210 protein-coding genes, 9 pseudogenes and 1 riboswitch (2 of these 220 running past the window's edge) are annotated in these 230,686 nt (G+C 41.3%); of the genes and pseudogenes, 175 read left to right on the plus strand and 44 right to left on the minus strand.

Annotation, left to right across the window (positions count from 1 at the left end; translation table 11 throughout):
* The 4 genes from NYE58_RS12990 to NYE58_RS13005 all read left to right on the plus strand — a co-directional run.
* On the plus strand, positions 1–5 hold the 3' portion of the coding sequence (locus NYE58_RS12990) for a hypothetical protein (RefSeq protein ID WP_341002015.1). Its footprint begins 748 nt before the window's first position; the window shows 5 of its 753 coding nt (coding positions 749–753); its start codon lies off the left edge, out of view; the stop codon is at positions 3–5.
* A 5-nt stretch (positions 6–10) separates the two neighbouring features.
* Positions 11–2,074 carry a Mu transposase C-terminal domain-containing protein gene (locus tag NYE58_RS12995; RefSeq protein ID WP_256715062.1) on the plus strand — a complete coding sequence of 688 codons (2,064 nt, stop codon included), beginning with the start codon at positions 11–13 and terminating at the stop codon, positions 2,072–2,074.
* A 200-nt stretch (positions 2,075–2,274) separates the two neighbouring features.
* Positions 2,275–3,228, plus strand: coding sequence for a TniB family NTP-binding protein (locus NYE58_RS13000; protein ID WP_076133567.1), 954 nt, complete (start codon positions 2,275–2,277; stop codon positions 3,226–3,228).
* Between the two features lie 6 nt (positions 3,229–3,234).
* Positions 3,235–5,145 (plus strand): TniQ family protein, encoded by a 1,911-nt coding sequence (locus NYE58_RS13005; protein ID WP_076133566.1) that lies wholly within the window; start codon positions 3,235–3,237, stop codon positions 5,143–5,145.
* A gap of 286 nt (positions 5,146–5,431) precedes the next feature.
* Here NYE58_RS13005 and NYE58_RS13010 read toward each other — a convergent pair whose 3' ends face one another.
* The gene (locus tag NYE58_RS13010; RefSeq protein WP_076133565.1) at positions 5,432–5,770 is read right to left on the minus strand and encodes a helix-turn-helix domain-containing protein; all 339 of its coding nucleotides are present in this window, start codon (positions 5,768–5,770) and stop codon (positions 5,432–5,434) included.
* A 150-nt stretch (positions 5,771–5,920) separates the two neighbouring features.
* Here NYE58_RS13010 and NYE58_RS13015 point away from each other — a divergent pair, with 150 nt between their 5' ends.
* The 13 genes and pseudogenes from NYE58_RS13015 to NYE58_RS13070 all read left to right on the plus strand — a co-directional run.
* The gene (locus NYE58_RS13015; protein WP_076133564.1) at positions 5,921–6,244 is read left to right on the plus strand and encodes a hypothetical protein; all 324 of its coding nucleotides are present in this window, start codon (positions 5,921–5,923) and stop codon (positions 6,242–6,244) included.
* A complete protein-coding gene (locus NYE58_RS13020) occupies positions 6,241–7,947 on the plus strand; it encodes a TniQ family protein (RefSeq protein ID WP_076133563.1) in 1,707 nt (568 codons plus the stop codon). Before NYE58_RS13015 ends, NYE58_RS13020 begins: the two co-directional genes overlap by 4 nt.
* Before the next feature lie 97 nt (positions 7,948–8,044).
* Positions 8,045–8,509: a hypothetical protein gene (locus NYE58_RS13025; RefSeq protein WP_076133562.1), complete on the plus strand. Its 465-nt coding sequence runs from the start codon at positions 8,045–8,047 to the stop codon at positions 8,507–8,509.
* A gap of 33 nt (positions 8,510–8,542) precedes the next feature.
* Positions 8,543–9,067, plus strand: a pseudogene (gene sigK, locus NYE58_RS13030) (RNA polymerase sporulation sigma factor SigK); the annotation flags it as partial.
* Positions 9,068–9,223: 156 nt separating this feature from the next.
* A complete protein-coding gene (locus NYE58_RS13035) occupies positions 9,224–9,418 on the plus strand; it encodes a hypothetical protein (protein WP_076133560.1) in 195 nt (64 codons plus the stop codon).
* The gene (locus NYE58_RS37475; RefSeq protein WP_179088857.1) at positions 9,403–9,558 is read left to right on the plus strand and encodes a hypothetical protein; all 156 of its coding nucleotides are present in this window, start codon (positions 9,403–9,405) and stop codon (positions 9,556–9,558) included. Before NYE58_RS13035 ends, NYE58_RS37475 begins: the two co-directional genes overlap by 16 nt.
* Complete coding sequence (locus NYE58_RS13040) at positions 9,524–9,748, plus strand: hypothetical protein (protein ID WP_143766630.1); 225 nt, start codon at positions 9,524–9,526, stop codon at positions 9,746–9,748. Before NYE58_RS37475 ends, NYE58_RS13040 begins: the two co-directional genes overlap by 35 nt.
* A 59-nt stretch (positions 9,749–9,807) precedes the next feature.
* Positions 9,808–10,005 (plus strand): hypothetical protein, encoded by a 198-nt coding sequence (locus tag NYE58_RS13045; protein ID WP_076133559.1) that lies wholly within the window; start codon positions 9,808–9,810, stop codon positions 10,003–10,005.
* A 192-nt stretch (positions 10,006–10,197) separates the two neighbouring features.
* Positions 10,198–10,578: a DUF5071 domain-containing protein gene (locus NYE58_RS13050; protein WP_076133558.1), complete on the plus strand. Its 381-nt coding sequence runs from the start codon at positions 10,198–10,200 to the stop codon at positions 10,576–10,578.
* Positions 10,579–10,641: 63 nt separating this feature from the next.
* The gene (locus NYE58_RS13055) at positions 10,642–11,034 is read left to right on the plus strand and encodes a DUF5071 domain-containing protein (RefSeq protein ID WP_076133557.1); all 393 of its coding nucleotides are present in this window, start codon (positions 10,642–10,644) and stop codon (positions 11,032–11,034) included.
* Between the two features lie 995 nt (positions 11,035–12,029).
* Positions 12,030–12,526: pseudogene (gene sigK / locus NYE58_RS13060) on the plus strand (RNA polymerase sporulation sigma factor SigK); the annotation flags it as partial.
* Between the two features lie 1,085 nt (positions 12,527–13,611).
* Positions 13,612–14,148 (plus strand): tyrosine-type recombinase/integrase, encoded by a 537-nt coding sequence (locus NYE58_RS13065; RefSeq protein ID WP_076133554.1) that lies wholly within the window; start codon positions 13,612–13,614, stop codon positions 14,146–14,148.
* Positions 14,149–14,294: 146 nt separating this feature from the next.
* Positions 14,295–14,769 (plus strand): annotated as a pseudogene (locus tag NYE58_RS13070) (sigma-70 family RNA polymerase sigma factor); the annotation flags it as partial.
* A gap of 1,163 nt (positions 14,770–15,932) precedes the next feature.
* Here the strand turns inward: NYE58_RS13070 and NYE58_RS13075 are convergent.
* On the minus strand, positions 15,933–16,676 hold the full coding sequence (locus tag NYE58_RS13075) for a helix-turn-helix domain-containing protein (protein WP_076133552.1): 744 nt from the start codon (positions 16,674–16,676) through the stop codon (positions 15,933–15,935).
* A 244-nt stretch (positions 16,677–16,920) separates the two neighbouring features.
* Between NYE58_RS13075 and NYE58_RS13080 the strand changes: the two genes are divergently transcribed.
* From NYE58_RS13080 to NYE58_RS13175, 20 genes are all read left to right on the plus strand, one after another.
* The gene (locus NYE58_RS13080; RefSeq protein WP_076133551.1) at positions 16,921–18,042 is read left to right on the plus strand and encodes a hypothetical protein; all 1,122 of its coding nucleotides are present in this window, start codon (positions 16,921–16,923) and stop codon (positions 18,040–18,042) included.
* A 14-nt stretch (positions 18,043–18,056) separates the two neighbouring features.
* On the plus strand, positions 18,057–18,314 hold the full coding sequence (locus NYE58_RS13085; RefSeq protein WP_179088856.1) for an acyl carrier protein: 258 nt from the start codon (positions 18,057–18,059) through the stop codon (positions 18,312–18,314).
* 499 nt (positions 18,315–18,813) lie between these two features.
* Positions 18,814–19,911 (plus strand): inositol-3-phosphate synthase, encoded by a 1,098-nt coding sequence (locus NYE58_RS13090; protein WP_076133549.1) that lies wholly within the window; start codon positions 18,814–18,816, stop codon positions 19,909–19,911.
* 45 nt (positions 19,912–19,956) lie between these two features.
* Positions 19,957–21,165 (plus strand): methionine adenosyltransferase, encoded by a 1,209-nt coding sequence (locus tag NYE58_RS13095; protein ID WP_076133548.1) that lies wholly within the window; start codon positions 19,957–19,959, stop codon positions 21,163–21,165.
* 46 nt (positions 21,166–21,211) lie between these two features.
* Entirely contained in the window at positions 21,212–21,973 is a 762-nt protein-coding gene (locus NYE58_RS13100) for an SDR family NAD(P)-dependent oxidoreductase (RefSeq protein ID WP_256715056.1), read from the plus strand.
* 30 nt (positions 21,974–22,003) lie between these two features.
* On the plus strand, positions 22,004–23,029 hold the full coding sequence (locus tag NYE58_RS13105) for a hypothetical protein (RefSeq protein WP_076133546.1): 1,026 nt from the start codon (positions 22,004–22,006) through the stop codon (positions 23,027–23,029).
* On the plus strand, positions 23,001–24,104 hold the full coding sequence (locus NYE58_RS13110; RefSeq protein ID WP_076133545.1) for a nucleotidyltransferase family protein: 1,104 nt from the start codon (positions 23,001–23,003) through the stop codon (positions 24,102–24,104). The genes NYE58_RS13105 and NYE58_RS13110 overlap by 29 nt, the downstream gene beginning before the upstream one ends.
* Before the next feature lie 2 nt (positions 24,105–24,106).
* Positions 24,107–24,349, plus strand: a complete 243-nt coding sequence (locus tag NYE58_RS13115; RefSeq protein ID WP_076133544.1) for a phosphopantetheine-binding protein — start codon at positions 24,107–24,109, stop codon at positions 24,347–24,349.
* Positions 24,350–24,353: 4 nt separating this feature from the next.
* The gene (locus NYE58_RS13120) at positions 24,354–25,820 is read left to right on the plus strand and encodes a PEP/pyruvate-binding domain-containing protein (protein ID WP_076133543.1); all 1,467 of its coding nucleotides are present in this window, start codon (positions 24,354–24,356) and stop codon (positions 25,818–25,820) included.
* 14 nt (positions 25,821–25,834) lie between these two features.
* Positions 25,835–26,749: a hypothetical protein gene (locus NYE58_RS13125; protein ID WP_076133542.1), complete on the plus strand. Its 915-nt coding sequence runs from the start codon at positions 25,835–25,837 to the stop codon at positions 26,747–26,749.
* The gene (locus NYE58_RS13130; RefSeq protein ID WP_076133541.1) at positions 26,746–28,266 is read left to right on the plus strand and encodes an amino acid adenylation domain-containing protein; all 1,521 of its coding nucleotides are present in this window, start codon (positions 26,746–26,748) and stop codon (positions 28,264–28,266) included. The genes NYE58_RS13125 and NYE58_RS13130 overlap by 4 nt, the downstream gene beginning before the upstream one ends.
* A complete protein-coding gene (locus NYE58_RS13135) occupies positions 28,266–29,324 on the plus strand; it encodes a hypothetical protein (RefSeq protein WP_076133540.1) in 1,059 nt (352 codons plus the stop codon). Before NYE58_RS13130 ends, NYE58_RS13135 begins: the two co-directional genes overlap by 1 nt.
* Entirely contained in the window at positions 29,317–29,859 is a 543-nt protein-coding gene (locus NYE58_RS13140; RefSeq protein WP_076133539.1) for an AAA family ATPase, read from the plus strand. Before NYE58_RS13135 ends, NYE58_RS13140 begins: the two co-directional genes overlap by 8 nt.
* On the plus strand, positions 29,856–30,857 hold the full coding sequence (locus NYE58_RS13145) for a hypothetical protein (RefSeq protein WP_076133538.1): 1,002 nt from the start codon (positions 29,856–29,858) through the stop codon (positions 30,855–30,857). The genes NYE58_RS13140 and NYE58_RS13145 overlap by 4 nt, the downstream gene beginning before the upstream one ends.
* A 22-nt stretch (positions 30,858–30,879) precedes the next feature.
* Positions 30,880–32,793, plus strand: a complete 1,914-nt coding sequence (locus tag NYE58_RS13150) for a carbamoyltransferase C-terminal domain-containing protein (RefSeq protein ID WP_076133537.1) — start codon at positions 30,880–30,882, stop codon at positions 32,791–32,793.
* A 54-nt stretch (positions 32,794–32,847) separates the two neighbouring features.
* Positions 32,848–33,861, plus strand: coding sequence for a phosphotransferase (locus NYE58_RS13155; RefSeq protein ID WP_076133536.1), 1,014 nt, complete (start codon positions 32,848–32,850; stop codon positions 33,859–33,861).
* 20 nt (positions 33,862–33,881) lie between these two features.
* The gene (locus NYE58_RS13160; protein WP_076133535.1) at positions 33,882–34,694 is read left to right on the plus strand and encodes an ABC transporter permease; all 813 of its coding nucleotides are present in this window, start codon (positions 33,882–33,884) and stop codon (positions 34,692–34,694) included.
* Between the two features lie 17 nt (positions 34,695–34,711).
* The gene (locus tag NYE58_RS13165; protein WP_076133534.1) at positions 34,712–35,512 is read left to right on the plus strand and encodes an ABC transporter permease; all 801 of its coding nucleotides are present in this window, start codon (positions 34,712–34,714) and stop codon (positions 35,510–35,512) included.
* Positions 35,513–35,551: 39 nt separating this feature from the next.
* On the plus strand, positions 35,552–36,556 hold the full coding sequence (locus NYE58_RS13170; protein WP_179088854.1) for an ABC transporter ATP-binding protein: 1,005 nt from the start codon (positions 35,552–35,554) through the stop codon (positions 36,554–36,556).
* Between the two features lie 31 nt (positions 36,557–36,587).
* The gene (locus tag NYE58_RS13175) at positions 36,588–37,430 is read left to right on the plus strand and encodes a PHP domain-containing protein (protein ID WP_143766628.1); all 843 of its coding nucleotides are present in this window, start codon (positions 36,588–36,590) and stop codon (positions 37,428–37,430) included.
* 943 nt (positions 37,431–38,373) lie between these two features.
* On the opposite strand, the pseudogene NYE58_RS37480 reads toward NYE58_RS13175, so the two are convergent.
* Positions 38,374–38,900, minus strand: a pseudogene (locus NYE58_RS37480) (IS1634 family transposase); the annotation flags it as partial.
* Positions 38,884–39,048, minus strand: coding sequence for a hypothetical protein (locus NYE58_RS13180; RefSeq protein ID WP_440941439.1), 165 nt, complete (start codon positions 39,046–39,048; stop codon positions 38,884–38,886). The pseudogene NYE58_RS37480 and the gene NYE58_RS13180, both read right to left, overlap by 17 nt.
* Positions 39,049–39,709: 661 nt before the next feature.
* On the opposite strand from NYE58_RS13180, the pseudogene NYE58_RS37485 reads away from it, so the two are divergent.
* Both NYE58_RS37485 and NYE58_RS13190 read left to right on the plus strand, forming a co-directional pair.
* Positions 39,710–40,167: pseudogene (locus tag NYE58_RS37485) on the plus strand (transposase); the annotation flags it as partial.
* A gap of 306 nt (positions 40,168–40,473) precedes the next feature.
* Positions 40,474–41,559, plus strand: a complete 1,086-nt coding sequence (locus NYE58_RS13190; RefSeq protein WP_341002020.1) for a hypothetical protein — start codon at positions 40,474–40,476, stop codon at positions 41,557–41,559.
* A gap of 134 nt (positions 41,560–41,693) precedes the next feature.
* Here NYE58_RS13190 and NYE58_RS37490 read toward each other — a convergent pair.
* Positions 41,694–42,459 (minus strand): annotated as a pseudogene (locus NYE58_RS37490) (IS256 family transposase); the annotation flags it as partial.
* On the opposite strand from NYE58_RS37490, the gene NYE58_RS13210 reads away from it, so the two are divergent.
* From NYE58_RS13210 to NYE58_RS13250, 9 genes are all read left to right on the plus strand, one after another.
* Positions 42,442–42,783: a hypothetical protein gene (locus NYE58_RS13210; protein ID WP_143766627.1), complete on the plus strand. Its 342-nt coding sequence runs from the start codon at positions 42,442–42,444 to the stop codon at positions 42,781–42,783. The pseudogene NYE58_RS37490 and the gene NYE58_RS13210 sit on opposite strands and share 18 nt — an antisense overlap.
* Before the next feature lie 14 nt (positions 42,784–42,797).
* Positions 42,798–43,196, plus strand: coding sequence for a YxiG family protein (locus tag NYE58_RS13215; protein ID WP_076133528.1), 399 nt, complete (start codon positions 42,798–42,800; stop codon positions 43,194–43,196).
* Positions 43,197–44,230: 1,034 nt separating this feature from the next.
* Positions 44,231–45,478 carry an MBL fold metallo-hydrolase gene (locus tag NYE58_RS13220; RefSeq protein ID WP_076133683.1) on the plus strand — a complete coding sequence of 416 codons (1,248 nt, stop codon included), beginning with the start codon at positions 44,231–44,233 and terminating at the stop codon, positions 45,476–45,478.
* A 42-nt stretch (positions 45,479–45,520) separates the two neighbouring features.
* A complete protein-coding gene (locus NYE58_RS13225) occupies positions 45,521–47,041 on the plus strand; it encodes a Hachiman antiphage defense system protein HamA (protein ID WP_076133527.1) in 1,521 nt (506 codons plus the stop codon).
* A 15-nt stretch (positions 47,042–47,056) separates the two neighbouring features.
* Positions 47,057–49,594, plus strand: a complete 2,538-nt coding sequence (locus tag NYE58_RS13230) for a DEAD/DEAH box helicase (RefSeq protein ID WP_076133526.1) — start codon at positions 47,057–47,059, stop codon at positions 49,592–49,594.
* 256 nt (positions 49,595–49,850) lie between these two features.
* The gene (locus tag NYE58_RS13235) at positions 49,851–50,723 is read left to right on the plus strand and encodes a hypothetical protein (RefSeq protein WP_341002024.1); all 873 of its coding nucleotides are present in this window, start codon (positions 49,851–49,853) and stop codon (positions 50,721–50,723) included.
* 270 nt (positions 50,724–50,993) lie between these two features.
* Complete coding sequence (locus tag NYE58_RS13240) at positions 50,994–53,333, plus strand: nSTAND3 domain-containing NTPase (protein WP_076133524.1); 2,340 nt, start codon at positions 50,994–50,996, stop codon at positions 53,331–53,333.
* A gap of 391 nt (positions 53,334–53,724) precedes the next feature.
* Positions 53,725–54,696 (plus strand): hypothetical protein, encoded by a 972-nt coding sequence (locus NYE58_RS13245; RefSeq protein ID WP_076133523.1) that lies wholly within the window; start codon positions 53,725–53,727, stop codon positions 54,694–54,696.
* A 384-nt stretch (positions 54,697–55,080) separates the two neighbouring features.
* Positions 55,081–55,932, plus strand: a complete 852-nt coding sequence (locus NYE58_RS13250; protein WP_076133522.1) for a hypothetical protein — start codon at positions 55,081–55,083, stop codon at positions 55,930–55,932.
* Between the two features lie 414 nt (positions 55,933–56,346).
* On the opposite strand, the pseudogene NYE58_RS37495 reads toward NYE58_RS13250, so the two are convergent.
* The 3 genes and pseudogenes from NYE58_RS37495 to NYE58_RS37500 form a co-directional block, all read right to left on the minus strand.
* Positions 56,347–56,463, minus strand: a pseudogene (locus NYE58_RS37495) (GHKL domain-containing protein); the annotation flags it as partial.
* Positions 56,464–56,604: 141 nt separating this feature from the next.
* Positions 56,605–57,795 carry an IS256 family transposase gene (locus tag NYE58_RS13255; protein WP_076133521.1) on the minus strand — a complete coding sequence of 397 codons (1,191 nt, stop codon included), beginning with the start codon at positions 57,793–57,795 and terminating at the stop codon, positions 56,605–56,607.
* A gap of 448 nt (positions 57,796–58,243) precedes the next feature.
* Positions 58,244–58,441: a LytTR family transcriptional regulator DNA-binding domain-containing protein gene (locus NYE58_RS37500; protein WP_081388859.1), complete on the minus strand. Its 198-nt coding sequence runs from the start codon at positions 58,439–58,441 to the stop codon at positions 58,244–58,246.
* A gap of 21 nt (positions 58,442–58,462) precedes the next feature.
* Between NYE58_RS37500 and NYE58_RS13260 the strand changes: the two are divergent.
* The 5 genes and pseudogenes from NYE58_RS13260 to NYE58_RS37505 all read left to right on the plus strand — a co-directional run.
* A pseudogene (locus tag NYE58_RS13260) lies at positions 58,463–58,852 on the plus strand (sigma-70 family RNA polymerase sigma factor); the annotation flags it as partial.
* A gap of 376 nt (positions 58,853–59,228) precedes the next feature.
* Complete coding sequence (locus NYE58_RS13265; protein WP_076133520.1) at positions 59,229–59,432, plus strand: hypothetical protein; 204 nt, start codon at positions 59,229–59,231, stop codon at positions 59,430–59,432.
* Positions 59,433–59,661: 229 nt separating this feature from the next.
* Positions 59,662–60,630: an HNH endonuclease gene (locus tag NYE58_RS13270; protein WP_076133519.1), complete on the plus strand. Its 969-nt coding sequence runs from the start codon at positions 59,662–59,664 to the stop codon at positions 60,628–60,630.
* A gap of 358 nt (positions 60,631–60,988) precedes the next feature.
* Entirely contained in the window at positions 60,989–61,969 is a 981-nt protein-coding gene (locus NYE58_RS13275; RefSeq protein WP_341002027.1) for a hypothetical protein, read from the plus strand.
* A 190-nt stretch (positions 61,970–62,159) separates the two neighbouring features.
* A pseudogene (locus tag NYE58_RS37505) lies at positions 62,160–62,228 on the plus strand (RNA polymerase subunit sigma); the annotation flags it as partial.
* Between the two features lie 2,214 nt (positions 62,229–64,442).
* Here the strand turns inward: NYE58_RS37505 and ku are convergent.
* Together ku and NYE58_RS13285 are read right to left on the minus strand one after the other, a co-directional pair.
* Positions 64,443–65,273 (minus strand): non-homologous end joining protein Ku, encoded by an 831-nt coding sequence (gene ku, locus NYE58_RS13280; protein ID WP_076133516.1) that lies wholly within the window; start codon positions 65,271–65,273, stop codon positions 64,443–64,445.
* A 1,513-nt stretch (positions 65,274–66,786) separates the two neighbouring features.
* Positions 66,787–67,185 carry a cytidine deaminase gene (locus tag NYE58_RS13285; protein WP_076186474.1) on the minus strand — a complete coding sequence of 133 codons (399 nt, stop codon included), beginning with the start codon at positions 67,183–67,185 and terminating at the stop codon, positions 66,787–66,789.
* 239 nt (positions 67,186–67,424) lie between these two features.
* On the opposite strand from NYE58_RS13285, the gene NYE58_RS13290 reads away from it, so the two are divergent.
* The gene (locus tag NYE58_RS13290; protein ID WP_256719063.1) at positions 67,425–68,402 is read left to right on the plus strand and encodes a methylenetetrahydrofolate reductase; all 978 of its coding nucleotides are present in this window, start codon (positions 67,425–67,427) and stop codon (positions 68,400–68,402) included.
* Between the two features lie 146 nt (positions 68,403–68,548).
* Here the strand turns inward: NYE58_RS13290 and NYE58_RS13295 are convergent, their stop codons facing one another.
* Positions 68,549–69,427, minus strand: coding sequence for a LysR family transcriptional regulator (locus tag NYE58_RS13295; RefSeq protein ID WP_341002029.1), 879 nt, complete (start codon positions 69,425–69,427; stop codon positions 68,549–68,551).
* A gap of 155 nt (positions 69,428–69,582) precedes the next feature.
* Here NYE58_RS13295 and NYE58_RS13300 point away from each other — a divergent pair, with 155 nt between their 5' ends.
* Positions 69,583–70,947, plus strand: a complete 1,365-nt coding sequence (locus NYE58_RS13300; protein WP_341002030.1) for an MATE family efflux transporter — start codon at positions 69,583–69,585, stop codon at positions 70,945–70,947.
* Between the two features lie 53 nt (positions 70,948–71,000).
* Here NYE58_RS13300 and NYE58_RS13305 read toward each other — a convergent pair whose 3' ends face one another.
* On the minus strand, positions 71,001–72,743 hold the full coding sequence (locus NYE58_RS13305) for an SGNH/GDSL hydrolase family protein (protein ID WP_076277457.1): 1,743 nt from the start codon (positions 72,741–72,743) through the stop codon (positions 71,001–71,003).
* 241 nt (positions 72,744–72,984) lie between these two features.
* On the opposite strand from NYE58_RS13305, the gene NYE58_RS13310 reads away from it, so the two are divergent.
* A complete protein-coding gene (locus tag NYE58_RS13310; RefSeq protein WP_341002031.1) occupies positions 72,985–75,852 on the plus strand; it encodes a glycosyl hydrolase 115 family protein in 2,868 nt (955 codons plus the stop codon).
* A 47-nt stretch (positions 75,853–75,899) separates the two neighbouring features.
* Here the strand turns inward: NYE58_RS13310 and NYE58_RS13315 are convergent, their stop codons facing one another.
* Complete coding sequence (locus NYE58_RS13315) at positions 75,900–76,679, minus strand: AraC family transcriptional regulator (RefSeq protein ID WP_076218961.1); 780 nt, start codon at positions 76,677–76,679, stop codon at positions 75,900–75,902.
* Positions 76,680–76,808: 129 nt separating this feature from the next.
* On the opposite strand from NYE58_RS13315, the gene NYE58_RS13320 reads away from it, so the two are divergent.
* On the plus strand, positions 76,809–77,105 hold the full coding sequence (locus tag NYE58_RS13320) for an ArsR/SmtB family transcription factor (protein ID WP_076218962.1): 297 nt from the start codon (positions 76,809–76,811) through the stop codon (positions 77,103–77,105).
* A 127-nt stretch (positions 77,106–77,232) separates the two neighbouring features.
* Positions 77,233–78,255, plus strand: coding sequence for an NADP-dependent oxidoreductase (locus tag NYE58_RS13325; RefSeq protein WP_076218963.1), 1,023 nt, complete (start codon positions 77,233–77,235; stop codon positions 78,253–78,255).
* A 71-nt stretch (positions 78,256–78,326) separates the two neighbouring features.
* Here NYE58_RS13325 and NYE58_RS13330 read toward each other — a convergent pair whose 3' ends face one another.
* A complete protein-coding gene (locus NYE58_RS13330; protein ID WP_076129991.1) occupies positions 78,327–79,136 on the minus strand; it encodes a YheC/YheD family protein in 810 nt (269 codons plus the stop codon).
* A 165-nt stretch (positions 79,137–79,301) separates the two neighbouring features.
* Between NYE58_RS13330 and sbnA the strand changes: the two genes are divergently transcribed.
* From sbnA to NYE58_RS13355, 5 genes are all read left to right on the plus strand, one after another.
* On the plus strand, positions 79,302–81,506 hold the full coding sequence (gene sbnA / locus NYE58_RS13335; protein WP_341002034.1) for a 2,3-diaminopropionate biosynthesis protein SbnA: 2,205 nt from the start codon (positions 79,302–79,304) through the stop codon (positions 81,504–81,506).
* 24 nt (positions 81,507–81,530) lie between these two features.
* Positions 81,531–82,496 (plus strand): 2,3-diaminopropionate biosynthesis protein SbnB, encoded by a 966-nt coding sequence (locus NYE58_RS13340; protein WP_076277452.1) that lies wholly within the window; start codon positions 81,531–81,533, stop codon positions 82,494–82,496.
* A gap of 201 nt (positions 82,497–82,697) precedes the next feature.
* On the plus strand, positions 82,698–84,671 hold the full coding sequence (locus NYE58_RS13345) for a serine hydrolase domain-containing protein (RefSeq protein WP_341002035.1): 1,974 nt from the start codon (positions 82,698–82,700) through the stop codon (positions 84,669–84,671).
* A 59-nt stretch (positions 84,672–84,730) separates the two neighbouring features.
* Positions 84,731–85,408 (plus strand): response regulator transcription factor, encoded by a 678-nt coding sequence (locus tag NYE58_RS13350; RefSeq protein WP_076100805.1) that lies wholly within the window; start codon positions 84,731–84,733, stop codon positions 85,406–85,408.
* A complete protein-coding gene (locus tag NYE58_RS13355; protein ID WP_341002036.1) occupies positions 85,405–86,757 on the plus strand; it encodes a HAMP domain-containing sensor histidine kinase in 1,353 nt (450 codons plus the stop codon). The genes NYE58_RS13350 and NYE58_RS13355 overlap by 4 nt, the downstream gene beginning before the upstream one ends.
* A gap of 2 nt (positions 86,758–86,759) precedes the next feature.
* On the opposite strand, the gene NYE58_RS13360 is transcribed toward NYE58_RS13355, so the two are convergent.
* The 3 genes from NYE58_RS13360 to NYE58_RS13370 all read right to left on the minus strand — a co-directional run bounded on the left by NYE58_RS13360 (position 86,760) and on the right by NYE58_RS13370 (position 91,938).
* A complete protein-coding gene (locus NYE58_RS13360; protein ID WP_076129994.1) occupies positions 86,760–87,395 on the minus strand; it encodes a TetR/AcrR family transcriptional regulator in 636 nt (211 codons plus the stop codon).
* A 46-nt stretch (positions 87,396–87,441) separates the two neighbouring features.
* A complete protein-coding gene (locus NYE58_RS13365) occupies positions 87,442–88,641 on the minus strand; it encodes a pectin acetylesterase-family hydrolase (protein WP_341002038.1) in 1,200 nt (399 codons plus the stop codon).
* A gap of 150 nt (positions 88,642–88,791) precedes the next feature.
* Positions 88,792–91,938 (minus strand): alpha-mannosidase, encoded by a 3,147-nt coding sequence (locus NYE58_RS13370; RefSeq protein WP_341002040.1) that lies wholly within the window; start codon positions 91,936–91,938, stop codon positions 88,792–88,794.
* A 250-nt stretch (positions 91,939–92,188) separates the two neighbouring features.
* Between NYE58_RS13370 and NYE58_RS13375 the strand changes: the two genes are divergently transcribed.
* The 8 genes from NYE58_RS13375 to NYE58_RS13410 all read left to right on the plus strand — a co-directional run bounded on the left by NYE58_RS13375 (position 92,189) and on the right by NYE58_RS13410 (position 106,721).
* Entirely contained in the window at positions 92,189–94,027 is a 1,839-nt protein-coding gene (locus NYE58_RS13375) for a cache domain-containing sensor histidine kinase (RefSeq protein ID WP_179087034.1), read from the plus strand.
* Positions 94,002–95,576 carry a response regulator transcription factor gene (locus tag NYE58_RS13380; RefSeq protein ID WP_076277448.1) on the plus strand — a complete coding sequence of 525 codons (1,575 nt, stop codon included), beginning with the start codon at positions 94,002–94,004 and terminating at the stop codon, positions 95,574–95,576. The genes NYE58_RS13375 and NYE58_RS13380 overlap by 26 nt, the downstream gene beginning before the upstream one ends.
* A 280-nt stretch (positions 95,577–95,856) precedes the next feature.
* Positions 95,857–96,786, plus strand: coding sequence for an ABC transporter permease (locus NYE58_RS13385; protein WP_076129998.1), 930 nt, complete (start codon positions 95,857–95,859; stop codon positions 96,784–96,786).
* 18 nt (positions 96,787–96,804) lie between these two features.
* On the plus strand, positions 96,805–97,728 hold the full coding sequence (locus tag NYE58_RS13390; RefSeq protein WP_038569957.1) for a carbohydrate ABC transporter permease: 924 nt from the start codon (positions 96,805–96,807) through the stop codon (positions 97,726–97,728).
* An 85-nt stretch (positions 97,729–97,813) separates the two neighbouring features.
* Complete coding sequence (locus NYE58_RS13395) at positions 97,814–99,331, plus strand: ABC transporter substrate-binding protein (protein WP_341002042.1); 1,518 nt, start codon at positions 97,814–97,816, stop codon at positions 99,329–99,331.
* 122 nt (positions 99,332–99,453) lie between these two features.
* Positions 99,454–100,773: a glycoside hydrolase family 125 protein gene (locus NYE58_RS13400; protein ID WP_076219394.1), complete on the plus strand. Its 1,320-nt coding sequence runs from the start codon at positions 99,454–99,456 to the stop codon at positions 100,771–100,773.
* Positions 100,770–103,922, plus strand: a complete 3,153-nt coding sequence (locus NYE58_RS13405) for a beta-galactosidase (RefSeq protein WP_341002043.1) — start codon at positions 100,770–100,772, stop codon at positions 103,920–103,922. The genes NYE58_RS13400 and NYE58_RS13405 overlap by 4 nt, the downstream gene beginning before the upstream one ends.
* A 45-nt stretch (positions 103,923–103,967) precedes the next feature.
* Positions 103,968–106,721: an alpha-mannosidase gene (locus NYE58_RS13410; RefSeq protein WP_341002044.1), complete on the plus strand. Its 2,754-nt coding sequence runs from the start codon at positions 103,968–103,970 to the stop codon at positions 106,719–106,721.
* A 70-nt stretch (positions 106,722–106,791) separates the two neighbouring features.
* Here the strand turns inward: NYE58_RS13410 and NYE58_RS13415 are convergent, their stop codons facing one another.
* Positions 106,792–107,229, minus strand: a complete 438-nt coding sequence (locus tag NYE58_RS13415) for a MarR family transcriptional regulator (protein ID WP_076130010.1) — start codon at positions 107,227–107,229, stop codon at positions 106,792–106,794.
* Between the two features lie 257 nt (positions 107,230–107,486).
* On the opposite strand from NYE58_RS13415, the gene uvrA reads away from it, so the two are divergent.
* Entirely contained in the window at positions 107,487–109,991 is a 2,505-nt protein-coding gene (gene uvrA / locus NYE58_RS13420) for an excinuclease ABC subunit UvrA (protein WP_076220586.1), read from the plus strand.
* A 553-nt stretch (positions 109,992–110,544) separates the two neighbouring features.
* Complete coding sequence (locus tag NYE58_RS13425) at positions 110,545–110,736, plus strand: hypothetical protein (protein WP_341002045.1); 192 nt, start codon at positions 110,545–110,547, stop codon at positions 110,734–110,736.
* 372 nt (positions 110,737–111,108) lie between these two features.
* On the opposite strand, the gene NYE58_RS13430 is transcribed toward NYE58_RS13425, so the two are convergent.
* The 6 genes from NYE58_RS13430 to NYE58_RS13455 form a co-directional block, all read right to left on the minus strand.
* Positions 111,109–111,678, minus strand: coding sequence for a YdeI/OmpD-associated family protein (locus NYE58_RS13430; RefSeq protein ID WP_076277443.1), 570 nt, complete (start codon positions 111,676–111,678; stop codon positions 111,109–111,111).
* 56 nt (positions 111,679–111,734) lie between these two features.
* Complete coding sequence (locus NYE58_RS13435) at positions 111,735–112,250, minus strand: DinB family protein (protein WP_076130596.1); 516 nt, start codon at positions 112,248–112,250, stop codon at positions 111,735–111,737.
* 83 nt (positions 112,251–112,333) lie between these two features.
* The gene (locus tag NYE58_RS13440; protein WP_076219801.1) at positions 112,334–113,245 is read right to left on the minus strand and encodes a helix-turn-helix transcriptional regulator; all 912 of its coding nucleotides are present in this window, start codon (positions 113,243–113,245) and stop codon (positions 112,334–112,336) included.
* A 142-nt stretch (positions 113,246–113,387) separates the two neighbouring features.
* On the minus strand, positions 113,388–114,563 hold the full coding sequence (locus NYE58_RS13445) for a KamA family radical SAM protein (protein WP_370510815.1): 1,176 nt from the start codon (positions 114,561–114,563) through the stop codon (positions 113,388–113,390).
* 131 nt (positions 114,564–114,694) lie between these two features.
* Positions 114,695–114,838: riboswitch (cyclic di-AMP (ydaO/yuaA leader) on the minus strand.
* A gap of 48 nt (positions 114,839–114,886) precedes the next feature.
* Positions 114,887–116,554, minus strand: a complete 1,668-nt coding sequence (locus NYE58_RS13450; RefSeq protein ID WP_076277442.1) for an AraC family transcriptional regulator — start codon at positions 116,552–116,554, stop codon at positions 114,887–114,889.
* Between the two features lie 139 nt (positions 116,555–116,693).
* Complete coding sequence (locus NYE58_RS13455; RefSeq protein WP_076219799.1) at positions 116,694–117,719, minus strand: ABC transporter substrate-binding protein; 1,026 nt, start codon at positions 117,717–117,719, stop codon at positions 116,694–116,696.
* Positions 117,720–118,245: 526 nt separating this feature from the next.
* Between NYE58_RS13455 and NYE58_RS13460 the strand changes: the two genes are divergently transcribed.
* Both NYE58_RS13460 and NYE58_RS13465 read left to right on the plus strand, forming a co-directional pair.
* Positions 118,246–118,908 carry an HAD family hydrolase gene (locus NYE58_RS13460; RefSeq protein WP_341002046.1) on the plus strand — a complete coding sequence of 221 codons (663 nt, stop codon included), beginning with the start codon at positions 118,246–118,248 and terminating at the stop codon, positions 118,906–118,908.
* 42 nt (positions 118,909–118,950) lie between these two features.
* Positions 118,951–120,156 carry a mannitol-1-phosphate 5-dehydrogenase gene (locus NYE58_RS13465; protein WP_339281953.1) on the plus strand — a complete coding sequence of 402 codons (1,206 nt, stop codon included), beginning with the start codon at positions 118,951–118,953 and terminating at the stop codon, positions 120,154–120,156.
* Positions 120,157–120,249: 93 nt separating this feature from the next.
* Here the strand turns inward: NYE58_RS13465 and NYE58_RS13470 are convergent, their stop codons facing one another.
* Positions 120,250–121,710 (minus strand): alpha-L-fucosidase, encoded by a 1,461-nt coding sequence (locus NYE58_RS13470; protein WP_341002047.1) that lies wholly within the window; start codon positions 121,708–121,710, stop codon positions 120,250–120,252.
* Positions 121,711–121,830: 120 nt separating this feature from the next.
* Between NYE58_RS13470 and NYE58_RS13475 the strand changes: the two genes are divergently transcribed.
* Positions 121,831–122,661 (plus strand): AraC family transcriptional regulator, encoded by an 831-nt coding sequence (locus tag NYE58_RS13475; protein WP_341002048.1) that lies wholly within the window; start codon positions 121,831–121,833, stop codon positions 122,659–122,661.
* Positions 122,662–122,727: 66 nt separating this feature from the next.
* Here the strand turns inward: NYE58_RS13475 and NYE58_RS13480 are convergent, their stop codons facing one another.
* Positions 122,728–125,838 (minus strand): glycoside hydrolase family 2 TIM barrel-domain containing protein, encoded by a 3,111-nt coding sequence (locus NYE58_RS13480; RefSeq protein WP_341002049.1) that lies wholly within the window; start codon positions 125,836–125,838, stop codon positions 122,728–122,730.
* A gap of 102 nt (positions 125,839–125,940) precedes the next feature.
* Here NYE58_RS13480 and NYE58_RS13485 point away from each other — a divergent pair, with 102 nt between their 5' ends.
* Positions 125,941–126,783, plus strand: a complete 843-nt coding sequence (locus NYE58_RS13485; protein ID WP_256716126.1) for an AraC family transcriptional regulator — start codon at positions 125,941–125,943, stop codon at positions 126,781–126,783.
* A 167-nt stretch (positions 126,784–126,950) separates the two neighbouring features.
* Positions 126,951–127,856 (plus strand): hypothetical protein, encoded by a 906-nt coding sequence (locus NYE58_RS13490; protein WP_076130585.1) that lies wholly within the window; start codon positions 126,951–126,953, stop codon positions 127,854–127,856.
* Positions 127,857–127,903: 47 nt separating this feature from the next.
* Here NYE58_RS13490 and NYE58_RS13495 read toward each other — a convergent pair whose 3' ends face one another.
* Positions 127,904–128,773 carry an AraC family transcriptional regulator gene (locus NYE58_RS13495; RefSeq protein ID WP_341002050.1) on the minus strand — a complete coding sequence of 290 codons (870 nt, stop codon included), beginning with the start codon at positions 128,771–128,773 and terminating at the stop codon, positions 127,904–127,906.
* A gap of 136 nt (positions 128,774–128,909) precedes the next feature.
* On the opposite strand from NYE58_RS13495, the gene NYE58_RS13500 reads away from it, so the two are divergent.
* The gene (locus NYE58_RS13500; protein WP_341002051.1) at positions 128,910–131,576 is read left to right on the plus strand and encodes a family 78 glycoside hydrolase catalytic domain; all 2,667 of its coding nucleotides are present in this window, start codon (positions 128,910–128,912) and stop codon (positions 131,574–131,576) included.
* Positions 131,577–131,746: 170 nt separating this feature from the next.
* The gene (locus NYE58_RS13505) at positions 131,747–134,128 is read left to right on the plus strand and encodes an alpha-L-arabinofuranosidase C-terminal domain-containing protein (RefSeq protein ID WP_076277435.1); all 2,382 of its coding nucleotides are present in this window, start codon (positions 131,747–131,749) and stop codon (positions 134,126–134,128) included.
* A 72-nt stretch (positions 134,129–134,200) separates the two neighbouring features.
* Here the strand turns inward: NYE58_RS13505 and arfA are convergent, their stop codons facing one another.
* Positions 134,201–135,706 carry an arabinosylfuranosidase ArfA gene (arfA, locus tag NYE58_RS13510; RefSeq protein WP_076187265.1) on the minus strand — a complete coding sequence of 502 codons (1,506 nt, stop codon included), beginning with the start codon at positions 135,704–135,706 and terminating at the stop codon, positions 134,201–134,203.
* 150 nt (positions 135,707–135,856) lie between these two features.
* Here arfA and NYE58_RS13515 point away from each other — a divergent pair, with 150 nt between their 5' ends.
* The 6 genes from NYE58_RS13515 (at position 135,857) to NYE58_RS13540 (ending at position 143,060) form a co-directional block, all read left to right on the plus strand.
* Complete coding sequence (locus NYE58_RS13515; RefSeq protein WP_076219818.1) at positions 135,857–136,759, plus strand: ArsR/SmtB family transcription factor; 903 nt, start codon at positions 135,857–135,859, stop codon at positions 136,757–136,759.
* A 170-nt stretch (positions 136,760–136,929) separates the two neighbouring features.
* Positions 136,930–137,937 (plus strand): LacI family DNA-binding transcriptional regulator, encoded by a 1,008-nt coding sequence (locus tag NYE58_RS13520; RefSeq protein ID WP_036689737.1) that lies wholly within the window; start codon positions 136,930–136,932, stop codon positions 137,935–137,937.
* A 179-nt stretch (positions 137,938–138,116) separates the two neighbouring features.
* Positions 138,117–139,058 (plus strand): ABC transporter permease, encoded by a 942-nt coding sequence (locus NYE58_RS13525; RefSeq protein ID WP_036689816.1) that lies wholly within the window; start codon positions 138,117–138,119, stop codon positions 139,056–139,058.
* Positions 139,059–139,072: 14 nt separating this feature from the next.
* Positions 139,073–139,960 carry a carbohydrate ABC transporter permease gene (locus tag NYE58_RS13530; protein WP_036689738.1) on the plus strand — a complete coding sequence of 296 codons (888 nt, stop codon included), beginning with the start codon at positions 139,073–139,075 and terminating at the stop codon, positions 139,958–139,960.
* Between the two features lie 55 nt (positions 139,961–140,015).
* Positions 140,016–141,653: a sugar ABC transporter substrate-binding protein gene (locus tag NYE58_RS13535; RefSeq protein WP_341002052.1), complete on the plus strand. Its 1,638-nt coding sequence runs from the start codon at positions 140,016–140,018 to the stop codon at positions 141,651–141,653.
* Between the two features lie 63 nt (positions 141,654–141,716).
* The gene (locus tag NYE58_RS13540) at positions 141,717–143,060 is read left to right on the plus strand and encodes a glycoside hydrolase family 30 protein (RefSeq protein ID WP_076277433.1); all 1,344 of its coding nucleotides are present in this window, start codon (positions 141,717–141,719) and stop codon (positions 143,058–143,060) included.
* A 199-nt stretch (positions 143,061–143,259) separates the two neighbouring features.
* Here NYE58_RS13540 and thiD read toward each other — a convergent pair whose 3' ends face one another.
* Both thiD and NYE58_RS13550 read right to left on the minus strand, forming a co-directional pair.
* The gene (gene thiD, locus NYE58_RS13545) at positions 143,260–144,072 is read right to left on the minus strand and encodes a bifunctional hydroxymethylpyrimidine kinase/phosphomethylpyrimidine kinase (protein ID WP_038570000.1); all 813 of its coding nucleotides are present in this window, start codon (positions 144,070–144,072) and stop codon (positions 143,260–143,262) included.
* A gap of 131 nt (positions 144,073–144,203) precedes the next feature.
* Positions 144,204–145,085 carry a DUF4850 domain-containing protein gene (locus NYE58_RS13550; protein WP_341002055.1) on the minus strand — a complete coding sequence of 294 codons (882 nt, stop codon included), beginning with the start codon at positions 145,083–145,085 and terminating at the stop codon, positions 144,204–144,206.
* Positions 145,086–145,287: 202 nt separating this feature from the next.
* Between NYE58_RS13550 and NYE58_RS13555 the strand changes: the two genes are divergently transcribed.
* Positions 145,288–146,361, plus strand: coding sequence for a glycosyltransferase (locus NYE58_RS13555; RefSeq protein ID WP_341002057.1), 1,074 nt, complete (start codon positions 145,288–145,290; stop codon positions 146,359–146,361).
* Positions 146,362–147,067: 706 nt separating this feature from the next.
* The gene (locus NYE58_RS13560) at positions 147,068–147,196 is read left to right on the plus strand and encodes a hypothetical protein (RefSeq protein WP_256715861.1); all 129 of its coding nucleotides are present in this window, start codon (positions 147,068–147,070) and stop codon (positions 147,194–147,196) included.
* 88 nt (positions 147,197–147,284) lie between these two features.
* Here NYE58_RS13560 and NYE58_RS13565 read toward each other — a convergent pair whose 3' ends face one another.
* Both NYE58_RS13565 and NYE58_RS13570 read right to left on the minus strand, forming a co-directional pair.
* Positions 147,285–148,895: a response regulator transcription factor gene (locus NYE58_RS13565; RefSeq protein WP_076193819.1), complete on the minus strand. Its 1,611-nt coding sequence runs from the start codon at positions 148,893–148,895 to the stop codon at positions 147,285–147,287.
* A 14-nt stretch (positions 148,896–148,909) separates the two neighbouring features.
* Positions 148,910–150,634, minus strand: coding sequence for a cache domain-containing sensor histidine kinase (locus NYE58_RS13570; protein ID WP_341002058.1), 1,725 nt, complete (start codon positions 150,632–150,634; stop codon positions 148,910–148,912).
* Between the two features lie 256 nt (positions 150,635–150,890).
* On the opposite strand from NYE58_RS13570, the gene NYE58_RS13575 reads away from it, so the two are divergent.
* The 5 genes from NYE58_RS13575 (at position 150,891) to NYE58_RS13595 (ending at position 158,535) form a co-directional block, all read left to right on the plus strand.
* A complete protein-coding gene (locus NYE58_RS13575) occupies positions 150,891–152,495 on the plus strand; it encodes an extracellular solute-binding protein (protein WP_341002059.1) in 1,605 nt (534 codons plus the stop codon).
* Positions 152,496–152,577: 82 nt separating this feature from the next.
* Entirely contained in the window at positions 152,578–153,501 is a 924-nt protein-coding gene (locus tag NYE58_RS13580) for an ABC transporter permease (RefSeq protein ID WP_036689753.1), read from the plus strand.
* A 17-nt stretch (positions 153,502–153,518) separates the two neighbouring features.
* A complete protein-coding gene (locus NYE58_RS13585) occupies positions 153,519–154,442 on the plus strand; it encodes a carbohydrate ABC transporter permease (RefSeq protein WP_081387666.1) in 924 nt (307 codons plus the stop codon).
* A 48-nt stretch (positions 154,443–154,490) separates the two neighbouring features.
* Positions 154,491–156,095 carry an extracellular solute-binding protein gene (locus NYE58_RS13590; protein ID WP_341002060.1) on the plus strand — a complete coding sequence of 535 codons (1,605 nt, stop codon included), beginning with the start codon at positions 154,491–154,493 and terminating at the stop codon, positions 156,093–156,095.
* A gap of 22 nt (positions 156,096–156,117) precedes the next feature.
* Positions 156,118–158,535: a glycoside hydrolase family 31 protein gene (locus NYE58_RS13595; RefSeq protein WP_256716678.1), complete on the plus strand. Its 2,418-nt coding sequence runs from the start codon at positions 156,118–156,120 to the stop codon at positions 158,533–158,535.
* Positions 158,536–158,601: 66 nt separating this feature from the next.
* Here the strand turns inward: NYE58_RS13595 and NYE58_RS13600 are convergent, their stop codons facing one another.
* The gene (locus NYE58_RS13600) at positions 158,602–159,945 is read right to left on the minus strand and encodes a glycoside hydrolase family 30 protein (RefSeq protein ID WP_076277952.1); all 1,344 of its coding nucleotides are present in this window, start codon (positions 159,943–159,945) and stop codon (positions 158,602–158,604) included.
* A gap of 133 nt (positions 159,946–160,078) precedes the next feature.
* Between NYE58_RS13600 and NYE58_RS13605 the strand changes: the two genes are divergently transcribed.
* A complete protein-coding gene (locus NYE58_RS13605; RefSeq protein WP_076130362.1) occupies positions 160,079–160,873 on the plus strand; it encodes an AraC family transcriptional regulator in 795 nt (264 codons plus the stop codon).
* A 73-nt stretch (positions 160,874–160,946) separates the two neighbouring features.
* Here NYE58_RS13605 and NYE58_RS13610 read toward each other — a convergent pair whose 3' ends face one another.
* On the minus strand, positions 160,947–161,915 hold the full coding sequence (locus tag NYE58_RS13610; RefSeq protein ID WP_076130361.1) for a glycoside hydrolase family 43 protein: 969 nt from the start codon (positions 161,913–161,915) through the stop codon (positions 160,947–160,949).
* Positions 161,916–162,072: 157 nt separating this feature from the next.
* Entirely contained in the window at positions 162,073–163,101 is a 1,029-nt protein-coding gene (locus NYE58_RS13615; RefSeq protein WP_076218909.1) for a glycosyltransferase family 4 protein, read from the minus strand.
* Positions 163,102–163,262: 161 nt separating this feature from the next.
* Between NYE58_RS13615 and NYE58_RS13620 the strand changes: the two genes are divergently transcribed.
* Positions 163,263–163,751 carry a DinB family protein gene (locus NYE58_RS13620; protein ID WP_076277953.1) on the plus strand — a complete coding sequence of 163 codons (489 nt, stop codon included), beginning with the start codon at positions 163,263–163,265 and terminating at the stop codon, positions 163,749–163,751.
* Between the two features lie 66 nt (positions 163,752–163,817).
* Here NYE58_RS13620 and NYE58_RS13625 read toward each other — a convergent pair whose 3' ends face one another.
* Both NYE58_RS13625 and NYE58_RS13630 read right to left on the minus strand, forming a co-directional pair.
* Positions 163,818–164,615 (minus strand): sugar phosphate isomerase/epimerase family protein, encoded by a 798-nt coding sequence (locus NYE58_RS13625; RefSeq protein WP_256719099.1) that lies wholly within the window; start codon positions 164,613–164,615, stop codon positions 163,818–163,820.
* Positions 164,616–164,710: 95 nt separating this feature from the next.
* Positions 164,711–165,619, minus strand: a complete 909-nt coding sequence (locus NYE58_RS13630; protein WP_076130358.1) for an alpha/beta fold hydrolase — start codon at positions 165,617–165,619, stop codon at positions 164,711–164,713.
* 381 nt (positions 165,620–166,000) lie between these two features.
* Between NYE58_RS13630 and NYE58_RS13635 the strand changes: the two genes are divergently transcribed.
* The 10 genes from NYE58_RS13635 to NYE58_RS13680 all read left to right on the plus strand — a co-directional run bounded on the left by NYE58_RS13635 (position 166,001) and on the right by NYE58_RS13680 (position 176,789).
* Entirely contained in the window at positions 166,001–166,501 is a 501-nt protein-coding gene (locus tag NYE58_RS13635) for a GNAT family N-acetyltransferase (protein ID WP_076218905.1), read from the plus strand.
* Positions 166,502–166,717: 216 nt separating this feature from the next.
* Positions 166,718–168,787, plus strand: a complete 2,070-nt coding sequence (locus tag NYE58_RS13640) for a bifunctional aldolase/short-chain dehydrogenase (RefSeq protein ID WP_341002062.1) — start codon at positions 166,718–166,720, stop codon at positions 168,785–168,787.
* Positions 168,788–168,827: 40 nt separating this feature from the next.
* Positions 168,828–169,586: a DeoR/GlpR family DNA-binding transcription regulator gene (locus NYE58_RS13645; RefSeq protein WP_341002063.1), complete on the plus strand. Its 759-nt coding sequence runs from the start codon at positions 168,828–168,830 to the stop codon at positions 169,584–169,586.
* A gap of 26 nt (positions 169,587–169,612) precedes the next feature.
* Complete coding sequence (locus tag NYE58_RS13650) at positions 169,613–170,341, plus strand: (Fe-S)-binding protein (RefSeq protein ID WP_036689769.1); 729 nt, start codon at positions 169,613–169,615, stop codon at positions 170,339–170,341.
* Positions 170,338–171,891 (plus strand): LutB/LldF family L-lactate oxidation iron-sulfur protein, encoded by a 1,554-nt coding sequence (locus NYE58_RS13655; RefSeq protein ID WP_341002064.1) that lies wholly within the window; start codon positions 170,338–170,340, stop codon positions 171,889–171,891. The genes NYE58_RS13650 and NYE58_RS13655 overlap by 4 nt, the downstream gene beginning before the upstream one ends.
* Positions 171,884–172,612, plus strand: coding sequence for a LutC/YkgG family protein (locus NYE58_RS13660; protein WP_076277959.1), 729 nt, complete (start codon positions 171,884–171,886; stop codon positions 172,610–172,612). Before NYE58_RS13655 ends, NYE58_RS13660 begins: the two co-directional genes overlap by 8 nt.
* A gap of 26 nt (positions 172,613–172,638) precedes the next feature.
* Positions 172,639–174,129, plus strand: coding sequence for a rhamnulokinase (rhaB, locus tag NYE58_RS13665; RefSeq protein WP_256719100.1), 1,491 nt, complete (start codon positions 172,639–172,641; stop codon positions 174,127–174,129).
* A gap of 86 nt (positions 174,130–174,215) precedes the next feature.
* Positions 174,216–175,490 (plus strand): L-rhamnose isomerase, encoded by a 1,275-nt coding sequence (gene rhaA, locus NYE58_RS13670; RefSeq protein WP_076280893.1) that lies wholly within the window; start codon positions 174,216–174,218, stop codon positions 175,488–175,490.
* Positions 175,491–175,656: 166 nt separating this feature from the next.
* Positions 175,657–176,295 (plus strand): Vat family streptogramin A O-acetyltransferase, encoded by a 639-nt coding sequence (locus NYE58_RS13675; protein WP_076130349.1) that lies wholly within the window; start codon positions 175,657–175,659, stop codon positions 176,293–176,295.
* 116 nt (positions 176,296–176,411) lie between these two features.
* Positions 176,412–176,789, plus strand: coding sequence for a YkvA family protein (locus NYE58_RS13680; protein ID WP_081387669.1), 378 nt, complete (start codon positions 176,412–176,414; stop codon positions 176,787–176,789).
* 16 nt (positions 176,790–176,805) lie between these two features.
* On the opposite strand, the gene NYE58_RS13685 is transcribed toward NYE58_RS13680, so the two are convergent.
* The gene (locus NYE58_RS13685) at positions 176,806–177,198 is read right to left on the minus strand and encodes a winged helix-turn-helix transcriptional regulator (protein ID WP_076130348.1); all 393 of its coding nucleotides are present in this window, start codon (positions 177,196–177,198) and stop codon (positions 176,806–176,808) included.
* Positions 177,199–177,348: 150 nt separating this feature from the next.
* Here NYE58_RS13685 and NYE58_RS13690 point away from each other — a divergent pair, with 150 nt between their 5' ends.
* The 14 genes from NYE58_RS13690 (at position 177,349) to NYE58_RS13755 (ending at position 184,862) form a co-directional block, all read left to right on the plus strand.
* Positions 177,349–178,023 (plus strand): NAD(P)H-dependent oxidoreductase, encoded by a 675-nt coding sequence (locus NYE58_RS13690; RefSeq protein ID WP_076130347.1) that lies wholly within the window; start codon positions 177,349–177,351, stop codon positions 178,021–178,023.
* A 169-nt stretch (positions 178,024–178,192) separates the two neighbouring features.
* Complete coding sequence (locus NYE58_RS13695) at positions 178,193–178,621, plus strand: CidA/LrgA family holin-like protein (RefSeq protein WP_256716148.1); 429 nt, start codon at positions 178,193–178,195, stop codon at positions 178,619–178,621.
* The gene (locus tag NYE58_RS13700) at positions 178,621–179,307 is read left to right on the plus strand and encodes an LrgB family protein (protein ID WP_076130346.1); all 687 of its coding nucleotides are present in this window, start codon (positions 178,621–178,623) and stop codon (positions 179,305–179,307) included. Before NYE58_RS13695 ends, NYE58_RS13700 begins: the two co-directional genes overlap by 1 nt.
* Positions 179,308–179,401: 94 nt before the next feature.
* Positions 179,402–179,581, plus strand: coding sequence for a hypothetical protein (locus NYE58_RS13705; protein WP_036689781.1), 180 nt, complete (start codon positions 179,402–179,404; stop codon positions 179,579–179,581).
* A gap of 166 nt (positions 179,582–179,747) precedes the next feature.
* Positions 179,748–179,927: a hypothetical protein gene (locus tag NYE58_RS13710; protein WP_076218748.1), complete on the plus strand. Its 180-nt coding sequence runs from the start codon at positions 179,748–179,750 to the stop codon at positions 179,925–179,927.
* 165 nt (positions 179,928–180,092) lie between these two features.
* The gene (locus NYE58_RS13715; protein ID WP_076218747.1) at positions 180,093–180,659 is read left to right on the plus strand and encodes a putative ABC transporter permease; all 567 of its coding nucleotides are present in this window, start codon (positions 180,093–180,095) and stop codon (positions 180,657–180,659) included.
* A 146-nt stretch (positions 180,660–180,805) separates the two neighbouring features.
* Positions 180,806–181,282, plus strand: coding sequence for a DUF523 domain-containing protein (locus tag NYE58_RS13720; RefSeq protein WP_076186997.1), 477 nt, complete (start codon positions 180,806–180,808; stop codon positions 181,280–181,282).
* 49 nt (positions 181,283–181,331) lie between these two features.
* Positions 181,332–181,478 carry a hypothetical protein gene (locus NYE58_RS13725; protein WP_155288116.1) on the plus strand — a complete coding sequence of 49 codons (147 nt, stop codon included), beginning with the start codon at positions 181,332–181,334 and terminating at the stop codon, positions 181,476–181,478.
* A 168-nt stretch (positions 181,479–181,646) separates the two neighbouring features.
* Positions 181,647–182,096: a DUF4362 domain-containing protein gene (locus NYE58_RS13730; RefSeq protein ID WP_076218745.1), complete on the plus strand. Its 450-nt coding sequence runs from the start codon at positions 181,647–181,649 to the stop codon at positions 182,094–182,096.
* A 30-nt stretch (positions 182,097–182,126) separates the two neighbouring features.
* On the plus strand, positions 182,127–182,600 hold the full coding sequence (locus tag NYE58_RS13735) for an NUDIX domain-containing protein (protein WP_076130372.1): 474 nt from the start codon (positions 182,127–182,129) through the stop codon (positions 182,598–182,600).
* A 16-nt stretch (positions 182,601–182,616) separates the two neighbouring features.
* Positions 182,617–183,204 (plus strand): histidine phosphatase family protein, encoded by a 588-nt coding sequence (locus NYE58_RS13740; protein WP_312151377.1) that lies wholly within the window; start codon positions 182,617–182,619, stop codon positions 183,202–183,204.
* Positions 183,201–183,626, plus strand: a complete 426-nt coding sequence (locus NYE58_RS13745) for a hypothetical protein (RefSeq protein ID WP_076130341.1) — start codon at positions 183,201–183,203, stop codon at positions 183,624–183,626. Before NYE58_RS13740 ends, NYE58_RS13745 begins: the two co-directional genes overlap by 4 nt.
* Positions 183,627–183,650: 24 nt before the next feature.
* Positions 183,651–184,046 (plus strand): ribosomal maturation YjgA family protein, encoded by a 396-nt coding sequence (locus tag NYE58_RS13750; RefSeq protein WP_339173318.1) that lies wholly within the window; start codon positions 183,651–183,653, stop codon positions 184,044–184,046.
* A gap of 24 nt (positions 184,047–184,070) precedes the next feature.
* Positions 184,071–184,862 carry a lipid II flippase Amj family protein gene (locus tag NYE58_RS13755; protein WP_036689792.1) on the plus strand — a complete coding sequence of 264 codons (792 nt, stop codon included), beginning with the start codon at positions 184,071–184,073 and terminating at the stop codon, positions 184,860–184,862.
* A 24-nt stretch (positions 184,863–184,886) separates the two neighbouring features.
* Here the strand turns inward: NYE58_RS13755 and NYE58_RS13760 are convergent, their stop codons facing one another.
* Positions 184,887–185,696 (minus strand): hypothetical protein, encoded by an 810-nt coding sequence (locus NYE58_RS13760; RefSeq protein ID WP_341002068.1) that lies wholly within the window; start codon positions 185,694–185,696, stop codon positions 184,887–184,889.
* A gap of 204 nt (positions 185,697–185,900) precedes the next feature.
* On the opposite strand from NYE58_RS13760, the gene NYE58_RS13765 reads away from it, so the two are divergent.
* On the plus strand, positions 185,901–186,758 hold the full coding sequence (locus NYE58_RS13765) for an SDR family oxidoreductase (RefSeq protein ID WP_076218741.1): 858 nt from the start codon (positions 185,901–185,903) through the stop codon (positions 186,756–186,758).
* Positions 186,759–187,127: 369 nt separating this feature from the next.
* Entirely contained in the window at positions 187,128–187,529 is a 402-nt protein-coding gene (locus NYE58_RS13770) for a DUF4265 domain-containing protein (protein WP_076130337.1), read from the plus strand.
* An 84-nt stretch (positions 187,530–187,613) separates the two neighbouring features.
* Here NYE58_RS13770 and NYE58_RS13775 read toward each other — a convergent pair whose 3' ends face one another.
* Positions 187,614–188,591, minus strand: a complete 978-nt coding sequence (locus NYE58_RS13775; protein WP_341004260.1) for an alpha/beta hydrolase — start codon at positions 188,589–188,591, stop codon at positions 187,614–187,616.
* A gap of 155 nt (positions 188,592–188,746) precedes the next feature.
* Here NYE58_RS13775 and lepB point away from each other — a divergent pair, with 155 nt between their 5' ends.
* The 3 genes from lepB to NYE58_RS13790 all read left to right on the plus strand — a co-directional run bounded on the left by lepB (position 188,747) and on the right by NYE58_RS13790 (position 191,590).
* Positions 188,747–189,244, plus strand: a complete 498-nt coding sequence (lepB, locus tag NYE58_RS13780) for a signal peptidase I (protein ID WP_076130335.1) — start codon at positions 188,747–188,749, stop codon at positions 189,242–189,244.
* Positions 189,245–189,428: 184 nt separating this feature from the next.
* Positions 189,429–190,466, plus strand: coding sequence for an HD-GYP domain-containing protein (locus NYE58_RS13785; RefSeq protein ID WP_341002071.1), 1,038 nt, complete (start codon positions 189,429–189,431; stop codon positions 190,464–190,466).
* Between the two features lie 263 nt (positions 190,467–190,729).
* Positions 190,730–191,590 (plus strand): alpha/beta fold hydrolase, encoded by an 861-nt coding sequence (locus NYE58_RS13790; RefSeq protein WP_076277967.1) that lies wholly within the window; start codon positions 190,730–190,732, stop codon positions 191,588–191,590.
* Between the two features lie 83 nt (positions 191,591–191,673).
* On the opposite strand, the gene NYE58_RS13795 is transcribed toward NYE58_RS13790, so the two are convergent.
* Positions 191,674–191,991 carry a MazG-like family protein gene (locus NYE58_RS13795; protein WP_341002072.1) on the minus strand — a complete coding sequence of 106 codons (318 nt, stop codon included), beginning with the start codon at positions 191,989–191,991 and terminating at the stop codon, positions 191,674–191,676.
* A gap of 97 nt (positions 191,992–192,088) precedes the next feature.
* On the opposite strand from NYE58_RS13795, the gene NYE58_RS13800 reads away from it, so the two are divergent.
* The 3 genes from NYE58_RS13800 (at position 192,089) to NYE58_RS13810 (ending at position 194,734) form a co-directional block, all read left to right on the plus strand.
* Positions 192,089–192,667, plus strand: coding sequence for an LOG family protein (locus NYE58_RS13800; protein WP_076193859.1), 579 nt, complete (start codon positions 192,089–192,091; stop codon positions 192,665–192,667).
* A 668-nt stretch (positions 192,668–193,335) separates the two neighbouring features.
* Positions 193,336–194,085 (plus strand): GTP pyrophosphokinase, encoded by a 750-nt coding sequence (locus tag NYE58_RS13805; RefSeq protein ID WP_076130330.1) that lies wholly within the window; start codon positions 193,336–193,338, stop codon positions 194,083–194,085.
* A 157-nt stretch (positions 194,086–194,242) separates the two neighbouring features.
* On the plus strand, positions 194,243–194,734 hold the full coding sequence (locus NYE58_RS13810; RefSeq protein ID WP_341002073.1) for a glycoside hydrolase family 9 protein: 492 nt from the start codon (positions 194,243–194,245) through the stop codon (positions 194,732–194,734).
* Positions 194,735–194,765: 31 nt separating this feature from the next.
* Here the strand turns inward: NYE58_RS13810 and NYE58_RS13815 are convergent, their stop codons facing one another.
* Positions 194,766–195,995, minus strand: a complete 1,230-nt coding sequence (locus NYE58_RS13815; protein WP_341002074.1) for a tyrosine-type recombinase/integrase — start codon at positions 195,993–195,995, stop codon at positions 194,766–194,768.
* Between the two features lie 33 nt (positions 195,996–196,028).
* Positions 196,029–196,685: a LexA family protein gene (locus NYE58_RS13820; protein ID WP_341002075.1), complete on the minus strand. Its 657-nt coding sequence runs from the start codon at positions 196,683–196,685 to the stop codon at positions 196,029–196,031.
* A 149-nt stretch (positions 196,686–196,834) separates the two neighbouring features.
* On the opposite strand from NYE58_RS13820, the gene NYE58_RS13825 reads away from it, so the two are divergent.
* From NYE58_RS13825 to NYE58_RS14025, 41 genes are all read left to right on the plus strand, one after another.
* Entirely contained in the window at positions 196,835–197,068 is a 234-nt protein-coding gene (locus NYE58_RS13825) for a helix-turn-helix transcriptional regulator (RefSeq protein WP_341002077.1), read from the plus strand.
* A gap of 20 nt (positions 197,069–197,088) precedes the next feature.
* Entirely contained in the window at positions 197,089–197,292 is a 204-nt protein-coding gene (locus NYE58_RS13830; RefSeq protein ID WP_341002078.1) for a helix-turn-helix domain-containing protein, read from the plus strand.
* A gap of 57 nt (positions 197,293–197,349) precedes the next feature.
* Complete coding sequence (locus tag NYE58_RS13835; RefSeq protein WP_341002079.1) at positions 197,350–197,625, plus strand: helix-turn-helix domain-containing protein; 276 nt, start codon at positions 197,350–197,352, stop codon at positions 197,623–197,625.
* A gap of 48 nt (positions 197,626–197,673) precedes the next feature.
* The gene (locus NYE58_RS13840) at positions 197,674–198,039 is read left to right on the plus strand and encodes a hypothetical protein (RefSeq protein WP_341002080.1); all 366 of its coding nucleotides are present in this window, start codon (positions 197,674–197,676) and stop codon (positions 198,037–198,039) included.
* Positions 198,036–198,854 (plus strand): Bro-N domain-containing protein, encoded by an 819-nt coding sequence (locus tag NYE58_RS13845; RefSeq protein ID WP_341002081.1) that lies wholly within the window; start codon positions 198,036–198,038, stop codon positions 198,852–198,854. Before NYE58_RS13840 ends, NYE58_RS13845 begins: the two co-directional genes overlap by 4 nt.
* 88 nt (positions 198,855–198,942) lie before the next feature.
* A complete protein-coding gene (locus tag NYE58_RS13850; RefSeq protein ID WP_341002082.1) occupies positions 198,943–199,182 on the plus strand; it encodes a hypothetical protein in 240 nt (79 codons plus the stop codon).
* 103 nt (positions 199,183–199,285) lie between these two features.
* Positions 199,286–199,705 (plus strand): hypothetical protein, encoded by a 420-nt coding sequence (locus NYE58_RS13855; protein ID WP_341002083.1) that lies wholly within the window; start codon positions 199,286–199,288, stop codon positions 199,703–199,705.
* Entirely contained in the window at positions 199,698–199,997 is a 300-nt protein-coding gene (locus tag NYE58_RS13860) for a hypothetical protein (protein ID WP_341002084.1), read from the plus strand. The genes NYE58_RS13855 and NYE58_RS13860 overlap by 8 nt, the downstream gene beginning before the upstream one ends.
* A gap of 8 nt (positions 199,998–200,005) precedes the next feature.
* Positions 200,006–200,842, plus strand: coding sequence for a hypothetical protein (locus tag NYE58_RS13865; RefSeq protein ID WP_341002086.1), 837 nt, complete (start codon positions 200,006–200,008; stop codon positions 200,840–200,842).
* A 5-nt stretch (positions 200,843–200,847) separates the two neighbouring features.
* Positions 200,848–201,132, plus strand: a complete 285-nt coding sequence (locus NYE58_RS13870) for a hypothetical protein (RefSeq protein ID WP_341002087.1) — start codon at positions 200,848–200,850, stop codon at positions 201,130–201,132.
* A complete protein-coding gene (locus NYE58_RS13875) occupies positions 201,125–202,417 on the plus strand; it encodes a replicative DNA helicase (protein ID WP_076214148.1) in 1,293 nt (430 codons plus the stop codon). The genes NYE58_RS13870 and NYE58_RS13875 overlap by 8 nt, the downstream gene beginning before the upstream one ends.
* The gene (locus NYE58_RS13880) at positions 202,417–203,028 is read left to right on the plus strand and encodes a hypothetical protein (RefSeq protein WP_341002088.1); all 612 of its coding nucleotides are present in this window, start codon (positions 202,417–202,419) and stop codon (positions 203,026–203,028) included. Before NYE58_RS13875 ends, NYE58_RS13880 begins: the two co-directional genes overlap by 1 nt.
* 4 nt (positions 203,029–203,032) lie before the next feature.
* Positions 203,033–203,488, plus strand: a complete 456-nt coding sequence (locus tag NYE58_RS13885) for a hypothetical protein (RefSeq protein WP_341002089.1) — start codon at positions 203,033–203,035, stop codon at positions 203,486–203,488.
* On the plus strand, positions 203,466–204,614 hold the full coding sequence (locus NYE58_RS13890; RefSeq protein ID WP_341002090.1) for a sigma-70 family RNA polymerase sigma factor: 1,149 nt from the start codon (positions 203,466–203,468) through the stop codon (positions 204,612–204,614). Before NYE58_RS13885 ends, NYE58_RS13890 begins: the two co-directional genes overlap by 23 nt.
* Positions 204,614–205,075: a hypothetical protein gene (locus NYE58_RS13895; protein ID WP_341001446.1), complete on the plus strand. Its 462-nt coding sequence runs from the start codon at positions 204,614–204,616 to the stop codon at positions 205,073–205,075. Before NYE58_RS13890 ends, NYE58_RS13895 begins: the two co-directional genes overlap by 1 nt.
* 563 nt (positions 205,076–205,638) lie before the next feature.
* Positions 205,639–206,133 carry a hypothetical protein gene (locus tag NYE58_RS13900; RefSeq protein WP_341002092.1) on the plus strand — a complete coding sequence of 165 codons (495 nt, stop codon included), beginning with the start codon at positions 205,639–205,641 and terminating at the stop codon, positions 206,131–206,133.
* 629 nt (positions 206,134–206,762) lie between these two features.
* On the plus strand, positions 206,763–206,960 hold the full coding sequence (locus NYE58_RS13905) for a hypothetical protein (RefSeq protein WP_341002093.1): 198 nt from the start codon (positions 206,763–206,765) through the stop codon (positions 206,958–206,960).
* A 35-nt stretch (positions 206,961–206,995) separates the two neighbouring features.
* The gene (locus tag NYE58_RS13910; protein WP_341002094.1) at positions 206,996–207,166 is read left to right on the plus strand and encodes a DUF3797 domain-containing protein; all 171 of its coding nucleotides are present in this window, start codon (positions 206,996–206,998) and stop codon (positions 207,164–207,166) included.
* 232 nt (positions 207,167–207,398) lie between these two features.
* The gene (locus NYE58_RS13915; RefSeq protein ID WP_341002096.1) at positions 207,399–207,608 is read left to right on the plus strand and encodes a hypothetical protein; all 210 of its coding nucleotides are present in this window, start codon (positions 207,399–207,401) and stop codon (positions 207,606–207,608) included.
* A gap of 77 nt (positions 207,609–207,685) precedes the next feature.
* Positions 207,686–207,949, plus strand: a complete 264-nt coding sequence (locus NYE58_RS13920; protein WP_445671759.1) for a hypothetical protein — start codon at positions 207,686–207,688, stop codon at positions 207,947–207,949.
* Positions 207,946–208,152, plus strand: coding sequence for an Acb2/Tad1 domain-containing protein (locus NYE58_RS13925; RefSeq protein WP_341002098.1), 207 nt, complete (start codon positions 207,946–207,948; stop codon positions 208,150–208,152). The genes NYE58_RS13920 and NYE58_RS13925 overlap by 4 nt, the downstream gene beginning before the upstream one ends.
* A gap of 20 nt (positions 208,153–208,172) precedes the next feature.
* Positions 208,173–208,667, plus strand: a complete 495-nt coding sequence (locus NYE58_RS13930; RefSeq protein ID WP_341002099.1) for a helix-turn-helix domain-containing protein — start codon at positions 208,173–208,175, stop codon at positions 208,665–208,667.
* A gap of 127 nt (positions 208,668–208,794) precedes the next feature.
* Positions 208,795–210,069 (plus strand): phage terminase large subunit, encoded by a 1,275-nt coding sequence (terL, locus tag NYE58_RS13935; RefSeq protein ID WP_341002100.1) that lies wholly within the window; start codon positions 208,795–208,797, stop codon positions 210,067–210,069.
* Between the two features lie 17 nt (positions 210,070–210,086).
* Positions 210,087–211,544 carry a phage portal protein gene (locus tag NYE58_RS13940; protein WP_341002101.1) on the plus strand — a complete coding sequence of 486 codons (1,458 nt, stop codon included), beginning with the start codon at positions 210,087–210,089 and terminating at the stop codon, positions 211,542–211,544.
* Positions 211,541–213,298: a minor capsid protein gene (locus tag NYE58_RS13945; protein WP_341002103.1), complete on the plus strand. Its 1,758-nt coding sequence runs from the start codon at positions 211,541–211,543 to the stop codon at positions 213,296–213,298. Before NYE58_RS13940 ends, NYE58_RS13945 begins: the two co-directional genes overlap by 4 nt.
* Entirely contained in the window at positions 213,298–213,552 is a 255-nt protein-coding gene (locus NYE58_RS13950) for a hypothetical protein (protein ID WP_341002105.1), read from the plus strand. Before NYE58_RS13945 ends, NYE58_RS13950 begins: the two co-directional genes overlap by 1 nt.
* 411 nt (positions 213,553–213,963) lie before the next feature.
* Positions 213,964–214,590: a phage scaffolding protein gene (locus tag NYE58_RS13955; protein ID WP_341002106.1), complete on the plus strand. Its 627-nt coding sequence runs from the start codon at positions 213,964–213,966 to the stop codon at positions 214,588–214,590.
* 21 nt (positions 214,591–214,611) lie between these two features.
* Positions 214,612–214,950, plus strand: a complete 339-nt coding sequence (locus NYE58_RS13960; RefSeq protein WP_341002107.1) for a hypothetical protein — start codon at positions 214,612–214,614, stop codon at positions 214,948–214,950.
* A 4-nt stretch (positions 214,951–214,954) separates the two neighbouring features.
* Positions 214,955–215,974, plus strand: a complete 1,020-nt coding sequence (locus tag NYE58_RS13965; protein ID WP_341002108.1) for a major capsid protein — start codon at positions 214,955–214,957, stop codon at positions 215,972–215,974.
* A 37-nt stretch (positions 215,975–216,011) separates the two neighbouring features.
* Positions 216,012–216,287: a DUF7210 family protein gene (locus NYE58_RS13970; protein WP_341002109.1), complete on the plus strand. Its 276-nt coding sequence runs from the start codon at positions 216,012–216,014 to the stop codon at positions 216,285–216,287.
* Positions 216,271–216,639 carry a hypothetical protein gene (locus NYE58_RS13975; protein WP_341002110.1) on the plus strand — a complete coding sequence of 123 codons (369 nt, stop codon included), beginning with the start codon at positions 216,271–216,273 and terminating at the stop codon, positions 216,637–216,639. Before NYE58_RS13970 ends, NYE58_RS13975 begins: the two co-directional genes overlap by 17 nt.
* 2 nt (positions 216,640–216,641) lie before the next feature.
* Entirely contained in the window at positions 216,642–217,013 is a 372-nt protein-coding gene (locus tag NYE58_RS13980) for an ABC transporter ATP-binding protein (RefSeq protein ID WP_341002112.1), read from the plus strand.
* Positions 217,010–217,417, plus strand: a complete 408-nt coding sequence (locus tag NYE58_RS13985) for an HK97 gp10 family phage protein (protein WP_341002114.1) — start codon at positions 217,010–217,012, stop codon at positions 217,415–217,417. The genes NYE58_RS13980 and NYE58_RS13985 overlap by 4 nt, the downstream gene beginning before the upstream one ends.
* Positions 217,418–217,419: 2 nt before the next feature.
* Complete coding sequence (locus NYE58_RS13990; protein WP_341002115.1) at positions 217,420–217,842, plus strand: phage tail terminator family protein; 423 nt, start codon at positions 217,420–217,422, stop codon at positions 217,840–217,842.
* On the plus strand, positions 217,839–218,054 hold the full coding sequence (locus NYE58_RS13995; RefSeq protein ID WP_341002117.1) for a hypothetical protein: 216 nt from the start codon (positions 217,839–217,841) through the stop codon (positions 218,052–218,054). Before NYE58_RS13990 ends, NYE58_RS13995 begins: the two co-directional genes overlap by 4 nt.
* Positions 218,055–219,371: a phage tail sheath family protein gene (locus NYE58_RS14000; protein ID WP_341002119.1), complete on the plus strand. Its 1,317-nt coding sequence runs from the start codon at positions 218,055–218,057 to the stop codon at positions 219,369–219,371.
* Positions 219,372–219,833 carry a phage tail tube protein gene (locus tag NYE58_RS14005; RefSeq protein WP_076208586.1) on the plus strand — a complete coding sequence of 154 codons (462 nt, stop codon included), beginning with the start codon at positions 219,372–219,374 and terminating at the stop codon, positions 219,831–219,833. It abuts the gene before it with no gap.
* A 26-nt stretch (positions 219,834–219,859) separates the two neighbouring features.
* Positions 219,860–220,282, plus strand: a complete 423-nt coding sequence (locus NYE58_RS14010) for a phage tail assembly chaperone (RefSeq protein WP_076104536.1) — start codon at positions 219,860–219,862, stop codon at positions 220,280–220,282.
* Between the two features lie 238 nt (positions 220,283–220,520).
* Positions 220,521–220,916 (plus strand): hypothetical protein, encoded by a 396-nt coding sequence (locus NYE58_RS14015; protein WP_341002120.1) that lies wholly within the window; start codon positions 220,521–220,523, stop codon positions 220,914–220,916.
* A gap of 67 nt (positions 220,917–220,983) precedes the next feature.
* A complete protein-coding gene (locus NYE58_RS14020) occupies positions 220,984–223,449 on the plus strand; it encodes a hypothetical protein (RefSeq protein ID WP_341002121.1) in 2,466 nt (821 codons plus the stop codon).
* Positions 223,450–223,465: 16 nt separating this feature from the next.
* Positions 223,466–223,678 (plus strand): hypothetical protein, encoded by a 213-nt coding sequence (locus NYE58_RS14025; RefSeq protein ID WP_341002122.1) that lies wholly within the window; start codon positions 223,466–223,468, stop codon positions 223,676–223,678.
* Here the strand turns inward: NYE58_RS14025 and NYE58_RS14030 are convergent.
* Complete coding sequence (locus NYE58_RS14030) at positions 223,617–224,336, minus strand: hypothetical protein (RefSeq protein WP_341002124.1); 720 nt, start codon at positions 224,334–224,336, stop codon at positions 223,617–223,619. The genes NYE58_RS14025 and NYE58_RS14030 overlap by 62 nt on opposite strands.
* Positions 224,337–224,431: 95 nt before the next feature.
* Between NYE58_RS14030 and NYE58_RS14035 the strand changes: the two genes are divergently transcribed.
* The 7 genes in view from NYE58_RS14035 to NYE58_RS14065 are tightly spaced (at most 6 nt apart) and all read left to right on the plus strand, a layout consistent with a single transcriptional unit that may run on beyond the window.
* Positions 224,432–225,127, plus strand: a complete 696-nt coding sequence (locus tag NYE58_RS14035) for a LysM peptidoglycan-binding domain-containing protein (RefSeq protein WP_341002127.1) — start codon at positions 224,432–224,434, stop codon at positions 225,125–225,127.
* 6 nt (positions 225,128–225,133) lie between these two features.
* A complete protein-coding gene (locus NYE58_RS14040; protein ID WP_341002129.1) occupies positions 225,134–226,099 on the plus strand; it encodes an XkdQ/YqbQ family protein in 966 nt (321 codons plus the stop codon).
* A 2-nt stretch (positions 226,100–226,101) separates the two neighbouring features.
* Positions 226,102–226,395, plus strand: coding sequence for a DUF2577 domain-containing protein (locus NYE58_RS14045; RefSeq protein ID WP_076138688.1), 294 nt, complete (start codon positions 226,102–226,104; stop codon positions 226,393–226,395).
* The gene (locus NYE58_RS14050; protein WP_036684205.1) at positions 226,392–226,805 is read left to right on the plus strand and encodes a DUF2634 domain-containing protein; all 414 of its coding nucleotides are present in this window, start codon (positions 226,392–226,394) and stop codon (positions 226,803–226,805) included. The genes NYE58_RS14045 and NYE58_RS14050 overlap by 4 nt, the downstream gene beginning before the upstream one ends.
* Positions 226,792–227,856 (plus strand): baseplate J/gp47 family protein, encoded by a 1,065-nt coding sequence (locus tag NYE58_RS14055; protein ID WP_341002131.1) that lies wholly within the window; start codon positions 226,792–226,794, stop codon positions 227,854–227,856. Before NYE58_RS14050 ends, NYE58_RS14055 begins: the two co-directional genes overlap by 14 nt.
* A complete protein-coding gene (locus NYE58_RS14060; RefSeq protein WP_340891671.1) occupies positions 227,853–228,410 on the plus strand; it encodes a YmfQ family protein in 558 nt (185 codons plus the stop codon). Before NYE58_RS14055 ends, NYE58_RS14060 begins: the two co-directional genes overlap by 4 nt.
* On the plus strand, positions 228,400–230,686 hold the 5' portion of the coding sequence (locus tag NYE58_RS14065; protein ID WP_341001865.1) for a hypothetical protein. It continues 584 nt past the right edge of the window; only the first 2,287 of its 2,871 coding nucleotides appear in the window; its start codon is at positions 228,400–228,402; its stop codon lies beyond the right edge, outside the window. Before NYE58_RS14060 ends, NYE58_RS14065 begins: the two co-directional genes overlap by 11 nt.

Raw genomic sequence — 230,686 nt, forward strand, 5'->3', positions numbered from 1 at the left:
TTTGAAAACTATGAGGTTATGTATAGATGATACGTTTGAGTGGTGTGGTTCTAAATTTTATGTTTATGATTTTGAATATCCTTCAGTACTTTTTTTTAAGGATGATGGGGATAAAAAAATTATAAGAATGAATCACCTGTCTCTCATTTCTGACCCAACATTTAAGGTTAAAAAAAATGATAGGAAGTCATCTTTAACATCCATAGAAACTGAGAATAATATGAGAGATCTGTTAGATACTTTACCAGAAAAGCGAAAAGCTCTAGCAATTAAAAAAAAATCAATTATTGAACCAATCTTAATCTATGATGATGTGATGTCAGGTAATTTGTATGCCGCGCAGACATTTTATGAAAAATTTCAGTGTTATCTCAACAAAGGAGAAAAGCTGGATAGACTGGGTAAAAAGGAACTTGTTGAGCGAGTTGCAGCTAAACACGATTATTCTGCTAGACAAATTTTCCGTTTACTTGCAGCTTTTAATAAATCAGAAACAGAACGAGAACATCATGGAATAGAAGGACTCGTCTCCAAAGCCCATCTAAACACACATAATCGTGTAGGTGAGATAGCCATTCCACTCGCGCATCCTAAAAAATCCGAACTCATTCTGGATACGATTTTTATAAGGTTACCTACTGAGTATGTACCAATTCTAAAACGGGAATTGGAAAAATTCATAGTTAAGAAGCGGCGTAAAGTTAACTTACTCCATGAAAATATTGAGATTGCATGTACAGCGGTTGGACTAAAGCCCCTTGAGTACGACACGGTGTATAAAATTGTTGACCGGATAGATAAATACGTAATGGAACGTATCAATAAAGGAGATATTGCAGACCCAAAGTTAATAAAAGAAAAAGCATCTAATCAATTTGCTATGGCTCCTCTGCATGTAATTGAGTTAGATCATGCTAGGTTACCAATTACCTTAATTGATCCTGAAACAGGTGCGGAATTAGGCGAACCATGGTTAACTCTAGGTATATGTGTGTTTACTCGGATGGTTTGGGGCTTCAATTTATCTTTCAACGAGCCATCAGGTCAAAAAGTAATGCGTACTTTGTTAAATGGTATTTGTTTTAAAAATGCAAAGGAAAAGTATGGGACAATTAACGATTGGGAAATGCATGGGTTTCCAACAGTGATTTTTATGGATAACGGCTCTGATTTTACGAGTACTTATGTGAAAAGTATGATTGAAGATGTGTTGGGGGCTGAACCAAGATATCGTCCAATTGCTACTCCACGTTTTGGCGGAGTAATCGAAAGGTATTTTGGGACGGTTAACACATCCTTTTTGAACCAATTGTTAGGCACTCGAGAAAAGAATGACACAGATAAAGATACCAAAGAAGAAGCTAGGTTGGAATCTATTTTAACTTTAGATAATTTAAGGGAATTGTTAGTTCATTACATCACAGATGTATACCACCACAAACCCCATGAAGGTCTTCCAATCGAGTGTGATACCCCAGTAGCAAGACTGTATACAGCCATGGATACAATGGGAAGTTTACCATTTATTTCAGAGGAAGATGAACCGTATTATAAACTGCAACTTCTACCAACCGATATGAGATCATATCGTCAAGATGGCATTAGATTAGATAATGTAAAGTATGGTTCACCAGAGACAACTAGGTTTATTAGCAAGAAGCAAAAAAAGAACTGTAAAATAAAATTTGATGATGACGATATATCTAAAATCTTCTTGTTAGATCCCAAATCTATGCTTTACATTGAGGTTCCTGCAATTAGTCCACCAGCTGAAGCTATTCAGGGGATGAGTAGAAGATTATATGCAAAAGTACGTAAAAATCTCATCGCTGAAGGAGAAATAACTAAACAACAGATTCCTGGTTCAGCTCTTGTTAGCAAGGGAAAGTTGAAGATACGTGAGAAATATAATCAAATGGTTTCTACCAATACATCGGCAAGGCGACGGGCTTTAAAGCAGGGATTTGATCTCCAAGTCGGAAACAAAACTGGGGATTTTGCTAAATCTCAAGAACCTATATCTAAAGTTCAACAGCTAGTTTTGAAGTTAAATACTGAGAAGGAGCGGAAATAAAAAATAACCCTAATGAAGGGTTATTAGCTTTAATATTTTAATACAAGGTTCCTAAGGTTGGTTTTTAATCGCTTTACTTATTCAAGTAAAGTATCTATATAAAAACTAGAATACTAAAGAAACCTTATATGAGAAGCATTGGTGTTTATAGACAATTTCTTGAGGAAATAATTCTACTTAAAAAGAAGGAGGATAATTTTGTGGCGAATTTACCTACTATCTATGAAGACTTTCAAAACAAAGTGACAAATCTTTATGTTGAACATCCTGAAGTTAAAAGGATCTGGAGTAGGCTAGATCGAAACAGGAAGATTAAGCGCGCGGGAAATAATAGCGACGATTCTCCTATAAACTTGTTCATTGAGGGGTATTCTGGCGCAGGGAAAACACAATGTGCAAAAAAATATCTTCGTCGTAATCCTATTATCACCAAGTTTGACAAAGATGGTGGTCAATATGATACGCGACCGGTATTGTATATGACACTACCAGTACCCTTTACTTATAAAGGCTTTTACAACAGTATTCTGAAGAGTATCGATAAAGACTTCCCGTTATCAAATCTAGATGTCGATCGGATAAAAAATCAAGCATTTTCTCTTATGAAGAGTTTAGAAGTCGAAATGCTGGTTATAGATGAAATGGATTATCTCTTAGCATCAACATATGTTCAACAAAAAGCAGTAATGGAGAATATTAAAGATATCGCTAATTCCGCTGATGTTTGTCTTGTCTGCATTGGAACACACGCTATTGAAATTTTAAGAACACTTAATACACAGCATCAGCGTCGATATCCGAAAACTGTACTTGATCATTTCACAGCATGTAATAAAGACTTCTTTGATTTTTTAATGTCGGTAGAGGAACAACTCGCATTACCACCAGATTTAGGCAGGTCACTGGAATGGTCTAATCCAAATAGCTCTTTCGGCCCATTAATTTTTGAGATAACAGGTGGGCTTGTAGGATGGATAAAACCAATTCTTCGAGAGTCAATGGATTTAGTTGGCGTATTTAATGATGATTTTCATGATTTCTCAATTCTTAAAAATATAAACGGAGATATTCTGATACAGGCACAGGCTAATATAATTGGTAGTTACGCTGTGGATGATATGGAAAAAATATTGAATATTAACTGTGAAAGGTGATTATTTATGAGGGACCATAGACAACTATGTATCAGACCTAAGTTGTTTGATGATGAAAGCCTATCCTCTTTTTTAATGAGAATTGCCAAGGCCTACTACACAAGCGTTAGTGTAGTGTGGAAGTGTTATGGACATCAAAGGAGAGCTGCATATCGTGTGGATTTATACTCTTCAAATGCACTCGATATAAAAAAGATATGTGGGCATATGAACAACAGCGCGGAGCATATACGTTCCGCAACTTTTTATAATTTGATAATTTCTTTTGTCGAAGAAAACGATGTAAGGCCTCAAGATTTTTTTGGGAATTTAGTCGAAAAAAAAAGGCGCCGTTTTTGTCCCTGTTGTCTTGCTGAACAAACATACTACCCTTTGTTATGGCAGGTTAATGAGTTAAAGCTATGCTTGAAACACAGTTGTTATTTAGAAGATTCTTGTCCGGTTTGTAAATCACCTATTCCATATGTTGCAGATGGACTTGCAGAAGGAAAGTGTCCAAGTTGCCAAAGCTCACTGGCCCAGAAAATACACTATAGTACTGATGCAATAGAGATGCAGGAACAAACTACCTTATATTCGGAATGGAATTTTATGTTGAGCAATAAGTTTACAATTCATCACAAGACGAAGTCATTGACTAAAGGCCGTTACGTGTGTGCCAAACTGCTGTTTATAGCTCAGGGCCTCGAACCGATGTATAACCGCCTACATATTACTCTTAAGAGTAAGCGCAGAAGCGAGTTATTAAGGTATGTGAATGGACAAAAAGAACAGCATGCAATTACACTACCATTTCTTCGCCATGCTCTTCGGACTCTAGGAGTGAGAACTGAGTTTTTTTATGAGACTATGGTACCTGATAGCTATTTAAAGAGTATTTTTAATAGTGAAAAAGTAGGGCCTTGTCTTTCTCCATGGTGTAAATCATACAGAACTGCCGCTGGTATGATCTCGCTATTCCATAAGGGAAGGTCTTTTCATTCCAACTATGAACTATTGAGAAGTGCTCACATGTGCAGGCACTGTTCCTTAAAATATGGATATAATGATTCAGGCGTTTGGGTAGAGAAAGGAGAAGTTATTAGCGTAGCATTTTATAAATGTGTACCATTATTAAATGCTGGTTTTAAAATTAGCCAAATAGCAAAAGCGCTTGGAATAGATCAATATAGAGTTTCTCTTTATGCAGCATACTTAGTACAGTATCAGTTAGTGAATGAGCATGTTATAAGTTATTATAAGAGAGATATGCAAGATCTAGAACCTTTACCATATTTCCAAAAAATAGCTGAGATGAAAGGATGTAAGAGTCATCTAACAAAAAAATTATTTAATTGGAACAAACGTGAATATCTTTATCATCAGTGGCATCCGGAGGTGCAAGCGTTCTTTGTTCGACCATATGTAAATAAGAAACATCTAGAGTTGAGAGTTAAGGAAGAGAAGCAAGAACGATCTAAAGTCAAATCTCTGGAATCTGAAGTGACATTGATTTGGGAAAAAGCGAAATTGATTGTTATTCAGTTAGAACTGGACCAAATAACAATTAGTGACAAAGACTGGTATACGAAGCTTGGAAGAGGAAAAAGATGGATTGGTGATAATATGCCTGATCTTAGGGAGTGGTATTCGGGTAAGAAACTTCAATTAAAAGAAACTTATAAAAAGGAACAAACACGAGCAAAGTTAAATATGGCAATAAAGGTTATGTGTAAGTTATTCAGAAGTGGTTTGCCATTGACAGAATGTGGAATTAAGTTAGAGACTGGTTTTTGCAGTCGATATGGGGGTTTTTTAGCCATCCAGAATAATATAGCAAATACTTTGCAGCAAGCTCAATTAACCGTTGAGGAAATCGAAGAAATTATGATTCAGAAACCTTATCCAGAAGAATGGATAAATATAATTAATCGATAACTCAATCTTCATCTTTTTAACTGAGCACGGTAGAGCAATAAAAGTAATGCCGATTATTATTATGAATGAGTCGTGGTTTTTAATATCAATGAATTAGTTAAGATATTTAGCCTAATATTATATTTTTTAAAAACTAACGCGCAAAAGGCGTTATCATTACATGCTATCTATTAATTTAGTTTTATTTGTTTATTCTATTTGGTATATATGGTATTTTTTAACTTTTTGAGTTGATTGAAAAAATAAAAGCAAAAATTAAGGACAATAAATCGGAATCCTGTGTCAATTATGGTCCGAATAACTCGTTTAGAATATTCTTAGCTTTCCTAATCTCCTTTGTATTAAGGGTCAATAATAGTTTAATAATTTCATCAATATCCTGGGATTTACCAATAGATTTTCGTTTCGTTTTAGTGTATTCAAATAATTCATAAACTCCAACATTTAATGCTACAGCAATCTTCTGAAGATTCAATGTTGTAATGTTATTTTCAGCGCGTTCAACTGCACCAATATACGTATAATTAAATCCTGCTAATTCTGCCAGCTGCTCCTGCGTCAATCCTCGTTCTTTTCGTAGATCTCTGATGCGTCGCCCCAGTAATTTCAATACCTCATCTGCCACTTATCCCACCTCTACTAAAGTGTAGACAAGGCGAAACACTCCATACATGGGTGTATAAATAGTTTTTTAATATAATACTATTTATACTATGTATATTAACTAGATTACTAGGCAATGATACTAGTAATAATCAGAAGAGAGGTGTACAAATTGAATTTATTGAGTGATCTCCTTTTACGAGATACTGCAGAGGTTACTGAAAATGGAATCTTTTATAAGGATAAATTCTATACATGTAGTGTAGCCCTTCGAGAACAGTGGTTTTCTAAAGCAGCAAAGGTGGAAGTATGGTCTATTCCTATCTATTTTGATCCGACAGATGCAGACTATATACTGCTCCAACTTCAAAATGGATTTTTATGCATAGGGAACTTATTAGTGAATGAATCATATATGTATGACACAAAAGACTACTTTAATTTAATAGAGCAAGTTAAAAAAAAGATGAAAAATCGAAGAGGTAGATTGAAATGATTTTACCTATACGTCCTATTCATTTTGCAGACGAAAGTATTTCTGGATACTTCTTCAGATTGTTAAGATTAAATGGTTTTCATTCCCCCATTCCTTTACTATCATTGTTGAAGATTACAAATTCCCAAGCGAAAAATAATTTTTTTACGGTAGATTCAAAAGTACTCTTAGCCAAATTAATAAATAAAGATGAGCAATTTTTTTATACAGGTAAAAATCAACTCTCGACTCTACTAGATAAGAAAAAATATTATACTAGTTTGTTTTTACTTAATAGAATCAAATATTGTCCCCTATGCATAAAAGAATCTTATTATCATAGAGAGCTATGGATATCGTTACTAATTAGTGTTTGTCCTCATCATGCAGTTGTATTGCAGGATGATTGTCCGAATTGTAAATCAAAAATCTCAATGAAATCATTTTTTAATGGTTTTTGTGATAAATGTTTTTTTGCTTATATTAATACTTCGCCACAAAATCAAGAGAGTAAACTATTCAATAAATACCAAATGCAACTATCCAATATATTACAAGACAAAGGAGAGCTTAATGCTTCGAATTGTAATCTTGTAGATTATATTGAACTGATGCTGAGAAGTTATCATATTATTTCAGGCGGGCTAGATCATCTCGGAACGTCTGTAAGTTCCATAAATAGTTTTTATAATCGTTCAAATACAAAAAAAGATAGTAGGTTAATTGCACTAACTTTTGCCAATGCCATGTGGATGTATGATGAATTTCCAAAAAACTATTATGAAATATTGGATGAATTCATAGTACGTAACTCAAAAAAAGAACTTTATGAAAAATTAAAAAGATATGAAGTGATCTTCAACAACGAATCATACAATCTGATAAAAGAAACGTATCAGGAATTTTTTCTGAATAAACTAAACAATGGTGTAGTTCGTAAAGATTTTTCAGTTTTTAAAAAAAATCCGGAACTGCTTTTAAATCGAAAATTTCTGAGGAGAGAAGAAGTGAAAAACCTTACTAGAATGACATATGGGAAAATCTCGAACTTAAGTAATAACAATGAAATACATCTTAATCAGACTTCCAACGGAGAAAGAAAAGGTTACTTTGTAGAATCCAATTCTCTTCATGTTTTTCTTGTCAAAGAATCACTAATGATTACAAAAAAAGAAGCCGCCCTTTTAGTCGGATTACATTCTTCAACAATTAACAAGCTAATTGAAGCAAAATTGCTTGATGTTCATTCGAATTATAGTCAATCAAAAATCATCGATCGAACCCAATTAAACGAACTCGTAAATAACTGTTTAGGTCAGAGGGTACCTTCTAAACCGGACAATGTGGTATCTTTTCATGAGGTTTTAATCAAGCAATCTGTGAATTTTCTGAAAGTTGTTGATCTTATCCAATTCACCTTAGACGGAATATTACATCCAATTCGCATATCTGATGATCGAAAGTTAACAAACAATTTTTACATTGAAGAAGAAATTGATATCTGTTTAAAAAACATAAAAGAGAAGTTGTCCACCGAAAGAGGTATTACTTTTCAGGATCTTATGAGAGTACTTCATATAGGTGAGAAAAGACTTTGGAAAGTTCTGAAAAGTAATGGCATTGAAGCTGATTTTACGCTCATCATGAAGGATGGACGTAAAAGATACTATTTTAAAAAGCAAACAACCGAAATAATTTTCAAACTCCTTCGACGGAATGCATAGTTCGAATTTATTCATACCTATTAAATCTAGATATAATGTATTAAATTTTTTTAAGATAGATAATCTATTATCTGAAAATTAAAGAGAGGTATCCACTATGAGTAAGAGTCGAAGAAGCAGTAGGAATTATGTTCAAGGAGTCATAAGAGAATTATATGTGCTAGGGTACTCTGACAAAGAAGCAAGAGATGCTTTTTTGCGTCACTACCGAGGATTGAGGCGCAGCTATGGTTTTTATCTGAATGCACGTGATTTTGCTAAATACATTGATGACATAGAACGTATAATGAAAAGTGATACTATTTCTGAAGATTCTGGTCGTATTTACGTCGGACACCTTCGAAAGCAACTGTACAAGCCAATGCGCCAAGCGGAAACAACCGTGCTAGTATTTAATATCACTAAAGAAATGGAAAAGGAAATAAATAAATGGGATACGTGTATTGCAAAAGATGTAGATCATTCAAAATTTGCTTATGTTTTTGTCCCAACAAGTATTGGCATAGCTGTGAAAGTGCAGTGTGATGTATGTAAGCGCGAATTAGATTTAACTGATTGGTGATGACGAAATATTTTGAGTTAAAGGATGCTTAAACAATTAATTGCTCATAACCTCAAAAAATTCGATAATACCGGAGAAGACATGGAGGATTTAATCTCCATCGGCACCATTGGCCTGATCAAAGCCATTGAGAGCTATCGCCCGAACAAAGGGACAAAACTGGCCACTTTTGCTGCCCGTTGTATTGAAAACGAAATTCTGATGCACCTAAGATCCTTGAAGAAGACTCGTAAAGATGTATCTCTGCACGATCCAATTGGGACAGACAAGCAAGGTAATGAAATTACACTTATCGATATCCTTGGCTCCGAAGCCGACGATGTCATTAAAGAAGTCGATCTTAAGATTGAGAAGAGCAAAATTTACCGCAACCTTGATATTCTGGATGACCGGGAAAAAGAGGTTGTGGTTGGGCGGTTTGGCTTAGATACGGGTGGAGAAGAGCGGACGCAGAGGGAGATTGCCAAGGAGCTTGTTATAAGTCGCAGCTATGTGTCACGGATTGAGAAGCGAGCGCTCATGAAGCTGTATCATGAGTTTTATAAGGCAAAGCGCTAGGATCTTAGATAATAACTAAAGATTCACTATAGAGTGTTTTAAAAGCGAATTGCCAACAAGGGAGTTGCTTTTTTGTTAATTCAAGTAGTTGGGCTAAATGAACATAAAAAAAGCATGTTCAGAAAATTATCTTTTTAACTCCTGAGGGGTATTATTATGACATACAAAGAAATTTATGATCTCCATATTCAATTGTTACATGTATATGAAAATAATGAAAAGTACCAAGGTCCATATCAGACACAAATCGACCTGCTGAAGGTATTATGCAATGTCCGAACCGGATGTCAAGGCTCTTTTCTAAAAATACACGGGCTAGGTATTATGATCCGAGTATGGGGCGGTTTTTAAATGAGGATACGTATGAAGGGGAGATTGATAATCCGCTGAGTCAGAACCTTTATATTTATGTGCATAATAACCCGTTGATATATACTGACCCGACGGGGAATTATTGTGAATCAGCCGATGGGAAATTTTTCACATTCTAAAGGATGTACTAATCTTGATAGTATTTATGTACCAGATAGAATCAAAGATAAATATCCTAATAAATCAACTGCTCAACTTGTAAATATTTATAACAAAGAAAAAGAAACAAAAGTAGCTTTGGCTGGAGTAGTCATATTAAGAAATGAAGTTGCTACCTTTTCCAGGAAGTTCTTCTGGATCGATAATTAAGGGGTTAACCCAAATAGCGGGGACCATTGTGGCAACAAGTTTAGTGGTTGACTCAGCCAATGAAAATCGAGTTAAAGAAGGAACAATTATTTACAGATCTTCTGTATCAGTTAACTCCAAGGCCAGTAACTGATGAAAACGTGCTCTCCTTTTTTACTTATATTATGGCCAACAATAATAAAGCGGCTATGACAACGGTAGAGGCAGTGAAGAAAGAGGAAGTGTTTTTAGTAGAAAAAGATGCCAATAAATCCTAAACACTACCTTATTTCCGCAAAAGATCCATATGAACACCAACTTTGGATGAACTCAAAAACAAATGCTAATAATGATCCATACTATTTAACAGAAATACTAATGAAAATATCAGTTCCAGTCCAAGTTCAATAAATAGTTTTAGATTTGATTGAAAAAATGAATTTTTTACCAAAAAGGGAGGGAAATCAATTATGGGGAATTTACCTCTAAGTAAAATGGATTATGAGAGTATTAAAAAATTAAAGCAATTAAATAAAAATGATCTTTTAGATCTGATTGAAGGGTTATCGATATATTTAAAGGATAGGAATTTTCCTATATTTGAAGATGTTGTGGAGTTATTACTTAATTTTAATAAGGAACTTATTCCTTTCATCAATAGGATATTCGAAGGGGAGGAAAGTGATTGGAAATTAAATGTTTTAGAATATTTATTGCCTCAGTTTCCTATTGGAGTTCTTATTGAACTAGAAGTCAGTTTAATCAAAATTGTTGAAACCCCAACTACATTAGATAGGGAATTAGAAGTTGATATAGCTGCTAAGGAAGTGTTAAAAAAAATTCAGGCTTAAGGATGGAACCGCGGCTAGTTATTTCAATAGACTTTTCTTCATATTCGCTGTAGGAGGATAAAGATGGAGATCAAAAGATTAATCCCGAAAGATAAAATGGATATCGAGTCAGTAAATAAATTAAAAGCATTAGATACAAATTTAATTAAACCGATTATTCCTGATTTATTAGAGTGGACTGCAGATGCAAATTGGCCTACTACAAAAGAAATTGGGAAGTTGCTGCTTCCGTTAGGCAGGGAATTAGTTCCTCATCTCAGGAAAATTTTCGCTTCTGATGATGACTGTTGGAAATATTCAATACTTGTAAAGTTGGTTATAAATCTACCGAAATCTGTATTATCGGAGATGGAAGCTGATCTTAAAAGATTAGCCTTTAACCCAACTGAACGTGAAAAACAAGAATTAGTCGACGAAGAGGCAGCCGATATTTTGTCACTTCTATATCAAACATGAAGTATACTGAGGAGTGATTTCCTATATTTCAATATGCTGGCACGTTTATTGTTTTATCAATAGATGATACTCTTGCATCTTGAAAATATTCTAGATAATATGCACGCTAGTTATGAAAAAAAACAACAAAGAAATTAGTTTCACCTATACGTTATTAGAACGTAAGAATTAGGTCATGGCTATTTTATTCAAGCTTTAGATTCATTAATAAACATAAAAAAAGGAAGAGGCGGTACAGTTAAACTCGCTTCTTGTAAAGTCATAGAACAAATTCAAAAAAAATACTTGCAACCACCTTGCGACTAACAATCGTAGGGTGGTGAGTTTTTTGATCATTTCTTACCCATAACATCTTCACATCCAATCATAGTCAAGCATTTGATTATCTGATTTGAAGAGTAATAGTCCACAGACAAATTGAAAATATTACAATTGCAGGAAACTTTTTTGATTTATATCATACGATATTAAGTGTTTTTTGTTTCTTTTTTGCCCTCTTATAGATATATTGTTCTGTTTTTTCTACACGTGTTGAAAAATTGAGATATCATCTCTTAGTCTTTCCTGTGGAGATTCATTAATCAAAAATATGTCTGTAATTTCTAACAATGAAAATGGAGCTACCAGAGGTTAATCCTGAACTCAGTAACTAAAGATCCTTGTGGCATATGCTGTGGATGTAGTGAACTATACGGAATTGGGGAAACATGGGATTTATGATCTTACAACCTTTCAGAAGGTCCAAGCCGGACAAATGACTCCGCTACTGCCGCCAAAAACCAAACAAGCCTGATGCGAAACCGCATCAGGCTTGTTTCTATCTAAGATCTATCCTCTTATTTGGAGATTCCTCACTCCATTGTGCACAATATCCAGGTTGAAGTAGACTGCTAGGCAGTCCCCCGGGAGTACATCCACATTTTCCCGGATGGCGGAAATGTGTTTGTATCAAATCACTCTATATAGGTACTCTGTTAATGACATCATATCATGTCCATAACCTCAAAAAATTCGATAATACCGGGGAAGACATGGAGGATCTGATCTCCATCGGAACTATTGGCCTGATCAAAGCTATTGAGAGTTACCGTCCAAACAAAGGCACAAAGCTGGCCACTTTTGCAGCACGTTGTATTGAAAACGAAATTCTCATGCACTTAAGATCATTGAAAAAGACCCGCAAGGATGTTTCAGGACTGATAAAGAAGGAAACGAAATTACACTCATCGATATCCTTGGCTCCGAGGCTGATGATGTCATTAAAGAAGTGGATCTTAAGATTGAGAAGAGTAAGATTTATCGTAACCTTGATATTCTGGATGACCGGGAAAAAGAAGTTGTAGTGGGTCGGTTTGGATTAGACACGGGTGGTGAGGAACGTACGCAGCGGGAGATTGCCAAGGAGCTTGGTATCAGTCGCAGCTATGTGTCACGGATTGAAAAGCGAGTGCTCATGAAGCTGTATCATGAGTTTTATAAGGCGAAGCGCTAGGATCTTAGATAATAACTAAAGATTCACTGTAGAGCGTTTTAAAAGCGACTTGCCAACAAGGGAGTTGCTTTTTTGTTAATTCAAGTAGTTAGGCTAAATGAATATAAAAAAAGCATATTCAGAAAATCAACTATTTTACTGCTGAGGGGTGTTATTATGACATACAAAGAAATATATGATCTCCATATTCAATTGTTACATGTATATGAAAATAATGAAAAGTTCCAAGGTCCATATCAGAAGCAAATAAATTACTTTAAGAGACAGTTTTTTATAGCTGAAGATATAGTTCAACGAATTTTTGTTCTAAATCAGTTAATAAAAATTCATGAAAAAAGTAGAGAAATAAAGATAAAGTGGTGAGAAGAATACTTTAAATGATGCCTAGATTTAATATAGTTTTGAGTGTAGGAATAAGCTTCTAGATAGGTAACCTTAAAATGATCGTTAGCAAAAAAGAAGTAGTGATAATTCTCTCGCTAGACTTATATCTACAAGAGTTGAAACGTTGTAAAAATTAAACGAAAATAATGAAAACATATTTTTGAGTCACTAGCTAATATATGGGATCTTGGAGGTGAATGTATGAACAATTCAACAAGTAAACATATGATGGATAAACCCTACATTTAAGACGTGATTAGTGAACTTAAACTTCTGGGATATGAGGAAGATGAGGCTACGAAAATTCTAATCAAATACTATAGACCATTAAAGAGGAGCTGGAGTTTTGGGCCCAATGCTTACAATTTTGCTAAAGAAATCGATTTAATTCATAAAGCTGTTAACAAGAAATTCGATCTTTCTGAACCTGGTCAGATCTTTATAGGTCATTTGAAAAAACGAATAAAATCAAATCTGAAAGATAAGCCTTGAATTGAGGGATAGAATGCAGATAACAATTCCCTTTAGGGCCCCAAGATGATACATAGATTTTGTGGAAGGTATCGTGTTAAGTATTCGAATACTCTGGTGTGGGGATATTAATGATTGTATGTTTTACACATTTGCGATCGTAAGAAAGGTATCATATCTATTGTTTGTGGAAATGATAGTATTATTAAAAGAGATTGGGGTGATCTTTGATGGAGATTTCAATAAGGTATCCTATAGACCATAGGGTTTTATTCAAGGCTCTACCTTGTATTAAAATAGAAAACAAAACACTTTATATGGCTATGCTCTTCAGTTATTTTCTTGGTCTTCGTGCTACGGAAGTAGTTAGCCTTTCTTGGAATGATTTAAACATAGAAAGAAAGACAGTTACTTATTCTAATAAGAAGAATGGTAGAATAGTAAAGTTAATTCCCAAAAAATTGATAAAGGAACTCATTAGTTTTAAAAGAGAGAAAGAACCTAAGGATACTGATCCGATCTTTTTAAGAAGTAATAATTTACGAATAAGTGTCAGAATGATGGCGAAAGAATTACATGATATTCTTGAAAAGCATACTTTAGATCATTTTCACTTTAGTGATCTATATAGACTTCATAAAAAGTTGCTAAATGAGGATCTATTTTACGTTAAGCCTATAGGGCTACCATCTATTCACTCGGTAGATTCGAAGCGTATAGTTTATTATTTATTTAATAACTATATAAAGAGAGATGAAATTAGATGATCATCTCTTCAGAATATGAAATCTGATAACATAGTTTAAAAAAAGCCTTAAGGGAAGCCCCTTAAGGCTTTTTATGAATTATTAGTAGGGGCTGGATTGGGTGCTCATCATGTTTTCAAATAAACGTATCCGTTTTTTACAATTCTAAAAAATTCGATAATACGGGTGAAGATATGGAAGATTTAATATCCATAGAAAACATCGGATTGATTAAAGCCATTGAGAGTTCCCGCCCGAACAAAGGTACGAAGCTTGCTACTTTTGCCGCACGTTGTATTGAAAATGAGATATTAATGCAACTTCGCTCTCTGAAGAAAACCCGTAAAGACGTATCCCTCCACGACCCGATTGGGACAGACAAGGAAGGCAATGAAATCACCCTTATCGATATCCTCGGTTCCGAAGCAGATGAAATTGTTAAGGAAGTGGATTTGAAGATCGAGAAGAGTAAGATATATCGTAACCTCGATATTCTGGATGATCGGGAAAAGGAAGTTGTGGTTGGACGGGTTTGGATTAGATACAGGCAGGGAAGAGCGGACGCAGAGGGAGATCGCGAAGGAGCTCGGGATCTCGCGGATTGAGAAAAGGGCGCTGATGAAGCTTTATCATGAGTTTTAGAAGGCGAAGCGGTAACAATAAAAGAGACCGAGACTTTTTTAGAGTCTCAGTCTCTTTTATTTAGAGTACTTATGGATAAATATAAATGCTAGGGTTTGGTTGAGATTGACGAAAAACATTGCGACAGCGTTACTTTTTATTGCCTCACGAACTGACCGCTGCCCTTGTATTTGCTGGCCTTAGCGTCCTCCGTGAGATCCCCAGCTCCTCCGAAATCTCACACGATTCGGATGAATATCGAATAAATCATCGTTCCAGTGTTTCAAAGAAACAAGCATATATCTGGAGACATTACTAATAGTTACTCCAAGGAAAACAGATTTTCTTGTCAAATAGAATACATCGGGAGTTCATCTTTTCTTCTCGGTGTGCAGTGTAGTAACTACTACTTCGAGATTTGGGGAGGTACTTCTTTTTTTGACCTAATAAACCCAGTCACCGCAAGTCTTTGGAATATGAAACTTGCTAATCTCCGGTGGAATATGCCGAGAAAGCCTCGTCAATTTAAATGTAGACCAGTTAGAACCGAATGATCCTGATGAGCCCCGCGCTGGACGTCTAGTTAAGCTGAACCCGTATAAAAGTTAAGGGAAGATTGGAATTGATAAAGGTGATTATAGACAGACATACCCGGGAGATGTTGACTAGCAAAAAAGACCTTTTTTCAATCCTCGCATCACTTGTGGCTCCCCTATTTGTAAATTTCGTCTGGCGAATGATTTCGCCACAAATATGGTGTAATTTCTGGAATTTTGATCTTTTGGGCAGAGGCCAAAAGGAGCAAAGCCCGGCGCACCTGCACAGTATATGTTCCTTTGTGGACAATTCACAAGAGATGAATGCCTTCTACGTAGTCAAATCACGAACATATACAATCCTGATCCTTACCTCGAATTGGTTGGTTTTACGGTCTATTACCTATTTTCCAACTACGACCCCAAAGGGGGCACTAGAAGAGTTTGTACTTTACGATTGGGCTAAGTCAGCCTTGTCTATTTGGTGATGGCTTAGTGCTGTTCGTAAGCAAGTTCAAGTGAATCAGCCAGTTTGGTACGGTTGCTATTACTATACCATTCGATTTCATTTCATATTGTACGTGAACGATTAAAATAGGTGCTAATGCCTATATAGAATTAAAAATATCGGTTATTCTCAATTGTAGTTTAATGGAAATGATTTTTAATTAATGCTTCTTCTCTATACTCTCTTGGAGATTTTGAATAAAATCTTTTAAAAATCGAACTAAATTGTGACAAACTGTTATAACCAACCATTGTCGATATGTCATTTATGGTCAAGTCAGGCTGAACCAGTAAATCCATAGCATCTTGCATTCTCAATTGATTAACAAAATAAATCGGCGGTATTTTAAACACCTTCGAATAAGTATTACTTAAATATGTAGGATGTACGCCAACATAATCGGCTAACTCCTGGAGGGTTATTGCTGATTTATAGTTTTTTCTGATGTATCTGTTTAAGTGAATTAATCTTGGGTCTATATGGTCTCTGCTCTCCTGAAATGGCTGGGGCTTTTGTATATTTTCTAAGACCTTTATAATGTCTGAGTAATTTACTTCAGTAGGTTGCCTATTGGTTAGTACAGATACAAATGGCGTTTGATCAAAGTCGATTGCGAAAAAATCCTTTTGCATTCTAATCTCACAAGTGAATTTAATTATTTGTAAATTGACAGGGCGTTTACCGATATTTTGAATAGTAAATGGACCGTAGCGGCATTGATATAATCCTGACATATCTTCAGTCAACTTAGTACTTATTCTATTATAGCGCACATTTATATCGCCATCAGATTTGATATAAATGTAATCGTTCTTATTGGTAAACCATTTTTCTGATTCTCCGGGGAATATCACGACGCCAGATATAATTGTGTTTATTCTCACTTAAATCCTCCATTTAAAAAAAATAATATTTTACATGTGTTTGTATTCTACATAATGTATTGTAAGTCTATATTATCGAGGTTATATTTGTAAATGAAGTTTGATATATGCTTTTTTAGAGTTATTTTCATACTTCCTGCCCATCTAATTTTATATCGATAATCCTTCAAACTGACAGGAGAATAGCAGTTCTACTTATTAAGAAGAAGCACTGAAGCGTTGGTTACAGAAAGGGGAAACATTTATGAATGTATCATTTGACATACCAGAGAAACTCCTTGATAAGGTTGAGAGTTTGCTAGAGAGAATTCCTTACTTATCAGAAACAATAACGGGTATGTCTTATAACAAAGATGATAAAGTCATTAACCTAACTCTGAATGATCGTGATTTAAATTTAATACAAATGACTGAATTGAGAGAATCATATCAAGATTTGTGCAGCACTCTTGGAAATACACGTGTAATAAAAAAACGGGAAAAAACAAACAACTTGAGTTCAGATCACTACATACGATTGCAACCAAAAGAAAGCACTGCAATTCAGTCACCATATATGGATGAGTCTGATATTTTACTGCTCGAACGTCTGGATAAAGAATTTACTCGAATTGCAATAAAGTATGATGCGGAGTTGAGGGATTATCCAACTGTGCTGAATAAAAAGAATATGATTCGTAATCAATATCACATTCACTTCCCACAGAACATATATGGTGTTACATCCGTGCCGCATAACTACAAAGCCATAAAAAACTTCCGAATTAAGGCGGAACAAAATTCTTATGAAGAATCATTAGTTTCCCAGGGTGAGGTTTTACAGCCTTGCATTTGCTATCACTGCTATGAAGAGCTTCAAGGAAAAAGGTTATCAGATGGAATAGTGCTCACTGGAAAAGGAAAATGTTTTCGTCATGAAATCGAATGGAGAAAGGATAACTACAGAAAAAATGAGTTTACGATGCGGGAAATTGTATTTGTCGGAAGGGAAGACTGGGTAGTTCAAATGCGTAATCAGATTATGGATGACGTATGGAATTTATTTGAGTCCAAAGGTCTTAATGGAAGGATTGAGACTGCTACTGACCCGTTCTTTTTTAGCCAGGATTTGAAGACAAAAGGAACTTATCAGATGATGAGTAATGCGAAGTATGAACTAATCGTTACAACATTGAGTGGCAAAGAAGTCTCTATTGCATCCTTTAATTACTGTCTGGATATGCTCTGTTCCAAGTACGAAATAAAAGATTATGATGGGTTGGCATTATACTCTGGCTGCGTGGCATTCGGAATTGATCGGTGGAAAGAAGCGTTAGTAGATATTAATGGCCGTGATTTGAAAAATTGGCCCGAAGTGAACATGTAGAGGGAGAAGTTACTTTGACAATTCCACAGAGTGCGCTATTGGAGCAATTGATAACAAAAAAATTGTGTGAGGTATTTAACAGAACGGTTGAGGTCGGTAGTGAAACAGATTTGAGAGATGAGGGCTTAGATTCCCTCAAAATGATTGCGTTGATTGTGAGTATAGAAGTTGAGTTTGATATTCAGATTGATGACGATGATTTATTGATTGATAACTTTTCATCTATAAAAAAGATTGCTATCTTACTCTCAGGAAAGTATGGAGAACAATGAGCCGAAAGTTGAGTATTGGATACTTTAGAAACGAAGTTTGACGTCACGTTTGCCGATTAAGTCTTCATGACTAACAAATTCATGAGTATTCAAGCGAGTAAAAGCAAATTCAAAAAATATTAATTGAAAACGATCGGAAGAAATCGGAAAATTTATTTGAAATATACAAATGGCCTAAACGAAACCCCGGACTTAAAGGGGGGATTTGTTCACTATAGAGTCACCGAAGAAATGAAATAAGCAAGGTGCTATAGTTGCCCATAATTAATTAATTCAACTAACATCAACTGTAATAAATTGGGGTTTTCAGAAATGTGAGATTATTAGAGCACATAATATGAGTGAAGCGAAAGATTGATTTTTGTGTGTGACTCAAATAACAACTCATCTAGTGAAATAGGCTAAATTATTATTTTATTATTTTTTTGTTTATAAGTGGATAATGGAATTGAATTAATCTGTGAGACATCTATTTTTATAATGAGGGGGATTTTATATAATGAAAAATTCTATTCGGGTTGCAATCGCTGGAGTTGGTTCAAACGCATCGATTCTTGTTCAACATATTGAAGATTCAAAAAGAAATAAGGAGTTAAACCAACCGTCGCTAAGCGGTGTAATGTGTCCGGAAATCGGAGGTTTTGAGGTATCGGATGTGGAGATGGTTTGTGCTTTTGAGATCGACCAGAATAAAGTTGGCCTAGATTTATCAGAAGCTATTTTTGTAAAACCGAATGCTCCGAAGAAATATGTCGATGTTCCCTTAACTAATGTAAAAGTATTGGCCGGTCCATTATTGGATGGACTTGATGGTTATTTGAATCAGGTTATTACAGCGCATGTTGATTGCTACAACAAATCAATTGATGATGTTGCCGAAGAATTGATTAGATCGAGAAGTGAAATTTTGGTTTGCTTTTTACCGACGGGTGCATCGGAAGCCTGCAAGTTTTACGCCAGGGCTGCCGCGAAAGCGAAAGTTGCCTTCATTAATTCGACACCTGAGCTAATAGCAAGGGATGAAGAAATCGCCAATCTATTCAAAGAGATAGGTATTCCGTTGCTGGGGGATGACTTAAGGAGTCACCTTGGGGCCACAACACTACATACTGCTTTGATAGAATTATTTAAATCTCGCGGTATTGATATTAACAATACTTATCAATTAAATTTCGGCGGAAATATGGACTTTTACAACTTGACTGCTCCTGGAAGATCAGAAAGTAAACAAATTTCAAAGAAGAATGCACTTTCTGCAGCGGGAATTAATGCAGAAGATGTGTCTGCAGGTCCTAATGGTTTTGTGAAATATCTTGAAGACACAAAGATTTGCTATTTAAGAATTGAAGGTAAATCTATATTGGATTCGGATATTTCAATTGAGCTTAAGTTACAGGTTGAGGACAGTCCGAATGCCATAGGAGTTATTATCAATGCCATTCGTGTGGCAAAGATCGCATTATTACAAGGTTATGCGGGTGTAGTAAACGAAGTTGGCGCTTTCATGTTTAAGAGTCCTACTATTGGAGCAACTGAGTCTGAAGCTTTGCAATCCTTCAGAAAGTTCATTGACAGTTACGTGCCTCAGCATCAATAAGAGGATATTACATTAATTTAATTTCGGAGATAGAGGGGATTTTAAATGATCCATATTATTAAGGATAAGAAAACGAATATAGAAAAACTGTCGTTTGAATTAGTTGAAAGAAAGGGTGTAGGTCACCCTGATACAATATGCGATGCCATAGCTGAACGTGCTTCAAGGTATTACTCACAGTATTTCATGGATACATATGGGAGAGTGGCACATCACTGGTTTGATAAGGTCATGCTGATCGGAGGCCTTTCGCAGATAGAATTTGGGAGAGGCGAACTGATTAAACCTTATAAGGTGATTTTTGCAGGAAAGGGAGCGAAAACATACAGTAACGACAACATCCCTTTATACAATATCTTATTTAAAGCTGCCAAGGACGTGCTTGGCGAGGTCCTCACAGGATTTGATGCAACGAAACATCTTGTAGTCGTTGATGAAATTGTGAACTACCATGGTGCAGGTCGTAGCAATTCTCGTTATCAGCCGATGATATTGGAAGATTTAGCTTCCCTTGATCGTACTGATTTGGTTTCTAATGATTGTAATTTATTATCAAGTTATACGCCTTTAAGCACGCTTGAAATGTTGGTTCTTTATACAGAGCAATATATTAATGGGAAATTGTTCAAGGAGCGATTTCCTGAAACGGGTTGGGATGTGAAACTGGTCGGAAGTAGAGAATACGAGGAGTACAAGTTGTTGATCAATCTGCCTTTCATTGCGGGAAAAGTAGATTCGGTGGATACCTATTTCCAACTCAAAAATCAAATTTATAAAGATATAATGACTTTCATATATGATAATTTTGCAAGAGAAGTTCAATTAACGATTAATCCACAGGATAAGAATGGAAAATACTATTTAACGGCTTTAGGAAGTGTTGCGGATACAGGTGATGTTGGGGTAGTAGGACGTGGAAATAGAATTAATGGACTTATTTGCCCTATGAGATCGATGAGCATTGAAGCGCCATCCGGTAAAAACCCATTAGACCATACAGGGAAAATATATGGATATTTAGGGGAAAAGTTGTCAAAACAAATATACCAAGAAATTGGAAAACCAAACGAAGTGCATATTTTCACATCCAAAGAAGCACCCTTGGAACAACCTGACCATGTTTCCGTACATATCCAGGACTGGGATGATAATGAACTGGAAAGAGAAAATATCAGACGTATCGTCGAAGAATCATTGAGAGAGGTTCATGGAATCTCAGGAGAATTTATTTATGGAGACATCACAATGTGGTAAGTGGAGAATAATCATATGAATGTGAGTGTGTTGAACTTTGAGACTAATGAATAAGACAGCTATTATCACTGGTGGAGCGCAGGGGATTGGGAAAGCAGTTTGTTTAGAGTTTGCTAATCAAGGGGCTAACGTAATTATTGCAGACATTGATGAAGAGAAGAGCAAGGTATTGGAAAATGAAATCAATAAGAACGGAAAACGCTGTGCTTACATTATTACAGATATATCAAATGAGGTCTCTATCAAACAATTAGTGGAACAATCAATCGGTCATTTCGGAAAAATTGATATTCTGGTAAATTGTGCGGCTAAGTTCATCATCAAAGGACTGGAGGCAAGTGTTGAAGAGTGGCAAGAGATGTTTATGACGAATGTGATTGGCTACGCACTTTGTGCGAAGTACAGTGCAGAACAAATGAAAAAAAGTGGTCAAGGCTCAATTGTTAATATTGCCTCGACCTCAGGTTTTATCGCGCAACCTGAGTATTTAACCTACAATACAACCAAAGGAGCTTTGGTCAACATGGTTAGATGTTTGGCTTTAGATTTAGCTCCCTACAACATTAGGGTTAATAACGTTTGTCCAGGAACTGTATGGACGGAAAATAATGCCTTCCACACTGGAAGACAGTATAATGTTGATCGGCACGGTGCGGATAAGCATCCCGAAATTGGTGGTAAACATGTATTGAATAGAGTCGCTGACCCAGGCGAAATTGCAAAAGCGGTGTTATTTCTTGCTTCCGACGAAGCAAGTTTTATTACCGGTGAAAATCTTATGGTTGATGGTGGATACACAATCGTATAATTCGTCAGATGAAAGAAAGGAGGGCCTTCTATGACGATGGAATTAAAATCGGACTATTTTATTTTTAACTCGGGAAATATAAAAATTGATTATATCAGAGAATCTATATTAAATTCTTATGCTCAGTTACCAAAGATATTTTGGAACTATACTCCCTTTAATAATTATTCTATAAACAATAATCTAATTAGCATCGAAATCGACGAATGGCTCTCCTTTTATTCGAAATTACACGAGATGTTTAAGCGCGACCTAAGATTAATGGATTGTTTTACAAGGAATATGAGGGAAACATTGTTTACTTATCAAAAGATTACAGAACAAAACTTAAAGACATATATTGAATATCAACACATAGACAAAAAATTATTGAACGAGAATTTCTACCTCTATCAAACTGCTCAAAGCTACGCTTTTTTCAATATTGCATTACCTGTAAATTATTTTAATAGTGAAATAAAGGAATATTATGATAGCAAGTATAGTTTGGACGATTTTTTAATTTCGAGCGTAGAGCCTCATAGAAACCAATATAGAATGAAGGAGCTTTCCATTTGCCGCGATATCCTAAAGGGACAAATATGCGATGATAGGATAGAAGAATACCGCCAAAATGAGCTGTTGTATACACGTTTTGTAGATTGGAATTTTTATCAACCTTATTTTGATAGTAGACAGAGTGTCGATCTTCGGTTGAAAAAAATTCTAGCAACATTATCTTTTGAAGATATTACCTCGGAGCTGCAATTCTTGCGAAAAAATCGGAACAATCAGCTTAAGAAAATATATCGTATTCTTAGGGAAGAGACCGATAAGTGGTCAAATGAGGTTAATGCAAAGATGAAAAGCATGATCATTTTTATGGTGAATATTGCTACGGAAGAAGAATACAGGCACAAAACTGATGCGAAATTTATGTATTTGGTGGGAAGAGTTGCTTACGAGCGCGGTATCGATATAGCAAGAACTCCGAAAGAGGAGCTTATTAACTTTATGTCTCTTATACTAAGGAAGGATCCGATGCACAATGAAAAAAAATACTCAGATATCTTATAAAATCCTTGAGAGTGTGGGAGGCGCGTTTTACCACAATGCCTATGATGCAATAAATGAATTGATACAGGTTGATTCGGTAGATTGGTCCGTTGTGATTGAACAATCCATTAAACATAAGTTGCTGCCATTGATGTGGTGCACGTTTAAAAATTGTCCCGACTTTGATAAGATTCCGTTCTATATAAGGGATTTTATGTCTAATCATTACTATTCGAATGCGAACAGGACCAAACTTACTTATCAACATATTCAAAAAATAACTTCAATATTTGAAGAACACAATGTTAAATATGCTGTCGTAAAAGGATTAGTACTAGAGAATCAGATTTATAGAAATCAATGTATCAAGCAAATTTTTGATGTTGATTTCGTGATTGACCAAAAGGAATACGAAAGGGTTTGTGTATTACTGGCTAGTCATCACATTCTATCAGGCAGGATGGATTATTTAACAAATACGTATAAACCACATTCTAGGAAAGAGTATTTGTTATTTCAGTTAACCAAAGATCATTTGCCGGAGCATTTGGTATTAACTGGGGATTCTGTATACCCCGTGATAAAAATTGATATTACTACAAACTCGGACTGGATCAATAAAGGAGAGGAATCTTCTAATAATTTTTTGGCTCCCGACCAGTTAATGAATTGCGAAGTAACGAAGGGAATCAACATCCCTACTCTCCGGTATGAGTATCATTTTTTATATATCATTTTACATTTATATAGGCACGCATGGTCGTACCGATTGATCAATAGAAATATAAGCATCAGGCTTCATATGTTTAATGACATTTTGTTGTTTTGGCTGAACTATAAGGACTTTATCTTGCAGCCACTTTCATTTCTGCTTGAGGAAGACGATGAACTTCGCAACCGAGTTTCTTGGGTTTTACAGCATACGGACCGATTATTCGGAACAACAATAGCGAATGAATTAGGCTGTAACATGGTTAGGGATGATCTTAACTGCGCATTTGGAAAAAACAATCAAATTGTATGCTGGAACGGATCTATCCAGGATCGATTATGGAGTGAAAAAGAGGATTTGCTATTTTTTGAAATGGAGCGATAATAATGATTTCTACAATTAGAAAAGTTATTAATGAATATATTGCAGAAGACTTGGCAGTTGATGTTGCGGACATTGACAATGGGGATGACCTGACTTTTATCGGTATGGATTCTCTCAACCTGACTCATTTAATAGTCGGTTTGGAAAAGGAATTCAATATAGAATTTGATGATGAGTATCTAGAAATGAATAATTTCAAAACAATTAAGTCCATTTATAATATAATCACCCGAATTAGAGGGTGACATAATGCAGGCTAAGTTTATAAAGCATATTTGTAAATGTACTGCTGATGATTATCGTTATATGGGCAATAAAGCAATAAATTTACATAAGCTATTCAAACAGGGATTTGATATACCAGAGACATGGATCCTGAGTCCTTCGATACTCATTTCATTACTTGAGAGAGAGGGTTTATACCAGAATGGCTTGAAAGTAGAAGATTTTCCTATGATTGAGGAAGAGATCGAATTCAGATTAAACGATGAATTAACAGTTGATCTGTGGAACGAATTTCAATATGATACGGAGGCGTTTTGGAAGAAAGCAGTAGTCATTCGCAGCTCAAGTCCGCTTGAGGATTCAGAGACTCTTTCGTTTGCCGGAATGTTTCATACCGATATCAATGTAAAGAAAACTATGAATATCATACATTCCATATTAAAGATATGGAAAAAAAATTTCTCCTTCGACATTCAAGAGTTATGCAGAAGTTACAACATCCAAATTATTGAACCATGCTCCATCATTATACAGGAATTAATTAACACAAAGGTTGGTGGCGTTTCCGTCAGAGATGACAGTCATATCTATATAAATTCCTGTTACGGATTAACCAAGTCAATCGTGGATGGTACGACGAATCCTGATCAATGGGTATTTGCGAGAGGCAGCTATTCTTTGTCAAATCATAATAAAGGTTCGAAAGATAAGGCTATATTTCCGATTCACACAAAAACGAACCCGGACTTAAATCAACAATATCCTATAAGAATACACAATCAGGATTATGAAACTTTGATTTCTAATATTTCAGGTGGCTTTAGGGGGACGTTGGTAGAAGTTTCTTTGCCTAATGATATAAGAGAGAGCGTTTCTTTGGAACAAAGTGAACTCGATTATGTGCTCGAACGCTGCGAACAAGCGGGCAATCAATTATCATTTTACAATTATGATATTGAATGGGCAATTGACCAAAGTGGTAAGCTTTGGTTTTTGCAAATACGGTATGCGACAAGCAATATTGGTAATTTATGCGCCGGATTCAGTGATGCCTTACCTTTAGTCCAAGGAATTGCGGTTGGAAAAGTACAGTTTGTTAGAAATGAAAGAGAATCTAAAGATTTTACAAATGGTAATATATTAGTAGCAAAGAGAATAAGTGGAACTATTATACATGCTTCGACGAAAGCGATTGGATGTATTGTTGAATCGGAGTCAGTTCTGTCGCACAGCGCGATTATTGCGCGAGAGTTAAATCTCCCTTGCATTGGTGTAAAAAGCATTGACGATATTGACAACGGTGGTTACTACGAAATAAATGGGAAAAATGGGGAATACAAGAAGATACTCTCTGGTGTAACCGCTGTGGCTTCGCAAACAGACAACGATGTTATGGACATTAGTATAGATGAAGATTTCATTGAGGGAATTTGTGGGAAGTTTCTGTTTATACCTGTGGTATGGACGGAAGAACAGATAAGCGATAAGTAGGTGGTGTTCATTTCATGTTTGAGATTAAAGCATCTGATCTAAAAAAAATAAATGGGATTACATGTTTGGAGTTTTGTTATGGTTTAATTTTACTTTATCTAGACATCCCAACTTATTATTTATACTATAAATCGTTTTATTCGGTTCATTTTATATTGTCAGACCTAATAAAAAAAGGACAAAGTTTCATTTCATACGACGACGTTGGCAGGATGCATGAAATTGGAGATAAATTAAACATTCTAAAGTTGGAGTATTGTGAACGAACTGTTGATGAGATCGAGCATATGTATAATAGCTTGTCTATTGAAATCCCCATAGTCGTAAAAATATACTCGAATTCGTTGTCTATATATGATTCAGTAGAGGTTCCTCTGGGAAATCACTTTGTGCTGCTAACTCAACTTACTCATGTAAAAGTGAAATTTATTGATACGTTCTTAGAGCAGGAAGTTGTAATTACAAGAGAACAGTTTGAGACATGTTACAGTGGAAAAGTATTTTTTATGAAGATGTTGTATCGTCCAACCGAAGAGCAAATGAATTTAAATAATCTACTTAAGAAGTTTATAAGTGACTTGGATGATCAACAAGTCTCTTTTGACTACTCCTCCTTTCTGCAAGAATGTGACGAACTAAAAAATGAAAATCAAGCTCTAAATTTAAGGGATGCAATTGGAATTTCAAGGATTTTGCTTAGAAGAGCTTTAGATTTTTTTGCAAATCAACAAACGATCCACGACCCTATTATTTACCGCTCACTTATTCCAAAATTAGAAGTCAAGCTTACTCTGCTAAATCAGGTTTTTTTAAAAATTGATTATTATCGGGTAAAACAAAATTGGCGTTTTAAGAACTTAACGGATCAACTTAATCAAATTATGTCACTTGACATAGAAATATATAAAGATTTGAAGGGGCTAATATGATTAATAATTGCCAGAACGGATCATATACTGAGGCATTTGTCTTGGAGGCTCTCAAGAGGAAAAACGAAATCGCAGTGACTTACGATAATAAACACTATTCATATATTGAGATTCTGACAATGGTTTGCGAAAGAATGATGCGATTAAGAGATGCTGGGGTTGTTCCTAATGAAATCGTAGCCGTGATTACGGAGGATTCTCTGGATTCTTTAATTAGTATTTTGGCTGTTAACTCTGCTGGTGGCGCATATTTACCGATTGATCGTAGCACACCGAGAGAACGAATTAAATACATTTGTATGGATGCTAAAATAAACTGTTTGGTAGCCAGTGAGCAGCTTCGAATCGAAGGATGGAATTATAACCTTCGGAATGTCATTTTGACTTCACCGATAGTAGATTCAGAGATCTTTAAGGACGAAGATAGCAAGAAGCAATTGATAGCGGAGATTAGGGAGAATGCAGGCGATTTAGCCTATGTATTATATACTTCGGGTTCTACCGGTGTGCCAAAGGGTGTTTTGGTAAGTCATAAGTCATTAAATACTTTTAGGGACTCAATTCGTGATATCGTAGAGTACTCTGGAACCAATACAATCTTCTTGGCTAACACCTCCTTCACGTTCGACATATCCATTTTGGAAACTATTGTTACTCTGTCCTATGGGTCACGGGTTATCATATCTACACAGAAGCAAAGGTTAAACCCAAAACTGTTGAGGGAATTAATCATTACAGAAAGGGTAAACACCGTACAATTTACCCCAACCTATATCAATTTTCTTATCGATTATTTTAATGAGGAACTTGAATTTTTTTGTAATCTTAACAAGATACTTCTCGGTGGCGAAGTATTGAAGAAAAACGCTTATTTAAAGATTGCCAAGACTACAAACGCAGATATTTATAATTGTTATGGTCCAACGGAAGCAACGATATGGGCAACTACCAAAAAACTAAACAAGAATGATGAATCCATAACGATAGGTATACCATTACAAAATTACGAAATCACGATTGATGCGTTAGACGACGGAATCGGGGAGATATGCATTGTAAGCGATGCGGTTGCTGAGGGATACTTAAATAAACCGGAATTAACAGGCGAAAGATTCGTTGCCACTTCAACTGGAACAAAGATGTATAGAACCGGCGACTTGGGGAGATTTACAAAAACCGGCGATCTTGAGTATATGGGCAGAAGAGATAATCAGGTGAAAATAAGGGGATTCCGCGTAGAAATTGGAGAAATTGAATACATAATTGAATCTTATGAAAAAGTTGAACGTTCAGTAGTCCTTATAGTGAATGCAAACGGTAAGGAAAGCCTTGTTTGCTTTTATAAATCCATGGTTAAAATAGACAGGACAGAAATGATTTTGTTTTTAAGAAACTATCTTTCCGAATATATGATCCCAAAATTTTTCATATGGAAGACTTCATTCCCTGTCACGTTGAATGGTAAATTTGATCATTTTTCTTTGAAAAAAGAGGCTGAGCAGTTTTTATCAGATTGATGACTGATTTAAAAAAAGATGAATTGCGAGAAGGAGAAAATAAAATGAATTCTTATCGTTGGATGGAAGTCGGTAGGGAAACAATTAAAGTTTATTTATATGTCCCTCACTCATTTTCTGGAATGATTATTGACATTTTAACACCGTTCTATGAGATTGTTCTGGACCGGCAACCAGCGAAGGGATTTTGGAAACTAATACTGGCCAGCGAAACGCTGGAAGAACATGAAAGAGACTTGACCATAATTAATGTTGATATGTCTAATTTTCATGAACCCAATCGAAAATTCCATGTAAATTCGGCAGGTCGTACCATTTACTTTGAAGAACCGCAAGAGATGCTATGGAAAGTCCAAATAGCGATTCGACTTGTAAGAGATATTACTCGCAATGAGTATCTGCAGTTAGATATGTACTATTTTCATTCTGCGATGGTTGAATATCTCGATAAAGGAATCTGTATTATGGGAGGGAAAAAATCCGGAAAAACCTCCACGGTACTAACTCTGCTATCCAGTGGCGTGGCAGGTTTCATATCAAACGACGATTTGTCCATCCGAATAGAGGATGGGAGAGTTATAGGTTACGGGTGGCCACGTTCTATTGCAGTTAGAAACGATACTTTAGAGGCAATTGAAACGATGAGGAATATTAGAATTGGTAGGGAAGAATTAAATCACCCTAACAACAAAATTCCCGTTCGAGAAGACAGCACTTTTTTTTATCCTAAGCAATTAGCATCCATATTTAAAGGCAGGATGAAGAAAAAACATAAAGTTGATTATGTTATATTTACTCAGTTTATGAACGAAGGAAAACCCAGAATTACTGAACTTAAGGATGCTGCTGCATTGGAATTGCTATCCGCCAATTATGAACATAACATTAACAAATACTTCAAAGAATTTCAGATCTTTTTTGATCAACCGGATCAAAAAGAACTCGAAATTGTGTTAAAGCACATTGTGAAACAGGCAAAGTGTTATGAGTTACACCAAAACTTCAATATGTTAGATGAAAGTAGACGTTTAATTGATGAGGTAATTCTTAATGGATAGTTTTTTACAAAAAAATATATGGGTTATAGGTCCTCCAGGTTCCGGTAAAACTCATGTGAGTAAACAACTTGAAAAAATGCTTTTTCCAATAAGTCATTATGATTTAGATAATTATTATTGGAACAAAAATTGGAAACCAAAAATTGCTGAGGAATTTAGAAATGATGTAAAAAAAATGGTGGAGACGGACGGTAATTGGATCATCGATGGCTACTATGATCAAGTTAAGGATATCGTTCTTAAGCATGCTGATTTTGTCGTTATTCTAGATGTATCTTTGGCAACGATTCTGTGTCGGTTAGTACTCAGGAGCCTTAATAGAATCATTACCAGAAAAAGAGTATGTGGCGATAATACGGAGTCATTCAAGTTTCTATTTTCAAAAAAGGGACTTCTGTTATATACCATCCAACAAAAATCCGTATTAAAAAACGTATATTCAGAGTTGAAGACCGAAGGTTCGGAGCCTAAGTTTTTATTTTTTAAAAGGGGCGATGATCTACTTAAAAAGTTGGGAAAGGAAGTGGAGAAATGACAAAGGATCAATTGGTACATGAAATAATACAGGCAATTCATTGCAGTTCGGATCATCCGAGCAAACAACAAATTTTAGAGTACGTATTGGATGAACGCATTGATAACTTCAGGAATCAGTTTTTGATCATTCTGAAGCCTGAATGCTGCGATATAAAGAATGGGGTAAACACCGTGCAAATACTAAATAAAACGTTTGAAATATTCGAAGAAATGGAAATCGATATTCATTCTTGTTTTGTATTTAATGGAGCCTACTCTCAAGCGTATTCGACTGTTGAAGATCAATACAGTATGCTTAATAATGGAGCCAGATACGGTATCTCATCAATGTTTCAACATTATAAGGAGAGAATCACGCAGGAGTATCCAGAGACTTGCATTATGGGGGCATTCGAATTCCTAAATCAATTCAAAGAGTTGTTTACGATCGAAACCTTAGAGCAGCTGGCACATGAAGTCGGATCAGCAAAAGTCGGAAATGGGACCTACCTGCTTCATATCAATGTTGACGGAAAGAAATATGGCGTAATAAATGCATTTCATCCCCATCAAATTAAGCATTTTAATAGAGCGGATAGCAGAATCATTGTATTTGATTGTTTATCAAATACTGATTATGAAAGACTCGCGGAAGATGTGGTTGGATTCTTTAAGCCCGAAAATGCCAAAAACGGTTCGCTGAGATCTTATTTATACAATAATAAGGATAGTTTGAATTTAAAGGAGGTAGGTACTTTTTATAATGGATTCCATATTTCTCCCAGTCCTTTGGAAGGGATGTTCGGAGTTCTGAGGTATTGTAATAATGAAAACCAAATTGATCTTATGGTAAATAATACCAATTTAGGAATAAAGTTAAAGAATATAGGATTGAGCGATGAACAGATCCTTGGTTTCAAGAAAAATATATGCTGTAAAGAAAATGGCAAGTCTCAGTCGATATTTGATCTTTTCGAAGGTAAGAATACAGAAGAGATTATTGAACACTTACGATGAGAAGCAGAAAGGAGCGAAGTTTATGAAAGACGGGTATTATCTTTCCACCTATCTACACATCGATGAAACCGCATCAATATTAGAGATTGCTATAAGGCATGATCAGAACCTTTCTCTCTGGTTTAAAGAAGGAGAACATGTTCAATTGGTTCATTGTTGGGAACTGGAAAGAATATCAGGGATAAAAAAATATAATACTTCATTCTACAACATTGCTCAAGCTAAAGAGCTTATTAATGATTTGTTAAGTACATACAATCTTACTCTAAATGATATGCAAGAAGTATGGGGCACTCCCCAACTGGAATCCGTAAATGACTATCACTCCTTATTTATCTACCAACAAGTGTCATACCATAGTATCGCCCATCTTTTTTCCACCATTATGCAAAACACCGATATTTTTTATAATGAGAATATCATTGGATTAGCTGTTGATGGAGCACCGGACAATGTAATTGACCGAAACATCCATAAGAAAAAACATTATGCCGGTTGTGTGGTGAAGAATGGGGAAATCGAAGTGTTTCCCGTATTTTCTCCAGCTCCATTGTGGATGTACGCTTCTAGTCTGTATAAGCTTAGGGAAGGTACATTGATGGCAATAGCATCTGCAAGCACCAGCCGGCTATACCGTGGTGAAGATGATTTAATTTTAGTAGATGATGCATCAAATATTAACAAAGCTTATGAGTATATTACGAACATTCAGAAGGAAGTAGATTCCTTAACTGATGATGATGCTGGAGTTCGCTTCAGTGGATTCGATAAATGCTTTTCCGTTCAAGAGAATAAAATAAGCATGGTGATGAAAGAGGTCCAAAGCTTATCCATTCGTATTATGGAGCATAATCTGGATGAAATTATTTCGAGACATCATATTAACCCGGCAGATACCTATCTTGCGTTGTCTGGGGGATTTGCGTTAAATTGCCCTACCAATACTCATCTAATGAAGAATTATAAGTTCAAAGGCTTTCTGGGATTGCCTTGTGTGAGCGATACAGGCCAATCTCTCGGTATTGGATTATATGCGTTTTATAAGAAAATGAGCAGGGTCATCTTTAAACTCGGACACGCTTATTATGGAAATGATGACAACAGTTTGAAAAATATTCTTGGTAATAGTAAGTATAGCGAGTTTATACGTAAAATTTCTGATTTGAATTTTCAAGAAGTGGTAGAAGATATTATTTCAAATCCGATTGTTTGGTTTGATGGAAGGTCTGAGATTGGTCCGCGCGCGTTAGGGCACAGAAGTATACTGGCAGATCCTCGCAATTCCAAAGCGAAGGACTTGTTAAATAAATATAAAGAAAGGCAGTGGTGGAGACCAGTTGCTCCAATCGTATTGAATGAATATGTGAATGAATGGTTTGAAGAAGCATACTCCTCGCCCTTTATGCTCCACGCCTTTAAGGTCAGAGCTGAAAAAGTAGAATCAGTGCCTGCCATATGCCATATTGACCACACAGCTAGGATCCAAACGCTAACATTAACAGACGAGCCGAGATTACATCAATTAATACAAACCTTTTATGAGGTTACGGGTATCCCCATCCTTTGTAATACATCTTTGAACGATAAGGAGGAGCCCATAATTGACAAGATCGATGAAGCCATCAATTTTGCTTTGAGAAAAAAAATCAAAGTGATATATGTAAATGGCATTAGGCTTGAATTACAAAATCATGAAAGATACCGGGTAGAAAAGCCACTGGCAAGGAGAGATTTTGCCCTCTTTGATCGAAGTGAATTGGATCAAAAACGGCGCGAATATAATCCCTATGGTATTTCTAAAGAAATGTTACGTTTATACTATTGGAGACCTGAATTATCGGAAAAATATGATCTGAAAAAAGAAGAGGATGTAAGTTCGTTTAAGATCTATGTACGCATCTCGAATAAAATATTATCCGAAACATTGTTAGAATGATACTGGTTGGTATAAACGGAAAAAATTACTCCTATCAATAATTGGGTGAAGAGAATGCATGGTAACAGTCAAAATGAAACGGAAAGAATAGCTATCAAATCGGTGTTATACTATTATTTTAATAAAGAACTCCTTCATTATTTTCCTTTGAAAAACGGTAGCGCAAATAAAATATGGCAAGTAACTGCAAACGATGGAGTTTATGTGCTCAAGATGATGGGAACATCATGTAGTGCTGATTTTATCGAATACCAAAATTGGTTATCAAACTCGCTTGTGCGTCACCAATTCCCGTTTCAGCCAAATACAACAAAAAGGGGCGGAGATGTCATCGTTTCTTGGGATCAGCAATTTTGGCAACTACGTCCTTTTTTGAGTGGGAGATCCCATCAACTGGGTCATAAAGAAGATCTATATCGGGTCATTAACACGTTGGTTGACTTACACAGTATGAAGATAGATGAGAACTGCCATTTTTATTCTGATTCTTTTGTGAATTACTGGAGTGAAGGTGCTTTGGAACAGTACGCATTGGTTGAGGAAGAGCTTGGGAGATATTTCACACTGCAAGATGTAAAGCAATATTCGAATCTGTTCAGAGCTATTATCAATAAATTCGAAGAGTCAAGTTGCCTGGATTTATTTCGTCAATTGCCGAAGGTGGTTACACATGGTGATATACACAGTCATAATTTTTTGATGGGTGAAGAAGGTGTCATTGGAGTTATAGATTGGGATCAATCGGGTATACAGCCTAAAATTCTTGATACGGCAAGAAGTGTGTATATTTTAAGTCGAATAGGGCATAACGAGTTTGCGATTAATAAGGATTTCGCTCGTTTTTTTCTTCATGAATATAATAAAAGACTTCCTTTCCTTAAGGAAGAAATGGACTTATTTCTCCTGCTGATTGAAATGTCATTTGTACCTAGATTAGATAATATTAAGTTATTGCAGGTCGAAAAGTTTAAGTGGTTTATTGATTGGGCATATCGGGGGGCTCTATCCGTAAATTCCCAACTAGAAGGTACTGTGAATGAGCTGAGATTACAACTAAGAAGCTCGTAGTTGCAAAGGAGTGATGAATCATGAATGTATTTATATCCTATTTCCAGACCCGATTTAATTCAATAATGATTTACCGTTCAGCGGCGATTTTCGGATCGATTACCCAAATATTTTGGGGTTTCTTTCGAATATTCATATTGTATCAATTTACTCTAGGGAACATCGGCGAATCGCCCATGGCTTCATCTTCAATGATTACATACATTTGGCTAAATCAAATATTCTTTGCCATCGTCCCTTGGAATGTTAATCATCAGGAATTCGACCTGGTTAAATCAGGAAATGTTGTTTATGAACTTGCGAGACCCATTAATTTGTTCAATCTATTATTTTCAAAGACGCTTGCCTGGCGATTGGCCTCCAGTGTCATTCGCATGATTCCAATCCTTATTTTTGTAATCATCGTGTTACCTCTGATTGGTTTTGGAAGCTACGGTATTGCATTCCCTTCAATCGAAAGTATCTTTTTATTTATTGTAAGTATCTCGTTGTCCTATTTGTTAAGTAGTGTAATAACGGTATTTATCTATGCAATTACCTTTTTCACGATTGAGGCTAGCAACTTTGTTGGTTTTATTAACACAATGGCCTATGCATTATCCGGATTAATCATACCTTTGGCTTATTTTCCGGAAAAAATTCAAACTTTTCTCAATTTCCAGCCATACAAAAGCGTTCTTGATACACCAGCGATGATTTTTACAGCAGAGTACTCCGTTAAAGAAAGCATGATGTACATATTGGTTCAAGTCGCCTGGGTAGTATTCTTTACTTTAATTAACCAAGTAATGATAAAGAAGGGAATCAAACAATTAGTAGTTCAAGGTGGTTGACTAAAGGGGGGGGCAGTATGAGAGATACATTTCGATTGTACTTTGAAATTATTAAGTTGAAAATTTCTACGCAGGGCCAGTATCCCTTAAATGCGGTAATTGGATTTCTCAACCAAATATTCGTATTTGTCTTTGAATTTTGGGCTATGTGGGCGTTGTTTAATCGTTTTGGTTCCATTGATAATTGGGATTTTATTGAGGTGCTTATACCCTTTGGAATTATTAATTTGTCCTATGCGATCGCAGAAACATTCTTCAGAGGCTTTGAAACCAATATGTCCCAGTTGGTTCGAGATGGAGAATATGACCGGTACTTATTGCGGCCACGGGATACGATCGTACAAATAAGCGCTTTTCATTTTCAATTTGTTCGTTTCGGAAGGGTACTCCAAGCTGTCATTGTATTAATTATCGGGTTAGTTCTCAATCATGATAAAATCCAGGGAATAGAGTGGTTGTTGATCCTATTTGCTGCTACTGGTGGTTGGGCATTGTTTATTGCGCTCTATATTCTTACTGGAATTATTATTTTCAAAATCGTGGAAAGACCGGAATTTATGAATTTATTAATACAGGGAAGCGTAACAACCATGCAATATCCCAAAACCATTTTTCCTAAATGGATTCAAAGCGTGTTTACTTTTATTATCCCGGTTACCTTTGCTACCTACTACCCCGTAGCTGCAATCCTAGGCAAGGATAGTTCGTTACCTTTCATATTGAGTTGTCTGTCTCCAATTATTTGTTACCTGTTTTTAATCCTTACGATCATCTTGTTTAAGAAAGTTGAGAAAACCTATATTTCAACAGGAAGTTAAATGTCTTTAAAACTTACAACAAGGATGTGTAATGGAAAGATGGCTTATATAGAAGTTAAAAATGTCAGTAAATCCTACAGAGTTGCTAAACACAACAAAAAGAGCTCCTTACAATATCTCAAATTTTTATTAAAAAAAGAATATTCGGATGTAGAAGCGGTAAAGAATATAAGTTTTACACTGAATAAGCAAGATATCGTAGGTTATATTGGTCCAAATGGTGCCGGGAAGAGTACCACCATAAAAATTCTTTCAGGAATACTGCGGCCAGATGAGGGTTCGTGTACTGTTGGGGGAGCGGTTCCATGGGAATCGAGAGCTGAATATGTTCAGGGAATTGGTGTTCTCTTTGGTCAACGCTCCCAGTTGGTATGGGATTTGCCCCCGATAGAGTCATTTAAGCTGCTTTCCCGGTTGTACAAGTTAAAGAAAGAAGAATATGAAGCCTCGCTACATGAATTAGTTGATTTATTGGAGTTAGAAGAACTGTTGTATACTCCCGTTCGCCAACTTAGTTTAGGACAAAGAGTTCGTTGTGAATTGGCCGGTACTTTCCTGCATAACCCAAAATTAGTCTTCCTAGATGAACCTACCATTGGTATTGATATTGAAATGAAGAAGAAAATACATCAGTTTATTAAGGATATCAACCAAAGAAGAAAAACGACAATTTTTATAACAACACATGACCTTGACGACATTCAATCCTTATGTAACCGCTTAATCATAATTAACAAGGGTGAGATTTTTTTTGATGATTCTCTGGATAATTTATTCGAGAAGTTTTTTGTTGGTAAAAAAATTCATATTGATTTTGCGAATGATGAAGAGATTGATATTCCTAAAGGGACAAGGATTTTAAGCAAAGAAGGAAAAAAAATTACAATTCTAGTAGAATCTCGTGATATTCAGGTCAGCCGCTTGATAAGTGAAATATTACAGAAACACGATGTGCACGATATTTATCTTGAGAAAAATAATATTGAGGATGTTATTTTGAAAATCTATCTTGAGATGAGAGGGGAGAAACTCCAGAAGAGGTGAGATGAAATTCGTTTTAAAGGAGATGCTTTTTATGAAAAAAGTGGATCTACATATTCATACCACAAAATCAGATGGTGTATATTCCGTAGGGCAAGTTATGGAGGGAGTAAAGCGCAATAAGATTGGGATAGTATCATTTACCGATCATGATTTCCTTCATTCAGTAGATGACATTCAGCCTTATTTACCTGAAGAGACTATATATATTAACGGAGTAGAATTCAGCTCCCGTTTTAACGGAAAGGAAGTACATATTTTATGTTATGGATATAAGGAAGACGGCGAGGAAATTCATACATTAGTAAAACAAGTACACATAAGAAAAATGACGAATGCAATAAAATTTTGTCGCTATCTCGACAAGCATGATGTTTCAATCAAGTTGACTGAAATTAATCAAAAATACGGAAACTCAAGAATCGGATCTATTTGTAAAGAGATGATTTCAGTCGGATACATTTCCAATGAAAATGATTTTTTAAGTAAGTATTATGAAGAATTTAAACATTATCATTTTCAACAAGACGTCACTGTTGAAGAAATTATTCATGTAATTAAAAAATCTGGTGGTATTGCAGTGCTTGCACACCCGATTCGTTACAGTAATGATATCAAAGAAGTAACGAGCATTTTGCAATACTTAAAGAACCTTGGTTTAGGCGGGATTGAAGCTTATCATCCGTTGCATACTCCCGATCACCAGAAAGAATACAATAAATTGGCCCTACGATATGAATTGTTCGTGACAGGAGGAAGTGATTTTCATTACGGAGCAATTGATGAACGGCTAGGTACCTCTTGGAATAGCGGAATGATTCCATATCAAGTTATCATTCCGCTAATTACTCACATTAAATCGTATCATTCCAAGTAATGCATCTAGCTCTACCCCTTTGTGGAACCCCGATCTCTTTGATATCCACTGTGGCGTATGCCCCATAGACCGATTTGCTGTTGTGGAATGTCCGATCGTATCGGGATGATATTGCCGTGCTTGTAGCGCCAGGGTAGAGTACAATTCAAGCACATTGGGGGCTGATTCGATTCAGGTGCCACGAGCAAGGTTCTTGTTCTCACGTTCTTTATTACGCAGTTTTTATTCTTAGTCTTGTTGCTTATTCGGTAACTCCTCTGTTGGCCTGCATACAGGCTACACGCTAGGATTCCACTTGCTCGACAAACAGGCCTATCGTTCGACAATACTCGGACAACTCAATCTCACTTAACGACTACGTCTATATAACTAAGGAAAACTTATTTGGGTACTCCATTTATCTGATTATTTTTCGCCACTAGGCACAACTAGTCCGTTAGCTCGTGCTTCCTTTTTCCACTAACAAAGGTTCCCTTCGGATAGTCCGCTGTCCCTCGTAATCTGACTTATGGATTCATTTTTCGGGAGCCACATTCTCCCTTTTTATCTACAATTCATTCTATTGAGAGGTACGACATCTATTGTGACACGGGGGACTCTCGTCGTCCTCATTGATCCGTAATTCCAAACTCACCGAGTTCTCTATACTTCCTTTTCATACTTTCAAAAGATATCTATTTGCGATTCCAAAATTAATTATGATTTTAACATAGGTTCACTTTTCCGCTAAGTGAAGGCGTACCGCCTCTATCTTAGTCTCATACGAATGCTTTTTAAACCCTTGTCCCTTGATTGCCATAAAAAATACACCTCCTAGAATTAATCGGACAAACCAGGGGATTATCCAATGTCTATTCTAAGCAGTGTACTTCAAAGAAATTAGGGGCTTTCTGAAGAGGTCCTTGAAAAAAAATCAGATCTATTTTAACCTGCATTAGTGAAACTACTGTAACGAGGTGGGTGGCGATATGGCGAACTTCTCGTAATGTGCCGTTTGACGCTTTGTGACTTCTCCTATGCGGATCTGAGCGCCCGGCTGTTCAAAGCACTTGATTACATCTAGATCATCAAGAAGGCCCTGGATGGTATACTTATTAAATAAAACTTGATCCTGTCTATGCTTTTTCAGATAAGAAAGATAAATTAATGCAATAAACTCTACAAATAACTTACCATCAAGACTTACATCAGAAGAAACGGATAAGCGACGAAGGTTTAAGCGTTCATTAAGGTTGCCAAAGGCCTGCTCAAAAGGTTTTTGTTGCGATAAATCTCTAGAGCTTCAATCGGATCTTTGATTTCATTACTAATGAAGGCGAATTAACCATAATTCAACTTAGCTTCATCCATGGCATGCTGCTTAGCCTTGGCTTTTGTACCACAAACGGGCGTCGTTTTGATGTCTAAGTACTTGGCATAAAGTTTCTCATGATCTGGACTTCTTTTTCCGCTTTCAATCTCTTCTTGAAGTATGCTTTTTCATTTGGTCATAACCCGCATCCAGCATGAAAAAACGAGGCTTAAATCGTTGACCAGTTAGCTTCGTGTAGGTCCTTAATTGCCATCGTTCACATGAAGCAGGTGTAACCTTTAGGGCAATCGAAAGTTCACTCTTCATATCGAGGGCCAGATGCAGCTTATAGCCGTACCACTTCACTTTGTTGCCAACCGTATCTAGTTTGACTCCTCAGTTGGCATTGCCTGTAAGCTCGCTTTTTACGTTTTGGTTCCTTTTTCTCATAGGCATGACTGGCTGTGCTGTCCATGGCGACATGAGTTCCGTGAATGATTTCAGATTTCTGACATTGAGTCACGAGGTCCTCAAACAAGCGTTGTCCGATACCTTTTCGAGTCAAATCGGCAAATACACAACTTAAGGTGGCTATGGAGGGTGCCGAGCGATCCAGCCGAAGCACACATTGGTAAGGTCGAATTCGAGTCTGCGTTGTAACCCAGTAAATGTATCGATGTTCTCTAAGGGAGCCTTGAGTAACGCGCGAATAATGCCTTGACGAGACGACAGTACCCCTCGAATCCACGGGGTGAAGAATTTCTCAAATCTTTCGCTTAGGATCGTAAGTCAGGAGCATGACCGATTGTAATATAAAGTGCGTCAGTTGCTAAGAGAATAAAAAATAGCCCATGACTGATTCGTGTATAATGAAGTTACCACACCACCCCTACACATGGAGAATCAGAACATGAACTACACTCATTTTATCATAATCGAACGTAGTCAGCTAGAAATCATATATCGTTTGAAATGGACCAACCGAGCGGTATGTTTCAAGACAATCTATCGAGCTCTATGCTAGACACATTGTTGTAGGAGAAAAGTGCGGAAACATAAGGGTAAACGGCGTAAGCCCATGGAGACACGTGGACGCTTTCTCGGTGAGAAACCCATTAGCCAGCGTCCTAAAGAGGTGCGGAAACCAGAGTCTTTTGGACATTGGGAATTGGATACAGTCGTCTCCAGCCTAGAAAAGAGCCGAGTCAGCTATGGAAAACTAGAAACCTTCATGCTCTAGATGTCTACTCTTCCTAGCAACGAGGATCTAACGAAAATGGGAATGGACTTCTTAGAGAGTTTTTCCAAAAAGGTCATGACTTTGCGCAGGTTACCGATAAGGAACTTGCTCATGCCACCCTTCTCATTAACCAACGCCCTCGAAAATGTCTAGGTTGGAAATCCGCTCATGAATCTTTCATGGACCATGTGTCGCACTTAGCTTGAAAAACTGTCCTCAAAATTCTTTTACACAGCAAGGGCTTAGTTTAATGCAAAATGCTTATATAAAAATTCTATTCTAATATTTAAATTTCTTTTATGCGTTAACTTATTAGAAATAGCCTTATCAATTGTTGCAATCTATTCTATTATTCAATGCTGAATTTTTTAATATTGTCGTCGTTTATTGACTAGAGTTGAATATATATAACTTGTCCTTGTCCTGAAATCCCAAGTTAACAAAGTTTTTAAGAGAATATCTTTGATGGCAACCTATAGATTTATTCACACTAAGTTAGGAGGCGGAAACAAATGATTTTGGGAAAAAAATTACCAGTGGTACAACCAATAGTTGATGGTTATTCGCATTATGGAAGTGTGTTTTCGATTATTGCTACCAATGGAACGTCATACATCCCATGGTTCCTAAGTAGATTTTCTCAGTTATATTGTCAGCCAGCGAAAAACTTTTTCATTAACATGGATGAACCTAATTGGTTCCCAGACAAGACAAACTTTTGCCCATTTCTAGATGTAAATTTAGTAGATAAAGGTCTGATCAATAAGATGGGATCAACGATAATAGATTCCATTATTGAACTTATAAATAATAATTACTATCTATTTATGGTTGTCGAGCAAAAACATATTCCTGGTTCATATGGATTTAATAAATATTCATTTCCTCACGATATCATGATCTATGGCTATAATCTGAATCGAGAAATATTATATATAGCAGATAACTTTAGTGGAAAATACCAATTCAGTGAATGCTCGTTTACCCAGTTTGATCTAGCTTATCATACCCTCGATAAAGCTAGAGATCGTTTAGATTCGAAGATTTGTTTATTAAAGAATAGATCTGATAGATTTGAAGAGTTCGATTTAATGCGTGTTGTTGATTCAATTTATGGATATTGGAAGAGCTCATCTCCAGAGCAGCGTTCTTCCAATTGGTCGTCTGCTTTTGATGGTTGTGTAAAAGGAATAGAATCCTATGAAGTAGTAAAGGAGTATCTCAACTTATTATCTAAAGGAGAAGTTAAGTACGACATTCGACCATTCCATTCTTTATGGGAACATAAAAAAATAATGATAATGCGTCTTGAATATATGCAGAGAAATGGTTTACTAAAAACAGATCATACTATACTCAATTCTTACAAAAATATAGAACAAATGTCATTGATCCTCCGAAATTTAATTTTGAAGTATAATTTAACCCAAGATCATTCAATTCTTACAAGGATGAGCTCAGAAGTGGATAAGATTGTCTTTGATGAGCATAAAATAATACCTGCAATCTTAAACAATATACAAAATCCTGAATATAAAAAAGATAATAAAGTTTTCGGACTCCAAATGGATCACAAACTAAGATGGTCACTTTCTTGACTGGGTAGCGTCAAGAAGTTTGTGTAAGAGAGTAGAAAGTAGCTTCTCGGGTATTTGTTAGTAGGTGTGGATTTTGAGACGGGGGAACCCCGCCTCAAAGAACAAGGGGATCAGGCTGTTTATTCCCGCCCTGCCTACACCGAGTATCGGGCTACAAACATCTCGTTCAGCTTCTTCTTAACCTCCGGATCGCCGAAGCCGCGGATCACCCGTTCGCTAAATCGTTCATTGTAATCCATTACGTCGTGGTAGACGATTTTCTCTGCCGCATCCATATTGGTGAGACTGTTCATTGGCTTCAGGTGCTTTCGGATTTCCTTGTTCATTCGTAGATCGCTTCTTTCACAAGTATGGGATACTTGTAAAACGTTAGCAAGGTGAATAGTTGTTCTTCCCAAGACTGCATCTCTTTCGGGTACGGCTTTCCCCATTTCGCCTTCACGGTGTTAAAAGCAGCAAGCGACAGATCGTGGTCCTGCGTGGTGTAAATCGTCTTCAGATCCTCAATGACTTCTGTTTTGTACTGAATCCGGATCTTCGGAAAGGTAGCGTGAACCTTGTGGACAATATAGTGCTACACATCGGCTTTCGGATAGGTCTCCTGGAACACGGCATCGAGTCCTGGCAGTCCATCAAACACGCCCAGCAAGACTTTCTGGGCTGCTCCAGGGTCGTAGAGGTCTTTCACAGCACCTCAAGCCAGCCGTTTGCGCGCTCCTAGCCACCTTCGCAAAAGCAAAGGATCTGGCGGTGACCGTCTTCGTCGATACCCATGGCGAAATAAACAACTTCACCACACACGGTGCTACGCTTGAGCTTCACGTACAAACCGTCCAGATAGATCAAGGAATAGCGTTTGTTTAACGGGTGCTTCTGCCACTGGTGAATGTCGTTAAAAATCTTATTGATACCAAATCTGCAGCTAATTCGTTGGGCAGCAAATATGGTGGGAAAGTAGTTGAGGCGAGCGGGGATGGTTGGAAAGTTACTAACATTGCTAATCCCCTTTCAAAGAATCAACCTATTATGATAAGGGTAATGAATGCAGGTTCTGGAGGAAGAGACAGTGCTTACTTCAGAGTGTCTGTAGGAAATAAAGGTACTCTTACACTGGAGGGCAAACTGTCAAGCGACATGGCATCTACACATATCAATTTAACTGATAATTATTTAGAACAAATTCAAAATATGAATATCAATTATGTGAAAACAGGTGGGAAGTAGGAGGTGAAGACAAATTGGATAAATTGCAGGATTACTTGAACAGACTATGGTCAGGCATTATTGAGAAGCAGGTTATTGATTTATTCAATCATTTTATCTTGTTTGAGATTAAAGTGATAGATAAGGGTGCGACTACTTTTCACCAATTAAAATTTAATAATGTTAAAGCACTTTATTATTTAAACGATCAACCTCCTTATGAACCAGAAGAGGATGATTATTTAGAATTAACCTCTATAACATTTGAAAAAGAACGAACAAAAGAAATAAAGGTAAGTTCAACTTCGAAGGAATATTCTCATTTAACATCAAAACCTAATTTTTTATTAGAGATTTGGGGGAGAGAGCTTTTGATTGAGACATCAAGTGTTGAAATCAATGGTAATTTGTTCGAAGTAGGATTTTCAACATAATAATCTTTATTCTATGCCATGAGGGATATATGGTTGTATATCCCTCATGGTTTTTTATTCCGCCAATCCTGTGCCGAATGGACTAAATTGGTTCTCTTACCTATACCTATCTGTCATATTCCCACGAAAATTTTTTTTGAATTACTTGTGCATATAAAAAAACTAATATTATCCTCATTATCAAAAGCCCTATGAACGTGTTGGTGGACACATGATTCCCCAGATGCCAGCATGGTGGAGACACAGTCTCAGCTAGATGGACTAGAATGATTCGAGAGGTACAGTTTTTTTCGAAAGTAATCATTGTGCAGTTGGGTGTTGTGACATCGTATCGTGTCCACAACTTCAAGATGATATGAACAAACTCCGAGGTCAACATATTGTGTTTCAAAGGCAGTTATTGCTAAAGCGAACGGGAAGGTACGGAGAAAAGACACTGATTAAGTTAAGTGAGGGACTTAACCATAAGTTAAGACAGAAAGCGTGTTTCCATTTTATCGGGAACGCGCTTTCTGTGTTGCTACCTAGTGAAGATAAAACAACAACGAAGGCTATTAATTTTAATCCTCTCTTATTAAATTCAAATTAATCTTAGGGTCTGATTTAGGATCTAAATTGAGATCATTGGTTCATTAAATATATCTGTGAAAAAGGCTTCTGACCCAATAATCAGACATCTTAAGTAGTCAGGGATTTTGCATAGTTATAAAGGTTGAATAAACAATGAATTTGCTCAAATTAGGTGTTAGATCGTCCTGGTAAAATTCAAAGAGCGACAGCCATAAACGAGAAAAAAAAGCCAAGACTGCCCCTCATTGATTGATATATTGTTCTCCGTTAGATTTTTTTTGTTGATCCAGTATGAACTTGGTATCAAAGTTGCTACCTCAAAAAAATGTTGAAATAATTCATTTGATGAAGGTTCTGGGAATATGACAGGTTTCGACATTTTTATCAATCATCATAAGGTAATATATATATTAGAAATTCACTTACTAGTTCAGGTCATAAATATACATAAGGAAGAGATCGCTATGATTGAGATTAAAATGTTTCCAGCTTCATATGGAGATAGCTTTTTGATATCATGTATTGGGGATACAAATACACATATTATGGTAGATATGGGTTTTTCCACTACGTATGATAATTATATTAGCAAAGAGATTCAAAAAATAGAAGCAGATGGAATCTCATTATTAATATTTACGCATATTGACGAAGACCATATATTAGGCGGTATTAGATTTTTTAATAAAAATGGATATGCAGGTACATCAGGTTCTATTGATATAAAAGAAATATGGTATAACAGCTTTCGACATGTTCAATTTCACAAGACACAAAATGAAACTGGAAATTCATCAAATGGAGTTATTGAAGATCTTTTAAAAAAAGGACATCCTAGAGAATTAGGAGTAAGAGAAGTATCTGATGTTGGTTATCAACAAGGATCAACTCTTGGATCATTAATATTAAAAAATGGGTATGTAAACAACTGGAATAGCTCATTTGAATATGGAGCAGTGGTTGTCAATGAAGAAATATCAAACAGTTATAACATTAATGATGAGGTATCATTAACGTTATTATCACCTAATCTTGAAAACCTTGAGCTACTTGGTCATGAGTGGGAGAAGAAGTTATCTTCAATAGGCTATGAGAGTACTGTTCAAAGCGATCAATTAATGGATGATGCTTTTGAATTTTTTATGTCTAATCTTCAAATGGAGTTGAAGAAAAGGAAAGTTAACGAAGTGTCTTCAATTAAAGAAAGTGTAGAAGAGATTGCAAAGAAAAATTTTGAACCTGATAAAGCTGTGGTTAATGGAAGCTCAATAGCATTTATATTAGAGTTTAGAGGGAAAAGTCTACTCTTTTTAGGAGATTGTCATCCAGAAGTTGTTGAGTCCAATTTAAAGAAAATATTAAAAAAAACAAACCAAGAAAAAATGTGGTTTGATGTAGTTAAGGTTTCTCACCATGGAAGTAAGCATAATACAAGTGTTAGTTTGCTAAAACTAATAAACTCAAAAAAATACCTCTTCTCAACGAATGGTAAGGGAAAGAACTTTAGTCATCCTGATATTGAGACTATTTATAGAATAATAACAACGGATAATACACTGGATAAAGAACTTATTTTTAATTATAAGCCCTTTATGATTCTTAATAAATTTAATGACGCTAGTTTGATGGAAGAGTTTAGTTATAGTATTGATTACACTAATGATTTAGTTCAAGCAAAAAAAGAGGTTCCAACAATAATACATGTTCGTTAAACGAATACGAGGAGGAAGGTTCTCATAGTCACAGCCAAACATTTGTACCACATTACTGCAAAAATTATATGTGGGAGTCAAGGGACAGCGTTCTTAATAAGCGAAAATCGAGCAATTACAGCAAGACATTGTGTTAAAGAGTATATAAGCAACGATGAGCCGATAGAACTTGAATTCTATGCTGGAAGTGAAAAATCTATTATTAAAGGAGCAAAAGTAGTTGCCGAATCTATAGAACATGACATTGCACTGCTAGAAATTGATGGGAAGATAGATCATATTCAAGAGTGGCTATCACTTGACAGTAATAATTATGAAAGCAAAGAAGATGAATGGGAAACCATGGGTTATCCTAGAGAATGGAATGTCGAGGAAGAAGGGAGTACATATTGCTATTTGATTGGAAATTTGTATTTTGATAGTAGTTTTGATGACTCTAAAACATATGATAAGCAATTAACAAGTAATTATATCAAAGATGAATGGCCTTATGGTCTTGCTGGAATTTCTGGTGCACCCTTGATAGTTAACAATAAAGTCACGGGAATCATTATAAAGGAAGAATACAGTGCTGTGAAGAGCCAACTTAAATCAGTTAGTTTTTATAAGTGTGCGGAGTTTTTACTACAAAATGGTGTTGAGATTGATTCCTCTATAGCAAATACAAATGAATTTTTAAAAAAAAGATTACAGTTACAAAAGAAAGTTTGCACCGATCTTTTTAATAAGCTAGATCATTCCTTATTACATAATGAAATTAATATGAATATTGACTTTTACTACTTAAAATATAATGATTCTGGTACTAAAAAAGTGGACGAATTAGCTAATCATTTGGCAGCAGTACTAAATCAATATGCATGTGATTTAACAGATTTAGCTAGTGCATCTAGTGATCTTAATAAACATTTGGATATTTACAAAAGGATAAATAAATTAGTTGCGGAGATTCATGACGGTGGAAAGCTAGGATCGATGCTTCTCTGGATGTTAATAGAGGGAATTTTAGAGATGCCCAAAATGTACACAAGAATTAGGAATGGTAGATCATCTTCAAAACTTAATTATGTTTCTAATGATGTACATGCTGGTATGAAGAATAGCCAATTAGTTTTATTTATTGGTGGTGGTATTTTGAATAAAAGCTTCGAAACAGGAATTTCGACATTAATACAGGAATTAGAATCAATTGTTAATTTAGAAGGTGATATCCTATTCTATGATCAGTATTCATACGATAATTTAGGAAATGGTCCATTAAAGAATTTAATCGATAATTTTTATCAGTATCGGGAATGGAGCCAAGTTGGTGTAGAACTTACGGTATTTACTGGATATGATTCTGATCTTCTAATGATGCTTGAAAAGGATGGGATGAATGGTCCTCTTATCGAAAAGCAATTGAGTCACTATTTTATTGAAGAGTTTAGTAGGAATCATGAATTTATTTGTAAACAGTTACTTAATACTAGTGATGTAAAAAAAATAAAAATAAATTGGTTTTTACTCCCATTTAATGAAATTTCCGATTTTGAGAAGCTACTTATTTCAAAACTTGTCTAGAAATGAGGTGTAGTCATGAGTTTTGAATCTATGATAAGCCAACTTGAATCTAATGAACAGTTAGGAATCTTACTGAGGAAAATAAAGAAGATGGAAATTCAGTTGGACTTTTTCGACAAAACAAATGAAGAATTAACAGATGACGAAATGAGAATACTATTAGAATCAGGTAATTTATTAGCTTCGTCGAGCAAAATTCAAAATCAGCAGAATGCGTTAAACATTGCAACAACCTTACCATTAATAAATTCCTCAAGTGGTGTGTCAATGGCTTCACTGTTAATTTTAAGAAAACTTGGGAACTATCCAGGCATGAAATTACTTGAAAATCGCTATGAAATGAATAACTATAAAAATCAATTAAGTGGTATGGCATTTTTTGAAGCACATGTACTTGAATATGCGAATACTAGAATGCTATCGGGGAAAGAATATCTATTAACTAATTTTCAAAAGAAAGTTGTTGATATGCTAGAGGAAGATGCAAACGGAATCAGTATATCAGCGCCTACTTCAGCAGGGAAATCGTATGTTTTTTTAAAAGTGCTTTTAAATATAATTAGTAAGGACGAGGGAGCTACGGTAATTTATATAGTTCCTACACGGGCATTAATTAAACAAGTTATGAATGATTTCCTTGGTAATATAGCGGAGTTAGGCTTAACGAATATATATGTAGGCTGCTCATCTGAGACTGAAGTAATAGTGGAAGATCCAGACAGATCAAATATCTTGGTTCTAACCCAAGAGAGATTATACCAGTTATGTAATAAACCAGATGTAGAAAAACTAAAAACTAAAATGATTGTAATAGATGAAGCACACAATATCCAATATGGAGGAAGAGGGGTATTACTTGAAAATGCGATAAAGTTTGCACGTATACTATGGAAAGATGCGAGGATATTATTTTCAAGTCCTCTTGTTAAAAACCCACAAAAACTTTTAGAGACCTTTAACTTCGATAGAGGACTAAAGGAAAAAGACGATTTTCCATTAGTTAGGCAAAATATTATAAAGGTGAAAATGGTTTACGAAGAATTACATGTTAGTGCTCTTTACGAAGATGATGAAATTATCATTGGTAGTAAGAAGTATCCTGGTTCACAAAATACAGTGCCCACAGTACTAGCTAACGCAGCATTATATCTTTGGAATAATCAAACATCTATTATTTATGCGAATGAACCAATGATTTCCACCGATGTTATAAGAGAACTATTTGATAGTGGGCAGTTTCCTTATTTAAATGATGAACGTTTAGATGAATTTGCAGATTTTATAGAAGAATATATAACGAAAAACTATGAACTTGCTAATTTTATCAGGCGTGGTTTGGCATTTCATTTTGGTGCTCTACCTGCAATTATTAGGTCAGGGATTGAGGAGTTGTTTAAAGCTGGTGCCCTCAAAATAGTTAGTTGTACCTCAACACTATTGGAAGGTGTTAATATGCCTGCTAAAAACATTTTTGTGTATAAGCCAGAAAAGGGCAAACATAAGGCTATTGATAATCTTAGTTTCTGGAATTTGGCTGGGAGGGCTGGTCGCATAGGGAACGACTTTGCGGGAAATATTATTTGTATTGAATTAGACAGTTGGGTAATCAATCCTGTCTTAGGAGAAAGATATCAAGAAATTGTTCCTTCCTCTGAAATAAGATTGATAAATGATAGTGTGAAATTCAAAGAATTTATTGAAAGCCAAAATCTCCCTCCAGGTAAAGATGATTATAATGAACAGCTTTTTTCGTTAATTATCAAAGAAAGACTATTGGGAAGGAACCTTGAACACTCTCCATATAGTAAAGAGCATAATGTTAATACATTAAAAGAAATAGATGTTATTACTCGAACAACAATAGATGGATTCCAGCCCCCTAAGGAATTACTTTATAAAAATCCAGGGATTATGCCTGATAAAATTAATGCTTTGTGGGAGTTTTTTGAGAAAAACAAAGATAAATATTATTATTTTTTACCTGCCTTCCCCTTGAGTGAGAACGGATTTGATAATTTTTATTTAATTGTAAGAATTGTTAATCATCTTTTTTTAGGGGGGATTTGGAGTGAAAAGTTTGAAAGAAAGATTACTACTGCAGGGCTTAAATGGATGAAAGGAACTCCTTTAGCTCAGTTAGTTTTTTTTGATAGAACAGTATTGAGTAGTGGACAGAGAGAAATAACAAAACACGTCAAAGATCAAATCGAATTTATTAATAATGTATTAAGATATCAAACGGTTAAATACACACAAACATATGTTGAGGTATTGAAGATTTTTCTACGTAGCATAGGTAAGATTGAAGAGTCAGAAAAAGTTATAAATATATCAGCTTACTTAGAGTACGGTGCGTGTGCTGTAGCTGCATTGGAGTTTATGGCTATTGGACTTCCAAGAGAAGCAGCAATAAAATTGTCTGAAATTATTGGGAATCATGAAAATATAAGTACTGATTATTGCATTGAATGGCTAAAGAGATTAGACGTCAATTCGCTCGATATAGCAAACTATTTAAAAAAACAGATATATGGACTACAGATGACCTTGTAAACAATCAAATTTGTATTGAAAAAAATCAATATTGCTTATCTGGATTTTTCAATAGAGTGAGATTTATCAAAAAATCATTAATGACTCATGTGTAGACATGAGTTTTTCTATTTGTGTCTTGCTTGGATTAATAATATTGATCGATAAGAAATAAACTCAAATGCTTAAAATTATTGGACCAATTTCAATGTGATAGAGTGATTAATAGTTCATAAACAAAGAAGATTCTAAGATGTGTATAAGAGGAGTGAAAAAATTGAATTTTAAAATTGAAAATGTATTTGTTGAGACAGAATTGGAACAAGATTATAAAATAATTAAAGAGCTAATTTCAAACGCAATTTTATTTTTTGAGAACGAATTCATTGTTGATACCGACAAAATACATATTATTATCTCAAGTGATTATGTGACTGATGTGAAAAAGATACATTTTCAACCTGAAACTTTAAATGGTGGAGATGAAAATGGAATGTTTATTCCTTGTTTTTTTCAGAATGAAGAAAATAAGAAAAGTAATATGCCAATGATAATTATCAATTGGAATAGATTAGATAAAGTAAATGGTTCACCAAAGTATAGAGAAATAATTGTGGAATCAATAATTGTTCACGAATTAGTACATTATTATGATTTTTGCTTTACATACCCTACTTCTTTAATTCAGAGGTATGGAAATGTGTTTGAAAATTATGATAAAGGCAATTTTTCCGACATAATCGGTGGTATCTTCCAAAATTGCTCTGAAGTTCGTGCGAAATTTTATCAAGAAAAATATATACTTACTAGTGGGATTATTGATTTTAATCTTGATTATATGTCGAAATATATTTCGAGTTATTTGTGCAAAATCAATTTGTCTAATCGATCTCAAACTTACTATACATTGGCTCATATAAGAGGGCTGCTACTCTGTTGGAGCAATTTAGCGAATTTAGAAAAATATCATCATAAGAAAGATGAATTACAAAGATATATTATGGGGGTTAATCAAGATATCCTTCATAAAGAGATGACGAATCAATATCAAAACATGTCTGAAGTATTTGAACTAGATATGTTTTATGAGTACTGTGATGGTATAGGTGGAAATGAAACGAGTTGTAGTGACGATCGAAAGACCACATAGGTCTTTAAGAAGAACCGTTAATTAAGTACCAAAGGAAAGGTAATATTCTATGTCTAAAAATTCAAAATATTAAACATTCAGTGGATACCAAACGAAGGCATTATGCTAGTTTTTCTTTTAAACGCTCATAAATTCGTGATTTGTCAGAGGAGGAAATAACTATCCTATGGATCTATTCAAATATCTATAAAGAAATCAGAAACAAATCTTTATCAACATAATCCATCAAAGGTAGTATTTCAGGTTTATATAAATAGAGGGGTGATGAAGGTGTTTAATTATGCAAACTTAAATGATGTAGAATTTGAAGAGCTTTGTAAAGATGTTATGGAAAAAAAACTATCAAAACGTTTGCGATTATTTTCAAAGGGTAGAGATGGCGGTATCGATTTAACCGATAATACTAATACACATAACATTATCGTACAGGTAAAACATTATATTGGAAGCAAGTTTCCTAGTTTGCGTACTTCATTAAAAAAGGAAATTGAGAAGGTTCATAAATGGAAGCCTACTCAATATTATATCTGTTGTGGAATGGAACTTACTGACCGTAATATTAGTGAACTATATGATATGTTTTCTGATTTCATGAAAACGGATGAAAATATAATTACTTTAAAGGAAATTGATGAATTTTTGCAAAAGCCAGAGAACTTAGATGTGGTTAGAAAGCATTACAAATTATGGCTTTATGCATCCAATATTTTAGACGAGATTTATAATAATAATATATTTATTGATTGTGAAACTCTTCTTACTGATATAGAAGAAGATTCTAAGTATTTTGTTCAGACTAAAATCTACGAACAATGTATCGAACATTTGGGGAATAATCCATTACTTATGATAACAGGAGGACCTGGAGTCGGAAAAACAACTACTTCAAAAATGTTGGTTTTATATTACGCTTCACAAGGCTATAGAGTAAGATACACAACCAATGGCGATATTACCGACATAAAAAAATCACTATCAAGTGATAAAGACTGTAAAGAATTAGTTTTGTTAGATGATTGCTTAGGTCAACACTATTTTAATATGAAGCAGACACAAGAAAGTGAATTACTTTCTTTGATGAAATATGTGAAATTATCGAGTAATAAAAAACTTATTTTGAATTCAAGAATTACTATTTTCAACGAAGCGAAGGAACGGTCTATAGATTTCGATAATTTCTTTCAACTAAAGAAAATAAAAAATTTCATTATAAACATGGATGAAATAACTCCGTTAGAGAAAGCAAAGATATTTTATAATCATTTAATTTATAAAGGTATCCCAACAGAATACTTTACAACTATAAAAGAAAATAAAAATTATCTAAAAATTGTTCAACATAGTAATTACACCCCTCGGATTATTGATCATGTGACTTATGAAGTTAATTATTTAAAAGTAACTCCTCCTAAGTATCATGACTATATTATTGATAATCTTTCAAATCCGAATGACATTTGGAAAAATGAATTTGATCGACGACTTCAAGATATTGATAGGGCTTTTTTATCAACATTATATTCTTTAACTGATACTAATGTTGAATATGAAGTGTTAAAAAAATGTTTTGACAATCGGTTATCAAAAATGAGGAATTATGATTCCACAATAGATAATTTCGAATTAATTTTATCACGATTGAATCAGTCTATCATAAATATTATTGATAAAAAGGGGAAAATGTATGTTGGTGTATTGAATCCTTCCGTTAACGATTATTTGAAACTTGTTTTTATTAAAAACAAATTGGAGCTAAAAGAAGTGCGTAAATCTATATGTAAATTCAGTCAGTTAGAACGGTGTTATTCTGATGATGAATTAGCTAGCGTCTATCTACAACTTACTATTAGTGGAGAAATAAATAAGATTGAGTTTGATACTGAACATGAAAAAAATTATTTTATTGTGGCACATATTTGTAGACATTGTATAAAGGATATTAGTTATAAACAAATTGTTTTTAATTATCTACATAATTCTTTTTATATTTATTCTCAAGAAAAGAATTGGTTATCTCATATTGATATAATAAAGTGTTTGTTTACTGGCGAATTGTATTCATATTACTCTATCGAGAAGTTTATTGGAGATAAAATTAATATCCACAATTTATTGTTAAGTTTAGATTTAGAAGAATTAGTTGATGCAGTAAATGTATTGAATGAAAGTTATGAGAAAAATAGTACGGAATTTTTATGGTTTAAGTCATTATGTAAAGAAATGATGGATGTAGCGATATTATCTTTCGCAGAAAATATAGATGCTTCAAGTTACTGCGATAGTTATGATATTGGGCAATTATTGAAAGAAAACACTAAAGTCATGTACTATGGTTATGATGAAGAAGTGGAAATTGATACAAATGCTGTAGTATCCTCTTTAGAGGAAAAAATAAGTCATGATATCGAAAAAGAGATACAAGAAAAACTATCTTTATTAGACGAAAATATAAATAGAATTATAAATATCCCTAATTCATATAGCTTTAACACAATTGATATAGAAAATGTTATAGATGCCTATTTTAAAGATATGAATTATGAAGATGATCGTGACTACGGGTCAGGCGAATTTTATATTTCTGAAATTGAAGCAATATTTGAAAGATAAAGATAAATACAATATTTTAATGGTGCATTAAGAAAAAACTAGCTTTAGGAGTAATGTCTGATGATAATTTGAGCGTCAAATATCAAGAAGATACGAAAGAAATGATGGTACTTTTTAAGAAATTAGAAGAAAAGTTTGTGATAAAGTATTATTCAAAAAAGCCAAGTATAGTCTTGAAGCGGCAATAGCTCGTGGCAGAGTTAGTGGTAGGAACCGAACTCGGATACGGTAGGCCTTACAATAAGGTTATATCAGAGTTTGGAATACCCAACTTCACGTCTTTATAAAGATAACAGGAGTGAGCAAAAAGATGTTTTGCCAATATTTGAATCGGGGATGATAAAGTATAATTAAATGAACTACTATAAAATTTGGAAGAAGGGGAACAAGGATGAATATTCATCAAATAGAGCGGAAAATCAAAGAATCTGTAAGTGTCAATCCTCATATGGTCGCACTTGCTAAATCGTATCTCATCAACAATCAATCTGAAAATATTAATACAAGTGAGGTCTTCGAACAGTTTGTTAAACTTCATAGTTGCTCTAAACCAAATACTGTTGTTATTCATGAAAGTGTAGAAATAGACAACCAAATTCAAATAGTCTCAAAATACCTTTCTTTTGGAATAGCATTTTGTGAAGCCGTTCATTCGTTAGTATGTAATTCTATTTTCATTCCGTTAGGTAGTCAACAATTCTCAATTCCTAATGGTGTAAATTGGACAACTGTGATTCCTGGTTCTGGTGGACAATCTTCTGGATGGAGATTCGATTTTGTCACTATACCGACACCACTTAATCTAATGAGGCCATACTCTAGGAGGACTCAGTCAACTAATCAAACGTTTTTTGAACCCGACGTATATACGTATGATCTGGGATTAGTGAATGCTCATCCTGATATTATTCAAGCGTTAAAAGATGGGTTAGCATGTTTTAAGAATGATTTATTTCATCCTGCTATTACAATGTTAGGAAAAGCAGTAGAAGGTGCATGGATTGAGCTTGGAATTTCACTAACACACTACGTAAAGATACAAAAACCTGACTGGGAAGCATTTATTGAAAAATTGAAGGGATTGGATAGTCTTGTTTGGAAGGTGAATGAAACTGTAAAGCTTTATGATAGACAAGATTGGTTTAAACCTTTAAAAATAGACTCTGGAATAGATTTAAACACAATACGCGAAATACAAAACTGGACTGATATCATTAGGGATTCAAGGAATGCAATTCATTTTGGAGCACAGCCTGCAACACCGAATACATATGAGAAGGCTTCAATTATGTTTATAGCCGCAGTGAAAAATTTAAGGTCGTTGTATAAACTTAAGGAAAGCGCAGATAAATTATCCCTCTGAGTGAAACTGGTGAACCTTATTTAAATTAAGATTGTGATTCTCAAATACCTCCAGACCGCTTAAGCATCGTTTGGATGATCACTGGATAAGCTCGATATAATAGGGGGGAGTTTCATGATAGCAAAGCCAGATGTTCGTATTAGATGAGAAACCCCAAATTTTCATACCACCGACAAACCTCAGCTAAAGCTAGTAAGTCAATGTGAATTGATCAATATCGCCGTCATTTTTATCATAGTAAAATTAATATGTGTACCACTTGAGCTATCGATTATTTCCTCATCTTGTAGAGCTCACGATGATCGCACCAGCATTTTCTTTTTCAGCTTGAATCGCTTCACGGGTTCGATAATGCTTGATTAGTAATAAGAGGGGAGTCTTAGAATGAGGAAAAATAAGGGGTATCAACCTCCTACGTTCGGTAAAGGTCGAAGATTACCATTTACAGTATCTTGTGTAGCGTGGATGGACTTACTTGGTTATGGTTCAATGTTGAGAGAAGCAAGGTTTGACCCAACTAATGATCTATCAACTTGCGCGATAAATAGATTGAAGCAATTTCAGAAAATTATTTCAACGTCTGTTAGTAGAAATCTGCCTGCTATATGTATAAATGATGGGGCTATTTTTAGTCGAGATCTTTCTTATAGAAGCAATAGTGTTACGATCGATTTTTTGCAGAGGATGATTTCCTTGCATTCCCATGTAAATCAAATAGAAAATAATTCTGGCTTTCCGGGTGCAAGAACAGTTATTGCACTTGGAATAAGAATGACTGGAATTGAAGATGACTGGTTCAATAACGGACATTTAGAAAATATTTTATCAAGAATGAACAGAGGAGATATTAATTCGGAACAAGCCGTTCATGAAGCTTTCTACGCCCAATCTACTTATGGATTTACATCCCAGTTACAAGCCAATTTTGCTTTTACAAAAGCTTATTTAGTCGACTCAGCTGGGAGTAAAGCTGGTTTTGCCGGTCCTAATTTATTTATCGACATAAATATGTTCGAAGATAAGATTCCTGATTGGATAGAGTTTTCCAAGATAGTGGAATGGAGAGAAGATGGGATTGGTGGGAAGTTTGGTGAACTTAGGACATTTAATCGTGACTTAGCTGGTTCTGTTAGACATTATGGAATATTAGATGCTAAGAAAATTGCGAGCAAAATCTTTTCAGATTACGATGGTGAAGATCCAATTAGAAGGTTATTACGCGAGCTTGATATATAGTCTATATTTTTATTCTTTCGTCACGATCCGACGATCAACACTTTATTTAAATGCTTATATACTGGTTATAGTTAATGTTGTACATGAGAATGTCTCTTATATAAACTGATCGGATCAACAAGATTTCAAATATTGTCTACTGAGATGGCGTTATTATTATCGCAAATCTTGAGACTTGGTTCTGCTCATGTACATTTTTAAACCGCTGAATGCAGGTGATTATTTAAAAGAAACGGTTGTTAATAAGAAGCCGTACATATAGCGGGATATGCTGATTGATAGCTTGTATAAAATAATTTTTCGTAAAGTTGCACAGTTTCATTTTCAACCTGCTTACCTCCTTTTCGAGATAAAAAATGAAAAACGATCAAGGGCTATCTGGGATAGCTACTTGATCGTTTTTTTGTGGTGTGCTCAGAAATTTGGAAAATAAATATGAAGATAAAAAATATCTTCCTCAGTATGAAAGTACAGTGTTCCGTTATATTGTTCAGCAATGTGGCGCATGCTTTTAATACCAAAACCATGCCAATTCTTATCTTTTTGCTAGTTTGCGGGTAGCGTCAAGAAGTTTGTGTAAGAGAGTATAATGTAACTTCTCGGGTGTTTGTTAGTAGTGCAGATATTCTTTGGGGCGGGGGAAACCCGCCCCAAAGAACAGGGTAATTCAAGTTACTTCTCTTGGTCTTCTTGTTCTGGATATCGTTTTTCAAACATCTCGATTAGTTTCTTCTTTACCTCTAGATCACCGAAGCCGCGAATAACCCGTTCGCTAAAACGTTCATTGTAATCCATTACGTCGAGGTAGATAATTTTCTCTGCCGCATCCATATTGGTGAGGCTGTTCATGGGTTTCAGGCGCTTCCGGATTTCCTTATTCATTCGCTCAATCGGATTAGACGTGTAGATTGCTTCTTTAATGAGCGCAGGATACTTGTAAAAGGTCAACAGCGTCGGTAATTGTTCTTCCCAAGACCGTATTTCTTTGGGGTAAACCTTGCCCCATTTGGCCTTTACAGTGTCAAACGCAGCCCGAGCCAAGTCGTGGTCTGCAGCCGTATAGACGGTCTTCAGATCTTCAATCACTTCCGTTTTGTGCTGAACTCGAATTTTCGGGAAGGTCGAACGCACCTTGTGGACGATACAATGCTGCACATCTGCCTTCGGATAGGTTTCACGAAATGCTGCATCGAGACCCGGCAGTCCGTCAAATACACCCAGTAAGACTTCCTGGGCACCGCGGTCATAAAGGTCTTTCAACACCTCTCGCCAGCCGTTCGTACTCTCCTGGCCGCCTACGTAAAAACCAAGGATCTGGCGATGACCGTCTTCGTCGATCCCCATGGCGAAATAAACCACTTCACCACTCACGGTGCTACGCTTGAGTTTCACGTACAGACCATCTAGGTAGATCACAGAGTAGCGTTTGTTTAATGGGCGCTTCTGCCACTGGTGGATGTCATCAAGTACCGTAGCTGTAATATTACTGACGGTGGTGGGGGAATAGTGGCTGCCAAACATACTTTCAATAAATCTGGCCACATCCCGGGTGCCCATGCCTGACTTATACATCTGGATCACCGCTTCTTCCAGCCAACCGTCTCTTCGCTGGTACGGCTCAAACATTTGAGTTTGGAACAAGCCCTGACGGTCGCGGGGAACCTCTAAATCCTCCACGTTGCCATACTTTGTGTGCAGGTTCCGAGTGTAATATCCGTTGCGGCTATTGCGTGCGCCAGCTTCATCACTTGACATAAACGCTTGGATTTCTGCACGCATCATAGATTCTAGATTGTCTTTGATAAACTGAGTGACAAGATTTTCAAATAGATTATTCATTAGATTTTCGGGTACAATAGTCATTGAGTAGGGTCCCTTCTTGGTGGTGTCGTAATCCCGAGAATACCCTACTTTTTTGTTGCCTGACTAGGCTCCAAATCTTGGTACACAACTTATTTTACGCCATCAGTTTGCGGTAAATGACCTCTAATCGTACATTCGAATGAACGGCTAAAAGAAGTAATGATCTCTGTAACAACAATAAAGGTTAATGAAAAAGTGATAATCAACATTTTATTCGTTTTGTCGTGTTCAAAAACTTGCGTTCTACGAAAAAGAAGGGCAAGTAAAAGGCTAAAAATAAAATGGATCAAGAAGAAAGGTGTAATGATTAATAATTTCATTCCATAACTTTTTGTTTTTTGAAAGGGGAGTGTGAGTATAAAGATACAGAATACAATCTCAATCAGCCCGGCTGAGCGAATGATAAACAGTTTTGAATAGATGCCTAATATATTATTGATGATTTAACTCATAAGTTTTTCTTCTTTACATACTCCATTAATTTTTCAACAAAAGCTTTTTTCCTCGGCTGGCTGAACCGCAATTCTACACTATCCAGAAAAATAATATAACCTTGGATTCTTTGTACATAAGCCAGATTGACCAGATAACAATTGTTACATCGGAAAAAATCATATACCTGCAGTTTGTTCTCAATCGATGATATTGTGGCATACTACCGGAAAAATTTGCAGCACGTTGTAATGAAAAAGAAATCCTGATGCATCTAAGATCTTTGAAGAAAACGTGGAAAGACGTTTCTCTGCACGATCCAATTGGGACAGACAAGGAAGGTAATGAAATCACATTAATCGATATCCTCGGCTCCGAAGCTGATGATGTTATAAAAGAAGTAGATCTTAAAATCGAGAAGAGCAAGATTTATCTTAACCTCGATATTCTGGATGATCGGGCAAAAGAGATTGTCGTTGGAAGATTCGGACTTGTTACAGGTGGAGAAGAGAAGACGCTGAGGGAGATTGCCAAGGAGCTGGGGATCTTGCGGAGTAATGTTTCGCGGATAGAGAAGAGGGCGCTCATGAAGCTGTATCATGAGTTTTATAAGGCGAAGCGGTGAGATTTTCGGGTATGTCATTTGATAGTCTCTTTTTTGTATAAGTATCTCACACATGGCAGTATTTTCAGCAGTTAAATTATTTTTAATGATTATTTCACTGGTCTAGAAGGGAAATCAGGTTTCGTCTGCATTGGGGGATAGACTGAACCGATTATGGGTATGTCCCTGCATGTGGCGGTTCAAACTACCGCAAAAATCGGCATCCATTTCATTTGTAGCGGATATTCCTATAGCAGCAGGTCATCAAAGACGCTTCTCCAATCATACTCACCAAATTACAAAATCTAATCATACTAATGAAAAATAACACAGCCTTCTATATGCAAATAATCCCAGATGAGTATAATGAACTATATATTTATCCTGAGGGGGGACTATGAGCCGACCATACAATCGCGAAATTGAATTGCGAGATCGCTTCAATCAATTTATTGCTGACAAAATAACCGGAAGTTCCGAAGATTACCATTGTAAACTGTCAGTTGAAGACTTCGAAGATATAAAAACCACACTCAGAGACATTTACAATATTATTAGCTACAGAACAACGATCTGCTTCGCTGAATGGAAACGGGTCTAATTAAGGACATCAAGAGGTTGCTTGAAGGTAAGTCCAAAGTAAAGTCGATCAATCCAACTGTAGAGTTTGAATTTTTGGTGACTTTACCTTACTCGCTGCGTAGCACCTAATCAAGTACCTTTCGGTTGACCTGAAGGACAAGATAACTATTTACAAGGAAGATGAGCCCTTGCTTTTTAGATAAGGTATATATTGTATTTATTAAATAATGACACCGGGGTGAAAAAATATGAATGAGGCATTTGACTTCTTATATGATTGCATTGAAGATCTCCACCAATTAAATGATACGACCCAAGAGCACATTATTTTATCAGAACCGCTCAGTAAACGGTTGTGTAGATTTTGTGCCAAATCTATTGACGAAGTGAGTTTTAGAGATAATACACATGTTGTCTCAGAGACACTTGGCAACAAAAGATTGTTTTCAAAATATGAGTGTAGTAGATGTAACAAGGAGATTTTCGGAAGCAAGTTTGAAGATGCGTTAGGGAAATATGTTCTTCCGTTAAAGTTGATTTCTGAGGTCTACGGTAAAAAGACCTCATTAACAGATAAAGATCTTAGAACTGGTCATAGAATTGAATATCGTAAAAACGACCCTATCTTACCTGAGTTTGATGGGGATGCTCGAAAGCTCATAATTGATCGTATTGATGAAAAGAGAGTTACTGTTGATAATAACGAAATGACTATCCAATATAAGAGACAAAGATATAATCCAGTTGATCTATACTATGCGTTATTAAAGATGGCAATTACTCTAGTACCATTCCAGGAAATAGAGCGATTTATGTCTACTCTGATTGTTTTTCAAGCAGGGGGGCATGAGATTGAAATAGATAGAGGAGTTATGGAATTTCAACCAGGATTCAATCCCTTCAATGGAACCAACGTGCAACTATTTAGACGTAAACAGCAACAGATATCAGAAATAAACTATCCGTACATGGTTTTCAAAGTGTCATTTGGAAATTTTTCTATTCAGATACCTGTTCTTGCAGACGGAGAATTTAATCGGGAAAATCAATCCTTTAAATGGCATAGGAGTTTTGGGGATTCGTTAATAAGAGAGATTGATTTTGAGAATATGGAACCGTACTATACGGCAGTTTTTTCTGTTCTCCAAAAAGAATTGGATGAAGATGAGAAACGAATGTTGGAAGAAGCACTTAAAAAGTACGGTTATTTAAGGTGAAATTACTAACTGACGGGTTGTAGTTTTCATTGCAACTTGAAAAGGACACCCGAAATTGCACTGTCTACCCGAGGAAGTACCCGACAACGTATAGGAGGTTTTTTCTTTAGTGCAGAAAAATGCATCGGTCGAGCAGGTACTTGCAGAGCGTAGGCACGAAATAGAAGTTAGACGGGATAAGTCACTATCTATTTATGAAAGGTGGGTAATGAGCTTGGAGCTTAGAGATATAATATTGATGATTTGAACTATGATGGGCTTTATCTAATCCTAATTATTTGAACAGAGGGCTTAGAGAGATACTTATTAATCTTGCCTTTTTATAAATAACATTATTGCGACGTATTAAATAATCGAAGTGGCGATTGCGTTGTCATATCATCTAGTAGATATAATTCAACACAGAATTGCGGAAGATAGAGCAACCCATAATGACCAAAAACTAGTAATTCAAAGATTCAATAAACAGTGTATTTTTTGTGGTTCAAGAGACAATGATTTTCCTGAAGAGCATTTGTTGCCTGAAGGGTTAGGCAATAACACTTATTTTACTAAAAACATGGAGTGTAAAGTATGCAATGAGATTATAAGTGTGCATGAGGGTGATCTAGTAAGGTTGTTGGAATTGGATAGAATCTTAGCTTTAGGTGATAAAAAAAAGGGTAATCCAAAGTTTAAAAAATCTTCTGAGAGTCCTTCTTATATTGTATCAGATAAAGGACTTAATCGAGTATATGTAGGTATTGATCAATCAGAGAATCATATAAAGCTAAATATTTCTAACGATTTAAGTTTAGGTGCCCTAACAATTACAAATCGAGTTATAAGACTAGTTGGGATTTGTAAGGCACTGACTCATATGGGATGGCCATTTTTAATTGACCAATTTTCAAAACTTACGTACATTCCAAGTTGGTTAATTAATAAATTAGCCCTTTCTAGTTTAAACCTAGAAATTATACAGGCTATTAGCGAGCAAGGTACAGGTATTCCAGTTGTACAACTGGAAATATGGGAGCATGAAGATACTGATAGTGAGTTTCCTTATTTAATTAGATATTATTATGGCTTTACAGTAGTTCAATTCTACTTGCCTAAAAAACCTGACATCAATACAGTACCAGAATGGCAAGGTTCTAACGGACTGAGATGGATTAAGGGAGAGTCTGAATATGAAACTAGGATAACTTGTTCGAAGATATTTAATGTTCGAGAGGATAGTTGCTTTACTCAAACGCTCACTTGTTTATTTGAACCAGCGGGTGTAAATGAAAATACTGATGGGTCAATTTATTTCAAACAAGCTAAAACCATTCAAATAATTAGAGAGTTTAATTGAAGAAATTTATAAAGCAAGGAAGAACATTCTATTAAAATTAAAAGCTATTTATGAAAAATTTGAAATGAAGATAAGATACTGAATATGACTCTGCAGAATGAACGATATTATCAAAAAAAATTGATAATAAAACACACAAAAGCATTTGAATCTTGATAGTATTAAATGCTCTGATTTAATGCAGGACCGTTATGTTTCGAGAATAGAAAAAAGGGCGCTCATGAAGCTGTATCATGAGTTTTATAAGGCGAAGCGGTAAGATCTAGAGGATAATTTAGATTATTATTAGAGATTTACAATAGAGCAATTAAAAAGCAACATGCCAACAGGGAAGTTGCTTTTTTTGTTCGGTCGAGTAGTTGGTGCTAAAAGAATATAAAAAAGCATACTTAGGAAATCAACTTTATAGCTGTTGAGGGGTGTTATTATGGCATATAAGGAAATATATGATTTCCATATGCAATTGTTACATGTATATGGAAATAATGAATAAGTACCAAGGTCCATATTTATGGAGAACAGTTTGTATAGGCATACAAAGTAAACCTTGGTGAGGGAACTGAGATCCGGCTCACTCTAACTTTTTAGCCGGGCATACTCGCTTCTGGTTGGAGGAAGGAATCTGCAAGATTCACATGTAAGTAAAATAACGAGTATGACTTATACTGAATACCGGCTTCTGAGAAAATATGGGAAACATGAGTTCGATGGAACAAGCTGTTTTTCAAAAGATAATCTGGGTGAAGCCCCATCGACACGTTTGATGATTGTGAGGGAGTGGAAAGTCATGGAGGAACTACCCTTACAGTGCATCTTAACTTAGCAGCAGAATGATTAAAATATATTTTATAGAAAATATTTTTCGAGGCTGAGATAAGTGTACAATAATAACTTTTGCGTAAATAATTAGATCATAATAATTTGTCTACTGCTAAAGTATTGATTAATTACAGATCCGGTATCGTCGTACTGTAAGGTGAAATTAATTGTAGGAATAATTGATAAATGTTTGCATTAAGAAGACTTGTTATGGGATTATTTCATCAGAACCATGGAATTTTTTGAATTATAGATCTATCAATTGTATTTTTAGAGGTTACATAAAGATAATTATAATATTGAGGTGTAATAACATGAGCTTGAATTTTTTTGATTACCGTAAAACAATAGCTATAAATTTGGTAACATTTCTTCGGCTGAAAGGTTATTCGAAATTATCATTGTCAAAATTATTAAACATCTCCCGATCTACCATTGATGAGATCATTAAATGTGAAAATCTGAGCTCTATGCAATACAATAAGCAAATTGAAAAGATCAATGAAATATTTGATCTGCCAGATGACTATCTCATAACCTCTGTCACTTCTAAACCTCCTAAAACTTATACTTACTCAGATCCAAAAGTTAAAGAATTGTTAGATGGATTGGATAACGTTCTTGAGATATATTCCCTATACTTAAAGTAAGAACTTCGACTCTGAGAAAGATATAGATTGATGCTTGCTAGGTTATTATTGCTAAAAAATGTTCGTATATATAATGAGAATGAATGTTCTTTTCGGGTTTCCATAATTTATCTATGATCCTCTGCATAATCATTCTAATAGTTATGTTTTGCCGAACTTAGTATTCAATTATCAGGAAGATAATAGATTATAAAAAAATTAGAGGGGAATTTACTAAGTAAAAAAAGTATTGTGGTACGCAAAAAACTCAACTTACTACGACCCAATTAGAATTGATAAAAGATACCATAAATAAGTCTACCGAAGATCATAGTCTACTATGGTTAAGAGTATTTTATCCAAATTACGATAGTGCGCTTCACGGTATCGTAATGGCTGCAGATCATCAGCTACAACGGATTGAGATGAAAACTATCAGAGATCAATTAGAATGATAGAAATAGAGAGTATCTTAAACGTTTTGGTTAATAAAAAATCGAATCGCCTAAACGCGATTCGATTTTTTACTTAAGCAAGAATTGCTTACCTTATAGGTAGTGATAACTTTACAAGGATCAGATTCTACCGAAGATTGAATCTAACATAATTAACTTTTATTTAGAAATGTTTAAAAAATAAGTTATATTAGCGTTGATAAAATTATCTTGAAGTTGAGTGGTTCCTACTACTCTACAATCAACCACAACGAAGTTATGATACTTATCATAATCTTTCATTACATAGAAATCAGACACTTCAAATGCATAAGCATTAACTGCATGTTACGTTGAGGCAAATGATTGTTACTAAATGCCTCAACGAAACGTGTAATTCCTCCGTAGGAGTTTATCCAATAGAGCCAGGGTATAATGCAAATGCATAGTGGTGAATCCTACATGCCTATCACATTCAGCAATAGTTATCTGACGAGACTGACCTTTTACACCAATGGCTAATATGGAACTTTGACAACTTTAGATTACATTCACAGCCACACCCAAAAAGATTTCTACAGTCCATTTGTATTAACCCAACTGCTCTTTACTTTTACTCTGAGGTGCTTCACTCATCTTGACCTTAATACTCTTATTCAACTTAACGCTCTTCTGCAGCGCCTCTAATAAATCAACCACAACTTCAGATTCTTGAATTGGATTAGAAACAATATGCTGTCCGACAATTTTAGACTGAATCGCTGCTTGTAGTCTATCTTGCTCCGGATTGGTGAGTGATCCTAAATCTGATTTTCCTGACATTCCTTTAATTATTTGCAAAGCTAACTTTAGTTGATTTTGATCTACTGGACTATTATCTGAGATGAGGTTGGGAACATTGGTTGTCGTTCTAATCTCATTAACATAATGCATTGTGGCTAATTGAATACAATTTCCGTTAAGGGGTTTCATTATACACAATTTGGTATTTGACCGAAGAGTGAGTTTACCAATAGCTAGCCTTTTAGACGTCTCTAAAGCTCTCAAAAACAAATAGTAGGCGTTACCTCCATGTGTATCAGGACCTAAAAAATATGCTTTCTGAGTAAACATTAGATCTATCTGATCTTCCTTAATAAAATCAATGATGCTAATTTTTTTACTCGATTCTTCTTGGATCCTATCCAATTCTTCTTTTTCAAACGTAACATATTGATTGTTATCAACAGGATATCCTTTGATAATCTCCTCTTGCTTAACCGCCGAGTCACAAGTGTTACAATACCGCTGGTTTTTAATTGAACCATGGCAATTTCGATGAATCATTTGAAGCGCAATATCTTTTTCTTCAGTGGCCGCATATAGTTTAACGGGTACATGAACTAATCCAAAGCTAACAGCACCTTTCCAGATTGTATGCATGGAATATCCCTCCTATTATATATTAGGGGATTATTCCCATATATAAGTTTGATTAAACTATTCGTAAATTATCTTTCTGATATTTTGGCACGTTTTTATTCAATTAATTATGATTAAAAATATACAGGAAAAAAGACTAGTGATTTAAGGTGAAAATGAAAATGTAAGGCTTTAGATATATGCTTCTATAAGCAGGTTATATAAATTCACAAGGGGAAAATAATAACGAGATATGTTTATAATCTATAAATTTTAAAGAGAAGGGGAAGCGGGAAGAGTTTTGCAAGAAGAAGTTCTTTGGGAAGATAATGAATATTGATGATTCAGAGAAAGTTTACGGACATTTAGAATTAATAGGTTTTAAGTTTCCGATACTATAATTAAGTGCAATCATTAAAAATATTCATAAAGCTACATGTTTAAATACTTTTATTATGACAATACTGATAGTGAAGTGAATATTTATCTGGATTATGATGGAATGTGGATTATTTAAATTATGAAAACAGTTCAAACAGGAATATAAGAGTTTATTAATCACAATGACAAGATCTTTTACTTTATTATAGCCCCAGATAGCAAAGGATAAACAACAGTTTTAAGAAGATACGCTTATGAAGTAAAATCAGCATATTTTATGAATTTTCCATTGAGTAATCTAAGTTCCTCTAAATTTATTCTATCATTTCTAAAGGACCTTGAATTTCCTTCTGTACGTACTTATCAGTCAGCTAAACAAAAAATGCTTATCAAGAATTTGCTTCATGAGAAAAAAATTACTCACCTAATTTTCGACGATATTCAGAAACTTAAAGAGGGCAAACAAATAGTGTTCCTTTTGAACTATTCAAATATCTTTCGAAAGAAACTGGGGTGAAGTTTATTTTAGCAGGTACAGATATTTCTGAACTAAACGGTGTAATCAGCAGACGTAATGGTAAAATCCATTATGCAGTTTAAATAGTGAGAAGGCATAAAAGAGCCGATCAAATAATGATCGACTTTTTTTATGTTTACTTTTCTGTTAAAGTGACATTTTCTATTACAATAAATATGTTTAGTGACAAATCTAATTATTGTTACTGACATTTTGATCTTACGATTAGCCCCTTACGGCCTTTGATTTAGTGACAAAACTAATTACAACGGACAGCAAGCGATCATCGAGAGGAAGTGTTAACCTTTTATCTCAATGGATCGCTTGTTTTTTTTATTATTGATGATGTTCATTGAGAGGTTTTAACTAAATGAGTTTTAGATACTATAGAACTACATACAGACTATGATAAAGAATTTATTGAATTTAGGGTAAGAAATGCTTTGGAAATGATAAAGGTAGCATTTAAAGAAAAAGATAAGGTTGGAATTGCGATTTGGTAAGTAACAACGTATTTACGCGGTGTGTCTGCTCTGTGAACTCTGTGTTCTGACTAAGCTTTTTAACACAAAACACGCGTACTTGTCTAACACAGGTACGCGTGTTTTTGTTATTCCACTACGAGAGGAATTATTTTTACATATCTAAATTCTTGAATGCATAAGGCAATAAATCCTTTAAACTCAGCTCTAAGATCTCTTTTTTCTCATTGGTTAAATAGACAGGCATGTCGGGCAAACAGAATTCCGATAATACTTGTCTGCAGATACTGCATGGCGGCAGAAAATCCATTGTGTCACCTGCTACAGCTATAGCCTGAAAATCACCTTTAGTATAGCCCTTTGTAATAGCCGTGAAGATTGCTGTTCTCTCTGCACAATTAGTAGCGCCAAAAGATACATTTTCTACGTTTACTCCATTAATAACATTTCCATCTTTAAGCAATAAGGCTGCTCCAACTGGAAATTTAGAATAAGGGGCATAAGCAGCTTTCTTTGTGTTACGTGCGCTTTCCATTAATTCTTCTTTATTCATAATACTCACCCTTTTTAAATAAGAATGAACCTTTCGGTCCCCTTATGGCCAGCTTTAAGGTTGGCAGGACTTCTAATATTATAGTCACACCAAACGGTTGTCAACATGTACTACTCGATAAGCATCATTAGGGAATCATAGCTTTAAAATATAACTAGATATAGTAAATAGAAGTTACACATATTAAGCCTGCCATGGTAACCTTATCTTAAAAGCGACGAGTAGAGGGGTTTTATAATTTGGGAGCGGCAGAGAATACATTTAAACAAAAAATATTGAGCAAAAAACCGGGTATTATAACATATGGGATGACACCACCGAAGGCAAGCCACGCACCAGAAAAGGTCTCGGAAATCGCCCGGAAACAGGTTGAGAGACTTAAAAACCTTGATTTAGATGCGTTAATTCTGTACGACGTTCAGGAAGAAGTAGACAGAGTGGATCATGAAAGACCTTATCCCTATTTACCAACGATTGATCCGGCTGTCTATGGTGATAAATATCTAAGACAGGTGGAGGTCCCGAAAATAATTTACCGGTGCGTCGGTAATGATACTAGAGCTCAGTTCGAGGATTGGGTTAAAGCTGACGAAAATGAAGATAGATTTTCCGTGTATGTGGGCGCTTCGTCAAGTAAACAAGAGGTGAAATTGAATTTACCAGAGGCTTATAAGCTAAGTAAACAGCTAAATAACAATTTAACTTTTGGCGGAGTTGTCATTCCGGAAAGACATATAAAAAAGAATGATGAGCATATACGGGTTGTCGAAAAGACCAACAATGGGTGCAACTTTTTTATTACACAGGCAACTTATAATGTAGAGGCATCAAAGAATTTATTGTCTGATTTATATTATTACTATACAAATAACGGTTTTGAGATGGTTCCTATTTTATTTAATCTTGCACCATGCGGTACCGCGAAAACATTACAATTTATGAAGTGGTTAGGGATCAGTATCCCGGGATGGTTAGAAAACGAGTTGAAATACTCGAATGATATTTTGGATAAATCAATCCAGCTATCGCAAAAAATCTTTGAAGAATTACTAGATTTCGGGCTGGAGAAGGGAATTCCTATTGGTTGCAGTATTGAAAGTGTTTCAACAAGCAAGTTGGAGATTGAAGCGTCCGTACAGCTTGTTAAAGATGTGAAGGCTATTTTGGATAAGAAGCTGCCGAGTCATGAATCCAACATAACGCAATCAATCATGTAACATATTGCAAAGAACTAGGAAGTAGCGGATGGATTTTGCTAAGCCACCCTACTGCTCAGGATTACCTTATAATGTTGGGCTATAAGCTGCTTCCGGTACACGATCGGAGGCAGCTTTTTTAGCTATATGCTTACAGATTCGCGAGTTTAATGATAGGTATCTTTTATAAATTGAATAAAACGTGCTGTTGCGGAACTAAATAGATTGTTCTTTTTCCAAGCTAATACATGACCTGTCGTACGTTCAGGTTCAAATGGAACAAAACAAGTTTGCTCGCTTTCTCGGATGGTATATGAACCACTCACACAAATGGCATACCCAAGCTTTTGTTCTACCAGCAGCATGGCATTTGTCAGCAGATTGTGTGAGGCAAAGATACATAAGCTGCCATTTTCAACTCCAAGCCAGCTCGTAATTTCATTTTGTACAAGAGTACGGCGGGGGAGGATTAGAGGTAAAGAAAGAATATCCTCAATTCCAATAGAGATTTTCTGGGCTAGAGGGTCATCCCGTCGCATCAGAATTCCCCACTTTTCCTGATAAGGCAGACGAATGTAGTCATATTTGGCGGCTTCAATGGGTTCCAATAATATACCTATATCAATATTTCCCCGGTCTAGCTTTTCTCGAATATCATCACCATCCGCACTATATATTTCATATTGTACTTTCGGATGCCGATTGGAGAACTCTTCTAGTAACTTTGGTAATGCCCTGGATACAGAGGATTCAACACAACCTATCGAAACTACTCCGCCAACTAGCTCTTTTTGCTCTGCCAGATCCCGTTCTGTTTTATCCAATAGCGCAACAATTTCTTTTGCCCGCTGCTGAAAGAGAAGTCCACTATCTGTTAATGTAATCTGTCTTTTTCCCCGAATAAACAAGCCGGTTCCCAATTCTTCTTCTAGATCCATAAGCTGTCTACTTAATGTTGGCTGGGTAATGTGGAGAATTTCTGCTGCTTTTGTTATATTACCAACCTTAGCCACGGTTAAAAAATATCTGAGAACACGCACATCCATTATTTTTAACATCCTTTCAAATTACAGCTGATATATTAGCATTGTCATATATATATGCATTTTAGGCATGGTACGTAATCCAACATAGGTATTAGATATTTATCGCTTTTGAATTTACCATAGATTTAATACCAATACAAAACGGAGCTAATCCTATGAGTAAACTGGAAAGTGCGATTACGAAACCAAGATTATTTTCAGACAAAGAACTAATGAAATTATTCCTGCCATTAATTATTGAACAATTATTAGAAGCATTGGTAGGGTTGGTGAATTCTATCATGGTAGCTTCTGTTGGAGAATCAGCAGTATCGGGTGTATCTTTAGTTGAAATGGTCATGTTACTGTTGATTAGCTTATTTGCAGCATTAGCTACTGGAGGAACGGTAATTGTCGGTCAATATCTTGGAAAAAAGCAAGCGCATCAGGCTAGAGAAGCAGCGAATCAATTAGTTTGGTTTACGGGTGCAGCTGGGTTAGTGATTATGATATTGATTTATTTGCTGAAGGGTTTTATTTTAAATGGGCTTTTTGGAACGATTACAGAAGAGGTATATGGGCATGCCAATACTTATTTATTAATTGTTGGGGCTTCCGTTCCTTTCTTGGCTCTATATAATGCAGGTGCAGCCGTATTCAGAACGATGGGAAACTCCAAGCTGCCTATGCAAATTATGTTGGTTGTGAATCTTGTGAATATAGCAGGGAATGCGCTATTGGTTTATGGTTTTGACATGGGGACAGCCGGCATCGCGATTCCAACTTTAATTTCCAGAACGGGCGCTGCTATTTGTATTCTTGTGTTAATCTCTAACCCTAAGAATCTCCTCTATCTGAAAAAGACCTTGCGGCATAAATTTGATACTAAGATGATCAAACAGATTATGAGAATTGGTGTCCCTTATGGGCTGGAAAATGGCATGTTTTATATTGGAAGGTTATTGATATTGAGTTTGGTGTCCACATTTGGAACGGCGGCAATAGCAGCAAATTCAGTAGGAAGTACTATTGCTTCCTTGCAGGCATTACCTGGGATGGCGATTGGTTTAGGGTTGTCTGTTGTTATTTCTCGATGTGTGGGGGCTGGGGATTATGCTCAAGCTAGATATTATACGAGAAGGATTATTGGTTTTATTTATATGGCACAGGTAGTCAGTTCTATTGTGAGTTTAGCTTTATTTCCAAGCATATTGAGCATCTATCATTTTTCAGCAGAAGCGGAACTCTGGGCAACAAAGATTGTGTGGAGTCATGCGATCGTTATGATGTTGATCTGGCCTTTTGGAAATACGCTGCCCACGGTTTTTCGAGCTGCTGGAGACGCCAAATTTCCTTTGGTCATCAGTATGATTACTATGATTTGTTGTAGAATTATGTTTGCTTATATATTGGTATATTGGCTGCATATGGATATGTTTGCAACGTGGATCGCAGTTTATTGCGACTGGCTGATCAAAGGGGTTCTGTTTATTTGGCGGTACGTTAGAGGGAAATGGACAAAATTCCATGCGATACAATAAGGATAACCCCGATGTAGATTACATCGGGGTTATCATCTCTCTAGGTCAACTCACTAAGCATTATAGCCGAAGCCAAGTATAGTAAAAGACTTGTCCTGATCTTCCGGCACCATTCTGATTTCTACCTGATGCTCCCCGCTAACCTCATTTTGATAAAGAATTACCGGATTGCAATGTGTCCAGTTATTCTCATGTGGATCAGCGGTGACTACAAGACAACCATCGACGTAAATGTTCGCCTTGCCGAATTCGCTGCTGCCAGAATCCTTGTATACGAGGATAAGATTTTTGCTTGTTATCGTCAGCTTGAAGCTGTGTTCCCCAGAAGACGCTGAATGCATCCAATTATGAGGGAATTCCGGAGTTCCAAAAGGATTGGCATCCATTTCTACCCGCTGCAAATCGGTATCGATCCTCGAAAATCCGCCCACCTCGATCCTGCCTGCGTCAATATGGCTTTTGCGGTCCAGCAGAAGGGTTCCCGCAAAATCATTCCCGATGACCGGATGTTGATCCAATAGGAGATCATCTTCGTCCATTAGCGTTTTGTGGGTTTCGGAGAATAAATAAGCCAGACAATCAGCCATCACCCGGTGACCATCATTAGTAGGATGATAGATATCATAGAAAAATTGCCGTTTTGAGAGGATGTTCCCCTCATTTTTGCTTAGGCGGAACTGCCCGGATACCGCATCTTTTACACTAACCATAGGAAGATTATAACGCCGGCCAATGGGGGAGAGCCGTTCCTGCAGGTTCCAGTCATTCATAAACACGCTGAACAGGAGAACTACAGCCGGTCTATTATCGGCGGAAAGTATTTTTAGGCATAAGCTTTCAAAACAGTTGCCTTTCGTTTCATCACCTTCGTCGTTTACCGCAAATTCTACCACCACGATATCAGGTGTTACAGAACCTTCTCGGAGAATATCCCTTTCATAACGGATGACCCCAAGCTCGGATGGTGTTCCACCTACCCCAGCCTTCACAAAATGGATGTTCTCGCCACCATTCGTACCGAATAATTCCTTAAATCTCAGATACGATTGGTAGGCATAACATTCTGTATGGATCGGTTTAGCGCCTGCTCCCTGAGTAATGGAACCCCCAATATAAGCAATCGTGACATCCTCACCTTTTATAGCCTTATGGATGGCCGTTTTTAATCTTTTATTATTGCCCGGATGAAGCAAGGATTGGGTAATGATCTCCCGGTATTCGTTAGAATCAAACGCTACAGGCGGTTCAATGATTAGCTCTGGTACAGAATAACCGTCATGCAAATAAAAAATTATACTCGCGATGGCCAGTTCGCCTTCATGTTTAAATTCAAAAGCGAATTTGCCGAGCACTGCATCCTCTTCAGACCATTCCAAATCCTCTAATTTCAAGAGGACTTCTGAACCGTCGGAGGGACAGGGCACACGTATGCTGCTGCCTGTTTCGTATTTGCTGGTTTTGCCCCAGTTCTGCAATAGAAAAGAGATGGGCTCGTTCTGCTCATGATCCCTTCTCACAGACACTCCGATACTATGGACTAATTTGCGGAATCCAACGCAGTTTCCTAGCAGCTCCAGTATTGTCTCATCAGTGACGCCGCCAATATATCTGGCTTTGTCGATTAGATAGTTACCTTCCAGATAAACTTCCTGTGAAGGTGGACCTTCGGCCCGGGCTGTCGCCTCAATCGCTGTTTCGTAGAGCACAAAAAAACCGTTCCTGCGTTCAGCCGGGTCCTTGGGCGCCTTTGGACCTTCAATCTTGCCACCTGTAATGACCCCGTTATTGTTTTTCATATTGATCATCCTCGCTTTTTGTATAAGCTTTTCTTGTTATGGATGCGTTTGCAAAAAACATGCTTTTGTTAGAAGGAATACCTGTTAACAGTAACACCAAATATCCAGATCGTTCAACCGATAAACAAAGTTTCATTTAATAATTACAAAAAGTTGCTAGTTTACACATGGATGTTGAAATCGCTTACTTATATAATGTGCCTAGTCATACGAAAATAGGATGCTTAAGGGGAGAATTATCATGCCTACGAAGGAATTGCACCTTGTGAAGCAGGGCAGTGCTGCCAAGATTTACGTGGACCCCAAGGGGAAAGATTATGAGGGATTACGCCGGGTGGCACAGTCTTTTGCAGCAGATGTTAAACAGGTAACAGAGGTAGAACCTGAGATATATACACAATTGAACAAATTGGATGGAACAGTCATAATCGCTGGATCGATAGGCAGCAATGATTTTATCGATGATTTAATCGCGGAGGGAACCGTTGATGTATCGGCCATCCAAAATAAAAGAGAATGTTATAAAATTCAGGTGGTTGAACAACCCACAGCGGGAGTGGACAAGGCGCTCGTCATTGTAGGAAGTGATAAACGAGGGACGATTTACGGGTTGTATTCGCTCTCCGAAAAGATTGGAGTTAGTCCTTGGGTGTACTGGGCGGATATTGTGCCGGAGAAGAAGCCGGCATTGTCCATTCCTGATAACCAGCTTCATGTGATCTCCAAGGAGCCTTCGGTTAAATATAGAGGTATTTTTTTGAATGACGACTGGCCGTCTTTAGGTTCTTGGGTAACTCAAAGATTTGGTGACTTTAATGAAGATTTCTATGACAAGGTATTTGAACTCATTCTTCGCTTGAAGGGGAATTATTTATGGCCGGCGATGTGGAGCGCCGAATTTAGCCTGAATGGTAAAAGCAGCCCGATTGCCAACGCCAAGCATGCACAAGAATACGGAATTATTATGGGGACCTCCCATCATGAACCCTTATTCCGGGCAGGCAGTGAATGGCAGAAGGTATACAGCCAATACGGAACAAGTAACCTATGGGATTTCGCCCGTAATAAACAGGCGATTACAGATTTCTGGGAAGACGGAATCAAGCGCAATCAGGACTTTGATAACTTGATTACTCTAGGCATGCGGGGGGAAAGTGACTCTGCGCTGGAGGGCTCCGACCAGGAGAATATTGATCTGCTGAAGGACATTATACTTACGCAAAAAGAACTATTGAAGAAATACAATCTTGAACATGCGCCGCAAATTTTGGCCGTTTATAAGGAAGTTGAGAAGTACTGGTATGGCACTGCCGGGGTGGAAGGGTTGAAGGACTGGGATGTTCTGAATGACGTTACGATCCTGCTTGCTGACGATAACTTTGGCAATCTCCGCAAAATCCCGACGAAAAACGAACGTAACCGCAGCGCAGGATGGGGGATGTATTATCATTTTGACTACCATGGTGGTCCGCATTCCTATGAATGGTTAAATACGACCCCGCTTGAAAAAGTCTGGGAGCAAATGTGTATGGCATTTGACTATGGCATCCGTGAGGTATGGATTGTGAACGTCGGAGATTTGAAGCCTATGGAATTGCCCATTTCCTACTTTCTGGATTTGGCCTACGATTTTGAGGCTTGGGGGACAGGTGCAATCAATCGGACTGTGGAATACACCAACCGTTGGGTAGAGCAGCAATTCGGATATGCGCTGGAACAAGAGACATGTCTGGGAATCGCACAATTGTTAGGGGATTATACCCGGATGAACGGTCGGCGCAAGCCTGAAATTATTTATCCGTCCACCTTCAGTCCTATCCATTACAATGAGGCGCACAGAGTTCTGGAGCAAGCGGTGATGATCGAGAAGGCTGCCGGCAAATACGATGAGCTAATCCCGGAACAACTAAAGGATGCTTACTTCCAGCTCGTATATTTCCCTGCTGTTGCCTCGGCCAATGTGGTCAAAATGCAAATTTATGCTGGACTGAACCATCTATACGCTGAACGAAATAGTATGTTGGCAAATACTTACGCTGCTCTGACCCGCGAAACCATCGAACGGGATAAGTATCTGGAGCTGGTTTATAATAGCGGAATTTCGGATGGAAAATGGCAGGGAATGATGAGTTCCCCTCATGTAGGGTATATACATTGGAATGCAGAAGGGTGGAAATATCCGGATGTAAACACCTTGACGCCCGCCAGAGGTTCTTTAATGATTGTCGATGTGGAAGGAACGGAACAAGCGTATATTTCCGGCACAGCTAATCTTCCGGTATTTACAAATCTCCAAAAAGAAAACTATCGCATCACAATCAGTAACGGTGGAGAAGCGGGTTTTGAATATCAGGTGCGGAGCAGCGTAGATTGGATCAAGCTTGAGAAAATACGCGGCTGGATTGAGGCAGGGGAGACGCTTCAGGTTTCCGTAGATTGGGAGAAGGTCAAAGAAGAATCGACGGGCGAAATTACGATCTCCGGTGCCGGGAATATAGTTAAGGTGAAGGCAGCCGTGGATTGGATAGACCTTCCGGATGTGCCACCGATGACATTCATCGAGACCCATAATATCGTGTCCATTGAAGCGGAGCATACCATAACTCGTGTTTCGAAATCAGGGGTGGTATGGAAGACCATTGACAGCTATGGACGTTCTTTATCCTCGGTTAAAATGTTTCCGGATGCTGTATCTTTTGAACAACCGGAGGATGCACCTTGTCTGGAATATCGGATTCTAGTGCAGCAGGACACCGATTATAGCTTAACCGCGTATATTGCGCCGACAAACAATCTGTCACAAACTAGCGGGTTAAAATATGCGATAGGTTTCGATGATCAGGGACCCGTGATTAAGGATGCTTTACCAACGAACTTTGAAGGCGGCAATCATGATAATGAACCATGGTGCCGCGCGGTTATGGACAATATTCATGCTGTGACCACCTGCCATGCTTTAACGAAGGGTCTTCATACCCTCCGCTTTTACGGATTGGATGCGGGTCTGGTTCTGCAAAAGCTTGTATTGTCCGCTGCCCAGCTTCCTTATTCCTATTTAGGGCCGGAGGAGAGCTTTTATACTAGCGGGACGGCGTCCATTCTTAGTTAGGTTGAATTAAAAGGGCGAACAACTAGGTTGTTGCTTCGAATCCTCCGTTATTTCAGGGCAGATGACGGAGGATAACCTTTTATATTTTTGAAAACGTTGCTGAAGTAGGCGACATCTTGATAACCACAGTGCGCTGCCACTTCGGACACATTAAAACCACCTGCCGATAGAATCATCTCAGCATTGTTCACGCGCACCTTGTTTATAAATTCTTTATAGGTGGAGCCAGTGTTCTGCTTAAACAGCTTACCAAGATATACGGGATTTAGGGCAACCCAATCTGCCAGCTCCTTGATCGTAACTTCCTCCGAATAATGATCCATGATATAGGTCATCACTTTTTGGATTCTTAGATCTATCAGAGGTGTTTCTTGATGGTGGGCGATACTTAATAAGCGGTACACAATCAGTTGAAAGATGGCCCGGGCCTTCATTTTGTAGAAAGGTTGTTTGCCCATCCAGATATGTGAGAATTCTTTAATATCCTCTAGAATCTCTTTAGTTCTCCAATTCCTAGTTACAGTCTCAAAAGGGAGCTGCACATGATTGTCCTCACCCTCCCAGAAGAAATTGAAGGCAAAAGAACGCATGGGTGCCTCCTTGAAAGTCTGAGCTTCCCGAATGCTGCCAGAAGGGGCATAGAGCATATCCCCGGCTTCAACCGTGAATTTCTCTCCATTAATAAAATAGTCAGACTTTCCTTCTACGATGAAGGTAAGATCATGGAAATCAATTTTACTCCTCGTAATCTCCCAATCCGGGAAGGATCGGCGATCAACGAACAAAAAAACACGGGGAACAAGATTTTCGTATTTGGTAATGTCCATTTCTACCACCCCTCTTTACTTATAAATAGATCCGCGCTAATGCCGATTGGTATATTATATAAAAATGAAACCGATTTAGAAATGGGATTGTAAATTGACTTTGCGCAATCAGAAGAATACAATAGTTTTATGACTATCGAACAATATTCCTTAAAAGATGATGATAAGCGAGTGAAGATTTTTAAAGCATTAGCAGAAGTGAAACGAATTGAAATGATTCGTTATCTTCATCTCCATAAGGAGAACAATACATGTGGGTCCATTGGTGAATCTATGGGAATGGACAAATCCAATGTGTCGTACCATCTGAAGATTTTGTATGAAGCTGATTTAGTAAGTGTCACACGTATGGGGCAGAATAAGATTAGCCAGCTTCGAGAGGATACGTTTAGCGAATTATTACCGGGTTTCTTGGACAGTTTATAATATGTCCGGAAACCTATAATTTTTTCTTGATAGTTTGATAGTTTTATAACTATTTGATAATCATGTACAGGGTTTGGTTAATAGTTATAGGTAGCAGCAAAAATAAATATTAATGGAGTAGTGATCTATGAATCAGTTGAAAAATAAACAGGTCCTGTTAATTTCACGTCCTGTAGGCATGCCAACCCAGCAAAATTTCGAGTTCAAAGATATTCCTGTAGTTGAAGCAAAAGAAGGACAAGTTGTTGTACGTACGTTGTATTTGTCAGTGGATCCTTATATGCGCGGAAGAATGAATGATTCTAAATCGTATATTCCTCCGTATCAGCTTAATGAAGTCATCGCTGGAGGACTTGTGGGAGAGATCGTAGAATCCAAATCGGAGTTATTCAAAGCTGGAGATAAAGTCATCGGTATGCTGGGCTGGCAGTTATATAATACTGTAGATGCTAAAGCAGTAACCAAAATCGATGATTCGATTGCACCTGTATCGGCTTACTTAAGTGTTCTAGGTTTAACAGGGCTCACTGCATATTTCGGTTTACTTGATATCGGGCAGCCGAAAGAAGGAGAGACTGTCGTAGTGTCTGGAGCAGCGGGTTCAGTGGGGATGTTTGTTGGACAGATTGCCAAAATCAAGGGCGCTCGTGTCGTTGGGATCGCAGGTAGCGATGATAAATGCGACTATTTGAAAAAAGAACTTGGCTTTGATGCAACCATTAATTATAAAACAACGGAAAATTTAGACCAGGCTTTGGAAGAAGCATGTCCAAATGGTGTTGATGTTTATTTTGACAACGTGGGTGGATCGATTTCAGATGCTGTGATGAGCTTGCTTAATGATTATGCACGTATTCCCCTATGTGGCGCTATTTCTTCCTATAATAGTACAGATGGAGATATGGGTCCACGTATTCAGAGCAGATTGATCAAAACCCGCTCCCTTATCAAAGGATTCGTTCTTAGTGATTACGCAGCCCGCCAGTCAGAAGGCCTTCAAGAGCTTGGAAAATGGCTAACAGAAGGTAAATTAAAATATGAAGAAACAGTTGTTGAAGGATTCGATAATGTGGTTGAAGCATTCCTGCAATTGTTCCAAGGTGCGAACCTCGGGAAGATGCTTGTTAAGGTGAGCGACTCCGAATTCTAAAACAACACAAACAGCTCTGGTAGAGATTTTTATATATCAGGGCTGTTTGTATTATTACCAATCAAATCCGTTCAGACCATACCCTGTTTGGACTTCATGCATTTAAGATTGTATGTGCGGCCATAGGCTTTTGCATATTTGACGATTCGCTCAATCATGCTGGTGTCATTCAGTTTGGTAAACGGGCACGGATCGGGGGCAGTATTTACTTCCAAGATCCATGGTTTAAGGCGTCGATCCAAAGCAATATCCACACCGATTTCCTGCAGGCCGGGATAGGCTGTGCTCAGCTGTCTGGCGGAGTTCACTCCGATTTGTTGCATGGACCGGATCAACGCGCTACTATTCTCTACGTTTGTGTAGGATTCTAATAATGCCTCTACCGGATAAATCGTTCCCCCTTGGCTCCCATTCGTAACCACTTTGCGAGGATGAGCTACGCGACCCGCAATGCCTGTAGCTTCCCACCCACCCTTAAGATTTCTTTGCACCATAACCCGGATATCAAATGGCCTTCCCTCATAAACCAAAAGCCAAATCCCTTTTTGCACCAAATAGGACTTTCCTTGGGTCTCGCTAGAGATTGCCCGATAAGCCATCTCGTAATCAGAAAATGTATGTTTATGCGTACCGGACTGATAGCTGTAGGCTGGTCGTTTTTTGGAGGAATGATCTTGCGATCTTTCAATCCGGATTACACCCTGTCCCAAAGATCCACAGCAGGGCTTAATGTACACCATTTTATGTTTTTGCAACATCTCATAGAGTACGTTTTTATTCATTTTTTTCGTTACCGGGATGTACTTCCTTAGCTCTTGTTTTCTAAGCAGTACCCTTGTTTTCGTCAGCTTATTGGATATCCGCCGTATTGGCTCCTTCATTTTGTTCCTCCGTTCTATATATCTATAGGCTATATTACGGGAATACGCAGTTTTTGCTTGGGCAACCACAGAATAATAGAACACATGCAAAGAATTCTACATATGAATATTGGAGGCATTTATTAAACTTGGGCTGCAGCATGCGGTCAACGGGAGGCGGCTATGATGCTGCTCGGGAAATTGCAGAATAAGGTGCAAGAAGTAATGGACGAATACCCTTGGTACAAGGGGCTGATCGATGGGGAGAAAACGAATTATAACCTGCAGAACTTACCTCTTATGTCTTCGAAAATACTTGAAACCTTCTATTATAACCAACCCATCGATCCTTCTTGGACTATTTATAGGACGTCTGGTACAAGCTCAGGCCGTAGAAAAGCAATCCTTTACTCTGAGGAAGATGACAAACACTATGTGGATATTAAAACGAAGCTATTCGGCGAGCTTATTGCGGGAAGCGGATGTAACAGAGCGTTGGCGGATATGGGCACTGGACATGCAGCAAACACTGCGCTGACCATTTTTGAAAGGTTAGGATTGGAGAAAAGTTCAATACCCTTTGAACTGCCAATCGAACAGCATATTGAACAGCTTAAAGCTTTTAAACCTGACTTGCTCTATACGATGCCGTCCATCCTTGACCATATCGTATATGCTGCCGGAAACCCGCGTGAATTCGGAATTCGCAAGATTATTTTGGTAGGGGAAATTGCTCCGCCTGAGTGGCAGCGGAATATGGCTGGCTTGTTTGGTATTGATCCTAGAGATATCATCGATACTTACGGCTCCATTGAAATCGGTACGATCGCTTATTACTCCCATGATCACGGCAGGTACATTTTTGCCGACGGAATTTTTGCGGAAGGAATCGGGGTTCAGGAGTTAGACGAAGAAGTAAGGCCGCTTCGGAACAATGAAAGTATTCTGGTGCTTACCTCAACTGTCCGCAAGATGCTGCCAGCCCTTCGTTTTGTTACTTATGACGTCGTAAGGGATTTTAGGCCTGTGATGATAGACGGGGTTGAACAACAAAGCTTTGAGTCCATTGTAAAAAGAGTGGGTCAAGAACTGAAGCACGGTGAGAAGATCAGCCTGTACGATATTGAGCAGGTCGTATACCGTCATATTGAAGATGCAATCATTCGGGTCAAGGTAAAAAACAATGCGCTCTCTATTTATATCAAGAGTAAATCTGTGAAGCCCTCTATTATTCCGGTAATTAAAGAGGAAATCAGGGAGTGTGTTCCGGAAATCGGGATGATGATTCGCAACCATCTGCTTGATGATATTGAGATCATTATAGTAGCTAAAGGGGAGTCGCTGGCCAACGGGCAGGTCAAGAACAAGAAGTTGTATTATCAGAAGGACAAAGCTAAGGTGGACATAAATATCCAAGGCGGTATCTTGTCGACTATCGGAAAAACGCCATTAATCAAGCTGAATAATTTGTTCCAGAACAGTGAGTTCGAAGTCTACGCAAAAATGGAACTGCTAAATCCGGGAGGAAGTGCGAAAGACCGTCCAGCTCTGCGGATGATCCATGAGGCATGGAAGGAAGGGAAAATCGGGCCGGGAACTACTATTATTGAGTCAAGTTCGGGAAATATGGCGATTAGCTTGGCGATGATTTGCCAATATTTAGGGCTGCGGTTTATTAGCGTGGTTGATCCAAGAACTACCACAACAAATCTGCAGATTCTGAAAACATTAACTGCAAAAATTGACTTTGTTAGCGATCCCGACCCCGAGACCGGTGAATATCTGCCTGCTAGACTGAATCGAGTGCAGCGACTCTTGGAGGAAATACCGGGCAGCTACTGGCCGAATCAATATGCAAACGCAAATAACTATTTGTCCCACTACCATACGACCATGAAAGAAATCGTGACTGAGCTTGGCGAAGTAGATTATTTGTTTTGCAGCGTAAGTACATGCGGCACGATTCGAGGTCTCGCGGAATATGTAAGGGATCATGGTCTGAAGACTAAGATTGTTGCCGTCGATGCGGAGGGAAGTACTATTTTTGGTGGCAACAAAGAGAAACGGCGGTTCCCGGGACTGGGTGCTGGCATCGTACCCCCTTTCTGCAGAACGGATTTAATCGACCGTATCGTGCATGTCTCAGACTTGGATATCGTAAAAGGATGCCGAGCACTCGCTCAGAATGAATCGATTCTGGCCGGTGCATCCTCAGGGGCTAACCTTGCCGCTGTTAGGCGTATGGAGCAAGAATTGGCTCCAGGATCTGTCTGTGCGGTGATCCTGCATGACAAAGGGGAGCGTTACCTCGATACGGTATACTCTGACCCATGGATTCAGAATGAATTTGGGCAGGAGTTCTCGGCTGACGGTGGAGATGTCCTTGCTTAACGAACGGCAAAAGGAGGTTGTGGAATGCTGTATTTAAACGATCGGGACATCCGGGAGGTGGGACTTGATTGGCCTTCTCTCGTGGAATCGATAGAAACTACGGTGCGCATACTTGATTCTGGAGATTATGCGCAGCCCGTAAAACCTTATCTAAGGTATAAAAATCCTCAAAATCGTATTATTGCAATGCCCGCATACGTAGGGGGGAATGTGAACGCAGCAGGGATCAAATGGATTTCCAGCTTCCCGGATAATATCCAGGTTGGTCTTCCCCGCGCGCATAGCATCATTGTCTTGAATGATCCCATTACGGGCGAGCCTATATCCGTCCTAAGCTCTCCGCTCCCCAGCATCGTAAGGACAGCTTCCATCAGTGGACTGATGATTGGCTACTTTTTGCAGGCACGTTCACTTGAACGGATTCATCTTGGCATTATCGGCTGGGGACCAATCGGGCAATATCATTTTCAAATGGTTATGGCATTGTACGGAGATCGAGTTGAACGTGTCCGCATCTTTGATATAAGGGAAGTAGATTTGTCAGACATCTCATCTATATATAAGGATAGGATAGAAGTGGAGGAGACGTGGGCGGACGTTTATCGAAAGTCCAATATCTTTATCACCTGTACCGTATCCAATCATAGATATATCGATATGCTTCCGGCGGAAGGTAGTCTTCTACTGAATATTTCACTGCGTGATTATAAGCCTGAGGCATTAGCTTCGGTGAAGGCCATAATCGTCGACGACTGGGATGAGGTGTGCCGCGAGAATACTGACATACAGCAGCTCCATCTGAAACATGGGTTAACTCGTGCCGATACCCGAATGATTACCGATGTCGTCTCGCGCCATTGCCTGAATGAACTCAGAGCAGATGAGCCGATTTTCTTTTGTCCGATGGGGATGGCGGTTTTTGATATCGCAACAGCGGTATACTTCGTGAAGAAGGCTAGAGAAAAAGGGATCGGGACTGAGCTACAGTAAGGTGGTAGGCATACGTTCGCTATGGGATTTTTTATAGATTTTTCTGATGTAACTAGACTATGATCCGTCACTTTTAAGGGTGGATTGCTGTCTAGTTTTTTTATTGTCTTGTTAACGTTCCATTCATAATACTCTGATAATCTCTATAAGTGTTAGGCGGATGATCATCCACCCCAATAAATGATGACTCGGAGGATAATAATGTTGACACCTATGAAAAAAAGGCTGATCGCTGGTCTGACCCTATTAGCTGTGATTAGTGCCGGCTTTGGCGCAAGCTTGGTATTTCCCGGGAAACAGGCCTCGGCTGAGAACCAAACGGGTCAAACCGCGCTGCCGGCAGCGCAAATTGAAGCATTTGCCAATCTCGATGATACCGCGGGACTGACTAGCTTCGTTGATGGAATTATGGAAAAAGATATGAACCGGCTGCAAATTCCGGGAGCGGTTATCTCCATTGTAAAAGACGGCAAGATTATTTTAGCCAAAGGTTATGGCAGTTCCAATCTGGAAGAAGCGGCACCGGTTAATCCGACAACCAGCATGTTTCGAATCGCTTCAACAACAAAGCTGTTCACCTGGACAGCGGTGATGCAAATGGTCGAACAAGGTAAGATAGATCTGGACACTGATATTAACACCTACCTGAAATCAGTGAAGATCCCTGCTACTTATCCTGAGCCGACCACGATGCGCCATTTGATGACACATACAGCGGGGTTTGAAGAGGGTGGAGTGGGTTATCAAATCACTACCGACCCTGCCAAATTGCCGGGATCAATCTCGGAAACACTCAATAAGCATATGCTGGCACGGGTAAGACCCCCCGGAGAGATGAGTTCTTATTCGAACTTCGGGGCTACTCTCGCGGGTCTGATTGTGGAGGAAGTCAGCGGTGTTCCTTACAATGACTATATACAAAAGTATATTTTCGATCCGCTCGACATGAAATATTCGACGGTGGTAGAGCCTTTGCCGGAGTCATTCATACCCAATCAAGTTGTAGGGTACACGAGTGAGAACGGCAGCTTTATTCCTGGCACACCTACCTTCGAGGGCGGCTTTCGTCCTGCCGGCTCGGGTACAGTATCAGCAGTAGACATGGCGCACTTTATGATTGCCCATCTGCAGAACGGGAAATATGGTGACCAGCAGATTCTTAGAACGGAGACTGCAGAACTAATGCATTCAACGGCGTACCAATTCGATAAACGTATGCCGGGAGTAGATCTGGGGTTCTCTGAGAAACGCATCAATGGTCTTAGACTAATCACTCATGGTGGTTCCGACCCCATGTTTAATACAGAGTTTTATCTTGTGCCTGCCAAGCATGTAGGTATCTTTGTTTCCTATAACGGCGGTCAGGGCGGTGATTCCGCGGCAGGCCTAGTCCATGCCTTTTTTGAGCGCTATTATCCCGATCCTGAAGCGAAGCAGCCTGAATTCTCCACTTCTGCAGAATCTGTTCAGAAATATGCGGGAACCTATCAATTCACACGCCGTAACCACAGTGATATTGATAAATTTTTCAATTTTTTTGCCCAGCTAAATGTTAAGGTAAAGGATAATAAGCTATCTTTGGGAAGTGGTAGTGAACAACAGTTGTATAGAGAAATCGGTCCGAATCTGTTCCAGCTCGAGGGAGGCACCGAACAAATTGGCTTCCGCACAAATGATACCGGTAAGGTTACACATATGCTCTTAGGTATGGCACCGGAAATGCCACTGGAGCGTACGCCACTCTTGAATCAGAATAAGTTTTGGCTTATCGTACTTGGCGGCTCGGGGTTGATTTTCATCACTGCATTGCTTGGACTAATCTTCTCCAGACGCAAGATCAAGGTGATGACGCCTCCGGAAAAGTGGGCCATCCGCTTATCTGCGGGAACTGCTGGGTGGGCGCTGCTATCTTTCGTTACGATATTTATGGTGGTTATGTCCATGGATACGATGCAGAAGTTCAGCGGTATCAGTCTTTCGCTTTCTCTCAGTTTAGTTATGCCAATCCTTTTGGTTGGACTGACTTTAGCTTTGCTAATCTCGGCTATACTGGTTTGGAAGAATAAATACTGGACAGCTTTCAAGCGTGTGCATTATACACTAGTGGCACTTTCGGCTGTAGTGATGACTCTGTTTTTCTACTATTGGAACCTGTTGGGTTGGCAGTTCGGATAACTTCGTTTCTTGTCAAGAATATATCATATATAATGTAAGCTTAAGAGAGGAGGACAATCGTGGCTACTATACTTATTGCTGATGATGATGATAACATCCGAAAGCTAATGTCTTTGTTTTTGCGAAAAGAAGGTTTTGACCTCAAAGAAGCCAGGGATGGCACCAAAGCGCTGTCCATTATAGAGAACTCGCGAGTCGATCTCGTCATCCTAGATATTATGATGCCAGGATTGGATGGTTGGGATCTGTGCAGAGAAATCAGGCGCTCTGATGCCAACATTCCCCTCCTCATGGTGACGGCTAAAGGAGAATCTGCACATAAAGTGAAAGGTTTTCAACTCGGCACGGATGACTATTTGACCAAACCGTTTGATCCGCTTGAACTGGTGATGCGAGTAAAAGCTTTGCTTAAACGCTCGCTGGTTGTTTCTTCCCAGTCTGTGCAGTTGGGCAATGTGGTGCTTAACCGCCGCACTTTCCAGGTTACGCGTGATGAAGAACCGGTAACGATTCCTTTGAAGGAATTTGAGCTACTGTTTCTGCTGGCTAGTCACCCTAGGCAAATCTTCACAAGAGAACAGTTGATTTCTCAAATCTGGGGATTGAACTATGAAGGAGACGGCCGGACTGTAGATGTGCATATAAGCCGGTTGAGGGAGAAATTCTGCGGTAACGACGAGCAATTTCAAATCGAAACGGCCCGCGGCCTAGGATACCGGCTGATCCCTGCGCTATGATCAAGACATTGTATGTACGCGTCGTTCTCACGTTTTTAGGCATCATTATCTTTAGTCTGATCTGTTCCTTTTTCATTGGTTTGTATGTCTTTCAGAAACAAATAAGTAACGAGGGACAGAATGAAATGATCACAGTGGGGAAGGAGATCATTCACCGTTATGATGACGCCAAGCCTGAGGATACAGACGAGTTCTTGAATAGTATGGTTAAGGTATCTGCATACCCTATCCACTTGTATAATCATTCCGTGGAATATACCTTTTATGGGCTCAAGGATAGTCCGGCCGTCACTATCACCCCCGAGGCTGTGAAACAAGTGCTGCAAGGAAAACTCTATCGTTCCTCCGCAAAAGATAAGGATACCTTTATCGGGATGCCCTTTATGTTTAACGGGGAGTGGCAAGCAATGTTCTTGCAGTATTCTGCCGAGAACGAAAATATCGTCAATCGGATGCTGCTCTTTGTGCTTTTACTCGTGCTTTTACTGGGTAGTCTATGCATTCTTATTGCCGCCAGATATTTGGTGGAGCCGATCAAAGCTTTGACGAATGCGACAAGAAGGCTGGCCAAGGGTGATTTCGAGGTAGAGCTTAAAGTAAACCGAGTAGACGAAATAGGGGAACTGACACAAAGCTATGTGGAGATGGCCGGGGAGCTGAAGCAGCTGGAACAGATGAGGCAGGATTTCGTATCCAACGTTTCTCATGAAATTCAGACACCGCTTACGTCTATTTCCGGCTTTGCCAAGGCATTGCAGAACAATGATCTAATCGTGGAAGAGGAACGTTCTGAATATCTTGATATCATCATTGCAGAGAGTGAACGTCTGTCGAGGTTAAGTGATAATTTGCTGAAGCTCGCTTCCCTGGATTCTGAACATCATCCTTTTAATGCAGGTTCCTTCAATCTTGACGAGCAGATTAGAACCATCGTTGTGACCTGTGAGCCACAATGGTCAGCCAAAGGCATCGTTATCGATCTTGAGCTGCCGGAAGCTGTCAAAATTAAGGGTGATGAAGATCAGCTGAAGCAAGTATGGATGAATTTGCTGAGCAACAGCATCAAGTTCACACCTGAAGGCGGGAACATCCGCATTAGTATAGATGACAGTGCAGCAGATGTATCGGTCACCATCAGTGATAACGGGATCGGGATTTCCCCGGAAGAGTTCAACGCCGTATTCCAAAGATTTTATAAAATAGACAAGTCACGGAATGGAAACAACAATGGCAATGGCTTGGGACTTGCAATCGTTAAAAAAATTGTCTCCCTGCATCAGGGAAACATAGAAGTGGACGGTGCGGTTGGAGCGGGAACGACGATTATCGTCAGGTTGCCCCATAAGTGAAATTAAGGGTTTGTCTGATTCTTGGATTGCCGTACGCCAAACATAATGAAATCCTTGAATTGCCGGTCCATAACCCGATCTTCCTCCGTAACCACACCCCCCCGCTGATGAGTAATAATGACGGCTTTTTGTAAATACATGAAATACAGGTGGGTGGACTTGTGCAGAATGTCCAGCCACTTATTTTTTTCCTCCGGAGCGACTGATATGGACTCAAGGAGAATTAACCGTGAATACCAGCCTTCCATAGCCTGCTTAAAGTCAGGAAGTTCCGCGGGATTTTTGGAAAGCGTGCTGTAGTAAACTCCAAAAATGGCATCATAGTAGATCAGGGCTTCCTGCTGATCTCTTAATGCCAGATATTTATCGAGAATGTTCTCCAATGACTGTACAGGGTGTTCAAAATCAAAATCAAACAGCAGCTGTCCAAACATCCGCTCCAGATTAAGGACATAGATTTGAGCGGCTAACTCTTCCTTGTCTTTATAATGATGATACAAAGTACGCCGGGAGATGCCGGCTTGTTCCGCAATCTGTGCCATATCCGTGCGCTCAATACCTTGAGCACAGAATAAGCTAAGCGCTGTATCCTTAATGATCTCCCTTGTCATTTGCATTTGCTTTTCCCGCAAATTCATTGATTTTCTCTCCTGTCTTGTTGCAACTCTTCCGCTGCTTCTAGCACTATTTCTGAGCTGGCTTCGAATTCATTAGGAATTTGCTGCCCACTGAATAGGGGTTCTGCCGGTTGATCGCATCACCTAACCAATTCAGAAGCTTCACACCATCCTGTTCAGCCTGAAAGAAGGTCTCTCTGGTGGCAAAAGTGTGCGGAGTTGTACCCGTCTTAGCGTTCAGTCCATAGTCGGTGAGATAGTAATAATAATTAGGTAAAGTGGCTGCCAAAGAAGAAACAGATTGCCGCATTTCCTGTGACCACTCATTAATGATGCTTTGATCTCTTGGCCCCTTGTAATCGTTGATGTTGTTCTGAAAGTGGATTAGAATCTCGTCAAATACCGAGTAGGATTGCAATATTATCGCATTCGCAGGAAGTAGATGGCCGTTCGCTTTAAAAGCTGCCCCGATGATATCCGCTTCAGGGGCATATCCGAAGTTCTTCACGAAGTCTGCCTGCCATTCCTGCTTCACAACATTTGGCCACTTGTCTGATTTCAAGAAGGAACTGTCTGAATATTGGAAAATCTCGGAGTTCTTGTAATGAGAGGCGATCTCGGGAGCCCAAAAAGCGGACCCGAAGCCACCAGCACTTTCGCCAGCAATCAGTAGTTTGCCGGGTTTATCCACGTTGGCATATATCCAATCGAGGCTGCTTCGCACATTATTGCTGCCGTTATAACGCATAGTAAAGGGGCTGCCGTCATCTTTTTTATATTCAACTGTGCGGTTGCCGATATGGAAGTCACCGGTTGAATAGGGAAGGTAGACCACATTCCAGCCATGAAAAGGATTGGCAGGGTTATCCGTATCCATCATGCCTCTCAGCAATGTCAACATATAGAAGGGGATGTTCTGGAAATAGTTTCCTGTATCTCCACCTTTAATAAAGTTCATAAGCTTGATGGGGTGTGCGGCACTTTGGGCATCCCAGCTGGCTCCGCCACCGGAAAAAAAGATGATCCAGTTATTATTTTCACCCTTTTTATTCCACAAAAAATACTCTGATCCATCACTTGATATGACATTTCCGTCTAGCGTGACTTTATTCCACTTGTAAGGCTTCGCTTCCGCAATTACGGGGGTGGTAGTCGCCGGTCTTTTGATTACAAAAGCGCTGATTGCAAACATGGCAATCAAAACAAGGCTGAATAATCCAATACCTGTGAATATTGTGATTTTCCTCATTTTCCTCATTTTTCTCATATCCATCTCTCCCTTACTCGGAGTATACGTCAAGATCACTCATTACACAAGGTGTATACCTAAAATCATAAAACAATCGTGAGAAAATATATAAAGAGGTGTCCTCGCAGCCTTTGATCCATGGCTACAGGGACACCTCGATTGTGTATGTTACTTTATTAATTTTGCTGCTTCGATTTCAAATGTTTTTAGTTCGTAAGGTTCAAGTATAAAAGTAATGACAGGTTCAGTGTGGACTTCCCCTTCAGGACGCTCCATTAGATTACACTCTTGCCACGAAATAATATTCAAGTCGCTAGTCATATCAATTTGCTGGCGGCTTCCGGAATAGTCGTGCACACGTACGATTAATTTTTGACCATCCTCAGACTTCTTGATCGCAGAAACCATAACCTTTTGAGTAGAAAGGCGAATAAGCGACTTGGTTGCTACTTCTGCTTGACCCATGGTGCTCCGTAGAGGGTTGTTGACGGACCAAGCTTGACGGACGGTGTCACCCTGTAGCCAATCCCCAGTATGAGGCAGGATAGAATAGGTGAAAGTATGTTCGCCTTGATCCGCTTCAGGGTCAGGGTGCGTTGCCGATTTGATTAAGGATAGACGCATCACATTATCCTTGATGTCATAACCGTATTTGCAGTCGTTCAGCAAGCTAACGCCATAACCACGATCTGATAAATCTGCCCACTGATGCCCCACAGTCTCGAATCTAGCGTAATCCCAGCTAGTGTTCCAATGTGTTGGACGCGTAACATTACCGAACTGGATATCATAAGTGGCTTCGGTAGCTCGTATCGCAACAGGGAAAGCTACTTTCATTAGCTGTTGTCGCTCATGCCAGTCTACCTTTGTCACGAAATCGATACGACGATGGTGTGCATGTAAGATCATTTGCTGCTTAATCGTGGAATCCATATAACTCCATGTGAATTGTACAACACATCGCAGTGAACCCTTTTCTATGACTTCAATGCTGCGGCAGTCGGTGACTTCACGTTTCTTTTGCTGATAGTAGATGTCAATGTCCCAAGCTTCATGGGCTAGGGGTTTATCTTCAAACACTTGGAACACGTTACCGTGACTTCCGTTTGCTAATACTTGTCTTTGTTCATTTATATCATAGATGGATACTAATTGACCTTGTTCGTTCCACTCAATTTCGAAGTGAGGCGTTGAGATTCCTGATTCATTTAGCTTGAATGGAGCGCTTAGTGACTTAGAATTCACATCTTCTACGAAGGAGATCGTTGTGTATCCAAGAGAAGGAATGTTAGATACTTCAACGATCCAGCGGTCACCTTCACGCTGAGCTTGTAGTTGTTTTCCTTCTGAGCTTATCCAATGTCCTGTTTCCATCCCGGCTTCAACAGTAATTTCTACGAGTTCTGTCAGCTCCCAAGCAGCATTGTTCCAGATCGTATATTTACCGGCTTCATTTCCGCTCACAAGTGCCTTACTGGATTGCTCCCAGACAGACTGACCTATTGCTTCTGCTTGTGTATACTCAATTGTACTGTCTTCATACACTTCACGAATCGAAGAGCCCGGAATAATATCATGGAATTGGTTGCGCAAAATAATTCTCCAGCCCTCGTCTAAATCGGTCTGACGATAGTTAGACCAGTCACCTGTCATCACACTTTGCAGTGTATTTAGCCATTCCGCCTCACGGTATAGCAGTTCAAGCTTACGGTTCATCCGCTTATTGTAGGCTTGGCTTGTGTAGGTGCCGCGGTGATATTCTAAGTAAAGCTCGCCATCCCATACATGGACATAACGATCTGTATTTGCAACAGTTTCTTGCAGGGTACGGAAGTAGTCTCCCGCTGTTCCTGTTTCAATCTTCGGCAGACCGGGAAGATCGTTTAACCGACGGCGCATCTCTAGCATTTCACGGTTCACACCCCCGCCACCATCGCCATATCCGTAAGAAAGTAACAGATTGCGATTTACTTCTTTATCCCGGTAAGTATCCCAAATTCCTTTTACAGTCTTAGGAATAATCCGGCCATTATAAGTGTAGAACCAAGAATCTTCTTCGGACCAAGGCTCTGGTGTTGTAATAAAGTGTGTTAACACCTCTGTGCCATCAATCCCACGCCATTGAAAGGTATCATGGGGCATCCGGTTATATTGATTCCAGCTAATTTTTGTGGTCATGAAGGTATTAATTCCTGATTTTTTTAGAATTTGTGGCAAGGACCAGCTGTAGCCAAATACGTCTGGCAGCCATAAATAGTCACATTCAACCCCAAATTCATTACGTAAGAAGCGAGTTCCATAGAGTAATTGACGGACTAGAGACTCCCCTGAGGTCAAGTTGCAATCTGCCTCAAGCCACATACCTCCGCCAGCTTCCCAGCGTCCTTCAGCCACACGTTCACGAATATTTTCATAGATTTCTGGATAGTCATTTTTGATATATTCATAGAGTTGCGGCTGAGTCTGTAAAAAGGTATAGTCCGGGAACATTTCCATCAGACGTAGTACGGTTGAGAAGGAACGCGCACATTTCTCACGGGTGTGTTTCAATTGCCACAACCAAGCTACATCAATATGGGTATGGCCAATACAGGTAACTGTGACGGGTGAGGACTTCTCCATTTTGTTAATTTCATCACGCAAATAATTGCGGGCTTCCCCGATCGAAGCGTAGAAGTTGTCTGAACCTGGACGAGACCAGTCGATCAGAAGAAAGGAGCGGTCTACTGCACTCATAAGTTGTGTATATTCTGGTGTTTTGGCATCGAGTACGTTCAGCGTCTCAACTACAGCAAGCGCGGTAAAATAGAAATCATCCGTTGGTTCATCCAGCCAACAAATTTCAGCCATGCGAATCCCATGTGTCTGATCCTTTTTTGGGCCGCCACCTTCGAGTCCCGACCATAACCGGAAGGTCAGTGGAAGCTGAGTGCCTGCCGTTTCATTTGGCAAGAACACTTCGGTATGATTGGAATCCACACCTTGATAGGGTTTGCCGTTGAAAAAGAATAAGGATTCAAATCCGGAGTTATTTCCAGCACCCGTCTCGCCAAAATCAAATCGACCCAGTACTCTACGGCCTGCCCAAGTAGCGGGTACTTCTATATTTGTCGTTAGCCATAAATACAAATCGCGGCCTTTCCAAGTATCTCCAACTCGTAGCTTAGACCATTCTCCATCCACGGGCGGTTCGGCTGCAATTTCACCTTGTTCGTCAATCATAGAGTTGAAAAAAGGAATGTGTATACGATCCCGGTAACGATATTCGGAAATTTCGTTTAGTTGGGAGTTGAGTTTGCGTTTGGTTAGAAACATGAGTAATAGCCCCTCCAATATGTTGATGGGGGACGAGGAAATTAAGATCTATTTGGGTTATTATAGGTTTGTTTGGGGGGTAGAAATCAACTATAGACGATTTTGTGTGAGTTGTAAACTCTCGGTGGAGAGAAAAGTTGGAGCGCTAGAATATATAAATTAAAAAATGCATGCGCTTCCATTGCAGAAAAAGAAGTGTGATGTTAAGCTTCTAATCCTAAAGGTGATATTCAGAAAGAAGGTGGCTTTGTTGAATGTAAAGAAATTTTATCAAAACCATTTGCAGAAAAAACTGTTCAATAAAATTTTAGCTATATACTCTTCGATCATAATAATTACGTTAATTGCCTCATCCATTACCGTATATAAATACTATGAACAGACGATCACTCGCCAACATGTAGATGCCAATCGGGAGGTGCTGGATTATGTAAGTTTGTATATGAATCAGCAGTACGAAAGCATCCAGGTAGCCATCCAGCAAATTTATAGCGATGCCTCTGTTAGTGAGGATTTGTCCTACTTTTTGCAAAATGATTATGGGGATTATCTTAAATACCGTTTAGATCAATATGCAGACATAGGGAGCTCCGTTCCTCATACGTTCGATACTTATTTCAAAACCTATTTGAATCAGAAAAACGGGATTTATGACGTTATTTTATACAGTACAGAGAAAGAATTTTATTATTTATATAAAAATAATACCCGACAATTCTACTTGAGCGACATGGACGGTTCTAAGCAAAAGTTATCCTTACCGAAGAATGGCTGGGTCTCGCATGAAACCAAATTAGTGCTTAAGGAAATAAGAGAAGACAATAACAATTTGTATACAATGACTAGGGAAATTAAAGATCCGATTACACTGAAAACGATCGGGATGCTCATAGTAGATTTTGACGCAGAACTTATTTCAAAATGGCTTGGCACAAAAGTTGCAGAAAATAATGGTCAATTGTTGGTCTTAACCCCAAGCGGTGACGTTATATATGATTCATTGGGAAGGTATATGGGACAGCGATATCCACATCTCGATGCGCTTCATGCGGATGGTTGGACAACACTGGATGGGATCTCCAAGGTTAACTTAAATACAACGAATAGCTCAGGTCTTATTATGGCAGGGATCATTCAGAAGTCACAGGTCAACAACGAAATGAAAACGGTTCGAACTTGGATTATCGGGATTACCACAGCGCTTATTATTACTGCAATGTCTTTTACATACGGAATTATTTTACGTTTTTCTAAAAAAGTGAAGATCATTATCAAATCTATGAAGCGCTTACAGGAAGGTGATTTAAGCACACGTATTCACCTAAATCGAGAAGATGAATTGCAGCTAATTGCCAACAACTTTAACTATATGTGTGAAAGGTTAGAACTCTATATTAATAAAGTGTACATTTCGGAGCTTACGCAGAAAAATGCAGAGCTAGTTGCACTTCAATCGCAGATTAATCCACACTTTTTATATAACACACTTGAGGCGATTAGGATGCGGGCAATTACGCAAGGAGCGAAGGATGTAGGTCAGATGATTTACATTTTATCGACATTATTTCGAACGATGATTAAGAAAAGCATGGTCGTTACAATATCTGATGAGATTGAATACTGCAATTTGTATCTGGAGCTGTTTCAGATTAGACATAAAGATAGGCTCCAAATCATATCACAAATAAGTCCAGTTGCCATGAATTGTTCTATCGTTAAATTGCTCATCCAACCGGTCATTGAAAATTATATTGTTCACGGATTTAGACCTGACCGTTTTGGCAATCTCATCCGTATTGAAGTTACTGAATCTGGCGGGGAAATTCTAATTGCTATAAGTGATAATGGGAATGGAATTACTGCCAGCAAGCTGACAGAGCTACAGCAAATGCTTCAAGTCAGTATGAGAATGGATGAACCTCCTTCTTCGGTAGGCCTATGTAATGTGAATGAACGAATTAAACTTTATTATGGGACTGAATATGGTTTAACGATCGCTAGTGAAGTAAATAAAGGAACAATAGTCATCATGAATATACCAGTAGTAAGGGAGAGTACTAATAATGCACAATATACTTATCGTGGATGATGAACCTCTTATTCTTGAAGGATTACGTTCAGTGATTGAATGGGAAAAATATGGATTGAGAATCGCGGGACAAGCGTCTAATGGGGAAGAAGCTTTAGAATTTCTACGCAATCATAATGAAGGGATCGACATATTAATTACTGATATTACGATGCCAAAACTTACGGGACTTGAACTGATTCAGCAAATAAAGGTTTTTGATTCAAAAATGAGGTTTATAATCTTGAGCGGGTATGAGCAATTTGAGTATTTAAAAGCTGGAATGAGTCTAGGCATTGAAAATTATATTCTCAAACCCATTAATATACATGAGTTGGAATCAACCATTGAACAAATTGTTGAAGTGCTGAATCAAGAGGATGTTGAACAATTTCATGCTAAAGAGGATTGGCAAGTTCTACGCAATAATATTCTAAACCGCTGGGTAACTGGCAATATAGGCCGGCAGGAGCTACAGCACCGTTCAAAAGTCTTAAATATCTCACTGGACTGTTCATTTTTTACGGTGGCTGCGATTCGGCTTATCACCGAACAGGATGACGATGAGGGCCAGGATAAACTCCATAGGAATCAGCTTATGGATGAATGTTATCGTATCGCTGTGAAGTCATTAGAGCAACTTGGAACCGTTATTGTATTTATAGATATGGAAGGTGATCTTGTTCTTATTATTGCTGAGCGGGCTGAAGCTGAGAACAAAGAAGAGCTTTATTGTGTACTGGAGCAAGTGCAATGTGAGATTATGCATGAGTTAGAAAAGTCTGTCTGGATAACGATAGGAAGTAAGGAGCATGCTTTTCAGGAAGTCCCAAATAGTTATAAAAAGGCGAAGAGTTTATATGTTGATCATCTTATGCTACCGGGTTACCCGATTATAGATGTGGAACAACTATCAAAGATGGTTCTGCATGAGGAGAAGCTCGAAATTGATTATGAGGAATTCACCAAATTATTATTATCTGGAGACCGGGAGGCTACGAACCAATTTATCGCAGAAACGTTCGAAAAGCTGTTTGGCTGTGGCATGATTACCCGCATTGATAATTACAACGTAGCGATTGAGTTAATGTTGATTGCTAAGAAAATGGAGAAAAACTCTAATTTTAGTGCCGTGTTTAATCCATTGCTGCGCATACATACTATTGAGCAATTGGTGCACCATGTGCAGGAAAGTGTGAAAGAAACACTGGACCAATTATCATTAGTAAATGATGAGCTCAGTCCGAATATGAGATATATGGTTGATCAAGTAAGCAAACACTATAGAGAAGAGCTATCCCTGAAAACGCTCAGTCAGCGAATGGAAATGCATCCTAATTATTTGGGCCAGCTATTTCAGAAGGAAATGGGCCGTAGTTTCTCTGATTATGTTAATCAATTTCGAATTGAAAAGGCAAGACAATTGCTGCTTCAAACTACGTTACTAACCAACGAAATTGCAGCTGAAGTAGGATATCCGGATCCAGCATATTTCTATCGCCAATTTAAAAAATCAGTAGGTGTATCGCCGACAGAGCTTCGGAATATGTACAAAAAAGAAAGATCCTAAAATAAAGGAAATGTTCCTGAGTATCACGTTCAAGTATGGGCTTCATGGACGTTGATAACGAGAATGTTTCCTTTTTTTTGCTCAAATTTAAGGGGAAATAGACTTTTTAAATGTCCTTTCTGCTGTGGATCTTTAATTTTTACATCTGATTCTGGAGTTTTTCAACTTTATGAAACCGCTTTTATAGCGCAGAATTAAGGGTAGTTAAAGGGGCGAGGGAAAAAGATCGAAGGGATATATAGGGGTTGTTTGGGGATAGAGAGAAGGGGGATGTGGAATAATGCCTGCATTTTTCAAAAGTTTAATTAAGGATAAAGTACTCTGGTTTATGGTATTACCGGGGACATTATGGTTCCTGATCTTTTGCTACTTACCGATGTTTGGAACAGTAATTGCATTCAAGGATTTCAAGATTCATCGGGATGGATTCTTTGCAAGCGTTTTAAATAGTAAGTGGGTTGGCCTTGAAAATTTTAACTTTTTGTTCTCGACGGAGGACGCCTATATCATTACAAGAAATACGATTCTTTATAACTTGGCGTTGATCTCTCTCGGTTTAGTTCTTGCGGTGGGCATTGCGATCACCTTAAATGAACTTGTGAACAAACGGATGGCTAAAGTTTATCAAACGGCGATGTTTATGCCTTACTTCCTTTCTTGGGTCATTATTAGTTTCTTTACCTTCAGCTTTCTGAGTGTAGATAAAGGAATATTGAATCAAGTGGTTGTTTACTTCGGAGGCGATCCTATTTCCTGGTATGGGGATACTCGCTTTTGGCCATATATCCTAATTTTCATGGGGATTTGGAAATCAATTGGTTATTCAAGTGTTGTTTACTTAGCGGCTATAGCGGGTATCGACAAGTCCTACTATGAAGCAGCTATGATTGATGGGGCCAGCAAATGGCAGCAGATTAAGTTTATTACACTTCCTTTGCTTAAACCTTTAATGGTAACGCTAACGATTTTAGCGATTGGTGGTATTTTTAGATCGGACTTCGGTTTATTCTATCAAATCCCTCGGGATTCAGGTGTTCTATACTCCGTAACGAATGTTATCGATACTTATATTTATCGCAGCATGAGTACGACAGGTAATCTAGGGATGAGTACAGCAGCGGGTCTATATCAATCGATTGTTGGATTTATCATGGTGCTTGTAACGAATTCTATTGTGAAAAAGATCAGCAAAGAGAATGCGATATTCTAGAAAGGAGTTAGTGACGTTATGGCAGTATTCAAACGTAAGCCAAAAGAAATCGACAACAACGCCATTACTCCTTTATGGAATGTGGTACTCAATATTATAATTGGCATCTTCGCTTTTACTTGTGTGTTTCCGTTCTTGTTTGTCATAGCCATTTCTTTTACAGATGAGAAAGTACTCGCTTTAAATGGATTTAGCTTGTTACCCGAAAAATATAGTTTAGCAGCTTATCAGTTTGTTTTTAACACAGGTGATCAATTGCTTCGTTCCTTTGGAGTTACTTTGATGGTTACTGTACTAGGTACGCTCATTAGTTTATTTCTAATAACAACTTATGCGTATGTTCTCTCTCGAAGATCATTTCGCTATCGTAATTATTTCAGCTTCTTCGCCTTCTTCACGATGTTATTCTCAGGCGGAATGGTTCCCAACTATATCGTGGCTACGCAGTTTTTACATTTGTACAACACGATATGGGCTTTGATATTGCCCATCGCGATGAATGCATTCTTTATTCTAGTAATGCGGACCTTCTTCCAGACTAGCGTACCTGATGCACTCATTGAGGCTGCCAAAATTGATGGGTCTGGTGAGTTTCGGACCTTCCTGCAAATTGTACTTCCAATCTCTTTACCGGGGATTGCAACGATTGGATTGTTCTGTACGCTGGGCTATTGGAATGATTGGTTTAATGCCCTGCTGTATATAGATGATGCGAGTCTTGTTCCACTCCAAGCGATGCTGATGCGAATTCAGAATAATATGGAGTTTGTCATTCAGAACAGTATGCAGATGGGATCAAGCTTTGAGATTGCTGCAACCTTGCCAACAGAAACCGTTCGTATGGCGATGGTTGTACTGGCGACCTTGCCTATAGCACTAGCGTATCCGTTCTTCCAAAAGTATTTTGTACAAGGCTTAACCGTGGGCTCTTTAAAGGAGTAACACTACTAAGATGTATTTATTCGAATCGCTAGGACAGGAATCGATATAAATAAAGCGTTCATTAATCTAAAGGGGGAAAATAGAAATGAAAATGAAAAAAGGCTTAACACTCGCTCTTGCAGGGACAATGCTTTTTTCTGGCCTTCTAGCTGGATGTGGTTCGAATAATAATACAAATGCTGCTAAAGAAACAAACAATTCAACGGCAGCAGGGAATTCAGCAGGGAACACATCAGAATTAAAGCCATATGAGTTGAAGATGTATTTAATTGGTGGGCCTCAAAAGGATTTGGATCTTGTCTTAAAAGAAGTTAACAAATATACCCAAGAAAAAATTAACGCGACGTTGAACATTACGATGTTCGATTGGGGCGATTACGATAAGAAGATGCAAGTCATCACCGCTTCTGGTGAGCCTTATGATATTGCCTTTACCTCTTCTTGGACAAATGACTTCCGTCGTAACGCTGCTAACGGTACGTTCTTGGGTCTGAATGATCTGCTAGATAAGTATGGTAAGGAAACGAAAGAAGTTTTGGACCCTCGTTTCTTAGAAGGAACTAAGATTAAAGGTGAGATCTATGGTGTTCCTGTAAATAAGGAGCTTGGACAGCAATGGGTATGGCGCTTCAATAAGAAATATGTTGATAAATACAACATGGACATTTCCAATATCCGTACATTGGATGATCTAGAGCCACTTCTTAAAACGATTAAAGAGAACGAGCCGGCTGATATTACACCGCTAGCTGTTCCTAAAGGCTTTAAACCATTCATGCCATTTGACTATGTACTAGGTGATGAGTTACCTATCGGGGTCTATATGGATTCCACAGATGGCAAGGTTGTTAATATTCTGGAGACACCTGAACTTGCAACATCGTTAGATACGATGCGTAGACTTTACACAGCAGGTTACTTACGCCCAGACGTTGCAACACTTGAAGGTATTGATAACATTAAGACCGGTAAATGGTTTGCCGATCGCGAAATTACACAGCCTTATGCAGAAAAAGGTTGGTCTCGTTCAGCAGGTTATGAAATTGTAACTTCGCCTATGCATGAGCCTTATGTATATACACAGTCCGCCGCAGGTTCGATGCACGCGATTTCCGTAACCTCAGGTGATCCTGAGCGCGCGATGATGTTCTTGAATCTTTTGAATACAGATAAGTACTTACGCAATTTGCTCAACTATGGTATTGAAGGAACACATTATAAGAAAATCTCTGACAATGTCATTGAAGATCTGCCAGCTATGCAAGATAGCTATGCAATGCCAGGCTTCACACTTGGAAACATGTTACTGACTTATCTGCATGCTGATGACCCTGCTGATAAATGGGATGCTTTCAAGAAGTTTAATGATTCTTCAAAAGAAGCCCCTACCTTCGGTTTTGCATTTGATCCTACACCTGTAAAAACAGAAGTAGCGGCTATCAACAACGTAACTAAAGAATTTATGCCTGCGTTATACACAGGTTCTGTTGATCCTAAAACATATCTGCCAAAAGCAGCGAAGAAATTTAAAGAAGCTGGACTTGATAAAGTTATTGCAGAAGTTCAAAAGCAACTTGATGAGTGGAACCAGACAAAGAAATAAGCTAATGAACGTAACACGCCTAAGATTAATCACTAAAGGTAACACAAATAGGATTAGTGGAGACGGGCAGCTATGCTGCCCGTCTCTCTATCTATCCCCATTTATTATGAAGGAGTGAGAATATGGAACAATTCCGACTTCCCGCCATCTCTATGCCGAAGCTGCCGCTTCCTCAAGCGGTTCAAGAAGTATTGAACGAAGCAGAGGAGAAGTTAGCTCATCGGCCGAAGCTGTTGCAGCTTTTTAAGAACTGTTTTCCCAATACGCTTGAGACAACGACTAAGCTTATGGATGATGGGACAACGTTTGTAATTACAGGAGATATCCCGGCTTCTTGGTTGCGAGACTCTGTGGAGCAGGTTATGCACTACGTGCCCTTTGCTAAAAAAGATCCCGATCTTCAGCGGATTATTGGCGGGTTAATTAAACGTCATATCGAGTATATTCATATCGATCCGTACGCCAATGCGTTTAATGAGACAGCGAATGATTGGCATTGGAGCACTAGCGATATTACGGAAATGTCCCCCTGGGTGTGGGAGCGTAAATTCGAGATCGATTCTCTTTGTTTTTCCATGCGTCTGGCTTATGCCTATTGGAAAGAAACCGGAAAGGCTGATATATTCGACGCCGGATTTAAGGCAGCAATGTTCAAAATATTCAACCTGTTCAAAACTGAACAGCGCCATAGTGAATTATCTCCATACCGCTTTACGCGTAACAATGGGATTCCTGAAGATACATTACGTAATAACGGTCTAGGTATGCCTGTTAATTACACGGGTATGGTCTGGTCCGGATTCCGCTCGAGTGATGATGCATGCGACTTTCATTACAACATCCCGGGGAATATGTTCGCTGTTGTTGCATTACGTCATATGCAGGAATTCGCTGAATGGGTATTCCGTGATCTTGAATTTCTGGAACAGCTTAAAGCATTAGAAGCTGAGATTGATCACGGAATTCAATTGTATGGTATTTATCGTCATCCGAAATTCGGTCCAATCTACGCCTACGAGACCGATGGTTATGGCAACTACTGCTTGATGGATGATGCGGGAACACCAGGACTCCTGTCGATTCCTTATCTCGGCTATGTTACCGCAGAGGATCAAATTTATCAGAATACGAGACGATTTGCTCTGAGCAAGGAGAATCCTTTTTATTTTGAAGGAACCGCAGCGAAGGGAATCGGCAGTCCGCATACTCCCAAAGACTACATCTGGCATATGGCATTATCGATGCAAGGTTTGACGGCATCAACTAAGGAAGAAAAGCTGGAGATGCTTGCGATGTTAGAAGCTACAGATGCGGATACTGGCTTTATGCATGAGGGATTCCATGTTGATGATCCGAATACGTTCACTAGAAAATGGTTCGCCTGGTCCAATAGCCTGTTCTCCCAACTTGTCTATAAAACGATGAAGGAAGGACTACTATGAGCAGCCTGAGCAGACCTGTAATCATATTTTATGATTCTGATTTTCCAATTTCCAGTCCCATTCCTAGCGATGCGATTACATCCATGAGTGAGTTCGGATCTATTGTAAATGAGAATCAGCTTGCACAAACGCTGCACGAAACGAAAAGCGGCTGTTTCATCAATCTGCATGCACCCTATTTCCCGAAAGCGGCCTGGATAGCCATTCTTGAATACCTGCAAAGAGGTGGCGGGTTGATTAGCATTGGAGGCGCACCCTTCAAACAACCTGTTCGTTGGGAAAATGGCCGTTGGCATGTCGAAGCGGAGCAGACTTCCTATCATCAGGAGCTGTATATTCATGAGGCACTTCGTGTTGAATGCTCACGCAACCATTCATTGCTTGCCTCGGATGTCATTCCTCTGCTTAAGGGGCAAGAATCTCTTTTTCTAACGAGTGCAGACACATGGAACCTCGTGCCACATACGACAAAGACGAGTGATTTACCACATCAAATGGGCTCGGCAGGTCCGATGAGCACACGGATTTATCCGCTATTAAAAGGAGTTACGCCCGAAGGTCGGGAAATTTCTGCCCCAGTAGTTCTTTGGGAGAATACGAGCGGTTTGTATGCAGGTTCACGCTGGCTGTTCGTAAATACACCTGCAACAGCTTCTTTTTGGGAGCAAAAAGGTCCTTCCGCGATATCCAATTGGGCGCGTTTCTGCAGCAAGGGTGTTACGGAAATGTGGGTTAAGCCCAATTACGCGTCTTATGAATCAGGAGAACGTGCTTCCCTAACCCTTCAGATTCAGCAGCTTGAACGAGTGAGACCTTCTATGCGAAATGAAGATACATGGAATTTCACAATTCATGTAGAGCATGAATCAGATACCTCTTTGAAGTGGTCTCAGAGTTTGGAAATGAAGGCGAATGCAGAACTAAACATGGTGCGTCTGCCTATTCCTTTGGAGATAAGTAGGGGCCTCTACCAGATTGTCTGTGAAGCAGAAGCCAGTGATGGTGAGGTTCGGATTCTGCGCCAAGGGTTCTGGGGTCATGCTCCTGAGCTGCTGGCAGCAGGCCATCCGGTAACGAGCGGCAGAGATTATTTTATAAAAGATGGGCGTCCGCTACCAGTGGTCGGCATGACTTATATGGCGAGTGATGTGGCGCGAAAATTTCTTTTTCTGCCGAACGCCGGAGTTTGGGATCGTGATATGGGCCAGATGCGGAAGGCCGGGATTAACTGGATCCGTACAGGGATCTGGACAGCTTATCGCAATGTGATGCAAGACGATGGACATGTCTCGGAAGAAGTATTGCGGGCGATCGACGCCTTCATCATGACGGCGAAAAAGCATGATCTTCAGGTGACTTTCACGTTTTTCTCCTTCACACCGGAAACGTGGGGAGGGGTGAACCCTTATCTGGACCCACAAAGTGTGGAAGCTCAGAAGCGGTTTATTCGGTCTATTGTATCTCGTCATAAAGATTCTTCGAATGTAGACTGGGATCTTATTAATGAACCGTCGATGTTTGATCCGGACCGTATTTTCTCGGACGGCCCGAGTTCATGCCATGATCGCTTTGAGCGACAAGCTTTCATAGAATGGCTTCGACATAGACATGTGGAAATTGAAGTACTACAGGAACGCTGGAATATGACGCCCGCACAGCTTCCGGACTTTGCTTCGGCAGGGCTGCCTGAAGCAAAAGAGATGAACTTCGACGTACAAGATATGCACAGTGCCAAGAGGGGAACACGCTGGTTGGATTATTGTTTGTTCTCTATGGAAATGCATAACCGTTGGGTGAAGCAATTATACGATACCATTAAGGAGCAATGTCCAGCTCAGATGGTTACGGTTGGCCAGGATGAGGGACTAGGAGCGCAGCGTCCTTCGCCGTTTTTCTATGAGGAGGCGGTAGATTACACTACTGTGCACTCCTGGTGGTTTAACGACTATTTGATATGGGATGGCATTTTTGCCAAAACCCCCAATAAGCCAAACCTAATTCAGGAGACAGGCGTCATGTATGTAGAAACTCCAGATGGCCGAGCCAAACGTTCAGAACAAGAGCTGCGGAATTTGCTGGAACGCAAGTATGCTTACGCTTTTGGAACGGCAGGTGCGGGAGCTATTCACTGGATCTGGAATACAAATTTCTATATGGATAATGCGAATGAGTCCCATATCGGAGCACTGAGAGCAGATGGAACCGAGAAGCCTGAGGCAGACGTATCTTATAATTTCGGGAAGTTTATAGAAGGTATCCGTGATATATTTGGTGATCGGAAATTGGAAGAGATTGCGGTGGTGTTCCCTTATTCGAATGATTTCTCTAATCGGAAGTTGGCTTTTGCGGCTACAACAGAGCTTACCCGTATTCTGTCTTATGAGCTCAAGATGTCTTTTCGGGGGGCTTCTGAATACCACCTAGATGATTTAGAGAAGAACCCTGCGAAGCTGATTATACTGCCAAGCGCGCATAACTTCGCTGATGCAGCGATGGAACGGTTGTTACACATTGTTGAAGAGACAGGAGCGGTATTGCTTGCCACTGGACCGTTAAGCATTGATGCCTACTGGCGTTCTTCGGATCGGTTGAGTGATATTCTTGGCAAACGTGAATTGCGTAATGTTCGCCGCGAAGAAGTGCTTAGCCTTCAAGGCCAAGAACTCCCCGTCTCCTTCGGTCACCGACGGATTGCTGAGGTGTCGAAGGAAACGATCATTCAACAAAATGGTGGAAGTTCTACTATAGACACTGTCGAGAACATACCGCTTGGCAAGGGTCGAATCCTATGGAGTCCACTGCCAGTTGAATTGAGTGAGCGTAGGGATACTACGGCTACACTTTACCGCTATGCGGTTAATGCTGCTTTTCTGGAACGTGATTTTGAATGGATTAGTGGTGGGGACTTAGCGGGTATCTACGGACGGAAACTGAGCTTTGCTACGGGTGCACTTTTTACCTTCGTGTCGGAATATGCCCAGGATGCAAAGATCGAGGTGAAGGATTCAGCCACTGGCCGAACTTATTCGTTCGTGTTGGAACAGGAACGTTCTGTTCTCTTTGCTACGGATAGTAAAGGAGATTTGCTTGGTGTTTATCGCCCGCAGGAAGTCGAGATTCATGTCAATTATCCACATCTTCTACATTAAGCATCTTGGTAGATAGAACGCATTGCATATAAGGAGGTCTTCCCTTTGGAAAGTTCAAAACAATCTATTAGCGCTCAGACAGCCCATATCATTTCCCATACACACTGGGACCGGGAATGGTATCTCCCCTATGAGAAGCATCATGTACGCTTAGTGAAACTGGTTGATGAATTACTGAACCGGTTGGATGAGGATAACGAATTTAAGAGTTTCTATCTGGATGGACAGACGATTATTCTGGAAGATTATCTTCAGGTTCGTCCCGAAAATCAAGAGCGGCTGCAGAAATATATTACGGAAGGTCGCCTTCTAATAGGACCTTGGTATATTTTGCAGGATGCGTTCCTTACCAGTGGGGAGGCCAATGTTCGTAATATGCAGATTGGCCATCAGGATTCGAAGCGTTACGGGGAACCCTCCAAAATCGGTTATTTTCCGGACACCTTTGGTCTAGTCGGCCAGACTCCACAATTAATGCTGCAATCCGGCATCAATAATGCCTTTTTTGGAAGAGGTGTGAAGCCCACTGGATTCAATAATACGGTGTCGGATGGAGGTTACGAATCCTCATTCTCGGAGCTGATTTGGGAAGGTCCTGATGGATCAAAAGTGCTCGGCATCCTATTTGCCAATTGGTATTCTAACGGAAACGAAGTGCCTGTAAATGAAGCAGAAGCCAAAGTGTTCTGGGAGAAAAAGCTGGCAGATGCGCGGAAGTTTGCCTCTACAGGTGAGCTGCTGTTCATGAATGGTTGTGATCATCAGCCGGCTCAGCTGGATTTGCCAGAAGCTATCGAAACTGCGAAGCGGTTGTATCCAGATATGGAGTTCATTCATTCGAACTTTCCTGATTACCTTAAGGCCGTAGAGGGTGTAATGGATCGCAGCAATCTGTCGACTGTAAAGGGCGAACTGCGGAGCCAGCATACCGATGGATGGGGTACGTTAGTGAATACCGCGTCTGCTCGTGTCTATTTGAAACAGAGGAATCAGGAAGGGCAAATCTTGCTTGAAAAGTTGGCCGAGCCACTTGCTTCGTTCGCTCATTTACTGGGCAAAGAGTACCCCCATCATCTGTTCACCTATGCATGGAAGACATTAATGCAAAATCATCCGCATGATAGTATTTGTGGATGCAGCGTGGATGAGGTACACCGTGAGATGGTCACCCGTTTTGACAAAAGCCGTCATGTGGCAGAGACCATTGTTGAGGATAGTAAACGAGTGATTGCAGAAGCTGTGGATACGTCCGGGTTTACAGTATATGGTGAAGACGTGCTTCCACTAGTAGCGATGAATATGACGGGTTGGAGTCGCACGGGTACTGTGAGCGTAGAACTTGATGTGGCGCGTCTATATTTGCGAGAAGGGTTCTCTCTGGAAGAAACGGCTAGCCGTATGACTGGAATTGACTTGCACGGTCGTGTGTTAGTAGACGATCAAGGGAATAACATTGCCTCCCAGTTGGAGGACTTGGGGCTTCAGTTTAGTTATGATTTGCCAGATGATAAGTTCCGTCAGCCGTATATGTGCCGCCGGGTAAGACTTACCTTTGAAGCCGTAGAAGTTCCTGCGCTAGGTCTTCGATCATATGCTTGGGTTCGCCGAGCAGATGCAAAACTGCCAATAGCCGCTGAATCTTTGCTATATGGAGATCGGGTGCTGGAAAATGACGTTATCAAGGTAGTCATTAATGATGATGGTTCGTTTATGCTAAGTGACAAAACTAGTGGAGTGACCTATCAAGATCTTGGTGTATATGAAAACACCGGGGATATCGGCAATGAATATATGTACAAACAGCCAGAGGCCGAACAAGCTTTGACGACTAAAGGACTGATGGCTAACATTTGTGTACTGGAAAATACATCGTTTCGCGCCGCTATAGAAATTAACCATAACTGGGAGATTCCAGCCTCGGCAGATGATAAGCTGGATGAGGAGCAGCGTGCACTGGTTTATTATCCGGAGCGCAAAGCTCAGCGCAGTAGTGACACAGTCATTCTGAAACTTCGTACTGTAATCTCCTTGGAGCGGGGAGGAAAGGGATTGTATATCGAAACGACAATAGATAACCAGGCCAAAGATCACCGGATTCGTATACTGTTTCCGACAGATTTGAACGCTGCTACGCATCGTGTTGATTCGATGTTCGAGGTTGCTGAGCGGAAAATTGAACCAGCCACAGAATGGAAGAATCCGAGTAACACGCAACATCAGCAAGCCTTTGTTGATGTTAGTGATGGGAAAGCGGGTCTAACCGTCGCTAATTTTGGATTAAATGAATATGAAGTGCTGCGAGATGGGCGTAACACTATTGCGATTACGCTGATACGTTCTGTTGGCGAACTTGGTGACTGGGGGCTATTCCCAACTCCAGAAGCGCAGTGTCTGGGAGAGCAAGTTGTTCGTATGGAGCTTATCCCGCACACAGGTGAGGGTATAACTTCTGGTGCTTATGCTGAAGCTTACCAATTCCAGGTTCCGTGGATTGTTTGCCAGACCGATGTACATGCAGGCGTGGTTGCGCCGGTGTATACTCCATTTGATTGGGAGAGTAAGGAACTCGCATTTTCTTCACTGAAAATGAACGAGCAGACTGGAGACATACTGCTGCGTTGGTACAACATGGGTCAGCAGAACACCAACCTGGCCTTCCATTCGTCTATTCCACAGCAGTATTTCTATAAAACGACGATTCTAGAAGAGGAGAGCCACCCATTCACTAGTGATGAGAAAGGTAGCTTTGACTTACAGATCGGTCCATGCGAAATTGTAACGATTGGTATTAGAAAATAAATGAAAAAGGACGGTATCCAGAGAGTCGTATGACTTTTGGATATCGTCCTTTTTTGTATAAATACGTATCTTAGGAAGAAGATTTGCCGCGCGCAGTGGATCCAAGCTGATCAATCTGCTCTTCCAGAACCGCACTTGCTTGGCCTAAAAACTGCGAAATAAGGGCGAGCTCTTCATCCGTATAAGAAGCTGCGAGCTTAACCATGGCAGTATGGAGCGGTTGGTACGTATTAATGACATCATCTTTATTCTCATATAATGGCACGATAATCACTTTACGGCGGTCATTCGGGTCATTTTGTCTGCGGACATAGCCATTTTTTTCGAGCCGGTCTATTAATGCCGTAACACTGCCTGTGGTCAGACCCGTTAATTTGGACAGTTCTCCGGCAGTGATCGGACCTTTCTCCCGTAGAATATCTATAGATAAGAAATCATTATTGTATAACCCAAGTGAGGCGGCTACATTTTGTTGGTACAATACCGTTCGGTTTCCCAAACTGCGCATAAGCAAGGTGAATTGTTCCTGCTCTGGTGTAGGTTGTTCGTGGCTTGACAAAAGATAACGCTCCTTTTAAAATAATTATATCTTGATAGTCAAGATATTAGATTATAAAGTTATTCGAAAATTTTGTGATTTATCAAATACATTCTATCGAAATTAGAAATGTTTTGCAAAATAATTGCAATCCAACAACTTTGGGCAACCATATGGATAGAAGATATAACTACGAACCAGTGGGTTGAATTGAGAGGGGAATAGATGTGAAAGAGACTATTGTTATTAAAGGTGCAAGAGAGAATAATCTGAAAAATGTCTCGCTCACGATTCCTAAGTATAAGCTAGTTGTCCTGACAGGACCTTCGGGATCAGGGAAATCGACCTTAGCTATGGATACACTTCAGCGGGAATGCCAAAGACAGTATTTGGATTCCATGGGCATGACGTCAGATACGATCAGCAAACCAAAGGTGGAATCTATTATTGGACTGTCTCCGTCCATTAGTGTTGGACAACATGTCACCAATCGTAATCCCCGTTCGACAGTTGGGACAGTTACCGACATCTATACGTTTGTCCGGTTTATCTTTTCCAGATTAGGCGAGCGGGTTTGTTCTTCTTGTAGTGGCAGCATCCCACCTTCTTTTGAAGCGAGGGGAATGCTGATCGAGGAAGACGAGGAAATGGATGGTCAAACGATGGGGTGTCCGCATTGCGGAGCTGAGCTTGAGAAGCTGGGCATGTCCCACTTTTCTTTTAATAAACCGGAGGGAGCTTGTGAAGCCTGCGGTGGTGTTGGATCTGTGGCAATTATAAATGAAGCGGCGGTGTTTAATCCAGAGCTTAGTATGCGTGAGGGTGGGGTGGCCTCGCTGAATGGTGTTCATCGTGATATACAGATGCGTATATTAGTGGCCGCTGGCAAGCATTTTGGCTTTGAGTTTGATCCGGATCAGCCCTTAAAAGATTACGGCGAAATTCAGCGCGACTTGTTATATTACGGAGTGGAAAGTGAGGCGTTTAAGCGCCATTTTCCCAATGTTAAGCCGATTCAAGGCACCAAATTTGAAGGCGTCATTCCTGGTTTGTGGCGGCGTTACAAGGAGAAGGAAGGAGAAGCTGGTACACAGGAAAAAGACGGCGGATTTTTTCATGAGCAGCAATGCCCGGAATGCCTTGGCGCTCGCCTAAAAAAAGAAGTTCGTCTCGTTCGGGTAGCTGGCGCATCGATTACGGAGGTATCGGATTGGCCATTAAGCGATGTTTACGAGTGGACTAAAGGCTTGGAGGCGGCTTTGCCAACCGAGGGACTTCATCTGCTTGAACCTATCCTTCACGATATGCCTACCCGACTAAAACGGATTATCGATGTTGGTCTTGGTTATCTTTCCATGAACCGTCAGACGGTCTCCCTCTCTGGTGGAGAGGCACAGCGGCTGCGCCTTGCCTCATTGCTGGGGTCAGGTCTGACTGGAGTGTTATACATTCTAGATGAACCGACGACCGGGCTTCATCCGCGGGATACTGTTGGCCTCATTCGTGTGCTTCAGGAGCTGCGCGATTTGGGTAATACGGTGCTCGTTATCGAGCATGATATTGAGATGATGCGCGCTGCCGATCATATTATTGATATGGGTCCGGGTGCTGGTCTGGACGGCGGGCAAGTTGTTGGCGAGGGCAGCATTGAGGATTTGATGGTAAGCGAGACTTCTGTTACGGGAGCCTATCTTAGAGAAGAGCGTAATAAGACTGCTGCATACGTTCGCCGGAAAGGTGACGGAAAACAAATCACCATCCGACAGGCACAGTACCGGAATATTGATATCCCGGAGGTTTCATTTCCTCTAGGTTGTCTAGTTTCTGTAACTGGGGTTTCGGGTTCAGGCAAGTCAACGCTGGTCTTTGATATTCTTGCGCAAGGCAGTGCGAAAGGACATGAGCAAATAGGCTGTGCGGAGATTGCGGGCTTAGATCCGGTTGGAAATATAGTGATCTTTGACCAATCGCCCATGGGTAGAATGTTGCGTTCTAATGTAGCGACATATACAGATGTATTCACACATCTGCGCCAGCTGTTTGCTGCATTGCCGGAGGCGAAAAAAAGAAAACTGACTTCCAAGCATTTTTCCTTCAACACACCGGGTGGACGCTGCGAAACCTGTCAGGGTCTTGGGGTGCTGACTGTAGACATGAATTTCTTACCCGATCTGGAGGTTAAATGCCACGCATGCAAGGGGAGAAGATTTACGGATGAGGTTCTCCAGGTGAAATATGATGGATATTCCATCTCGGATCTGCTGGACATGTCCGTGCAGGAAAGCTTGCCGATTCTTAAGTCGGAAGCCAAAATGGCGGGGATTATCGAGACATTGTGTGAGGTAGGTCTCGGTTACCTTAAATGGGGACAATCTGTCAAAACCTTATCCGGTGGTGAAGGGCAACGGATTAGACTGGCTAAAGAGCTGAGCAAACCTTCCAAAAACCATACGCTCTATCTGCTCGATGAACCAACAACAGGCCTTCATCCGTCAGACATCAAGCAGCTCCATACCTTATTGAGCAAATTGGTTGATACGGGAAATACCGTCGTAGTTGTGGAGCACAGCTTAGAGTTGATTCGAGAGTCCGACTGGGTGATTGACATTGGCCCTGAAGGTGGCGTTGTGGGCGGTAAGCTTGTAGCTGAAGGTACACCGGAGCAGGTTGCTGAAGTGCGGGAATCCTACACAGGGATGTTCCTGAAACGGATTCTGGCTGAAGGGCTGTAACTTAATAAAAGAGGTGCCCAAAGCCATGAAAATGGCTGGGGCACCTCTCTTTTTTTGAACTTAAACCAAACCTCTGCTCTCAACTCTAAACTTTGCCTGAACGTCTGAACCAATCCCATTCGCGCGTACTTAGCACTTTCGGAATAAGAGATGAATTATACGTACGTAGCACATTAGGATTAACAGATGAATTTACACGTACGTAGCACTGTAGGATTAGCAGATGATCAAGAGTCGATGGTGTTTGATCCGCAGATGATTAGGATACGGTAGCATCAGACAGCGAATGACAGCGAAAGACTATGCTTCGGCGGTATCGGACTCAGGAGTCCAGCGAATGATCATTCTTAGGCGTATCGGACTCAGCAGACGTTATAAGCAGGAAAATCCGCCATTTGGAGTATTATCGGACCGCATAGCTCCTATTGGAGGGAAAATCACCGTATAAGAGCCAGTTTCTAAGGAATAGCTGCACTGGGGTCCGATAAGTTGCTGAAAAGGCGATAAATTAGTAAATAGCGTCATTGGAGTCCGAAAGCCTCAGCAGGAGATCATGGTAGCAGTAGCAGTAGTGGTAGCAGTAGACCCGGCGAATGATCATACTTCGGCGGTGTCGGACTCAGGAGTCCAGCGAATGATCATTCTTCGGCGTATCGGACTCAGCAGACCTTATAAGCAGGAAAATCCGCCATTTGGAGTATTATCGGACCGCATAGCTCCTAATGGCGGAAAAACCACCGTATAAGAGCCTGTTTCTAAGGAATAGTTGCGCTGGAGTCCGATGAGTTGCTGAAAAGGAGATAAATTAGTAAATAGCGTCATTGGAGTCCGAAAGCCTCAGCAGGAGATCATGGTAGCAGTAGCAGTAGCAATAGACCGAGCAAATGACTATACTTCAGCGGTATCGGACTCAGCAGACCTTATATGCAGGAAAATCCGCCATTTGGAGTATTATCGGACCGTATAGCTCCTAATGGCGGAAAAATCACCGTATAAGAGCCCATTTCTAAGGAATAGCTGCGCTGGAGTCCGATGAGTTGCAGAAAAGGCGATAAATTAGTAAATAGCGTCATTGGAGTCCGAAAGCCTCAGCAGGAGATCATGCATCTAGCGCAGCTTAATAATCTAGCAGACGTCCATTATCATGCCATTGCCCGTACATTTTATTTTCTTTAGTGTTTGCTATGAATTTGTCTAATTTAATCTTAAATAAATCTGGCTGATGTTTATTGCTTTGGATCGTGTCGATCCGAACTCTTTTATAAAGGGCTGGAAAGGCTGTGAAATTCTCATATACTTGACTGTCCTCTTTTAGCCTTTGCTCTATAATCTTATCTACTATAAAAGAATCAGGGTTCATATCAGGAAGTACCCGTTTTCCTTCAGCACTCATTAACCCCAGCTTTTCGAGGCGGCGGACACGCTCTTTATTCAATTCAGTCCAAGAGCTTCTTTTGCTTCGGGGAGAGAGTCTTTGCGCCAGCTCCGTTTCCGAAATTTTCTTTTTCACTCCATCGATCCATCCAAAACACAAACATTCCTCAACTACGTCCAAATATAGCAACGTTTCTGGGTTTGACGTCATACTAACGAGAACCCAACAAGATTTTTCAGTCTTAGAATTCTCCTGCAGCCAAACTCTTAAATCTTCTCTCGTTTTTACTGTAATTAGATTTTTAATCTCCATAATTAAAATACAATTTCCTTTCTAGGTATGGAGTGGAGCGTCTTGCCCATCCGAGATTAAATTGCTTTTGCAGGAACCTGATACCAAAAAAGAGCATAGTCATTCATGGTGGAAGCATGGCCTAACTGCCGTAACATAGTAGATACATTGCCTCTATGATAAGTCCCGTGATTGGCGACTTGCAACACAATTTCTGATAGGCGTGTTTGGCGGATTCCGGCGAATGGATTGTCAAGCAGAATGGTTTGCTCCAAATCGGATTGATTGTGTAACCATGCTTTGTATTGTTCCGATAGCTGGGCAAAGATATTTACGTATTCATCCACAGAATCTAGAATGCTCAAATTTAGCGGGATACTTTGTTGAAAAGCCTCTGGCATGGCAGTGCCTGTTAATACAAGATACCACATCGTATCAACCGCATAGATATGGCTAAGGGCATGAGCGATGGTGGGAAATGAGCTGTTCACTTCTTGACTTAGCACAGAAGGCGGGAGTTCCTTGATTCTCCCCAGGATAGTTTGGTTTGCCCATGTGTGGTATTTAAACATTTCTACTGGATAATTTGTCATTCGTACATTCTCCTTTTGAATGGTCATGGATTTGTTTTTTGTTACTGTAGTTAATATAAAAGAAGAAGTATGACATCAGACTGTCATACTTCTTCATAAAGTTTGAGTGTGTTTTGAAGCTGCTCTTTTAAAATACCTCGCAATGCAGGGGGTTCGAGGACTTCGGCGCCGCTGCCAAAACTCAGCAGAATGGACCAAAGCCAACGTGCTTCCAATGGCTTATACACAGGAATTCGCATCGTCATGCTTTTATCGGAATGAAATTCCTTGTCGACTTGATGAAACTGATCCAAAGCTTCTGCCAAAGCCTCAGGGCCTACCCGGATCACTATTTCCTCCACCTGATCTGCCCTGTTTGAACAGCCAGCCTCTTTGGGTACCTCATGTTGCGAATGAAAGGTATCCTGCGTCAGGAACAAATTCAGCATCCGGGAAAGTCGGAACTCCCTATAGTCCTGCCGAGCCCGGCAATAACCATAGATGTACCAGTTGCTATATTTAAAATGAAGCTTTACCGGTTCCATTTCACGGGTTGTACGTTCATTTTTTACACTGATGTAATCAAAACGGACAACATTTCGTTCCGATATAGCCGCACGTAAAAGAGGAAGTGCGTCAGGATCCGTACGCCGGGTTTCAAGATCCACCGCGAGACTAGAGGTCTGTGGCTCCGTTCCAATCGTTTGCAGCCGTTCAATGGTTCCTTGCGTATGCTCATCTTCAAACACGGAAGAAAGACTGTTAAGTACAGTAATCAGAGAAGTGACATCATACGAACGGAGCAGGCTTTTATCCATTTTATATCCGTCCATGATGCCATATCCACCTTTAGTACCCTGATACGATACGACCGGGATGCCAGCGGCACAAATCACATCGATATCCCTATAGATTGTTCGCTGGGAAACCTGAAACTCTTCAGCCAGCTTGGAGGCAGATAAAACTTCGTGGTTCAATAGTTTGTAGATCATAGAAATCAATCGTTCCAATTTCATGTGTGCATTCCCACCCATTAGTCCATTTCGTGTTACAGCGTGATTATATCATAGATTTTTTCGGGCTAATTTTGGGAGGGAGGAGTTTTGTTGTTGGTGATGAAGAAATATCCTATGACAGAGTCTGACAGAGCTGATTAATCTATTTACAGATTAAATCCGCAGGCTCGCCTGATAAATCATTAACAGAAATAATAGCATCGTTTTTTTTCACAGGTGGTGTCCAATATTGCTCATTCCCAGGCAGGTCATCGAACCATTCGGCGTCCTTTGGACAATCTAGAATCATAAATTTTCCGTATTCCTGATCTCTGGATTGATGGTATTTGAGATAGGCTTTCCCGTTATCAATGGCGAGAATTTCTATTTTTCCTGAGGTGTGGCTCATGGATAAGCGTACTCTTTTGCCAAGTCCTGAGGTTCTGGCTTTGGCTTCTTCTACAATTTGATAGACTTGCTCGAGCGGTAATACGAAATCCCGGTTTCCGGCTACGGGCCGGTTCACAAAGAAGTAGTAGGGTGTAACGCCAGCCCATGAAAGCCGGTCCAGTAGTTCCCCTAAAATAACGGGATCATCGTTGATGCCTTTGAGGATGGGGGTCTGATTTACGACAATTGCCCCTGCGTTGTGGAGAGCTTTAAATGCTTTTTTGGCTTCAGGTGTAATTTCACGAGGATGATTGATGTGCGCCATAACATAGATTCGTTTGTCTTCGGTAGAGTAAGTACGAATCAGCTCCAGCAGCTCTTCGTCTTCAGAGATCCGCATCGGATTAAATACGGGAATTTTGGAACCCAGTCTAATGATCTTAACATGCTCAATGCTTCTTAGATTTTCAATAATGGATCTTAGCTTCGGTGTGGAGAGAATTAAACTGTCCCCGCCCGTAAGAAGTACGTTGTTAATCTCCGGATTATTTGCGATATACTCCAAGCCCGGAGAGACATCAGCCATCGCCTCTTTCACGTCATTTCGGAACAGACGCTTACGGAAACAGTAGCGGCAATAAGCCCCGCAGACCTCGGATACAATCAGTAGTGCAGTGGTTCTATACTTGTGCTGACAACCAGGTACCACATAATTCGTGTCCTCATCGGAGGCGTCCCAGCGCCCATACTCCAGCAGTTCACCTTCGTTAGGAATAACCAGCTTACGGATGGGATCATTTGGATCATCCCAGTTAATCAAAGACAGATAGTAGTCATTTACACGAAAAACAAATTTGTCCGTAATTTCTTTCAGATTCTCTTTTTCCAGCTCAGACAACATAGCTATTTTGTTAATATCCGTGAAGTACTTTACCTTTTGCACGTACATCTCTCCTTTGTCTCGTAGTGTGAGAAATGAGGGAGCCTTAGTGTCAAAGGCCAATCTACTGCCAGCAGGGTCCAAAAAAGCACAAAAAGAGACCCTTAGCAAGGGTCTCTGGTTATGTAAATAACATGAAAAGCAGACCCATCCACTGCTGACGAGGTTAGCTGACGGACTCGGGTAAGATGGTACCCTACATTCTAATGCTCAATGATTCGCCCCAATTAACTGGTTCCCCCGCTTTTCAACTGTAAAAGTTGGAAATTAAGCGTAGATAAAGTATACCCTATCAAGTTTTGAAAAGTCAAAAGAGAATCCTGGATTCACTTTCAATTGCTAGCGCTACTTCCGCCGAGTAGTTTAGGCAACAGCGTTAGCAGCTTCTCCCGGGTTAACGCATCACTAGAGTTCCATTTGCTTCCGTCGAGCAGATAAACATGTCCCTGACGTACTGCCGGGAGATTGTTCCAAAGTGAACTGTCTAGTAGCCGTTCCATCGCAGCTCGCGAGTCTTTGCGTTCCGGAATGAACATGAAGATATGATCTCCGGCGTAGGCAGGCAGTCGCGTTGGATCAACTTCGGCGAACCCTAACTCTTCGTCCAATATGGCCTGGATCTCTTCGGTCGGTTGTAAACCACATGGGGCATAAAGCGCAGTGGAGAATCCGGACATTCCCATAGCATACAGATGATCTCCATGATCATAGACCAAAGCAGAGGCGGTTTCTCCAACTTGGAGGGTTGTCGTGTAAAGCTGCTGCCACATGGCAGCGTTTTTGATTGTGAATGACTCCAGCCATGCTTCGGCTTCGCGCTGTTTACCTAGCCAACTGCCTAATGTCCGCATTCGGTTGTCGAGAGGCGCAAATGAATCAAAGGTGAGTGTCGGAGCGATACCAGAAACTGCTCTGTAGGCTCTTTCATCACTATTTGCCAAAATGATCAAATCTGGGTTTAGGGAAGCGGTCAACTGCGGGTCCAGTGGAAACCCGACGTTGGCGAGCTTCTTAAGCCGATGTTTATAGACGCTGTTCCGGGCGAATGCTTCATCTCCACCGATAGGCTTTACGCCTAACGCGAGAAGGTCGCCAAGTGTTTCGCCATGATAGACAATACGTTTCGCTCGCTCTGGAATCTCCACCTCATGACCCGTCCAATCCTTGACGGTAAGCTTACGACCTTTCTGATGTGCATATTGTCCGGGTGTAACTCCGGTTTTTTGCCGAAAGCGGCGGCTGAAATAGTATTCGTCCGAGAAGCCGACCAGTCTGGCGATTTCCCGCAGTGGTTCAGTCGATTCCTGCAGGAATCGTTTGGAATGATTAATGCGCAGATCCGTCAGGTATTCAAGCGGCTTTTTACCCGTAAGCTGCTGAAAGATCGGTGTATATTGCCAGATTGATATTCCCGCCAGTTCAGCTAACTGCTTCACGGTGATACTCTCTGTATAATGCTCCTGAATGAATGTTATGGTCTTTTCTACGGATTCCGTAGGACTTGGCAGGTGTTTGGAAGGGTAATTATGCTCAAAAAGTAGCAGCAGCAATTCTTGGAATTTTAATTGTCGCTTGAATTGTTGTACATCATCGGTGTTATTCCTGTTCATGAGCAGGTCTTCGACTAGTCGGATTACCTTGGTGAACGGGTGCACAATTAACTCCCGTCTGCCGGAAAGCAGCTCTCCAGAATATCGTTTAGGAAGCTTGGTTGTATAAATTGCTGTAAAGGTGATGAGGTAATAATACAACGTCAGCTCCTGGTTGTCCGTACTATAGGAGATTCCAGGAGATAGTAGATAACATTTATCCGTACTTAGTATCACGCTTTGATCATCGAGGTTCAATTGTCCGTTCCCTCCAGTAAATATGAGAAGGGTATAGTCCTGGGTTGTACGCGTTATAGAGCTTGAATCGGCAGCTTGAATCATCAGTTCGGCCTCGTTTAGCTGAAATAGCAGAGAGTGGAGTGGGGGGCAGGACGATGATGTATGCAGCATGGGTTCAGCCTCCGTTCATTTGGTGAGAATGATTATCAATGAATTCATTGTATATAAAAAAAAGAAGCATATCAACAGCTGTTGACATGCTTCTTGCAGTTTTTTATCAGCCTTGTGTTAAACTCTTCATCACAGAAGGTTATTTCATATTCAATAGCTGTGGAATTTCGCCAAGCAGCCATTCTCTTGTTGTCGCATCACTTGAAGTCTTCATGATGTCTTGTGTATAGACATATCCGTTCTTGACAGCAGGAAGGCTCTTCCAGATAGGGCTCTTTAATAGATTCTCTGTGGATTGTTTTGCTTCTTCTGCCACTGGAGTCAAGAGGAATATCCGGTCTCCGGCATATTCTTTCAGGACTTCCATGGATACTTCCTGGAACCCTTTACCTTCATCAAGGATCGTCTGAATAGCTGGAGTTGCCTTGAAGCCATTCTCCCCATAGAGTACCTGGGAAAGTCCGGTTGCTGCCATTATAAACAGTCTGTCTCCTGGATAATAAGTGAAGACCGCAGCCGTTTCGCCCTCTTTCATGCCTGCGGATTTCAATTGCTTCCACATGTTCTCTTCAGCGGTTTTATACTGCGCAAGCCATGCTTCTGCTTCAGCCGTTTTCCCAACAATTCCACCAATGTCCAGCATACGTTCCTGGAGTGGGGCAAAGGTATCAAATATTATAGTGGGTGCAATTTTGGAGAGCTGTTCAAAATCAGCTTCATCTGTGCCCGCATAGATGATCAGGTCAGGCTGAAGCTCCAATGTTTTTTCCAGATTGATAGGGAAGCCTACATCCTCCACACCTTGTAATTGATCTTCAAAAACCTGGCCTTCACCCATAGAAAGAGGATAACCTACCGCTTGCACACCAAGTGCGAGCAAATCGCCATAAGTTTCTCCAGAATAGATAATTCGCTGCGGATTCACCGGAATCTCTACAGTATGCCCTATGTAATCTGTATAGGAGCGGGTAGTCGCTGCTGCTTCATCTGTACTGCTATCTGAGGGTTCTGCTGAAGGTACCGCGGTTGCAGCGGAAGAGTTCCCGGTTGCGTTCACCGTACTATTGGCAGAGGATTGTTCCTTTGAGTTTCCGCACGCCAGTAGCAATGTACTCAGCAAAAATAGTACACATACCACAGCGAAGGACTGTCGTACCTTGTTCATATCTTATTGCCTCCCTATTATATGTAACGACCACCAATAATGATAATCATTCTCGATTAAAATATATCATAAATTAAAGCCTCTTTTTACTCAATGGACAAAAAATAACCCCGTAATTTGATTTGTACAATCAAGTAAAAAGGATGTGTTTAAAATTATTTTGAATTATTTTTAGCTGCTTGGAAAAATACTCTAAATAACAGCAATCGAGAGAAAGAGAGGGAGCTTGTCTTCATAATAAACTTGGCAAAGGAATCCCTTGAAGCACATAGGATTGTGGTGTTTTTTTGAATCTGATTACTGTTATGTATTAAGAAGTTCAGGTGATGAAAAAATCCAGGTTTGTCCACATTGATTGTAATCGTTATCATTACGTGGCATGTTATCTACCGTGCTTGACGTCAGTAGAAGGGCTTTGTTATGGTTTTTATAGTCAAACGCAAGCCGAAATAGCTTTTTGTAGAATATGCAGAAGGTTTTGCGTAAGATATTCTAACCAAACATAATACGAGGGAGATGGTTGATTGTGATCAAAGGAATTATTTTTGATTTTGACGGAACGATTATCGACACGGAGACTGCTTGGTACACCGCATTTAACGAGGCTTATGCAGAATATGGAGTGGATCTGACGCTTGAACAATATTCCACCTGCATCGGCACGAGCTTGAACAGTTTTAATCCTTATGAATATTTAATGACTGATCTTAAGCTAGCGATTGACAAAGAAGAGTTCAGTAAGGCTGTTAAACAGAGACACAGCAAACTTATGGAGCTTGAAACAATACGACCAGGCATTCAGCATTATCTTGATTCCGCCAAAGCAGCTGGACTGCGCATAGGGCTGGCCTCAAGTTCTTCACTGGAATGGGTGGAAAAATATCTGAATCAATTGGGTATTCGCGAGTATTTCGAATGCCTTCGGACTGCCGACCATGTGGCAAAAGTGAAACCAGATCCGGAGCTATATAACCAAACGTTAGCTTGTCTTGGAATCACAGCTGATGAGGCGGTTGCTATCGAGGATTCACCGAATGGATCTAAGGCAGCGGCAGCAGCTGGCATCCGTTGCATTGTGACGCCTAACGAAATTACTAATTTTCTTGAATTCGATAAGCAGCACCATAAAATTGATAATCTAAGTCTTCTTGAATTTGATCATGTAGTTACTCAACGTTGCTTCGTATAGAGAAACCGAGAAACTAAGTTCAAATTAAAGGGGGATACCAAATTGAGAGCCGTACATTTTGGAGCAGGCAATATTGGCAGAGGTTTTATTGGGCCTATGTTGTCGGACTCCGGTTACAATGTTTGTTTCGTCGGAAGAAATAAGAGTAAAATTGCCCAATTGCAAAAACGTGGGCAATATCCTGTCACCCTAGCTAACAAGAACAGGGACAGCTTTATCGTTGATAATGTTACTGCAATCAATCTGAATGATACTGAGGACGTTACTAGAGCTATAGCAGAAGCTGAAATTGTGACAACTGCCGTCGGAATATCCGCTTTAAAAGATATTGCTGAGACCATTGCGCAGGGCATCGAACGAAGGCTTGAAAATAGCAGAAATCTCAACCCTCTTCATATCATTGCCTGTGAGAATGGGATTGGAAGCAGTCAGAAATTGAAAAAATCAGTTTATCGGCATATGAAGCAATCCTTCAAGGAACTTGCTGACCGCAATGTCGCTTTTCCCAATGCGATGGTTGACCGGATTGTACCTATGCAGAAAAATACAGATTCACTTGAAATCCTCGTTGAACCCTTCAGTGAGTGGGTTATTCCCCGCAGTGGAATGATTGGTAATTACAATGAAATTAAAGGCGTCCATTATGTGGATTCGCTGGCGCCATACCTCGAACGGAAGCTATATACTGTGAATACAGGTCATTGCAGTGCAGCCTATTTTGGATACCTGGAAGGTTATACTAGCATTCAAGAAGCGATGTCTGATCCCGAAATCAGAGTTCGTGTTCACGGGGTGCTTAAGGAAACAGGGGCCTTATTGGTGCATTTATATGGCTTCAAGCCCATAGAACATGACCGGTATATAGAAAAGATGATGGAACGATTCACTAACCCCAACTTTAACGATAAAATTACACGTGTCGCCCGCTCCCCGCTTCGCAAGCTTTCACCTAATGATCGACTCGTAAAACCGGCAATGCTTGCTCATGAACTTGGTTTTGAGACTTCACATTTAGTCTCAGCTATTGCTTCTGCACTTTATTTTGATCATGAAAAAGATCCAGAAGCCTTACAGCTTCAAGCGGACATTCGAAACCACGGGCTAAGTGAAGTCATTGCTGCACAACTAAAAATCCCCACGGAGCATCCGCTTCATGGTCGCATTATTTTGGAGTCCAACAAATTACGCGCGAGATATCCTCATAGGACTAGAATGAAGACAATAAGCGTCAGGGTACCCTACTTTTAATATAAAACGATGGTTATAAACCTATAAAAGAGTGTTCTCTGCTGGATGGGCAAGAACACTCTTTTTATAGGTTACGAAGTTCTGTAAGTGTCCCTAATCCAATTCAATCCGCAGAACAACCGGAGTCTCACTTCGAACCGAGGTCGTTTTTATAACCAAGGCTTCATCGGTTCTTTCCCATGCAGGTTGTTCCTCAAAACCTAAGATTTTGATCTGTTTAATCATCCCATGGAAGTGCGCAGCGTTTTCTTTAAGGGATTTGATTTGCACTATTCCGTTGTTTGGATAGACAAGAACAGTAGCGTAAAGATAACTGCCTTTTACCGTAAAGCGAATATCTTCATTGGTGAAAATTTTTGTGATCCCATCTGTAAACTGACCTTCAACAATCTCCGTAGGGCCTTCCCCGAAGGTGCGCCAGTAGGTCGTATCATAGATTGCTTCACCATTCACCTTTAGCCATTCTCCGATGCCAAGCAGAATCTCCTGATCCTGAGCTGGAATGCTGCCGTCCGCTTTAGGACCTATATTCAGCAGCAAGTTGCCGTTTTTGCTTACGATATCTATTAGATCTCTGATAATTTCTACGGCAGATTTATAATCATTTTCCGGAGTATAACACCATGAATTTTTAGCAACTGCTGTATCCGTTTGCCAGAAATAAGGTTTAAGCCCGGAGAAATGACCTCTCTCAATATCTGGGATTGCTGAGCCAAACATGAAGGCATCATGCTTATAATTGATTGCAACCGGAGTTCCCCATTCCTCTCCCTTGTTGTAATAGTAAGCAGCGAACTTTTTGAGATAGGGTTTGAAGGCGGCTGTGTGAATCCACCAGTCAAAGTAAAAGATTTTCGGCTGATAATTGTCTACCAGCTCGCAGCAGCGAATCAACCAATCCTCCAGAAATTCTTGATTGGGTGGGGAGCCGAATAAATCCTGATGATCGGGTTCGGGCATGGATGGCCAATAGAGATCTCCACATACAAGCGGTTCATGGATATCGGAATCAAATTCCTTGCCATGAGACAGGAAGAACCAGTGCTCAGCTCTATGGGAAGATACACAAAACTCTAATCCCTGCTGCTCAAAAGCGTCTTTCATTTCCCCGACTAAATCCCGCTTGGGACCCATCTCATATGTGTTATAGTGGGAGTAAGCGCTCTTATACATTTGAAAGCCGTCATGGTGCTCTGCAACAGGCATCACGTATTTGGCTCCAGATAATTTAAAGAGATTGGCCCATTCCTCAGCATTGAAATGCTCAGCCTTGAACAAGGGGATGAAATCCTTATAGCCAAAGGTTTTATGCTCGCCATAGGTAGCAAGATGATGTTCATATTCCCGTGAACCCTGGATATACATATTTCGGGGATACCATTCATTGGCGAAAGCCGGAATAGAATAAAGACCCCAATGAATGAAAATACCAAACTTAGCGTTCTCATACCACGTAGGCACTTGAAATTGACTTAGTGAATCCCAATCGGCTTTGAATCTTCCAGTTACGATCGTATCTTCGATTACTTTTAAATATTTGCTTTTATCCACCATTTTGCAATCATCCTTTCAAACGTTTATTTCTTCTTCATTGTAGTGATTAGAGGTGGAAATCAAAATGTAGGACATTAACTTTTAGATGTACAAAACTAACCTGATAAGGCGGAGTAAGGGATGGATAACCATGTTTTGCTTACAAATTATTTATCCAATTTAAAGGTTGATTTATTTATGGCTGATTACAATCTTTGTGGCCGTGACTGGAGAGATCTTGACTACACACCTGACTATAGTAAATTTTATTTTATTTGCGATGGGGAGGGTTGGTTAAAGATTGGGGATCGAGAATATTATCCGAAGCCTGGTCAGCTTTTTTTGATGCCTGAGGGAGTTAAGCAATCTTATTCTTGCATAAGTGATCAACCCTTTGAGAAGTATTGGTGCCATTTCAGCGCAAAAGTCGGAGACATTAATCTATTCAAAATGTTAGAGTTAAGTCATGTATGCAGAGAAGTAGATCCTCATGTAATCCAAAAGATTTTCAGCAGCCTAACGAGTCATATGAAATCTGATGCGGTGTATGCTCATTTATTAGCCAAAAGTAAGTTAATGGAGTTATTTTCTTATTTTATTATGAACATAGATGTAGATGATATCACCTTTAAGAATCCGAGCTCGATTGAAAAATTAACGAAAGTATTAACGTACATAGACGCTCATATCGAGCGAAATATCACCATACACGAGCTTGCCGAGATTGCGTACATGCATCCCAACTATTTTATCCGGCTATTTAAACAGCAAATCGGAGTTCCACCCATTCAGTATATCACCCGAAAAAAGATAACTAAGGCCAAGGAGCTATTGAGGGGGACGCAAAGTTCTGTCGGTGAGATTGCCCATGATCTTGGTTTTAGCGATCTCTATTATTTCTCCAAACAGTTCAAAAAAAATGTAGGTTTAAGCCCTTCGGAATTCAGACAAGGAACAGTAGCTGTGAAATAAATAGAAGAAGGCCGTCCTGTGTGGTAGAAACCAACCAGAGACGGCCTTTTTTATAAGTGGAAGAGATTAGAGCAGTGAGACAGTGAAACGGAAGATGTACGGGCGATTAGCCGGCAGAGTGAACTCTTCGTGAGTTGGTGCGCCCCAGCTGTCGTCCCCGCCAACACCCATTTGCTTGTAGTTAACTCTTAGTACGCTTTTGTTCGAAACTGGCAATTTATAGACGTGGTCATGGGCTTCCAGTTCTTCAGGCTTCCAAGGCAGGGCATTAACTTCGATAGGCGTTGCACTTTCAAAATAGAACCCTGATCCATCGTTGCCCTCTGTAATTGAAGCGAATCTGACATCTGTCTTGTTGCCGCACTCTTGAGGTTTGAGATAAGGTGTGAATTGATCACTGACCTTACCAGTGTAACGTCCAAGTGGGGCACCGCTTTGTCTATCCCAATAGTTCTCATGAGGTCCGCGGCCGTACCATGACAGGGTATCAAGACTTCCATCTAGAACGAACATCATTCCGAACTCAGGGATTTCTGGCAGAACGCTGCTGCCCGGACTCAATTCTTGCGTGATCTCTAAAGTCCCGTCAGCACGAATCACATACTGGACCCGAAGCGTGGAATCCGGACTTGTAGCCAGAAGGTAGCTGGCAGAGACGAAACAGAGAGAGCCTTCGGTTCTAAATGTAAAGCTGATTAAGTGTTGTTTATGCGATGCCTGCTTCCATACTGCACACCGCTGTGGCAATTTATTACCACAATCATTATCAGTGACTGCTCTCCAGAAGTTAGCTCTTACAGGTTCAAGCAGACGTTCTTTGCCTGAGGAACGATAAGAGTTCAGAGCACCCGTAGTGGTACTAAAGCTCAGTTCGAAATTATCACCTTGTACATTCAAAACATTCTCAAGCTCGCTGACACGCAGTGGTTCTGCGATTGTCTTTGAGGTATTGGTTACAAAACGGGGTGACAGAATGAACTGTTCCCAAGCGATTTCGTGATTGGCTTCTGCCCATATAGTTGCTGAAGGCTGAATAAAGGAAAGATTCAGAACTGCTTCATGATTGCCACGCAGTGAATCCAGCTCGTAAGGAACTTTGCATGAAATGTTCTCACCTGGTGCACATGAGATCTTCAGCAAGCCTTCTTGCGCAGTTACTCCGTCTAAACGAACTTCCCATTTGAGATCGTATTCCTTTAAGTTGGTAAATAAGAAGGAATTGCGAATCTGGAAGAGTCCTTCTAGGATATTTTCAGCCGTTACTTTAATATTCTGATAACATTTTTTGACCTCAAAGAGCTTAGGAGTAACCGTACGATCAGCAAAAAGCAATCCGTTGCCACTAAAGTTGCCATCATGAGGCGATTCACCAAAGTCCCCGCCATAAGCGAGATATTCAATTCCCTCGGAGGTGTGGGTCCGAATGGCTTGATCTACCCAATCCCAAATGAATGCACCTTGAACAATATCATATTTGTCGAACAAGTCACAGTATAAGTGCAGCCCACCGCATGAATTGCCCATGGCATGACTGTATTCGCAGAGGATATAAGGCTTTTTCGGATTATTAAGCGCATATTTTTCAACATCCTGCGGTTTAATGTACATAGTAGATTCTATGTCACTTGCTGCTTCCGATTCTCTACAGTGGAAGATTCCCTCATAATGAACGGGCCGCGAAGGATCGATTTCTCTCAGGTAGTCGTGCATAGCGATAAAATTGTCGCCTCCGAAAGATTCATTGCCGAGAGACCAAATGATGACTGAAGGGTGGTTTTTATCCCTTTGCATCATGGAGTTGCAGCGGTCAATGACATTGGCCCGCCATTCCGGTTTGCTTCCAGGGACATTCCCGTCATTCAACCCTTCTTGGCTGTATGCCCAGGTGCCGTGAGTTTCCAGATTAGTTTCGTCAATCACATATAATCCGTATTCATCACATAACTCGTACCAGACAGACTGATTCGGGTAATGGGAGGTTCGAACAGCATTAATATTATGTGTTTTCATTAATTGGATGTCGCGCAGCATATCTTCTTTGGCTAAAGCACGACCTGTGTCGCAAGAGAATTCGTGGCGATTGACACCTTTGAGTACGATTCTTTTGCCATTGATCTTCATAAGTCCGTCTTTAATCTCAAACTTGCGGAATCCAACCTTACAGCTGACCGTTTCTTGTGTATGCCCGTTGCCGTCATTTATAGACAGAACTAAGGTATAAAGATAAGGGGTTTCAGCACTCCATTTAAAAGGCTGCTCAACCGGGGCAGAAAGCTTGAGTTGTTGAACGCCTTCTTGCTCAAAGGAACCCGTAGCGGAGATAGGAGTCTCCCAAACAGGCTGGCCCTCTTTATTGTAAAGCTGCATTTGCAGTGTATATGGGCTTTGCTCGTTAAAATAATTTTCCACCTTGATATCTACATTTAAATCCGCATGTACGAAGTTTTCATCCAGATCTGTGTGGACGAAATAATCAGCAATATGAACGGAAGGAGCCGAATAAAGATAGACTTCCCGAAAAATACCGCTCAGGCGCCAGAAATCCTGATCCTCTAGCCAGCTGGCATCACACCAACGATAAACCTCGACAGCTAGTTTGTTGTCCCCTGCCACTAAATATGGGGTGATATCGAATTCTGATGGAGTAAATGTATCTTCACAGTACCCGACAAGTTCACCGTTTACCCAGACGTAGAAAGCGGATTCAACACCCTGAAAGCTTAGGTACACCGGTTGACCGTTCCAAGACTCAGGTACAGTAAAGGTTCGTAGATAAGAGCCTACTGGATTATATTTTGTTGGGGCAAAGGGGGCTTTAAGCTCTGGCTCGGATTCCGCCCAAGGATACCGGAGATTTGTATATTGTGGGTAGTCGTAACCTTGGAACTGCCAGTGGGACGGTACAGGAATTGTATCCCAAGTACTGCAATCAAAATCGGTTTTATAGAAATCCACAATTCGTTGATCCGGTGTTTCGGAAAAAGCGAATTTCCAAAGCCCATTGAGGGTTTGGTAGAAAGGTGAGGTTTCTTTATCGTTAGTTAGCGCTTGGGATAAGCTACGGTAAGGGATCATGGAGGCATGTGCATCCAATCGATTCAATTCAAAAGTCTCTGGGTTGTTATTCCATTCCGGATAACCGTTAGCAGGTGGCTGGTAGACAAACTTTGCTCGCATGAGTTGATCTCCTTTATAATCATTGTAATGTTATTATATTCATATTATAAGTTGAAGTAATGTTAGGATAAATAAAAGAATTTTAGTCCCAGATAACAAAATATGAAACGAGGACTTTTTATGGAGAGCAAAATTATTTTTTGCCAAACAGAAGATGTAATCATGCTGCCGCTTTATGCTACAACCCTTGGATTTTGGGAGCATCAGCCAGAAACTATACGTCCTGCAGGCTTTCCAGACTATCAAATACATCAGATTCACGAAGGCAAGGGTGAGCTTATCATTCATGAGAACCGATATCTCGTGGGTCCAGGGGATGTGTTCTTTTTGTTCCCGGATATTCCTCATTCGTATGCCCCTATCAGTGGGAAGGAATGGAAGGTATCATGGGTCTCGTTCAATGGCAGAGAGGTTGGTCAAATGCTGCTCTATGCGGGCATCCGCGAGTCTGGTCCTGCTAGATTAAAAGAAGATCAGTGGCTCAATCCTCTAAAGCAAATCCTTATGCTGCCAGATAGCAATGAGCTGGAGACTAATTTGGCACGATCTAAACATCTTTATGCATTGCTTCTGGATTTAAAAAGAAAGCTAGTATCGCCTCTGAATGAGGCACATGAATTGGAGCGAATTAAGCCGGTGCTGCGTTATATTGAGAGCAATCTGCATAGGACGCTTCCTTTAAAGGAGCTGGCGGAGATTATTTCTGTATCGCCACAGTATTTATGCAGGCTTTTTCAAAAAACAATTCATGATCGACCTGTAACCTATATCAATAAGCAACGTATCAATTTGAGTAAACAGCTTATGTTTAATGGACGAGATAAAAAAATGTATGAAATTGCCCAGCTAGTGGGTTTTGATAATGCTAGTTACTTTTGTTTGGTGTTTAAAAGATTGACAGGGATGAGTCCTGAGCAATTTAAGCAGCTGCATGGTTTGGATTAGATAAACGCTTACTTGTTACCGTCTAGCACAACATGATATAGTTTACTTGAGTTCCTGCGATGTTTTTTTTGCGGCTTAGCCCATACTTTTACTGCCACAAGAATTCAATACATAGAACCAAATTAACGATCTGAAATGACGAAAAGCATCAGGAAGGAGACATCATTTTGAATGAGAAGCTAAAGCAAGCCTATGAGCGTTTGAACTTGCCTGAAGACGTTACCCGGGAGGAATTGAACAAAAGGTTAGATATGCATTTGAAACGCCGTCGATCGAATTCGACTGAAGATGAGGTTGCAGCTTATGAAGAGGAGTTCCGCGCTTACAAAACCATCCTAGATGGCTTGGATCAGAAGGAGATTCAGGAAGCAGAGGACAAGCGGCTGGAGAAGTGGGGAGCCATGTCCGGCGTAGCACGTAAATCGGAGAATTTCTTTCGACTCTACAAAACGCACACTATTATTTCTATTATCGTGCTGCTGGTAGTTATCTTTGGGGGGAAAGCGCTCTATGATCAATGGCAGGAAAGAAAATATGAAGCTACGCTCCCACCGGTAGATGTTCGAATCATGTTCCTAGGCAACTATGAATCTCAGGACTCGTCAGGTAAGAATGAAGAGCTAAAACAAGAAATTATCAAACGTTACCCGGCTTGGAAGAGAGTGGAGGCAGAAATCGTTTATCTACCCTCAACAGGTGGGACGGACGGTGGAGCCTTGGATATGAGCTATATGCAGCGGGCTATGGCGATGCTGGCAGCCGATCATCCGGATATCCTGATTATGGATGATGCTACTTTTGAATGGATTGGCCAGCAGTCGGGACTGCAAAATCTGGAGTCGTTTATTAAATCCGCAGGACTTCCTCTTGATGATAACCGTTTGAAACGTATGACTAACCCGGAGAGTGGTCAAGAGCTGATTACTGGCATAGATATCACAGATACGGATTTTGCTACAGAACTCCCTATCCATTCAAACCAGATGATCGTCGGAACGTTAGGACAAGATGACAGTAAGACTAAATCAACTGATTTTGTTGAGTTTTTACTTAAACAGATCACTAATCAATAAATTAATAGGGCCGATGTTGTATGGATGTTCATACGACATCGGCTTTTTTATGATCTGTAGAGCTTGCGGTACGCGATGGGTGTCTGGCCGACTATTTTTTTGAATACAGCGTTAAAGGAGTCGATGTCACGGTAACCAACTAGCTCGGCAATCATATTAATTTTATGTCCAGAAGTACGCAGCAATTCACAGCTTTTATGCATTCGCAGATTCTTCAAGTAGGTCCCAAAGGACTGGCCAGTATGCTTGTGGAACATGCGCTGAAGATGCCTGCTGCTCCACTGTGAAATACGGGCTAATTCGGCAAGTGTAATCTTTTCCGACAGATTATGCTCTAGGTATTGAATGACTTGCGTGAAGTCTGCCATATCCATCGTAGATTTGTCATCTTCTCCGTATTTTTGCCTGTACACTGCTATGATTAATTGACTTAAGAGGGTGTAAAGCATTGTTTTGGAGCCCATACCGGATACCGACATTTCATGATATAAATTCAGCATTAAGCGCTCAATAGAGCCATCTCGATCTGAGACGTAAAAGTAAGATGAGCTGCTACTCCCAAGAGTGGCTAGGTGCTCCCGGATAGATGGCTCTTGAAGGACGATATTTAATTGCTCCACCATTTGCATATCAAAAAGGCAGTTATAGACGATCAGGCGATTCCCTAAAGTATCAGAAGATGCTGGACGGAACACATGGGGGGCACCTACAGGAATCACGAACAGCATTCCTTTTCTAACGGGAAAGATCTCATTTTCAAGGTGATGAAAACCTCTTCCTTCAGCTACATAGCAATACTCAATAAATTCATGAGCATGAAAAGGGGCATGGAAGTTCTCTGAATAGCGGTTAACGAGCAGATGCAGATCGTTTTGAAAAAAGATTTCATTTTTGAACAACTCGGTGGTTCGTTGCATATTGAATTGCCCCTTCCAGATTCATGGCATGATTGCAGGGATATGATGTCCTTTTTACCGGGTGATGAAAGCGGTAACCCAGCTATAATTATAGGGCAAAGACTAATTTGTCGCTATAGAAGGAGGTTTTATCTATATGTTCGCAATCACTAAGCTTCGTTGTGAGTACAAAGAAAATCCGCTAGGAATTGATGTGATCAGACCCAGAATCAGTTGGCAGTTAGTTTCAGATGACAGGGACTGCATGCAGTCTGCTTATCAAATTCAAGTGGCGGAGAATATGCTTTTTCAAGGCAAGCTATGGGATACAGAGGCAGTAAAGTCTTCTCAATCGATCCATGTTGAGCTTGAAGGTCTGCTGCTGGAAGCTCGCACGCGTTATTATTATCGGGTTCGGGCATGGAATCAGAATGCAATAGACTCGGGTTGGTCTGAGGTTGCATTTTTTGAAACCGGACTATTAGATGCAGGGAATTGGCAGGCGGAGTGGATCAGCGCTCCTACAGCCTCTTTTTCACAAGATTCTGAGATTTGCCCACAGCTTCGTACATTCGTGGATGTAAAAGGTCCAGTGGAAAGTGCAAGGATTTATGCTACTGCTTTGGGCTTGTATGAACTGCAGCTGAACGGAAGTCGGGTGGGAGATCATTATTTTACTCCAGGCTGGACCACTTACAGTAAGAGGCTGCAATATCAAACTTATGATGTCACAAAGCTTCTGCATGAAGGTGCGAATGCGTTAGGCGCACTGTTGGGCAATGGCTGGTACAGAGGGTATTTGGGCTGGGATAATCGAAAGGAGATTTATGGATCAAAGACTTCACTTCTGCTGGAGCTTCATATCCGGTACGCAGACGGTTCAAATGAGCTTATTAGCTCAGATCAGAATTGGCAGGCTGCAAAAAGCGCAATTATGATGTCTGAAATTTATAAGGGTGAAACCTATGATGCTCGGCTGGAGTTGGATATCACTGATCCTTCATCAGAAGGTTGGCATCCAGTGGACATTATTAATTATTCCAAAGCGATCATCGTTGCCCAGGAAAATGTGCCAGTGACACAAGTTGAAACCTTGAAGCCGATTGCACTGCTGACTACCCCGCAGGGAGATAGAGTGCTGGACATGGGCCAGAACATGGTAGGGTGGTTAAAATTTAATGTAAAAGGTCAATCTGGTCAGATGGTAGAACTTCAGCATGCTGAAATATTAGACCGGGACGGAAATTTCTACACGGAGAATATGCGTAAAGCGAAACAGTGCATCCGCTATACTCTGAAAGGCGGGGAGCAAGAGACGTATGAACCACACTTCACTTTCCAAGGTTTTCGGTATGTGAAGCTTAGTGGGTTCTCAGCAGATCTTCAACTAGAGGATTTCACAGGAATTGTGGTGCACTCCAATATGGAACGTACGGGTGATTTTCAGTGCTCAGATCCACTTGTGAATCAACTGCATCACAATATCCTGTGGGGGCAAAAAGGGAATTTCCTCGATGTGCCCACTGATTGTCCACAGCGTGATGAGCGGCTCGGCTGGACGGGGGATGCTCAGATGTTTGTCCGAACAGCCTCCTATTTGATGAATACGGCACCTTTCTTTACGAAATGGTTACGGGATTTGAAGGCAGACCAAACCCCTGAGGGCGGCATTCCGTTTTTTATTCCAGAGCTGAGAGCAGCGCCTCCTGGCGACGGAGATACTAACCATTCTTCTGCAGCCTGGGGGGATGCAGCTACGATCTGTCCATGGACAATCTATGAAATGTACGGCGACAAAAGGCTGCTTGCAGAGCAATACGAGAGCATGAAGCAATGGATTTCATATATCTATGCACAGGGAAGTAACCCTTATCTGTGGAATACTGGCTTTCATTTCGGCGATTGGCTAGCGCTTGATTCCAAGCCAGACAGCTATGTGGGAGCTACAGATCGGGATTATGTCGCCACCGCTTTTTATGCCTATTCCGTTTCTCTTACTTTAAAAGCGGCAATAGCCTTAGAAAAATCGGAGGACGTGGACTATTATAGTGAGTTGCACGCCAATATTATAAAAGCATTCAGTGATGAGTTCATAACACCTGCGGGAAGGTTGTCCGTCTCTACCCAGACTGCACAGATATTAGCCCTACGTTTCGATCTTATAGAAGGGGGCGCCAAAGAACGTGCAATTCAGAAGCTCACTGAGCTGATTGCTGAAGCTAAGGATCATCTGACTACTGGATTCGTGGGCACACCATATCTGAATCCTGTGCTCAGCGAGATTGGAAATAATGAACTCGCGTATAAGCTTCTTTTTCAAAAGGATTATCCATCCTGGCTGTATCAGGTGACGAAAGGTGCGACTACGATTTGGGAACATTGGGATGGGATTAAGGATGACGGCAGCTTCTGGAGTGCAGATATGAATTCCTTCAATCATTATGCCTATGGCGCAATAGGTGAATGGTTGTATCGTTACGTTGCAGGAATCGGAACAGATGAGTTGGAGCCTGGTTTCAAAATCGTTCATATCAAGCCACAGCCAGGCCCCGGTCTGGATTACGCAGAAGCTAGTCTTGAAACCATGTACGGAAAAGTGGAGTCAGCGTGGCGGCGATCAGAGGATAATGGAATGATGATTCACGTTACGATTCCTGCCAATACCAACGGTATTGTCGTTCTGCCTGGAGCCAATCAACTAGGGTTATTAGAAAATGAAGTTCCTGTGGAGCAGTCCAGAGGCGTGCACAGCATCAGCTTGGTCGATAACGGAGTGAGACTTCAATTAGGTTCGGGCAGCTATCAATTTACGTATTCTTTATAACCTTTACTAGGGCTTCCTAGTGTGAACTGACATCGAGGGATATTCGGTGTCAGTTTTTCGTTTTTGAATTGACGAATATAGAGAGGAGTTATTATAATGATTTATATTGATATGAACTAAGTAACATAAATATAAATCAAATTGGAATTCACAAGGAGGAAGACAAAAGAATGAAGACAGAAGGAAAATTGAAGATACATACGCAGAAGCGGGGGGCGGAGTTAGGCGATCTATTCGGTATTTTCTTCGAGGATTTGAATCATGCGGCCGATGGTGGGCTTTACGCTGAGCTAGTTCAGAACCGATCTTTTGAATTCGACCCGATTGACCGGGCAGATTATCATGCGCTGATGGCTTGGGAGCCTGTAGAACGTGGAGATGGAAAGGTAAATATCTCTGTAGAAGACAGCAAGCCCTTAAATGATCGTAACCAACATTATGTTGCCATCGATATTGTGGCTGAAGGTGACGGCGTTGGCCTGATGAATCTAGGCTTTAACAGTGGTATTCCGGTAAAAGAAGGCGAGAATTATAACTTCTCGGTGTATGCCCGCCGGGAGACAAGCTTTGATGTGCCGCTTACCGTAAACATCGAAAGCACAGATGGCATCATTCTTGGTGAAGTGGAAATACCCGTAAGCAGCTCCGAATGGACCCGATATGAAGCCGTTATTACAGCTAATAGCACGGACACAAGCAGTCGTCTTGTAATCGTTACCAAAGGTAACGGGAAGGTATATCTGGATATGGTTTCCCTGTTTCCTGAGAAGACCTTTAAGAATAGACCCGGAGGCATGCGTGAAGATATTTCGCTGCTGCTCGCTGATTTAAAACCTAAATTTATGCGGTTCCCAGGAGGATGTCTGGTGCATGACGGTTCCTTGGATCCAGATGACAGAGACTCCATGTACAGATGGAAGAATACGATTGGGAATGTTGCACAAAGACCGGCAAGACGCAATAACTGGTCATATAATCAGACGCTTGGGTTAGGTTATTATGAATATTTTCAGTTCTGTGAGGATATTGGAGCTAAGCCGATCCCCGTTCTTCCGGGCGGCTACGACCCGCATCATAAACGGATGGTACCGCTGGATGAATTAACGCCTTGGATTGAGGATGCTTTGGATTTAATTGAATTCGCCAAGGGGGATTCTTCCACGAAGTGGGGAGGCATTCGTGCAGAACTGGGTCACCCTGAGCCTTTTGGGCTGGAGTATGTCGGCATTGGGAATGAAGAGGTAGGTGCACCCTTTTTCGAGAGATATCCTTACTTTCATCAAGCTATCAAAGCAAAATATCCGGAAATCAAGGTCATTAATTCTAGCGGTCCGTTCTCTGCCGGCCAGGAATATGAACGGGGCTGGACGTCGGCAAAAGAGAATAAGTCTGACCTCGTAGACGAGCATTATTACTGTACACCTGAATGGTTCCTGGCTAATCATCATCGTTATGATGACTTCAAAGCCGATGAGCCAAAGGTATTCCTCGGTGAATATGCTTCATGGGGCAATACCTATTACAATGCATTGGTGGAAGCAGCATTTATGACAGGTCTGCAAAATAATGCGCATGCCGTTGGCTTAGCTTGTTATGCTCCAATGCTCTGCAATGTGGATTATATTAACTGGAAGCCGGATATGATCTGGTTCAATAATCATGAAGTGTACGGAACGGCAAACTATTATGTGCAAAAGCTATTTATGAACCATCAGGGAGATCATTTGCTGAAGATGGAAGCAGATGGCTTCACGGCACCGAAGGAAAGCAGAAAGGAAGCGATCACTGGAGCCGTCAGTTTCGGTGTGGATGCCTCTGCTGCTCGTTTCTCCGAGATCACCTTAGTCAACAATCTTACGGGAGAAGTGAAGACGTATTCTGACTTATCAGAGGAAGTTTCAAATCTGCCTGACCCTGCTCAGAACAAAACGGCTAATCGGACACTAGAGCTTGGTGAGACAGAGTGGGAAAACTATACTTTGCATTTTAAGGCTACACGAACTGCAGGAAATAAAGGGTTTATCTTTTATTTTGGTAAAGCGGATGATCAGAATCATTTGTACTGGGAGCTAGGTGGCTGGCAGAATCAGGATTCGATTGTGGCCTCAATTATCAACGGAAGAAATTCTGTTCTGACGCATGCTATGTTTACGGTTGAAACAGATGTAGAATACGATCTTAAGCTAGAAGTAGTGGGCAGACAGATCCGTACCTTTATTAACGGAGAACTGGTGAATGAGACAGAAGATAAACTTCCGGTCATCGAACCGCTGTATTACACGGCAAGTGTGGAAGATTTAACGGGGGATATTATCCTCAAGACAGTAAACGTACAAGAGAACAGTGTTTCTGCTGAGGTTCTACTGGAATCTTTGGCAAAAGAAGCACTGACCATCGAAGTCTATGAAATGTCGGGACACCCGCTTGAGGACGAAAATAACTTCGAGAATAAGCAGCAGGTCTCTCCGAAACAAACCAGCTTTAAGACAGAAGGAAGCAGCTTTAGTTATGAGTTTCCGAAGCAATCCGTGACAATTTTCAGAATAAAATAACGAAGAAGCCCCCATGAATCTATGGCTTATTAAAGATTCATGGGGGCATTTCTATGACTATTACAAGTTAACTTAGCCGTTCACCCGCAGACGAATCACATTCCAGGAAGCTTTTGCGAGAAGGGCCTTTACATGTCCACTCTCAACAACGGCTTTGCCTTGGCTAGGCATCACGTTATGTGGATTGGATTTGGTGTTTACAGCTTTAATATCTTCATGTTCCAGTACAATATGCTCAATGATGTTTACGGAACTGAAGCTACGCAGATCCACGTCGAGCTCTAGTCCTTCGGATAAATGGCGGTTTACAGCGAAGACGGTTACTTCATTCAGCTCCTCGTTGTATACACTAATGGCTTCCAAGTAAGGCACATCAGTGAAATCTTTGGAATCGTATTTAGGGCTGGAAATCAGCGGGTGAAGTACGGTTCCACGACCATAAAGGGAAGCATGCAGGTACGGATAATAAGTAGTCTGCAGCCAAAGCGGTCCGCCATTTTCAGTCATAATTGGGGCGATTACATTGATCAGCTGCGCTAAGCAGGCCATTTTCACACGATCAGCATGCTTCAATAATGAAATAAGACAGCAGCCCACAACAAGTGCATCTTCAAGTGTGTACACATCTTCGAATTCTGGCGGTGCGATCTGCCAATGTTGTTCGGCACGGCTGCTGCCTTGTGATTTCCATACATTCCATTCATCGAGCGACAGATTAATTTTCTTTTTGCTCTTTTTCTTCGCTTGAACATAATCACAGGTGGCAGCCACACTGCTGATGAAATGATCCAAATCCATGGAGCGGGCTAGGAAATTAGGCGTATCGTCATTGTTGTTATTGTAGTACGTATGCAGTGATAAATAATCTACATTATCATAAGAAAGATCAAGCACGGTAGCTTCCCACTCGGCAAAAGTGTCCATGCCGCTGCCGGAGCTGCCACAAGCCACAAGCTCAAGCGTTGGATCGACCCAGCGCATAGCTTTTGCAGTTTCGTTCGCTAACCGGCCATATTCGACCGCGGTTTTAGCTCCAATCTGCCACGGACCATCCATTTCATTTCCGAGGCACCAGGTCTTAAAAGCGTGAGGCTCTTTATACCCATGAGAGATCCGCAGGTCACTGTAGTAGGAGCCGGAAGGATGATTGCAGTACTCTACTAGATTTCTAGCTGCATCGATACCGCGTGTTCCAAGGTTAACTGCCATCATAACTTCGCTGCCTACGAGCTTAGCCCAATCTGCAAATTCGTTGGTACCCACTTGATTGGTTTCTGTGGTCCACCAAGCTAGTTCAAGAGATTGCTTGCGTTCATGCTTGGGTCCAACCCCATCTTCCCAATTGTAACCGGATACAAAGTTTCCTCCAGGATAACGGATGATAGGAACGTTTAGGGCACGAATAGCTTCGATGGCATCGTTCCGAAAACCATTCTGATCCGCAGTAGGGTGACCCGGGTCATAAATGCCACCGTAAACTGCTCTTCCTAAATGTTCGATAAATGAGCCGTAGATCCGCGGGTCTACTTCAGCTAGTCTGAAATCTTTGTCAATAATCATTGTCGATTTAATCGGCATGAGTGTACAGCTCCCTCTAGTTGAATTAATGTTTTCACTAATTAAGTAATTGTTTTATGATTACATCATACTGATTTTAGCTTATAATAAGCAATGAATTAATTTAGGATTCGTTAAAATACTAATTCAATAAGCATAGGAGACGTTGAAATGTACTTAACCACAGATTCTGAATCCTTGCAGGTGTATGAAGCGCTGGCAAGTGAAGTTAGGCTGCGAATTATTGAAATTCTGGACCGCAGAGAGATGCACATCAAAGAGCTGGCAGCGGAGCTCTATCTTAGTAGTGCAATTGTCAGTACTCATGTAGCAAAGCTGCAAAAAGCAGGCCTGATCAGTTCTAAAATGAGACGAGTAAATGGAGGGACCTATAAATATTGTTCTTTGTCTGCGAATTATCTGCAGATTAAATTATCGGGCTCCCGCGGAGTTGCCAGAAAGGTGGTTGAAGTGTCTATCCCTGTAGGGCAATATACCGATATCCAGGCTTTACCTACCTGCGGGATTGCTACTACTGAGAAGCTGATCGGCTATTATGATGATCCACGTTATTTTCTGGACCCGGAACGGGTGAATGCCGGCATTGTATGGTTTGCGAAAGGTTCTATCGAGTACAAGATTCCAAATTATCTATTTCAAGATCAAGTGGTGCAGGAGATTGAGATTTCGCTGGAAATAGGTTCCGAAGCTCCACATGTAAATGAGAAGTGGCCGTCGGATATTGGCTTTATGATGAATGGACAGGATTTAGGAAAATGGACCAGTCCGGGCGACTTTGGCCTCACTAGAGGACGATTAAATCCCATTTGGTGGCGTTCGGATGTTAACCAATATGGTTTGCTGAAGGTTCTGCGGATTAATGCAGGTGGAACCTTTGTGGATGGGCAGCAAATCTCAGATATTACCTTGGAGGATGTACGAGTAGAGCAGGATCAGTGGACCTTTCGTTTAACGGCAGAGAATAGCGGACGGAGAAGAGGCGGACTAACCATATATGGCCGTGGATTTGGGAATTACGAGCAAGACATTATGTTTAGAGTGTATTATGAATGATTTCGAGTTTGCAGAAGAGGTGTTTTATAAGATTCTGTAGAAAATTTAAGCTTGTGTACCAATTATTACCTCTGATAAAATAAAAATAAAAATATATTGTAATGAAAACGTTTTTATGTTAATTTAAATCTATAAAAACGTTTTTATTCGTAAAGGAAGATTGAATCATTATGGAAAAGGTAACGATCAAAGATGTTGCCAGAGAGGCTGGAGTCTCCATTTCTACGGTTTCCAACGCGCTAAATGACGTAGATGTATTGAACCCGGAGACGAAATCACATGTTCTTAAGGTTGCGAAGCGATTAAATTATGTTCCTAACCTGAACGGTAAGCTCCTTAGGAATGGGAAAACCAAAATGCTGGGTTTTTTCACAACAAGTGTGTCGGGTCCATACTTCTATAAGCTTGTTGAGTCCATGTCGCGTGAATGTGACCGGCTAGGTTACGGGCTGAATGTATTTGTTACCAAGGATAAACAAGTGATTATGAGCAATATTCTAGGCCGGCGAGTGGATGGTGTCATTATTTACGAGGAGCTGAGAATAGACGAAGAAGAAATTGCCGCAATGGTGAAAGACAAGATCAAGGCTGTATTTTTGGATCGGCCGCTTAAGAACGACACGATGGGAAGCGTGATATTTGATTCTTTTGAAGCGGGGTTTGAAGCGACCAAATATTTAATCAGTCTAGGGCATAAAAAGATTGCTTACATATCTGGTGTGGATGAGATGTACGACAGTGTTCAGCGGAGAGAAGGATACTTAGCTGCTTTGCGTCAGTATCAGCTACCCACGCATGAAGAGTATATTATACAAGGATATTTTGAAGAAGAAAGCACCTACAACGCTATAAAATCTTTTCTTCACTATAGTCCTGATAAAATACCTGATGCCTTCTTAGCAGGGAACGACTTGAGTGCGATTGGATGTATTCAAGCTTTGAAATCGCATGGATACGAAGTTCCGCTAGATGTTAGTGTTATGGGGTTTGATGATATTGATATTGCGCAATATTTCTCACCGCCTTTAACTACTGTAAGAAATCAAATTGCTAGACAGGGTATTTTGGCTATTAATCACCTCGTTCGTATGATTCAGAAGAAGGAACAGGGCGAGATGATGAAATTGGCGGGTGAATTAGTTGTAAGAGGTTCTAGTCAAGTAAAGATTGGTCGGTAAGAACACATATATGTAATGGGTTCAAGATTTCACCCGATCATTTTTTATAATTTTGTTGTTTTGGGAGGGTTTTTTTTTCAAAAAAATAAAAACGTTTTTATTGTTTGGGGATCATGATTTGGAGGGGAGAAGAAAAAGTGGATAAATTAGCCGTAGTGCCAACAAACGGAAAGAATCCAATGAGCGGGAAAAAGCCTATGGGGCAGAGGGTCAAAGAATTTGTAATTGATTACAAGAGACAATGGGAAATTCAATCCATGGTCATCCCGGGAATTATTTTTATGATTATCTTTTGTTTTATTCCGATCTACGGATTGACGATTGCTTTTAAAAGCTACACCGTAATTGATACGCTCGATTCTGCACCTTGGGTAGGGCTCGATAATTTCAGAATTATTTTATCTGATAAATATTTTTGGGACGCTGTAGTCAATACATTAGGGATCAGCTTTCTGAAATTAGCCATAGGGTTTGTTATTCCTATTATTTTATCCGTTATGATTTACGAATTAAGTGGTGGACGCTTTAAAAAGATAGTGCAAACCATCTCTTATTTACCACACTTTTTGTCCTGGATCGTTCTCGGCGGGATGCTGATTGCCTGGTTTTCCTCATCCGGTATGTTTAATGAGATTATGCTCAGTTTGGGACTGATTTCGAAACCGGTAAATATTTTGCTTGATGCGAATAAATACTGGTGGATTGCAACGTTATCCGATATTTGGAAAGAGGCTGGTTGGGGAACGATTCTCTACTTAGCCATTATGTCGAAAATTGATCCTACTTATTATGAGGCTGCCAAAATAGATGGCGCAAGCCGTATGAGACAAATTTGGAATATCACGCTTCCTAACATGAAACCGATTATCAGTTTAAATCTGATTCTCACTGTAAGCGGTTTATTAGGATCAAATCTGGACCAAACCCTGGTATTGATGAATTCTCAGAACCGCGTTAAGGCGGAGGTCATTAATTCTTATGTGTATCGTATGGGTATGACGCAAGGTGACTTCTCTTATGCTACTGCTGTTGGTTTAGGTGTCTCCATCGTTTCAGTCATCCTACTGATTAGCGCCAACAAAGTATCCAGTAAATTAAATGATAATCAATCAGTTCTGTAGAAGGAGGCATTTCTGTGAATCGTACGGTGGCTAAAGAAGATCTCGATAGTCGAATCTTTAATACCTTAAATATTATCCTGCTCTGTATTTGTACAATCATTATTGTCGTTCCTTTATGGAATGTAGTCATATCCTCTTTAAGTTCGGGCAAGGCGCTTGCGGAAGGCGGATTCATATTTTGGTCTCCAGAGTTCTCTTTGGAAAATTATCGTGCTGTATTTCAAGATGAGACCATTGGTTTAGCATTCGTAGTATCGCTTGCCAAAACATTCATTGGTGTCATTACCCACGTATTCTTTTGTGCCATGATCGGTTATGGCTTGAGTAAGAAATACATACGTGGACGTAAGCTGTATGTTGCCATGGGTGTAATCACTATGTTTTTCTCTGGTGGAATGATCCCTACGTATTTATTGATTAAATCATTAGGCCTCTTAAACAGCTTCTGGGTTTATATTATCCCGGCCTTGTTCAGTTATTATGATGTAGTTATTCTAATGAACTTCTTCAGAAATGTACCGGATTCACTTGAAGAGTCAGCCAAAATTGATGGTGCAGGTGACTGGCGCATTTTCCTGAAAATCTTTATCCCTCTTTCCATGCCGGCTATGGCCACCATTGCGTTATTTAACGGGGTTGGGCAGTGGAACGACTTTATGACTACCAAGTTATATATTACCGATCAATCGCTCTACCCGCTGCAGATGAAGCTCTATGAAATCATTGTTCAGTCGCAAACACAATCCATGCAAAATGTTGGTGGATCTGCGATTATCGAAACTACGACTAAAGGGGTTCAACTAGCAACAATTGTCATTACAACTTTGCCGATTGTTGTGATGTATCCAATATTACAGAGGTACTTTATCTCAGGCATGATGATGGGGGCGGTGAAGGAATAGTAAGTAAATCTCCAAGTAGTGAATGCTTACAAAACATTTTAGGGGGAAACAAAAGATGAACAAAGCATTTGGGAAAAAAGGACTCAAACTTTGTACGGCACTTATGGCTGTTGTATTAGTATTTACAGGTTGTGGATCGAAAGGTAATTCTGACAGCTCCAGTAAAGAGTTAAGCTCCATTGAAGGCCGTTATACTATAGATCCGGAAACACCGGCATGGAAGCTGGATACAAAAAAAGAGACAACAGATCTGACTTGGTACGTGAATGCAGACTGGTGGAATACTGATTTCGGAAAAGACCTTGTCACCAAGAAAATTAAAGAGGATTTAAACATCAACATTAAATTCATTACAGGCGATGACACTAAGCTGAATACGATTTTTGCCGGCGGTGAAATGCCAGACCTGTTGACTATTTTTGATTCCAACTCTCCAGTCGTACAAAAAGCTGCTACCTGGGCATTGCCTTTAAATGATCTGGCAGATAAATATGATCCGTATTTCAATAAAGTTGCAGAAAAAGATACGATGAACTGGTTCCAGTTAGCTGATGGCAAGACCTATGGATACCCTAACTATTCCAATACGCAAAACGATTATGATAGCGGTAACATCCCTGCTAAAACAGCCTTTGTCATCCGTAAGGATGTTTACGAAGCCATTGGAAAACCAAGCTTTGGAACTCCTGAGGAATTCAAGAGCGTTATGCAACAAATCAAAAAACAATTCCCGGACATGATTCCTTTTGGTTTTAACTCCATTGGTTCAGGCACTGGTTCTTTGGGAGATGTATTGGAGGATTTCATCGGAGTGCCGATGGAAACTGAAAATGGCGAGTTCTACAACCGTAACCTAGATGAGGATTACTTGACTTGGTTGAAAACGTTAAATGAAGTCTACAGAAATGGTGATATCAGTGATGACAGCTTTGCTGATGACGGTACTGCCTTTGAAGAAAAAGTGAAATCCGGTAAATATGCAACAATACTTTTGGATGGAACCCCTCAACAAAGTGGTAACCTGCAAATCTTCATGACAGAAAATCCAGGCAAGGAATATATCGCTATTGATGGCCCACAAAGTACTGTTGGACATGAACCAACGTTGAATCAATCCGGAATTACAGGTTGGATGATTAGCTATGTTACTAAAAAGGCTAAGGATCCTGCAAAAGCGATTCAAATTTACACTTATTTGCTCAGCGACGAAGGACAAAAGCTCATGAACTACGGTATTGAAGGAGAGACCTATAAAGTTAACGACAGCGGTAAAATTGAATTCTTGCCTGAAATCAAAGACCTGCAATTAAATAATGCCGATAAATTCAAAAAAGATTACCGGATGGGCGAATTTATGTTCTTTGGACATGACCGTGATAAAGCGCTGAGTAATGACGCATTCGCAGATTCCATTAAACAAATGCAAGAGTGGGGCAAAGGAAAGCTAAAACCACACTTTATTCTTGAAAATATTAACCCGGCTCAAGGAACGCCTGAAGCTCGCAGTCTTACTGCAATTGATACTACTTGGAACACTACGCTTGTAAGTATGATCCGCGCTAAAGACGATGCTACATTCGACAGCACCTTAGCTGCTTACAAAACATTTTTGAATGATAACAACTGGGAAAAGATTGTAGAAGTTCGTTCTGAAAAAATGAAAAACAACAAAGAAAAATTAGGTCTTAAATAAGTTAGATAATAGAATGTGGCCCCTTCACTGGGGCCTCTTCATAGAAAGATGGAGGGAAACAACATGCCAGAGCTTAAAATTTATCAATCCACCGGGGAGAATACATTGTTTGTAGAGCAAAGTCTGCAACAATTAACTCCAATTGCTGACGCAGAGGCGACCACTACTGTAACTATTGACGAGAATCAAACCTTTCAGGAAATGGATGGCTTTGGAGCATCCTTTACGGATTCATCCGCTTATTTGATTAATCAAGTCCTGGACAACGAACAGAAAAAGGAAGTCATGAGCAAGCTTTTTGACGCACAAGATGGAATTGGTTTGTCCGTATTAAGAAATCCAATGGGGGCATCGGATTATGCTAGAGATATTTATAGCTATGACGATAGACCTGCACTGGAAACGGATACGGAATTAACCCACTTCTCTATCGCACATGATGAAGCAGACATTATCCCTTTGTTGCAACAAGCTCTGGAAATTAACCCTGAGATCAAACTGATGGCTTCTCCATGGAGTGCACCAGGTTGGATGAAGACTAGCGGATCGATGATTGCTGGAGAACTTAAACAAGAATATTATCAGGCTTATGCCGATTATTTTGTTCGATATATTCAAGCTTTTGAAGGGCACGGATTGCCAACTTATGCTGTAACACCACAGAACGAGCCTTTATTTGAACCCAAACACTACCCTAGTATGTTAATGTTGCCTGAGGCGCAAAAAGATTTCATTAAAAACTACCTGAAGCCTAGCTTTGTTAAGCATAACATCGCTACAAAAATTCTCTGCTACGACCACAACTGGGATCGTCCAGATTATCCGTTAACCGTGCTCGATTATGCAAAAGATGAAGTAGATGGTGTAGCTTGGCACTGGTATGGTGGCAATGCGTCAGCGCAATCAGAGGTTCTGAAAGCTTTTGCTGATAAAGAAGTGCATTTTACAGAAGGTTCTGGTGGAGAATGGATTCCTCCGTTTGAACAAGCCTTCTCCAATGTAATGAGAACAGGGATTGATATTCTTAGAAATCATAGTAAATCCTTTGTGTTATGGAATATGGCCTTAGATGAAAAGAACGGCCCAACCGTACCGGGTTTTGGCAAAAGTACTTGTCGTGGTGTTGTGACAGTCAACCAAGAGACCAAGGAGCTTACGTATACGCTCGACTATTATGCGCTGGCCCATTTCAGTAAATTTATTCGTCCGAAGGCTGTGCGTATTGACGCCTCCACCAATCAAGAAGTGATTCGTTCCGTAGCTTTTAAGAATACAGATAACTCTATTGCAGTTGTTCTGTTCAACGATAGTGAAAAGGCTGAGAATGTGGCTTTGAACTTGCCGGGAGCGGATGAATTATCTTTCCGTTTGGCATCAAAAAGTGCTTTATCCATTCTGATAAAATAATTAGAGGACGTAGCTCAGAAGCACTCGAATCTTGATTCGGGTGCTTTTTTTATGAAAATAATCGTATAAAAAATCAATGTTCGGTAAGCATAGTTTTGAATTTACGGATTTTCAATAATAGTAAATAAAAATGGCAGTCCAAAGCTGAAGTTCAGCGTCTGGACTGCCATTTATTTTTTGTGTAATTGGATTGCGAGTTCTAACGTTCTAAACGGTAACCACCGTGAAATACAGGACCCACATATTCATTAAACGCAAATCCATTACGAATGGCTGCGGAGACAAAATCTTTAGCTTTTGCAACAGCTTCATGAACCGTTAAGCCATTAGCTAGACCGCCTGTAATTGCTGCGGCAAAAGTACATCCAGCTCCATGATTGTGAGCGGGTTCGATTTTGGCTGTTTGGAATACAGTGTACTCAGAACCGTCGAAGAAGATATCAATCGCTTGATCGCCGCCGAGTGCTTTGCCGCCTTTAACCACGACATTACGTGCACCGAGCTTATGAATCAGACGGGCAGCTTCTTTCATTTCCTCAAGGGTAGTAAGTTTGCCAAGACCTGAAAGAACACCTGCTTCAAACAAGTTTGGGGTGACCACAGTTGCTAGTGGTAGCAATAAGTCACGAATAGCCTCAGCGCTGTCAGGGTTCAAGACTTCATCTTCACCCTTGCACACCATAACTGGATCAATAACTACATTAGTCTGAAGATTTTCTTTGATCGCTTGCTCTGCAACGCGCACAATTTCAACACTTCCAAGCATACCTGTCTTCATGGCATTAACCGGGCCACCAGCGAAAATAGTTTTTAACTGCTCAGCAACAATGGAGGCATCAATTGGATAAACATTATGGTGCCAGCCGTTGTCCGGGTCCATAGTAACGATAGTGGTCAAGGCACTAAAGCCGTAGGTACCATACTCTTCAAATGTTTTTAGATCCGCTTGGATGCCTGCGCCACCACTGGAGTCGCTGCCTGCAATAGTTAGAGTTTTAATAATTTGAGTCATGGTTACGTCCCCTTTATATATGTCTGAATTTATAAACAACGCATTGCATTGATTATAACAAAAAATAGCACCTACGTCTTTCTAAAAGCAAGAGCAAGGTTGAAAATACCTTCCTCTAAAAATTCCCACCCTTAGTCCAGCTTCTCTGCGTTTGGGTCAGCAATGAAGAGCGGTCCATGATTATCTGTAAAGAACTTCATGAGGGTCTCCACTACTTCCTGCTGTGGGGATGTTTGAGCTTGATGTATTCCGGTACTGCGGAATAAATAACCCCATTCTCCCTTATCGTAATAGGCAGCACCCTCATCCTGATAACCATTCGCGTCTGCTTGAAGCGTATATCTGACCGTTCTTGCTTCAGCTCCGGCAGTACCTAAAATATGCTGTTCGCTAAACTTAAGTGGATTATTAATGGTAAATCCCAGCGCGTCAGCCCATTCGGCTTTTTCCGGGAAATAGGCTCCGATTGCAGTGATGGCACAGCCTGTGCAAGTCCAAGCCGTATCTGAATAGTTCATGTTTTGTTCCGGATGGTTCGGATCCTGAAAGGTAACTCCATAAGAACCGTTAGCGCCGACAACCGCGGTAGCCTGCCATCCGGCAGGAGCGAGTAGAAGATAACCTCCACCGATATCAGGACGGTAGACCAGCGTTGCTTCTACTTGGTTTTTCATGTCTTGAGATAAAGAAAAGGTCATTTCAGGTATGGGGGGGATTTCTGTATTTACATATTCGTCACCACTATCAATATTTAGCTGCGCGAGCGTAGTGTGCAGTGGAATGATGACCTGCCCATTATCGGGATCACTGCTAGGAAATTCGAGCATTTCTTGTGTGGAGCTGGGTTTGTTATCTGCTTCATTATTAGTTTGTGCGTTGGTGGATGTGGGTGGTGTGGTAGGTGTACCCCAGTCGAGCCCTTTATATCCAATCAGCAGCACTAGTACAATTACGACGCACAATATTGAAGTTAAGATCCAGCCGTTTCTAACACCTCTTCGTTTGGATTTCATATATGTTGTACCTCCTTTGATCTTACTTATATAGACCTAAGAATGGAATGGAAAGTTTCTTACATAACCTTTATATTTCTGAAGTTCTTCATGATCGGGCGGGATAGAGAGGGAGTCCGTTTCTTAAACCCTGCATATCAATATAGAAAGAATTTCAAACAAAGCGTGTAGGAGGGCGAGTATGGTTACGATTAGTTTATGTATGATAGTACGAAATGAAGAAAAAAGCTTGCATAGATGTTTGTCTACCATTGCAAGTCTCGTAGATGAAATTGTTATCGTGGATACAGGCTCGACGGATAAAACGAAAGAGATTGCGTTGTCCTTCGGAGCTGTAATTTATGATTTTGAATGGATTGATAATTTTAGTGCCGCACGTAATTTTGCCTTTAGCAAAGCTACTCAGGAGTACATTTTGTGGCTTGATGCGGATGATTATATAAAGGAAGAGGATCAGATTCTTTTTAAAAAACTAAAAGAAATCCTGCCAGGACATATTCACAGTGTGAACATGCAATATAATCTGGCTTTTGACGAAGCGGGAAATGTCACAGCTAGTTTACGCCGCAACAGGCTGGTTCGGCGCAGCTGCAACTTTCAATGGATCGGGCCTGTTCATGAGTATTTAGAGGTAAGTGGTCCTTCTTTTAGTAGTGATGTCTGCATCACACATGAGAAAGATAAGGAATACACAGATCGTAATTTACGGATTTATCAAAAACGTGTTGCACTGGGTGAAGTATTTTCGCCGAGAGACCAGTATTATTATGCGAATGAATTAAGGGATCATGCTATTAATGAAGAGGCTTGCAAATACTATGAGATTTTCTTAGCGGGTGGGCAGGGCTGGATTGAAGATAATTTCCAGGCTTGCCTAAAGCTTGCCGAATGCCGGGAACGGCTGGGGGATAAAGACGGTGCATTTGAAGCGTTATGTAAAACCTTGCAGTATGATAAACCACGGTCAGAGTTCTGTTGCCGACTGGGGGCACTTCTGCTGGAAAAAGGCCAGTTGCATCCAGCCGCATACTGGTATGAGCTAGCGATTCAGCTACCGCGGGATAACGATTCGATGGGGATGAAGAATGGAATCTTTTATACCTGGCTGCCGCATCTTCAACTGGCACTTTGTTATGATCGTCTCGGCCAATACGAGAAGGCGAATCATCACAATGAAACGGCGTTGAGTTTTTATCCATCCCATCCTAGTATGTTATACAATCGCACCTATTTCAAAAATCTGCTTGGCGATAAATATGTAGCGCTCCAGGTTTAATTTAGTAAAAGAGATGCCCCAGCCGTTCTGATTATGACTGCTGGGGCATTAATGCGTTTTTTGGAGCTTGCAAGATTACTGGCAGTGGGGAACCTTCCCGTGATCCCCGGCAAGCTTCGCTGATTGGGTCCAGATTTCCGCGTAGGAAGTAGTTATCGGACCCAGCTGACCTTAAAAGCTGCTATATGGCACATTTGGAATTCTAACGGACCGCATAGTCGCTATTGACCTGAAACACACTCGATTTGGAGCAATATCTCAGGAATAGTTGCACTGGAGTCCGAAACTGTGCTCAAAAGGCGATAAATGAGCAAATAGCGTCATCTGAGTCCGGAAGCATCAGAAGGGAGAGAGTGAAGCGGATAGTTACTGGCGGAGTTGTGCTGTTCCCTTGATCCCCGTCAAGCTTCGCTGATTAGCTCCAAATTTCCGCGTACGAAGTAGCTATCGGACTCAGCCGACCTTAAACGCTGCTATATGGCACATTTGGAATTCTAACGGACCGCATAGTCGCTATTGACCAGAAACACACTCGATTTGGAGCAATATCTCAGGAATAGCTGCACTGGAGTCCGAAACTGTGCTCAAAAGGCGATAAATGAGCAAATAGCGTCATCTGGGTCCGAAAGCACCTGGGGCGAATGGTTACTGGATGTAAGAGTAAGGTCAGGGGTGTAAGATTCCCGGTAGCGAAGGAGTAAAGGCATTGCGGATGATTACTGTGTGTAAGAGTAAGCTCGGCGTAAATGACTCCGGCAGTGTAGGAGTACAGGCGTGGCGTATGATTACTGGGCGCAAGAGTAAGCTCGTAGGTGGATCATTATCAGCAGCGTAGGAGTAAAGGTAGACAGTAATTAATATTCAGAAGATATCCCAAAGAGGGTAACCCAGCATCCATGAACTAGATGCCGGGTTACCCTCTTTTAGTAAGCTGGATTGTATTGTTGTTCCTTTTTATAATCGTTTGGAGGGAGACCTACTTCTTGTTTGAAAAGCTTGGAGAAATAGGAGTAGTTGCTATAGCCGACTTTGTTCGCGACGGTATATACAGACATATTTGTGGTTTCTAATAGATGTTTCGCAGCAGCGATTCGGACGTGGATGACGTAGCTTCCTAATGAAACCCCAGTTTCTCGTTTGAATATCCTCGCCAGGTAATCAGGATTGAGATAAACAATTTCAGCCAAATCATTTCGGGTCAGATCATCGCCGTAATGTGAATGAATGTATTGTTTGATTTCTTCTGCGACGGACTTAGGCTGGGCAGCAAAGTCACGATATTTCATGGCTGTAGTGACAAGGTATTTAAGATATTCTTCCATATCCTCGATTGAATCCAAAGAGTGCATAGATAATTTATCATTAGTTTTGCCAGAGTATAATTTGTGCGATCGTATCCCTTTCAGATTGAGAAATGAATAGACTAGCTGAACTACATCTAAACGGAACAAGCTAAGGACAGAGGTCTCAAGTGTTCTATTGTTAAGCATGACCTTTAAATATTGTGTAACTTCTTCAAGAAAAGCAGTGAATTTATTCTGGTTCAGCAGCTCTTCCAAATAGGCAAGATCCGGTGGTGTATAGCCCGGTTTATTTTGCTGCAGATAAGCCTCCACCAAAAAGGTCTGATTTCTGCATCTCGTAATTTCTTCATCCATAGTCAGGGATTGTTTTAGAACATTCCCTACATTACTCAGTTTATCGTATAAGCCAATATTGCAGCAGACATCACATTTTAAATAAGGATTCGCCTTTTGAATAAAAGAAGAACATAATGCTTCAAGCCGTTGCGTGTCTGGTGCCTGGTTCCATTTTAAAATGGCGATCCAGTTATAATCTCTATATTCCAGAATGCTTTCGATGGTAAAACAAGGGTGCTGAAACAATTCGTACAATACATTTAGCAGGGCAAAATCAAACAGATCCTTTTCTTCTTTTCCCATGCTGCCATTGTAAGGGAATAAGTTAAATATCAAAGGCTGTAGAGTATCGCTCATTTGATAGGAGAGGTTTTGTTCTTCAATGGCATGTGTGATGTCTGCCAACTTAATCGGAAATGATGTACTGCCACTGACTAGCTTCCGCCAAAAATGCTCAAGAATCTTCGCCTGATTTTTTTGCCAAAAGTAACCGCCCTGAATGGCTTTTTCGTTTTTTTGCTGCTCTTTTGCTTGGGTGACCGCCTTTTGGATGATCAACATCAGCTTGTCAAATTCAATGGGTTTGAGGAAATATTCAAAGCTCTGCAATTCGATTGCTTTCTGCGCATAGTTGAAATCTGCATAATTGGTAAGAAGAATAGTCTGAATACTATAATTTCCCTCGCGAATCCATGCCAGTAATTCCAGTCCGCTGCCCTGCGGCATTTCAATATCTGAAATCAGAATTTGAACAGAATGCTTTTCTATTATTTCACGTGCTTGAGCGACATTATTAGCCGTATAAACGGTATCAATGTGGAGTGATTCCCAATCTATTTTCTTTTGCAATGCGGCAATAACATAAAAGTCATCATCAACAAGCAGTACATTCATAGTTTGCTCTCCATTCATTTAGATTTATCAGGAAGTTTCGGAAGATATAAGATTACACTAGCGCCGCCGCCCTCCAAATTGGAGAAGGTGACGGTTGCTCTTTTTAAATATAGGTACTCTAGTCTTTTAAGCGTATTCATAATGCCGATTTGCGTACCTTTACTTTGATCCAAGGGCTCTCCAAGATTAAGTTTCTCTAACACCTGAGGTGGAAAACCGGGACCGGTATCGGTGAGCTGGATAACGAGTATTTCTTCTTCCTGCTCCATCTGTAATCGTTGTACTGTAAGTCTGATCTCGGCTTCATGTTCGCGTGAAATCGCATATTTAATTGAATTTTCGATAAAGGTTTGCAGCACTAACGGTGGAATTTCCACACTGCCTGCCTGATCCTCTTGTTCGATGTAATAAATAAATGCGTCCTGATAACGTTGCTTTTGAATCTCCAAGTAGGTTCGGACATGCTCGATTTCATCCTCTAACCGGACAAAATTCTCGCCATTCTGAAAAATGTAACGGAAATACTTAGAGGTAGACAACGTCATATTTTCAATTTCTTTATACATATGAATTTGCGCCATGCTATAGATGCTAGTCAGACAGTTTAAGAAAAAGTGTGGTTTAATCTGTAGCTTCATATAGTCCAGCTGTATTCTTTGTTTCTCCAGTTCCTGCTCGTACATAGCGATTTTAAAGGTTTTGATTTGTTCAACCAAGCCTTTAAACTGAGTGTTTGCCTGTTCCAGCTCTATAATCTCACTGCTTTTGAAATCTGCGGGTTGCCCAGACTCATTAATGAAAGCAAGGTTATCGGAGAAGCTTTGAATCGGACCTAACACTCTTTTTTTGAAAAAGAGCAGAACAATGCATAACGTGGAGGTCACAATGAAGAACAATAACATAATAAGCAGCTGGGCAATCATGATTTTTTCGAATATGCCATATTTAATGACCATTTTGGTGCTGAAGGTGGTGTCTGAGAATGCGCTGTTGATGGTTGTACGCGATTGGAAAAGATTGGCGAATCCCCCATTTTCCGTTATTAACGTACCGCTATTGGAGATCGGACTGGTTAAAGGCTGTTCATTCTCATCTACTAGAGAAACATAACCATTGGCGCCAAGATTAATTTGGCGTAGCGGCCGGATCAGATTATCTGCGGAGATCAGTCCAATTAAATAACGATTGTAATAGGGCACGATATTAATTACATAATAATGGTTGTTCACAAGAATAGGCGTCCATTTGGAATAAAACTTCTCATACATCTCCTTATCATCAATATAAGAAATAATCTTCTTTTTCAGCTCCCTGTAATCCGTATAGGTTACGCTGATCGGTGCACAATTCAAAAAATAGGTCTCATTTTTCAAATAGTAGAAGAAGTTATACTCATGCCCGTAGTTTTTTTGCAGCTCGGTAAAGCGTTTGAACAGATTATCATTTGCTTTTAAGAACTCGATACTGTTGACCCCGTAAGTATTCATCGTTAGTAAGCTCTCATCGTTCCCAAGCGTCCAGCCCATATAGTGATTAATGTAGGCAAAATCATGATTAATACGATTGATGTAAAGTGCCGCAGTATCCTGCAAATTTCGAGTGGACTGCTGCTTAACGATGGAAATGGAAGCGATGCTGATTCCTAAATCCAGAATAAGGACTGTGAATGAAACTAACATCATGACTTTTATATAATGGCGAATGGGGTAGGTTTTGTGTTTCGCTGTTTTTTTGATCATAAAGTCATTATAAAACCTCTGCGTGAAAAAAACATAAGAACTCGCTATCGATTCCCCTCAAAGTCCGGATAGCACATACAGAAGTCGGGATACTGTTATTAAATCTCCCCAAGTAGAGCATTTAGCTTTTGTATTTTTTGTAAGCGAATTCAAAGGTCTGGATAACCGTCTTAATGTGTCCGGAATACGAAAAAATAAGAAGTTATTATAAAGCTATTCAGATGCATTTTGATAAATTGAAATGGGGGATTAAGAGATGAGTCAACACAGTAAGAAAAAAACTGCAAAGAAATGGACTGTGGGTCTGCTGGCGGCTGCGATGGTATTTGGAATTGCTGGCTGCGGCGGTAACAACGGGAATAATGCAGCGACAAATGAAACGAGCAGCTATAACAAAGAAGGTCTGCCGATTGTGAATGAGCCTGTGACACTTAAAGTGCTGACTGTCCGTTGGGGGAGTATGGGGGACACCTTTACGCAAAACCAATGGCTGAAGGATCTGGAGAAAAATACGAATGTCAAAATCGATTGGCAAGTAATGTCCTCCAATGACTGGGGTGAGCAGAAGTCCATTATGCTGGCAAGTGGCACGCTTCCGGATATCGTTTTGGGAGATCAAACCTTTGGGGATGCCGATATCGTAAATAATCTGAGCTTTTTCCGGCCGCTTGATGATTATATTGAGCAAAATATGCCTAATCTCAAAGCAGCTATGGAAGAAACCCCAGAAATGAAAAAAATCAGCACATTTCCTGACGGGAAAATCTACTCCCTGCCAACAAGACTTCCTGCACGTCCAAAAAGCTCACGTCAGCCTGTGATTAACAAGACCTGGCTGGACAAATTGGGCTTGAAGGTGCCTGAAACGATTGATGAGCTTTATAACGTGCTCAAAGCTTTTAAAGAACAAGATCCGAATGGGAATGGAAAACAAGATGAGATTCCTTTTATTGAAATTGGTAATGACTTGATTAGTCCTTTCGGAATTGCCGATTTGAATAACAATAATATGATCATCAAGGACGGAAAAGCGATATATTTTCCTGTTTCAGAAGAGTTCAAAGAAGGTCTCAAATGGGAAAATAAATTGTATGCGGAAGGCTTGCTAGATAAAGAGGTATTCACTCAGGACGACACGATGAGATCGGCTAAGTTCCAGAATCCGGATGCTCCAATTGTAGGCTTTACGTACCAGTGGACTCCAGACGCCGTGTTTGGAAAATGGAGCGATCAATATGTGACGATTCCACCGATTGCCGGACCAGATGGTAAACGTTATACGATCGGGAATCCGATTGGGATGAATCTTAACCGTAATGAGCTGCTGATCACTACATCCTGCAAATATCCTGAGGTTGCTGCACGTTGGGCAGATCAGTTCTACACTGACGAAGCGAGCATTCAGAATTTCTGGGGTGCGATTGGAACGGTTATTAAGAAAAACGATGATAGCACTTATACGTTGATGGATCCACCAGCTGGAACCAGCGCAGATGCTTGGTATTGGGATCAATCGCTACGTGATTTTGGACCGAAATATGTGAGCCCATCCTTTGAATCGAAAATTGTCCTGAACCCTGAAAGTGGAGATGGACTGAAGCTGCAGCTGGATAAGCTGGGCAGTGAATATGTAACCACACCTTTCCCTAACGTAATGTACACTTCTGAGGAGTTCGAGGAGCTGCCAACCTTGACTACGGATATCGACAGCTATGTGAATACTATGCGGGCGCAATTTATTAGCAAAGGCGGAATTGACGAGGGCTGGGATGCTTATGTGAGCAAGCTTAATAAAATGGGACTTGAAAAGTTAGTTAAGATTCGCACGGATGCTTACAGCCGTTATATGAACGTGAAATAACCTATTCGTCTTTCGAAAAAGGTGCTGCCCTGCAGGATAGCTGTGGGGTAGCATTCTCTATTTTAAATAAGGAGGGGATGTCATGAAATCTGGTCCACTTCATTTCGGGCGGAAATTCGGACAAATCAAACAAAATTGGGGTCTCTATCTATTGCTTTTTCCTGCTGTAGTTCTGACGTTATTATTCGCGTACAAGCCAATGTACGGGGTGCTGATTGCTTTCAAGGATTATAGCCCGGCGTTGGGAATTGGAGGCAGCCCTTGGGCTGGATTCAAGTACTTCGAGAAATTTTTTCATTCCTATCAATTTTCATCAACGATTAAAAACACATTGATCATCAGTGTGTACAGTCTGATTACCTTTCCGATTCCAATTATACTGGCGCTGATGGTTAACCAGATGAGACCTAACCGGTTCAGACGTTTTTTCCAGACGGTGTCCTATATGCCGCACTTTATCTCCACAGTAGTAATGGTGGGTTTAATGATGATTTTGTTCTCACCTAGCACCGGACTGCTGGGCAATATATATAGTCTTTTTGGAAAAGAGGCTCCTGATCTGATTGGCTCTGCTGGATTATTCAGCAGTGTATATGTTTGGTCGGATGTGTGGCAGCATGTCGGCTGGGACAGCATTATCTTTATCGCTGCGCTCTCCGCAGTTGATCCTAGCTTGTACGAGGCGGCAACCGTAGACGGAGCAAGCCGGATGCATAAAATTCGTTATATCGATATTCCGATGCTGATGCCAACAGCGATAACCTTGCTTATTTTGCGGGTCGGTGGATTGCTTGGGGTTGGTTTTGAAAAAGTGTACTTAATGCAAAATGACTTGAACATCACTTCAAGCGAAATTCTTTCTACTTATGTCTACAAAATTGGCTTGCTCAGCAGTCAATACAGCTTTTCCTCGGCGATCAACCTGTTCAACACCGTTATTAATTTTATTTTATTGATCATGGTCAATCAGATTTCTAAAAAACTAAGCGAAAATAGCTTGTGGTAGAAGGGAGGAGTATTGAAATGGGAGGTTTAGAGACAGTTACTAAAGGGAATATGGGGAAAATAAAGAAGAATCGTTCTTCGGATACTATAATGGAAATAGTGATGTATGTTATATCAGCAATTTTTCTAGTTATCTTAATTTATCCGCTATATTTTATCGTCATTGCTTCGTTCAGTGATCCTTCCGCGGTGGCGGGGGGGCAGGTTTGGTTATTTCCTAAAGGGTTCACCTTCGATGGTTACAAAGAGCTGCTGCGTCATGAAAATATTTGGATCGGTTACTGGAATACCATCATGTATACGGTGGTAGGGACGGCAATCGGTTTAATTGTAAATATTTCTGCGGCCTATGCGTTGTCCAGAAAGGATCTTGTGGGGCGAAAATATCTTTCCCTGTTTTTCATCTTTACGATGTTTTTTAATGGGGGGTTAATTCCGACTTTTCTAACGATCCGTGATTTCCATCTGTACGACACATTTCTGGTGATGGTACTGCCTTTCTCCGTTGGGGTGTTTAACATTATCGTTGCCCGCACCTTTTTTCAGTCGAGTATTCCGGGAGATTTATGGGAAGCTGCACAGATCGATGGTTGTGGAAATCTTCGATATTTTGTACAGATCGTTTTGCCACTATCGAAGGCGATTATTGCCGTGCTGGGTCTATGGATCGCCGTTGGTTACTGGAATTCATATTTTAATGCCTTGATCTATTTGAAAAATCCTAATATGTATCCCTTGCAGCTGATTCTGCGAAATATTCTGATCACCAATCAGATGCAATCGGGGATGGGAACCGGGGAAGCTGCGCAAATCGCACTACGACTCGCCAATATGATGCGGTATTCTGTTATTATCGTGGCAACGGTTCCGATTATGTGTGTGTACCCCTTTGTACAAAAATACTTTAACCAAGGGGTAATGATCGGCGCAGTGAAGGAATAGTACATTCGGCTATTCTACTAACATTCATTCGTAAGGAGCAAGAACGTTATGAAAAAGCAACAAAAAAACAGGATATATAGAACAATCACCGTCATTCTTTTAGTGACAACGTTGCTTGCTAGCCTTACTGCCTGTAAAGGGAGCAATGGGGTTAATTCTGTTGAACCTGAGCCGGGCGGATTTAACAAAGAAGGATTGCCGATAGTGGATAAGCCTGTGACGCTGAAAGTACTCACTGTCCGGTGGGTAAGCATGGGAGATTCTTTTACCGAGAATCAATGGCTCAAGGATTTGGAGAAGAACACGAATGTCAAAATCGAGTGGCAGGTGATGTCCTCCAATGATTGGAGTGAACGGAAGTCTATTATGCTGGCCAGCGGCACACTTCCAGATATCATTTTAGGGAGTCAGACCTTTGGAGATGCGGATATCGTCAATAATTTAAGCTTATTTCGGCCGCTAGATGATTATATTGAGCAAAACATGCCTAATCTCAAAGCAGCTATGGAAGAAACACCGGAAATGAAAAAAATCAGCACCTTTCCTGACGGGAAAATCTACTCGCTGCCTGCAAGATTACCCTCACGTCCTAAAAGCTCACGTCAGCCTGTGATTAATAAAACCTGGCTGGACAAATTGGGTTTGAAGGTACCGGATACGATAGACGATCTTTATAACGTGCTAAAAGCATTCAAAGAACAAGATCCGAATGGAAACGGAAAACAGGATGAGATTCCTTTTATCGAATTAAGTAATGATCTAATCAGTCCTTTCGGAATTGCAGATTTGAATAATAACTTCATGGTGGTCAAGGACGGAAATGCGGTTTATTACCCGATTTCAGAGGAGTACAAAGAAGGGCTCAAATGGGAGAGCAAATTGTTTAAAGACGGATTACTTGATAAAGAAGTATTCACTCAAGACGAAACGATGAGATCGGCAAAGTTTCTAAATCCGGATGCCCCAATCGTAGGCTTCTCTTATCAGTGGACGCCAGACGCTATGTTTGGCAAATGGAGTGATCAATATGTGACCATTCCGCCAATTGCTGGACCAGACGGGAAGCGCTACACCGTTGGGAACCCGTATGGGATGAATCTGGAACGCAATGAGCTGTTGATCACCACATCCTGCAAGTATCCAGAAAGTGCTGCACGCTGGGCGGATCAGTTCTATACCAATGAAGCCAGCATTCAGAATTTCTGGGGTGCCATTGGAACGGTGATTAAGAAAAATGACAACGGTACGTATACATTGATGGACCCTCCAACCGGCACCAGTGCGGATGCTTGGTATTGGGAACAGTCACTCCGGGATTTTGGGCCGAAATATGTAAGCCCAGCTTTTGAAAAGACCATCTTTCTAAATCCTAAAACCGGAGATGGACTGAAGCTACAACTCGATAAGCTGGGAAGTGACTATACAACACCACCTTTCCCCAACGTAATGTACACTGCAGAAGAGTTTCAGGAGCTGCCGACCTTGACCACCGATATTGATAGTTACGTCAATACAATGCGTGCTCAATTTATAATCTCAGGTGTTATTGACGAGCAGTGGGATGACTATGTGAAGCAGCTACGGGGGATGGGCCTCGAAAAGATGGTGAAAATTCGGACAGATGCTTTCAGCCGTTATATGGGCGTTGAATAACAAGAAATGAGGTTTTTACTTGATGGGAAATATAATGAAAGAGCCAACCCCTTTGGCGGCCCAATTAAAGCTGCATTCTGAACCAGGCAGTAATGCTGACGCGATTATTCAGGGGGAGTGCTATCGGTTCACTGTCTTAACTCCGGAGCTTATCCGGATGGAATATAGTGAGGAAGGTTTTTTCGAAGATCGGGCGTCGCAGACCGTTGTGAATCGCAATTTCCCGGTTCCAGAGTTCCGCGTAATGGATCTGGGGAATAAACTTGAGTTGATTACGGAGCGCCTGCATTTAACTTATGACAAGCAGCCTTTCTCCCGGCATGGTCTCAGTGTTCGGGTGAGAAACGAAGCGGGTCACCTAATGAGTGTCTGGAATTATGGAGATACAGTCCAAGATTTGGGAGGAACAGCACGTACACTGGATAATGCAGATGGTGCCATTCCGCTGGAGTACGGACTACTTTCACGTGCGGGGTATACGTTAGTTGATGATAGCACCTCCCTAGTACTGGAAGAGGATGGACGGGTCGAGCTACGGGCGTTGGCTGGCCTCGATGTTTATTTTTTTGGATACGGTCATGATTATTTGCACTGCTTGAAGGATTTCTATCACCTTTGCGGTCGTACGCCCCTATTGCCACGTTATGCCCTTGGCAACTGGTGGAGCCGTTATTACCGATATTCAGAAGAAGAATACAAAGCGTTAATGGAGCGGTTTGAGCTCGAGCGAATTCCGTTTTCCGTCGCTGTTATAGATATGGATTGGCATCTCGTCGATATTGATCCGCAGTATGGCAGTGGCTGGACGGGTTATACCTGGAACCGGGAACTGTTTCCGGAGCCTCAAAGATTTTTGGCATGGCTGCATGAAAAAGGTCTTCGAGTAACGCTCAACGTACATCCAGCAGACGGTGTACGGGCGTTTGAAGATCCTTATCTGGCCATTGCTGCGGAGATGGGGATGGACCCGGAAAAAGGGGATGCTGTGGAATTTGATATTACGGACCCGGATTTTTTACAGGCATACTTTAAGTTTCTGCATCATCCGCTAGAGGATGAAGGTGTGGACTTCTGGTGGATTGATTGGCAGCAGGGTGGAGTGACTAAAGTACCGGGACTAGATCCGCTTTGGATGCTGAACCATTATCACTATCTGGATAGCGGCCGGCGAGGCAACCGGCAGATTACTTTTTCCCGTTATGCAGGTCTTGGCAGCCATCGTTATCCTGTGGGCTTCTCTGGAGATACCATTGTCACTTGGGAGTCGCTGGATTTCCAGCCATACTTCACAGCCAACGCCGCCAACGTGGGATATGGTTGGTGGAGCCATGATATCGGGGGCCATATGAATGGTTATTTAGACGATGAGTTGGCAATGCGCTGGGTGCAATTCGGTGTGTTTTCACCTATTCTGCGGTTACATAGTTCTGCTAGTGCCTTTAACAGCAAGGAGCCATGGCGATTCAATAAGATTGCGGAAGATGTGATGAAGGATTGCCTGCGCTTGCGGCATAGTTTACTTCCCTATCTGTACACCATGAATCGCTATGCCAGCCGCGATAGTCTTCCGTTAATCCGACCGATGTATTATCATCATGCGTTGTCGAATGAAGCCTATGAAGTGCCCAATGAATATTATTTCGGAACGGAACTTATTGCCTGTCCGATTACACAGCCGGTCAACCCAAAGGTAGGCGTTGCCGAATTTAAGGCTTGGTTACCTGAAGGGATTTGGATAGATTTTTTTAACGGAAGAGTGTACGACGGTGGCAGAAAGCTTTCTCTTTATCGCAATCTTGAGAATATCCCTGTATTAGCTAAAGCGGGTGCTATTGTGCCCATGGCAGATCTGACGCAATTTACCTCTTCAGTGGATAATCCGAAGCATATGGAGGTCCGTGTATTTGCGGGAGGAAGGGGTCATTTTCATCTCTGGGAGGATGAGGGCGATACTGCGGAGGATCAGGATGATCAATGGTGTGATACAGAAATGATCCTGGAAATGGGGGATAGAGCCAGCTTCAAGATTCTCTCTGCTAAGGGAAATACAAAGGTTGTGCCTGAGCGGAGATCGTGGAAGCTGTCCTTTGTTGGTTTTGCTGATACGAAGGTACAGGTATTCGCTGGCGGCACAGAAATCGAAGCAAACATGGACTATGATGAGGCTACACATACGCTTACGATCATGATTTCGGATCAAGCGGTAGAGCATTCATTGGAGGTAACGTTCACAGATGCCCGGATTGCGGTGAATTCCGTAGATGATGAGGTGTTCAGCCTTCTGAACCGTGCGCAAATTCTATTCCAATTGAAAGAGCAAATTTACCATGTAGTCAAAGCAGCAGTAACGCCGATGGCAGCCCTGGCTTCTCTTGCCTCGTTGGATCTTGAACATACACTGTATGGAGCGTTATGCGAAATACTGTCGGCAAGACTTTAAGAAAAGGAGGTTCTCTCTGTGCGCTGGCATAAAGAGAACCTCTTTATTATTAGGAAAGAACCGCTGCTACTTAATTAGCAGGGTTTGAATGGCATGAGCCGGAATCATGTTCTCAGCCAGTTCGTCATGGAAGCGCAGGGTGAATGGAAGCTCTTGCTCTGTGCGGTTCATAACGATAACAGCAATAGTGCCATCAGGGTTGCGGAAAGCTGTTGTTTCAAGCTTATCTGTATATTTGGAGAAACCAATGCGTTTAGCACCCGGACGAATATATTTACTGAAGTGCCCGATGTAATAGAAAGAGCTCTCAAAAGTAATTTCATCGTTTTTGGTATCTCCGATAATTGGAGCGTCACAGTAATTTCCTACATGATTAGGTCCACCTTGCTCATCCAAGACAATGTTCCAGTCTGTCCAGCTCGACATCCAGTTGTTCAGATTGCCAATGATATCATGTCCGTAACGTTCACCGGTATTCCATGAGCCGAGATGAACGCCACCTTCTTGGCAGCCTTCGCTGAAGAACAGCTTTTTATCTGGGAAACGATCATGTACAGCAGAGAGGGCTTCGAAGTGATCACCGGAATACCAATGGAAGCAGATTCCCCATATGTATTTGGACGCTGCTTGATCTTCAAAAGCAACCTTAGCACGGTCATATACCCGTTCTTTGTTATGATCCCAGATCATAACTTTTACATGGCCCAAGCCCGCTTGTTCCAGAGCAGGTCCCAAGTAGTCACGCACAAAATCCTTTTCTTCTTCAGCGGTATACAGGCAGGAATCCCATCTTTGTACAGCTTTGGCTTCATTCTGAACACTGACAGCCCAGATATCAATTCCTTCTGCAGCGTACGCCTCAATATATTTAACGAACATGTTAGCCCAAGCCTCACGATATTCAGGCTTAAGAGCTCCGCCTCCGTTCATTTGCCCGTTTGTCTTCATGAACGCTGGAGGACTCCATGGGGAAGAGAACAGACGAAAATCTTCACCTACTGCTGCGGCAGCATTTTTTATGAGGGGGATAATTGATTCGTGATCTCTGGAAATATCGAATGAACGTAGCTCCGCATCGCCTTCCTTTACATAAGCATAGTTGCCCAGTGAGAAGTCGCAGCTTTGGATGTGTGAGCGGCAAAGGGTGTATCCGATGCCGTGCTCAGGATGAAAATAAGCGTCAATGATTTCTTTTTGTTTAGCTTCACTAAGTTTAGCGATAGTAACGGCAGAGGACTCCGTAAGGGCTCCACCAAAGCCTTCAATTTCTTGATACTCCAGATCATCATAGATATTGATTAGCTCTGATTCGACTCCTGACGTATCGGGAAGGAAAATCAGAGGGTCCTTTTCTGTTAAACGATCCGTGGTTTCTTTAGCGGTTTGAATGACGCGAATAGTTTTACTCATAATGGTTGATAACCTCCTACATATGAATTCTGTCTTTATTATAGAAGGAGATTCACTGCACTTTGAAGAAACTATATGGCTAAGAACCTCAACAATCTGGTCATTGATTACTATGGAAAGAGGAGAAAATGCGATGGAAACAAACAGCGTTCAAATTAGTTTGTGTGGATTTATCCGCCATACTCAGCCTTTTCGGCAACTATATCGCAGTGGGTTGGATACCTATATCATCAGGCTGCAAGCCGAAGGGGAATGTGAAGTCCTCATTGATGGAGAAATGACTACCGTAGTACCTGGGGATCTACTATTATTTAAGCCCTATGATATATATGATCTGAGAATCGGTGAAAAGAAAAGTCCTCTGGGACATAGTGTGGACTATTTTGTAATGTGTACAGGGGAATGGGTGGACCACTGGTGGAACCTGCGTGAGCGACCCAAAAAGGTAAGAATTGCGGATGATGGTAAGCTGCAAAGTATATGGCAACAGCTTGATCTGGAGAATAGAAGACTAGACGGGGGTAGCCCTGAAATACTTGAAGCGCTATTTAAAGCTTTATGTTTGCTGTTAGATCGGGCTATGGAAGAGGCACCTGCATCATCTTCGGCTTCACTTCTACACGGACTTAAGATGAAGAGTTATGTGGAGGAGCATGCTACTTCAGAGATCAGACTAAAGGACGTAGCCGCTCATGCTGGAATTAGTGTGACAAGGGCCGTGCATGTATTCAAAATCCAATTCGGTTATTCTATTATGCAATATGCGGGGCAAATCCGGCTTGCGATGGCACTGAGATTAATGGACAATACCAATTACACCTTAGAGCGTATAGCAGAGGAGACGGGGTTTGGAAGTTATACCTATTTTCACAGGGTGTTTCGGGAGCGTTATGGTGTCTCGCCAGGTATTTATCGAAAGAGAGAGTAGAAGGTTTAGCAGTAAAAAGAAGCTGCCCCATAAATCACAGAATGGGGCTTAGGGGCAACTCCTCGATTAGACGTTAATTATAGTAAGGCCAGCCAGCTGAATCCCATTCGAGATCACTGATTAACAATTTGGGTGCACCATTCTCGGCGACACTGTAAGCATGGCGGACGATAACGTTGGTTCCGTATATATCCTGTCCACCAGGACCCGCCCAAAAACTGTTGCCGCTATCGATGACCGTAGCCCCGCCATTTTTCATATCAGTACCGTCCTTTGCATAGAAAGGACCCAGTACGCTGGTTGAGCGTCCCACTGCAATTTTATAGGTGCTGTTTACGCCTGAGCAGCATTGGCCAATGGATACGAATAGATAATAATATCCGGTATTTGGATTGTAAACCATGCTGGAGCCTTCAATCCCCCCGGATTTAGTGGCAATGCGATAGGAGTTGCCCGTTGGCTTCATGGTTGTTTTGTTGATGGAGGTAATGTAAATCCCGTTGCTCCAGGAACCGAAGGTCATCCATAGATTTCCGTTAGCATCTGCCGTAATGTTAGGATCAATGGCGTTATAATTGGAGGCGTCATTTGACGAGATAACGACACCTTGGTCCGTCCATTTTCCCCCGGAGATCGATTTAGTAGTTACTAAACCAATAGCAGACACTCTTGAGCCGAATGTGGAGATAGAATAATAGAGGTAATAGGTACCGTTATAGTAGAAAATTTCTGGAGCCCATACATCTAGCCCTTCTTGATTGGGAACGTAAGAGCTCCACCAGGAGGGTTTCGAGTTATAAATCGGGAGGGAGCGAATATAGTTCGTTCCATCGTTTGAAAACATCACTTGGAGACCTGATCCCGTGCTGAATACCCAATGTGTGTTTCCCTCTTTGATATATGAAGGGTCGTGTACGTTGGTATCTCCAGTCAGATTCCAGGTTGCTGCATAAGCTTGCGATCCTGCTGAAAAAACAGTTGTAAAAAGCATTAAAAAAGACAACAATAACAACCGATAACCTTGCCTACCTTTTTTCGCCATATTCCTTCTCCTTTTAGTTTAGATTTCCCTAAAGTGTTTCATTATTTTGCAATTGATAACGCTTACATAATATCTTGTATTATTTCTCTAGTCAATGATTCTTTTGGATCAATAAAAAAGCAAATCTCGGCCATCGGAGACTTGCTTTTTTATATTTTTATAATAAATCTGTGATCGCTTGTTCAAATAATCTGACACTATTTTCCCAAGTCCATTTGCGCGAATATCTTTCCCCCTGCTCCGCTAATTTAGTTCTTAAGTTGGGATCACGTATTAAGCGGATGACATCTTCACCGAGCCGGTTCTCATATCGATAAGAGAGCAAACAGTTTTTCTTGTGATGGGCGTATTCCATATTCCCGCCCGAATATACACAGACTAACGCTGCTCCACAACGCATGGCCTCAAGTCCCGGTAAAGAGCCTGTATCAAAAATACTTGAGCTAACAAAAATATCCGCACCGTTATAGTGATAGCAGAGCTCCTCATCATTTGCTGGCGTAAAGAACCGATATTTGCCAGTAGCTTTCATTCTTTGGAGAATTTCTGAGGTGTTGAACTCGTCAGGCGGACTGATGAAGTTAATATTTACATCGGGATATTGGCTTTTTACGTAATCCAGCTGTTCTATAAGATAATCTTGCTCACGGTGCCAGGAGAAACCTCGTTCTGTTTTTCTTAATATAGCTGTTATGTTTAAAGGCTCTTGAAGACTGTGACGGATATTCATATTTTTAAAAGAGGAGCTAATGCCAATGGGCACGATACTGCCGGTGATGCCATGATTTAAACGGATCAGCTCCTGCTGCCAACGTGATAAAACGATTAGATGCTCAGTGATGTGATAGGAGGGGAAGGAGCGTCCGTTATCCGGTAAAAAAGGTGGCTCATAACATAAAGATAAACGTACATGAACCCCTTTTCCTTGTTGGCTTGCTGCTTGGGCGATGGGGACAGTTGTATAATAATTAGAAACAATGACGTCTCCGGGAGGAAAGTCATGCTCGTGAATATTCATATGTGAGGAGCGGATTACGTTTGCGCGCACATCATAAGAAATAGCGCCATCCACAGGCAAAAGGAGATTGACCTGATGACCCAAGTCTGTCAGCCCATTGGTGAGCTCTACTAGCATACGTTGTGCTCCGCCATGAGATAAGGTCAGAATAGGGAATGTGAATTGCATTGATAATCCCGTCCCTTCCAAGTTAGAGCTATAATATGAAAAAATATGATTCAATCGTTCCTTTTTTTATTTTATTCAGCTCCTATAGAAAAGTACCATTTATCAAGCTTATAAACAAAAGGAGAAGGAAGAGGGGTTAGTATGAGTGAAATCATTATCGAATGTATGAGAAGGCTCAATCAATCCTTGGGTATGTGGAGCAAGCTGTAAATAAGCTAACGACCGAAGAGATCTGGTTTCGTCCAAAGTCAAAAATGAATGCCATTGGTAACCTATGCCTGCATATTGCGGGCAGCGAATATCAGCATCTGGTCAGCGGAATCGGCAATAAGCCAATAGAAAGAGATAGACCTAATGAATTTTTGACCAGAGGCGGTTATTCATCACAGGAATTATTGCAGTATATGCTAAAGGTCAGGGAAGAAAGCCGTTCGGTGGTGGGCAATTTGACGAAGGCTGATCTAGAACGGGAGGTCACCATTAGTTTCCCTGAGGGGGCTGGAATGGAGAATTATACTTGGAGTATTCAAAAGATTATGATCGGAGCGGCAGAGCATTATTCCTATCATACAGGTCAAATCGTATATGCCTCTAAATTGCTGCAGAAAGAGGATGATCATCTGCTCAATAACTGGAAGCATTATTTTTGAGCATAGATAAAGCTGGGGATAGATGCGCAGCTGCTGCTAACACCTATCCTCAGAAATGGATTTTTATTATGTTATAGGTGCAAGCTTCTTCAGTAAAGCAACGGTTTCATTAACCTCCAGATCCTTGATATCTTCTAATGACACATCGATCATTGGCTTATATTCTTGGAGTTTGCGCAGGAAAGCCTCGGTATGGAATACTCCGCTGCCTGCTTTTCCGTGGTATGCTTTTTCACCATCTTGATAGATATCTTTTAAATGCGCCAGAATGATACGGTCGCCGAATAATCTGAAGGAATCATCGACAATTTGATCCTGCAAATGCGCAGCCGTGCCAATAAAATTACAAGGGTCCAATACAACACCTATACAGCTTGATGGGACTTCATCTAAGATGCGGCGCATCTTGTCTGGTGTAGAAAGTGTATGTGTGCAGACCCCTTCTAGTCCTAGAAAAACGCCCCATTTTTCAGCTTCCTCTGCAAGTTCTTCTACAGTTGCCCTTAACGTATCCCAGCCGATAGCTTCGTAATGGATCGGATCTTGTGCTTGAAAAGTAGTCAGCGCACCTGTTTCTGTTGCCACCATAGGTGCGCCGAATTGGCGTGCATAACGAAGATGCTCTTTAAAACGATTGATCTCAGCTCTCCGGATGACAGGATCCGGATGAACAGGGTTGATGTAACAGCCCAAAACACCGATACGTATTCCTGCTTTGTCAAATTGTTCGCCAATATAGCTGGCAAGACCTGGACTTAGTTTACCGGTAGAAGTGTCGATGTCCTGAATGGCTTTGGATAATGCAAGCTGAACAAAATCGATATCATAATTCTGAAGGGTTGCAGTTAACGACTTGAGCGGCAAGCAGCCAAATGTGTGGGCCAGAGTTCCGTATCTGATGAGTAACCTCTCCTTTAATAGAGTAAGTATGAGTAATAACCTTCATAATAGTAACGCTTTCATAAGGATGCAAGTGATTTATCATTATCGCGGGTCAGGAAATTGATGATTTCAGTGTTGACTCTATCCGGTTGCTCATGATTAATGCCGTGTCCCGCACGGGGGATCACTTGGTAATGAAACTTTCCATCCTCTAAAATATCTATGAAATCCTTTGATTGTTTTAACGCGTGTTCTCCTACTAAAAAATAGAGCTTATCTCTGACGGCAACTGCGGCGTTTTTATCGTATTTTTGAAGCTTATGAACAAACATAGCTTGCTGATTATGAGCTCGCATTAAAAGGATTAGATGAGCAGCTACTTCTGGGTGATTGTCAAATAAAGGGGAGTCAGGCGCACTTAACTTCTTCAGCACTTTCAGTAAATTGCGATCCGTGGGAATCAGAATCTCTGGGAACATCATCATTAGCGTTTGCAGCATGGCTTTGATGGGTGTGGTGACCATTCCGCCTTCCAAACAAATCACACGGTTCACTTTGTCCGGTTGCTTGGTTGCATAATTAAAAGCAATATAGGCTCCATTTGACACCCCTGCAATATTAAAGATGTCTATGCTCAGATGTTTGGCTATTTCATTAATCCATTCCACCTGCTCAAACTTTTGTTTATTAAAGTGCGCATTAGGAATACTTTTTCCGGGTCCGCCCAGAGTATCAATAGCAACGCAGTAAAAATGCCGCGATAATTCCTCGATGTTAAGGAGCCACATGACCGCCGAGTTGTCACCAACGCCATGAAACAGAAATAAAGGGGGATTACTCTTTTGCCCGGTAAGGATACAATGCGTCAGCCCATATGTGGTTGGGAGATCGAGCTCTTCAAGAGGAATAGGCCACTGATCAACTAGCTGTTGGTAGGATTGCCACACTCGTTCTTGCACCTTGGCATTTTTAAAGCTATTTACCATCACAAACCTCCTTAGTGAAAATACAACATCTGTATCTTATTCCAATAAGTATACTACGAGAGTGGGGAAGGAGGAGCGCGCAATAGGAACATTCCTGTGAAAAGAGGGGTGCAGACCAGATAAGTGTATTTCATACAACTAAATTGCTACTTTACTCTCACTACGGTGAAATAGATGTACTTCGTACAACTATTTCTCTCGTATTTAGCTGATTCAGCTAAATTGGGCGAATTTAATTGCACAAAGTACACTTAACACATTAGGCGTGAGCATTGAAGTTCATTTTAGTTGTAGAATGTGCAATTAAATAATGCATGCCGGTCTCTTTTGCGGTAAATTTTGATAGGGAAGTTATTAATAACGTTCTAGGTGGGGATGATTATGCTCGTTGAGCTAAAGGAAGCTAGTGTTTCAGATGGACGCGATATTTTTGAGCTGATTGTGGAGATAGGTCCGGGGGAGAATGGATTCGTCAATAACGGATTTGATCTGGCTTACAGTCAATTTCCTGATTTCATCCGGGATCGGATAGCACTTTCACAAGGTGATAATCTTCCGCCACAGTATGTAGCACAAACCAACTACTGGCTACTGATTGACGCTTATCCCGTTGGTGTCGGAAAACTAAGACATTCCTTAAATGATCAATTGAGGAAGTCCGGTGGACACATCGGTTATAGTATCAGACCCAGTGAAAGAGGAAAGGGTTATGGTACGATTTTTTTGGCAGAGCTGTTAAATAAAGCTGCGGACATGGGGATTGAAAAGGTCATGCTGACTTGTGAGCCGGACAATATATCTTCGAGAAAGGTTATTGAAGCGAACAAAGGAATACTACATGGCATTGAGAATGAAAAATGTAACTACTGGATCACCCTTTAAGCTGGTGTGAAAAATAGGGGAGGAGTTGCCAAGAGGCAGCTCTTTTTTGTTATTCGCGATGTTATTGTAGTTCATCCAATGGAGATTCGTCTAAAATGTGAAAAAAAATTAAAATTTTGATGAAAGCGCTCTATTCAAACACAAACAAATAGTTTAAAATCAAAACAAACAAAAATAAACAAAAAAACAAACATTCAAAAACGGAGGTATTCACAAATGGTACAAAACTTATGGGATTCATCTCAGAAAACGAAATTAAACGGGGGATTGGATGCACTAGTGTTCCGCTCTAATCTGCTGGGCGAAGATCGCAGAGTCTGTAACTTTGGCGGAGGGAATACCTCCAGCAAAACGATAGAATTGGATTTTCGCGGGCGTGAGGTAGAAGTAATGTGGGTAAAGGGCAGCGGCTCTGACCTTGCTACGATGAAAGCAGGCAACTTTACCGGACTAAGGCTTCAGGATATTGCCCCGTTATTTGAACGTGATGAAATGCCAGATGAAGAGATGGTAGCTTATCTCGCAAATTGTATGATTGATCCTAAACATCCGCGTGCTTCTATCGAAACGTTACTGCATGCATTTTTACCTTTCAAGCATGTGGATCATACGCATCCAGATGCCATTATCAGTTTATGCTGCGCTCATAACGGTAAGAAAATTGCCCGTGAGATTTATGGGGATCGTTTCGTATGGGTGCCATACATCCGTCCAGGCTTCACTTTATCCAAAATGATTGCCGAAGGTGTGCTCGCAAACCCTAAAGCTGAATTAGTGCTGATGGAGAAACACGGTCTCGTGACTTGGGGGGATACACCTGAATCTTGTTATGCCAAAACAATCTCCATAATTAACGAAGCGGAAAGTTATATTGAAGAAAGAATTGAAGATCAGAACCTATTTGGCGGCCGCAAATCGGAAGCACTTCCGGAAGCAGAGCGGCGGGATGTAGCGGCGGCAGTGATGCCACTGATCAGAGGCGCGGTCAGCGATGAGCGTAAAATGATTTTGACCTTCGACGATGCGGAGGATGTGCTGCGTTTTGTAGGAGGGGCTGACTCGGAGAAGTTATCCGGTGTAGGCGCAGCTTGTCCAGATCATTTGGTACATACCAAAATGAAGCCGCTTTTTGTTGCGTGGGAGCCAAATACCAATGATATCGATGGCTTGAAGGCGAAGCTGAGCGAAGCGATTAGCGCTTATAAGGAGCAGTACAAAGCGTACTTCGACCGTAATAAACATGAAGGCGATGTAATGTTCGAGGCTGCGCCACGTGTGATCCTGATCCCTGGCGTGGGCATGATCAACACAGGTAAAAGCTGGAGCAATTCTAAGATCAGCGGAGCCTTGTATCACCGGGCGATTGCTGTTATGCGCGGAGCTACTGCGCTGGGAGATTTCGTCTCTCTTAGTGAGAATGAATCGTACAATGTGGAATATTGGCCCCTGGAATTATATAAATTATCCTTGGCTCCGGCAGAAGCGGAGTTCTCCCGTAAAGTTGCCTTTATTACAGGTGGTGCCGGGGGAATTGGGAGTGAGACGGCTCGTCGTTTAGTATCAGAAGGAGCGCATGTTGTATTGGCAGATCTCAATCTGGAGGGGGCACAAAAAGTAGCGGAAGAGATTAATGCTAAGTATGGTGAAAATCGTGGATTCGCCGTTAAAATGGACGTAACTCAGGAAGAGCAGGTAACTGCAGCTTATGCGGAGACAGCCCTTTTTTATGGCGGGGTCGATATTATTGTTAATAATGCTGGGCTTGCAACCTCCAGTCCGTTTGATGAGACTTCATTGAAAGAGTGGAATTTGAATATTTCTGTGCTGGGCACAGGATATTTTCTTGTTGCACGCGAAGCTTTTAAAGTGATGAAGGAGCAAAAAATCGGAGGCAGCATGGTATTCATCGGCTCCAAAAATTCTATTTTTGCAGGTAAAAGCGTCTCGGCTTACAGTTCTGCCAAGGCGCTCGAAGCCCATCTGGCCCGCTGCATAGCAGCTGAAGGTGGAGAGTTTGGCATCCGTGCCAATACGATTCTGCCCGATGCAATTCTACAAGGATCAGCCATCTGGAATTCGAACTGGCGTAATGAACGGGCGGCTGCTTACGGGATTGAGCCGGATCAATTAGAGGAGCATTACCGTAAACGCACGACGCTGCTAGTTAATATTTATCCACGTGATATTGCCGAAGGCGTTGCTTTTTTTGCTTCTTCCAAGTCAGAGAAAACTACGGGTTGTATGCTTACAATCGACGGTGGAGTGCCAGCAGCTTTTACTAGATAAGAAGTAGCTTGAATATAGATAGGGATAACGGAGGGAAATCATGCTGATTGCAGACAGATATGAACGAATCGTAGAACTAGTGAATGAACGCGGCAGCATCCGTGTCTCAGAATTGAGTACATTATGCCAAGTGACGGAAGAAACCATTCGCCGCGATCTGGATCGATTGGAAAAAGCGGGGCGGCTGCTGCGTTCGCATGGCGGAGCAGTTAGCCTGCGTGACCGGCAACCGGAGACTCCTTATGCCGAACGAGAAATCATTAATGCAGCGGAGAAACAGCGGATTGCCCGTGAGGCGGTAATGATGATTAAGCCGGGCGATCGGATTTTACTGGATGCCAGTACAACGGCTTGGTATATGGCTTCGCATTTGCCGGATATGCCGCTCACTGTGTTGACCAATTCTACTAGAGTGGCAGCAGAGTTAAGCGGGAAGGAGCGGATCGAGGTCTTTTCTACAGGCGGGCAACTGAGCCGCAGATCAATGTCCTATGTGGGTCATTTAGCAGAACGTTCGCTTGAATTGTATCACGTGGATAAAATGTTTTTTTCCTGCAAAGGATTTCATCTCGAACGTGGCGCTAGTGAATCAAATGAGCTGCAAGCTATGGTGAAACGAAAGATGATTTCTATAGCGGAGCAAGTGATCTTATTATGCGATTCCAGTAAATTCGGAATTCAAGCGTTCACACATTTTGCGGCTCCTAGTGATGTGGATGTTCTAATAACGGATTACAGCCCTGTTGAAGAACAAATGAAGCAGTTGCAGAAGCTGAACATCGCAATAACGACGGTGTAGTAAATAGTTGTGCAGGAGGTGAAGGCATGAAGGTATCGATGTTTATAACTTGCGTCAGCGATGCCGTGTTCCCGAAGGTCGGGGAAGCCATGGCTCGTCTGCTGGCCAGATATGGCGTACAGCTGGAGTTCCCGGAGGTGCAGACCTGCTGCGGACAGCCTGCGTACAACAGTGGATATTGGAATGAAGCGCGGCAAGCTGCACTTACGATTCTGCAGGCCTTCGATGACAGTGATTTTGTCATTGCACCTTCCGGATCCTGTACGGGGATGCTTCATCATTACCCTAAGCTGTTTCAGGATGATCCGGTTAATCTGGTCAAGGCGCAGAATTTGCAACGTAAATCCTATGAATTCAGCCAGTTTATGGTGCAGGTGCTTGGCGTAACTGATCTAGGAGCAGTGTTTCCGCATAAGGTTACCTATCATCCTTCCTGTCATGGCACAAGGATTCTAGGGATTCGCGACGAACCTATGCAGCTTATGCAAAATGTGAAGGCGATGGAGCTGGTACCACTGCCTTTTGCTGAGGACTGCTGTGGGTTTGGTGGAACCTTTGCCGTGAAAATGTCTGATATCTCCGGGGCGATGGTCACTGAGAAATCAGATCATGTGCTGGAGACGGAAGCAGAAATCCTAACGGGTCTGGATATGGGTTGTCTGATGAATATTGCCGGGAATCTGCGTTACCGCCGCGAACCCGTTCGAGTTATGCATTTAGCAGAACTGCTATATGAGGGGGTGACTGATAAATGAGCCAAGCCACCACCAATTCCACGGCGAGTTCAGAGAATGGAAAGCCAGCAACAGTAAAAGAGCGTGCAGACTTGGCACTGAATAATGACTTTTTACGCAAGGCTGTTCGTTTTACCACGGAGAGACTGCGTGATGGAAAACAAAAAGCGGCTAACGATCATGGCCACTGGGAAGAGTGGCGTGAACGTGGGCGGCAAATCCGTCTACACACGATCGCCCATCTTGATTACTATTTGAACCTTTTTGCAGACAAGGCAAGAGCAAACGGCACACATATTCATTTTGCAGCAACGGGTGAAGAGGCTGTGAAGATTGCCCTTGAAATCGCGCAGCGAAAACAGGCAGCTTCTGTGGTCAAATCCAAATCAATGGTTACTGAGGAGCTGCATTTAAATAAGGCGCTGGAATCCATTGGTGTGGAGACCATAGAGACGGATCTGGGGGAGTATATTATCCAGCTTGCCGGGGAAACCCCGTCACATATCATTATTCCGGCGATTCATAAGAACCGCTACCAGATTGCCGAGCTGTTGTCCAAAGAGGCAGGGGAGGAGCTTTTGCCTGAAACTACTATCCTTGCTGGATTTGTACGGCGAAAGCTGAGAGAGAAGTTCCTTGATGCGGATATCGGAATGACTGGCTGTAACTTTGCTATTGCAGAGACGGGTTCGATGGTGCTGTTCGAGAATGAAGGCAACGCCCGTATGGTCACCACTTTACCGAAAACACAAATTACCCTGATGGGGATGGAGCGGATTATTCCTTCGTGGAGTGATCTTGAAGTGATGGCTACATTGTTGCCTCGTTCGGCAACAGGGCAGAAGTTAACGGTATATATGTCGGGTATTTCTGGTCCCCGCAGAACCAACGATGGTGATGGGCCGGAAGAGCAGCATATTATTATTCTTGATAATGGCCGATCTGAGCAGCTAGGCGATCCTGAGTTTCAGGAGCTGCTGAATTGCATCCGCTGTGGAGCTTGTCTGAATGCTTGTCCTGTCTACCGTCATATTGGCGGTCATGCATATGGGGGAACGTATAGCGGACCTATAGGAGCGGTGTTGACCCCGGCGCTGAATAAAAATGTAGATCAATGGGATGACATCGCCTCAGCCTCTAGCCTGTGCGGAGCATGTTATGAAGCCTGTCCGGTCAAAATTCCTCTGCATGATATGCTCATCTATTTACGGCGGCGGAAGGTTGAACGTGGTTATGGGGATAAGGCAGAAGGTCTCGGCATGAAGGGTTTTGGGGCGATTATGGCGAAGTCACAGCGATTTAGTAATGTGATGAAGGTAGGTAGAATCGGGCAAAAGCTGCTCATGCGAGACGGAGGAATTCCGTCGAAACTGGGGCCGCTGAAAGGCTGGAACAATTATCGGATCGCCCCGAAGCTGGCAGATCAATCCTTCCGTGAGAGCTGGAAGGGGCTGCAACAGGAGCTAGACAAGAACAGTCGCGAAATGGACCCGGCGATACAGAAGCGAATGGAAGATTTACTAGCGAAGCGGAAGCGGGAAGAGCTGGAAGGAGAGGCCGGGCATGACTGAAGAGACGCACAGTAACTGGTTGGAACGTATGGAGCAGGATTCACGTGAAAAGCAGCAGGGATTCATGAATGATATCGCTCGCCGCCTGAAGCGGCCGAGAATTACTGAAGCTCCCGCACACCCTTTTCGCGGCGCACCGCAGTACTGGCAGCAATTCAAGTGGAGTCCGGAGGAAAGGATTGAACAATTTACGGCGAATTTTCAAAGCGCCGGTGGCCATGTATTTCGTGTGCAGGATATGGATGAAGCCAAGGCTTTTATCGTCAGCAAAGCGGATGAGATGCTCGCACGGTATATTCTCCGGCAAAATGTCACCGAGCTAGCAGCACTTCGACTAGAGGAGGAACTCACAGATACACGGGTGTCTGTCTGGAATACGGATGATCAGGAGGCATGGAAAGCTAGGGCAGCCGAGGCTGATATTGGAATTGTGATTGCGGATTATGCAGTTGCCTATACAGGCTCCATTACTGTGCTGTCCTCTGAGGATAAAGGCCGTTCAGTCAGCTTATTGCCTACCGCATTAATTGCCATCGTTCCATTGGAGCGGCTGAAGACTCGTCTCGGTGAGGTGCTTATTGATTTTGATGAAGCTGGGCCGTCGGGGCTGCCGGCGGGCATTCATTTTATCTCCGGACCTAGCCGTTCAGCGGATATTGAGAATGATCTGACGATAGGCGTGCATGGTCCAGGAATCGTATTCGCTTTGCTAGTAGGCTGATAGGAGATAAGGAGTGTTGTATAGGGATGAATACACAAGCTCATAATCAAATGCAGAAGCATATTGCTGTTGATATCGGAGCCTCTAGTGGGAGAGTGGTCTGTGGAACCTTGCAGCAGCCGGGAGGAACCCTGTCTATAGAAGAAATTCATCGCTTCAGTAATGGATTCGCTGAACAAAATGGTAATCTTTATTGGGATATAGATTATTTAGTTGCTGAAATCGTCAAAGGCTTACAGCACGCCAAGGTTAGAGGGATCGAGCGCTGCACCGTGGGCATCGATACTTGGGGTGTCGATTATGTACTTCTCGATCAGGAGGGAGCGCGGATCCATGAGGTTTTTTCTTATCGTGACTCCCGAACGGATGGAGCGATAGAGAGGCTGCATCGTAACATCTCAACTGAAAGCGTTTACGGAAAAGTGGGGATACAATATCTCCCGATTAATACGTTGTATCAGCTGTTTGTGCATGATCAGGCGGAGCTGGAAGCTGCACATTCCATCCTCCTGGTTCCTGATTATCTTTATTATCGGCTTACGGGTCGCAAGATTAGTGAAGTGACGATAGGTTCCACCTCTGGGATGCTGAATCTTCACACTCGTGATTACGATGAGGATCTTCTGTCGGTGCTTGGTCTTTCAAAAGAGCAATTCCCTCCCTTAACAGAACCTGGGGAACCCGTTGGGAGGTTGACGGAAGACTTGGCGGCTCGCGGCGATCTTCCAGATTGCAAGTTCATAGCAGTAGCCTCTCATGATACAGCATCAGCTGTACTAGGGGTTCCGGCAAACAGCGAGAAATGGGGATTTCTCAGTAGTGGTACTTGGTCACTCATCGGGGTGGAACGGAGTTCAGCCATCACTAGTCCAGAGGCTATGTTACGCAACTATACGAATGAATGGGGAGCCTACGGATCATTCCGGTTTCTTAAAAACATTATGGGCATGTGGTTGATTCAAAAGGTTCGTGAGGAGTACGGCGGACAATACAGCTTCGGCGAGCTGGTAGAGCTGGCAGCACAAGAAATCCCTTTTAGATCGATCATTTATTGCAATGATGAACGGTTCATGAATCCACAGAGCATGATTGACGAGATCCGCAGCTATTGTGTGGAAGCAGGACAGTTGGTCCCTCAAACACCTGGGGAAATGGCTCGATGTGTATTTGATAGTCTTGCTTTATCTTATTATTTCTACATTCAGGATCTCCAGCAATTGACGGGTGACAACTTAGAGAGGTTGCATATCGTTGGCGGAGGTGCGAATAACGGCCTGTTGTGTCAGATTACGGCAGATCTGTTGGAGATGGAAATTCACGCCGGACCAACGGAATCTACGGCATTAGGCAATCTGGTGGTGCAGATGATCAGCACGGGTGCTGTAACTGATCTTCAAGAGGCGAGAGAAATTATAAGTCGTTCATTCCAAGTAACATCTTATATACCGAAGGGGATGGACCCCACGACCAAAAAAGCGGCTTTGGCACAGTTCGCCCGGCTGCAGGTCGTTAATTAGTAGCTTCGTTTTGCGGAACGCGAGCTAAGAAGAGGCAAAAATGCCTCATCTAAAACACACTAAGTTAAAAATCAGGAGGCTCAAACATGGAGCAGAGTAAAGAGAGCTTACAGAGCATTCAGAACAGCTACAATGAAGCGAAAAAGCTTTACGCACAGCATGGGATCGAAGTAGATAAGGTGTTGGAGCAGCTAGCGGAAATTAAGATTTCTTTGCATTGTTGGCAAGGTGATGATGTGAAGGGTTTTTTGAATAAGGAAAAAGAACTGAGCGGCGGGATCGCAGTCACCGGAAGTTACCCGGGGCGGGCCGGGAATCCGGAGGAGCTGCGCCGGGATTTGGAACAGGCTCTAGCACTCATCCCAGGGCAACATAAAATAAATTTACATGCTATTTATGCGGATACAGAAGAGACTGTAGATCTCGACGCGTTAGAGCCTAAGCATTTTGAGCGCTGGGTGAGCTGGGCCAAAGAGCAGGGACTCGGATTGGATTTCAATCCTACCTGTTTTTCTCATGAAAAAGCAAATGATGGCTTCACACTGAGTCACCCAGATCCTGAGATCCGCAACTTCTGGATCGCTCATTGCAAGGCCTCACGTCGAATCGCCGAGTCCTTTGGTCAAGCATTAGGTCAGCCTTGTGTCACTAATTTTTGGGTTCCAGATGGTTATAAAGATACGCCGATCGACCGCTTGTCACCAAGGGTACGGCTTCAGCAGTCACTCGATGAAATCTTCAGCGAGGAAATCGATCAGCAATATAACATTGATGCTGTAGAAAGTAAGCTGTTTGGTATTGGTTCGGAAAGTTACGTGGTTGGCTCACATGAATTCTATATGGGTTATGCGCTAAGCCGGGGTAAGGCGGTGTGCTTCGATGCTGGGCATTTCCATCCAACCGAGACGATTTCGAATAAGCTGTCTTCCTGGCTGCTGTTTGGGGATCAATTGCTGCTGCATGTTAGCCGTCCAGTACGCTGGGATAGTGATCATGTGGTTACTATGGACGATGAGCTGCTCGAGATTGCCCGTGAACTGGTTCGTGGTCAGTTTCTGGGCAGAACGCATATTGGATTAGATTTTTTTGACGGAAGCATCAATCATGTTGCTGCTTGGGTGATCGGAACACGAAATACATTAAAAGCTTTGCTTCGTGCTATGCTGGAGCCAATAGAGCAATTGAAGCAAATTGAGCTGGATGGAGATTACACTTCAAGACTTGCCTTGGTCGAGGAATTTAAATCGTATCCGTTTGGAGCCATTTGGGATTATTATTGTGCGAAGAATGGCGTACCGGTCCGGGAAAGCTGGCTAAATGAAGTGAAACAGTATGAGGCTGAGGTTTTATCGAAAAGATAGAGGTAGAAGTAGAAGTAGAAGCAGAACGAGCTTTAACAATATAAGTAGATAAAAGATAGGCGGTTACCGGCAGGTAGCCGCTTTTTTATGTTTATGAATCGTACATGATTTGAATTCAGCTCTGATCTCTGCTATGTTTTATCCAAAAGAGAGCGAGGCGCAAACTATGAAACAATATGGACCGAACCCGAATACGCTCTATCCCAATGAACAAATTAAAAGTATCTGCTATATAAAAAATGCGATTACAAGAGACAATATCATTGTTGGCGATTATACCTATTATGATGATATAAACGGTGCAGAGAAGTTTGAGGAACGTGTGACTCATCATTATGATTTTATTGGCGATAAGCTTATTATTGGAAAATTCTGCGCGATTGCCAAAGGCATTGAATTTGTCATGAATGGCGCCAACCACCGGATGAATTCGGTTTCGACCTATCCGTTTAACATCATGGCCCATGGCTGGGAACAGGCGGTCCCGGATTTAAAAGATCTGCCGCTAAAAGGTGATACAGTCATCGGAAACGACGTTTGGATTGGACAAAATGTTACGGTTATGCCAGGTGTGCATATTGGAAACGGAGCAGTTATCGCAGCCAATTCTACAGTTGTAAAGGATATCCCGGCGTATAGTGTAGCTGGAGGAAATCCCTGCAAAGTGATTAGACAACGTTTTGATGATGAAATGATCGAATATCTTGAAGCGCTGAAGTGGTGGGATTGGGATGCTGAGCGAATCTTTAAGAATCTTGAAGTGTTATGCAGCAGCGATTTAACGAAAATCAAAGCGATCAATTAATCGTAAGTAGGTTCAGGATACGGACTTTAGTTTATCTTAAAGATATAAACCTCAATTGAGGGAATACTTTAGGTATAGGTATGTACGTCATATGAACCTTTCGGAGGGAACCGGCAATGAAGAAAGATAAGGTCAAGAATAGCATGGAGCTCACTGCAGAGGAATTTCCATATAGCAAAGAAAATGAGGAAATGGTAACGAAAAATTTTTGGACGAAAACTAAAAAGTTTGCAGGCAAAATTCCATTTACTAAAGATGCTATCGCGATGTATTATTGTGCCGTCGACGCTAAAACACCTTTATGGGCGAAAGGAATTGCTTTCGGTGCATTGGCTTATTTTATTTCTCCTATAGATGCTATACCCGATGCGATTCTAGGCCTTGGATTTACAGATGATGCAGCGATTATCGCAGCAGGCATTAAAGCGATATCCGGTCAGGTAACCAACGAACATAAGGAAAAAGCTGCAGCGTTTTTTAATGGGGAAAAATAAAAGGTGCAGCATTGAGCTACACCGTAATATCTGTACCTTCAGGACAGCTTTCTGCGGAAAGCTGTTTTGTTTTGTACACCTCGCCCCAATCTTTCATGAGTTTAATAATAGGAATCAGTGTCTTGCCGAATTCAGTTAAAGAGTATTCGACTTTTGGGGGAACCTGATGGTAGACCTCACGGTGTACAACCCCATCCTCTTCCAACTCTCTTAGTTGCAGGGTCAGCATACGTTGGGTAATACCCGGGCAGATCCGGCGGAATTCGTTAAAACGTTTCGTGCCATCAATCAAGTGATAGATGAGAATTCCTTTCCATTTGCCTCCTATAACGTCCAGTGTAAATTCCACAGGGCAAGCTTCTTTGTTGCTTTCCGGGAAATTTCCGAAGCCACCTTTTCGGTCACGCATAGCTGTTCAACTCCCATGGTATCATTTTGTATACTACATAACATTATTGTGCGTACTTTTAAAGAAGTGATATATACACTAATATTAAGCATGTGATCGGCAAACAGTCAAATGCTCGTCGATGCTAACCAAGTAAAGGGAGTGTTACTCATGGATACTTTATCGTTAAACAAGAATGAAATCCTGTCTGCATATCAGTTCAGACATGCAACTAAAGAATTCGATAGCCATAAAAAAATTAGTGAATCGGACTTTCAATTTATTCTGGAAACTGGACGATTGTCACCAAGTTCATTCGGATTCGAGCCTTGGCGTTTTGTGGTAGTACAAAGTCCGGAAGTACGTGAAAAATTACGTCCTTATGCCTGGGGCGCACAAAAGCAATTGGCAACCGCAAGCCATTTTGTGCTTATTCTCTCACGTCTTCCTAAAGATATGGCTGCTGACTCCGATTATATTAAAGGGATCATGGAGAATGTGCAGGAGTTGCCTCCGCAAGGAATGGAAGGAAAACGTAAAGTTTTTGATAAGTTCTTGAAGGTTGATTTCGGACTGATGGAGAATGAGCGGGCAATGTTCGAATGGAGCTGCCGGCAGACTTATCTGGCGCTTGGGAATATGCTGACTTCAGCTGCGTTAATCGGGATCGACTCCTGCCCAATGGAAGGTTTTGATAAAGCTAAGGTTGAGCAGATTCTGGAAGAAGAAGGGATTTTGGACGCTGAGCATTTTGGAATCTCCTGTATGGCAGCTTTCGGATATCGCCTGAACGAACCACGTGGTAAGACGCGTCAAGGTGCAGAGCAAGTGATTCAGTGGGTTTAACGAAATTGAATCTTAATCTTTGAGCCTGTAAAGTCTCTGTATTCTGGGGATTTTGCAGGTTTTTTTGCGATATTTCTTATAAGATTCAAAAAGTAATTGAAAGTTTCATGAAAACTCTGATACCCTTATGAAGGTGACTCCATATTAGCGCTATCGCTTTAACTTAATAATGAAGGGATCCTGCATCATGAAAATCATTCGCATTATTATCCAAGTGTTCCTGCTATATTTGTTCTACTTGGCTGGGGACTATCTGCAAAAGCAACTGCATCTCCCCGTTTCCGGGAGTATCGTAGGATTACTGTTACTTTTTGTTCTATTGCTATTCAGGGTCGTGCCTGTGAAGTGGATTGAAGAGGGTGCTACAACGATATTAGCTTACCTTCCGTTATTTTTTATTCCAGCGACAGCTGGGATCGTGAATCATATGGATATCTTTAGTGGTAGAGGTTTACTATTAATCCTAATCCTTATCGTTAGCAGTGTTCTCACGATTGCCGCAGCTGCACATTCTAGCCAATGGCTTACTAGCGTAAACAACAAGCTGAAAGCGGGATGGAGCGGCAAGAGACTAAGCGAAAAGGGGAAGGAAATATAATGTTTTTTATCGCAACAGGTATTGTACTGCTTAACGTAGCTATTTATTTGATGATGTCAGTAGTATATAGACGATTTCGTATTCCTGTACTTATTCCCGCGCTTACAGCAACAGTGATTGTTGTAACTTTACTACTATATTTTCATATTCCGTATGATACATATATGATAGGCGGCAAATGGATTAATCAGCTGCTCGGTCCTGCTGTAGTATCGTTAGCCTACCCATTATATAAACAACGTAATGTGTTGATTGAGAATCTCCCGGCAATTCTGGGCGGAGCCATTGTAGGTCTGCTTATAGGGATGTTTAGTGGACTGCTTTTGGCGGCAGGTCTAGGCTTCTCTAAATTATATGTTTTATCTTTATTACCTAAATCGATCACTACACCTGTAGCGATACAGATCTCGAACAGCTTAGGTGGGGACTCTTCTTTAACCTCTGTATTTGTTATGATTGCTGGATTTACAGGTGCGATTGGCGGACCTTTTATCATCAAACTGTTTAGAATTCGTAGTGAGGTTGGAATCGGAATTGGTCTAGGAACCGCTTCACATGCTCTAGGAACAGCAAAGGCCTTGGAATATGGTGAACAATCCGTTTCGATGAGCTCGGTTGCGATGACTGTTTGCGCCGTAGTTGGCTCTTGTATCGGCCCACTTGTAGCGTGGATGATGTACCCTTAAATTATTCTTTTAATTGGACTATGTTTGCAAAACACTCCATCGGGTAACTATAACTAAGGAACAAAAAAAGCAAAGCACCTGAGGAGGATTTCACATGTCCGATCACACACAAGATGAAGCGGAAATCCGCAACAAGGAAAATAAAGAAGGCGATTCATTAGCTGAAATTAAGAAGATGGAGAACGGTGTAGACATCGAGCCAGAGGCAGATGAGTGGGTAGCCAAACCTGCTGAATCCTCACACCCAGATCCGCTTCCCGATAATTTGGAGTAAATGATTCGGAAGACAGGCTGTCCTTTAGGGGACAGTCTGTTTTTGTTGATGATATACTTAAGTATTGTATAATAAATAAAAGTACAACCTCATCAGAGTGTTTTCTCCAAGTTCGTCTTAGCTTTTCGCAAATTTCACAGATCTTTGCCAACAGGGAGGAAATGGAATGCGTAGTCGGAATGAGAACAGCCGTTACCGGCAAAAACGTGGTGAGGCTCTAGCAGGAAACTTTGAGAAAAAGTACGGTTCAAACTTTGGCGTACGCAGTGAGCTTAAGATGGATGCACTGAAGAAACCAAACGACGATCAGTTGCTGACGACACCTCATGAAGAAGAGCATAAATAATTAGAAGGTAACAAGTGGGAGACTTTTACTCCTGGAATTCTGGAATAGAGGCATAACCTTTTGGGTTATGTCTTTTTTTGTGCGCATATTTCCAGAACGATCAAGACATAATAGGGCCGGATGGACAACTAAGAAAATAATGACAACGGGAGGCGAGATTAGGTCATGATTATTCCTATATTTTCGTTAAGTGGAGATATAGCAGTTACTGTGGTGGGCCAATACTTTTTTTATTTTATGGTCTATTCCTTTTTAGGTTGGGTATTGGAAGGGACCTATAATCTATACAGTAATGGAAGCTTTCGCAAAGAAGGATTTCTAAAAGGTCCATTTAAGCCGATGTACGGCTTTGCTCCACTATTGCTATTGATTGCTCGAGATTTGACGCTGCCACTTCCGCTTTTCCTATTTCTTGCGCTAATCATTCCTTCTGCTGTAGAATTTATAAGCGGTTGGCTGTTAAAAACGGTATTCCATAAGCAATGGTGGGATTACTCAGGAATGTCTTATCAACTGCAAGGGCATGTTTGCCTGCGTTTTTCTCTATATTGGTGGGGGCTTTCAGTAGCTAGTGTCTATGTAATTCAGCCGCTTATGGAGCTTTTATATTCGGGTGTTCAGCCTATTTGGAAATTCGTGCTTCCGATCGTGGGCTTCTACTTTATGGCGGATTTATTATGGACCTGCTGGAGCCGGTATCGGATGGAGAAAACCCCTCAATATCAGAAATAATGGTTTTCTATATGTGTACTACGAGTCTTCTTTTGTGTATCAAGCACAAACATTTCGTGGACAGGCATTTCGATATTGCATATCCGTTTCTAGTCATAAATAATATAGCAATATATTAAATACTAGACGGACTGGTGGCGATAACGATGACAGGGAAGATTCTAGTGAGCGCATGTCTGTTAGGGCATAAAGTACGTTATGATAATGGCGATGTTCCGTGTCTCGATGCCCGATTCCTAAAGTGGTATGAGGAAGGGCGTTTTGTCCATATTTGTCCAGAGGTAGTGGGAGGTTTGCCAACCCCTCGTCCTGACGCACAGCGGCAAGGGGATCGGGTAGTGACGGGGGCAGGCGTCGATGTTACGGAGCCATTTATGAAGGGGGCTCAAGCCACACTAAAGCTGGCTAGGGAACATCAGGTTGCATTAGCTATTTTAAAACAAGACAGTCCTTCATGCGGAAGCCTGTATATTTATGATGGAACCTTTAAAGATACGAAAGCACCGGGAGAGGGCACCACTACGGAGCTGTTGAGGAAAAATGGGTTTAAAGTATTTGGCGAAGATCAGCTGGATGAAGTCGAGCAGGAACTCGCACGTATGGACGGGCAGGGCATTCTTTAAGTAATAAATAGGCTGCAGGATACATAGTGTGTATAAGGGGAACGAAGCAGTGTCCTTGGGAGAGGAAATGCCGTCCGATGAGCCATCCTTCATTTGGGATAGGAGGCGGACGCAGATGAGTATTGATCAGCTCATTGCTTTGCTCGTTCTTGTCATTATGATCGTACAGCTTGCTGGCACAAAAGGTAAACACTAAGACTCACCTCATTGTAACTGCTTCCGGAGCTCAGCATTTTTTGAGTTCGGAAGCTTTTTTTGTCCACGGCTATGCATATTGTGAAATCTAAAGGATTCCTTCATAGTGATGTCTAATATACATATAGTGGGTTTTTGGGAAGTCCAAGGAAAGAATTTAGGGGGAACTATGAAATTTAGAACATGGATAATCATTGTGCAGTTATTTATGATTGCTGTGCTTGTAGGCGTATTGGCGGCCGATCTAGGTGAGACAGGCTCAGATGAGTCTAAACATGATGATATTTTAATACATTTTGATCAAAAAGATTTAAACAGGATGAAAGAAACCGTTCAAAGGTTTAGTGAAGGTAAAGGGGATAACCTGATGTTGATTGAGCCAACCACGGATAGTGGACGGTTAATTCATGATTTCTATTCTAATGGTAAAGAGCTTCATTGGGTAAAGGATGATACAAGAGATGCATGGAGTAGTAGTCCTGGGAAGATCGAATATGTATGCCAAACGATTGAACTAATAGAGACAGGTGAGCGGTTTAATGTCGAGTTATCTCAATGTAATGTTCAGCCAGACGGTGAGAAAATAAACGTGATCAGCTTTTTAAAAGAAAGATTATAAACCCATTTACGGAGAGGATGGATGATCAATATGCCGATGTCTGAGTACTATCAAGGGATTCGTGGGAAAGTGGGCTCAGAATTATTAATGATGCCTTCCGTAGCTGCAGTAGTAAGAAATAAAGAGGATGAGATTCTGTTCATCCGCAAGCCAGGAGAATCTTTGTGGGGATTGCCTGCGGGAGCGATTGAGCCAGGGGAGCGTCCTGGAAGAACCTTACGCAGAGAGGTATATGAAGAGACAGGGTTGATGGTTCATCCTACGTCGATTTTAGGTGTTTTTGGTGGAGCGAAATATAGATACGAATATAGTAATGGCGATCAGGTAGAATATACGGTTATTGTATTTGAGTGCTCTATCATCAGAGGAACGCTTAGAGCTATAGATGGGGAGATCGAAGAATTTAAATTTTTCAAAGAGAACGAGCTGCCAGAGATTGCAATTCTTTATCCTAGAGAGATTTTTATAAAAGACCGAGAGAAGACTGCAACGATATTTGAGTGACTGAGAGGAGTGCCTCATGAAGACATACATTTATATGGTTAGACATGCAGTGTCACCTTTTGTATTAGGGAATGAGCGGGAACGGGGATTATCCGAAAAAGGACACGCAGACGCTTATAGAATCAAAGAGCTTTTGACGGAGGAGGAAATTACATATTTTGTATCCAGCCCATATAGACGAGCCGTAGAGACAATTAAATATTTGGCAGAAGCTTCGAACCAAGAGATTGAACTGTATGAAGAACTCAGAGAACGAGCAATCGGAAGTGTCGAGATTGAAATCAGTGAAGATGATTTTCTGCAGGGCATTCGGACATCGTTCAACGACAAGCAATATAAAATGCCGGATGGAGAGAGTACCCAGGAAGCACAAGAGCGTGCAATTCCTGTTATCAAGCAATTAATTCAACAGCATAAAGGCGGAAAAATCGCATTAGGTACGCACGGGAATATCATGACCATTATCCTGAACTACTTCGATAAGAAGTATGGATATGAGTTCTTTGAACAAACGTCCAAGCCGGATATTTATAAGCTGGAATTTGAAGAATTGGAGCTTACCCATGTGGAGCGGCTGTGGGACTCCGAAGTGCTGAACAGATGAAATATTTTATAAAGCTGAATGCACTAAGCGTACTTTATGCCTTTATGTTGTTTGTTGTAATAGAGCTGCCATTGAATATTTATCGAATCAGCAGAATTTCCGGCTTGGAGCTGGGAAAAGTAGATACCTTGCTGTTTATCTTCAAGCTTGTTTTATTTTTATTATCTTCTATAGTATTTATTTGGCTTACAAAAAAATATTTGAGCGGAAAAAAATCCATGTATTTCACTACGATCCTATGGTTTCCCTATTTGATTCTATTCATTAGTTTATTCGCAACCTGGTTCCCAATCACAGAACCTGCAGATAAACCTGCACCGGTAACAGGACTGATCATAATAGGGGCCATGATTATTTATCCGTTTTATATCGCAATGATTAGTATTATCGCAAGCATTAATTTTAAGTCAGAAGCTGGATAGAGGTTGGAAATGAGGATCAATGATTTGAAAGAAAGACTTTTTTATACTTGTATCTGCCTCGTTGTTATTGTATTGGGGTTAAGCTCTAGAGTATGCACGGATCAGCTGCCTTTGTTTGTATCTAGACATTTCGGAGATGCGCTTTGGGGCAGTATGGTTTATTTTATGTTTCGGGTTCTACTGGTAAATCAAAAGCTAAGGCTCGCCTTTGTATGGAGTTTGGTGTTTAGCTTCGGCATAGAATTTAGCCAGCTGTATCAAGCGGAGTGGATCAACAGCATCCGTTCTACAGTATTGGGTGGTCTAATTCTCGGAAAAGGATTCCTGTGGATCGACCTTGTTAGATATTTAGTGGGCATTGCCCTTTGTTATGGATTGGATCAATACTTTCACCAAAAGGTGCACCGAAATAATAAATAGTGTTTATTGGAGAGGAACCTTTAAATGGTAAATAGTTTGATTGTGGTATGCTTGCTTACGATGATTATTCACACGGCAGAAACCTTATCGTATTCGGTACGATACGCCGGAGTGAAGCTGAACAAGATAGCCATTGCGTTATCTCTCACAGGCATTATTGTTCTCGTCTCAAGAACTGCAAATATGATCCAAGCTCCACTGACGGCTAAATTCGTAGATTATGCCAAAATACATTCCGATTTTCCACTTCTTAATTACTTGAGAATTATATTATTGGCTTCTTCATTAGGGACTTTAATTGCCATTGCTGTGTTCCCTACCTTTGTAGGCTTGTTTGGGAGAATCATCTCTAAGCTTGAAATCGAAGGTTCTATCCCAAAACTGCTTACCAGTGTGACGATCGGGCAACTTAAGAACACAAGAAAATACATAAGAAAACCAAAAGTGAACTTATATAACTTCAGATACCTGGGGATTCCTAAACGTTTTATTGTGATGAATGTTTTTGTTACAGCCTTTTACACCGTAGGTGTCATATCATCTTTGTACGCTGCTCATCTAATGCCTCAATATAGCACGACTGCTTCTCAAGCTTCCGGACTGATTAACGGTATGGCGACTATTCTGCTGACCATATTTATCGACCCACAGCTTGGTCTTATTACCCATAAGGCTACTGAAAATGTAGAATACCGTGATCAGCTAGGAAAAATATATGTGGTATTGATGGGTTCACGATTTGTAGGCACTATATTTGCTCAGCTCCTAATTGTGCCTGCAGCCCAATTAATTAGTATGTTAGTGAAGCTGATTTGAGCCGGTGGGGGCGAATCATAATCATTAGGGAAGTTTAGATTCTGCTGCTCGTAGTGCTAGCGAAATCTTCTGTTCCCAGCTGTAAATATTCTGCTGCATGGAATGAATTCGTTTCATTTGCTCATAGGATGATTTCAATTCTGTGGCGGCTCTAACTGCATCTCCTTGCTTAACAGCTGCTTTATATTGTTTGTCAGCTTCCGCGCGTACTTTCTGCGTGGCAGCGAGATTCTTACTCTCGGCAGTTATTTGTTTCTTTAAAGCAGTGATGGGTGCCAACGCATCTTTGACGGGTTTTAGCTTAGCAGCGGTTTGCTTGCGAGCGGCTGCCAAAGCGGTTGTCTTTGTCTTAATTTCGGCTCGGGCGAGGGTTACAGCAGCCTTTAGTTTATTACGCTTCAGATCCAGCAATGTGACTGTTTTCAAGTCTTTAGCTTTCTTGGCTGCGGTAGACTGTTTACTGAGTGTGCTGTATTGTTCCAGAAGGGGAGCATGTTTCTTCTGAACTGAGCTGGCTTCTGAAGATAAGCGGCTTAACAGTGCTTGATCTGTTGACTGTATGACGGTACGAATAGATTTCAGAGCGTCATTATTCTGTTTGCGTAACTTCTGAATTTTTGAGTTATCTGTCTTGAGGGTGGCTTGAAGCGCGGTATAATTATCATGAAGACTGTTAATGTCATCCAGCGCGGAATCCCAGCCAGTAGCAGCAGACACAAGTGTGAGGTTACAGGTTAAGAAAGCTGCTACCAGCACTAATTGAGCCACCCATTTTAAATCCCTAATTCTGAAAATGTTCGTTCTACATCTGACGGTGTTTTTTGGCTTAAACATTCCTCTCAGCTCCTTAATGAATTAGTTAATATACGCAAAAAAGCACCTCCAAGATAGGCATTGACGCCTGTCTTGCGAGGTGCTTCTCCCGCACAGAAATATAAAAGATGCTCTTACTATAACTTGAAATTAATGGATAGTCAATGAACAATAGAACATTTGTTTGCTTGTTTTTATAATTGTGAAATACAAAGGGGAGTAAATATGAGTTCACATCTAGAGTATGGGCACGATCGAGTGGCTCTGATTACCGGAACCTCCAGTGGATTTGGACTGCTGACAGCGCTCAAATTAGCTGGACAGGGGTTTAAGGTGATAGCAACCATGCGTGATTTAAGCCGTAAAGGCGAGCTGGTGCAGCAGGCAGAGCAGGCAGGAATTTTAAAGCAGCTTCATTTAATGACCATGGATGTAACTGACAGCGATTCTATAGAGACAGCAATATCTTCAGTACACGAAACATTTGGAAGAATTGATGTTCTAGTCAATAATGCAGGTTTTGCCATTGGCGGTTTCATAGAAGAAATATCTATGCCGGAATGGCGGCGGCAAATGGAGACGAACTTTTTTGGATTAGTGGCTGTGACAACAGCTGTGCTGCCCATTATGCGAGAACAGCAGAGCGGCACGATTATTAATGTGGGAAGTGTAAGTGGATTATCCGGATTTCCAGGTTATGCGCCTTATGCAGCTTCTAAATTTGCTGTTGAAGGCTTCAGCGAAAGCCTGCGTCATGAAATGTCCCCTTATGGAATAAGGGTGGTATTAATTGAACCGGGCTCCTTCCGTACACCGATATGGGGAAAAGGCATGGAGCAAATTCGACGTAAGGAGGATTCTCCGTATAAAGCGCGTCTTGACGCTGTACTACGATATTCCAAACATACTGCTGAGACAGCGCCTGACCCTAGTCAAGTGGCTAATCTTATCGGTCGTATTACCGAAATGAAAGCACCGCGTCTACGTTATCCTATCGGCAAAGGTACGCGAATCTTAATTTTAGGCAAAACGCTGCTTCCATGGAAGTGGCTGGAGAGAATTATTGCGAAAGAATTGAGGTGATAGGATGGAGTCATCCATAAATTTAACAATCATTAAACTAATAGGTTATGTGTCCAGTTTGATGACCGTTTTTTTATGGCTAATTTTTATATTCATCAATCCTTATGCTGAGATTACGAATCGCTCCACTCTTGTGATTAGTATAATCATGTTGTTATTACCGGCGGGGTTATTAGCAATAGGTGTCTTTTTAAACAGAAGTCGGCTAATGCTGCTTGCATTTATCTGGAGTTTTCCCTACAGTTTATATATGTTATTAACACCCGGAATCTTTAGGTTGTTCGGGATTACGAGTCTAATGTATTTACTTTGTTTTGTGTTATTTAGAATGAACAAGATTAGATATTGAACAAGGATAGAGGTGTGCCGATGCTAGAATCGTCCGGAATCCATATCTGCTTCAACGCAGATGGCCGTGAAATAGAAATCCTCGATGTTACTCCATTTGGCAAAGATAAATTTCGAATTGAAGAGACACCGATTTTTAATCCGGCTGTTACAATGGGAGATATTATACAGGTGAAGGAAGAAAATGGAGTCTATTATTACCAAGAGACTGTTCAGAAATCTCCTTTCAAAAGATACGCTTGGCTGCTTAGTAAAGAAGCTGTTGATTCAACGGCCATTGCAGCTTTTAAACATAGAATTATAGAGAATGAAGGCAAATGTGAGTTGATCTTTGGCGGTTTGTTCGTCATTCATATTCCTAAGAATACTTCAATTGATGTTGATGGGGAAATGAATCGAATTATTGAGCGGTTCGAGATTTAAATACTAAGAAAAAAATGCTGCGTCATGAAATGCAAGGAAACTTGCACATGATGACCGCAGCATGGAGAATAGAAGAAACGCTTTTTATTTTATTTCTTCCATAAACGTCTTGAAATTTTCAGCGATTTCTTTTGATTTGGTATGGTGCAGATAATGTCCTGCATCAAGTTTTACCAATTTTCCTTGTACGGAATTTTTGACTTGCTCTTCATGCAATGATATCCAATCTTTTAAGAGAGTATCATCCCCTTGAACAAAGAGCAAAAGGGGGAGATCCTTTGGAAAAGTTGAATTTAGAGCCCCTTTATAATTAGAAGACATATTTTCCACTTCATTTAAGTTAGTGTAATTATAAGTGTTTCTAAGCGTAAGCAATCTCAATTGTTCTTTAGTTTCATCATCAAACGGCAATTCAGCATAGGGATTTCCACTTGATTTAAATAACAATCTGCCCAAGCCTGATTTTCTAAGTAGTTTTAATTTTCCTGTTGGTACTTTAACACCTATTCTGTCTTCCGTTGCAATACTGTTATCAATCCCGACAAATGCACTCACTTCGTTTGGATATTTGTTCACATAATTCAAACTGTACATACCGGAAATAGAGTGTGCCATTAGAATATAACGGTCAATATTAAGCTGCTTTACAGCTTCATGAATTTCACTTACAATATTTTCCGTAGTTCGTTCTTTTTCAGTTCTATCACTTAATCCATAACCGAAAGGCTCAACCACGACAACTTTGTAAAATGGAGATAGTTCATCTATTAACAGCTTAAAATCAAGTCCCGGTGCCACCGTTCCATAACCAGGTAAGAGCACGATTGTCTCTTCACCATTTCCTTGAATCAAAACATTCATATTTTTACCATCGACGCTTACAGACTGACCATAGGGTTTTATTTTAGCTTGGTCCGATTTATTGAGGAAAATATTAGCGACAAAAACAGTCACTAGAAAAAGTACTATTGCAGTAGCTAAAGCCCCTAAGGAAATAAGTATAATTTTCAGCGGTTTATTCATCCTTTTTTTTATAACCTCTTCTTCTGGTTTCAATCGCATCTTCTCCTGTTCTAATCGCTTTATTCTAGCTACCTTCATGAGTTGCTAAAGAAAGCTTACCCGATGAAGATGAACTATACATGACGACAATATGAACTGAATATGAACCAGCTAAAAAAGTTTGACTCTATAATATGAATGTGAGGTGAGCAATAATGTTGAAATTTATGAAGCAATGGTTGCCGAGTATTGTGATCGCAGTGGTTATTTCTTTGTTTGTTAGAACCTATGTTGCTGAAGCCATGAGAGTTCCAACGGGCTCTATGATCCCAACGATTCAAATCAATGATCGCTTAATTGTTGAGAAAATGTTATGGATGACCACACTGGAGCATGGAGATATTGTTGTATTTACGCCACCTGTAGCTGGTGATGAGAATAAAAGATATGTAAAAAGGCTAATGGGGCTGCCTGGAGATACCTTGGAAATTAAAGATGGCGCACTTTACCGAAACGGAGCGAAGGTTAACGAACCTTACCTCAATGAACAGATGGATTACACTTTTGGACCGGTTACGGTACCCGCCGATCATTATTTTTTTCTCGGAGATAACCGGAATATAAGCTATGATGCTCATCTGTGGGATACTCCATTTGTGTCGAAGGATAAGCTGATTGGGAAAGTAATCGCTGAATTTAGCAATCCCTTCTAGGTAGTGTGTAAGACGGATAAATGTAAGGCTTAATCTCTAAAAAAAGATTTAGGGGTGCTGAAGTCGCGGGGGTCTTTTGAACTAACCGAGTGCTTTAATGAGTCTTTAACCATATTGTTACTTTGGAAGAATTTAGCTATCCTTAAGGTAAAATATACCTACATATAGTAAGGGGTGCTGAATTTTGAAAGCTCATGTCACAGATCTCAAACATGGCGATTGTCTAATCACAGATACATTCAATAGTGTTGGCCTACACGTGCTTCCGAAGGGGACAGTGGTCTACGGAGAAGAAATCACCATCCTGATGAGGCATCAGATTGATTATGTCGATATTGAACCACGCATGATGATGCTGGATAATGAAGAAATGAATGTGGTACAAGGGATAGATGGTAATTTTGATCAAGCCATCCAAAACTATGAATCTATATTTCTGGAAGCACTCAGCAAGGGTAGCTTTACGCAGTCGGATGTTGATAATACGCTGCAGCCATTGCTGGAGAAATTGGATGAACAAAAGGATGTCGTTTCTTTATTATTGCTGCTGGAACGTGATGATATCAGTACATACAATCATTCATTGCAGGTCGGACTGTTATCGTTTTACATAGCGACTTGGTTAGGTCATACAAAAGCCGAAAGATTTGAGATTAGTAGAGCCGGTTATTTGCACGATATCGGAAAAAGCCAGATTGCTCCACATATCTTAAATAAGACGGATAACTTAACTCCCGAAGAATCAGAAGAACTAAAACGTCATACTACGTATGGATACGACATTATCCTTAAATCGATGAATGACGAAAAGACCGCACTAGTGGCGCTTCAGCATCATGAATTCGAGGATGGTACAGGTTATCCTAACAATCTCCGTAAACAGGACTTGCATCCGTATACGCAGATTGTTGCTGTTGCAAATACTTATGTAGGCATGACCTTAGGAAGAGCGAATCAACCAAAACAAGGCCTGATTAACGTTCTGCGCAAGGTACATGAGCTTGGATTTGGCAAGCTGAATGGAAATGCGGTACAAGCTCTGATCGGACATTTATTGCCGAATTTTGTGGGTAAGAGCGTTCAGCTTAGCAATGGTGAGCAAGGTACGATTATTATGAATAATCCGTTGGATATTTTCAAACCTCTGGTAAAAATAAATGAGACTACGTTCAGAGACTTATCTAAAGAGCGTAATTTGACTGTTGAAGAGGTATTTATTTAACGAATATTTTTGTGGCGATAAATAGGAGGCTATCTCCCTGATCCGTAAAATCAGGGGATAGCTTTTTTGTGTTATAATCGAAATTGGGTTAAAAACCCTTCAATATGGAATAGGAGAGTGCTTATCGTGATTATCAAATTCATTCGTTTACGTTAATTTGAGGTGCAATTCAATGATGACATCATCCATTTTTTTGAAAATGTATTGAGTCTTATTTAACTGTGCATTCATTGATAAAATTCGAATGAAATGAGGAATGAACAATGAGCGAAAAAATAGTAAAAGTAAACGGAATTGATATATGTTCGGATAGTTTTGGAAATCCTAGCAATCCTGCGATATTGCTGATTATGGGTGCCACCTGTTCTATGGTTTATTGGGATGAAGAGTTCTGTCAGCGATTAGCAGATACCGGACGTTACGTTATTCGTTATGATAACCGGGATGTTGGACGTTCCGTTGTTTATGAGCCTGGGAGTTCCAATTATACCGTGATGGACATGGCAAATGATGCTGCTGGGTTACTAGACGCCTATAATATAGAACAGGCAAATATCGTTGGAATGTCCTTAGGCGGAATGATTGCGCAAGTCCTTGCTGCACGTCATCCGCAAAAAGTTCTAACCTTAACCTTGATCGCATCAAGTTTTTTCGAATCTGACGATAATGATCGGAACTTGCCTCCTATGGATGAGCGGATCCTCGCATTCCATGCAGATGGAGCAACACTGGATTGGTCTAATGAGGAAGAGGTAGCCAATTATTTGGTTTCAGGTTCCGGCATACTCTGTGGTTCAAAACATAAATTCGATGAGAAAAGAGCGTATAAACAAGTAAGGCTAGAAATAAAACGTGCCAACAACTTGCTTAGCATGTTTAATCATTCTCTTCTTACAGGGGATGACGGCTACGAGGGCAAGGCAAAAAATATCATGGTTCCTACCTTGGTTATCCACGGCACAGAAGACACGGTGCTTCCTATAGAGCATGGCTTGGCGCTTGCGGCGGAAATTCCTAATGCGTCGCTTCTAACCCTGGAAGGAACGGGCCACGAAGTCCACCCGGATGATTGGGAAACAATAATCAAAGCCATTTCGAATCATACTTTAGGCGGTAAAGCTTAACAGGGCTTAAAGAGTAAAATAAACAAGGGCTACAATTCGGTCTTGCCGATTGTAGTCCTATTTTTTCTAGGATTACTTCGTCCCTAGGAATTAAATCGCTTCACTAATTTTTCTTTATGTGCAGTAAAAGCCTCTTCTAAAGTGATGCCATATAAGTCAGCTAACAATGCGATATTTCCGAGAACATCCCCGACTTCCTCAATCAAGTCGTTTTTCAGTTGCTCTGGAGTACGAGTCGATTCATCCGGTCGATCTCTGCCGATTTCATAGGAGCGTACAGCTCGTGCGACTTCACCTGTCTCTTCCATTAAGAATCCGACTCTTATAAAAGGACCATAAGTAGTCCAGCCTCGTTCTCCATAAAAATGATTAATCCATTTCTGCACATCGTTAATTTCCATATTATGTAGCACTCCTTAATCTTTCACATGATTTATACTCCAACATATAGTATATTAGATAGCGGACATTATCAATATATAGTTTGGAGATGAGATTTTGAAATCAATATGTGTTTTCGCAGGATCGAATTTAGGGGTGCATGAGGATTATAAAGCTAAAGCTGTTGAACTTGGTAACTACATGGCTATGCATAATTATCGTTTAATTTACGGTGGTTCAAAAATCGGATTAATGGGTGAGGTCGCTAATGCTGTTTTGAATGGTGGAGGCGAGGTAATCGGGGTAATGCCTAGAGGATTATTTAATGGGGAAATGGTACATAGAGAGTTAACGCAGTTGATAGAGGTAGAGGATATGCATGGCCGTAAAGCAAAAATGGGAGAGCTGGCAGATGGCTTTATTGCTTTACCTGGAGGGTTTGGAACGTATGAGGAGCTCTTTGAGGTTTTGTGCTGGTCACAAATTGGCATACACAAGAAGCCGGTAGGGGTTCTAAATATCAGGAATTATTTTGATCCTCTGATGAATCTGATACATAACAGTATCCAAGAAGGCTTCTCTAATTCTTCGCATCTAAGTCTGCTAAACGTATCCAACGAGCCGTTGGAACTCTTGACTCTTTTGAAGGAGTATGTTCCGCAAACGCTTGAGCAAAAGTGGAAACAGCTCAACTGAATAATGAAACTTTCAGTTTAATGATCGGGTACTCGGTCGGGTACACTGTGTTCCTGGACGTAAACCAACCGAAATCAGGCATTAGTTTCTGCATGACCTTTACCGCTCGGACTCAGCTGACCTTATTTCTCCATTTCGAACGTTTTAGGCGAGCTATCGGACTATATTGCAGCTATTTACTCATAACCACACCGATTCTGCACTGTTACATGGTGATAAGAGCTATACGGTCCGATACTTCTGTGAAAATGACCAAAAAGCGCAAATAGCTGCAATACGGTCCGTAACATATTGAGGGGCTTTAGCTAGTTTGGTTATTTGGGTTACTTTAGTTGCTTGGGCATCATGGGTTTGGTTCTTAGGTTTATCTCCGTTTGAGCAGGGTTTCGGACTCCAGTGACGTTATTTCTTATGAAGAGGTTCATATTTTGTGTTTTTTTGCCAATAGCGATTATGGAGTCCGATAGCATCCCGATTATGGGATTATACTGTGTATAAGGTCAACTGGGTCCTATAGCGACTTCGCAAGTGGATTCGCGGCGCAAAAGGTACGTAATCAAACGAAGTGTGAGGTTTGGATTATGGCTACATTACCGCTGAATTTGAAATTCACTAGTGGATTGGCTATGATAAATATAGAGAAACGCTACAAGAGGAGAAATGAGATAATGACCCCCGAGAATCAAATCGAACAATTTAAGAAGCTTAAGCACGATATCACTCGTTTCATGTTAATTTATAAATTTGCATTGGATGAGATGGAAACGAAGATTGAGATCCTAAAACAGGAGTTTCAGTCTCTGCATGATTACAGCCCCATTGAACATACCAAATCGCGTATTAAGTCTCCAGAAAGTATCATGAACAAGATGCTGCGCAAAAATGGTGAATTATCGCTGGATTCAGTGAAAAATTGTATTAAAGACATCGCTGGTCTGCGGATCACCTGTTCTTTTATCTCTGATATCTATCATGTTAGTGAGATGCTTCAGAAGCAGGATGATCTAACGGTCCTTGAGGTAAAGGATTATATTAAGAACCCTAAACCTAACGGATATCAGAGTCTTCACTTGCTGATTCAAGTCCCTGTTTTTATGTCCGATCGCCAGGAGCTTGTCTGTGTAGAAGTTCAAATTCGTACCATTGCTATGGATTTCTGGGCAAGCCTCGAACATAAAATCTTTTATAAATATAATAAATCAGTACCTGAGAGTATGACTCGTGAACTTAAAAATGCGGCGGATGCCGCTCATGCCCTTGATCTGCAAATGGAGCGTCTGCACCGGGATATAAAGGAAATTAAAGACGATGATGAAGATGATCTTAGCTCCTTTGAGGAAGAGCTTCGCCGTATAGTGGTTCATAATAAGCAGTTCACACTTCCAGCTAACTTTATTAAATTGCTTGACGACAAATAAGCTGTTTTGTCCGCCTAGAGTTATCCGTTTCCTTTCGGGTGACTCTAGGTTTTTTTCTTGTATACATCATTGCCATAGATAACTAGAATAGAGTATTCTCAACTAGAAGAGAATGGTTACTTTAGCTTCATCATTTTTACATAAAAGGAGAATGAAGATGAGCGAGCGTACACTTCGCACCATTACTGTGAATCAAATCGGATATCCGCTGGATGGACAAAAGATCGCAGTATTTACAGGTACTGAGCATGATTTTCAGGTAGTTGATGTTGATAGTGGGACTATTGTGTTCAAAGGTAGTTCAGATGCAGGAAGATTTGATAAAGCCAGTGGAGTAACTTTGCACACAGGTGATTTCTCGGAGGTCAATACTGAGGGAAGATATCGGATTGAGCAGGGCGAGGGTCTAGCTTCGGCATCCTTTTCAATCTCAGATCAGCCTTATCATGAGCTTCAACAGGGCTTGCTGAAAGCTTTTTATTATTATCGCTGTGGTGTTGAGTTGACTGAAGAATATGCTGGAGATTGGAAGCACAAGGCGTGCCATACCGCAAAAGGGATTGTATATGGGCAACCGGATCTTCAACTAGACTGTTCGGGTGGCTGGCATGATGCAGGTGGTTATGGCAATGCCTTGATTCGTCAATGAAATTGCGGTTTTTTCCCACATGCTTCCCACATTAAAGTCCATTTAGTAATTCTTCGAACTTTTCAGAAGCTTCAGTTTTTAGCTTTTTAGTTACATGCATATAAATAGCCCTCGTAATATCATCATTTTTATGTCCAAGACGTTCTTGTATAACTTCCAGTGATACTCCAGCCTCCGCCAATAATGAAACATGAGTATGTCTTAGTGAATGAGGTTTTAGGTCCGTTGATAATCCGGCAAGTTTCAGAAAGTCTTTCATTGTGTCACGCATTCGCTTGCCTGATATTTGATAGCCAGGAAACGTTTTGGTGTTAATAAACACAAACTCGCTTTTTTCATAATAAGTTTTTCTGACGGACATTTTGTACTGCTTTTGCCAATATGATTGAGCGTCAAATATAGAAATGACACTGCTGGTTATACTGATTCTTCGCTTCGATGATTTGGTTTTTGGTGTACCAACATTCATTTCTGTGGTCTTACCCGAATCAGCTAGAGTTTTTGTGATGGAGATTTGTTTTGTCTCCTTGTCTAAGTCTCTCCATTTAAGCGGACATAACTCACCTATTCTCATACCTGTATAAGCAAGTATATAAAAAAAGTGGTAATCCTGTTCGGTTCCATGCTCTTTGATTATTTTTAAAAAGTGTACTAACTCCTCTTTCTCCATGTAGTTAGGTATTTCAGTTTCATTCTCAAGCTGTTCAACAGTCTCTTGGTATTTTGGCACTTCTATACCTTTGGACGGGTCCGTCTTTATGATTCCGTTATCCATTGCATAAGAAAAAACCAGCTTATTTGAAACATGAATGTTATTAATAAAGTTTTGACTTAATCCAATGGTTTTGTCTTTCTTTTCAACGAATTTTAGGGAATCCAAAAAAAATTGGTATTGTTTTTTTGTTATATCTTGAATTCTAGTAAATTTGAAATGGGCTCGTGACCGCTTCAAGTTTCTTTCCCTTGATTCTATCGAAGAGCCTTTTTTATTTCTCGCACTGTAATGCTTAAGGAAATCTTCGCAGCAATCATCAAATGAAACTGATTTTTTTTCTACGTATGTGTTATTGTTGAGTTCTTCCTTGATTTTAATTCCTGCAGTGAATGCTTCTAGAGCTGTAGGAAATGGGTCGGATTCTTTTTGCTTTCGTTTACCTGTTTCAGGATTGATGATGTCATAGCGGAAACGAAACACGCCGCCTCTTTCACGAACCCCTGGGTATTTTATCCCTTCAGGTGGTTGCTTTGGTTTTCTTGGCATTTTCAACTTCACCTCCCTTCATATGTAAATTAGTTAAAACTTAGCGTTTGGTGGCGACATGAACCAAACCATTTTCCCCATTATTCGCAGATTTTGAGTTTCTGGAGAAGTGAAGTTTTGAGCAACATGTTCAGGATTATAACTATCGGGCTCAAGAACAACAGTGTTATGTAATTTAAAAAAACGCTTAAGTGTAGCTTCGTATCCATTTACTTGCACAGCAACCACATCCCCATTACCAACGTCTTCGCCAGTATAAGGATCAATGAGTGCGTAAGCTCCATTAGGAACAACCTTATTCATACTTTCTCCATTTACGCGGAGAAGAAAGGCGTGAGGATACCAACTACCCACGTCCTCAGGGATTTCAATATATTCCTCTACAGGGATGGCCTCAAGTGGCACACCTGCGGCGATAGATCCGTAGAGCGGAACTGAAATAGACTTAGCCTTAACAGGGATCGCACCTATCGGAAAAGTCGTATGTTTATATTTATCATCAACAAAAATTAATGGACTAACCTGGAAGAAATCCGCAATTTTTTTCAAGACTGGAAGCTTGGGTGAGAGTTCTCCGTTTTTCCAACGCCCAATGGTTGAACGATTCACATCTAATCTTCTTGCTAATTCCGCATCGTTCAATCCACTTTTATCTGCTAATTCAGAGAAAACTTTACTAAAAATGTCCATTTTGATACCTCCTGAGAATAATATACTACAATAAGATGATTTCCGCAACAAAAATGTTGCCGAACAGCCACTAAATTGATGAATTAATTATTGGTGTTGCAAAATAGCAACGTTTGTATTAGGATTGAATTACGCTAGGAGGTGAAGTCATGGAAGCTAAACAGACGAGATACGCCGAATTAGCATACATCAGGAGAGTGGTGAAGAAAGTATCCGCTCAAGATATGGCTGATTTGCTAGGGGTAAATAAAGAAACTTACCTAAGATCAGAAAGGGGGGGGAGAGATATCACTCTGGAGGAGGCGGTAAAAATTGCACACAAGTTCAATATGAATCTAGCCGAAGTTTTTCCAAAATTTTTTGTAGAGAATGTTGCGATTTAGCAACAAAAGGAGAGGATCTCTTGGAAATAGCAAACCTTCCTGAGATATGTACTCCGGAGCAAGTGGCCGAGTATCTTAGTGTAGCAAGAAGCACCATTTATGCTTGGTGTGCTTCTGGCGAGCTTCCAAGCATAAAAATTCGCAAGGTATTACGTATTCGTAAGGCTGCTTTGCTAGAATGGATCGCTGAACATGAGAGGGCAAGCTGCAGTTCTCAGGTGTAGCCCTCTTCAGTCATCATAACCACATCATAGGGTTTTATACCTGAAAGGAGGCTAAGTATGTCACAGTCATTCGGTGAGTATCTTCAGCAACTCAGGAAGGCAAAAGGCTTCACTGCTGCTTCACTCGGTTTAGAATTGAATGTGCATCCAACATATATCAGCAGGCTTGAGCAAGATAGAGGCGGCGTTCCAACTCCTGAGAAATTGCGGGAAATCGCTGCCGCTCTGGACTGCTCCTTCATCGGCATGATGATCAAAGCCGGACATATTACGGAGGCTGAGGCACTGGGGTGGATCGGGGAGCAGCAAGCTAAGTCACATCCGTCAGATTGACGGGTACGGTCCAGCTTCTGGACGAAACAACATGGAGGGAGGCCGATTATGAGCAATAGCAAGACATTAAACGATGCTGCTTTTGATCTTGAAATTAAGATCATGGAGGAAAAGGTTTCGCAGGGTGTCAACGGTATTGAGTGGCTGGTGATGCAGAAAGTCGTGGATGAATCGGACCTCAAGAGCTTAGCGGTTTGGCTTAAGAGAGCAGGAAACTTCGGAAAAAGAGACCCTGAACCTATCATGTTGGATGCTCTGACAATGAAGGCAGACCCATTCTATGAGAAGTACGAAATTAACTGGTGGATCAGCATTGATGATATTTTGACTTATCTCAGTATGCTTCGGCGGCAGGATTATAATCGGTATTCTGACTTTATCAGAGAATTGCAGAAGAAGGGGGCAACACAATGAGCGATATTAAAAACGGCCTGACCTTCTTTGAAGGCAATCGACCTGTAATGATCTTGTTTCCGGCAGATGTAAACATTCCATTTGTTGGTGACTTCATCATAAGCGCGAAGGATGTGGCCGGTGTTCTGGAGTACCAAGGGAAAACGGCAACGAGTAACGTTCTGAAATTTTGTAAAGAAGATCACATTTATGATGTTTCGGATTCTAACCTTCTGAATCGAGAGGTTAGAAAACTACACAACACTGGCGAGAAATTTATATCGAACTTATCCCTTAATCGTGTACTTGGTCAATCCGGCCAACCGAAGGCGATGCCCTTCCAAGATTGGATTTATGAAGACATGATGCCTTCTGTTCAGAAGACTGGGAGTTATTCAGTGCCTGGGGCTGAACCTGATTTGATCCATTTTAAGAAAGAAGCATACATGCTTGAAATAACAGCCAACGTGCTCAGGCTCCCGGATAGTGGACGCTTGAAACTGCTGGGTGATTTTAACAAGCAGCATGGGCTTTCAGTCCCATTACCAGCTTATGCTGACGAGCCAATAACTGAATCAGCAAGTGAACTGCTGAAAAAGAATGGTGTTGGGATTCAAACAAAGGTGTTTAACCATTTGCTCTTAAATCAAGGGATTTTGGAAGAGAAGACACGGTCATCAAGCAGGGGAGGGAGCAAGGCTTTCAAGTCCATTACAGATGTCGGTCTTGAATATGGCAAGAACATCATAAGCCCGGCGAATCCAAGGGAAAGCGCGCCACATTATTTTCCTGATCGGTTCCCTGATTTGCTTCGGAGGGTGGGGCTACTGAAATGACCCTTGAACACTTAGCCCGTCTATGGTTTAACCATCCCCGTCAGCATGCCGTAATCATCAAAAATATTATTCGGAGGGAGCAACGTCGATGAGGAACCTTCGTCTCCATGATTTATCGTATGTGGCGGATCTGAAATCAAGGATTATGGGCGCAACTAATGATTTGAGTAACGATTCTGAATCTGTAGAGGTTGTTGTAGAAGATCTGAAGGACATCATCATTGATTTTATTGAGTTTGAAAAATCCCTTCAGACTTCATTTGTACAGGAAGGCATGTTGAATAGGAAAAATCGCCTCAACGCGGATACTTTGGCGAGTACGCGTTGAGACGACCTTTTAAAAATCGATCATTTGGAGCTTCTTGGCGCAATTATACAGTCATACGTTTCTTCGCGTCAAGTAGCTCCCATAAATTAGGAGCGTGTATTTTATGACAATCGCAAATCATACTCTTTCCCCACTAACGGGGAAAGTCATTTCTTTTCCTCACAACCAACCTATTACATCTGTCAATTGGCTTAAATCTACCTTTCGTGATGTGCTTCGCCTTGGTGGTGTGAGCGCACTTCTAGCGTCTCTGCAAGAAGAAGTGAACCGCCGTGACCTGGAAAATCGGGAACGTGTCTGGAATCTCTTGTTACCTGTAGCACGAGCAGTAATTTGGGAAGAGTACGTGCGTTATGGGGAGACGCTAGAAGTGGGCTACGAGTTGATTCGAAGCGACTCAGGCGAACTTTCTCCGTACATTTGGACAAACGTGACAAGCCAGCCAGGAGCATCAGCTGAGTTCTATGTGAATCCTCAGCAAAACGTATATTTTGGCTGGGATCGGGAGGTGCGCTATGCCTAAAACTACAATGAACATCCTCCAGGTGTTGCAAGAACTGGGGGCAGGTCCTAAGCTGCCTAACGCCCATTTCAAGGACAAGTATAAACACCTGAATATTAATTACCGCTATTTTTCAGATTATTATCCTTGCATCATGGACGCTCTTATAGAGTTGGAACCAGTAATAGGAAAAAAAGCTGTTCTTGAGTTGATGGAGCAGGTCCTTTGGCGAGTGTTGGAAGGCAGGGGAGCCGTGGGAGACTTCCTGCAGGTTGTATTTGGAGAAGTAACAAATCTATCAGAACCTAAGTAGGTGGAAATATGGCAGGGAAAGGATGGATAAAGCTGCATCGAAAAATCTTGGAAAATCCAATTTTCAACGACATGCAGCTTTATCGTCTGTGGTCAATCTGTTTGCTGGAGGCCAGTTACAAAGAGCGAGAACAAACTATCGGTCGGCAGACTATTTTGCTTCAACCTGGCCAGTTTGTCACCGGAAGGTTTGACATTCAAGAACTATATAATCGGGGCTTAAAAGAGCGGGAAAAAGCCAAGGGAGAGAAAACAGTTTTTAGATGGCTTGAGCACCTTGAACGTAGAGGTTTTCTGACCATCAATAAGACCAACAAATATAGCATTGTAACCATTGGTAATTGGGAGCTTTACCAGTCTGACGATGAACTTATCGACCATCAAAATGACCAAGAAAAGACCATCAAAAGACCAACAAATGACCAACAAATGACCACAAACAAGAAAGTAAAGAAAGAAAAGAATGATAAGAAAAAAGATATAAAAGACTTATCCGCCGAAATTTTCAATTTCCGCTCTCGGTATTCTCCGGAGCTTTCAAAAATTATAGATCAATACCTGGACTTCATTCGGGAGACCAGAAGCAGCAAGAAGATAGCGGATAGCATCGTCCTTAAAATCCTGACCTATTTTTCCAAGTACAGTTCGGTGCAGGTGGAATACGCCATACTTCAGCACATGAGCATGGAGGAAAAGCAGAGCGCACCGGAAGCGTACACCTTCGGGATCATTCGAAAGTGCACAGAAGCCGAAGCAGTGAGAAAGCTACAGCAACTCCGGAGTGGGAAACAGTCGGCTGGCGGATTTGATCGTGATGCTTACCTTGCAAACTTGAGTGAGGAGTGAACAACATGAAAATGACAGAGAAAGAGGCTGGGTTATTATTATTGACCATTCAGGATTTCATTCCGAACTTCCGACCAGGTCAAACAACTGCAGCGAGCTGGCGTAGGGTATTAGGCAAGAAAATGACATATCCCGAAGCTGCAAAATATTTGGACCAGCACTTTGAAACAAGCCGATTCCAACCACTACCAGCTGATCTGATTGCCTTATGGCAGGCTGACTTTAACCCAGACGACATTATTCCGGTTAGTCCTCCAGAAGACCTGAGAGGGGGTCAGTCGAGTGAATGACTTCCAAACCGAGCAGAATGTGCTTGCAGGAATGCTTGCAGGAGAGAAAATGCTGTATGACGGTTTGGCCGTGGCTACGGTGGACCACTTCGAAGACGAGGAGCATCAAATCATCTTTGCTGAGATTGCTGGGCAAGCCGAACAAGCACCACCGTCTTGGAACATTGTTTATCGGCAGCTACGTGACAAAATCAATCCTGAACGCCTCACAGCGCTGAAGAGTGCAGAAGCTTCGGAGAATGGATTTAGCTATTGGCTCGACAAGCTGCATGACTTGTTCGTGAGAAGGACGTATCAAGCTGCTGCTAGAGAAATCTTCAAGATTGCCGAGAGTGGACGCCCGTTGAAGGAAATCACGGAGTTGGTCGAACAGCGAATCATGAAAGTGAACGCAGTGGAAGGAACGGAACGGATCGTTACGCCAGAAGAAGCCGGTAATAATGCGCTGGAAGAATTTGAACGGCGCGTGAATAGCGGCGAGAGTATCCACGGTATCCGGCTCTCCAGAGAGATTCCCACTGGAGGGATGCCTGCCATCGACGGTTTCCCGGGAATGGATGAATTGTTCCGAGGGTTGCGCGGCGGGGATCTGATTATTGTATCCGCCCGGACCGGAGATGGAAAAACGGCACTGGCACAGAATATTGCCCGTCATGCCAGTATTCATCAAAATTATCGGACCTTTTACCAAAATACCGAAATGAGCGAAAACGAAATGGTGTTCCGCTTTGCTTCTCAATTGTCAGAGAAAAGTTTTGAAGGCATTGACGGTGGAACGCTGGATAGCTGGGATCGTGCTGCTGTTAGGCGGGCGTTCGAACGATACTCTAAATCCCGGATATACATTTCACACCTTCCAACATTGACTCCAGAGCGAAGCCGCGGTCTTGCTCGGCAATTCAAAATCAAATATGGAAATCCGGACTTGATCATCATTGATTATATCGGGCGAATGGAACTGGCAAAGAGCAACAAAAATCGCAGGGACGATCAAATCCTTGTAGATGTTGCGAAGGAATGCAAGCGGTTGGCTTCGGAAGTGGATGCTTGTGTAATCCTGCTGGCCCAACTCAACGAGGATGGCAGCCTACAAGGTGCGAAGGCTATGGCAAATGAGGCGGATGGGTTCATGAAGCTTGAACCATTGGACAAGGAAACACGGGAACGTGCTCCAAGGGGCGCAACCCATGTTATCAATACCGCAAAGGCGCGGCGTGGTCAGAAGGGTAAAGAGCTGTTCGTGAGCTTTAACAAGAAGCTCATGTACATGACTGAGGTACGGTGATGTGGAGCCCAGAGGAGCGGGTGCGACGTGAGAGGGAGTACAGGCAGCATTACAAGACGCTGATTCTGGAGGCAACACGTATAGCCGTCCGGGCCGGGCTGCTCTCAGAGGCTTACGAGGACTTTGTGATTGATTACCTGGATTCTATCGTGGATCCACTGAGCAATGATGATTTTGATTATCTTGTGAAGAATGAACGGCTTCCAGTCCGGGCAATCAGTACACCAGAAGCCCATACCGCCGTGCTGGAGAAGTTGAGGGTAGCCCAGCAGCTCCAGAAGGAGCCGAGCCTAACAGATATGGACCGTAGCAACTTGAAGGGCTACACGGAAGCGCTGGAAGCTCTGCTGAGGAAGAGCGAGGCAAACCGTGGTACATTCCACGATTCAAACCTTGCGACGTCGCAATATTCAGAATCCACGACGTCGTGGAATATGCCAAAAGGTGCGACGTCGCACCTAAGCGAGATTGACCAGCTCCAGCAGCGCATATTCAAAGCAGCGGACATCCTGGACGCCATGGCCCCGGATGATGCCCGGCTGCCGGAGTATACACGACTCTATCAAGCCCTATGGGACAAATATAACGAACTTCAAAAACGAGGAGGTTAATCACATGTTGAAATTATTTCATCCCGTAAGCCAAGGAGTATTCTTACAAGCAGTTCCGGTTCGAGATCCCCGTAAGCAGGCAGACAATGAAAGCACAACACTCCGTAGCATGAGAGAAGCTGCTGCTGAGCTAGAACAACACATTCGCATGGACAGCGATCAAAAGCGGCTCTACGCCCTTGCCAGAGTGCAAGAACGGCGTTATCTGATACGCAAGTACTCTAGCAACGAATGGGGTGTGTACGAGCTTTGTAAAGCAGTCTATGAGGTTGCCGAGCTAGATCGAGTTGACTTCAACAGAGCAGAGTTCCCAAAGCTGTTTGAATTCATTCGCGCTCTGGTCCCGCAAGCCGACAATTCAACCGTGCTTGCTGGTGTGCTGGAATACTACGAATCTCGGAAACGCTGGCCGATGGCATACCTACAGGAGCCGGCCCATGAGCAAGCCGATAGATTATAACCCACATTTAGGATACAAGGATGATGTGATCCGAGAGCACATGAGACTAGTCCACTCCATAGCCAATCGGTACAGAAAACGGTGCACTCCAACGATCAGCTATGAGGATTTGGTGAGTGAGGGCGTTATAGGAATGATCAAGGCGTTCCACAAATATGACCCAACGGCGTTCGATGGGAAAGTAACAAAGTTTTCTACCTTTGCAGTTCCTACGATTCAGGGCGAGATCCTACGCTTCCTACGGGAAAGATTAACCCTAGTTAGAACACCTAGACCACTGTTAGAGACTGCTTCGAAGATTAGGTGGAAGGGGTTGTATGACTGTTCACCTGAAGTAATTGCTGAGACACTGGAGATTTCGCTTGAATTGGCAGTTAGAACACTGGATTACATGAGTAGCGCTAATGTTATCTATTTGGATCAACCTTTGAACTCAGATGGAGAGTCTGAAATCACTGGTTTTGATCAGATGGGCGATACTGATGATTTGTCCGGTATTTCGATTCAAGAATTTATGTCGTTCCTAAAGCCAAGAGAACAAAAGGTTCTTCTACTTCGAAGTGAGGGGAAATCACAGAGTGAAATCGGTGAAATTATCGGCAAGTCGCAAGTCCAAGTAAGTCGAATATTGGAACGTATCAAACCTAGGCTTAAAAAATATATGACCAATCCAGAAAGTGAGGAATTTATGATGAAAAGTGAAGCGAGCACAAGAAAGCTTAATGCTGATGAGGCGAAGAAATACAACGTACGGTCCGTTCTGGACAAAATTGAATGGTTTACAGCAGAAATATCTTTCGACCTTCCTAGCGTTAGCCTGAACTCGTTAGGGATGAATATCAACCGTCCAGGGGCGGAGATGATGAAACTTACCGTAGGCGATTATATCCAAGTAGGATACAACTCCGAACTGAAGCGGTTGGTGCTTCGCAAGGCTGAGCTGGGTATCAAGTTAAATAAGACTACTGGTAAAACTGGAGCTGTGGCCACCAACAATAAGCGTATAGGAAAGTGGCTGGACAGCAAGAAGGCCTCACGGCAGCGCTACGCCCTTCAATTCGATGAAACGGCACAGGTGCATTTTATCCAGCTTGAAGCGGCAGGCCGTGCTGCAGGTACTGCCTGATGGGAATCAATGCGCTGAAAGCTGCAAAAGACCTTCGAGGGATAGTAGAGGCGGTTAAAACTACTTATGAGCAAAGTGTAAAAGATGAGATTTATCATAGTGAAGAATGTACGGACATTGTTCATGCGCTTGAGCTTTTGAAACTTACGCCAAGACAGCGACTTAACTTAAGTGAACAGCTTGGAGTCAGCCGTTGGAAGCGTCGTAAAGCTAAAGAAGACAAGGAACTACTACAGCCTTTAGCTGAATATCTCAAGCGCCAGAAAGGCATGGCAGGAGAACTGGACAAAGTGATTCTTGCCATTAGTGACTTAACAAAGACGCAAACCATGCGCGTCTACCGCCCAAAGGTAAGAACGGATTTGGGAAGTATATTTGAACATCGTGCAAGGGAGAGAACAGCAGCAGCGGTAGGGAACATCCGGCGGGATCGACGGGTACGCTGTGGTATTAATCTATGATCGAATCTATTGTAATGATTGTAGTAATGACGGTTGTCGCAATTGCAGCTGAGTGGGAAGATGGTGAAGAAGTATGACACAATTTGCTTTGGAGCATCCATATGTAACTGGATTTTTGATATTAGTATTTCTTTGCGTAACAGGCGATGTACTTATAGCTTTTGCCAATCGGAATCCTGGTAGCAAGGGGTAATGAACAGGAATTATTCCAAATATTATTCCAAAAGGATAATTTCCATTTAACTGGATATTTTAAGGGTAATAATGAGTTGGAGGATTGATGGTGGTGAATTATAAGCTAAAGAAACAACTTAGAAAGTACTCATGGTTAATAGCATTTATGAGTGCAGTGGTGTTTGCGAGCACAGGAGAAATATTATTTCTTATCATAACAATCTCTAAAGTTCTCCAAATTGTATTTATATTTGGAAGTAGCAAAGAAATGGTAAAGAATTTCAAGCCGTAAATTAACGAAACCCCTGCAATCCTTGGCCGGGCGCGCAGGGGTCTTCTATAAAGGATATTCCTCTCACTATATTACCATATAAAGGGGAATGAGGGGAATGGCAGTGGCAGAGTGGGAAATGGTTGAATTGTTCCCGTTGGCGTCAGAGACGGAGATTGCGAGAACCAAAACCCTTTTGGAAGATTATCGTAAGATGCGGCTCCTGATGGATGATTATGAGAACAACACAGAGGATATGCAGCAGGTGGCTATTGACGGCGAGGTGGCACGGAGAATAGACCAGGACGAATTGCATGCTGATAAGGTAGCTAATGCCGTTGTTTTGGCTGAAAAGCAGCTTTCGAACTATAAAGAGTACCTATACCGACATAACGCTCTCCTACGGGCGCACAGCCTTATCATAGATGATGAAACAAAGCAGGTGATAAAGTATCGCTACCTTCAAGGACATACGATGAAGGAAACATTCTTGTTCTTTAAAAGGAATGTCGGTGACAGCACCATTAAGCGAAAGGCAAAGGAAGGAGTTATCTCCATGGCCAACAGTCTAAAGACACTCTGTTTCTTCGATAATGACGTTACTAAATTTTGACCCTTTCGTGACCCTAATGTGACCCTAAGTTGAACCCCACGTGACCTTTTTTCCGTGTTATATTGATATCGTAGTAATTTAGCGAGAGGGCAACGCTGGTTCACCTAGAACCACTCATGTTCATAGTGGACACAAGTATCGCTGGACACTTTGTCTATCTGACCGAGCGAAATAACAAAATGTAAGGTCGCTCACCTACGCCATTTTGTCGCAAGTGAGACTCTGGGACAAAGTGTCCTAAAGTGGGTCCGCCATTTTGTCGTAAGCTCAGGTTCACCATGCACCCGAGCTGCTAAAATCCGTAGTATGTAAACACCATACAGCGGGTATTATGGAATGGTGACATCCTGCCAAATAGCAGGTTCACATAAAGGCGGTCGCCCGATGGGTTTAACTTAGCTCAAATCTGAGGTGAGTGAGTCCGCCAGCAAAAAGCCGTATCGCTCCCGGCTACAGGAGCCTATAACTGATGTGGTGGCGGATCACGAGGTCAAGGGAGCCAAAAAGGCCGGATTTATTGGCGCAATTACTCCTTCGCCCACATCAAATCAATAAAGGGTATGCTGACAATGTCCTCCGGGCGTTAGAGCGGCATACCTTTTTCAATTCATAACGGGAGGAACCAAACGATGGAACAACCGTTGTTAGAAAAATATGAATGTCTGTCTGAAGAATGTGGCGGTCAATTCTTAGTTAATATGGAGAAGTCCAAAGGGAAAAATCTAGCCTGCCCATTCTGTGGTCATACTGCAGAAGCTACAGCAAATGAGAACCCAGACGATAAAGAAGAGCGGGGATGGGTCTACGGCTGTTTATACCCACGCTAAATTCCCAAACGTTTGCGAATTTGGAGGAGACATCTATGAAGTTCACAGAGGCGATTAGGCTTTCAAAGAAGTATGCTGAGTGCCCAAAGTGTGGGAATGGAAATATTGGAGCAGGTGAAGGAACAATCAACATTGACGAGAATTCATTTGAACGCACCTGCAAGTGTGGCTGGAGTAAAACTTTGAAGGACGATCAGAATTCATAGCGCTTTACATTTTACGTGTAAAGCAATTTGCCTAAATCGTGACAATCTGTAAAGTGATATTCCTGTATATGGGATATTGGTTGCAAAAACGCCTTTCAATTTGCAAAATAGTTGCAATCACATAATCTAGTTGTTAAATTTCTAAAAAATAAGCGAATTGGTTGTACTCAGCAGGGAACGCTTCTAAGATGTCGAATAAAGTCATATTACTTCGGAGGAGCGGATACACATCATGAAAAATGACCCTTTTCTTCAAAAAAAGCTGAGTTGGCTAAAAAGACAGAAGGAGATCCCTGTGATACCTCTTTCGGGTTCTGGCGTTGTTTCCATACAAGGTAGGGATATTATTTATTTGCAGTATGAGGACAATGGTGCTCTGATGGCTGTGACCGAAGTAGAAGATTTTTACTTAATCCCAGCGCATCAATACGAGAAAAAATAGTCTTAAGGAAATGTTTCCTTACCTAAGGGTCGCTGAAAAGCGGCTCTTTTTCATTTTAATTTGAAAGGATGATAAATTTGGCGAAGTATCGTAAGAAACCAGTAGTTATTGAAGCTTTTAAATGGACTGGCGGTCCTGATCAGGCGGAAGATCCCCAGTGGATTATCGAACGCATCAAAATGGGACAGGTCAGTTTTGCAAATGGACTTATGTACATTAAAACGCTAGAAGGCATCATGGAATCTCAACCAGGGGATTACATCATTCGCGGTGTGAAAGGTGAGATTTATCCATGCAAACCGGATATTTTTGAAGCAACATATGAGGAGGTAGTCGAATGAGTAATCCACAAATTGAAAACAATTTCAGCTATCACGCCCCTAAGCCTGGACAGCCTGAAATCTATGAGGAAATCCGTAACAAGGCGAGAGAGTTGGCTGAATTGATTGATGAGAAGTGCCCAAAGAGTCGCGAGTCTAGCTTGGCAATGACGAACCTGGAACAATCAGTGATGTGGGCTAATGCGGCTGTAGCAAGAAACTAACTTGAAAGGAGGTCGCCCTGATGGCAAAAGGTAAATATCACGAATGGCTTACGCCTGAGGGGCTGGCTCTCCTTGAAGGCTGGGCACGCGACGGGCTTACTGATGAGCAAATAGCGGATAATATGGGGATCAAACGACCCACGTTGTATGAATGGAAAAAGCGGTATCCTGACATTTCTGACACCTTAAAAAAGGGCAAGGAAGTTATTGACCGTCATGTCGAAAATGCACTGCTGAAACGGGCGCTGGGCTATCGCTATGACGAAGTGACCAGGGAGCCGGGCACTGTCGAGGATAAAGAGACAGGCGAGCTGAAGCAAGTAATGGTCGAGACTAAGCGAGTCACTAAAGAGGTTCAGGGCGATACCACAGCACAGATCTTCTGGTTGAAAAACCGGAAGCCTGAGCAGTGGCGAGACAAGCAGGACGTGCAGCATAGCGGCAGTGTAAATGTTAATAACCCATACAAGGATCTGACAACTGACGAGCTGAGAAAGCTGATTCGTGATGTTTGATCTGGAGGTTATCCGTCGAGGTGCACGTATTGAACTGGCACGGCGTGAGTTCTTCAGCTTTTGCCAGGCGATGGCTCCAGACTTCTATCGCTCTGATCGGCAGTATCTCATGGACTTGTGTGGCGAAATGCAGGACTTTTATGAATCAGACGATGATATCCTGATTGTTAACGAGCCCCCACGACACGGCAAGAGCCGTACTGCTTCCATGTTGGCTCAATGGGTATTTGGACAGAATCCGAAAGAGAAGGTTATGACCGGCTCTTACAACGAAACCCTATCCACTACCTTCTCCAAGGCCGTTCGTAATGGCATCAATACGGCTAAAGCGGACGAGAAAGTCATTGTGTACAGCGACATCTTCCCCCAGGTGCGTATTCAGCGAGGGGATGGGGCCATGAACCTGTGGAGTCTAGAAGGCGGCTATAACAGTTACCTGGCTACGTCTCCTACAGGCACAGCTACCGGCTTCGGGGCTACGCTGCTAATCATTGATGACTTGATCAAGAATGCCGAGGAAGCGAGCAACGAGAACGTGCTGGAGAAGCACTGGGAGTGGTTCACGAATACGATGCTGAGCCGCTTGGAGGAAGGCGGCAAGATCATCATTATCATGACCCGTTGGGCATCGGGAGACTTGGCAGGGCGTGCGCTGGAGCATTTCCGAAGCGAAAAGAAGCGCGTACGACATCTAACCATGAAGGCGCTCCAAGATGATGGCACGATGCTGTGCCCTGATGTTCTATCCCGTGAGAGCTACGACATGAAGGTTCGGGCCATGGGCGCAGATATCGCCAGCGCGAACTATCAGCAGATCCCGATTGACATTCAGGGCAGGCTGTACAAATCGTTCAAAACGTACACTGAATCCCCAAGAGACGAACGAGGCCGTCCATTGTTTGAAAAAATCATATCTTACACTGACACTGCCGATCAAGGTAGTGATTTTTTATGTTCCATTGTCGCTGGCGTTTACCGGGGCGAGGGATATGTGCTGGATGTGCTGTACACCAAAGACGGGATGGAGACCACAGAGCCAGCCGCAGCGGACATGTTCGTCCATAACGGTGTAAACTTGGCAGAAATTGAATCGAATAGCGGTGGGCGCGGTTACGCCCGAAATGTTGAGCGGTTGATCTGGGAGAAACACAAAACCCGCTCCGTGGTGGTCAAATGGTTTCATCAGAGTAAGAACAAAATTGCTCGTATTCTATCAAACAGCAATTTTGTGATGGAGCACATTTATTATCCGGTCAACTGGCGTGATCGCTGGCCGGAGTATCACGCAGCTATGACGAGCTACCAAAAAGAGGGCAAAAACAAAAACGACGATGCTCCAGACGCGACCACTGGATTAGCTGAAATGATAGACAAAAAGTCGGGCGTATCGTTCAAGAAATAACAGGGAGGAGGTTACTTGTGGAGACATTACAAGAGATTCTGGAGAACCTGGACGCTAATGCGCCTATGACGCTGGAGGAAATCATCCAGGCCGAGGTTAGTGATTGGGAACGATCCGATGAGAGGAAACAGATGCTGATCGGCAAGCGATATTACAGGATTAAAAATGACATTCTGGAGCAACGCCGAAAAACGATAGATGCAGAAGGGCGGATGGTGGCTGCTGACAATCTGGCGGATAACCGTATTCCTCACGGATTTGTAAGAAAGCTGGTGGACCAGAAAATAGGTTATCTGCTATCCAAGCCATTTCTACCAAAGACGAAGAAGCCGGAATATCAATCAGAGCTGGATCTATTCTTCAACGATGACTTTAAAATGTTGTTTAAGAATACGGGCAAGGATGCGGTTAACTGCGGCAAGGCCTGGCTTCATCCGTATTACACGGACACTGGCGAGCTGGCCTTTATGAAGATGAACCCAGAGGAGTGCCTGCCGATCTGGAAGGATGCCGCACATACTGAACTGGCTGCTTTCATCCGTATATATGAGATTGAGGGGTATGTGGCTAAGAAAAAGCAGACGGTCAAGCGAATCGAATGGTGGGATCTGGACGGCGTTCAGATATTTGAAGAGGAAGCGGGTAAGCTGAAGCAGCTGGAGAAGCGGAATCATCTTGCTCTGGTGGAGGGAAGCGCAGAGAAACCACTGAACTGGGAGCGGGTGCCTTTTGTCTGCTTCAAGTATAACAGTGAAGAGCAGCCGCTGATTGAGCTGATCAAGAAGCAGGTCGATGATTATGACAAGCAAAAATCCGCTAACAGTAACAACCTGGAGGACCTGCCGAACAGTATCTACGTGGTCAAGAACTACAGCGGCCAGGGTGGCGGCGAGTTCCGCGAGAACATTTCCCGCTTCCGCGTGGCATTCGTGGACGGCGATGGGGGTGTAGATACGATAAGCCTGGATCTGGATACCGAAGCATATTCAAATCATATGGAGATGACCCGTAAGGACATTTTCGAATTTGGTCGCGGGGTAGATACGCAATCTGACAAGTTTTCCAGTGCTCCTTCTGGTATAGCCCTTCGTTCTTTGTATCAGGACTTGGATCTGGATTGTAATGATATCGAGAACGAGTTTCAAGCGGGGCTTAAGCAGCTGATCTGGTTCATCGACATCCACTTGGCAGCCATGACAGACAACGATTACTCTGAGGAAACTGTAACATTTATCTTCAACCGAGATATGCCAATTAACGAGTCTGAGGCGATCACCGACGCTAGTAACAGTATGGGTGTTATCTCCAAGGAAACCATCGTGGCTAATCATCCATGGGTTACAAATACCAAGGAGGAACTGGCACGGATCGAAGCGGAGGAGCAGGCGGAACTGAAAAAAATGGAGGATTACGGTCTACCAGGAGATTCGGAAGGTACCGGCAATGCTAAGCCGGAAGAGGATGATGACGAATGAAGTCAGCAGCCTACTGGTCAAAGCGAATGGAGCGGCTGAATGAGTCGCTTTTAAATAAAGGTGTACCATTCACAAAGGCAATGAATAAGGAATATCGGAAGGCTCAGATATCCATCCAGACGGACGTTAACAATTTCTATCAGCGGTTTGCAGATAATAACGGGATCGTTAGCTTATCCGCTGCTAAACAAGTTCTCAAAGCAGGCGAGCTGAAAGAATTCAAGTGGACCGTTGAGGATTACATTGCTCGTGGTAAAGAGAACGCCATAGATCAGCGATGGATGAAGGAACTAGAGAATGCCAGCATTAGAGTACGTGTTACCCGCCTAGAATCCATTCAATTGCAGATGAAGCAACATGTCGAGGAATTATCAGCTAAGCGACTGGTGGGCACCACGGAGCTACTAGGCAACGTCTACAAGGATGGTTACTACCGAAGTATTTTTGAGCTGGAAAAGGGTATCGGTATAGGAGCCTCATTCTCTAAGATCGATAAGCGGCAGCTTGAAGCTATTCTATCTGCTCCATGGGCGCCAGACGGTAGCAACTTTTCGCAACGTGTATGGACTGATCGCGTCAAACTGACTGGAACGCTTCGTAACATCTTTACTCAGGGTTTAATTCGTGGTGATACATCTAAGCAAATGGTAGAGCAACTTATGGAGCGCTTTGATGTGTCACGGAAGAATGCAGAGCGGTTGATACTGACGGAATCAGCATACTTCGCAGGCCAATCTCGCATAGCTGGCTACAAAGAACTTGGGGTGGAACAATACCGCTACACTGCCACACTAGACAGCCGTACATCCATTACTTGCCGAGATCTAGATGGTAAAGTATTTGATGTCTCGGATGCTCAACCGGGCGTTAACTTTCCGCCGATGCATGTATACTGTCGGTCCACAACCATTCCACACTATGACGATAACATAAAAGAGCGGGTGGCTCGGGATGATGAAGGCAAGACATACAAGGTTCCGGAAGATATCAATTACAACGACTGGGCTGAGAAATACGCCCCGGAAGCCGCTGAACCGGTTATCGTAGAGACTCCGGCTAAGAAGGCGCCGGAAACGCCATTACCTACTATTGAGATACCGGGTGTGCCGACAAAGGATATTCCAATTCCTGAGAAAAGCATCTATACCACGGAACCAGAGAAATGGTATGATGAAACCGGAAAGACTGCACCTCCACTGATTAATCTCAGTAAGATGGATTTGCCAAAGCTGAAGCCGGACATTCCACGTAAGCTGGGGAATATTGATTTGAGCAAGCCGGAGCTGGTGCGTCGATACATGGATGATGTAGAGCAGGCTATCCGGAACGCACCAGAAGAACATGCTGTTATTCTCACAGAAAAAGGCGAAGCGCTCCATATTAAGGGAGATAAGGCAGCTGTCGATATTACAAAATTCAAGCCCGAACAGCTCAAGGATAGTATTGTCACCCATAATCACCCTTCAAACGGCGAGGATCCTGGCGGGTCGTTCAGTCGAGAAGATGTTCACATGTTCTTTTCAAAAGAACTGAAACAACTGCGGGCGGTTGATCAGGCGAATTTATTTATATTAAGTAAATCCCGAGATATCGAACTCACCCAGGGTGATATAAATCTACTGCTGGATAAAGCAGAGGAGCTGTATCTCAGCAGACTTATAATTGAAGACGCGATGAATGGTTACGATGACAAGCACTTGACCATGGAGCAGCTGGTATTGCTGATTGAGAGTCTACAATATGGAAGGGAGTGATGATCTTGCGAACGGAAGAAGAGAATAGAGCGGCTATCGCTGAACTTTTTGCCCCGCAGCGTGAAAAGTTAGGTCACCGTTTTGATTCTTTGGTGGACGAGATCAGCGCTGTAAGACTTGAGTATCTTCAGAAGCGGGACAAGCTGCCGAAGTATCCTATAGGTGTTCTGGATGCTAATTCGGTTGAACAGCGGCGTCTAGCCCGTGAAGAAGGACTTAAGTGGGTTCTCATCAAACAAAAATATGGTATATGAAGCACTCTCCAATTTGCGAGGGTGCTTTTTATATTGCTGAACAGGAGGGTACTATGAAGGTCAGTTTCAGTGATTACAGAAGGAAACTGCCAGCTGTCGGATGGGTTCCGTGGGAAATCGACCACTGGACACAGACTATACGCTTATGCAGATGGTGGGCGTATCCCTTCAAGCTGATTTACGTATTCTTTCGTTCCCAGCGAGTAGGGCTATATCATTGGTTTAACAAAGTCGGAATTATGAAGACGCCCTTAGGATGCCGCATGAGATTTTCAGATATATGGAAATACGATAAAAAACGTTAGGTCGTGGGTGAGACTACCGCGGCCTATTTGCTCATGAACCGGAGCATATCGGTTCACTCCCTAAGCTGGAGAGCAGCTATAAAAATCAAATGGAGGATGATGATAGATGGATTGGTTAAAAGAGTTGTTGAAGAAGCTGGGCATTGAGGATACCGAAGTGGATAAGATTGACGCTGAGGTGCGTAAAACGCTGCCGTTGCACTTTGTTCCGAAGAGTCAATATAACGATGTATCGGAAGCCAAGAAGCAGGCAGAGAAGGACCGCGACAAAATTTCTGACCAGTTGGAAGACCTGAAGAAGTCAGCAGGCGACAATGAGGCGCTGAAAGCGGAAATAACGAAGCTGCAGGACGAAAATAAGACAGCCAAGACGGATTATGAGGCCAAAGTGAAGGACCTGCAGCTGACCACGGCGCTCAAGCTGGCGCTGGCTGGTGAGGCGCATGATCCGGATATCGTTGTAGGACTATTGGACAAAACAAATTTCGAGTTGGACGACAGCGGCGCGGTAAAAGGCGGGCTGGATGACCAGGTGAAGGCCCTGCGCGAGAGCAAGGGCTTTTTGTTTGCGGAAAAACAGGAGAATAAAGGACCGACCTTCAAGGGGTTTAAGTCGCCCGACAGCAAGGATCCGTCCAAAGGCGGCGGTGATACCAGTGCTGCCGCAGACTTTGCCAAGGCGGCCAATGATGCGGGTAAAGCGCCTGCTGCTGCAAATAACCCATGGGGTTAAATCAGAGAGGAGATTAACAAAATGCCATACGTAAAAGGTAAGACAACGGTCAGTGAAATTAATTTTTTGGCCAGCTCCCATGTCATCGCTCACACCTATCAAATCAGCGATGAGGGCGTAACAGCTAATGTACAAGGACGTAAGGTTGTTCCCGCTGGTACGGTGTATCCGGCCAACGATAATACGGCGATCGGCATCACCTATACCGATACCGATGTTACAGAAGGACCACAACCCGGTTCCGTCATTATCGAAGCTTGGATTCTGGAGGAGCGTTTGCCGGTAGCCCTAACAGCTGAAGCTAAAACAGCACTGGCAGCCACTTCAAAAATCAAATTCAAGCAATCCGTAGGAGGTTAAGACAATGCCAAGCATATTTGAACTTTTTACACAGCCGGAAATTCTGAATTATTTGGAGAATCGGCAATATCCTGCTCTTCTTGGTGAGACCCTGTTCCCCGAGGTTAAACGCGAATCCCTCGAATTCGACATGATCAAGGGCGGAAGTCGTCTCCCTGTCGCTGCTAGTGTACACGGCTTTGACACGGAAGCTGAAATCGGCAGCCGTGAAGGTAGCAAGGAAGCACTGGAGTTGGCGCTCATTAAGCGTAAGCTACCGATGAAAGAAAAGGATATCATCGCGCTGGAGAATCCCCGGACGGCCCAGGAACAACAATATCTGATGAGCCGGGTTTACAACGATATTGACGTATTGGTCAATGGCGTTCGGGCAGAGGTGGAACGCTTCCGTATGTCAGCTCTGGCCAATGGTACGATCCCTATCAATGAAAATGGGTTGAGCCTGGTTATCGATTATCACGTTCCTGCTGAACATAAGGAAGTCTTGTCGGGAACCTCTCTATGGACTGATCCGAACAGCGATCCGATCGGTGATTTAGAGCGGTGGGTAGATGCACTTGACGAGAAACCAGCTCGCGCTCTAACCTCGTCAACACTGCTCGGCGCCCTGCTTCGGCATCCGAATATCATCGGTGCCCTATACGGCAATAATTCGCTGCGCGTTCCAACACGGGCCGATCTAAATGCCTTCCTGACACAGCATGAGCTGCCGACACTTGCGGTGAACGATAACAAGTATCGTAGACAAAATGCAGATGGTACCTATACAACGCATCGTTATTTCCCGCAGAACAAGATCGTGCTGTTCGGTGCCGATACGCTGGGTGAAACGATTTACGGACCGACGGCTGAGGAAATTCGCTTGGCGCGTGATCCGCAGATCGATATCACGAAAGTAGGGCAGGTTTTGGCCATGGTTTATGAGGAAGGTAAGGACCCTGTAGCTACCTGGACGAAGGCGGTCGCTACGGCGTTGCCGAGCTTCCCGGAAGCAGATAATGTTTTCCAAGCTACTGCACTTTAATCGATGGGCGGTTCGCCGCCCTTAAGGAGGAAATCGCGTGAAAGTGGAAGTTAAGGGAATCCCGATCCGGCACAATGGTCAACTTTTCCAAAAAGGCGAGTCCTTCAGCGTGATGGAGAAGGACTATGAACGTTTGGAGAAACATGTCACCTTCATAGAGGATGAGGGGCCTCCGGCAGTGTCGGAAATGAAGCTAGCGGAGCTGAAGGCTCATGCTAAAGATCATGGCATTGACCTGGGTGAAGCATCTAAGCGTGAGGATGTGCTTGCCGTGATCCTGAAAGCGGGTGTATCTAATGGAGGAGCATCTTAAATATTTTTTTAAGCTCAAGCAACTGTTAGGGATTCCGATCGAGGCTATAGCAAAGGATTTTCAAATAAAGTTTGCGCTGGAGTCCATTGTTCAAGGGATTAAGACGTTCTGTAACATCACCTCAATTCCGCGCGAGCTGGATATTGTGGTGCTTCAAATCGCGGAGGACTATTACCGAGCGAAATATCCTACTGAGTTTGAGCAGTCGGCTCCAGCGGTTACAAGCATCAAGCGCGGTGATGTGACCACGAATTTCGGATCAGCCAAAGCCATTGTTACTGTAGGATCTGGAGCAGCGTTTGTCCTGAATTATGAGGGGCAGCTGATTGCATTTCGTAGGATGAGGTGGTAATCATGGGGTTTGGGTATGTAGAGCTGGAACGAGCGGCCATTGAAAGCACTTATGAAGGTCTAGCTACCGTCTATGAGATGCAGGATGTTAAAGACCCTGTAACCAAAAAGACGCAACAACAGCTGGTTATGGTGTTAGAAGCTGAGCCGTGTGGACTCTCCCAGTCATCTTTACCTGCTGCTACGCAAACAGTGACAGCAGATCAGGTAAACTATGATGCGAAGTTGTTCCTCTCCCCGGATGTAACTATCAAGCCAGGGAGTCGAATTACAGTTCAGCAAAACGGCATGGAGTTCAAAGGAGAGCAGGCTGGGCAGCCGTTCCGGTATGCGACCCATCAAGAGATCAAGTTGCGGGAAGTAAAGAACGCATGAGCGGTCTCGGGAAGTTCGATTTTTCTGATGTGAAGAAGCTGCAGAAGAACCTCCAGAGGATGCAGAAGGAGTTTCCGGATTTTTTGGAGGATTGTATCCGGGAGCTGGCCGGGCGGCTACTGGCAAAGACCATAGCGCGGACTCCGGTAAAATCCGGTGACTTACGTCGTGGCTGGCAAATTGGTGATGTGGTTCGGCTCCCAGGAGGCGGCGTACACGTTGAGATTGTCAACAATGTGGAATATGCCCTCTATGTGGAGTACGGCCATGTTACCCGGCTCCGAACCGGTTGGGTCAACGGTAAATTCATGTTGACTCTATCTGAGCAGGAGCTTGAGCGGGAACTGCCAGCCATCATGGAAAAGAAGCTGAAAAAATATATGGAGAAGCACATGGGGCGGTGAGTATGAGAGACGTAAATGATGGTATCAGTAAGGTGCTGGACTCCATATTCCCGGCATACCCGGTATACGGTGAGGCAACAGAGCAGGGCATGAAGCAGCCGTGCTTTTTTGTGCTGCTGCTGGAAGGTAGTCAATCCAGAGAGATTAATCGTCGATATCGACGGTTCAATTCCTATGACATTCATTACTTCCCTAACCCTGATTCCTTGGCCCCGAGGGAAGAATGTGAACGGGTTGCAGAGCGGTTGTATTCAGCCCTTGAGTATATAACTGGTGTAGAAGGTGGCTACCGGGGAACCGGCATGCGGCATGAAATCGTGGACGAGGTGCTGCATTTCTTCGTCCAGTACAATTACCACCTATTCCGGACAAAAGATCCGGATATCAAAATGCAAAGTATGACAGAGAAAGGCGGGATCAAATGAAGGAAAATACGAAGGCTGCAACAAGCCCGCAGAGTGTGCCAGCCGTAGAGGCTGCTGAGGGCGTATTTACACGTGAACAGTTCTTATCCTCAGCTAAATACTCCCTTCAAGATAAGGATGTATTGGCGGCGCTCCTAGAGCCGGATAAATTGTATACGGCCTCTGAGGCACAACAGGTAATGAATGATTTTAAGAACAAGGAGGCGGAGTAAATGGCTGGAGGTACATGGACACTTCAAAACAAAGTTAGACCTGGCGTTTATATCAATGTCGAGTCATCCGGTGGAACGCTGGGTGCTGCAGGTAGTCGAGGCGTGACAGCAATTGCGCTGTCGCTGCCTTGGGGCGCAGCCAAGGAGATCATACCGATTGTGGCGGGTGAAGATACGCTGACAAAGCTGGGATACGACCTTACAGCACCGGAGCTGCTGCTTGTGCGTGAAGCCCTAAAACGGGCACGGACACTACTGCTGTACAAGCTCAACGAGGGGACGAAGGCAGCGGCGACCGTCGGCGATCTGACAGCCACGGCGAAGCATGGCGGCCTGCGCGGGAATTCCCTGACGGTGGCGGTGCAGACCAACATGGATGATAATGCGAAGTTTGACGTCAAAACGCTGCTGGACGGTGCGGTAGTAGATACCCAAGTTGTGGCCAACATTGCCGGACTCAAGGCCAATGATTGGGTGGTTTGGAGTGGAACCGGAGCCTTGACGGCTTCTGCTGGTGCGCCATTGATCGGCGGTGCCAATGGTACAGTGACCAATGCGGACCATACAGCCTTTTTGGCTGCACTGGAGCTGTACGATTTCCAGACAGTGGCGCTGACGTCCACGGACAACGCACTCAAAGCGGTATATGCTGCCTTTGTACGGCGCTTGAGAGAGTCAGAGGGCAAAAAGGTACAGGCAGCACTTGAGAACTACCCTGTAGCCGATTTCGAAGGTGTAATCAGCGTCAAGAATGGCGTGGTACTTTCAGACGGGACCATACTTACAGCAGCCCAGGCTACTGCTTGGGTAGCAGGTGCTTCGGCAGCAGCTGAGATGAATGAGTCTCTTACTTATTCGGCATACGACGATGCTGTAGATGTGGCACCAAGGTATACGAGCACACAAATTGAAGCAGCTCTGAAAGCCGGAGAATTTGTCTTTACCCCTTCCGTTAATCGGGCTGTGATAGAACAGGATATTAATACTTTCCTCTCTTACACTCCAAAGAAGGGGAAACAACTTCAAAAAAACCGTGTGCTCCGTGTGTTGGATGGTATTGCGAATGATCTGAAGCGTATCTTTGAATCATTTTACATCGGTAAGGTGTCAAATAATGTTGATGGTCGAGCTCTGTTTCGTAAAGAGGCAGTTATCTATTTGGATAGCTTACAGGGGATTGATGCCATTCAAAATTTTGATGCTCAGACGGATATCACGGTACTTCCTGGTGTTGATTCAGATGCCATCTACGTGGAAGCCAATATTCAACCAGTAGATAGTATCGAAAAAGTATATATGAAAGTGCAGGTGAGATAAATGTCGTTTTTAAAGGCGAATGACACGATTAGCGGACAAGAGGGGCGGGCTTACGCCACAATCAATGGTCAGGTAGAGGAAATGTTCTACATCAAGACTCTTGAAGCATCAGTTGAAAAGGAGAAGGCTGAAGTTAAAACATTAGGCCGCCGTGGTACTCAGCATAAAACTACTGGATGGTCGGGTACCGGCAGCATGACGATTTATTATGTAACAAGTCGTTTCCGCCAGTTGATGATTGATTATATCAAAACGGGTAGAGATACCAACTTTGATATTACGGTAACTAATGAAGATCCGGGGTCTACCATTGGGTCTCAAACAATTACTCTACTAGGTGTGAACCTTGATAGTGTAGTTATGGTATCACTGGATACAGAATCTGATGCACTAGAAGAGGATATTGATTTTACCTTTGAGGATATTGATATGGGTCAAGCATTTAACCCACCAGCCAATTAAAATAAAATTCAGGAGGAATTAATAATATGAGTGATTTTTCAGCATTCTACGCACAAAACGCAGCGGTTGAGACTACAGAGGATTTCGTGGTCTCCCCTAGATTTAAAGATAAGGATGGAAAGGCGATTCCTTGGAAGCTACGTAGTATCACTGAGGCGGAGAATCAAGAGATCCGCAAGGCAGCAACTAAACGTACAAAGGCTAAGTATGGACAATATACTTCTGAGACTGATCCAAATGAGTATGTCGCTAAATTGGTTACAGCAACTGTTGTCTATCCTAACCTGAAAGACGCAGCTTTACAGGAGACATACGGGGTAAAAGGTGCTGAGGCTCTGGTGCGCAAGATGTTGCTACCAGGAGAGTTTACCAAGTTAACTGATCAGGTTCAAACCTTAAATGGCTTTGATCAGGATATTAATGAACTGGTTGAAGATGTAAAAAACTAATCGAGGAGGGCGATAGTGAGGCTAACTTGGCTTACTACGCCCTCCACGAACTTCATATCATGCCACATGAGTTAATGGCAATGAGCAAGCCAGATAGATCTGCAATTTATGCTATGATCTTGGTTCGAATCGATAAAGAGAAAAAGGATGCAGCTAAGTCCAAAGTTCGCAAAAAATGATCACAACCCTTCAACTACTGTGGTAGAATATAGAAAAATGTTTTAGGGGAAGTGATAGAATGAGCTTTTTCAAGAAAAGTGATTCTAAAAAGAATCAGTCTATAACAGTAACCTTATGTCATGTAGATGGACTCCCTTTGCCAGAAAGGAGTCTTTGCAAAATTGAACTGAATACCACCCAATTAAATATTGATGGCGGTGGAACAAATTTTTCAATTGATATTTTGCAAATAAAAGATGCTCAATTTAAAGTTGAGAATGTCCCCGCACCAAATGGCGGCATTTGGGCGACACACTATCTTTTAATTAGTTATACAAATAAATCAGGGCAGTTGAGTTCTGTTACTTTTAAAACAGATATCACGACACGCAAACCCAAAGACATCAAAGATACCAAAAAAATTGTAGATGAGTTGACTCTAAGAACGAAGAATTCTGACGTAGTTGAATTATAAGTTTGAATAGCGGAAAAGCACTCTTAAAAAGAGTGCTTTTTTAATTTCCTTAGAAAGGAGAGTCCGTATGAATGGTATTGCCGCCAGTTTAGCTCTGAACGACGCATTCAGCCAACGGTTAGTACAGGTGAATAATGTACTTGCATCAACGCTGCAACTTATGGCTCGTTTGCAATCACAAGTACAAAACCCAATTACACTAAGAATTAGTGCTTTTGATGTTATTCATAATTTGGATATTATTAAACAGCAAATAGCTGCTTTGGGAAGTGGCAGCCTAATCAGAATTAGTATTAACTCCAGTGAGATTCTTCAGAGACTCACAACTATTCGGCAGCAATTAGGTGGAGAAGAATCTATTCTCAAAATTCGCCTTAATACAGCGGAGGTAAATTCTGAGATCGCTGCCGTCAGAAGACATATTGACTCGGAGCTTGGTAATATTCAAGCACGCATCAGGATTGAACTTCCACGATCACTTGAAGCAATGTTCGTCAACTTACAACGGCTAGTTTTGCAACTTATCAGAGTTACACGTCAACTTCGAACTCGTAGTTCTGACGCTGATGGACTACGGCAAGCGCTTGAACGTATAGCCAGGCTTGAACGGCAAATAGCGGATTTGCAATCTCGGGTTAATGGTAGAGTACGTGAAGCTGGTAAAAGTAGCTCAGCTTGGCTCAGTAATATTAAAGGCTTGGTAGCTGCTTACTTATCACTGGCGAGCGCAAAAGCTCTCTTCGAAAAGACAGTCGGTGGGGCAATGGAGCAACAGAAGATGGAAGATATGTTCAAGGCTCGCACCGGAGATGCTGAGATTGGGAAGGCGATGTTTGATAAATTTAAAGCCGAGGCATTGGCAGCTGGTCAGGATGTCACTAAATCACTACAAAGCACGCTATCCTTTTTCTCAACAACTCAAAATACAGACCAGTTATCTCAGTTGAACAATCTCGCCCAGCGGCTAAATGCCTTTGATAGTGCGGGGAATGGGATAGAGGGTGCTGCTTTTGCGCTCAAGGAGGCTATGAGTGGTGATATCGTTTCTCTAGCTGAACGATTTAACATGAGTAAATCCGATATACGGGCTTTTAACATTGATGATCTCGGTAAGGCGGGTAATATGGAGGGGTTCATCAAGGCGTTCGACCAGTTATTGGAAAAGCAGCAAATGGGTCAAAAAGCATTCGACACCATGATGGCATCCCCAGCCAAACAGGTTGAAGTATTAGGCAATAACTTACGTTCAACTTTAGCGGATGCAGGAGGAGCTGCAGTTCAGAGTCTGATGCCTCTAATATCTATGATCAATACAGCCTTTCAAGACGGGACATTCCAGCCATTTTTTGATGGTCTGAGCACAGCACTGGATTGGGTAGTTCAAAATGCTATTCGTGTCCTTGATATAGCTACAGATATTTATAACTTTTTTTCCTCTAACTGGATGACCATTGCACCTATAATAACAGGGCTTGCAGGGGCGTTTGCTTTATGGAAAGGCGTAGTCATCGCTTCAAACGTTGTAATGGGCATACAAAATTTATTAATGGGGATCGCTGAGGCGAGACAAGCGTACCTTACAGGTGCAACACTAGCACAAGCGGCTGCGACTACCACTGCCACTGGTGCTCAGGTTGGTTTGAATGCTGCAATATTAGCGAATCCTCTCACATGGGTTATCGTTATTATTATCGCTGTGGTAGCGGCGCTTTATTTACTTGTTAAATGGTTGATTAATTTGTGGAAAACTAATGATCAATTTGCTGCTGGCATGATGAGGGCATGGAATGCAATTCTTAATTTCTTCGATCAGGTTCCAATCTTCTTCATGAAGGTCGGGTATGGAATAGCTGACGCTTTCGGATATGCAAAAGTTGAATCTCTTAAATTAATGGAAGATTTGGCGAATGGAGCAATCGATAGACTGAATAGGCTCATTGAGAAGCTCAACGGACTAAAGTTTGTCAGCATCAAAGCAATTGGACATGTTGAATTTGCGACAGGAGCTGCAGCTGAAGAAGAAGCAGCTCGTCAACAAAGGGCCGCGAAAATAACCGCTGCCGAGAATGGCGCCGCCAAAAACGCTGCTGAGAGAGAAGCCAAAGTACAGAAGATGCTGGAAGATAGAGCAGATAAACGAGCCAAAGATCAAATGGCAAAGGAAGCAGAGGAATTAGCCAAGCAAAATAAAAATAAAGAAGCTGCAGAAGGGTATGATTTCTCTAAGTGGGATTCCACACATACCGGTGCGGGAAATGGTTCAGCGACTGATAATGACAAAAAGAATAAGCTTAAAAAAGTTGATAAAGTCGGCAAAGTAGAGAAGCCAATCGACATCTCTAAAGAGGATCTGAAGGTTATGCGTGATGTTGCTGAGATGAAGAATATCCAAAACTTCGTAACATTGACACCTACTATCCAAGTGAAGACAGGACCAGTACACAATGAGACTAATGTAGATTCCATCGTTAAGAAGATCGGCACTATGCTTAATGAAGAAGTGGTCAGTACAGCTAAGGGACTGTATACCTAAAGGGGAGGGATAAGTCTTGAAAAGACAGCAAGAAAAAATAAACACCATGCTGCTAATCTTACTATTTATAGTTCTTGCTATGAACGTATGGAGTGGATTGGAAACTGCAAAGCTCAACCAACGTTACGAAACATCGGTTGAGCTTCATGAGAAAAGTACAAAAGAATTTATATCTTATCTGGATGATTTGAAAAATCAGGTTCGGAATCGTCTTGATCTGCAGGAATAAAGGGCGCCAAAAAGATCATGAATTCATCAAATTTCTCAATGAGTTCTTCGTGTTGTTTCACTTGAATCATTTGAGTTTTGTCATCTTGAATTTGATTCTGATAGTCCTGATAAAGAGGGTATATTGCACTCCAAATTGTAAGAATGAATAATATCAGTTGCGACCAACTCATTGAATTCTTTAAATCATCGTCGGGTGTATCAAATTCTTGATCATTTGAGGAAACGGCATCTAAGTTATCTGATTCATCTGGAACATAAGAGACTAATTCCTCCATCTTTTGATATACAGGTTCTGGAATTTCTTCTGTTGAATCTGAGATATTAGATAAAGACTTGAAAGTATTTGACCAAGTGACGGCATGTTGTTTCATTGCTATGCCCGCAATGAAAGTAGAACGGACCGTTTCTTGATCCCACGCATTTAGATATTGAATAACAGGCAGCAAGGTTTGCTGAGCAGTTAAGGTTTTAGCGTAGTCATCTTTGAAAAGTGTGGTGAACATCGTGTTCTGTTCATGAATTTTAGCAAAAGGCCCCGCCATTCTCTCGAACATTTTCTGCTGCTTTAAGATTTGCTGCATTGCTGGTGATGGCTCAAACATCTTTGAGAATTTTTCGTTTATTCGTCGAATTTTTTCAAAAGGATCATTATTCAATATTAGAGCCTCCTTTCTATGTATTTGGTATGTCAGACAACTACCAGTATTCGACAGAATGGAGGTTTTTCCCTTTTAAGAAAGGAGGCTGTATAGTGGCCAATGGCTACAGCATCGAACTGAGTTTTAACAACCGTGCTATCTGGTTTGAAATCCCCGTCCTTCCGGAAGAAATAGAGATTGGCGGGGAAGGTGACGGAGAGACTTATGATATAACGGATCTTGGTGAAATTAATGTAATCAAGGCAGCTAAGCTGAAAGAGATTAGCTTTAGTAGTTTTTTTCCGGCAATCGCAGTCGGTGGTACTGTACCAAGCTATGTATCATCAAAAAACTGGGGGCAACCCGCGGACTACATCCAATTGATTGAAACCTGGATGAACAAGCGCAAGCCGATCCGGTTTATTTTTACGTCAACGGGTCTCAAAATAAATATTGCTGCCAGTATCGAAGAATTTAATTATAAAGAGGTTGCCGGGAGCCCGGGCGATTTTGAATATGAAATCAGCCTGAAGGAGTATGTCTTTTACGCTGCTAAAAAGGTGACGTTGAAGACAAATACAACACCAGCTGGTACAACAACAACCACTAAGAAAGAGCCAGCGAAACGCGCAGATGAACGTACCAAGTCTAAAACAGTTACCATCAAATCCGGGGACACCTTGATGAAGATAGCTAAAAGAGAACTCGGTGACGGTAGTCGGTGGAAAGAGATTCAGAAGTTAAACGGCTTAACAGATGCGCAGCTGAAGACACTCAAAATCGGCTCTGTTCTGAAGCTACCGGGGTGATGATACATGGAGTTATTGATCGATAATAAAAATGGCACCGTCTGGGATGTTTCCAGCATCGTTACTGATATATCTTGGAAGACGATCCGTATAGGTAAGGCAGCATCCTTAGAATTCACCCTTGTAGACCATGGCCCATGGCAAGATAAAAAATTCCAACTGAATAATGGCGATGTGGTTAGGTACACAGATGAGGGACATAAGGTTTTCTATGGATATATTTTCAGTATTGAAACTGGTAAGACGGAAGAAATAAGCATCCTTGCTTATGATCAGATCCGGTATCTGATGAATAGCGGAACTTATGTATTTACTAAACAGACAGCAACTCAGGTAGTTCAAAAGATCGCTCAAGACATGCAGCTCAAGACCGGAACACTGGAAGATACAAAATACATTATTCCTTCCCAGATCCGTGACGATAAAACGTTTATCGATATGATCTGCATGGCGTTAGATGAGACCCTGATTAACTACGGGACCAACTTCGTATTCTTTGACGATTTTGGGAGCTTGACGATACGTAATGCTTCTAATATGCGCTTTCCTTTTGTGGTGGGTGATGATTCACTCATGACAGATTATTCTTACAGCCGCAACATTGACGATGAGACATACAATCAAATTGTAATGTACAGAGACAACAAGGAGACTGGTAAGCGGGAAACTTACGTTACCAAAGATAGCGCCAGCATTGCTAAGTGGGGATTGCTACAACTCTACGAATCAGTGGATGAAAATCTGAATCAGGCTCAAATTACCGAGCAACTAACTCAGCAACTGTTCATGAAGAATCGAGAGAAGCGGACGCTTAGTATAGAGGCCCTTGGAGATTACCGGATGCGTGCAGGATGCTACGTTAATTTATATATCAACGCAATGAACATAAATAAATTTTTCCTAGTCGATGAATGTACTCATAAGAAAGAAGGCGGAGTACATACCATGGACTTAGAGCTAAGGTTGGTGTGATCATGATAGATGCGATAAAACGCGCTGCCACTGAAGCGGTGAATGCTGCTGGTCCTGTTCTGGTACAGCTAGGAATTGTAGAAAAAATTAATCCTCTTGTAGTGTTGGTCGATAATCGGCTTTCACTTACGGAGGATTTTTTAATTGTTCCGGAAACCTTATCTGAACAGAAAATAACAATAGGAATCCAAGAATACGTAATTCGTAAGCCGTTAGCTACCGGAGATAAACTTTTACTTATCCGCATGCAAGGTGGTCAACGCTACGTAATCATGGATAGGGTGGTGAGCGTTTGATACCACAGAGCGATAACGTGCTGTTGAATGAGGATATGGAGGATACACCCCAACCAAGTCTTACTTATAAATTAGACCTTGTAAATGGACGTATAGGATCCGTGGTAGTGGATGGATTGGATGCTGTAAAACAGGCAGTTATAAAAATACTCTCGACAATCCGATTTGAAAACTTGATTTACAGTGACAATTACGGTAGTGAAGCAGATGTTGGAGCGGTGCGGGGTCGGGCGGTGTTTGAAACCGAAGTGGAACGCTGGACTAGGGAAGCGTTACTTCAGGATGATCGTATCGTTTCTGTAACCAACTTTAGATTTAACTATGATGGCGATGCGGTTCTCGTCTTGTTTGACGTAGAGAGTGATTATGGAAACTATACAGACCGATTGGAGGTGAATGGCGGTGTATGAAGATCAAACGTTTGAAACGATCTTAGAAAGGATGCTAGACCGGGTACCAGATGGGCTGGACAAGCGAGAAGGTAGCATTATTTATGATGCTATGGCTCCAGCAGCAATGGAATTAGCTCAGATGTATGTTGAGTTGGATATCAACGCAAATTTAATATTTGCTGATACAGCTAGTGGCGATTATCTGGATCGATCGATTGCGTGGTCTGGTGTTACACGAAAGGCGGCTACTAAAGCGCAATTAAGAGGGCTATTTTACAATTCATCTAATTCTCTTTTAGATATCCCGGTAGGCAGTCGGTTTGCAATAGGAGATATCAATTACAAGGCAATAGAACGGCTTTCTCTTGGTAACTACCGTATGGAATCAGAAACTGTGGGCGCTGCTGGAAATCAAACATTCGGGGCACTACTGCCAATTGATTTTATTAATAACCTAGCTCGGGCTGAACTGACAGAACTGCTTGTTGCCGGAGTGGACCGGGAAACGGATAAAGCGCTATATGAGAGATATCAGGAGCGGATAACCAAACCAGTTACCAGCGGTAACAGATACCAATATGAGCAATGGGCTCGGGAAATCAGTGGTGTTGGTCGGGCTAAAGCATTTCCTCTATGGAATGGACCTGGTACCGTTAAGGTAGTGTTGCTGAACAATGATATGAGAAAACCATCGACAGCGATTGTCGAGGCAGTTCAGAATTTTATTGATCCAACAAAGGATGGGATGGGTGAAGGGGTGGCTCCGATCGGTGCAGTTGTTACAGTAGTTGGAGCTACTGAGTTTCCTATTAATATATCAGTGAGTGTAACTCTTGCAAGTGGAGCTACAACGGATCAAGTAAAAACACAGTTGGAGACAGCGACTAGAGATTATCTGGCCACTCTTGCCTTTACTGACTCGTTAGTCCGTTATACACGAATACAAAGCCTAATACTAGATATACCGCCTGTGATCGATTATGCAAATCTAAAAGTAAATAATCAAACGGTTAATATTCAGATTCCGGATGATGCTGTGGCAGTGCTTGGGACGGTGACTGTAACATGAACGGGACTGACCGTTTAAAAAATTATCTCCCAGCATATTATGCCGACATACTCGAAATGAACGAGCTGATGAACGGCGAAGGACCAGAGTTTGATCTCCTTGGCGCACGGGTTGAAGAATTATTGAACCAAGCATTCCCGGAGTCGGCTACTTGGGCATTAGGGAGATACGAAGAGGAATTACAAATCGTAGTCGATACCAACAAACCTAGTGACCAACGGCGGTCTGTGATCATTTCAAAAATGCGCGGATTTGGTAAGGTATCCGGAGACATGATTAAGAATGTAGCACAGGCATATGACGGCGGCACAGTTGATGTGGCTGTATCTCCAGCTGAGTATAAGATCGTGATTACCTTTATTGATACATTGGGTGTGCCAATTAACATAGATGACCTTAAAAAAGCCTTAGAGGATATCAAACCGGCTCATATGACTTTGTCTTATGCCTACCGTTATTTGCTTATCAAAGAGGTGCATAAGATCATGACAATCAACCAATTGCAGCAGACGCTATTAAATAAATTTGCGGGAGGTGGGCCTGTTGTCCAGTAATACACCCAATTTGAATTTACTCAAAGTTAACCCAGTTACCGATGGTAATGATACTTTTAACATCGATACTATGCTCAATGATAACTGGGATAAAATAGACACAACAGTAGGTAATAAGGTAGATAAGGTATCTGGAAAGCAACTATCTACCAATGATTACACTGCAGCAGATAAAACAAAATTGGCGGGAATAGCTACCGGAGCCAATAATTATACACACCCTACAGGAGATGGTAATCAACACGTACCAGCTACGGGAACTAGTAATAGTGGCAAAGTGCTGAAGGCTGGAGCAACAGCCGGGAGCTCCTCTTGGGGGAATGTTAACGGATCAGAAGTTGTAGAGGACGCTACACACCGTTTTGCAACGGATACTGAAAAGGTGACATGGAACTCCAAAGAAACAACAACAGGATCTCAAGCTAAAGCAGATGCAGCAGTACTTCCGATTAATAACAGGTTGAATACTGAATCTCTCACTTCTATCAATTTAGTAGCGGGACAGCAAATTTTAAACGCAACAAAGAACGCTAGACTACAAGGATTAAAGGTACAGGGTAGGACGTTAATAGATTTACTTGGTGGGGCTGGGAGTGGAGAGAGTTTAACGGGGTGGTCGTTGGCTGGGTCAACACTCCCGGCTATTTCTACCGCTCAGAAAAAATCGGGTGCTTCATCGTTTAAGATGGCATCGGGTTCAACAGGCGGGAGCTACATGACGCGTGACTTCTCAGTTCAAATTGATAAGGCGCTGCAGTATGTATTTGGTGTTTGGGTATTTATTGAGTCCTACACTGCGGGAGCCCCGACAATTGCATTATATGATATGGGGACAAATACAATAAGATACTCAACCTCTCCAAACACAAGTATTGTTGGTAGTTGGCAGTTTGTACCTCTTAAATTACCAGTAAACAATTCTTTGGTTGGCAATGGGGTGAGGATTGTAGTTGGTTATGGAAGCGCGGGAGCAAGCACGGTATATTACGATGAATTACGCCTATACGCCGTATCCGCAACAGACTATGCAGCCATCGGAACCACGATCACAGGCGCTGCTATTGATGCTCTATTGCCTTATGTACCTCCAGGTATTAATGGAGTAGATGGGTTATATGTACGGAGATATGGACGAAATTTGCTGCCAAGTATGCCGGATAGTTTGCACGCCAACGCAAAGAAGAACGGGCCTTATGATATGACGCTTACGGCACAAGGCATATACAACACTTCTTACATTGATTTTCCGGTTATACCTGGACAAAAATATACTTTTAGCATGGATACCGTAGATGTAGGAGCCTACACTGATGGCGGTTTTTTTGGCAGCGATGGTCAAAATATTATGCAAGCATTCCTGCCCATGAGTGGCGGAAGCGTTACTACAGATCCCGCACCAGCTAATGCGATTAAAATTAGAGTGTATTTGTCCAATGAGATCAATGGAGTATATAGGTTCAAAAATTGGAAATTAGAACTCGGCAGCACAGCCACTCCGTTTCAGCCTCGTGAAGACAGCCTTGTCGCCTTTGGTGGAGTAGAGTTACACGCTAACCCAAATGACGGCAGCGATCCGGATATACTGCGTGAGGTTAACGGACGGTATGAGGTGACGAGGTTATGGCGTAAATCAAATCTTGTGGGTGACTGGTCGTGGTTATTCGATACGAATTATACAGGTTTCAAACGTGTACGCGTTATTTTACCAACTTCTAGTGGCATAAACGCATCAGAACGAGTGACTAAGTATAACGGATACCCTTTATATCCTTCAGCGGGTGTTTATTCAGCTGCTGATCAATCAACGCTTTACAATGGCGTATTATACATTACTATTGCCATCACAGATTCCGGTTGGGGGGACTCCTACACTCCTACACCTGACGAAATTAAGGCTTATTTTAATGGTTGGCGGATGTACAATGGCGCTAGCGGGGTGGCTACAAACCCATATAACGGTACGGCCGGACAAACAAAAGGATGGGTCGAGATTTTGAGTGCTGGCAATCCGGTAGGAGTATTACCAACCACAATACCTTCGGGCTGGACACCGTATCAACTTCTATACCGTCTAGCAACACCGACCACGGAGACGGTACAAGAGGATGGCGCTCTTTCTCTGCTCGAAGGCGATAACTTTATCGAGGTAGGCAGTGGTTATATATCGAGGGAGCCTGCGAGACCAAAGAAAAATGCTCTATCAGACGTATACTACATTGGACTCAATGACGCGGGTAATGGAGGAGATTCGAACCTTAAAAAACGTGCCTCCGAAA

The organism is Paenibacillus sp. FSL L8-0708, assembly GCF_038009325.1.
GTDB lineage: Bacteria > Bacillota > Bacilli > Paenibacillales > Paenibacillaceae > Paenibacillus_AQ > Paenibacillus_AQ odorifer.

Excerpts from the sequence above, each read along its gene's own strand:
- NYE58_RS12995 (WP_256715062.1), top strand. The coding sequence starts at position 11 with ATGAGGTTATGTATAGATGATACGTTTGAGTGGTGTGGTTCTAAATTT.
- NYE58_RS13005 (WP_076133566.1), top strand. The coding sequence starts at position 3,235 with ATGAGGGACCATAGACAACTATGTATCAGACCTAAGTTGTTTGATGAT.
- NYE58_RS13020 (WP_076133563.1), top strand. The coding sequence starts at position 6,241 with ATGATTTTACCTATACGTCCTATTCATTTTGCAGACGAAAGTATTTCT.
- NYE58_RS13025 (WP_076133562.1), top strand. The coding sequence starts at position 8,045 with ATGAGTAAGAGTCGAAGAAGCAGTAGGAATTATGTTCAAGGAGTCATA.
- NYE58_RS13035 (WP_076133560.1), top strand. The coding sequence starts at position 9,224 with ATGACATACAAAGAAATTTATGATCTCCATATTCAATTGTTACATGTA.
- NYE58_RS37475 (WP_179088857.1), top strand. The coding sequence starts at position 9,403 with ATGGGGCGGTTTTTAAATGAGGATACGTATGAAGGGGAGATTGATAAT.
- NYE58_RS13045 (WP_076133559.1), top strand. The coding sequence starts at position 9,808 with ATGAAAATCGAGTTAAAGAAGGAACAATTATTTACAGATCTTCTGTAT.
- NYE58_RS13050 (WP_076133558.1), top strand. The coding sequence starts at position 10,198 with ATGGGGAATTTACCTCTAAGTAAAATGGATTATGAGAGTATTAAAAAA.
- NYE58_RS13055 (WP_076133557.1), top strand. The coding sequence starts at position 10,642 with ATGGAGATCAAAAGATTAATCCCGAAAGATAAAATGGATATCGAGTCA.
- NYE58_RS13065 (WP_076133554.1), top strand. The coding sequence starts at position 13,612 with ATGGAGATTTCAATAAGGTATCCTATAGACCATAGGGTTTTATTCAAG.
- NYE58_RS13080 (WP_076133551.1), top strand. The coding sequence starts at position 16,921 with ATGAATGTATCATTTGACATACCAGAGAAACTCCTTGATAAGGTTGAG.
- NYE58_RS13090 (WP_076133549.1), top strand. The coding sequence starts at position 18,814 with ATGAAAAATTCTATTCGGGTTGCAATCGCTGGAGTTGGTTCAAACGCA.
- NYE58_RS13095 (WP_076133548.1), top strand. The coding sequence starts at position 19,957 with ATGATCCATATTATTAAGGATAAGAAAACGAATATAGAAAAACTGTCG.
- NYE58_RS13100 (WP_256715056.1), top strand. The coding sequence starts at position 21,212 with ATGAATAAGACAGCTATTATCACTGGTGGAGCGCAGGGGATTGGGAAA.
- NYE58_RS13105 (WP_076133546.1), top strand. The coding sequence starts at position 22,004 with ATGACGATGGAATTAAAATCGGACTATTTTATTTTTAACTCGGGAAAT.
- NYE58_RS13110 (WP_076133545.1), top strand. The coding sequence starts at position 23,001 with ATGAAAAAAAATACTCAGATATCTTATAAAATCCTTGAGAGTGTGGGA.
- NYE58_RS13115 (WP_076133544.1), top strand. The coding sequence starts at position 24,107 with ATGATTTCTACAATTAGAAAAGTTATTAATGAATATATTGCAGAAGAC.
- NYE58_RS13120 (WP_076133543.1), top strand. The coding sequence starts at position 24,354 with ATGCAGGCTAAGTTTATAAAGCATATTTGTAAATGTACTGCTGATGAT.
- NYE58_RS13125 (WP_076133542.1), top strand. The coding sequence starts at position 25,835 with ATGTTTGAGATTAAAGCATCTGATCTAAAAAAAATAAATGGGATTACA.
- NYE58_RS13130 (WP_076133541.1), top strand. The coding sequence starts at position 26,746 with ATGATTAATAATTGCCAGAACGGATCATATACTGAGGCATTTGTCTTG.
- NYE58_RS13135 (WP_076133540.1), top strand. The coding sequence starts at position 28,266 with ATGACTGATTTAAAAAAAGATGAATTGCGAGAAGGAGAAAATAAAATG.
- NYE58_RS13140 (WP_076133539.1), top strand. The coding sequence starts at position 29,317 with ATGGATAGTTTTTTACAAAAAAATATATGGGTTATAGGTCCTCCAGGT.
- NYE58_RS13145 (WP_076133538.1), top strand. The coding sequence starts at position 29,856 with ATGACAAAGGATCAATTGGTACATGAAATAATACAGGCAATTCATTGC.
- NYE58_RS13150 (WP_076133537.1), top strand. The coding sequence starts at position 30,880 with ATGAAAGACGGGTATTATCTTTCCACCTATCTACACATCGATGAAACC.
- NYE58_RS13155 (WP_076133536.1), top strand. The coding sequence starts at position 32,848 with ATGCATGGTAACAGTCAAAATGAAACGGAAAGAATAGCTATCAAATCG.
- NYE58_RS13160 (WP_076133535.1), top strand. The coding sequence starts at position 33,882 with ATGAATGTATTTATATCCTATTTCCAGACCCGATTTAATTCAATAATG.
- NYE58_RS13165 (WP_076133534.1), top strand. The coding sequence starts at position 34,712 with ATGAGAGATACATTTCGATTGTACTTTGAAATTATTAAGTTGAAAATT.
- NYE58_RS13170 (WP_179088854.1), top strand. The coding sequence starts at position 35,552 with ATGGCTTATATAGAAGTTAAAAATGTCAGTAAATCCTACAGAGTTGCT.
- NYE58_RS13175 (WP_143766628.1), top strand. The coding sequence starts at position 36,588 with ATGAAAAAAGTGGATCTACATATTCATACCACAAAATCAGATGGTGTA.
- NYE58_RS13180 (WP_440941439.1), bottom strand. The coding sequence starts at position 39,048 with ATGAAGAGTGAACTTTCGATTGCCCTAAAGGTTACACCTGCTTCATGT.
- NYE58_RS13190 (WP_341002020.1), top strand. The coding sequence starts at position 40,474 with ATGATTTTGGGAAAAAAATTACCAGTGGTACAACCAATAGTTGATGGT.
- NYE58_RS13220 (WP_076133683.1), top strand. The coding sequence starts at position 44,231 with ATGATTGAGATTAAAATGTTTCCAGCTTCATATGGAGATAGCTTTTTG.
- NYE58_RS13230 (WP_076133526.1), top strand. The coding sequence starts at position 47,057 with ATGAGTTTTGAATCTATGATAAGCCAACTTGAATCTAATGAACAGTTA.
- NYE58_RS13245 (WP_076133523.1), top strand. The coding sequence starts at position 53,725 with ATGAATATTCATCAAATAGAGCGGAAAATCAAAGAATCTGTAAGTGTC.
- NYE58_RS13250 (WP_076133522.1), top strand. The coding sequence starts at position 55,081 with ATGAGGAAAAATAAGGGGTATCAACCTCCTACGTTCGGTAAAGGTCGA.
- NYE58_RS13255 (WP_076133521.1), bottom strand. The coding sequence starts at position 57,795 with ATGACTATTGTACCCGAAAATCTAATGAATAATCTATTTGAAAATCTT.
- NYE58_RS13265 (WP_076133520.1), top strand. The coding sequence starts at position 59,229 with ATGAGCCGACCATACAATCGCGAAATTGAATTGCGAGATCGCTTCAAT.
- NYE58_RS13270 (WP_076133519.1), top strand. The coding sequence starts at position 59,662 with ATGAATGAGGCATTTGACTTCTTATATGATTGCATTGAAGATCTCCAC.
- ku (WP_076133516.1), bottom strand. The coding sequence starts at position 65,273 with ATGCATACAATCTGGAAAGGTGCTGTTAGCTTTGGATTAGTTCATGTA.
- NYE58_RS13285 (WP_076186474.1), bottom strand. The coding sequence starts at position 67,185 with ATGAATAAAGAAGAATTAATGGAAAGCGCACGTAACACAAAGAAAGCT.
- NYE58_RS13295 (WP_341002029.1), bottom strand. The coding sequence starts at position 69,427 with ATGGATGTGCGTGTTCTCAGATATTTTTTAACCGTGGCTAAGGTTGGT.
- NYE58_RS13300 (WP_341002030.1), top strand. The coding sequence starts at position 69,583 with ATGAGTAAACTGGAAAGTGCGATTACGAAACCAAGATTATTTTCAGAC.
- NYE58_RS13305 (WP_076277457.1), bottom strand. The coding sequence starts at position 72,743 with ATGAAAAACAATAACGGGGTCATTACAGGTGGCAAGATTGAAGGTCCA.
- NYE58_RS13310 (WP_341002031.1), top strand. The coding sequence starts at position 72,985 with ATGCCTACGAAGGAATTGCACCTTGTGAAGCAGGGCAGTGCTGCCAAG.
- NYE58_RS13315 (WP_076218961.1), bottom strand. The coding sequence starts at position 76,679 with ATGGACATTACCAAATACGAAAATCTTGTTCCCCGTGTTTTTTTGTTC.
- NYE58_RS13320 (WP_076218962.1), top strand. The coding sequence starts at position 76,809 with ATGACTATCGAACAATATTCCTTAAAAGATGATGATAAGCGAGTGAAG.
- NYE58_RS13325 (WP_076218963.1), top strand. The coding sequence starts at position 77,233 with ATGAATCAGTTGAAAAATAAACAGGTCCTGTTAATTTCACGTCCTGTA.
- NYE58_RS13330 (WP_076129991.1), bottom strand. The coding sequence starts at position 79,136 with ATGAAGGAGCCAATACGGCGGATATCCAATAAGCTGACGAAAACAAGG.
- sbnA (WP_341002034.1), top strand. The coding sequence starts at position 79,302 with ATGCTGCTCGGGAAATTGCAGAATAAGGTGCAAGAAGTAATGGACGAA.
- NYE58_RS13340 (WP_076277452.1), top strand. The coding sequence starts at position 81,531 with ATGCTGTATTTAAACGATCGGGACATCCGGGAGGTGGGACTTGATTGG.
- NYE58_RS13345 (WP_341002035.1), top strand. The coding sequence starts at position 82,698 with ATGTTGACACCTATGAAAAAAAGGCTGATCGCTGGTCTGACCCTATTA.
- NYE58_RS13355 (WP_341002036.1), top strand. The coding sequence starts at position 85,405 with ATGATCAAGACATTGTATGTACGCGTCGTTCTCACGTTTTTAGGCATC.
- NYE58_RS13360 (WP_076129994.1), bottom strand. The coding sequence starts at position 87,395 with ATGAATTTGCGGGAAAAGCAAATGCAAATGACAAGGGAGATCATTAAG.
- NYE58_RS13365 (WP_341002038.1), bottom strand. The coding sequence starts at position 88,641 with ATGAGAAAAATGAGGAAAATGAGGAAAATCACAATATTCACAGGTATT.
- NYE58_RS13370 (WP_341002040.1), bottom strand. The coding sequence starts at position 91,938 with ATGTTTCTAACCAAACGCAAACTCAACTCCCAACTAAACGAAATTTCC.
- NYE58_RS13380 (WP_076277448.1), top strand. The coding sequence starts at position 94,002 with ATGCACAATATACTTATCGTGGATGATGAACCTCTTATTCTTGAAGGA.
- NYE58_RS13385 (WP_076129998.1), top strand. The coding sequence starts at position 95,857 with ATGCCTGCATTTTTCAAAAGTTTAATTAAGGATAAAGTACTCTGGTTT.
- NYE58_RS13390 (WP_038569957.1), top strand. The coding sequence starts at position 96,805 with ATGGCAGTATTCAAACGTAAGCCAAAAGAAATCGACAACAACGCCATT.
- NYE58_RS13395 (WP_341002042.1), top strand. The coding sequence starts at position 97,814 with ATGAAAATGAAAAAAGGCTTAACACTCGCTCTTGCAGGGACAATGCTT.
- NYE58_RS13400 (WP_076219394.1), top strand. The coding sequence starts at position 99,454 with ATGGAACAATTCCGACTTCCCGCCATCTCTATGCCGAAGCTGCCGCTT.
- NYE58_RS13405 (WP_341002043.1), top strand. The coding sequence starts at position 100,770 with ATGAGCAGCCTGAGCAGACCTGTAATCATATTTTATGATTCTGATTTT.
- NYE58_RS13415 (WP_076130010.1), bottom strand. The coding sequence starts at position 107,229 with ATGCGCAGTTTGGGAAACCGAACGGTATTGTACCAACAAAATGTAGCC.
- NYE58_RS13425 (WP_341002045.1), top strand. The coding sequence starts at position 110,545 with ATGGTAGCAGTAGCAGTAGTGGTAGCAGTAGACCCGGCGAATGATCAT.
- NYE58_RS13430 (WP_076277443.1), bottom strand. The coding sequence starts at position 111,678 with ATGGAGATTAAAAATCTAATTACAGTAAAAACGAGAGAAGATTTAAGA.
- NYE58_RS13435 (WP_076130596.1), bottom strand. The coding sequence starts at position 112,250 with ATGACAAATTATCCAGTAGAAATGTTTAAATACCACACATGGGCAAAC.
- NYE58_RS13440 (WP_076219801.1), bottom strand. The coding sequence starts at position 113,245 with ATGAAATTGGAACGATTGATTTCTATGATCTACAAACTATTGAACCAC.
- NYE58_RS13445 (WP_370510815.1), bottom strand. The coding sequence starts at position 114,563 with ATGTACGTGCAAAAGGTAAAGTACTTCACGGATATTAACAAAATAGCT.
- NYE58_RS13450 (WP_076277442.1), bottom strand. The coding sequence starts at position 116,554 with ATGCTGCATACATCATCGTCCTGCCCCCCACTCCACTCTCTGCTATTT.
- NYE58_RS13455 (WP_076219799.1), bottom strand. The coding sequence starts at position 117,719 with ATGAACAAGGTACGACAGTCCTTCGCTGTGGTATGTGTACTATTTTTG.
- NYE58_RS13470 (WP_341002047.1), bottom strand. The coding sequence starts at position 121,710 with ATGGTGGATAAAAGCAAATATTTAAAAGTAATCGAAGATACGATCGTA.
- NYE58_RS13475 (WP_341002048.1), top strand. The coding sequence starts at position 121,831 with ATGGATAACCATGTTTTGCTTACAAATTATTTATCCAATTTAAAGGTT.
- NYE58_RS13480 (WP_341002049.1), bottom strand. The coding sequence starts at position 125,838 with ATGCGAGCAAAGTTTGTCTACCAGCCACCTGCTAACGGTTATCCGGAA.
- NYE58_RS13485 (WP_256716126.1), top strand. The coding sequence starts at position 125,941 with ATGAAACGAGGACTTTTTATGGAGAGCAAAATTATTTTTTGCCAAACA.
- NYE58_RS13495 (WP_341002050.1), bottom strand. The coding sequence starts at position 128,773 with ATGCAACGAACCACCGAGTTGTTCAAAAATGAAATCTTTTTTCAAAAC.
- NYE58_RS13500 (WP_341002051.1), top strand. The coding sequence starts at position 128,910 with ATGTTCGCAATCACTAAGCTTCGTTGTGAGTACAAAGAAAATCCGCTA.
- NYE58_RS13505 (WP_076277435.1), top strand. The coding sequence starts at position 131,747 with ATGAAGACAGAAGGAAAATTGAAGATACATACGCAGAAGCGGGGGGCG.
- arfA (WP_076187265.1), bottom strand. The coding sequence starts at position 135,706 with ATGCCGATTAAATCGACAATGATTATTGACAAAGATTTCAGACTAGCT.
- NYE58_RS13515 (WP_076219818.1), top strand. The coding sequence starts at position 135,857 with ATGTACTTAACCACAGATTCTGAATCCTTGCAGGTGTATGAAGCGCTG.
- NYE58_RS13520 (WP_036689737.1), top strand. The coding sequence starts at position 136,930 with ATGGAAAAGGTAACGATCAAAGATGTTGCCAGAGAGGCTGGAGTCTCC.
- NYE58_RS13525 (WP_036689816.1), top strand. The coding sequence starts at position 138,117 with ATGAGCGGGAAAAAGCCTATGGGGCAGAGGGTCAAAGAATTTGTAATT.
- NYE58_RS13535 (WP_341002052.1), top strand. The coding sequence starts at position 140,016 with ATGAACAAAGCATTTGGGAAAAAAGGACTCAAACTTTGTACGGCACTT.
- NYE58_RS13540 (WP_076277433.1), top strand. The coding sequence starts at position 141,717 with ATGCCAGAGCTTAAAATTTATCAATCCACCGGGGAGAATACATTGTTT.
- thiD (WP_038570000.1), bottom strand. The coding sequence starts at position 144,072 with ATGACTCAAATTATTAAAACTCTAACTATTGCAGGCAGCGACTCCAGT.
- NYE58_RS13550 (WP_341002055.1), bottom strand. The coding sequence starts at position 145,085 with ATGAAATCCAAACGAAGAGGTGTTAGAAACGGCTGGATCTTAACTTCA.
- NYE58_RS13555 (WP_341002057.1), top strand. The coding sequence starts at position 145,288 with ATGATAGTACGAAATGAAGAAAAAAGCTTGCATAGATGTTTGTCTACC.
- NYE58_RS13565 (WP_076193819.1), bottom strand. The coding sequence starts at position 148,895 with ATGAATGTACTGCTTGTTGATGATGACTTTTATGTTATTGCCGCATTG.
- NYE58_RS13570 (WP_341002058.1), bottom strand. The coding sequence starts at position 150,634 with ATGATCAAAAAAACAGCGAAACACAAAACCTACCCCATTCGCCATTAT.
- NYE58_RS13575 (WP_341002059.1), top strand. The coding sequence starts at position 150,891 with ATGAGTCAACACAGTAAGAAAAAAACTGCAAAGAAATGGACTGTGGGT.
- NYE58_RS13580 (WP_036689753.1), top strand. The coding sequence starts at position 152,578 with ATGAAATCTGGTCCACTTCATTTCGGGCGGAAATTCGGACAAATCAAA.
- NYE58_RS13585 (WP_081387666.1), top strand. The coding sequence starts at position 153,519 with ATGGGAGGTTTAGAGACAGTTACTAAAGGGAATATGGGGAAAATAAAG.
- NYE58_RS13590 (WP_341002060.1), top strand. The coding sequence starts at position 154,491 with ATGAAAAAGCAACAAAAAAACAGGATATATAGAACAATCACCGTCATT.
- NYE58_RS13595 (WP_256716678.1), top strand. The coding sequence starts at position 156,118 with ATGGGAAATATAATGAAAGAGCCAACCCCTTTGGCGGCCCAATTAAAG.
- NYE58_RS13600 (WP_076277952.1), bottom strand. The coding sequence starts at position 159,945 with ATGAGTAAAACTATTCGCGTCATTCAAACCGCTAAAGAAACCACGGAT.
- NYE58_RS13605 (WP_076130362.1), top strand. The coding sequence starts at position 160,079 with ATGGAAACAAACAGCGTTCAAATTAGTTTGTGTGGATTTATCCGCCAT.
- NYE58_RS13610 (WP_076130361.1), bottom strand. The coding sequence starts at position 161,915 with ATGGCGAAAAAAGGTAGGCAAGGTTATCGGTTGTTATTGTTGTCTTTT.
- NYE58_RS13615 (WP_076218909.1), bottom strand. The coding sequence starts at position 163,101 with ATGCAATTCACATTCCCTATTCTGACCTTATCTCATGGCGGAGCACAA.
- NYE58_RS13620 (WP_076277953.1), top strand. The coding sequence starts at position 163,263 with ATGTATGAGAAGGCTCAATCAATCCTTGGGTATGTGGAGCAAGCTGTA.
- NYE58_RS13630 (WP_076130358.1), bottom strand. The coding sequence starts at position 165,619 with ATGGTAAATAGCTTTAAAAATGCCAAGGTGCAAGAACGAGTGTGGCAA.
- NYE58_RS13635 (WP_076218905.1), top strand. The coding sequence starts at position 166,001 with ATGCTCGTTGAGCTAAAGGAAGCTAGTGTTTCAGATGGACGCGATATT.
- NYE58_RS13640 (WP_341002062.1), top strand. The coding sequence starts at position 166,718 with ATGGTACAAAACTTATGGGATTCATCTCAGAAAACGAAATTAAACGGG.
- NYE58_RS13645 (WP_341002063.1), top strand. The coding sequence starts at position 168,828 with ATGCTGATTGCAGACAGATATGAACGAATCGTAGAACTAGTGAATGAA.
- NYE58_RS13650 (WP_036689769.1), top strand. The coding sequence starts at position 169,613 with ATGAAGGTATCGATGTTTATAACTTGCGTCAGCGATGCCGTGTTCCCG.
- NYE58_RS13655 (WP_341002064.1), top strand. The coding sequence starts at position 170,338 with ATGAGCCAAGCCACCACCAATTCCACGGCGAGTTCAGAGAATGGAAAG.
- NYE58_RS13660 (WP_076277959.1), top strand. The coding sequence starts at position 171,884 with ATGACTGAAGAGACGCACAGTAACTGGTTGGAACGTATGGAGCAGGAT.
- rhaB (WP_256719100.1), top strand. The coding sequence starts at position 172,639 with ATGAATACACAAGCTCATAATCAAATGCAGAAGCATATTGCTGTTGAT.
- rhaA (WP_076280893.1), top strand. The coding sequence starts at position 174,216 with ATGGAGCAGAGTAAAGAGAGCTTACAGAGCATTCAGAACAGCTACAAT.
- NYE58_RS13675 (WP_076130349.1), top strand. The coding sequence starts at position 175,657 with ATGAAACAATATGGACCGAACCCGAATACGCTCTATCCCAATGAACAA.
- NYE58_RS13680 (WP_081387669.1), top strand. The coding sequence starts at position 176,412 with ATGAAGAAAGATAAGGTCAAGAATAGCATGGAGCTCACTGCAGAGGAA.
- NYE58_RS13685 (WP_076130348.1), bottom strand. The coding sequence starts at position 177,198 with ATGCGTGACCGAAAAGGTGGCTTCGGAAATTTCCCGGAAAGCAACAAA.
- NYE58_RS13690 (WP_076130347.1), top strand. The coding sequence starts at position 177,349 with ATGGATACTTTATCGTTAAACAAGAATGAAATCCTGTCTGCATATCAG.
- NYE58_RS13695 (WP_256716148.1), top strand. The coding sequence starts at position 178,193 with ATGAAGGGATCCTGCATCATGAAAATCATTCGCATTATTATCCAAGTG.
- NYE58_RS13700 (WP_076130346.1), top strand. The coding sequence starts at position 178,621 with ATGTTTTTTATCGCAACAGGTATTGTACTGCTTAACGTAGCTATTTAT.
- NYE58_RS13705 (WP_036689781.1), top strand. The coding sequence starts at position 179,402 with ATGTCCGATCACACACAAGATGAAGCGGAAATCCGCAACAAGGAAAAT.
- NYE58_RS13710 (WP_076218748.1), top strand. The coding sequence starts at position 179,748 with ATGCGTAGTCGGAATGAGAACAGCCGTTACCGGCAAAAACGTGGTGAG.
- NYE58_RS13715 (WP_076218747.1), top strand. The coding sequence starts at position 180,093 with ATGATTATTCCTATATTTTCGTTAAGTGGAGATATAGCAGTTACTGTG.
- NYE58_RS13720 (WP_076186997.1), top strand. The coding sequence starts at position 180,806 with ATGACAGGGAAGATTCTAGTGAGCGCATGTCTGTTAGGGCATAAAGTA.
- NYE58_RS13730 (WP_076218745.1), top strand. The coding sequence starts at position 181,647 with ATGAAATTTAGAACATGGATAATCATTGTGCAGTTATTTATGATTGCT.
- NYE58_RS13735 (WP_076130372.1), top strand. The coding sequence starts at position 182,127 with ATGCCGATGTCTGAGTACTATCAAGGGATTCGTGGGAAAGTGGGCTCA.
- NYE58_RS13740 (WP_312151377.1), top strand. The coding sequence starts at position 182,617 with ATGAAGACATACATTTATATGGTTAGACATGCAGTGTCACCTTTTGTA.
- NYE58_RS13745 (WP_076130341.1), top strand. The coding sequence starts at position 183,201 with ATGAAATATTTTATAAAGCTGAATGCACTAAGCGTACTTTATGCCTTT.
- NYE58_RS13755 (WP_036689792.1), top strand. The coding sequence starts at position 184,071 with ATGGTAAATAGTTTGATTGTGGTATGCTTGCTTACGATGATTATTCAC.
- NYE58_RS13760 (WP_341002068.1), bottom strand. The coding sequence starts at position 185,696 with ATGTTTAAGCCAAAAAACACCGTCAGATGTAGAACGAACATTTTCAGA.
- NYE58_RS13765 (WP_076218741.1), top strand. The coding sequence starts at position 185,901 with ATGAGTTCACATCTAGAGTATGGGCACGATCGAGTGGCTCTGATTACC.
- NYE58_RS13770 (WP_076130337.1), top strand. The coding sequence starts at position 187,128 with ATGCTAGAATCGTCCGGAATCCATATCTGCTTCAACGCAGATGGCCGT.
- NYE58_RS13775 (WP_341004260.1), bottom strand. The coding sequence starts at position 188,591 with ATGCGATTGAAACCAGAAGAAGAGGTTATAAAAAAAAGGATGAATAAA.
- lepB (WP_076130335.1), top strand. The coding sequence starts at position 188,747 with ATGTTGAAATTTATGAAGCAATGGTTGCCGAGTATTGTGATCGCAGTG.
- NYE58_RS13790 (WP_076277967.1), top strand. The coding sequence starts at position 190,730 with ATGAGCGAAAAAATAGTAAAAGTAAACGGAATTGATATATGTTCGGAT.
- NYE58_RS13795 (WP_341002072.1), bottom strand. The coding sequence starts at position 191,991 with ATGGAAATTAACGATGTGCAGAAATGGATTAATCATTTTTATGGAGAA.
- NYE58_RS13805 (WP_076130330.1), top strand. The coding sequence starts at position 193,336 with ATGACCCCCGAGAATCAAATCGAACAATTTAAGAAGCTTAAGCACGAT.
- NYE58_RS13810 (WP_341002073.1), top strand. The coding sequence starts at position 194,243 with ATGAGCGAGCGTACACTTCGCACCATTACTGTGAATCAAATCGGATAT.
- NYE58_RS13815 (WP_341002074.1), bottom strand. The coding sequence starts at position 195,995 with ATGCCAAGAAAACCAAAGCAACCACCTGAAGGGATAAAATACCCAGGG.
- NYE58_RS13820 (WP_341002075.1), bottom strand. The coding sequence starts at position 196,685 with ATGGACATTTTTAGTAAAGTTTTCTCTGAATTAGCAGATAAAAGTGGA.
- NYE58_RS13825 (WP_341002077.1), top strand. The coding sequence starts at position 196,835 with ATGGAAGCTAAACAGACGAGATACGCCGAATTAGCATACATCAGGAGA.
- NYE58_RS13835 (WP_341002079.1), top strand. The coding sequence starts at position 197,350 with ATGTCACAGTCATTCGGTGAGTATCTTCAGCAACTCAGGAAGGCAAAA.
- NYE58_RS13840 (WP_341002080.1), top strand. The coding sequence starts at position 197,674 with ATGAGCAATAGCAAGACATTAAACGATGCTGCTTTTGATCTTGAAATT.
- NYE58_RS13845 (WP_341002081.1), top strand. The coding sequence starts at position 198,036 with ATGAGCGATATTAAAAACGGCCTGACCTTCTTTGAAGGCAATCGACCT.
- NYE58_RS13850 (WP_341002082.1), top strand. The coding sequence starts at position 198,943 with ATGAGGAACCTTCGTCTCCATGATTTATCGTATGTGGCGGATCTGAAA.
- NYE58_RS13855 (WP_341002083.1), top strand. The coding sequence starts at position 199,286 with ATGACAATCGCAAATCATACTCTTTCCCCACTAACGGGGAAAGTCATT.
- NYE58_RS13860 (WP_341002084.1), top strand. The coding sequence starts at position 199,698 with ATGCCTAAAACTACAATGAACATCCTCCAGGTGTTGCAAGAACTGGGG.
- NYE58_RS13865 (WP_341002086.1), top strand. The coding sequence starts at position 200,006 with ATGGCAGGGAAAGGATGGATAAAGCTGCATCGAAAAATCTTGGAAAAT.
- NYE58_RS13870 (WP_341002087.1), top strand. The coding sequence starts at position 200,848 with ATGAAAATGACAGAGAAAGAGGCTGGGTTATTATTATTGACCATTCAG.
- NYE58_RS13880 (WP_341002088.1), top strand. The coding sequence starts at position 202,417 with ATGTGGAGCCCAGAGGAGCGGGTGCGACGTGAGAGGGAGTACAGGCAG.
- NYE58_RS13885 (WP_341002089.1), top strand. The coding sequence starts at position 203,033 with ATGTTGAAATTATTTCATCCCGTAAGCCAAGGAGTATTCTTACAAGCA.
- NYE58_RS13890 (WP_341002090.1), top strand. The coding sequence starts at position 203,466 with ATGAGCAAGCCGATAGATTATAACCCACATTTAGGATACAAGGATGAT.
- NYE58_RS13895 (WP_341001446.1), top strand. The coding sequence starts at position 204,614 with ATGGGAATCAATGCGCTGAAAGCTGCAAAAGACCTTCGAGGGATAGTA.
- NYE58_RS13900 (WP_341002092.1), top strand. The coding sequence starts at position 205,639 with ATGGCAGTGGCAGAGTGGGAAATGGTTGAATTGTTCCCGTTGGCGTCA.
- NYE58_RS13905 (WP_341002093.1), top strand. The coding sequence starts at position 206,763 with ATGGAACAACCGTTGTTAGAAAAATATGAATGTCTGTCTGAAGAATGT.
- NYE58_RS13910 (WP_341002094.1), top strand. The coding sequence starts at position 206,996 with ATGAAGTTCACAGAGGCGATTAGGCTTTCAAAGAAGTATGCTGAGTGC.
- NYE58_RS13915 (WP_341002096.1), top strand. The coding sequence starts at position 207,399 with ATGAAAAATGACCCTTTTCTTCAAAAAAAGCTGAGTTGGCTAAAAAGA.
- NYE58_RS13925 (WP_341002098.1), top strand. The coding sequence starts at position 207,946 with ATGAGTAATCCACAAATTGAAAACAATTTCAGCTATCACGCCCCTAAG.
- NYE58_RS13930 (WP_341002099.1), top strand. The coding sequence starts at position 208,173 with ATGGCAAAAGGTAAATATCACGAATGGCTTACGCCTGAGGGGCTGGCT.
- terL (WP_341002100.1), top strand. The coding sequence starts at position 208,795 with ATGCAGGACTTTTATGAATCAGACGATGATATCCTGATTGTTAACGAG.
- NYE58_RS13945 (WP_341002103.1), top strand. The coding sequence starts at position 211,541 with ATGAAGTCAGCAGCCTACTGGTCAAAGCGAATGGAGCGGCTGAATGAG.
- NYE58_RS13950 (WP_341002105.1), top strand. The coding sequence starts at position 213,298 with ATGATCTTGCGAACGGAAGAAGAGAATAGAGCGGCTATCGCTGAACTT.
- NYE58_RS13955 (WP_341002106.1), top strand. The coding sequence starts at position 213,964 with ATGGATTGGTTAAAAGAGTTGTTGAAGAAGCTGGGCATTGAGGATACC.
- NYE58_RS13960 (WP_341002107.1), top strand. The coding sequence starts at position 214,612 with ATGCCATACGTAAAAGGTAAGACAACGGTCAGTGAAATTAATTTTTTG.
- NYE58_RS13965 (WP_341002108.1), top strand. The coding sequence starts at position 214,955 with ATGCCAAGCATATTTGAACTTTTTACACAGCCGGAAATTCTGAATTAT.
- NYE58_RS13975 (WP_341002110.1), top strand. The coding sequence starts at position 216,271 with ATGGAGGAGCATCTTAAATATTTTTTTAAGCTCAAGCAACTGTTAGGG.
- NYE58_RS13980 (WP_341002112.1), top strand. The coding sequence starts at position 216,642 with ATGGGGTTTGGGTATGTAGAGCTGGAACGAGCGGCCATTGAAAGCACT.
- NYE58_RS13985 (WP_341002114.1), top strand. The coding sequence starts at position 217,010 with ATGAGCGGTCTCGGGAAGTTCGATTTTTCTGATGTGAAGAAGCTGCAG.
- NYE58_RS13990 (WP_341002115.1), top strand. The coding sequence starts at position 217,420 with ATGAGAGACGTAAATGATGGTATCAGTAAGGTGCTGGACTCCATATTC.
- NYE58_RS13995 (WP_341002117.1), top strand. The coding sequence starts at position 217,839 with ATGAAGGAAAATACGAAGGCTGCAACAAGCCCGCAGAGTGTGCCAGCC.
- NYE58_RS14000 (WP_341002119.1), top strand. The coding sequence starts at position 218,055 with ATGGCTGGAGGTACATGGACACTTCAAAACAAAGTTAGACCTGGCGTT.
- NYE58_RS14005 (WP_076208586.1), top strand. The coding sequence starts at position 219,372 with ATGTCGTTTTTAAAGGCGAATGACACGATTAGCGGACAAGAGGGGCGG.
- NYE58_RS14010 (WP_076104536.1), top strand. The coding sequence starts at position 219,860 with ATGAGTGATTTTTCAGCATTCTACGCACAAAACGCAGCGGTTGAGACT.
- NYE58_RS14015 (WP_341002120.1), top strand. The coding sequence starts at position 220,521 with ATGAGCTTTTTCAAGAAAAGTGATTCTAAAAAGAATCAGTCTATAACA.
- NYE58_RS14020 (WP_341002121.1), top strand. The coding sequence starts at position 220,984 with ATGAATGGTATTGCCGCCAGTTTAGCTCTGAACGACGCATTCAGCCAA.
- NYE58_RS14040 (WP_341002129.1), top strand. The coding sequence starts at position 225,134 with ATGGAGTTATTGATCGATAATAAAAATGGCACCGTCTGGGATGTTTCC.
- NYE58_RS14045 (WP_076138688.1), top strand. The coding sequence starts at position 226,102 with ATGATAGATGCGATAAAACGCGCTGCCACTGAAGCGGTGAATGCTGCT.
- NYE58_RS14055 (WP_341002131.1), top strand. The coding sequence starts at position 226,792 with ATGGCGGTGTATGAAGATCAAACGTTTGAAACGATCTTAGAAAGGATG.
- NYE58_RS14060 (WP_340891671.1), top strand. The coding sequence starts at position 227,853 with ATGAACGGGACTGACCGTTTAAAAAATTATCTCCCAGCATATTATGCC.